Consider the following 230686-nt stretch of genomic DNA (forward strand, 5'->3'; position numbering starts at 1 on the left):
ATTATCATGGTCATTGGTTTGAGTCTTGCGAAGAATGCCGTCACTGATGCGACAACCTTAAATAATAGCTACAGCGGCTATGCTCTATTGATTTCGATGGTGACCCTCTTTGCAGTTATCCTATTTAACATGTATGGCAAGAAGATTGTCGGTGTCGTCCCAATTTTACTTGGATTAATTGTGGGCTATATTTTCTCATTGGCTCTTGGTTTGCTGACAGGACATAGTTTTGTCAATTTCTCAGAGGTAAGTGCGGCACATTGGATTCAAGTTCCAAACTTTGACATTCCATTTGTGGATTATAGCTTTAAACTCTATCCAAGTGCGATTTTGACTATGGCTCCGATTGCCTTTGTGACCATGACGGAACATTTTGGCCACCTCATGGTTTTAAATAGTTTGACTGAGCGTGATTACTTCAAGGATCCCGGACTTGACCATACGCTTACTGGTGATGGCTTGGCACAGATTATTGCTGGATTCTTTGGAGCTCCTCCGGTAACTTCTTATGGGGAAAACATTGGGGTTATGGCCCTTAGTAAGGTCTACTCAGTTTACGTTATTTCAGGCGCAGCAGTGATTGCGGTTGTCATGAGCTTTATTGGGAAGCTATCAGCACTCTTGCACTCTATTCCAACTCCTGTATTGGGAGGTTTGTCTATTGCCCTCTTTGGGGTTATCGCTGCTAGCGGTTTGAAAATTTTAGTTGAACATAAGATTGATTTTGATAATAAAAAGAATCTCTTGATTGCAAGTGTGATCCTAGTATCAGGGATCGGTGGTTTGATGATTGACCTCGGTGGTCTTCAAATCACGGGTGTGGCAACGTCGACCATTCTAGGAATCGTGTTGTACCAAATCCTTCCTGAACCAAAAGCTGACCAGGCTTAGACCATTCTGGTAGTGAAAAAGTTTGAATGGATTCAAACATTATAAAAACGAGGAACAAACTCTGATAGCAGAGTTTGTTCCTCGTTTTTTTATGATGGATTGGATTTCCAAAGAGGCTTTCCTTCATTAGTTGACTGCGTTTCTTAAATGGTAATGATTGTTATCGTGGTGGAAGACCAAGGGCGATGCGCCCGTATCGGCTGATTCGAGTAATTTTCCAAGCGGGTGACCAAGTTACTTCAACCTTGACATCTTCGATCCCCTCGATTTCTTTTAGGCGAGCGACGATTTCGATCGGAAGGCTCTCAGCACAGCTACAAGCCGTATCGGTAAAGGTCATAACCACCTTGCAAGTGCCGGCTTCATCTAGATGGATCTCGTAGATCAGTCCCAGATTATAAACATCTAACTCAACATCGGTATCAAATACAAGCTCCAATTTTTCGATTAATGACTTCTCTAGTGCCAGGGCGCGGTCATTGATTTTGATATCCTCTCTCATCGCAAGATCCTTTCAGTGTAGTATGGCTTCCATTTTCTCATAATTCGGCTGATAAGGCAAGAAGAGAAAGAGGTTTTGAACGTGTCGAACGAAGGAAATTCGGTCCAGTCTCCATTTCTCTTCGAATTTGTGGTAAAATAGAGGCAAAAGTAAGACAAAGGATGAAGGCTATGAAATTACAAAAACCAAAAGGGACCCAGGATATCCTTCCTGGCGATTCAGCGAAATGGCAATATGTAGAAGGCTTTGCACGCAAGGTCTTTGCGCGATACAATTATGATGAAATCCGCACACCGATCTTCGAACATTATGAAGTCATCAGCCGTTCAGTAGGGGATACGACGGATATCGTTACCAAAGAAATGTATGACTTCTATGACAAGGGAGACCGTCATATCACGCTTCGTCCAGAAGGAACAGCTCCTGTTGTCCGCTCCTATGTTGAAAATAAACTCTTTGCGCCTGAGGTACAAAAACCAAGTAAGTTCTATTACATAGGCCCAATGTTCCGCTATGAGCGTCCTCAAGCAGGTCGTTTGCGTCAATTCCACCAAATTGGGGTAGAATGCTTTGGATCGAGCAATCCTGCAACGGATGTTGAAACCATTGCCATGGCAGCGCAATTCCTGAAAGAACTAGGGATTGATAATGTGACCTTGCACTTGAACACCTTGGGAAGCCCTGCTAGTCGTCAGGCTTATCGTCAAGCCTTGATTGATTACCTCTTGCCAATGAAGGATCAATTGTCTAAGGACAGCCAACGTCGCTTAGAAGAAAATCCGCTTCGTGTTTTGGATTCAAAAGAAAAAGAAGACAAGGCCGCGGTTGAACAGGCTCCTTCCATCCTAGACTATCTAGATGAAGAAAGCCAAGCGCATTTTGATGCGGTTCGTCGGATGTTAGAAGACTTGGGGGTAGCCTATGTCATCGATACCAATATGGTGCGTGGCTTGGATTACTACAACCACACGATTTTTGAGTTCATTACAGAAATTGAAGGCAATGAATTAACAGTCTGTGCAGGTGGTCGCTATGATGGTTTGGTTGAATACTTCGGTGGCCCTGCGACAGCTGGTTTCGGATTTGGTATCGGTGTGGAACGGATCCTTCTTGTCCTTGAAAAGAAAGGCATTGAATTGCCGATCGAAACAGGCCTAGATGCCTATATCGCTGTCCTAGGAGATGAAGTCAATGAAGCAGCGCTTAGCTTGGTTCAAGCCCTTCGAATCCAAGGTTTCAAGGCAGAACGTGATTACCTTGGACGCAAGCTCAAGGCACAATTTAAGTCAGCAGATGTCTTTGCGGCCAAAGCCTTGATTACCTTAGGAAGTAGTGAAGTTGAGAGTGGTCAAGTTACTGCGAAAAATAACCAAACTCGTCAAGAAGTAACGGTAGCTCTTGAAAAATTGAAGAAAGACTTCCCATCTGTTTTAGCAGAGTTGGGATTGGCTTGATCAAGTCTTGCAGACACCTGAAAAACAGATTCGCATGGGAGTAGGAGCAAAGTCGTTGCACCTGCTCTCTTTTATCTAGTTTCTGTTTGCCGACCTTTGCCAAGATTTGGCGAAAAGCTGTTAAATTTTCTGACATTTATGATATAATGAGAAGACTACTAGTAAAGGAATGAAACAGTCATGACATTAGTTTATCAATCAACACGAGATGAAAATAATACTGTAACAGCTAGTCAAGCCATCCTTCAAGGATTGGCGACAGATGGCGGTTTGTTTACTCCAGTCTCTTATCCTCAAGTAGAGCTGGATTTTGATACCCTCAAAGACGCTTCTTACCAAGAAGTGGCTAAGCTGGTTTTGTCAGCCTTTTTGGACGACTTTACAGCAGAGGAGTTGGACTACTGTATTTCTCATGCTTATGACAGCAAGTTTGATACCCCGGCTATTGCTCCTCTTGTCAAACTCGATGGACAATACAACTTGGAACTCTTCCACGGTTCCACCATTGCCTTTAAAGATATGGCTTTGTCGATCTTGCCTTACTTTATGACAACAGCAGCTAAAAAGCACGGTTTGGAAAATAAAATTGTCATCTTGACGGCGACTTCTGGAGATACAGGAAAAGCTGCTATGGCAGGTTTTGCCGATGTTCCAGGGACAGAGATCATTGTCTTTTATCCAAAAGATGGTGTCAGCAAGGTGCAAGAATTGCAAATGACGACTCAAACGGGGGACAATACCCATGTCATCGCCATCGATGGAAACTTTGACGATGCCCAAACCAATGTCAAACACATGTTCAATGATGTGGCGCTTCGTGAAAAATTAGCAGCCAACAAGATGCAATTCTCATCAGCCAACTCTATGAACATTGGTCGTTTGGTACCTCAGGTTGTCTACTACGTATACGCCTATGCGCAATTGGTGAAGACAGGCCAAATCACAGCGGGAGAAAAAGTTAACTTTACCGTCCCAACAGGAAACTTTGGAAATATCTTGGCAGCTTTCTATGCCAAACAAATCGGTCTTCCAGTTGGAAAATTGATCTGTGCGTCAAATGAAAACAATGTTTTGACAGACTTCTTCAAAACACATGTCTATGATAAGAAACGTGACTTCAAGGTGACCACCAGTCCATCGATGGATATCTTGGTCTCTTCAAACTTGGAACGCTTGATTTTCCACTTGGTAGGCAATGATGCCACAAAGACCAAAGAGTTGATGGAAAGCCTCGTTGCAACAGGTCAGTACCAATTGTCCAACTTTGATGCAGACATCTTAGATTTGTTTGCGGCTGCATACGCAGATGAAGCAGAAACGGCTGCAGAGATCAAGCGGGTCTATGAAGCGTCTGATTACATCGAAGACCCTCATACAGCCGTAGCATCAGCCGTTTATCAAAAATACCGGACCCAAACAGGGGATACTGCTAAAACAGTCATTTCCTCTACAGCAAGTCCTTATAAATTCCCAGTTGTGGCAGTAGAAGCGGTGACGGGCGAGACAGGTCTAGGAGATTTCGAAGCCTTGGCTAAATTACATACACTCTCAGGTGTTCCTGTGCCACCGGCTGTAGACGGCCTTGAAACTGCACCGGTTCGCCATCGTACAAGCGTGGCGACCAAAGACATGCAAGCGACCGTAGAAGACTACTTGGGACTTTAATTCTTCCTATTAGAAAGATCAAAAGAGCCGTTTGGCTCTTTTCTATACTCATGAATTCATACAAAAAAATCTTAAACATCGCCCTTCCTGCCATGGGTGAAAATTTCTTACAAATGCTGATGGGCATGGTGGACTCTTATTTAGTTGCTCACCTGGGTTTGATTGCCATTTCAGGTGTTTCCGTCGCAGGGAATATCATCACGATCTATCAAGCCATCTTTTTGGCACTGGGTGCGGCAGTTGCTAGCGTCATGTCCAAAAGCTTGGGCGAAAAAGATCAAGATAATATTGCCTACCATGCGACAGAGTCGCTGAAGGTGACCTTATTGTTGAGTGCTCTCTTAGGAGGGACTTCGCTGTTATTTGGACGCCAGATGATTTCGCTGTTGGGGACTGAAGCTGCAGTAGCTGAAAGTGGGGGGATTTACCTTTCCTTGGTCGGCGGGACCATTGTTCTCTTAGGATTGATGACGACCTTGGGCTCCTTGGTTCGGGTGGCCAACAATCCACGTCTTCCTATGTATGTGAGCCTGTTGACCAATCTATTAAACGCACTGTTCTCCTCTGTGGCCATTTTCCTTTTTGGCTGGGGCATTGTCGGAGCAGCTTTGGGGACTGTGCTAGCTCGTCTGGTTGGGGTTATCCTCTTGTGGCAAAAGGTCCAGTTACCCTTTGCTCCCCTTGGTTGGGGATTGGATCGTAAGCTCTTGAACTTAGCACTTCCAGCAGCCGGAGAGCGGCTGATGATGCGGGCTGGAGATGTGGTAATCATTGCGATCGTGGTTGCTTTTGGGACCGAGGCAGTCGCAGGAAATGCTATCGGAGAGACCTTGACCCAGTTTAACTACATGCCTGTGTTTGGTGTGGCCACAGCGACGGTCATGCTCGTAGCACGGAGCCTGGGTGAAGGTGATCTTGAGCAGATTGCCCGCCTTCGAAAGCAGTCTTACTGGTTGTCCTTCGTGTTAATGTTACCCATTGCCTTGGGAATCTTTTTTGGGGGCACTCTTCTGACCCATCTCTACACACAAGATACAAAAGCAGTAGAAGCTAGTTTATCGGTTGTCCTCTTTTCTTTGTTGGGAACGCCGTTTACAGCAGGAACGGTCATCTATACAGCTGTTTGGCAAGGCTTGGGAAATGGGAAACTTCCATTTTATGCAACGACGTTTGGTATGTGGGTCATTCGAATTGGAGCCGGTTATCTTCTTGGAGTAACCCTTGGCTTTGGCCTTCCAGGGGTTTGGACTGGGACGCTGCTGGACAATGGCTTTCGTTGGCTATTTTTGAGTCAGCTATATAGACGAAAAGTAGGAGAGAAAAAATGACAAAACGAGCCTTTATTTGGGATTTGGATGGGACCTTGCTGGATTCCTATGATGCTATTCTGGCAGGTCTTGAGGAGACCTATGCAACTTATCAGCTTCCCTTTGACCGAGCCAGCATTAAAGATTTCATCGTGAAGCATTCGGTTCAAGATCTTTTAGTAGCCGTGGCGGAGGAGTATCATCTGGATGTGACGGACTTGAATCATCGTCGAGCTGAAAGTCTAGCAGAGAAAAATGCCCAGGTCCTTCTGATGGATGGGGCGCGTGATGTCCTAGCCTGGGGACAAGAAGCTGGAATTGAGCAGTTTGTCTATACCCATAAGGGAGAGAATGCCTTTGTCATCCTGCGGGACTTGGGCTTGGAATCTTTTTTTACAGAGATTTTGACCAGTCAAAGTGGTTTTGCTCGCAAGCCTGACCCAGAAGCTGCCATGTATCTGATGGAGAAGTACGGGTTGGAGCCAGAAAAGACCTACTATATTGGGGATCGGAGCCTGGATATTGACTTTGCAAGAAATAGCCAGATTCAGAGTATCAATTTCTTGACGTCTGACTATGAAGGTAATCATCAGATGAACACCTTACTAGATATTCCAGGTATTTTAAACGCTGAAAAGAATCTGTAAAGAATTTGTTTTCATTTTGAAATAAAGTCGTAAGCTTTCTTTAAGAAATGTCCGCTATAATAAAAGCATAAACAAAGACCTCCTAACTTTGTTTAGAAAAATCCTAAAACTTTTCTTTTTCATAATAATCTCCCTAAGAGTCGCCAAATCAGGCGGCTTTTTTTGTGTGAAAGAATAGTGCAAGCTTTTTTTCTTGCCAGGATAGAAGAAAAAGTTTATAATTGACTTATCAATTATTGATTTATCAAAAATGATACGGAGAAGGAATATGGCAGAAATAAATGATTTGCTCTACCAACTACGTTTGGCAGATCAATCAACTACGCAACTTTTTGAAAAGCGCCTAGGGATTAGCTTAACACGTTATCAAATTCTGCAGGATTTATTAGAACAAGCACCTTGCAATCAGATCGCGGTTCAGGAGCGCTTGCGGATTGATCCAGCTGCTTTAACCCGGCATTTTAAAATTTTAGAAAAGGAAGGATTTGTCCATCGGAGTCGAAATCCAAAGAACCAGCGGGAAATCTTAATTCATTTGACGGATACGGCCTATAATCGTTTGGTCAAACATCCCCCTCGCCATCATGTGGCAGTGAAAGATCAGATGAATCGGATTTTGACCACTCAAGAACAAGAGCAATTTTCTTACCTGCTGGACAAATTAGTATCTGGCATTGAACAAATAACAGTTGAATAAAAAGGAGAATCTACGATGTCATTACTGACGATTATTTTAGCGAGTCTTGCTGCACTGGAGCATTTGTATATTTTTTATTTGGAGAGCATCAGAACCACATCTGATACCACAAGTCGGGTTTTCAACATGGATAAAGAAGAACTCGCTCGCCCATCTGTGACCTCTTTATTTAAGAATCAAGGGATATACAATGCCTTGATTGGTGTCTTTCTCTTGTATGGATTGTTTGTCTCTAAAAATAGTGAAGTTGTTACAATTTTTGTGCTCTTTATTATTGGAGCTGCGGCCTACGGTGCGATGACAGCCAATAAAAAGATTATCTTGACCCAAGGTGGTCCTGCAATTTTGGCTTTGTTGAGTATCTTATTTTTGGGATAAAAAGGACGGGCTGCTAGGGCTCTTTGAGCTGATTTTATTAAATTAGTGTAGGAAAAAGTATAAAAAAAGACTAAAATTTTTATTGACTTTCTAAGAAAAAGGGTTATAATGGTAGCAACAGAAAAGTAATGAGTCAGCTATTTTCAGGGAGCTTGTGGGAATTGTGAACAAGCAATAGCGACTGATGAAAATTGGACTGTTATGATCAATGAATTCTAACCCATGTGAATTCGGTTGGCACCCCTTACCGTGCAACTCCTTGATAGAGGAGATAGAGATGTAGGGAAAGACCAGCTATTTTTCCCTATAAAAGAGGTGGCACCGCGGACACTACGCCCTCACACAGTTTTTGTGTGAGGGCTTTTCTATGTGCCTTAGCGAGCGAAGCGAGCTTAGGCACATTGATCCCAAAGCTCAAACAGAGCGATGGGATAACCTTGATCGCCTTAGCAAGCCAAGGTGCGGTTGAATTTATTAGAATAAAAGAGTTGTAGAAGAGAGGTTTCTGATATGAAAAAAGTTTTATCTGCTGATGTGTTGAGTCCAATTTTGGCTTATATGCGTTTGGATGCGCCCCATAAAATGATCTTAGAGTCAATTCCTCGTGAAAAAGAGAATGCGCGTTTTTCAATTGTAGCCTATCGGCCAGTCAGTGAAGTCAAGTTTGAAAATGGCGTCCTCTATTACAATGATCAAATTGTTGAAGAGGATCCTTTAGACTTTTTGAACCGCATCACGGTCAAAACGAAAACTTCTGAAGAGCTTCCTTTTAACGGTGGGGCGATTGGATTTGTCGGCTATGACTTGATTGGCCTCTATGAGAACATTGGTTCCATTCCTGAAGATACGATTGGCACACCAGATCTTCACTTTTTCTTATATGAGAGCTATGTGATTTTTGATCACAAAAAGGAAAAGGTCTATGTGGTGGAAGAGAACCTCTATAGTGGACGGAGTGAAGCAGAGCAAGCGTCGAGCTTGGAGCAAGTATTAGCGCAATTGGCAAGACCCGCAAAAGAAGAGTTTCAGGACAAGGACCTGCATGCGCTTCATTTCCACAATCATTTGGAGCAAAAAGAGTTTGAGGAAATGGTAGCCCTAGCGCGGGACTATATTCGAAAAGGAGATATGTTCCAATGCGTGCTCAGTCAACGTTTTTCAGCTGATTTTTCAGGAAAACCATTGGATTATTACCGCAATTTGCGCGTGACCAACCCTTCGAATTATCTCTACTTTTATGATTTTGGGGAGTACCAAATTATCGGTGCTAGTCCAGAAAGTCTGGTGTCGGTCAAGGATCGAGTGGTGACGACCAATCCTATTGCTGGCACGCGTCCAAGAGGGATCGATGAAGAGAGTGATCGGCAATTGGCAGCTGATTTGGCAGGGGATCCAAAAGAAGTCGCAGAACACCGGATGTTGGTGGATCTAGGGCGAAACGATATTGGGCGTATCGCTCAAAATGGGTCAGTTGAAGTGACCAAATATATGGAAGTGGAATTCTTCCGTTATGTCATGCACCTGACCAGTGTGGTCAAGGGGCAATTGCTTCCTGGACTAGCCTCCATTGAGGCTCTGAAGGCAACTCTTCCAGCTGGGACCGTTTCGGGGGCTCCCAAAATTCGAGCCATGAAGCGAATCTATGAGGCAGAAAAAGAGAAACGAGGCGTCTATGCGGGTGCTATTGGCTATCTCTCTGTGACGGGGGATCTCGATTTTGCTATTGCGATTCGAACCATGATCCTCAAAAATAAGAAGGCTTATGTGCAGGCTGGAGCAGGAATCGTTTATGATTCGATCGCTGAAAATGAATACCAAGAAACCGTCAATAAGGCAAAATCGATGACAAGGATTGGAGAAGAAGGATGATTTTATTAGTAGATAATTACGATTCATTTACCTACAATTTGGCGCAGTATATCGGAAAATTTGATGAGGTCCAGGTGCTTCGAAATGATGATCCGGATTTGTACCAAGTTGCCCAAGAAGCAGATGCCTTGGTCTTTTCTCCAGGTCCAGGTTGGCCAAAGGATGCGGGCAAGATGGAGGAGATGATCCGAGATTTCGCAGGGGTCAAACCAATCTTGGGGATTTGCCTGGGACATCAAGCGATTGCGGAAGTTTTTGGAGGGCGCTTGGGATTGGCACCACAGGTCATGCATGGCAAACAAAGCCAGATACAGCTAGAAGCTCCCTCTCCTCTATACGCGGGTGTCGCAAAAGAAGTCCCAGTCATGCGTTACCATTCGCTGACGATTGAAGACATGCCAGAGGATTTTGTCATTACCTCTCGGACGACGGATGATCAAGCGATTATGGGAATTCAACACCGTAGCTTACCGATTTATGGTTTTCAATACCATCCAGAAAGTATCGGGACGCCAGATGGGCTCAAGACCATCGAAAATTTTGTCAAACTAGTCAAGGAGCGGAAGATGAAACAAGTGCTTGCAAAAGTAGCGGAAGGAATGGATCTAACCAGTGCAGAGTTAGAAGCAACCATGGAGGAAGTCGTTGCTGGTCGTGCTTCAGAAGCACAGGTGACGGCCCTTCTTCTAGGTCTCAAAATGAAGGGAGAAACGGTTGAAGAGCGGACGGCTATTGCAAAAGTGATGCAGGCCTATGCAGTCGCTATTCCTACAGAAGTTCAAGGAGCAATGGACAATTGTGGAACTGGGGGTGATCGTTCTTATAGTTTCAATATTTCAACAACAGCTGCCTTCGTTCTTGCTGGTGGTGGCATCAAGATGGCGAAACACGGAAATCGTTCGATCTCTTCTAAATCTGGTTCTGCGGATGTGCTAGAAGCTCTAGGGATTAACCTTGATTTGGGTCCAGAAGATTTGGGACGAGTGTTTGAAAAGGCGGGCATTGTCTTCCTATTTGCCAAAAATCTGCATCCTGGCATGCGCTATATTATGCCCGCTCGCTTGGCGCTAGGGGTTCCAACGGTGATGAACTTAACCGGTCCTCTTATCAATCCGATTCCTCTAGAAACCCAGCTATTGGGAACCAGTCGTCCAGATATGCTGGAAAGTACGGCGGAGATTCTAAAGAATTTGGGTCGGAAACGCGCAGTGGTGGTGAGTGGTCCACAAGGTTTAGACGAGGCAGGCCTTGATGGGGAAACTCAGCTCGCTATTCTGGAAAATGGACAGGTTACCTTATACAGCTTTCAACCAGAAAATATAGGAATGGAGCGCATTGAAATTGATCAAGTACGAGGTGGAGACGCCAAACGCAATGCGGAAATTTTGCTCAGCGTCTTGAAGAATGAAGCGAGTCCCTTCTTAGAGGTGACTGTTTTGAATGCTGGCCTTGGTTTTTATGCCAACGGCAAGGTAGATTCTATCAAGGAAGGGATTGCCTTGGCACGTGAAGTGATTGCCAGTGGGGCTGCCCTTGAGAAATTGAGATTATTACAGGAGTATCAAAAATGAGTCAAGAATTCTTGCCAAAGATTCTAAAGGAAAAGGCGCGTGAAGTGGCTGCGATGAAAGAAGAAGAACTTCAACCTTTGCGCGAGACCTACCGCCTGTATGATTACCTAAAGAGTCATCCAGAAAAGCTTCAGGTCATTGCGGAAGTGAAAAAGGCTAGCCCGAGTCTGGGAGATATTCATGTCGATGTGGATATCGTCGCACAGGCTAAGACTTACGAAGAAAATGGGGCCGTGATGATTTCTATCTTGACCGATGAAGTGTTTTTCAAGGGCAGTATCGAGTATCTCCGGGAAATATCTAGTCAAGTACGTATCCCCACCCTCAACAAAGATTTCATTGTAGATGAAAAGCAAATAATTCGGGCGCGAAACGCAGGGGCGACCGTGATCTTGTTGATAGTTGCAGCCTTATCAGAGGCTCGTCTGAAAGAACTCTTCGATTTTGCGACCCATCTTGGCCTGGAGGTCTTGGTGGAGACCCATAATCTGACAGAACTAGAGGTAGCTCACCGGATTGGGGCTCAGATCATAGGGGTCAATAATCGCAACTTGGTGACCTTTGAGACAGACCTCCATACTAGCCTTGAATTGGCGACAAGCTTTGAACAAGAACCGGTCTATATCTCTGAGTCTGCTATCTTCACAGCAGCAGACGCGCGCATGCTGGCTCCTGATTTTAATGGCATTCTCGTTGGAACAGCCCTCATGAAGGCAGACAATGTGGCTGAAAAAGTAAAGGAGTTGCAGATTGACAAAGGTTAAAATTTGCGGATTGTCCACTCCAGAAGCCGTGAAGACGGCTGTTGAAGCTGGTGCAGATTATATTGGTTTTGTTTTTGCACCAAGCAAACGGCAAGTCACGCTGGAGCAAGCTCGGCAGTTGGCTACAGGGATTCCAAAGGGGGTTCAAAAAGTCGGTGTTTTTGTATCACCACAAAGAGAAGAAGTGGAGCAAGCTTGCCAAGTTGTGGGCTTGGACCTGATACAAGTGCATGGGCCGATAGATGATAATATCTTGCAAGACCTTCCCCAACAAACGATTCGCGCTGTTCAAGTGGGAAAAGACGCGACTCTTCCTGAGACCAGTGCCGATTATCTGCTCTTTGATGCTCCTGTAGCAGGAAGTGGGCAGACTTTTAACTGGCAAGAACTCGAAAGTCAAAACGTTACAAAGCCCTTCTTTATTGCAGGAGGCTTGACGGAAGACAATGTAGCAGATGCCATTCGCTTCTTTCATCCTTATGCGGTGGATGTATCCAGTGGGGTCGAGACAAATGGAATAAAAGATCAAGAAAAGATAAAACGATTTATAGAAAGGGTCAAGCATGGCATATAAACAACCAGATCAAAACGGATTTTACGGGCGGTTCGGGGGACGATTTGTCCCTGAAACCTTGATGACAGCAGTTTTAGAATTAGAAGAAGCCTACAGAGAAAGTCAGGCAGATCCTTCTTTTCAAGCAGAATTGGATCAGCTTCTGAAACAATATGTCGGTCGGGAAACACCGCTCTATTACGCTAAAAATCTTACCAAGTATGTCGGTGGAGCCAAGATTTTTCTTAAAAGAGAAGACCTCAACCACACAGGGGCTCATAAAATTAATAATGCCCTAGGACAGGTTTTATTGGCACACCGGATGGGCAAAAAGAAGATCATCGCAGAAACAGGGGCTGGACAGCACGGTGTTGCAACGGCAACGGCTGCTGCTTTATTTGATATGGAATGTACCATCTACATGGGAGAAGAAGATGTCAAACGCCAAGCCCTCAATGTCTTTCGGATGGAATTGTTGGGCGCCAAGGTTCAATCAGTAACAGATGGGTCGCGTGTTCTCAAGGATGCGGTCAATGCTGCCCTCAGAGCCTGGGTAGCAAATGTGGAGGATACCCACTATATCATGGGTTCTGCTCTAGGACCTCATCCATTCCCAGAAATTGTCCGTGATTTTCAAAGTGTCATCGGCAGGGAAGCCAAACGCCAATTTGCAGAGCAAAATGATGGTGCGCTACCAGATGCAGTCTTAGCCTGTGTAGGAGGTGGATCGAACGCCATTGGGCTCTTCTATCCTTTTGTTGAGGATACCTCTGTTGCCATGTATGGGGCAGAAGCTGCTGGCCTTGGGGTAGATACAGACCAGCATGCAGCAACCTTGACCAAGGGGCGTCCGGGAGTCCTTCACGGCGCCTTGATGGATGTTTTACAGGATGCGCATGGACAGATTTTAGAAGCTTTCTCGATTTCAGCAGGTCTCGATTACCCAGGGATTGGGCCAGAGCATTCTTATTTCCATGAAATCAAGCGGGCGACCTATGTGCCTGTGACAGACCAAGAAGCACTAGAAGCTTTTCAATTGCTTTCAAAAGTAGAAGGAATCATTCCAGCTCTGGAATCGAGCCATGCTATCGCCTATGCGGTGAAATTGGCCAAGGAGATGGGGCCTGAAAAATCCATGATTGTTTGCTTATCAGGTCGTGGGGATAAAGATGTGGTACAAGTCAAAGACCGCCTAGAACAAGAGAGAGGAGAGTAAGATGGGAAAGACCTTAACAGAGCATTTACAAAAGCTGAAAGACCAGCAGCAAGGGATCTTTGTTCCTTATATCATGGCAGGAGATCATGAAAAAGGCCTGGCAGGTTTGCAGGAAACCATCCAATTTTTGGAGGAGCTTGGTGTCTCAGCTATTGAAGTAGGCATTCCTTTTTCAGATCCGGTGGCAGATGGCCCTGTGATTGAAGAGGCAGGATTACGCAGTTTAGCCCATGGGACAACGACAGAGGGTCTGGTGCAAACGATCCAGCACTTGGAGACAAGTGTTCCTTTGGTCATCATGACCTATTTCAACCCCTTGTTCCAATATGGGCTCGAAAACTTTTTTAGAGATGTAGAAGGAACAGCAGTCAAAGGAGTGATTATTCCGGACCTCCCCCATGAGCATGCGAATTTGGTAGAGCCTCTATTAGTGGATAAAGACATCGCTTTGGTGCCGCTAGTGAGCCTAACCACAGGAATCGAGCGCCAGAAGAAATTGATCCATGATGCAGAAGGATTTATCTATGCCGTTGCTGTCAATGGGGTGACGGGGAAAGCTGGTAGCTATCGAGATGATTTGGATCACCACTTGGCCCAATTACACGAAATAGCGTCCATTCCTGTTTTAACAGGTTTTGGAGTTTCCAGCATGGAGGACGTTCACCGTTTCAACAAGGTCTCAGATGGGGTTATTGTGGGGTCCAAAATTGTTAAAGCTCTCCACCAAGGGGAGACAGACGCCATCGCTCGTTTTATTTCTCAAGCAGTGAAGGGCTAGAAGCTTCATTTCATTCATCATCAGCTTGATTCTCCTAGATCAAGCTCTTTGTCTACTAATTTAAACATTCCCCTCGTTTGTCTTTACAAACGAGGCTTTCTCGTTACAATAGAGGTAGTAACAAGAAAAGAGGAGAAGAGAATGATAAGCCTTGAAGAGATTGATCAAGTTGTCCAGTCAGGTCCTTTTGAACCAACCTGGGACTCTCTTAGCCATCAAGTCTGTCCAGATTGGTATCGAGATGCCAAATTTGGAATATTTATCCACTGGGGGGTCTACAGTGTACCTGCCTTTGGTTCGGAATGGTATTCGCGAAATATGTATATCCAAGGGAATCCTTGCTATGACTATCATCGAGAGCATTTTGGAGACCAGGCTAGCTTTGGTTACAAGGATCTCATTCCTCTATTTACAGCCGATCGTTTTGATCCGGCATCTTGGCTAGATCTCTTTCAAAAAGCGGGAGCTCAGTATCTTTTCCCAGTTGCGGAGCACCACGATGGCTTTCAGATGTATGCCTCTACTCTCTCGTCTTATAATAGCTTAGAAATGGGGCCGAGACGAGATGTCTTAGGGGAGTTGAGGGAGGAAGCAGAAAAACGTGGCCTGCACTTCTGTACGTCCTCTCACCGGGCAGAACACCAGTTTTTCTTTTCACATGGCAAGGAATTCACTAGTGACATTCCGCAAGAAGTCCCAAGAGACAGCCTTTATTGGCCAGCCAAGCCAGAGCCCAAGGATCATTTTGATCTGACTTCCAAGCCTTATCCAAGCAAAGAATTCTTGGAAGATTGGCTTTTGCGAACCTGTGAACTGGTGCGGGACTACCAGCCAGAGCTCCTTTATTTTGACTGGTGGATCCAGCATGAGAGTTTCCGTCCCTACTTGATGCGCTTTTTGGCTTATTATTACAATCTAGCAGCACAAGAGGATCGCAAGGTGGCTGTTTGTTACAAACAGGATGCCCTCCCTTTCGGTTCAGGAATCGTCGAGATGGAGCGGGGAGAATACGGAGAGACGCAAGCCTTTCCGTGGCAAATGGATACCGCGATCGCCCGTAATTCTTGGTGCTATACCCAGGATCTAGCCTACAAGACCAGTAAGGAATTGCTACAAAATTTAGTCGATGTTGTGGCCAAAAATGGCAATCTTCTGCTCAATATTGGACCCAAGGCAGATGGCACTATCCCTGAGCAAGACCAAGACATCCTCACAGAGATCGGGGACTGGCTGGCGGTAAATGGAGAAGCCATTTATCAGAGTCGGCCTTGGCGGGTGTCATCGGACGGACCGACCGAGGCCCAGGAAGGTTCCTTCTCAGACGGGCAAGCGCCACTCTATACCAGCCAAGATTTCCGCTATACCATGCGTGAAGGCCTGCTTTATGCTATCCAGCTGGAACCAAGTGGAAGGACAGAAGAGCTGACCTTGCCGTCTCTCGCCTATGATCTCAAGCAACCGAGAATCCTTCATGCGAGCATTCAAAAGGTGGAACTCCTTGGAGAAAGTCAGCCCCTTTCTTGGAGCCAAGATGAGACAGGGCTCCATCTTCAGTTACCAGCTTGTAGTAGAAAACAACCGCGTGTTTTGCGTCTCAGCTTTTAGTTTTCTTGAAGCTTTCTATAAGGAATCGTTTAGATTTCTCTTGTATACTGTACTCATCCAATAAGAAATGAGGTACAGAAAATGAAAATCTCAGTCAATTATCCAAAACGCTTTAAGAAATTGCCACAACAAGGTTCTTGTTACGGCGAATAAACACTTCTCTTCATTTTTCATAAGAAACTCCTAAAGAAGGCTCTACCCGAAAGGGTAGAGTTTTTATGTACCAGAGACCTTGTGATTCGTGGTATAATAGGCCTATGGAAAAAAAGAATAAATTACTACTCATCGACGGGTCTTCCGTCGCTTTTCGTGCCTTTTTCGCACTCTATCATCAAATTGATCGCTTCAAAAATGCCAATGGTTTGCATACCAATGCGGTCTATGGCTTTAACCTCATGTTGAGTCATCTCTTGGAGCGCATCCAACCGACCCATGTCCTCGTTGCTTTTGATGCAGGAAAGACGACTTTTCGGACGGAGATGTATGCTGACTACAAAGGGGGCCGTGCAAAAACTCCAGATGAGTTCCGTGAGCAGTTTCCTTTCATTCGTGAACAACTGGATCATTTGGGAATCCGCCATTATGAGCTGGCCCAGTATGAAGCGGATGATATTATTGGAACACTAGATAAGATGGCAGAAACTACTCCGGTGCCATTTGATGTGACTATTGTCTCTGGGGATAAGGATTTGATCCAGCTGACAGATGACAATACGGTGGTTGAAATCTCTAAAAAAGGGGTAGCGGAGTTTGAGGAATTCACTCCAGCCTATCTCAAAGAAAAGATGGGGCTGACACCCGAGCAATTTATCGACCTCAAGGCCTTGATGGGAGATAAATCGGATAATATCCCAGGTGTTACTAAGATCGGAGAAAAGACCGGGATCAAACTACTCATAGAGTACGGTTCTCTCGATGGCATTTACGAGCATATCGACGAGATGAAGGCTTCTAAGATGAAGGAAAACCTCATCAACGACAAGGAGCAGGCCTATCTGTCTAAGACTCTCGCAACCATCGATACCAATGCGCCCATTGAGATTGGGCTTGACGATATCACCTATTCGGGTCCTCATCTAGAAAATCTCGCCAAGTTTTATGAGGAGATGGGCTTTAAGCAACTCCGTCAGGCCTTGGATCTCAGTGGAGAAGAAGCAGCTCCTGTAGCCATTGACTATACAGAAGTCGAGCAAGTTACTTCAGATATGCTTACGGAAGATAGTTTCTTCCATTTTGAGATTTTTGGGGACAATTACCATACGGAACCCATCATCGGTTTCGCATGGGGGACCAAAGGTCAGCTCTACGCGAGTACAGATACTGATCTTTTACAAACACCGATTTTCAAAGAATTTCTCGAAAAAACGCCCCTCAAGGTCTATGACTTCAAACGGGCCAAGGTCTTGCTCAGCCACTTGGGCATTACCCTTCAAAATCCCGCGTTTGACAGTCGATTGGCCAAGTATCTCTTGTCGACCGTAGAGGACAATGAGATTTCAACCATTGCGAGTCTCTATAGTCAGATTGCGCTGCCGCTGGACGAAGTCGTTTATGGCAAGGGAGTCAAAAAAGCTATCCCAGAGAAGGCGGTCCTATTAGAGCATTTGGCACGGAAAGTCGCTGTTCTACTGGATACCGAAGAGCCTATGATGGAGCAGTTGCAAGCCCATGACCAGCTAGATTTGCTCTATGATATGGAGCAACCACTAGCAGCTGTTTTGGCCAAGATGGAAATCGCGGGGATCAAGGTAGAGCGCCAGACCCTAGAAGACATGCAGGTGGAAAACGAAGTGGTCTTGGAGCGCTTGACCCAAGAAATCTACGAGCTTGCAGGAGAAGAGTTCAACATCAATTCTCCAAAACAATTGGGCGTCATCCTCTTTGAAAAATTGGAACTCCCTCTTGAATATACTAAGAAGACCAAAACCGGCTATTCAACAGCTGTTGATGTCTTGGAACGCCTGGCTCCAATTGAACCAATCGTGTCTAAGATTCTTGAATACCGCCAAATTGCTAAGATCCAGTCAACCTATGTCATCGGTCTTCAAGATTGGATTTTGGAAGATGGGAAGATCCATACCCGTTATGTACAGGATTTGACGCAGACAGGCCGCTTGTCCAGCGTGGATCCCAACCTGCAAAACATTCCTGTCCGTTTGGAACAAGGTCGTCTCATCCGCAAGGCCTTTGTCCCAGAAGAGGACAACAGTGTCTTGTTGAGTTCGGACTATTCACAGATCGAACTGCGCGTCTTGGCCCATATTTCAGGAGATGAGCATTTGATTGATGCCTTTAAGCATGGGGCAGATATCCATACATCGACTGCTATGCGCGTCTTCAACATTGAAAAACCAGAAGATGTGACGCCGAATGACCGGCGAAATGCCAAAGCAGTAAACTTCGGTGTGGTTTATGGAATTTCCGACTTTGGCCTGTCTAACAACCTGGGGATCAGTCGAAAAGAAGCCAAGGCCTACATTGAGACCTATTTCGAACGCTACCCTGGCATCAAGGACTATATGGAGAGAGTGGTACGGGAAGCGCGTGACAAAGGCTATGTAGAAACCCTCTTCAAGCGTCGTCGGGAGATTCCAGATATCAATTCTCGCAACTTCAATGTTCGAGGCTTTGCGGAGCGGACAGCTATCAACTCACCCATCCAAGGATCGGCAGCAGATATCTTGAAAATTGCCATGATCCACTTGGACCAAGCGCTAGAAAGAGGAGCATACAAGACCAAGATGCTTCTTCAGGTGCACGATGAAATCGTTCTGCAGGTACCAAGTGATGAACTGGCAGCGATCAAAGAACTCGTCAAAGAGACCATGGAATCCGCTATCGAACTTGCGGTACCACTGGAAGCCGATGAAAATGAAGGCAAAACATGGTATGAAGCCAAATAAAATGGACGTCATACAAGCACGTCCAGTACCATATAAATTCTTAAGACAAGAAACACAAAAGGAGATTCTTATGGCTTATTCATTTCGCAATCCTAGTGATGGCATTATCAAACATTACCTAGAAACGAGCAAGATCATCGCTGTAGTTGGATTATCTGATCGTGAAGATACGACCAGTCATCGTGTCAGCAAGGAGATGCAAGAACGGGGCTATCGGATTATTCCCGTTAATCCTCGTGCAGCTGGTGGCCAGATCCTTGGAGAAACGGTGTACGCTAGCTTACAGGAGATCCCATTCCCAGTAGATATCGTTGATGTATATCGTCGCAGTGAGTTTTTACCAGATGTGGCACGTGATTTTATTGAGACGGATGCGAAAATTTTCTGGGCACAATTGGAGCTGGAAAATCAAGAAGCAGAAGAAATCCTTCGTGGAGCTGGACGAGAAGATATCGTCATGAACCGCTGTATCAAACGGGAACACACCCGACTGATCTTAGGAGATTCCCTGTACGGTTTATAAATGATAAACAATTGACATAGAAGAAAACCCCAGCAAGCTGGGGTTTTCTTCTTACTCTTATTCAGTTTCATGGCTTGGATGGTCTGTAAAATGGCGCGGCCCTTGTTTAATCTGCTTGATTTGATCATAAAAGGCAATTTGGCAGTTGATAAAATAAGGCATGGTATAAAAGCCGATGACATCGCGCGTGAAGTAATTCAGAAAGTACCAACCAACCAAGGTTAGATCGAGCACCAAGCGATTGCTGCGGAACCCTTTCATGGTTTCACGACTTTGGCGAAGGACTCCAAAGGCTCCCTTGTAGTCGCCGTCTCGTAATTGCTCATAGAGGATCAATTCGACCAAGCTGAGACTGTAGTATTGTGGCAGATAAAAGAGGAGGCCAATCAGGCCAAGTACAACACCAGCAGTCATCAGAGGCATTTGTTGCATGAGAGATTGGAATTCAGGACTGGAAGCACTCAAAGTGCTAGGGTTACTCACCTTATCGTAGATCGCCAAAAATAGAATGCTAGCGTAGGTGCTGATGAGACTCCCTACATAGAGGATGAGTCCCCATAAAAAGAGGACGACTTGCTTTAAGATCAAGGTGGCAAATACAGAGGTAAAGCGATCTTGTTTAAAGATATCTAAGACGCGTGTTCGGTGTTCGATCTTGGGATTAATCGTATCTAAATAGCTAAAAGTCGCACCAACCACTATAATGGAGATGACAAAGGAGACGACAGAAGGAAAGAGCTGCCGCTGGATCATGTAGATACTTGCTTGCAGCAAGGTCATATCCGGTAGTAGATCGATCAGATCTTGCCCACTTAAGAGAAAGTTAGTAAGAATGGTCAATAGGACCGGCAAGGCAAAAAGGATAGCTAAGCCCGGTTGCTGGACTTGCATGGTACGTGCCCGGAGGCGAATCAGTTTAAGGTTCATAGATGACACTCTCTTCATAGTAGTACTTTTTATTATAACATAAGTCCGTGACAGAGCCGGTAAAATTTGGTACAATCGTACAGGTGCTCACAGGAAAACTGTGACAGGAATAAGAAGGCTGGGACTGTTTTTCCCAGTACGGAGGTAACCATGACAGATTCACCGATTCAATATCGATTAATCAAAAAAGAAAAGCATACAGGTGCTCGTCTGGGAGAAATTATCACCCCTCACGGGACCTTCCCGACCCCAATGTTTATGCCTGTAGGGACTCAGGCAACCGTTAAGACTCAATCGCCAGAAGAACTCAAGGAAATGGGCTCCGGAATTATCTTGGCCAACACCTACCATCTCTGGCTTCGTCCCGGGGATGATCTAGTAGCAAAAGCAGGTGGACTGCACCAGTTCATGAACTGGGACCAACCGATTTTGACAGATAGTGGAGGCTTCCAGGTCTATTCATTAGCGGATACCCGCAACATCACCGAAGAAGGGGTAACCTTTAAAAATCACCTCAACGGTTCGAAGATGTTCCTCTCTCCAGAAAAAGCCATCTCCATCCAAAACAATCTAGGAAGCGACATCATGATGTCCTTTGATGAATGTCCTCAGTTCTATCAACCCTATGATTATGTGAAAAAATCAATCGAACGGACCAGTCGTTGGGCAGAACGTGGCCTTAAGGCTCACCGTCGTCCTCATGATCAAGGTCTTTTCGGGATTGTCCAAGGGGCTGGATTTGAAGACTTGCGCCGTCAGTCCGCCCAGGATCTGGTCAGCATGGACTTCCCAGGATATTCCATCGGTGGCTTAGCTGTTGGTGAAAGCCATGAAGAGATGAATGCGGTACTAGATTTTACAACTCCGCTCTTACCGGAGAACAAGCCACGCTATCTCATGGGAGTGGGGGCTCCAGACAGTCTGATTGATGGCGTTATTCGTGGAGTGGACATGTTTGACTGTGTCTTGCCGACGCGGATTGCGCGAAATGGTACCTGTATGACTAGCCAAGGACGCCTAGTAGTGAAAAATGCGCAATTTGCAGAAGACTTTACACCGCTAGATCCCGAATGTGGTTGCTACACTTGTAAGAACTATACCCGAGCTTACCTTCGCCACCTCCTCAAGGCAGATGAGACCTTCGGCATTCGCTTGACCAGCTACCACAACCTCTATTTCTTGATCAACCTCATGAAGCAGGTCCGTCAAGCTATCATGGATGACAATCTCTTAGAATTCCGCGAGCATTTCGTCGAAAAATATGGCTATAACAAATCAGGACGGAATTTCTAGAAATAGATAAATAGGAAGAAAAAAGACTACAGCCATCTGAGAATAATAGGAATAACTGCTAGACGCAGTGGTTGATTGGTATCTTTGTTCGCTTGTTAAGCTCCAAAGATAACCTAATCAATTGTGCGGGGGCGAGACGACGAACAAATTGGATATAAATTTGTTCTGTCTCGCTCCCTTTTTCCTATATAATAGCAACTTTTTTAGCACTCAATTTCTTTCGAAAACACTTTCATTAAAAAAACGAAAAAAATCTTCTCAAATCCCTTGCATTGGGCCTTTGTTTGTGTTAAACTACTATGGTGCTGTGAAAAAACAGCTATTAGCTTTGATGCAAGAGGTTGCGACACGCTCGGTTGCATTGCCACGCAACGCGCGTCGGTTTTCTTGTGGAGCTAGCCTATTATCTTAAATAGACGAAAAGGAGAAAAAGATGGCAAACAAAAAAATCCGCATCCGTTTGAAAGCGTACGAACACCGTACACTTGACACAGCGGCTGCAAAAATCGTAGAATCAGCTACTCGTACAGGTGCACAAGTTGCGGGCCCAATCCCACTTCCAACTGAGCGTAGCCTCTACACAATCATTCGTGCGACTCATAAATACAAAGATTCTCGCGAACAATTCGAAATGCGTACACACAAACGTTTGATCGACATCATCAACCCAACTCAAAAAACAGTTGACGCCTTGATGAAATTGGATCTTCCAAGTGGTGTAAACGTAGAAATCAAACTTTAATCTAAAGCTTGATCAAGAGCATAAAAAACGCTCGTTAAAAACTTTTTGAATAAAAAACTATAGAAAAGGAACTATTTTCTCATGACAAAAGGAATCTTAGGGAAAAAAGTGGGAATGACTCAAATCTTCACTGAAGCTGGCGAATTGATCCCTGTAACAGTTATCGAAGCAACTCCAAACGTTGTTCTTCAAGTTAAAACTGTTGAAACGGATGGTTACAACGCTATCCAAGTTGGTTTCGATGACAAACGCGAAGTATTGAGCAACAAACCTGCTAAAGGACATGTAGCAAAAGCTAACACGGCTCCTAAGCGCTTCATTCGTGAATTCAAAAACGTTGAAGGCTTGGAAGTTGGTGCTGAAATCACAGTTGACACTTTCGAAGCTGGAGACATTGTTGATGTAACTGGTACTTCTAAAGGTAAAGGTTTCCAAGGTGTTATCAAACGCCACGGACAATCACGTGGACCAATGGCTCACGGTTCTCGTTACCACCGTCGTCCAGGTTCTATGGGACCTGTTGCACCTAACCGCGTATTCAAAGGTAAAAACCTTGCAGGACGCATGGGTGGCGATCGTGTAACAATTCAAAACCTTGAAGTTGTACAAGTTGTTCCAGAAAAGAACGTTATCCTTATCAAAGGTAACGTACCAGGTGCTAAGAAATCTCTTATCACTATCAAGTCAGCAGTTAAAGCTGGTAAATAATAAGGAAAGGGGAATACAGTCAAAATGGCAAATGTAACATTATTCGACCAAACTGGTAAACAAGCGGGCGAAGTTGTTCTTAACGATGCGATCTTTGGTATCGAACCAAACCAAGCAGTTGTATTTGATGTGATCATCAGCCAACGTGCTAGCCTTCGTCAAGGAACTCACGCAGTTAAAAACCGTTCAGCCGTTTCAGGTGGCGGACGCAAACCATGGCGTCAAAAAGGAACTGGACGTGCGCGTCAAGGTTCTATCCGCTCTCCACAATGGCGTGGTGGTGGAATCGTCTTCGGACCAACTCCACGTAGCTATGCGTACAAACTTCCTCAAAAAGTTCGTCGCCTTGCACTTAAATCTGTTTACTCAGAAAAAGTTGCTGAAAACAAATTTGTAGCCGTTGATTCTCTTGAATTTACAGCTCCAAAAACTGCTGAATTTGCAAAAGTTCTTGCAGCTTTGAGCATCGATTCTAAAGTCCTTGTTATTCTTGAAGAAGGAAATGAATTCGCAGCTCTTTCAGCTCGTAACCTTCCAAACGTGAAAGTTGCGACTGCTACAACTGCAAGTGTTCTTGACATCGCAAATAGTGACAAACTTCTTGTTACTCAAGCAGCTATCTCTAAAATCGAGGAGGTTCTTGCATAATGAATTTGTATGATGTTATCAAAAAACCTGTTATCACTGAAAAGTCAATGGCTCAACTTGAAGCAGGCAAATATGTATTCGAAGTTGACACTCGCGCTCACAAACTTTTGATCAAACAAGCTGTTGAAGCTGCGTTTGAAGGTGTAAAAGTTGCGAATGTGAACACTGTAAACGTAAAACCTAAAGCAAAACGCGTTGGACGTTACACTGGTTTTACTTCAAAAACTAAAAAAGCTATCATCACGCTTGCAGCTGATTCTAAAGCAATCGAGTTGTTTGCTACTGAAGCTGAATAATCTAAGGAGGAAATATCGTGGGAATTCGTGTTTATAAACCAACAACAAACGGTCGCCGTAATATGACTTCTTTGGATTTCGCTGAAATCACAACAAACACACCTGAGAAAACTTTGCTTGTTTCTCTTAAAAACAAAGCAGGTCGTAACAACAACGGTCGTATCACTGTTCGTCACCAAGGTGGTGGACACAAACGTCATTACCGTTTGATCGATTTCAAACGTAATAAAGATGGAGTTGAAGCAGTCGTTAAAACGATCGAATACGATCCAAACCGCTCAGCTAACATCGCGCTTGTACACTACACTGACGGTGTGAAAGCTTACATCATCGCCCCTAAAGGCCTTGAAGTAGGTCAACGCATCGTATCAGGACCAGAAGCAGATATCAAAGTCGGAAATGCTCTTCCACTTGCTAACATCCCAGTTGGTACTTTGATCCACAACATCGAATTGAAACCTGGTAAAGGTGGAGAATTGGTACGTGCTGCTGGAGCTTCTGCTCAAGTATTGGGTTCTGAAGGTAAATATGTACTTGTTCGTCTTCAATCAGGCGAAGTTCGTATGATTCTTGGAACTTGCCGTGCTACAGTTGGTGTTGTCGGAAACGAACAACATGGACTTGTTAACCTTGGTAAAGCGGGACGTAACCGCTGGAAAGGTGTTCGCCCTACAGTTCGTGGTTCTGTAATGAACCCGAATGATCACCCACACGGTGGTGGTGAAGGTAAAGCACCAGTTGGACGTAAAGCGCCATCTACTCCTTGGGGTAAACCTGCGCTTGGTCTTAAAACTCGTAACAAGAAAGCGAAATCTGACAAACTTATCGTTCGTCGTCGCAACCAAAAATAATCATAAGCAACTAGCTTACACTTTCCGCCAGCTCGGTAGCCGCATAGCGGCAAGCCGCTGTGGTACTAAATTTTAAAGGAGAAAATTACAAAATGGGACGTAGTCTTAAAAAAGGACCTTTCGTCGATGAGCATTTGATGAAAAAAGTTGAAGCTCAAGCAAATGACGAAAAGAAAAAAGTAATTAAAACTTGGTCACGTCGTTCAACGATCTTCCCAAGTTTCATCGGATACACTATCGCAGTTTATGATGGACGTAAACATGTACCTGTTTACATCCAAGAAGACATGGTAGGTCACAAGCTTGGTGAATTTGCACCAACTCGTACTTACAAAGGTCACGCGGCAGACGACAAGAAGACACGTAGAAAATAAGGAGAACATAAATGGCAGAAATTACTTCAGCTAAAGCAATGGCTCGTACAGTGCGTGTTTCACCTCGTAAATCACGTCTTGTTCTTGACAACATCCGTGGTAAAAGCGTAGCCGATGCCATCGCTATTTTGACATTCACACCAAACAAAGCTGCAGGGATCATCCTTAAAGTGTTGAACTCAGCAGTAGCAAACGCTGAAAACAACTTTGGTTTGGAAAAAGCTAACTTGGTAGTATCTGAAGCATTCGCAAACGAAGGACCAACAATGAAACGTTTCCGTCCACGTGCGAAAGGTTCAGCTTCACCAATCAACAAACGTACAGCTCACATCACAGTAGCTGTTGCAGAAAAATAAGGAGGTAAACTCGTGGGTCAAAAAGTACATCCAATTGGTATGCGTGTTGGTATCATCCGTGATTGGGATGCCAAATGGTATGCTGAAAAAGAATACGCGGATTACCTTCATGAAGATCTTGCAATCCGTAAATTCATTCAAAAAGAATTGGCTGACGCAGCCGTTTCAACTATTGAAATCGAACGCGCAGTAAACAAAGTTAACGTTTCTCTTCACACTGCTAAACCAGGTATGGTTATCGGTAAAGGTGGAGCAAACGTTGATGCACTTCGTGCAGCTCTTAATAAATTGACTGGTAAACAAGTACACATCAACATCATTGAGATCAAACGTCCTGACTTGGATGCTCACCTTGTTGGTGAAGGAATCGCTCGTCAATTGGAACAACGTGTTGCTTTCCGTCGTGCACAAAAGCAAGCGATCCAACGTGCTATGCGTGCTGGAGCTAAGGGAATCAAAACTCAAGTATCAGGTCGTTTGAACGGTGCAGATATTGCCCGTGCAGAAGGATACTCTGAAGGAACTGTTCCACTTCACACACTTCGCGCTGATATCGATTACGCTTGGGAAGAAGCAGACACTACTTACGGTAAACTTGGTGTTAAAGTATGGATCTACCGTGGTGAAGTTCTTCCAGCTCGTAAAGACGCTAAAGGAGGTAAATAACCAATGTTAGTACCTAAACGTGTAAAACACCGTCGCGAATTCCGTGGTAAAATGCGCGGTGAAGCAAAAGGTGGAAAAGAAGTAGCATTCGGTGAATACGGTCTTCAAGCTACAACTAGCCACTGGATCACAAACCGTCAAATCGAAGCTGCTCGTATCGCCATGACTCGTTACATGAAACGTGGTGGTAAAGTTTGGATTAAGATTTTCCCACACAAATCATACACCGCTAAAGCTATCGGGGTACGTATGGGATCTGGTAAAGGGGCTCCTGAAGGTTGGGTAGCACCAGTTAAACGTGGTAAAGTGATGTTCGAAATCGCTGGTGTATCTGAAGAGATCGCACGCGAAGCACTTCGTCTTGCTAGCCACAAATTGCCAGTTAAAACTAAATTTGTGAAACGTGAAGCAGAATAAGGAGAGGTCATGAAACTTACAGAAGTAAAAGAATTTGTTAAAGAACTTCGTGGTCTTTCTCAAGAAGAACTCGCGAAGCGTGAAAATGAATTGAAAAAAGAATTGTTTGAACTTCGTTTCCAAGCAGCTGCTGGTCAATTGGAACAAACTGGACGTTTGAAAGAAGTGAAAAAACAAATCGCTCGTATCAAAACTGTTCAATCAGAAGCTAAATAATAGACTAGGGAAGGAGAATTTCAATGGAACGCAATAATCGTAAAGTTCTTGTTGGACGCGTTGTGTCTGACAAAATGGACAAAACAATCACAGTTGTAGTTGAAACTAAACGTAACCACCCAGTCTATGGTAAACGTATCAACTATTCTAAAAAATACAAAGCTCATGATGAAAACAATGTTGCTAAAGAAGGCGATATCGTTCGTATCATGGAAACTCGTCCGCTTTCAGCTACAAAACGCTTCCGTCTTGTAGAAGTCGTTGAAGAAGCGGTCATCATCTAATCATACCTGAAAGGAGAAAACGTAAATGATTCAAACAGAAACTCGTTTGAAAGTCGCTGACAACAGTGGCGCACGCGAAATCTTGACAATCAAAGTTCTTGGTGGTTCAAAACGTAAATTCGCGAGCATCGGTGATGTAATCGTTGCATCTGTAAAACAAGCTACTCCTGGTGGTGCGGTTAAGAAAGGTGACGTTGTAAAAGCTGTTATCGTTCGTACTAAATCAGGTGCTCGTCGTAAAGATGGTTCATACATCAAGTTCGACGAAAATGCAGCAGTGATCATCCGTGATGACAAAACTCCTCGCGGAACTCGTATCTTTGGCCCAGTTGCACGTGAATTGCGTGACGGTGGTTTCATGAAGATCGTATCACTTGCTCCAGAAGTACTTTAATCAATCAAAAACAAACACAGTCCCCTGGCTCAGCCAGGGTGCCCATCGGGCGTAAGAATAAAAGGAGAATAAAATGTTTGTAAAAAAAGGCGACAAAGTTCGCGTTATCGCTGGTAAAGACAAAGGCGTAGAAGCTGTTGTTCTTACTGCTCTTCCAAAAGTAAATAAAGTTGTTGTAGAAGGTGTAAACATCATCAAGAAACACCAACGTCCAAATAACGAAAACCCTCAAGGTGCAATCGTTGAAAAAGAAGCTCCAATCCATGCTTCTAACGTTCAAGTTTTGGACAAAAACGGTGTTGCTGGACGTGTTGGCTACAAATTTGTAGACGGCAAAAAAGTTCGCTACAACAAAAAATCAGGCGAAGTGCTTGACTAATCACGAAGGAAAGGAGAAGTATAATGGCTAATCGTTTAAAAGAAAAATACCTTAATGAAGTAGTACCATCATTGACTGAACAGTTCAACTATTCATCAGTTATGGCTGTGCCAAAAGTTGATAAAATCGTTTTGAACATGGGTGTTGGTGATGCAGTATCAAATGCTAAAAACCTTGAAAAAGCTGCTGAAGAGCTTGCTTTGATCTCAGGTCAAAAACCATTGATCACTAAGGCTAAAAAATCAATCGCCGGCTTCCGTCTTCGTGAAGGTGTTGCGATCGGTGCAAAAGTTACCCTTCGTGGTGAACGTATGTACGAATTCTTGGATAAATTGGTAACAGTTTCACTTCCACGTGTACGTGACTTCCATGGTGTTCCAACAAAATCATTTGATGGACGCGGAAACTACACACTTGGTGTGAAAGAACAATTGATCTTCCCAGAAATCAACTTTGATGATGTTGATAAAACTCGTGGTTTGGATATCGTAATCGTAACTACAGCGAACACAGACGAAGAATCACGTGCATTGCTTACTGGCCTCGGTATGCCGTTTGCAAAATAATATAGGAGGTAAAACTAATGGCTAAAAAATCTATGATTGCTAAGAACAAACGCCCAGCGAAGTTCTCTACTCAAGCATACACTCGCTGTGAACGTTGTGGACGTCCACACTCAGTTTACCGCAAGTTTAAACTTTGCCGTGTTTGCTTCCGTGAATTGGCATACAAAGGTCAAATCCCAGGTGTCACAAAAGCATCTTGGTAATAGCATGATACAAAGAGCGTAACAACCCCAGCAAAAATAGGAGATTTGATGCAGGAGCTCTGCTCCAAGACAAATCTATCTTTTTTGCCCAGGTTGTAGCTCGTGTTCAAATGAGAAATGCTCATTTGTATGTATCAAAACTTTCTGAGCCTAGCTCAATCATTAACTAGCAAGTGCGACTTGCAAACTACTAGTAAGAGGAGAAATTATAATGGTTATGACTGACCCAATCGCAGACTTCCTTACACGTATTCGTAACGCTAACCAAGCAAAACACGAAGTACTTGAAGTACCTGCATCAAACATCAAAAAAGGGATTGCTGAAATCCTTAAACGCGAAGGTTTTGTAAAAAACGTTGAATTCATCGAAGATGACAAACAAGGCATCATCCGTGTATTCTTGAAATACGGACAAAACGGTGAAAAAGTTATCACAAACTTGAAACGTGTATCAAAACCAGGTTTGCGTGTTTACAAAAAACGTGAAGATCTTCCAAGAGTTCTTAACGGACTTGGAATTGCTATCCTTTCAACTTCTGAAGGTTTGCTTACTGATAAAGAAGCTCGCCAAAAGAACGTTGGTGGAGAAGTTATCGCTTACGTTTGGTAATATTTAGCTCCCAATTTCGTTGTGACTCTTCGTTATTGTCTCTTGCCTAACCCAAAGTTATGTCTGCGAGACAATGCCTCGATTCACTTAGAAATTGAGACCTAAACATTAACTTTTAAATCAAAAAGATTTAAACCCCGTGAAAACTGGCCTGCAAAGGTCTGACAATTTAACAGGAGAATAAAAAACATGTCACGTATTGGTAATAAAGTTATCGTGTTGCCTGCTGGTGTTGAAATCACTAACAATGACAACGTTGTAACTGTAAAAGGACCTAAAGGAGAACTTACTCGTGAGTTCTCAAAAGATATTGAAATCCGTGTGGAAGGTACTGAAGTAACACTTCACCGTCCAAACGACTCAAAAGAAATGAAAACAATCCACGGAACAACTCGTGCCCTTTTGAACAACATGGTTACTGGTGTATCAGAAGGATTCAAGAAAGAACTTGAAATGCGCGGGGTTGGATACCGTGCACAACTTCAAGGATCAAAACTTGTTTTGGCTGTTGGTAAATCACACCCAGACGAAGTTGAAGCTCCAGAAGGAATTACTTTTGAACTTCCAAACCCAACAACAATCGTTGTTAGCGGAATTTCAAAAGAAGTAGTTGGTCAAACAGCTGCTTATGTACGTAGCCTTCGTTCACCTGAACCATACAAAGGTAAAGGGATCCGTTATGTTGGTGAATACGTTCGCCGCAAAGAAGGTAAAACAGGTAAATAATGTAGTTTGGTTGTTTTTCAACCAACCTTCATATTACCAACTCAGTGCTTAGCACATGATTTTAAAATTAAGAGGTGAAAATTGTGATTTCGAAACCAGATAAAAACAAAATCCGTCAAAAACGCCACCGTCGCGTTCGCGGAAAACTCTCTGGAACTGCTGATCGCCCACGTTTGAACGTATTCCGTTCTAATACAGGCATCTACGCTCAAGTAATTGATGACGTAGCGGGTGTAACGCTCGCAAGCGCTTCAACTCTTGACAAAGAAGTTTCAAAAGGAACAAAAACTGAACAAGCCGTTGTTGTCGGCAAACTCGTTGCTGAACGTGCAGTTGCTAAAGGTATTTCTGAAGTGGTGTTCGACCGCGGTGGATATCTATATCACGGACGTGTTAAAGCTTTGGCTGATGCAGCTCGTGAAAACGGATTGAAATTCTAATAGGAGGACACTAGAAAATGGCATTTAAAGATAATGCAGTTGAACTTGAAGAACGCGTAGTTGCCATCAACCGTGTAACAAAAGTTGTTAAAGGTGGACGTCGTCTTCGTTTTGCAGCTCTTGTAGTTGTTGGTGACCGTAATGGCCGTGTTGGATTTGGTACTGGTAAAGCTCAAGAAGTTCCAGAAGCAATCCGTAAGGCTGTTGAAGATGCTAAGAAAAACTTGATCGAAGTTCCTATGGTTGGAACAACAATTCCACATGAAGTAACATCAGTATTTGGTGGAGCTCGTGTATTGTTGAAACCAGCTATCGAAGGGGCTGGGGTTGCTGCAGGTGGAGCAGTTCGTGCCGTTGTCGAATTGGCAGGTATTGCAGATGTTACATCTAAATCACTTGGATCAAACACTCCAATCAACATCGTTCGTGCAACTGTTAACGGTTTGGCACAATTGAAACGCGCTGATGAAGTTGCTGCCCTTCGTGGTATTTCAGTTTCTGACTTGGCTTAAGAAAGGAGATTCAAATGGCTCAAATTAAAATTACTTTGACTAAGTCTCCAATCGGACGCATCCCGTCACAACGTAAAACTGTTGTAGCACTTGGACTTGGCAAATTGAACAGCTCTGTTATTAAAGAAGATAACCCAGCGGTACGTGGTATGATCACTGCTGTATCTCACTTGGTAACAGTTGAAGAAGTAAAATAATCTATTTAAATATTTAAAATAGAAACAAAGTTTTCAGGGGTATGAGAGGTTCTCATCCCCTAAAACTAAATATAAGTATAGGCGAGTTTGTAGTTAGGACACCTTTTCCTGATTACATGCGTTAGCAATTTACAAAAGAGGAGAAAATAAATAATGAAACTTCATGAATTACAACCTGCTACAGGTTCACGTAAAGTCCGCAACCGTGTTGGTCGTGGTACTTCATCTGGTAATGGTAAAACTTCTGGCCGTGGTCAAAAAGGTCAAAAAGCTCGTAGCGGTGGCGGTGTACGTCTTGGTTTTGAAGGTGGACAAACTCCATTGTTCCGTCGTCTTCCAAAACGTGGATTTACAAACATCAACGCTAAAGAATATGCTATTGTGAACCTTGATCAATTGAACGCCTTTGAAGATGGTGCTGAAGTAACTCCAGTAGTACTTGTTGAATCAGGAATTGTAAAAGCTGAAAAATCAGGTATCAAAATTCTTGGTAACGGAGAATTGACTAAGAAGTTGACTGTTAAAGCAGCTAAATTCTCTAAATCAGCTGAAGAAGCTATCACTGCTAAGGGTGGTTCAGTTGAAGTCATCTAAGTGAGGTGACCTATGTTTTTTAAATTATTAAAAGATGCTTTTAAGGTAAAACAGGTACGATCAAAGATTTTGTTTACAATCTTTATCATTCTTGTTTTCCGCATTGGAACTACGATTACAGTGCCTGGCGTAAATGCGAAAATTCTGAACAACCTTCAAGATGTGTCCTTCTTGAACATGCTCAGTTTGGTTTCTGGGAATGCCATGAGGAACTTCTCAGTTTTCGCATTAGGGGTTAGCCCATACATCACAGCTTCGATCGTCGTGCAACTTTTGCAAATGGATCTGTTACCTAAGTTTGTTGAATGGGGCAAACAAGGGGAAGTTGGTCGAAGAAAGCTCAACCAAGCAACACGCTATATTTCTTTGGTTCTAGCCTTTGTTCAATCCATCGGGATTACAGCAACCTTCCACACCTTGTCTCAGGCGAAATTAGTCGCAACTCCAAATACTAAGACTTATCTATTAATCGGTGCGATTCTGACGACCGGTTCCATGATTGTGACTTGGCTTGGAGAACAAATCACAGATAAAGGATACGGAAATGGTGTTTCAATGATTATCTTTGCGGGGATTGTGTCATCAATTCCTGAGATGATTAAAGAAATCTATGAAAATGCATTTGTGAACGTTCGTTCTGGTCAAATGACCAATTCCCTCATTTTTGTCGGGGTATTAATCCTTGCGGTCTTGGTTATTGTTTACTTTACAACCTTTGTAGAGCAAGCACAATACAAGATTCCAATCCAATATACAAAGATTGCACAAGGAGCTCCATCAAGTTCTTACCTTCCTTTGAAAGTAAACCCAGCAGGAGTTATTCCTGTCATCTTCGCTAGTTCGATTACAGCAGCGCCTGCTGCAATTTTCCAAGTGATTAGCGCTATGGGTTACAATGCAGGATGGGTGAGAACAGCTCAAGCCATGTTGGCTACAAACACACCAACTGGTGTTGCAATGTATGCCTTATTGATCATTCTCTTCACCTTCTTCTACACGTTTGTTCAGATCAATCCTGAAAAAACGGCAGAAAACCTTCAAAAGAGTGGTGCCTATATCCCAGGCGTTCGTCCTGGTAAGGGGACAGAAGAGTTTATGTCTCGTTTGCTACGTCGTTTAGCAAGTGTCGGATCAGTATTCCTTGGCTTTATTACCATCATTCCAATCCTAGCTCGAGATTTATTTGGTTTGACAGATGCAGTTGCTCTTGGAGGAACTAGTTTGTTAATCATTATTTCAACAGGTATTGAGGGAATGAAACAATTAGAAGGCTACTTATTAAAACGTAAGTATGTCGGATTTATGGACACAACAACAGAATAGAATAAGGTTGACTTTGTCAGCCTTCTATTTTGTTTTCAAATGGAAATAGGAATTCGCTCCTGCTTCCATTTAAAAACAAAATAAGGAGTATTCATCATGAATCTTTTAATTATGGGGTTGCCTGGAGCAGGTAAAGGAACTCAAGCAGCTAAAATCGTTGAAGAGTTTCATGTAGCGCACATCTCAACTGGAGATATGTTCCGCGCAGCGATGGCTAACCAAACTGAAATGGGTGTGCTTGCAAAATCATACATTGACAAGGGTGAATTGGTCCCAGATGAGGTAACCAATGGAATCGTAAAAGAACGCCTTGCTCAAGATGATATTAAAGAAACAGGTTTCCTTTTGGATGGTTATCCACGGACAATTGAACAAGCTCATGCCTTGGATCAAACTTTGTCAGATCTTGGTATCACGTTAGAAGGTGTCATCAACATTGAAGTGAACCCAGAAAGCTTATTAGAACGTTTGAGTGGTCGATTCATCTGCCGTACTTGTGGTGCAACTTACCACAAAGTATTTAATCCTACAAAAGTTGAAGGAACTTGTGATAACTGTCAAGGTCATGATTTCTACCAACGTGAAGATGACAAACCAGAAACGGTTAAACGTCGTTTAGACGTCAATATTGCACAAGGAGAACCAATCATTGCATTTTATCGTTCAAAAGGACTCGTACATGACATCCAAGGGAACCAAGATATCAATGATGTATTTTCAGACATTGAAAAAGTCTTGTCAAATTTGAAATAAAAGCGTTTTTCATGCTTGCAATATTGGACAACTAGTGTTACAATTAGTTAGTCTGACTTATAATTGTTACCTCTGTGCTCAGAGGAATGAATCGAAATTTATGGAGGTACTTTTGCGTGGCAAAAGACGATGTGATTGAAGTAGAAGGCAAAGTAGTCGATACAATGCCGAATGCTATGTTTACGGTTGAACTTGAAAATGGACATCAGATTTTAGCAACAGTTTCTGGTAAAATTCGTAAAAACTATATTCGTATTTTAGCGGGAGATCGTGTTACAGTGGAGATGAGTCCGTATGATTTGACACGTGGACGTATCACATACCGCTTTAAATAGTCGAAAAACTTGGAGGGATAAAAATGAAAGTAAGACCATCGGTCAAACCAATTTGCGAATACTGTAAAGTAATTCGTCGTAATGGTCGTGTTATGGTAATTTGCCCAGCAAATCCAAAACACAAACAACGTCAAGGATAAAATAGAAAGGAGAAAACATGGCTCGTATTGCTGGAGTTGACATTCCAAATGACAAACGTGTAGTAATTTCATTGACTTATGTGTACGGTATCGGACTTCCAACATCTAAGAAAATCCTTGCTGCTGCAGGCGTTTCTGAAGACATTCGTGTTCGCGATCTTACACCAGATCAAGAAGATGCTATCCGTCGTGAAGTTGACGCAATCAAAGTTGAAGGCGACCTTCGTCGTGAAGTAAACTTGAACATTAAACGCTTGATGGAAATCGGTTCATACCGTGGTATCCGTCACCGTCGTGGACTTCCAGTTCGTGGACAAAACACTAAAAATAATGCTCGCACTCGTAAAGGTAAAGCTGTTGCGATTGCAGGTAAGAAAAAATAAAATAAAATAAGGAGGTAAAAATCTTGGCTAAACCAACACGTAAACGTCGTGTGAAAAAGAATATCGAATCTGGTATTGCCCATATTCACGCTACATTTAACAACACAATTGTTATGATTACTGATGTGCATGGTAACGCAATCGCTTGGTCATCTGCAGGTGCACTTGGATTTAAAGGTTCTCGTAAATCTACACCATTTGTCGCTCAAATGGCATCAGAAGCTGCTGCAAAGGTCGCTCAAGAACATGGACTTAAATCTGTTGAAGTATCTGTTAAAGGTCCTGGTTCAGGTCGTGAGTCTGCTATTCGTGCACTTGCTGCTGCTGGTCTTGAAGTAACTGCAATCCGCGATGTAACTCCTGTACCACACAATGGTGCTCGTCCTCCAAAACGTCGCCGTGTATAATCATCAACAATTACACAGCTTTTCGTTTAAGAGGGAGTATAGCAAATGATTGAGTTTGAAAAACCAAATATAACAAAAATTGATGAAAACAAAGATTATGGCGTGTTTGTCGTAGAACCACTTGAACGTGGCTATGGTACAACACTTGGAAACTCACTTCGTCGTGTACTTCTGGCTTCACTTCCAGGTGCAGCTGTCACTTCAATTAACATTGAAGGTGTACTCCACGAATTTGATACCGTTCCAGGAGTCCGTGAAGACGTTATGCAAATTATTCTTAACGTTAAAGGAATCGCCGTTAAATCTTACGTCCAAGACGAAAAGATTATTGAACTTGATGTAGAAGGACCTGCAGAAGTAACTGCTGGAGACATTCTTACGGATAGTGACATCGAAATTGTAAACCCTGATCATTATCTATTTACAATCGGAGAAGGAGCATCGTTGAAAGCAACGCTTACTGTAAACAGTGGACGTGGCTATGTTCCAGCTGATCAAAACAAAAAAGATGATGCACCAGTGGGAACACTTGCTGTAGATTCAATCTATACGCCAGTGACAAAAGTCAATTATCAAGTTGAACCAGCACGCGTTGGTAGCAACGATGGCTTTGACAAGCTAACCCTTGAAATTTTGACAAATGGGACAATTATTCCAGAAGATGCCTTAGGTTTGTCTGCCCGTATTTTGACAGAACACCTAAATCTATTCACAAACCTAACTGAAATTGCTATTGCAACAGATGTTATGAAGGAAGTAGATACAACTTCTGATGATCGCGTTTTAGAACGTACGATCGAAGAATTAGATCTTTCAGTTCGTTCATATAACTGTTTGAAACGCGCTGGCATTAATACTGTTTACGATTTGACTGAAAAATCAGAAGCAGAAATGATGAAAGTTCGTAACTTGGGACGTAAGAGTCTTGAAGAAGTTAAAATCAAACTTGCCGACTTAGGCCTTGGGTTAAAAAACGATAAATAGAGGAGGAATACATGGCTTACCGTAAACTAGGACGCACTAGCTCACAACGTAAAGCGATGCTTCGCGATTTGACTACAGATCTTATCATCAATGAAGCAATTGTAACAACTGAAGCACGTGCGAAAGAAATCCGTAAATCAGTTGAAAAAATGATTACTTTGGGTAAACGTGGTGATTTGCATGCACGTCGTCAAGCTGCTGCATTCGTACGTAACGAAGTTGCATCACAAAACTTTGATGAAGAAACAGGTAAATACTCAGAAACAACTGCACTTCAAAAATTGTTCTCTGAATTAGCACCTCGTTATGCTGAGCGCAATGGTGGATATACTCGTATCCTTAAAACTGAACCACGTCGTGGTGATGCTGCGCCAATGGCTATCATCGAATTGGTATAATATCATCAATTTTGTTGAGTGTTATGATGATGGAATACACTGTTATTCTTAGTCTAGCTCTGGTCTACCGCTGGGGATTTTCCCCAGCGGGAACACTCATCATATTGAATGAATGGTAGACGCTTGTTTACGAAATTGCTTTAATTTAAAACAATTTCGTAAGCAGGCGTTTTGTCTTGCTTTTCATGAGTAGTCGAGAATAGCAAAAAATGATATAATGGAACCCATATCTCCAATAGAAGAAAAAGGATTCAATGACAAAACAACAAGCAATTAAATTACTAAAAGAGAAGTACCTTAGTAATATGAAAGAGGATTCGAAACTCTTTGTCGGAGTTGAATTAGAGTTTCCGATTGTAGAAACAAATGGAAACAAAACAAATATAGAGGTGACGAAAAATCTTTTTCGAACCTTAGCAAACTTATCAGATTTTGAAGTTGAAAAAATAGATGACAATCAAAATCCCATTCAATTGATTCACTGCTTTTCTAAAGATCGTATTCTATTCGAGTTGAGTTACAATACAATTGAATTTGCATTTGAGAGAGCTTGTTCTATAAATGAGGTGGCCAAACGTTTTGAGGACTATTTGAAGATCATTCAACCGATTTTACAAGAAAAAAATCACGAAATTCAAGGGCACGGAATCCATCCTTTGTGGAAAGAAAATGATAATAGCCCAGTGAAAATCGAACGATACAAGATGTTAATGGCTCTCCTTGCAATGAATGGTACAGGGATGAAGACACACTCCTATCCTTCGTACGGAGCATTTATATGCGGAAACCAGGTTCAATTGGATGTGAGGCGCGATAACTATATTCGCATCATTAATGCATTTAATAAAATTGAAACAGCAAAAGCATATTTGTTTTCTAACTCAGAATTTTCAGCAGAGTCTTGGGATACAAAAATTGCCAGAGATATTTTCTGGGAAGAATCCTTACATGGTTATTATAAGGAGAATGTAGGGATTTATCCAAAGGACTACCAAAGTGAAGAAGAGTATTTTAATAATCTTGCTTGCACAGCTATTTTTACTGCAACTAGAGAAGATAAATCCTATTATTTTAAACCTATTCGTGTAAAAGACTATCTAGATCAAAAAGAAATCACAGCCTATACAGCTGATGGGAATGAAAAAAACATCATACCTGTAAAAGAAGACCTAAAACAGCATCGAAGTTACCAATTTCAGGATCTAACTGCCCGTGGGACAGTAGAATTTAGAAGTGTTTGTACACAACCATTAGAAACCACTTTTTCCCCGATAGCTTTTGAACTAGGCTTATTTGTACAATTAGAAAAAATGGAAAACTATTTAGAACATTGCCCATTTTTTAAAAATGAAGAACTGGACTATAGAAAACTTAGAAAGAAATATTCAAAGAAAATTCTAAGTGATAAGGAAAAAGAAGCCATTCAATCCTTTTCAAAAGATCTTATAGACATAGCTAGATCAGGTTTAATAAAAAGAGGCTTCGGAGAAGAAAAATTCCTCATCATCAACAAAGAACTAGACTAATCGAAAAGCCCGTATTATAGGCTTTTTTTGATACCTTCAAAAAACTTTCAAGAAAGTAAAAATTTTTGAAAAAAAGTATTGACAGTAGGGGAAGGTCATGATATACTAATATAGTTGTCGCGCGAGAGCGACAAAGGCCTTTGAAAACTGAACAAGACGAACCAATGTGCAGGGCACTATAACTGAGGTTATAGTAACTGAACAATAAAGAAACAATAAATCTGTCAGTGACAGAATGAGTTTAAGACAAACAATTATTTTAATGAGAGTTTGATCCTGGCTCAGGATGAACGCTGGCGGCGTGCCTAATACATGCAAGTAGAACGCTGAAGGAGGAGCTTGCTCTTCTGGAAGAGTTGCGAACGGGTGAGTAACGCGTAGGTAACCTGCCTCTTAGCGGGGGATAACTATTGGAAACGATAGCTAATACCGCATAAAAGTCGACATTGCATGATGTTGACTTGAAAGGTGCAACTGCATCACTAAGAGATGGACCTGCGTTGTATTAGCTAGTTGGTGAGGTAACGGCTCACCAAGGCGACGATACATAGCCGACCTGAGAGGGTGATCGGCCACACTGGGACTGAGACACGGCCCAGACTCCTACGGGAGGCGCAGTAGGGAATCTTCGGCAATGGGGGCAACCCTGACCGAGCAACGCGCGTGAGTGAAGAAGGTTTTCGGATCGTAAAGCTCTGTTGTAAGAGAAGAACGAGTGTGAGAGTGGAAAGTTCACGCTGTGACGGTATCTTACCAGAAAGGGACGGCTAACTACGTGCCAGCAGCCGCGGTAATACGTAGGTCCCGAGCGTTATCCGGATTTATTGGGCGTAAAGCGAGCGCAGGCGGTTAGATAAGTCTGAAGTTAAAGGCTGTGGCTTAACCATAGTACGCTTTGGAAACTGTTTAACTTGAGTGCAGAAGGGGAGAGTGGAATTCCATGTGTAGCGGTGAAATGCGTAGATATATGGAGGAACACCGGTGGCGAAAGCGGCTCTCTGGTCTGTAACTGACGCTGAGGCTCGAAAGCGTGGGGAGCAAACAGGATTAGATACCCTGGTAGTCCACGCCGTAAACGATGAGTGCTAGGTGTTGGGTCCTTTCCGGGACTCAGTGCCGCAGCTAACGCATTAAGCACTCCGCCTGGGGAGTACGACCGCAAGGTTGAAACTCAAAGGAATTGACGGGGGCCCGCACAAGCGGTGGAGCATGTGGTTTAATTCGAAGCAACGCGAAGAACCTTACCAGGTCTTGACATCCCTCTGACCGCTCTAGAGATAGAGTTTTCCTTCGGGACAGAGGTGACAGGTGGTGCATGGTTGTCGTCAGCTCGTGTCGTGAGATGTTGGGTTAAGTCCCGCAACGAGCGCAACCCCTATTGTTAGTTGCCATCATTGAGTTGGGCACTCTAGCGAGACTGCCGGTAATAAACCGGAGGAAGGTGGGGATGACGTCAAATCATCATGCCCCTTATGACCTGGGCTACACACGTGCTACAATGGCTGGTACAACGAGTCGCGAGTCGGTGACGGCAAGCTAATCTCTTAAAGCCAGTCTCAGTTCGGATTGTAGGTCGCAACTCGCCTACATGAAGTCGGAATCGCTAGTAATCGCGGATCAGCACGCGCGGTGAATACGTTCCCGGGCCTTGTACACACCGCCCGTCACACCACGAGAGTTTGTAACACCCGAAGTCGGTGAGGTAACCATTTGGAGCCAGCCGCCTAAGGTGGGATAGATGATTGGGGTGAAGTCGTAACAAGGTAGCCGTATCGGAAGGTGCGGCTGGATCACCTCCTTTCTAAGGAAAAGGAAACCTGTACGTTGGTCTTGTTTAGTTTTGAGAGGTCTTGTGGGGCCTTAGCTCAGCTGGGAGAGCGCCTGCTTTGCACGCAGGAGGTCAGCGGTTCGATCCCGCTAGGCTCCATTAACACTATAAGGGTGTTAAGATTGAACATTGAAAATTGAATATCTATATCAAATAGTAACAAGAAAATAAACCGAAACGCTGTAAATATTTAAAGAGTTTAGGTCGCAAGACCAAAAATAAGGTTAAGTTAATAAGGGCGCACGGTGGATGCCTTGGCACTAGAAGCCGAAGAAGGACGTGACAAACGACGAAATGCTTTGGGGAGCTGTAAGTAAGCGACGATCCAGAGATGTCCGAATGGGGGAACCCACTAGCTAATGGCTAGTACTCCTATCTGTTAAGGATAGGTAGAGGAAGACGCAGTGAACTGAAACATCTAAGTAGCGCAGGAAGAGAAAGCAAAAGCGATTGCCTGAGTAGCGGCGAGCGAAACGGCAGGAGGGCAAACCGAAGAGTTTACTCTTCGGGGTTGTAGGACTGCAACGTGGACTTAAAGATTATAGAAGAATGACATGGGAAGGTCAGCCAAAGAGAGTAAGAGCCTCGTATTCGAAATAGTCTTTATACCTAGCAGTATCCTGAGTACGGCGGGACACGAGAAATCCCGTCGGAATCTGGGAGGACCATCTCCCAACCCTAAATACTCTCTAGTGACCGATAGTGAACCAGTACCGTGAGGGAAAGGTGAAAAGCACCCCGGGAGGGGAGTGAAATAGAACCTGAAACCGTGTGCCTACAACAAGTTCGAGCCCGTTAATGGGTGAGAGCGTGCCTTTTGTAGAATGAACCGGCGAGTTACGATATGATGCGAGGTTAAGTTGAAGAGACGGAGCCGTAGGGAAACCGAGTCTGAATAGGGCGCAATAGTATTATGTCGTAGACCCGAAACCATGTGACCTACCCATGAGCAGGTTGAAGGTGAGGTAAAACTCACTGGAGGACCGAACCAGGGCACGTTGAAAAGTGCTTGGATGACTTGTGGGTAGCGGAGAAATTCCAAACGAACTTGGAGATAGCTGGTTCTCTCCGAAATAGCTTTAGGGCTAGCGTCGACATTAAGATTCTTGGAGGTAGAGCACTGTTTGGGTGAGGGGTCCATCCCGGATTACCAATCTCAGATAAACTCCGAATGCCAATGAATTATGGTCGGCAGTCAGACTGCGAGTGCTAAGATCCGTAGTCGAAAGGGAAACAGCCCAGACCACCAGCTAAGGTCCCAAAATAATTGTTAAGTGGAAAAGGATGTGGGGTTGCACAGACAACTAGGATGTTAGCTTAGAAGCGACTATTCATTCAAAGAGTGCGTAATAGCTCACTAGTCGAGTGACCCTGCGCCGAAAATGTACCGGGGCTAAAACAATTTACCGAAGCTGTGGATACCTTTATAGGTATGGTAGGAGAGCGTTCTATGTGTGGAGAAGGTGTACCGTGAGGAGCGCTGGAACGCATAGAAGTGAGAATGCCGGTATGAGTAGCGAAAGACAGGTGAGAATCCTGTCCACCGTAAGACTAAGGTTTCCAGGGGAAGGCTCGTCCGCCCTGGGTTAGTCGGGACCTAAGGAGAGACCGAAAGGTGTATCCGATGGACAACAGGTTGATATTCCTGTACTAGAGTATGTAGTGAAGGAGGGACGCAGTAGGCTAACTAAAGCGTGCGACTGGAAGTGCACGTCTAAGCAGTGAGGTGTGAATTGAGTTAAATGCTTAATTCTATAACATTGAGCTGTGATGGGGAGCGAAGTTTAGTAGCGAAGTTAGTGACGTCACACTGCCAAGAAAAGCTTCTAGCGTTAATCATACTCTACCCGTACCGCAAACCGACACAGGTAGTCGAGGCGAGTAGCCTCAGGTGAGCGAGAGAACTCTCGTTAAGGAACTCGGCAAAATGACCCCGTAACTTCGGGAGAAGGGGTGCTGGCTTAAAGTCAGCCGCAGTGAATAGGCCCAAGCAACTGTTTATCAAAAACACAGCTCTCTGCTAAATCGTAAGATGATGTATAGGGGGTGACGCCTGCCCGGTGCTGGAAGGTTAAGAGGAGTGCTTAGAGGTAACTCGAAGGTATGAATTGAAGCCCCAGTAAACGGCGGCCGTAACTATAACGGTCCTAAGGTAGCGAAATTCCTTGTCGGGTAAGTTCCGACCCGCACGAAAGGCGTAATGATTTGGGCACTGTCTCAACGAGAGACTCGGTGAAATTTTAGTACCTGTGAAGATGCAGGTTACCCGCGACAGGACGGAAAGACCCCATGGAGCTTTACTGCAGTTTGATATTGAGTGTCTGTACCACATGTACAGGATAGGTAGGAGCCATTGATATCGGGACGCCAGTTTCGATGGAGGCGTTGTTGGGATACTACCCTTGTGTTATGGCCACTCTAACCCGGTAGGTTAATCATCTACGGAGACAGTGTCTGACGGGCAGTTTGACTGGGGCGGTCGCCTCCTAAAAGGTAACGGAGGCGCCCAAAGGTTCCCTCAGAATGGTTGGAAATCATTCGCAGAGTGTAAAGGTATAAGGGAGCTTGACTGCGAGAGCTACAACTCGAGCAGGGACGAAAGTCGGGCTTAGTGATCCGGTGGTTCCGTATGGAAGGGCCATCGCTCAACGGATAAAAGCTACCCTGGGGATAACAGGCTTATCTCCCCCAAGAGTTCACATCGACGGGGAGGTTTGGCACCTCGATGTCGGCTCGTCGCATCCTGGGGCTGTAGTCGGTCCCAAGGGTTGGGCTGTTCGCCCATTAAAGCGGCACGCGAGCTGGGTTCAGAACGTCGTGAGACAGTTCGGTCCCTATCCGTCGCGGGCGTAGGAAATTTGAGAGGATCTGCTCCTAGTACGAGAGGACCAGAGTGGACTTACCGCTGGTGTACCAGTTGTCTCGCCAGAGGCATCGCTGGGTAGCTATGTAGGGAAGGGATAAACGCTGAAAGCATCTAAGTGTGAAACCCACCTCAAGATGAGATTTCCCATGATTTTATATCAGTAAGAGCCCTGAGAGAAGATCAGGTAGATAGGTTAGGAGTGGAAGTTGTGTGAGCAATGGAGCGGACTAATACTAATAGCTCGAGGACTTATCCAAAGAGTCAGAAGATATTGACAACGAAAGGTTAACTTGTTAGAATATAGATGTTCAATTTTGAATGTTTAATCATTCAGAGTTAAGTGACGATAGCCTAGGAGATACACCTGTACCCATGCCGAACACAGCAGTTAAGCCCTAGAACGCCGGAAGTAGTTGGGGGTTGCCCCCTGTGAGATAAGGTAGTCGCTTAGCAAGAGATTGAGCCTAGTAGATACTAGGCTCATTTGGGAGTTTAGCTTAGTTGGAATTGAGAGGCAATCGAGATTCCAATCGGCGGATAAGAGAAACGCAGTTTCTGACCGTTGGCTGAGTTAAACGACCATAAGGGAGTTTAGCTCAGCTGGGAGAGCATCTGCCTTACAAGCAGAGGGTCAGCGGTTCGATCCCGTTAACTCCCATTTAAGCGGGTGTAGTTTAGTGGTAAAACTACAGCCTTCCAAGCTGTTGTCGCGAGTTCGATTCTCGTCACCCGCTTTGAACGTTTTGTTCATTTTACCAAGTTTTTTAACTTGGGCGCGTAGCTCAGGTGGTTAGAGCGCACGCCTGATAAGCGTGAGGTCGGTGGTTCGAGTCCACTCGTGCCCATTAAGAGTATGGTCCGTTGGTCAAGGGGTTAAGACACCGCCTTTTCACGGCGGTAACACGGGTTCGAATCCCGTACGGACTATATATTTGGAGGATTACCCAAGTCCGGCTGAAGGGAACGGTCTTGAAAACCGTCAGGCGTGTAAAAGCGTGCGTGGGTTCGAATCCCACATCCTCCTTAATATTAACGCGGGATGGAGCAGCTCGGTAGCTCGTCGGGCTCATAACCCGAAGGTCGTAGGTTCAAATCCTGCTCCCGCAATTTTGGCTCGGTAGCTCAGTTGGTAGAGCAATGGATTGAAGCTCCATGTGTCGGCGGTTCGATTCCGTCTCGCGCCATCAATTCAATAATCAGGAAGGGTAGCGAAGAGGCTAAACGCGGCGGACTGTAAATCCGCTCCTTCGGGTTCGGGGGTTCGAATCCCTCCCCTTCCATCCTTTACGGGCATAGTTTAAAGGTAGAACTAAGGTCTCCAAAACCTTCAGTGTGGGTTCAATTCCTACTGCCCGTGTTAATAATTGTGGCGGGTGTGGTGAAGTGGTTAACACACCAGATTGTGGCTCTGGCATGCGTGGGTTCGATCCCCATCACTCGCCTATTTTATATTATTGGGGTATAGCCAAGCGGTAAGGCAAGGGACTTTGACTCCCTCATGCGTTGGTTCGAATCCAGCTACCCCAGTTAAATTTATGCCGGCGTGGCGGAATTGGCAGACGCGCTGGACTCAAAATCCAGTGTCCGCAAGGACGTGCCGGTTCGACCCCGGCCGCCGGTATAGATTATAAAAGGAGTTTTTTACTCCTTTTTTTTGTTTATTTTTTTTCTTTTTTGTGATATAATTAACCGGTAAAGTTTCTGCTAGTGAATTAGAAGGAGTTTATTTTGTCTGAAGTTGCAAATAAAATTGATCGTTTTTTAAATTCTATTTTATTGTTATCTGAGAATCAGCATGAGATTTTAGTTGGTTCTTGTACAAGTGGTGTTTCCTTAACCAACACTCAGGAACATATTTTGATGCTGGTTGCTGATGAAGCTCTAACCAATTCTGTCTTAGCAAAGAAATTGAATGTTAGTCAGGCAGCTATCACCAAGGCTGTGAAGCCCTTATTAAGTCAGGGGATGCTGGAGACTTATCGCGATGAAAATGATGCACGGGTTCTCTATTATCGTTTGACGGATATTGGGAAGCCGATTGCTCTTGAACATCAGCATCACCATCTGCATACCCTTCACACTTATGAGGATGTTTTGTCGAAGTTTACTAAGAATGAGCAGGGGGTCATTTCGCGGTTTTTAGATTTATTGGAAGAGGAGTTATAGTTTGAGGTATATTACGGTTTCAAATTTATCGTTCTATTATGATCGAGAACCGGTTCTGGAAGGGATCAATTACTACTTAGATAGTGGAGAGTTTGTTACGCTGACTGGTGAGAATGGGGCTGCTAAGTCAACCTTGATTAAGGCTAGTCTTGGCATTTTACAGCCCAAGGTCGGGACTGTTGAGATTTCAAAGACGAATGTTAAGGGAAAGAAGTTAAGGATTGCTTATTTGCCGCAACAGATTGCTAGTTTTAATGCTGGGTTCCCTAGTACGGTCTATGAATTTGTGAAGTCAGGTCGGTATCCTCGTAAAGGCTGGTTTCGAAAGTTAAATGAGCACGATGAAAAACATATTCTGAAGAGTTTAGAATCTGTTGGAATGCTGGAGTTCAAGGATCGGGCGATTGGTTCTTTGTCTGGTGGTCAGAAACAGCGGGCCGTCATTGCTCGGATGTTTGCATCAGATCCGGATATCTTTGTTTTAGATGAACCGACGACAGGGATGGATGCAACGACAAAGAGTGATTTTTATGAGTTGATGCATCACAGTGCGCATCACCATCAAAAATCTGTTTTGATGATTACGCATGATCCTGAAGAGGTTAACCAATTTGCGGATCGGAATATTCATTTGGTTCGTGACCAAAGCTCTCCTTGGAGATGTTTTAACGTCCATGATACAGAAGGGGAGGGTGACCATGCTTGATTTATTCCAGTATGATTTTATGCAACGGGCCTTGTTGGCTATGGTTGCGATGAGTCTTTTTTCTCCTGTACTAGGGATTTTCTTGATTTTAAGACGGCAGAGTCTGATGAGTGATACGCTGAGTCACGTTTCTCTTGCGGGTGTCGCTTTTGGGCTTTTCCTTGGGATCTCTCCGACGCTCTCGACTATGATCATTGTCATTATAGCTGCGGTCTTTCTTGAGTATTTGCGGACCTTATTTAAGGACTTTATGGAGATCGGGACGGCAATTTTAATGTCCACTGGTCTTGCCCTAGCTTTAGTACTGATGCGTGGTGGTGGGAAAAGCTCGATGAGCTTGGATCAGTATTTGTTTGGTTCTACCCTAACCATTACGGATGAACAGGTGATCGCCTTGTTTGTGATTGCTTTCGTTGTATTAGTGCTAACGGCCTTATTCTTGCGTCCTATGTATATTTTGACCTTTGATGAAGATACGGCCTTTGTAGATGGCCTTCCGGTCCGGACCATGTCCATCTTATTTAATGTGGTAACGGGGGTTGCTATCGCCTTAATGATTCCTGCAGCAGGATCGTTATTGGTTTCAACCATCATGGTCTTACCGGCTAGTATTGCGCTGAAATTAGGGAAGAACTTCCGTGGGGTCATGCTGATTGCGGTCATCATTGGTTTTATCGGGATGTTTAGTGGGTTGATTTTGTCTTATATTGCAGATACACCGGCGAGTGCCAGCATCACGCTTTTATTTGTGGCCTTGTTCTTGCTTGTGAATCTTGGATCACGTTTGAGGAAGTAGATATGAACTTTAAAAAATTTGGTTGGTTATTGTTAGTGGCTTTAACCCTTGTTTTGACAGCTTGTGGCAAAAGTCAGAATCAAAATGGGAAATTAAAAGTGATGACCACTTTCTATCCTGTTTATGATTTTACAAAAAATATTGTCGGAGATGAAGGAACGGTAGACCTGCTCATTGGAGCGGGATCAGAGCCTCATGAATATGAATTGTCTGCTAAGGGGCGGGCTATGATTCAAGATTCGGATGTTTTCGTCTATGAGAATGAAAACATGGAAACCTGGGTTCCAAATCTTTTGAAATCAATGAAGGATAAGAAAACCAAAGTGATCGATGCTACCAAGGGCATGGTCTTGCTTCCTGGATTGGAAGAGGAACATGAACACGAAGGGGGCGAAGAACACCATCATGAATATGATCCTCACCTTTGGCTCTCTCCACATCGTGCCATGAAGATGGTAGAGTCGATTCGCGATCAATTGGTGGCAGCTTATCCAGATAAGAAAAAGACGTTTGAGAAAAATGCCCAAGCCTATCTAAAGAAATTACAGGCCTTGGATCAAGCTTATCAGGATGGGTTGAAAGATGCGAAACAAAAGAATTTCGTGACCCAACACGCGGCTTTCCGTTACTTGGCCTTGGATTATGGCTTAAACCAGGTAGCCATTTCAGGGATTTCACCTGATAGTGAGCCTTCTGCTGCACGATTGCGTGAATTGACAGAGTATATCAAGAAAAATGAGATCAAGGTCATTTACTTTGAGGAAAATGCTTCTAAGTCCTTGGCGAAAACCTTGTCTTCTGAAGCTGGTGTTGAATTGGCTGTCTTAAATCCTTTGGAAAGCCTGACGGATCAAGAAATGAAAGATGGCGAAGACTACGTGTCTGTTATGAAGGAAAATCTGAAGGCGCTAGAGAAAACAACGTCACAAGCTGGTAAGGATATTCAACCGGAACATGAGGAAGATGCTAAGACAGTTCAAAAGGGCTATTTCGAGGATAGTCAAGTGAAGGATCGTAGCTTAGCAAATTATGCAGGTGATTGGAAATCAGTTTATCCATACTTGCAAGATGGAACTTTGGATCAGGTCTTTGATTATAAGGCAAAATTAAATCCAACTATGACGGCTGCTGAGTATAAGGAATATTATACCAAGGGTTACCAAACAGATATTGATCGGATTAAGATTGATAAGGATTCAATGGAGTTTTATCAAAAAGGATCTTCTAAGAAATATACCTATAAATACGTAGGTAAGCACATTTTGACTTATAAGAAGGGAAATCGTGGTGTTCGTTATCTCTTTGAAGCCAAAGAGAGCGATGCGGGAGACTTCAAATATGTTCAATTTAGTGACCATGAAATTACTCCGGTAAAGGCAGCTCACTTCCACATTTTCCATGGAGGAAAGAGTCAAGAAGCGCTTTATGATGAGTTAGAAAATTGGCCAACTTATTATCCTTCTAACTTATCTGGTTTAGAAGTGGCACAGGAAATGCTGGCTCATTAAGAGTTGTATCAAAAGAGAGACTAGGACTGATTATCCCGGTCTCTTTTTGATTAAAAATGGGGAGTGAAGCTTGTCAAATGCTTGAAAATACGTTACAATGAAAGGGCTTTAAATTAAAAAATGTATGGGGAATTTTAAATGAAAAAAGTTGGTGCAATTCTTGTGAGTCTTCTCAGTGTGGTCCTGCTGGTAGCTTGTTCGCAAAAGGGAACGAGCAAAAAATCAACCACCTCCTCTAGTCAAACGACGACCTCTTCTAAGGTCAAAAAGACGGATACTTCTAGTTCGGAAGTGAAGGAGAAAGAAAAAAAAGAAGAGAAAAAAGAAGTGAAGAAAATGGATCTTGAGGCTATTGCCAACGGAGATTACAGCAGTATTGCTGGGGTCTGGCAAGATGATAAAGGAAATAAGCTGGTCTTTAACGACAAAGGGTTGGTCTCACAAGAGTTAGAGGGCTATGGAGCTTCTTTGACGGATTATGGAACAGCATCAGAAGGCATTTATGGTGGTCGTGATGGGGGCTTCTTGTTGGAGTATATTCCTGCGGGAGTAACCATTGGTGATCAGGTCGATGATCAAGGACAAGTCGTCTTTAAGGACACATCAGATGCCTCTAAAAACCGCTTGTGGACTGGTGTTGGTATCGCTAGTTTTGGGGAACAAGGCTCGATCTACTATCAAGTAGGAGATGAATAACAGAAAAAAAGTCGTCTGTTTTCAGACGACTTTTTCTTATGCTTGTGGGGGGATCCAAGAAAGCTCAAATTGGAGTACTTGGGCTTCAAGGAGATCTTGATGGGAAACCTCTTGTTTCTCTTTGCCATCTAACAGGGCTTTTTGGATGAAATAGGCGCCTGCAGTGTGTGAATTGGAGCAAATCTTGAGCTCTTGCTTGGGAATATGGAGAAGGACTTCTTTAAAGAGAGGGAGTCCCAGATCATAGATTGGTTTTCCTGGGCAGGTTGGATAGAGTCCAAGGGCTGACCAGATGTACCAAGCAGATAGACTACCATTGTCCTCATCACCTGGATAGGCTTGGAAATCTTGATGAAAAGCTTGGGAACGGATCTGGTGGATCAGGAGATTGGTGTATTCGGGATGAAGGCTGTGACGGAAGAGGTAGGGAATGTGAAAGCTGGGTTGATTGGAGATGGCAATCTGCCCAAATGGGGCTTGGGCCATTTCACTCATTTCGTGGATTTCATAGCCATATCCTCTTACATCAAATTGAGGTTTTTGATTGGCCAGATCCAGCAGTCGTTGTGTGAAGGCTTTTTTACCACCCATCAGCTCTATTAGGCCGGAGAGGTCGTGTAAGGCTCCAAAAGTAGCCTGGGTTGCAGAGCATTCTGCATAATCTCCTCCCCAGCTGGTAGGAGAGAAGGGCTCTTTAAAGTTTCCATTGGTGGATCGTGCTCTCACAAAGCCTGTTTGGGCATCATACAATGTTCGGTAGGAGAGGCTGGAAGCAGCATACCGAGCGGCTGTTTCTGTATGCCCCAATTGCTTGGCAACGGTAGCAATGCAAAAATCACTATAGGCATAATCTAGGCTATGGCTCACACTTTCGTGAAAATCATCGGGTAGGTAGCCAAGGGCCTTGTAGCTTTCATTGCCATGGCGACCAAAATGTTGATGAGGATCAGTTTTTTGAGCCGTCTGGAGCATAGCTGTCAGCATGTTTTCATGTAGGTCTGGTGCGATCCCTTTTGTGACAGCATCCGCAAAGACTCCATCGATGAGGGTGCCTGGCATCATCCCTCGTTCATCTGGGGCCAACCATTTTGGTAGGAAACCAGTATCCTGGTAAGTGTTTAAAAATCCTTCGAGAAAGTGACGGTAGTAATCGGGGTAGACAAGGCTAAAGAGCGGGAAAGAGGTCCGAAAGAGATCCCAAAATCCGATATTGGTGTAAGCTTTTCCTGGTTTGATTTCCTGATGGGTGACATCCAGGTGCCAGTCATTTCCCTCGGTATCTGTTTCATAAAAGGTTTGAGGGAAAAGGAGGAGTCGGTAAAGGCAATGATCGAAAAAGGCTTGGTCACGCCCTCCGGCATCTTTTACTTCAATTCGTTTTAGCAGCTGATTCCATTGATCGGCTACTTCTTTTTTAGCTTCCTCTAGGGAAAGGTTGGGAAGATGGCTGTGAGCCATGTCTTGGGACAGATAAGAAGTTCCTAATTGGACGGTCACTTCCTTGCTAGCAAAGGTCAGGAAAAGATCTTGATCGATGTGAGTGACGCTCTCAATCGGCTGGCTAAATTGCCACTGGAGATAGAAAGAGTAGGAAGTATCTGCGGTATGGGCCTGATCCAGAATGTGGAAGTGGCAGGTTTGGTCTGTTAGGGTCAAGTCCTCTAGTTCATTTGCTGCATGAAAGCAGAGTGTCAGCTTTTCTGGTGCTCGAAAGCGCATGACAGCCCCGTAGCGGCTTGGAACCAGCTCACTGTGAATCTGATAACGTTCCGAAAAAATCCGAAGGTAGTGGGGCTGGAAAACGGCTTCTTTCATCGAATAACTGCTTTGACGACGGAAGAGGTCGGAACTTGCAATTTCTCCTGTGATGGGCGTGATGAGGCACCAAGCGTAGTCTCCTATCCAAGGACTAGGCTGGTGTGTGAGACGAAATCCCTGAAAAATAGGGAGATTGGGGTTGAAAAACCAAGCTCCTTGTTCGTGTGTCGTCTGGGGAAGGAAGTAATTCATTCCAAAAGGGACTCCTGTATAAGGGAGGGTGTTTCCGTGCGAATAGTGGGGATGATTATCGCTTCCCCAGCGGGTATCGATGGTCTGGCAATGTGTGCGCATCTGGTCTCCTTTTTCTTCATCAACCTTAAATGATCTGTGTTTTTCTTGGAACACGCAGTGGTATTTTCTTCAATTGTATCAAAGCGTTGTCAAATATGATAGCGTTTTTATCAAATGGAAAATTTTGTAGAAAAAGGGCTATAGTTTGCGTATGTATTTCCCCTTTGAAATCTTTTATACTGAATAGGAAAGAATCGATACGTGTGAGGAAAATAAATGACTTATTCAAAAGAAATTGTGCGAGAATGGTTGGATCAAGTGGCTGAGCGAGCTAAGGAGTACCCTGAGTGGGTGGATGTCTTTGAACGTTGTTATACAGACACTTTGGACAATACAGTTGAAATTTTAGAAGACGGTTCAACCTTTGTGTTAACAGGGGACATTCCAGCTATGTGGTTGCGTGACTCAACGGCTCAATTGAGACCTTATCTTCATGTGGCTAAACGAGATCCTCGTTTACGTCAAACCATTGCTGGTTTGGTCAAGCGTCAGATGACCTTGATTCTAAAGGATCCCTATGCAAACTCCTTCAACATTGAAGAAAACTGGAAGGGCCATCACGAGACCGACCATACCGATTTGAATGGCTGGATTTGGGAGCGCAAGTATGAAGTGGATTCGCTTTGCTATCCCTTGCAACTGGCTTATCTTCTTTGGAAGGAAACTGGTGAGACTAGCCAATTTGATGAGACTTTTGTTACAGCGACCAAGGAAATCCTTCATCTTTGGACAGTAGAACAAGACCACAAGAATTCCCCTTATCGCTTTGTTCGGGATACAGATCGTAAGGAAGACACGCTGGTGAATGACGGTTTTGGGCCAGATTTCGCTGTGACAGGGATGACCTGGTCAGCTTTCCGTCCAAGCGATGACTGCTGTCAGTATAGCTACTTGATTCCGTCAAATATGTTTGCAGTAGTTGTTTTGGGTTATGTCCAAGAAATCTTTGCAGCATTGAATCCAGCTGATAGTGAGAGTATCATTGCAGATGCCAAACGCCTCCAAGCGGAGATTCAAGAAGGGATCGAAAACTACGCCTACACTACTAACAGCAAGGGCGAGAAAATCTATGCCTTTGAGGTAGACGGTCTAGGAAATGCTAGTATCATGGATGACCCTAACGTCCCAAGCTTGTTGGCGGCTCCCTATCTTGGCTACTGTGCGATCGACGATGAGGTCTACCAAGCCACTCGTCGGACGATTTTGAGCCCTGAAAATCCTTACTTCTATGAAGGGAAGTACGCAAGTGGACTCGGGAGTTCTCATACCTTTTATCGCTATATCTGGCCGATTGCTTTATCTATTCAAGGATTGACAACAAATGATAAAGCTGAGAAAAAACATTTGCTGGACCAGTTGGTTGCCTGCGATGGAGGCACGGGTGTCATGCACGAAAGTTTCCATGTAGATGATCCAACCAAATACTCGCGTGAATGGTTCTCGTGGGCCAACATGATGTTCTGCGAGTTGGTCTTGGATTACTTGGATATTCGCTAATGAGCTGCTGCTCGACAGATTCTTGTCAAGAATCACAAATAGATCTTTAAATTTAAGTTAGAATGAGGTTTTACTCATGGAAAATGTTGTTGTACATATCATCTCTCATAGCCACTGGGATCGTGAGTGGTATCTACCTTTTGAAAGCCACCGCATGCAATTGGTGGAACTGTTTGACAATCTGTTTGATCTTTTTGAAAATGATCCGGAGTTCAAAAGTTTCCACTTAGATGGACAAACCATTGTCCTTGACGACTATTTAGAAATTCGCCCTGAAAACCGCGACAAGGTGCAACGTTATATCGACGAGGGCAAGCTCAAGATTGGTCCTTTCTATATCTTGCAGGATGATTACCTGATCTCCAGTGAAGCCAACGTCCGCAATACCTTGATTGGACAGGCTGAATGCGCTAAATGGGGCAAATCCACTCAGATTGGTTACTTCCCAGATACCTTTGGAAATATGGGGCAAGCACCTCAAATTCTTCAAAAATCAGGTATCCACGTAGCAGCCTTTGGTCGTGGAGTCAAACCAATCGGATTTGACAACCAAGTCCTCGAAGATGAGCAGTTTACCTCTCAATTTTCTGAAATGTACTGGCAAGGGGCGGATGGTAGTCGCGTACTCGGTATTCTTTTTGCCAACTGGTACAGTAATGGGAATGAAATTCCAGTGGATAAAGATGAAGCCTTGGCTTTCTGGAAACAAAAATTAGCAGACGTTCGTGATTATGCCTCAACCAACCAATGGTTGATGATGAACGGTTGTGACCATCAACCAGTTCAACGGAACTTGAGTGAGGCTATTCGCGTGGCCAATGAACTCTTCCCTGACGTGACCTTTATTCATAGCTCTTTTGATGAATATGTGCAAGCAGTGGAAAGTGCGCTTCCTGAGCAATTATCTACGGTTACGGGAGAATTGACCAGTCAGGAAACCGATGGTTGGTACACACTGGCAAATACGTCTTCCTCTCGGATTTATCTCAAGCAAGCCTTTCAAGAAAACAGCAACTTGCTAGAGCAAGTGGTGGAACCTTTGACCATCATTACTGGTGGGCACAACCACAAGGATCAATTGACCTATGCCTGGAAGACACTCTTACAAAATGCGCCACACGATAGTATTTGTGGATGTAGCGTAGATGATGTTCACCGTGAAATGGAAGTCCGTTTTGCCAAGGTTAACCAAGTTGGAAACTTTGTCAAGACCAACCTTCTGAACGAATGGAAGGGTAAACTAGCAACTCAAAAAGCCCAGAGTGAGCACCTCTTTACAGTCATCAACACTGGCTTGCATAGCAAGGTGGACACTGTCAGCACGATTGTCGACGTAGCGGTTTGTCCATTTAAGGAATTGCATCCGACAGAGGGCTTCAAGAAAATGGCCGCTTTGACCTTGCCAGACTACCACGTAGAAGATTTAGATGGGCATCTTGTAGAAGCAGAGATTGAAGACTTGGGGGCAAGCTTTGGCTATACCCTGCCTAAGGATAAATTCCGTCAACCTTATATCGCGCGTCAAGTGCGCGTGACGGTTCCGGTTCACCTAGCGCCTCTTTCTTGGACCACCTTCCAGCTCTTGGAAGGCAAAGCACCTCATCATGATGGCCTTTTCCAAAATGGGGCGATCGATACGCCATTTGTAACTCTTAGTATCGATGATGGCTTGACCCTCTATGATAAAACGACCAATGAGGCTTATGAGGATTTCCTTCGTTTTGAAGATCGTGGTGATATCGGAAATGAATATATCTACTTCCAACCAAAAGGAACAGAGCCGATCTATGCGGAGTTAACAGCTTATGAGGTCTTGGAAAACAATGCTCGCTATGCCAAAATCTTGCTCAAGCATGACTTGACCATCCCGGTCAGCGCGGATGAACAATTGGATGCGGAGCAAAGAGGCATTATCGAGTTTATGAACCGCAAGGCAAGTCGCTCAGAAGAGGTGACAACTATCCCTCTTGAAACGGAGATGACCATTTTTGTAGATGATCCGCAAATTCGCTTCAAGACGCGCTTTACCAATACAGCCAAGGATCACCGCATCCGTCTCTTGGTCAAGACTCACAATACACGTCCAAGCAACGATTCTGAAAGTATCTATGAAGTTGTAACACGGCCAAATAAACCGGCTGCTTCTTGGGAAAATCCTGAAAATCCCCAACACCAACAAGCCTTTGTCAGCTTGTATGATGATGTCAAGGGGGTAACAGTAGCCAATAAAGGTTTACATGAATATGAAATTTTAGGGGATGATACCATTGCCGTGACCATTCTTCGGGCTTCTGGAGAACTTGGTGACTGGGGCTATTTCCCAACACCAGAAGCACAATGTTTGCGGGACTTTGAGGTTGAATATGCAGTGGAATGCCATCAAGCTCAGGGCCGCTTCTCCGCTTATCGCCGGGCTAAAGCCTTGCAGACACCAATGACCAGCCTTCAAGTTGAAAAACAAGAAGGAAGTGTAGCAGCAACAGGTAGTCTCTTCAACCATCCAGCACTGAACTTGCCACAAGTTTGTCCAACAGCCTTTAAGGTAGCAGAAAATGAAGAAGGTTACATCCTTCGCTATTACAATATGAGCCAAGAAAATGTGCGCGTGTCAGAAGGACAACAAACGGTTGTCGATCTTCTGGAACAACCGTATCCGGTCCATACAGGTTTATTGGCACCGCAAGAAATCCGGACAGAATGGATTAAAAAAGAAGAAGTATAGCTGGTTGCAGCTGAAGAAACAGTAAAAGGAAAGGAGGAGCGAAAAAGTAAGAACCGACTGCTGACTCGCTCCTTTTTACAGGTAAAAGCAATGACCATTGCAACGATTGATATCGGAGGGACTGGGATTAAGTTTGCTAGTCTCACTCCTGATGGAAAGATTTTAGATAAGGCCAGCACCCCAACTCCAGAAACTCTAGAAGATTTGTTGGCTTGGTTGGACCAGCGATTGTCAGAACGTGACTACCGTGGGATTGCCATGAGTGTCCCAGGAGCCGTTCATCAAGAAACCGGGGTGATTGAGGGGATCAGTGCCATTCCTTATATCCATGGTTTTTCTTGGTATGAGGCGCTTGCTCATCATAAGCTCCCTGTCCATTTAGAAAATGATGCCAACTGTGTTGGACTGAGTGAATTGCTGGCGCATCCTGAGATTGAAAATGCAGCCTGTGTCGTGATTGGTACAGGGATCGGTGGAGCCATGATTATCAATGGCAAGCTTCACCGTGGACGTCATGGTTTGGGCGGTGAGTTTGGCTACATGACAACCATCGAACCAGCAGAAAAGCTCAACAACTGGTCACAACTAGCATCAACAGGAAACATGGTTCGCTACGTCATTGAAAAATCTGGTCAGTCTGACTGGGATGGCCGCAAGGTGTACCAAGAGGCGGCAGCAGGCAATACCCTTTGCAAGGAAGCCATTGAACGCATGAATCGTAATCTTGCTCAAGGATTGCTCAATATCCAGTACCTGATTGATCCAGATGTGATTAGCCTAGGTGGCTCGATCAGTCAGAATCCAGATTTTATCAAAGGTGTTCAAAAAGCGGTGGATGCCTTTGTGGACAGATATGAAGAATATACAATTGCTCCAGTGATTCAAGCTTGCACCTATCAGGCAGATGCCAATCTCTACGGTGCCCTTGTGAACTGGTTACAGGAGGAAAACCAATGGTAAGTTTTACCGGAATCAGCAGTAAACAAGTGCAAGCTTTAGAGTTGCTCCAAAATCACTTTTCTCTACCAGATGTAGAGGTGGCGGTCGCTCAGTCTGACCATGCTTCCATCTCTATCAAGGGGGAGAAGGGGCAGTATCAATTGACCTACCGTAAACCTCATCAACTCTACCGTGCCTTATCTGTGCTCGCAACAGCTTTAGCAGAAGGGGACAAGGTAGAGATTGAAGAGCAGGCTGCCTATGAAGATTTAGCCTATATGGCGGACTGTTCGCGTAATGCCGTGCTCAATGTCGCATCTGCCAAGCAGATGATTGAGGTCTTAGCTCTCATGGGTTATTCAACTTTTGAGCTCTACATGGAAGACACCTATCAGATTGAAGGGCAACCTTATTTTGGTTATTTCCGTGGAGCTTATTCAGCTGAAGAGTTACAGGAAATTGAAGATTACACCCAACAGTTTGACATGACTTTTGTCCCATGCATCCAAACCTTGGCTCACTTATCAGCCTTTGTCAAATGGGGTGTCAAGGAAGTGCAGCAACTTCGTGATGTAGAAGACATTCTCCTCATCGGTGAAGAAAAAGTCTATGACCTGATTGACGGTATGTTTGCGACGTTATCTAAACTACAAACTCGCAAGGTCAACATCGGAATGGATGAAGCCCACTTGGTTGGTTTGGGACGCTACCTCATCTTGAATGGTATTGTGGATCGGAGTCTTCTCATGTGCCAACACTTGGAGCGCGTGCTGGATATTGCAGACAAATACGGTTTCCACTGCCAGATGTGGAGTGATATGTTCTTCAAGCTTATGTCAGCAGATGGTCAGTACGATCGTGAGGTAGAAATTCCAGAAGAAACGCGTGTTTACCTAGATCGTCTCAAAGACCGTGTCACCTTGGTTTACTGGGATTATTACCAGGATAGCGAAGAAAAATACAACCGAAACTTCCGGAACCACCACAAGATTAGCCAGGATATCGCCTTTGCAGGTGGTGCTTGGAAGTGGATTGGTTTTACGCCCCACAACCATTTCAGCCGTCTCATTGCAGTCGAAGCCAATAAAGCCTGCCGTGCCAATCAGATCAAAGAAGTCATTGTGACAGGTTGGGGGGATAATGGTGGTGAAACAGCTCAATTCTCTATCCTGCCTAGCTTGCAAATCTGGGCGGAGCTCAGCTACCGCAATGATTTAGAGCGTTTGTCAGCTCACTTTAAGGCCAATACAGGTCTATCCGTTGAGGACTTTATGCAGCTGGATCTGGCCAATCTCTTACCTGATCTACCAGACAATCTCAGTGGGATTAATCCTAACCGCTACGTATTTTATCAGGATGTTCTCTGTCCAATCCTTGACAAGCACATGACTCCTGAGCAGGACAAACCACACTTTGCCCAAGCAGCTGAGACTCTTACTGCTATCAAAGAAAAAGCAGGTATCTACGCCTATCTCTTTGAGACCCAGGCTCAGTTGAATGCTATTTTAAGTAGCAAGGTGGATGTAGGACGACGCATCCGTGAGGCCTATCACGCAGATGATAAAGAAAGCTTGCAACAAATTGCTAGAGAAGAATTGCCAAAACTCAGAAGCAAGATTGAAACCTTCCATAGCCTCTTTAGCCACCAATGGCTGAAAGAGAACAAGGTCTTTGGCTTGGATACCGTAGATATCCGTATGGGTGGCCTCTTGCAGCGCATCAAGCGAGCAGAAAGTCGGATTGAAAACTACCTAGCAGGCGAAATCTCTCGTATCAATGAACTAGAAGTAGAGATCTTGCCATTCAACGATTTCTACGGGGATCAGGACTTCGCAGCCACAACGGCTAACCAGTGGCATACCATTGCGACTGCTTCAACCATTTATACAACGTAAAAAATGCCGGGTTGAATGACAGAAGTCTCAGCCACGGTCGATAGGAGTAGAAGAGGAGCTGTGTTTACGACCACCCTTTTCTACTCTTTTTTAAAGCTATGTCATAAATTTGTAGAATTTTTTCTATAATTTGGAGTTTGAAAATATAAAAGGGCTATCTTATAATAGGTAATGTAAACGCTACCAAAGCAAAAACACGCTCAAGGCTCAAAGGGGGGAGTTAAATGAAAAAGTTTGTGAGGACTCTGAGAGAAAATTTCATTTTTCTTTTAATGGTCTTACCTGGTGCAGCGTGGTTAATCTTATTCTTCTATATTCCGGTTTTTGGGAATATCGTAGCATTTAAGGACTATCATATTACGGGAGAAGGCTTCATCGACAGTGTCATGAAGAGTAAGTGGGTTGGCTTTGACAACTTCAAGTTCCTCTTTAGTTCCAAAGATGCCTACATTATTACAAGAAACACGGTATTGTACAACTTAGGATTCATCTTCTTAGGATTGATTGTTTCCGTTGGGATCGCCATCATCTTTAGTGAGTTGAGATCAAAAAGAGTGGTCAAGGTGCTTCAAACCTCCATGCTCTTCCCATACTTCCTATCATGGGTTATCATCAGCTTCTTCACCGATGCCTTCCTTAACGTGGACAAAGGATTGGTCAACCACATCTTAGCTTCATTTGGTATGAAAGCCATCAATTTCTATTCGGAATTGTGGATCTGGCCAGCGCTTCTCCTCTTCTTAGGAATCTGGAAAGGCTTTGGTTATAGCAGTGTCATGTACTATGCAACCATCATGGGAATCGATCCAACCTTCTATGAAGCAGCGACCGTGGATGGTGCGTCTAAGTGGCAACGCATTCGCAACATCACCATTCCTCAGTTGTCTTTCTTGATTACGGTTTTGACCATTCTTGCAGTCGGAAATATCTTCCGCGCAGACTTCGGTCTTTTCTACCAAATCCCGCATAATGCTGGAGCGCTCTATAGTGTGACCAACGTTATTGATGTTTATGTCTACAACGGTTTGACCAAGTCAGGGGATATCGGGATGACAGCAGCAGCCGGTCTTTACCAATCAGTTGTCGGTCTGGTTCTTGTGTTAATCTCAAATATCATTGCCCGTCGCATTGATAAGAATGCCGCTCTCTTCTAGAAAGGAGGATCGTATGAAAAAATCAACCATTCAAAAAGAAAAAATTGATAATGTCGGGATCCATTCTTTCAGTAAGAAGAGCAACTTCTTCTTTACCTTGTTGTTGACCTTGGTCGGCTTGACCTGTGTGCTTCCCTTCATCTTCGTTGTCATGATCTCCTTGACAGACGAACAAAGTTTGGCAGTTCATGGCTTCCAATTCTGGCCAGCAAAATTTGGATTTGATGGTTACCTCTTCTTAGTACAATTCAAAGACAAAATCTTGCAAGCCCTCTTCATTACCTTGTTTGTGACCATTGTGGGAACAGCATGTAATGTCTTTATCACCACAACTTATGCTTACGCAATCTCACGGAGTACCTTTAAATACCGCAAGTTCTTTACCGTATTTTCACTCCTTAGTATGCTCTTTAGTGCAGGGTTGGTTCCAAGCTACATTGTCACCACTCAACTCTTGCAGTTAGGTGATACCATCGGGGCTTTGATTATCCCAATGTTGCTCAGTCCATTTAACATCATCTTGATGCGGACCTTCTTTAAACGGACCATTCCAGAAGCCATCCTTGAATCCGCTCGGATCGATGGGGCAAGTGAAACACGGATCTTCTTCCAAATCTGCTTGCCATTGTCTCTACCAGGGATTGCGACCATCAGTTTGTTCACTGCTTTAGGATTCTGGAACGACTGGTTCAACGCCCTCCTCTATATTAAGAGTGACAACCTTTACCCATTGCAATACCTCTTGATGCAAATCCAAAACAATATGGATTACATCGCTAAAAACGTCGGGGTATCCGGCCAATTGGCAGGAGCTGTACAATCCATCCCACGGGAAACAGGACGTATGGCCATGGTGGTTGTGGCAACAGTGCCAATCGCCATTCTCTATCCATTCTTCCAACGCTACTTTGTAAAAGGCTTGACCATCGGTGGTGTGAAAGAATAACATCGTTCATTGAAAATCAGCAAGATTTTCAACTCATAACTTAGTCTAAAAAGAAAATAACATAAAGGAGATTTTTCTTATGAAAAATTGGAAAAAATACGCGTTAGCATCTGCTAGTGTCATTGCTCTTGGAGCTACTCTTGCTGCTTGTGGAAACCTTACAGGGAACAACAAGAAGTCAGCAACAACTGAAGACGGGAAACCAGTCATCAAGATGTACCAAATCGGTGACAAACCAGATAACTTGGATGTTCTTCTTAAAAATGCCAACAAGATCATTGAAAAGAAAGTTGGCGCAAAATTGGATATCCAATATCTTGGTTGGGGTGACTACGCACAAAAAATGAACGTTATCATCTCATCTGGTGAAAACTATGATATTGCCTTTGCTAATAACTATGTCATCAACGCTCAAAAAGGTGCCTATGCTGACTTGACAGAATTGTACAAGAAAGAAGGGAAAGACCTTTACAAAGCACTTGACCCAGCTTACATCAAAGGGAACACTGTAAATGGCAAGATCTATGCTGTTCCAGTAGCAGCTAACGTTGCATCTTCTCAAAACTTTGCCTTCAACGGACCACTTCTTGAAAAATATGGTATCGATGTTTCAAACGTGAAAGACTATGCTTCTCTTGAACCAGTCTTGAAAGCCATTAAAGAAAAAGATCCAAACGTTGTTCCATTTGCAATGAACAAGAGCTACGGTGGACCTTCAGATGACTTCGACTATGTGGCTGTTGATGGACTCCCATTCGTTGTTGACTTGAAAGGTGACACTACGAAGATCGTTGACCGTTACACCATTCCTCGTTATGTAGAAAACTTGAAGACTCTTCACAAATACTACGAAGCAGGATACATTCCAAAAGACGTAGCAACTAGCGACACTGGTTATGATCTTTCTCAAGATACATGGTTGGTTCGTGAAGAAACAGTAGGACCAGCTGACTACGGTAACAGCTTGCTTACTCGTGTAGCAAACCGTAAGATCGAAATCAAACCATTTACTGAACTGTACAAGAAGAACAATACCACTCAAGTAGCTAACTTTGTTATCTCAAACAACTCTAAGAACAAAGAAAAAGCCATGGAAGTGTTGAACCTCTTGAACACTGATCCAGAACTCTTGAACGGCCTTGTTTATGGACCAGAAGGCAAGAACTGGGAAAAAGTTGCCGGCAAAGAAAACCGTGTCAAAGTCTTGGATGGCTACAACGGAAACACTCACATGTCTGGATGGAACACTGGTAACAACTGGATTCTTTACATCAACGAAAACGTAACAGATGAACAAATTGCACAATCTAAGAAAGACTTGGAAACTGCAAAAGAATCTCCAGCACTTGGCTTCATCTTTAACACAGACAAAGTGAAATCAGAAATCACTGCTCTTACAAATACTTTGAACCAATTCGCAGGTGCTATCAATACTGGTACTGTGGATCCTGAAGTAGAAGTTCCTAAGATGCTTGAAAAATTGAAATCAGAAGGTGCTTACCAAAAAGTGCTTGACGAAATGCAAAAACAATACGACGAATTCCTTGCTTCTAAAAAATAAGAGCAGGTAGTGCGAAAAGGCTTTGGAGGGATCTCCAGAGTCTTTTTGTGTCTTTATGAAAATGAGTCCTGTAAATGAAAATCAATATTTCAATTTACCAATGCAAATAGGGGAAAGCGTTTTATTTTTATGGTATAATAGAATGACTAATTTGAAAAGAGGCTGAATGATGGGAAAAATCATCGAGTTCATTTTTACGAGAGTCTATGTTGCCATGCTGGTAACAGGGATTTTTTGGGTCTTGACGATCTGTGGGGGTGTTCTGCTAGGAGTAGGACCGGCTAGTGCCACTATTATGAGCCTCTATGCGGAAAATGGCATGACCTACAAGGACTATAATTGGTCACGCGCTTGGGAACTCTTCAAAGAAAATCTACGCCCAGCCAATCAAGTCTTTTACACTTTCTTTGCCATTGAAGGGGTTCTTCTCTATGGCATGTACCTCATGATCCAGATTCCTCACTTGAATTTCTTCCAAATTTTGGTTCTCTTGTTTAATCTGGTTTTCCTCTTGGTTGCGCCTCTAGCTTACGCCGTTTATTTGAAATTGCAAGTTCATTTCGATCTCTCTTATGCCAATAGTATCAAGCTCAGTTTGATCGGAATGTTGCTGGATATTCGTCCGGTTCTCAAGCTCATCCTTGGGACAGCGCTACTTGGCGTCATTAGCTACTATATGCCAGCCCTTCTCTTTTTCGTCTTGATCGGTGTATGGCATTTCTTTGTCAATGATATCTTTGACCCTGTTTATCAAAACATCCACGAAAAATTGGTATCCTAACGATGAAAAAAATCTGGTTAAGTACGCTTTTAAAATTCTACGCCTATGTCATGGTGGTCATTTTGACCATTATGGGCCTGGTTGTTGCGGGGATCTCTTGGAAAAACCAGCAAGCCGAAGCTGACCGGATCGCCCAACGGGTCTTGACCGAAGTGGTGACGGATCTTGAGACCTCTTATCAACGGGTCACACAAGAAGGTCGTAGCCTCGTTGAAAACCCTGCAAAATTAGAAGGAGTTTATCGTTATTTTACCTTGTCACCATCGGAGTATGAGACTTGGCGATTGAATGCCCAGTTCCCTTCTTATATCCAATTGTCCCTACATAAGAATATTGACAGTCTCTATTTGAGCAATAAAAACATCGAGGGTATCGATGTCACCTTGTCGGATTACAAGACAGTATTTGTCTCTACCCGGCAATCGAAGGGGGGTAAGCAAGTTTCCGCGGACCATTACAAGGCTCCTGCGACAGCCATTCCGGTTCCTTTGACAGATCCGACTACGGGTGCTGGAGTTGGGATTGCTTATATGACTCTGGACCAGGAAATTTTGACGGCAGCGATTGACAATGCTAGAGGAGATCTACCGGTTGCTGTGCGGATCTTCACGCCCTTTGGGAAAGAAATGTACCATGAAGGGGATAAGGAGCAAGCAAAAGATGTTAAATGGCAAACCCGTAGCACGATCTATGGCTACAAGGTGGATGTAGTCGTTTCTGAAAGTTATTTGGTCAAGAAGGGTCTAGCTAACCTGACCACTTTTCTCTCCATTGCTTTCCTGATTTTCTTGATCCTGTACTTGTTATTACGGCAGATTTTCAAAAATTACCGGCGTCAAGTCCTCGACTTGGTCGATACCATGAATCAGATCAGTCAAGGCGATAGTGAACGTCGAATTGATACTTCGACGAAGGACCAAGAACTTTTGGTCATTGGTAATATGATCAATACCATGTTAGACAATATGGACAAGAACATTCGGGATATCTACCAGCTGCAGCTCAGCCAAAAGGATGCCAATATGCGGGCCCTACAAGCTCAGATCAATCCCCACTTCATGTACAATACACTGGAATTTATCCGGATGTATGCCGTCATGCAAGAGCAAGAAGAGTTGGGCGATATTATCTATGAGTTTAGTAGTCTCTTACGCAATAATATCTCAGATGAGCGAGTGGCGACAGTTGAAAATGAGCTCGAATTTTGTCGCAAATACAGCTACCTCTGTATGGTGCGTTATCCAAAATCGATTGCCTATGGCTTTAAGATCGATCCAGGTTTGGAAAAGATGAAGATTCCCAAATTCACCATCCAGCCTTTGGTCGAGAACTATTTTGCCCATGGGGTGGACCACAAACGCAAGGACAATGTGATCAGTGTCAAAGTCTTGCAAGGAGAAGGGCAAGTCATGATCCTGGTTAGTGATAATGGGCGCGGGATGGAAGAAGAACAGCTAGAAAAAATTCAAGAGATACTAGCCAATCGCAATCCACGCTCAGAAATCGAAGAAAAGAGTGGGCGGCAGTCCATCGGAATTGTCAATGTCCATGAACGCATGCTACTCTATTTTGGAGATCGCTACCATATCCAAGTCTTCTCCCAACCTCACCATGGAGTGACCTATACTATTACCATTCAAGATGAATAAAGGAGACAGAATGTACAAAGTCTTATTAGTAGACGATGAGTATATGATTACAGAAGGGTTAAAAAAATTAATCCCCTTTGACCACTGGAATATGGAAGTGGTCGCAACTGCAGAAGATGCAGACCAGGCCCTTGATTATGTGCGAGAGCATCCGGTGGATGTAGTGATCACGGATGTCAATATGCCTGGAAAGACTGGACTTCAGATGATTGCAGAGATGAAGGATTTGATTCCAGATGCTGCTTTTATCATTATGTCAGGCTATCAGGATTTTGAATATGTCAAAACAGCCCTCAATTTGCGCGTGGCAGACTACCTGCTCAAACCTGTCAATAAGGTGGAGATGGGTAATATCCTAGAAAAAATTCAGCACCAAATCCAGCAACCAAGCCAAGAGTTGGCCAACCGCTTGATTCACGATGACATCTCTGAGGAAGAGTTTTGTCGGTATATCGCAGGACGAAACTCACTGTGGATTGGGGTTTCTAAGGAGAAAAAAGGCTTTATCAGCTCGTCTTACCAAGTTCTCGGGCAAAATCTTCAACTCTTTATCTCAGATCAAGAAGAAGAAGCCATGATTGAGAAGGCCTTTGAGCCTCCTTATAAGGAGCACTTTCGCCAATTTAAAGACCTAGTGGAGCGGAGTCTCTTTTATGGGGCGACCCCTCTCAATCAAGATGGAGAGGTCTTCCATTACTACGAACCGGCCTACCGGGTGATCATGCAAGGAAATATCCAACAGATCTTAGAAGAACTGGATTGGTTGGAAAAAATGATTCTTGAGAAGACACCCAAGGTTTCGTTAACCAAGCAGCTCTTTATCCAATTTTTGATGGATGTCTTTCATTTGTTTGAATACCTGCAAGGAGATGATTTGGCCGATGTGGTCAAGAAAGTCCAAGAAGCTGCTACCTTTAGCGAGATGATTAGCTTCATCCAGGAAGAGTTGTCTCGTTTCTTATCCCACTATCGGATGAACGAAAATGTAGCGAGTGTCCTCCAAGTGATTAGTCGTGATTACCAAAAAGAGCTGTCGCTCAAGGACATCAGTCAGGCTCTCTTTATCAATCCAGTCTATTTAGGCCAATTGATTAAACGAGAAACCAATGCAACGTTCGCAGAACTCCTCAACAAACAGCGGATTAAGGCTGCCCAGTAGCTCCTCTTATCGACCAATGACAGTATTGAAGATATCTGCTATAAAGTCGGTTACAGCAATGTGGGCTATTTCTACAAGGTTTTCCGTAAACTCTGTGGAAAATCGCCTAAAACCTATCGCTTACAAGTCATGACAGAGCATGCAGAAGATGAGTAAAAGGCTGAGACGATTTGTCTCAGCCTTTTTACTTTTCATTTTACGTTCTTTGTATCTTGATTTTTCCAACCAGCAGCTCCGCTTCAATGGTGATTTCTGTGAGTTGGTTCCAGTCGATTTTCTCTTGATCTACGTGAAATAGAAGAGGGGTCATAGCGAGGAGCGCTTGGCGTTCTTCAGGAGTTAAACTCTTGGTGAGGCTGACCGTTTCGGATGAGAGAATCTGGCAGTGGTCTTCAAAGTGCTCCAAAATTTCCTGGTTGGAGTAGGATTGCTTGGTCAATTGATCTTGGACCAACTGACGAATTTCTTTCAGATGAGAAGAGGTTGGGACGACCTTAATAATCACCCCTTCAGCCTTTAAGACACGCTCAAATTCAGCGTAATTAGCCGGGGAGAAGATGTCCAAAATGACCTCCATACTCTTGGATTGAATGGGTAAATGAGCCAAGTCTCCTACAAACCAATTGACCTTCCAGCTAGCGTCACTCTTGGCAGCTAGTTGCACAGATTCCTTGGAAAGATCAAAGGCATAGAAAGTAGCCTTGGGATAGGCTTCTTGTAGTTTTCGGGAGTAATAGCCTTCTCCGCAACCGATATCTAGAATTCTGGCATCACTGGTCGGGATTTTTTGTCCGATCGCTGTTAGAATCGGCTCATAAAAACCTGCTTCCAAGATTAGCTGGCGATTCTGGAAATTTTCTTTGTCATAGTCCTTCGATTGCTTGATCTGGGGAGCCAGGTTGACATAACCAAATTTCGCCAAATCAAAAGAATGGCACTTGGGACATTTAAAACTGGTCCCCACAAGTTCTAGGTCCAGTTGACAGATGGGACAGGCAAAAGCAGTGGCTGTTTGAAATCGTTGTAATTTTGGTTTGATCGGTGTATTCATATTAGTAGTGTAACAAAAGAGCCTCTAGATAGCAACCGATGTTTTAATGGGACTAAGTCACACTTTTTTAACGAATCTACGCGGTATTGAATGGAACTTGAGTCTCTTTATTTAATTTCCTCATTTTAATCTCTTCTATCTCGCCACTCATCTCTTCATTTTGACCACTTATCCCCAAAAGCCGTTTTTTAAATGGCTTTTTTGTTAGACTGGTTCTATCAAAAGGAGAGAGAACATGATATTACAAGCTAAAAACATCAGTAAACGATATGGAAATCATTTAGCCGTAAACAATATTCATTTACAGTTTGAAAAGGGAACCTTTAATGCGATTCTAGGACCAAATGGGGCGGGGAAATCAACAACGATTTCCATGTTGATTGGTTTGAAACAACCAACGCAAGGTGAAATCATCTATGAACCAGGTACTAAAATTGGTGTGGTCTTCCAGACTAGTGTCTTAGATGAGATGCTAACGGTTAGGGAAAATCTGACCATTCGTGCCAGACAGTACAAAGATCTAAAACCAAATCGTGTGTCTGATCTTATTGATCGGCTAGGCCTATCAGCTTTCCAAAAGCAGAAATATGGGACTCTTTCAGGTGGCCAAAAGCGTCGGGTTGACATTGCGCGTGCTCTGCTCTCACAACCAGATATTCTTTTCTTAGACGAACCAACGACAGGTTTGGATATCCAAACCCGGAAGTCTATTTGGGATTTGCTCTATCAATTGCAGAAAGAAGAGGGAATGACTGTTGTTTTGACCACGCATTATCTTGACGAGGCAGATGAAGCTGATCAAATTTATATTGTAGACCATGGGGAAGTGATTGCTCAGGGATCAGCACTAGATATTAAGAGCCAGTATGCAAAAAATATCTTGAAGATCCGTTTCAAGGAGAGACAGCAGATAGAAAGTCTCAAATCTTCGGGAATGTCAGTAGAGCAACAAAGTCAATTGGAGTATATTTTTCAACCCAAGAGTGAAAGGGAAGCCATTGATTACCTGGCGCAAGTTAGAGACAATCTAGCCCATTTTGAGTTTCGTCCAGGGACCATGGATGATGCCTTTATTGCACTTACAGGAAGGGAGGTCCGCTAATGCTAGCCTTACTAAAGCGAAATTTTTTATTGTATTTTAGGAATCGTTCAGGAGTTTTCTTCTCCCTGTTGGGAGCCTTGATTTCCTTTGTTCTCTATATTATTTTTCTTCAAAAAAATCTAACAGATGCTTGGGCTCAGCTCCCCAATAGTGGTCCTGTGTTAAATAATTGGTTAATGAGTGGGACGCTGGCTGTGACAGGGATTACGACAAGTCTGGCTGCCCTGACTCAGTTAGTAAAGGATCGTGAACATCAAGTAGATCAGGATCTTTATTTATCGGATCAAGGAAAGTGGCGGTTACCATTTTCGTATCTAACGAGCGCAATCATCATCTCTTTTTTCATGCAGGCCCTTATGTATGTGCTGATGTGTGGCTATTTTAGAGAAGTTCCAACCCTTTCTCTATTACCTGAGGTACTCCTCATCATGCTGCTTAGTAGCCTGCTTTCTAGTTTAGTGAATGCCATTTTTGTTTATTTTTTCCAATCTGTAGACAGTTTGGGGAAGTTTGCGACCATAGTGGGTACAGCTTCTGGTTTTTTGGTAGGGACTTATGTACCTTTAGGTGTTCTACCTGATTTTGCACAACTACTAATGAAATGTACTCCAGCAACTTATATTGCTGCACTTTATCGACAAGTACTCATGAAAGAAGCAGTTAGCGAAACCTTTAAGGGGCGAGATGATCTTCTTCGAGAATTTCAAGAAAAAATGGGCGTTCAGCTCAAATGGCAAGCGTTATTGACAAAGGAACAAACATACCTTATAGTGTTAGGTGGTATTCTTCTAGCTTTGGGGATTTGGGTTTCCTTAGCAAAAAGATCGAATAAAAGAAAGTAAGTGAGAATTGGAGTAGGAATGAAGATTCGTTTTGAGAAAAAACAGGATATCCCAGAAAACGACCCCTGTGTGGTCATTCAAGCCAAGCAATTATCCGATCAAGCACGAGAGGTGATGGACTATCTCGAACAATTTTCGACAGTGAATCAAGTAGTGATCCCTATCAAAACAGATGATCATTTGATCATGGTGAAAATTGATGACATTATTCTAGCCGAGATTGATAAGAATCAGCTAACCATTTATACGACAGACAAAACGTTTACCGTCAGAGATACTTTGACAAATTTTCAACATCGGATTAATCGTCGTAATTTTTTACAGATATCCCGCCACGCGGTGATGAATATCGACCATTTGGAATCGCTATCGGATAGTTTTTCAGGCAATATGATGGCTAAACTGACACGCGGAGTGAAATCAAGTGTCAGTCGGAAATATGTCAAATCCTTGATGGATTTTTTAGGGGTATAGGAGAAAGTGATGAAACGATTTATAGCTTATTTTGTATCTGGTATGAGGACAGGTTCCTTCTTTTATTTATGTTTGGTGTTATTATCCCATGTCTATCCCAACATCGTCTATCCCGCTGTAAATGTCCGCAACATCCTGGCGATCTTTTTGATGAGTGGGACAATGGGGGTCTTGACGTTCATTCTTGAGGAAGAAGAGTTTTTGACCTATAGTTTGCGTGTGGTCCTGCATTTAGTTGTGACAGCTGCCATCTTAGCATTAACCTACTTGTTTTTTGGCTGGGGGACAGCCTTACGGAGCCCGATTCCTTGGTTGATCTTTCTAGCCATTTACGGCCTGATCTGGCTTTACCAGATTTGGCAACTCCATAAAAAAACTCAACGAATCAACCAAGCGTTGTTGCATCGCAGAAAAGGGAAATAGTCCCAGAAAAAAGTGTATAAGAAAACCACGAAGTTCATACCAAACTTCGTGGTTTTACTTTCTTAATATGTCAAAACAAAGTATTTTTTCTTACCGCGACGGATAACGGTCAATTCATTTTCTAATTTATAGCTATCGCTTAAGACATAGTCAAGGTCTTGGATGCGTTCGCCGTTGACGTAGATAGCTCCGTTTTGAACATCTTCGCGGGCTTGGCGTTTAGAATTTACCACCCCAGCTGTGACCAAGAGTTCAACAATGTTGAGGTTGTCTTCTGCTTGGACCTGGTAGTTTGGCACACCACGAAGGCCTTGTTTGAGTTCTTTGACAGAAAGGTTTTTGATGTTTCCTGCAAAGAGTTGTTCTGTGATGTTGAGGGCTTCCTTGTAGGCTTCTTCACCGTGGACAAGGGTGACCACTTCACGCGCCAAGATCTTTTGAGCCAAGCGTTCATGAGGAGCAGCTTCAAACTGTTTACGGATCTCTTCAATCTCATCAAGTGACAAGAATGTGAAGATCTTCAAGAAGCGCACAGCATCTGCATCCATCACATTCATCCAGAATTGGTACATTTCGTATGGAGATGTTTTGTCTGCATTGAGCCAAACCGCATTGCCTTCTGATTTACCAAATTTCTTACCAGTTGCATCTGTGATCAAAGGCACAGTCATAACATGACCGGTTTTATCTGCTTTACGACGCATTAACTCAGTACCGGCTGTCATGTTTCCCCATTGGTCAGATCCACCGATTTGAAGGGTTACATTGTGTTCTTGGTTGAGGACGTAGAAGTCATAGCCTTGCATAATTTGGTAGGCAAACTCTGTGTAAGAAATCCCTGTCTCAATCCGTTTTTTAACAGATTCTTTACTCATCATAGCATTGACCGTAAAGTATTTTCCGACATCACGAAGAAAGTCAATAAAGCTAATGCTTCCGAACCAATCGTAGTTGTTGACCATTTCGGCTTTATTGTCACCATTTTCAAAATCGAGGAAACGAGACAATTGCCCTTGAATGGAGCGAACCCATTCTTGTACAGTTTCTTTTGTTTGGAGACTACGTTCAGCATCTTTGAAGGACGGATCACCAATGAGACCAGTCGCACCGCCAACGAGCGCATAAGGTTTGTGGCCTGCTAGTTGAAGACGACGACTCGTCAAGATGGCAACCAAGTGACCAAGATGAAGGCTGTCAGCAGTTGGATCATAACCAGTATAATAAGAAACCTGACCTTCTTCCAGTGCTTTGCGTAAGGCTTCTTCATCCGTCGTTTGAAATACCAAACCACGCTCTTTTAGCTCATCAAAAATGTGCATATGTCTTTTCTCCTTTATAAGATTATTCATTTCTCTATTCTACCATAAACCACGGAAATGGCAATGCTTTCCATCATTTTCTTGTCCTTACCCAAGAAGAATGAGTGACAATTTTTATGATATTGTAATTGAAAATAAAGTGCCTAATCTGCTATAATATAGGGAACAAGGAGAAAGAATCAGTGAATCAATTAAAAGAGAAGTTGCAAGAATTTTGGAAGAAGGTTCAAAAATTCTTTGAAAATATGTATACAGAAACTCCGAATAAGGAAAAAAATGAGGAAAGTAACTGGTCTGTCGGTGATGTTTTTGCGACCTTTTTGAGAACCCTCAAACTCTTGTGGGATGTGATGATCGCCCTGTTCGTTTGCCTCTTTTTATTTGGCGCAGGGATCGGGATTGGTTATGCAGCGAGCCTCTTTAGCAATGTTAAGGTTCCAAAGACAGAAGAATTGGTCCAGCAGGTTCGCAATGTCAGCAGTGTTTCAAAACTAACCTATTCCGATAAGAGCTTGATTGCAGAAGTAGACAGTGATCTGATCCGCACGCCGGTAGCTGGAGATGCCATTTCTGATAATGTCAAAAAGGCTGTGATCGCTACTGAGGATGAGAATTTTGAAAGCCACAAGGGGGTTGTGCCCAAGGCTGTTCTTCGGGCGACGCTTGGATCTGTAGCCGGTGTGGGTTCCTCTAGTGGGGGATCAACCCTGACCCAGCAGTTGATCAAACAGCAAGTCGTGGGAGATGCTCCAACCTTTACTCGTAAGGCGACAGAGATTGTCGATGCCTTGGCTTTAGAGCGGGGGATGGATAAAAATGAAATCCTAACTACCTACTTAAACGTCTCGCCTTTTGGACGAAACAATCGGGGACAAAATATTGCAGGTGTGGAAGCCGCAGCTCAGGGGATTTTTGGCGTCTCTGCGAAAGACTTGTCCGTTCCACAAGCGGCCTTTATCGCTGGCTTGCCACAAAGTCCGATTGTCTACTCCCCTTATGCTGCTGATGGTAGCCTAAAGAGCAAGGAAAACCTAGAGTTAGGTTTGGCGCGTGCTAAAGATGTCTTGTTCAACATGTACCGGACGGGAGTCTTGTCGGAAAAAGACTATGAAACCTATGCTCAGTACGACTTAACCAAAGACTTCATCGATCCAGATGGTATCGAGAAAACACCGCATGACTACCTCTACTTCCAAGCCATGGCAGAAGCTAAAGAGGCCATGTATGACTACTTGATCAAGCGAGACAATGTAACCAAGCAAGACCTAAAAAACAATGAAACCGTCAAGGCTTATCAAGAATTAGCTGAGAGTGAGTTGCGCGAGGGTGGCTACACCATCCAAACCACTATAAACAAACCAGTTCACAATGCGATGCAGGCCGCAGTAGCGAATTTTGGAAGCGTCTTGGATGATGGAACGGGACTTGTAGAAGTTGGGAATGTCCTTATGGACAACCGAACAGGTGCCGTTTTAGGCTTTATCGGCGGACGTAATTTTGATGGTAACCAAAACAACCATGCCTTTGATACAGAGCGTTCACCAGGATCTACTATTAAGCCACTGTTGGCTTATGGGATTGCGATCGACCAAGGCTTGATGGGAAGCAATAGCATCCTTTCTAACTACCCAACTAATTTCTCAAGTGGTGAGCCAATCATGCACGTGGATAGCCGAGGGACAGCGATGATGGATCTCCGTGAGGCCCTCAATACCTCGTGGAATATTCCAGCTTACTGGACTTACCGAACTCTTCGCGAAAAGGGTGTCGATGTCCCATCCTACATGAAGAAAATGGGCTATGATATTCCTGAATATGGCATTGAGAGTCTGCCGATGGGCGGAGGAATTGAGGTCACCGTTGCCCAACATACCAATGGTTTCCAAACCATTGCTAACAATGGGGACTACCTCAAACGCTACATGGTAGAGCAAATTATTGATCGAGATGGAGATGTGGTTTACAAGCACGAGGCAGATCCTGTTCGTGTCTACTCTCCAGCAACGGCAACGATTATGCAGGATCTCTTGCGAGGGGTTATTACGTCGGGTGCTACAACGACCTTTAAGTCACGGATTAGCCAAATCAATCCAACACTGGCGGGTGCTGACTGGATTGGAAAAACCGGTACGACCAACTCAAATGGGGATATGTGGTTGATGTTATCCACACCAAATGTTTCTTTAGGAGGTTGGATCGGCCATGACAACAATGCTTCCATGCAGACCTTGACCGGCTACAACAACAATGCTCAATACATGGCGCAGTTGGCGAATGCGATCTACCAAGCAGATCCAAGTCTCTTTGGGATTCAGGATAAATTCACTCTCGATAAGAGTGTGATCCGTTCTGAAGTGCTCAAAGCGACTGGTGAAAGACCAGGTCGCGTCAATGTCAATGGCCGGGATATCGATGTGAGCGGTCAAATGGTGACGAGCCTTTGGGCTAAAAACGGAGCTCCAACTACTCAATATCGTTTTGCAATCGGAGGATCGGATAGCGATTATCAAAGTGCTTGCGATGCTGGGCAATACCAGTGGGAATCAGTCGAATAATAAGAACAATTCAACAACAAATAGTTCATCAAACAATAGCTCAAATCGAAATAGCTCAAATCGAAACAGCTCAAATCGTGACAATCGGCGCTAGTATTATCTGGTAGAAAACCTAGTGAAAGTCTTGATTTTTGAAGGAAAAAACGATATAATAGTGACAACTAATTTGTCGTGTGCTTTATTTGAAATATTGTCCAAATAAGAGCTTACAGCAGTTAAATCTTACTTGAATAAGTCGATTTAGCTGCTCTTTTTGTGCCTATTTTTTAAGAAACTTGTAGTTTGTTACACAAATTTAATTTTTCTAAAAATTGCAAAAAGCGACGAATGAGATGAAGAGACAACTCTTCACGTGATGCAAATCACACAATTGTAGTTAAAACCGGATAGGTGGTAGGAGTGATGCTACCAAGCTATCCTAGTATGGAAAAAGGAGCTAAAAACTTTGGCAGGACATGACGTTCAATACGGGAAACATCGGACCCGTCGTAGTTTTTCAAGAATCAAAGAGGTTCTTGATTTACCAAACTTGATTGAAATCCAGACAGATTCATTCAAAGATTTCTTGAATCATGGCTTGAAGGAAGTCTTTGAAGATGTGCTTCCGATCTCAAACTTCACGGATACAATGGAATTGGAATTTGTGGGTTATGAAATCCGCGAACCCAAGTATTCGCTTGAAGAAGCGCGCATCCACGATGCCAGCTACTCAGCACCAATCTTTGTGACCTTCCGTTTGGTTAACAAAGAAACAGGTGAAATCAAGACCCAAGAAGTTTTCTTTGGTGATTTCCCAATCATGACTGAAATGGGGACCTTCATCATCAATGGTGGAGAACGGATTATCGTTTCTCAGTTAGTCCGTTCACCAGGTGTCTACTTCAATGATAAGGTGGACAAGAATGGTAAGGTTGGTTATGGATCAACTGTTATCCCTAACCGTGGGGCTTGGTTAGAACTTGAAACCGACTCAAAAGACATTGCCTACACCCGCATCGACCGCACACGTAAAATTCCATTTACAACGCTTGTGCGTGCTCTTGGATTTTCAGGAGATGATGAAATCATTGATATCTTTGGGGACAGCGAATTGGTTCGCAATACCATCGAAAAAGATATCCACAAAAACCCAATGGACTCACGGACAGATGAAGCCCTCAAAGAAATCTACGAGCGTCTTCGTCCAGGTGAACCAAAAACAGCGGAAAGCTCACGTAGCTTGTTGGTAGCCCGTTTCTTTGATCCACGTCGTTATGATTTGGCACCAGTTGGTCGCTACAAGATCAACAAGAAACTCAATATCAAGAACCGCTTGTTGAATCAAACAATCGCAGAACCATTGGTGGATGCTGAAACAGGGGAAATTCTTGTAGAAGCTGGCACAGTGATGACGCGCGATGTGATTGACAGCATCTCAGAACAATTGGATAACGGTTTGAACAAAATCACCTACATTCCAAATGATGCTGCTGTTTTGACAGAGCCAGTAGAATTGCAAAAATTCAAAGTTGTCGCTCCGACAGATCCAGACCGCGTTGTCACCATCATCGGAAATGCTAACCCATCTGACAAAGTGCGCATCATCACACCTGCTGATATCTTGGCAGAGATGAGCTATTTCTTGAACCTTGCAGAAGGTCTTGGCCGTGTAGATGATATCGACCACCTTGGAAACCGTCGGATTCGTGCTGTTGGTGAATTGCTTGCCAACCAAGTGCGTCTTGGACTTTCACGGATGGAGCGAAACGTTCGCGAACGGATGTCTGTACAAGATAATGATGCCTTGACACCACAACAAATCATCAACATTCGTCCAGTAACTGCAGCGATTAAAGAATTCTTTGGATCTTCCCAATTGTCACAGTTCATGGACCAACACAACCCACTTTCTGAGTTGTCACACAAACGTCGTTTGTCTGCCTTAGGGCCTGGTGGTTTGACACGTGACCGTGCCGGATATGAAGTGCGCGACGTGCACTATACCCACTATGGTCGTATGTGTCCAATCGAAACACCTGAAGGACCAAACATCGGTTTGATCAACAACTTGTCTTCATATGGACATTTGAACAAATATGGCTTCATTCAAACACCATACCGTAAGGTAGACCGTGCAACTGGTAAAGTAACTAACGAAATCGTTTGGTTGACAGCCGATGAAGAAGATGAATACACAGTTGCGCAAGCTAACTCAAAATTAAACGCCGATGGAACTTTCGCAGAAAAAGTTGTCATGGGACGCCACCAAGGGGTTAACCAAGAATATCCAGCATCAAGTGTTGATTATATGGATGTTTCTCCAAAACAGGTAGTTGCCGTTGCGACTGCATGTATTCCTTTCTTGGAAAACGATGACTCCAACCGTGCCCTCATGGGTGCGAACATGCAACGTCAGGCTGTGCCATTGATTGATCCCAAAGCCCCTTATGTGGGTACTGGTATGGAATACCAAGCAGCACATGACTCTGGAGCGGCTGTTATCGCTCAATACGATGGTAAAGTTACTTATGCAGATGCGGACAAGGTAGAAGTTCGTCGGGAAGATGGATCTCTTGATGTTTACCATATCCAAAAATTCCGTCGTTCAAACTCAGGTACGGCATACAACCAACGTACTCTTGTAAAAGTTGGCGATGTTGTTGAAAAAGGTGACTTTATCGCTGATGGCCCTTCTATGGAAAAAGGTGAAATGGCGCTTGGACAAAACCCAATCGTTGCCTACATGACATGGGAAGGGTACAACTTCGAGGATGCCGTTATCATGAGCGAACGCTTGGTGAAAGACGATGTCTACACATCTGTTCATTTGGAAGAATTCGAATCAGAAACACGCGATACCAAGTTAGGACCTGAAGAAATTACCCGTGAAATTCCAAACGTTGGGGAAGATGCTCTTCGTGACTTGGATGAAACAGGTATTATCCGTATTGGTGCGGAAGTAAAAGAAGGCGATATCCTTGTCGGTAAGGTAACACCGAAGGGTGAAAAAGACCTTTCTGCTGAAGAACGTCTCCTTCACGCTATCTTTGGAGATAAATCTCGTGAAGTGCGTGATACATCACTCCGTGTACCTCACGGTGGAGATGGGGTCGTTCGCGATGTTAAGATCTTTACCCGTGCAAATGGAGATGAATTGCAATCTGGTGTCAACATGTTAGTTCGTGTTTACATCGCACAAAAACGGAAGATCCGCGTCGGAGATAAGATGGCCGGTCGTCACGGAAACAAAGGGGTTGTGTCTCGTATTGTTCCAGTTGAAGATATGCCTTACCTTCCAGACGGTACACCGGTTGATATCATGTTGAACCCTCTTGGGGTGCCATCACGTATGAATATCGGTCAGGTTATGGAACTTCACCTTGGTATGGCAGCTCGTAACTTGGGTATTCACATCGCAACACCAGTCTTTGATGGAGCAAGCTCAGAAGATCTCTGGGATACTGTGAAAGAAGCTGGTATGGATAGTGATGCCAAGACCATTCTTTACGATGGACGTACAGGTGAGCCGTTTGACAACCGTGTCTCTGTCGGTGTCATGTACATGATCAAGCTTCACCACATGGTTGATGATAAACTCCATGCCCGTTCAGTCGGACCATACTCAATGGTTACCCAACAACCACTCGGAGGGAAAGCTCAGTTTGGTGGACAACGTTTTGGGGAAATGGAAGTGTGGGCCCTTGAGGCTTATGGTGCGTCAAATGTCCTTCAAGAAATCTTGACTTACAAGTCAGATGATGTCAACGGACGTTTGAAAGCTTATGAAGCGATTACCAAAGGTAAACCAATTCCAAAACCAGGTGTACCAGAATCCTTCCGCGTTCTTGTCAAAGAATTGCAATCACTTGGTCTTGACATGCGTGTCTTGGACGAAGATGATCAAGAAGTGGAACTTCGTGACCTTGATGAAGGGGAAGACGATGATGTGATTCATGTGGATGACCTTGAAAAAGCACGTGAAAAAGCAGCAAAGGAAGCAAAAGCAGCCTTTGATGCTGAAGAATCAGAAAAATAATCAGTAAAAATGATTGTCCTGTGAGAAACCAATGTTTCTGACAGGATGATTCGATAACAAGATACAGACACAAGGAGGTGGCAAGAAAGTTTCCTTTCTTCCCCCACCTAAGCTGTATCCAAATGAAACAAGTATGAAAACAAGGAAAGGTAAGAAATAGTGGTTGATGTAAATCGTTTTAAAAGTATGCAAATCACCCTAGCTTCTCCAAGCAAGGTCCGTTCATGGTCTTATGGAGAGGTCAAGAAACCTGAAACAATCAACTACCGTACATTGAAACCAGAACGTGAAGGTCTCTTTGATGAAGTCATCTTTGGACCTACAAAAGACTGGGAATGTGCGTGTGGGAAATACAAACGGATCCGTTACAAAGGGATCGTTTGTGACCGCTGTGGGGTTGAAGTAACACGTGCAAAAGTTCGTCGCGAACGCATGGGGCACATCGAGTTGAAAGCACCTGTATCACACATCTGGTACTTCAAAGGAATCCCTTCTCGTATGGGATTGACTTTGGATATGAGCCCTCGTGCCCTTGAAGAAGTCATCTACTTCGCAGCTTACGTGGTGATCGATCCAAAAGATACTCCACTTGAGCACAAATCCATTATGACGGAACGCGAATACCGTGAACGCTTGCGTGAATACGGACCAGGCTCCTTTGTAGCTAAGATGGGTGCAGAAGCGATCCAGGACCTCTTGAAACAAGTGGATTTGGAAGCTGAAATTACTCTCTTGAAAGAAGAATTGAAGACTGCAACTGGTCAAAAACGTGTGAAAGCAGTTCGTCGTTTGGATGTCTTGGATGCCTTCTACAAATCTGGCAACAAGCCAGAATGGATGGTCCTCAACATCCTTCCCGTTATTCCACCAGATCTTCGTCCGATGGTCCAATTGGATGGTGGCCGTTTTGCTGCCTCTGACTTGAACGATCTTTATCGTCGGGTTATTAACCGGAACAACCGTTTGGCTCGTTTGTTGGAATTGAATGCCCCTGGTATCATCGTGCAAAACGAAAAACGGATGCTCCAAGAAGCCGTTGATGCTTTGATCGATAACGGGCGTCGTGGTCGTCCGATCACAGGACCAGGTAGCCGTCCACTGAAATCATTGAGCCATATGCTCAAAGGGAAACAAGGACGCTTCCGTCAAAACTTGCTCGGTAAACGGGTGGACTTCTCAGGACGTTCCGTTATCGCCGTTGGTCCAACTCTTAAGATGTACCAATGTGGTGTGCCACGTGAAATGGCCATCGAGCTCTTTAAACCATTCGTGATGCGCGAAATCGTTGCGCGCGATATCGTACAAAACGTTAAAGCTGCAAAACGCTTGGTCGAACGTGGAGATGAACGCATCTGGGATATCTTAGAAGAAGTCATCAAAGAACACCCAGTTCTCTTGAACCGCGCACCGACCCTTCACCGTTTGGGGATCCAAGCCTTTGAACCTGTCTTGATTGACGGGAAAGCCCTTCGCTTGCACCCACTTGTCTGTGAAGCCTACAATGCCGACTTTGACGGTGACCAAATGGCCATCCACGTCCCATTATCAGAAGAAGCCCAAGCAGAAGCTCGTATCTTGATGCTGGCTGCTGAGCACATCTTGAATCCAAAAGACGGGAAGCCAGTCGTTACCCCATCTCAGGATATGGTATTGGGGAACTACTACCTCACTATGGAAGAAGCTGGTCGTGAAGGCGAAGGCATGGTCTTCAAAGACCGTGATGAAGCGGTCATGGCTCTTCGCAATGGCTATGTTCACTTGCATACTCGTGTCGGAATTGCGACGGATAGCTTGAACAAACCATGGACAGAAGCGCAACAACACAAGATTCTCTTGACAACTGTTGGTAAGATCCTCTTTAACGATATCATGCCTGCAGAACTTCCATATCTTCAAGAGCCAAATAATGCCAACTTGACAGAAGGTGTTCCAGCTAAGTATTTCTTGGAGCCTGGTCAAGATGTCAAAGCGGCGATTGAGAAATTGGAATTAAATGTTCCATTCAAGAAGAAAAACCTTGGAAACATCATCGCAGAAATCTTCAAACGCTTCCGTACAACTGAAACTTCTGCTTTCTTGGACCGCTTGAAAGACTTGGGTTACCATCACTCAACCCTTGCTGGTTTGACAGTGGGGATTGCCGATATTCCGGTCGTTGAAGATAAGGCAGAGATCATTGAAGAATCTCACAAACGTGTGGAACAAATCACGAAACAATTCCGTCGTGGTTTGATCACAGATGACGAACGCTACAATGCCGTTACAGCTGAATGGCGTGCAGCCCGTGAGAAATTGGAAAAACGCTTGGTAGATAACCAAGATCCGAAGAACCCAATCGTTATGATGATGGACTCTGGAGCCCGTGGTAACATCTCAAACTTCTCGCAACTTGCCGGTATGCGTGGTTTGATGGCCGCTCCAAACGGACGGATCATGGAATTGCCAATCCTTTCAAACTTCCGCGAAGGTTTGTCAGTACTCGAAATGTTCTTCTCAACTCACGGTGCCCGTAAAGGGATGACCGATACGGCTTTGAAGACCGCAGACTCAGGTTACTTGACTCGTCGTTTGGTTGACGTTGCCCAAGACGTTATTATTCGTGAAGATGACTGTGGAACAGACCGTGGACTTGTGATCCGTGCTATTACTGATGGCAAAGAAATGATCGAGCCACTCGAAGAACGCTTGACTGGTCGTTATACCAAGAAATCTGTTAAACATCCTGAAACAGGTGAAGTCATCGTTGGTCCAGATACCTTGATTTCAGAAGACCTAGCACGTGAAATTGTCAATGCTGGTGTGGAAGAAGTCACTATCCGCTCTGTCTTTACATGTAACACCCGCCATGGTGTCTGCCGTCACTGTTATGGTATCAACTTGGCGACTGGTGATGCGGTTGAAGTTGGTGAAGCAGTCGGAACCATCGCTGCCCAATCTATCGGGGAACCTGGTACACAGCTTACAATGCGTACCTTCCACACGGGTGGGGTTGCCTCAAATACCGATATCACGCAAGGTCTTCCTCGTGTCCAAGAAATCTTTGAAGCCCGCAATCCAAAAGGGGAAGCGGTCATCACTGAGGTCAAAGGGGAAGTCACAGCCATCGAAGAAGATGCTTCTACACGCACTAAGAAAGTCTTTGTTAGTGGAGCAACTGGTGAGGGTGAATACGTCGTCCCTTACACTGCCCGCATGAAAGTCGAAGTGGGAGATCAAGTCTCTCGTGGTGCAGCTCTGACAGAAGGGTCTATCCAACCAAAACGTCTCCTTGCCGTTCGTGATGTCTTGTCGGTTGAAACTTACCTTCTTGCGGAAGTACAAAAAGTATACCGTAGCCAAGGGGTAGAAATCGGCGATAAACACATCGAGGTAATGGTGCGTCAAATGATCCGTAAAGTACGTGTCATGGATCCAGGAGACACAGATCTTCTCATGGGTACTCTGATGGACATTACAGACTTTACAGATGCCAATAAGGATGTCCTTATTTCTGGTGGAGTTCCTGCGACTGCTCGTCCAGTCCTTATGGGAATTACCAAAGCATCACTTGAAACCAATAGTTTCTTGTCTGCAGCTTCCTTCCAAGAAACAACTCGTGTTCTTACTGACGCAGCGATCCGTGGTAAGAAAGACCATCTCCTTGGACTTAAGGAAAATGTTATCATCGGTAAGATTATTCCTGCAGGTACAGGGATGGCTCGTTACCGTAACTTGGAACCACAAGCGATTAATGAAGTTGAAATCATCGAAGAAGTGCCAGTAACAGATGGAACAGTCGATGAAGTTCAAACAGCTGAAGTCGTAGAAGAATAAGAAAATAAAGTCGGAACTACATGTTCCGACTTTTTTTTGAAAAAATTATAAAAATTTATTATTTGAAAAATAATTGTATAATTATTGAATTATTTTTTTACCAAAAATATTAGCCCGTAAAAAGTAATGTCTTATTTGCTTACAATTAGTGATAAAATGGATATGTATTCTAAACTTCAAAATAATAAAATGACTAACTATTAGTAATTTCTTTATAAAACCCAAAATCGGTTTGACAATTCAAGTCATTGGCGGTAGAATGAAAAAAGATGTACACAAATTAAAAAAATGTCGAATTACATGCATGTCGACGGGGGAAGTTTATGGGAAAATTGAAAATTATGGTTGTGTTTGGGACGCGACCGGAGGCCATTAAAATGGCCCCTTTGGTGTTGGAGTTGCAAAAACAAAAGGAGGTTATTGAGACCATCACAGTGGTCACTGCCCAGCACCGTCAAATGCTGGACCAGGTTTTAGAAACCTTTAACATCGTACCTGATTACGATTTGGATATTATGGGGAAAAGCCAGACCTTATTAGACATTACCTCTAAAATTCTGAATCAATTAGATCCAGTTATCAAAAAAGAAAAGCCGGATATGGTGCTCGTCCATGGAGATACGACAACCACCTTTGCGGCAAGTCTGGTTGCCTTTTACAACCAAGTCCGCATTGGTCACGTCGAAGCTGGTTTGAGAACCTTTGATAAATATTCTCCATATCCAGAAGAGATGAATCGTCAAATGACGGATGATTTAGCGGATCTGTATTTTGCGCCGACGGGTGAAAGTAAGGCCAATCTCTTAAAAGAAAATCATCCGGAATCCTCTATTGTGGTGACAGGAAATACTGCCATTGATGCGCTGAAACTCACGGTTCAAGAGGACTATCACCACGAAGTGTTGGATCAATTGGATCCAGCTAAAAAAGTCATCCTGGTCACCATGCATCGAAGAGAAAATCAAGGCCAACCCATGCGAGCGGTCTTTGGGGCTCTGAGAGAAATGGTGGATCAAGAACCGACTATTGAAGTGGTTTACCCAGTGCATCTTAGTCCAGCGGTCCAAGAGGCGGCAAACGATCTATTAGGAGATCATGATCGGATCCACCTCATCGCACCTTTAGATGTGCTTGACTTCCACAACTTAGCTTCTAGAAGTTACTTTATCATGTCGGATTCAGGTGGGGTGCAAGAGGAGGCACCATCATTAGGAAAACCGGTATTGGTATTGCGCGATACAACGGAACGCCCAGAAGGGGTCAAAGCAGGGACCTTGAAATTAGTTGGAACGGATCCTGCCGTCGTCAAAATGACGATGACAGAGCTCTTAACCAACGAAAGCCTGTATCTTCAAATGGCAAATGCCCGAAATCCTTATGGGGATGGAAAAGCTTCTGAGCGAATCGTACAAGCCATTAAACATTCCTTTGGCCAGGGGGAGGCTGCCGAAGAATTTCATGAGGGAGAGAAAGAATAAATGAAAAAAACGGAAAAGTTAAGTAGATGGTTGCTGATTTTGATTGTTTTTGAAGTACTTCTTTTACTTTACTGCTTGTTTTTTGCAAGAGAGATTCTGATTGAAGAAGGATTATTCTTTGTTTTAGGATTATTTTCTGCCATTGTTTTATCGGATTTATTGTTGACATGGACCATCCTTTTGTCATTTGCCCTAGGGATTGTCTTTTTGGTGGCGGGTGTTGTCTATATCCCGTTCCATCAAGCCTTACTCTTACTTTTTAGTTTTCCGATCTTGATTGGAATCTTGATTCAAATTCGTTATCACCTCTTTAAAGAGATTGCAAAAGTAAAGGATCAAGAGCCAGAAGCTTACGCAGATTACCGCAATCGCATCGCTTCTTACAGCGGACAAACCAATGATACGATTCAAGCCTTACTCATTCACTGGTCGCACGAGGAATTGTTCTTCCAATTGCAACCGAGGGAATACAATCGGACCTTGAACCAAATCAACTATTTGTTAACGCATCATCTGAAACCAAATGAAAGCTTGTATTATGTATCAGACGGTAATTTTTTGATCTTATCTTCTAATAGTGAGCAGGATCTGCAGAGCAATTATATGACGGTCTTAAAACCGCAGTTGGAAGGACTGGTTTTCCAAGGAGAAGATGGAATTCAGGGCATCCAATTTCAGTCAGGATTTCTTGTAGTGGATCAATCCAATCGAACTAAATACTATCGCTATAAAGAAGTGATTCGTTACTTAAAACGTCAACTTGAAACAGATATTATTGTGGAATATTAGGAGGAAGACATGTCTCTTACAAATATATTTTTTAATATAGCTGTAGGCATTAGTGTATTTTTTGCCTTGTGCTTTATTGTATTATTTGTAGCTTATACGGTGATTTACCGCCGTGTCAATAAAAACTTTAAGGCGGTGGACCATGATTAGTCAAATTGTGATGATTATTGCCTTGATTTCGATTTGGCTGTCCTTAGCATGGGGCCTAGTAATCCTCTTTTCAGCTGTTCATTTTTGGTTTAAACACAGTGATTTTCGTGTCAATACGGATCCGCTTCCTTATTATCCAAAAGTGACGATCGTCGTACCCGCCCATAATGAAGATGTGGTTATTGCACAAACCGCCAAAGCGATCCTTGATATGAACTACCCACATGATCGTGTAGAATTACTGCTCTTTGCGGATAATTGTTCCGATCGCACCTATGAAGAGTGTTTAGCGGTTAAAGCATTGCCAGAGTATGCAGGACGTGATTTGACCATTATCAATCGAAGTGGGACAGGTGGGAAAGCCGGTGTGCTAAATGACGCTTTGGCGATGGCGACTGGAGACTATATCTGCGTCTATGATGCAGATGCCATGCCTGAAAAGAATGCTCTTTATTTCCTTGTGAAAGAAGTGCTCAAAGATCCAGAACGTCATGTGGCTTCTTTCGGTCGCAATAAAACACGGAATGCCAATCAAAACTTCTTGACCCGCTGTATCAACCAAGAGATTGTTGTCACCCAACGGGTTCATCATGTGGGCATGTGGCATCTCTTCAAGATTGGACGGATTCCAGGAACCAATTTCATTATTCAAACTGAGTTTGTCAAGAGTATTGGAGGATGGAAAAATGGTGCCTTAACAGAAGATACCGATATTTCCTTCAAGATTATGCAAAGTGGGAAGTTGATTGCGCTAGCCTATAATTCAGAAGCCTTCCAACAAGAGCCGGAAACTCTGAAGAGTTATTATATGCAACGGAAACGTTGGGCCAAAGGGAATTATGAAGTGGTTCTTTCTAACTTCAAGCATTTATTTGGTAAGGGAAATTGGCGCGTGAAGTTAGAAGTGACTAACTATTCCTGTGTTTTCTTCTGGTTTAATGCAGCGATCATCTTATCTGATTTGATCTTTTTTGCCAATATTCTGGCCATGTGTATCCATACAGTGGTACCAGGTGTTCAGATTCCGTTTGCTTTTGATTCTGAAAATATCTATATTGCGCAGTTGATGCTCTTCAATTGGGTCTTGATGATTGGGCTTTATCTTCTTCAGATTAATGTGGCTCTTGCCTCACAATTTGGTCAAGCAACCACCAAGCAAATTTGGTTAGCCCTAGCTGCCTATTTCACCTATTCTCAACTGTTTATCATTGTGTCAATTGATGCCATCTCTTCGATTGTGATGGATAAACTATTGCACCGGAAAGAAACCAAATGGGTTAAAACAAAACGATTCGCAGGATAGGAGAAATTATGAATACGAAAAAGATGAGATATGTATGGTTTCTAGTCATCCTTTGCATTTTCTGTTTGACCTTGTTTTTAGCGAGAACGAGAAGTAAAGTGGAGATGCGAAATCGAATTTATCGTCAGTGGAATGAGCATTTTGTTGTTTCAAAAGGGAAAGAATCCTATGTTCGAACTACCAATGATCGCAATCAAACGGTGGTTTTATCCGAGGCACAAAGTTATGGAATGCTGATTACTGTCGCAGCTGCCGAAAAAGGACAAGCCCAACAAGCAGACTTTGACCGACTCTATCAATATTATCTAAATCATCGCTTAGAAGGCACCCAATTGATGTCTTGGAAACAAACTATTGCCAATGGGGAGGCGAGTGTTGAGGGGCATAACGCAACAGATGGTGATCTCTACATTGCCTATGCTCTTCTAAAAGCTGCTCGGCAATGGCCAAAGCAAGCTAAAGACTACCAAGCACAAGCAAAAGCGATTTTAGAAGATGTTCTCTCATACAATTACAATGAAGAAAACGGTGTATTAACGGTGGGAAATTGGGCCAATCAGGATTCGGAATTTTATCATTTGATGCGGACGTCTGATACATTGCCAGCACAATTCCAGATCTTTTATGAAGTGACAAAAGATTCGAAGTGGTTGGCTATCAAAGAAAAGATGTTGCAGCAACTCCAAACGATTAGCTCCCAAACAAAAACAGGTTTACTACCTGATTTCATCTGGGTAGATGAGCAAGGAACGCGTGTAGCGGATCCCAAGACGATTGAATCCAAGTATGATGGTGCCTATTCTTATAACGCTTGTCGTCTTCCATACAACCTTATTCAAAGCAAGGACGCAGACAGTCAAAAATTGGTGAAAAAGATGCTAAACTTTTTCAAGAGTCAAAGAAACCTGTATGCGGGTTATGATTTGAAAGGGAAGGCCCTGAATATTCATCAGGCAGCAAGCTTTTTGGCACCGATTGTCTATGCCTCTGAACAAGAAAAAGGCTATTTGAAATTGGTTCAACAGAACAAGTATATCTTTACACAAGATCTACCTCTGAACAACTATTACGATGCAACCATGACAACTATGATTGCACTTGAATTGTTCTAAATACTTGAGAAGAGAGAGTTCCCCAAGATGGCTCGCCATTTTGTTGGGAAGCTCTTTTTTTGATTCTCGAAAAAAGGACCCAAGAGAAATCAAGTAGTCTATTTTTGAAAAAAATAGCAAAAATCAATTGAAAATTACCTGAAAAATGATGCTCTGAGCAGAAAACTTTTATTCTCAAAGGATTTTCTATATAATAGAGGATACAAAGGATGGAAGAGTTAATGTATCGAGTAATTGAAATGTACGGGGACTGTGAACCCTGGTGGTTTTTAGAAGGTTGGGAAGAAGATATCGTGAGTAGTCGGAAGTTTGAAGACTATTACCAGGCTTTGAAATACTACAAGCAGAAATGGTTGGAGTTGAATGCACACTTTCCAAGTTATAAGAGTCGGAGTGATCTCATGACAATCTTTTGGGATACCAAAGAGCAAGAGTGGTGTGAGGACTGCAGTGATGATGTGCAGTTTTTCCACTCGATTGTCCTCTTAGAAGACGAGCATAAGATCCCTAAAAGCAAGCTCCGTCCAGGTTATGAAAAGGAAAAAGGCAGTCGCAAACACCGTTCTTGTCAATATACAATCGATTCAAAAAAGGGGACGACCCTGTCATAAGAAAAATTCGGAAGATTTTTTAGAGCGATCTAGAAAGTCTTCTTTTTTGTCTTCTTTTTCGAATAGTATAAGTGAGAGGAGGAACTATGGTTCAAGAAATTGCAAAAAAATTGATCCGCCTGGGGAAAAAGGAAGAAGCTCAGGATCTTTACTTCATTCCTCGGAAGGAGGAGTACCAGGTTTTTATGAGGGTGGGAGATGAGAGACGTTTTGTACAGTCCTTCCCTTTTGAGGACATGACAGCTATTATTAGCCACTTCAAATTTGCGGCAGGGATGAATGTAGGAGAAAAAAGGCGCGACCAGCTAGGATCGTGTGATTACCCATTAGAGGATGGAGTGGTTTCGATTCGCTTGTCGACAGTGGGGGATTATCGTGGCTATGAAAGCTTGGTCATTCGGCTCTTGCATGATGAGGAACGTGAATTGCAGTTTTGGTTTGACCAGTTGCCGGACTTGCAGAAGAAATTGGCTGGTCGTGGGCTTTATCTTTTTGCGGGTCCCGTTGGCTCGGGAAAGACCACTCTCATGCATGCGTTGGCGCAAGAGCGCTTTGCGGACCAGCAAGTCATGTCCATTGAAGATCCTGTCGAGATCAAGCAAGAGAATATGCTTCAGCTCCAGCTGAATGACCAGATCGGCATGACCTATGACAACCTGATCAAACTCTCCTTGCGCCATCGGCCGGACCTTCTCATTATTGGAGAAATCCGAGATAAGGAAACAGCTCGTGCAGTCGTACGAGCTAGTTTGACAGGAGTCACCGTCTTCTCTACTATTCATGCCAAGAGCGTTCGAGGTGTTTATGAGAGGCTCTTAGAACTTGGAGTGAGCGAGGAAGAGCTCAAGATAGTTTTACAAGGTATTTGCTACCAACGATTAATTGCAGGAGGAGGTGTGATCGATTTTGCGACGGAAAACTACCAAGAGCACTCAGCCAGCCGCTGGAACCAACAAATGGATCTCTTGGCTCAATCGGGATATATCCAGCTGGCTCAGGCCCAAGCCGAAAAAATTATCTACCGCTAAACAAAAGCAAATCATTGAATTGTTTTTAAATCTTTATTCGAGTGGTTTTCATCTGTCTGAGGTTGTCGATTTTCTGGATCGCTCTCACCTAGTGGAGAGTCGTTTGGTTTCCCAGATGCGAGAGGACCTTTTTCGGGGGCGGAGTTTTTCAGAGATGATGGCAGGGATCGGTTTTTCAGATGCGGTGACGACACAGCTGTCTCTCGCTGAGCTTCATGGTAATCTTGCATTGAGCTTGGAGAAAATCAGTGCTTACCTAGAAAACATGCGCAAGGTCAAGAAAAAGCTGATTGAGGTGAGCACCTATCCTCTTATCTTACTTGGATTTTTAGTTCTGATTATGCTTGGCTTGCGTAATTATTTGCTCCCTCAAATGGATGCTCAAAATATTGGGACGCAATTGATCAGTTCCTTCCCCCAACTCTTTTTGGCCTTAGGAGCGGGACTGGTGACCTTCTTCTTACTCGGCTTTCTCTATTATCGAAAGTCAGGCAAGATCAACGTTTTTAGAACCTTGTCTCATCTGCCTTTTGGAAAAGGCATGATTCAAGCTTATTTGACAGCCTATTATGCTAGAGAATGGGGCAATCTGATTGGGCAAGGATTGGAGTTGTCTCAGATTTTTTCCATGATGCAGGACCAAAAATCCCAGCTTTTTCAAGAAATTGGAAGGGACTTAGCTCTTTCTTTAGACCGTGGCCAGTCTTTTTCAGAGACGGTCGGGGGGTATCCTTTTTTCAAAGAAGAATTGCCCCTTATGATTGAATATGGTGAAGTCAAATCAAAGCTTGGAAGTGAACTAGAGATCTACGCTGAAAAAACATGGGAAGATTTCTTTCGTCGGGTTCACAAGGCCATGAATGTGATACAACCCTTGGTGTTTATCTTTGTGGCTCTTGTGATTGTGTTACTCTATGCGACCATGTTGTCGCCGATTTATCAAAATATGGAGGTTCATTTATGAAAAAATTAAAAACCTATAAGGTTAAAGCCTTTACACTTATTGAAATGTTGGTGGTCTTATTGATCATCAGTGTGCTCTTATTGCTCTTTGTGCCGAATTTGACCAAGCAAAAAGACTCCGTGAAAGAGACAGGAAATGCAGCGGTTGTGAAGGTGGTCGAAAGCCAGGCTGAATTGTATGAGCTCAATCATACCAATGATCAAGCCACTCTAGCAAAACTGATTGCGGATGGAAATATTACCAACAAACAAGCAGAATCCTACCGTGCCTATCATGCAAAAAATAGTGGAGAAACTCGTGCGGTTGCAGATTAAGGCCTTCACCTTGGTGGAGACTCTTCTGACCTTGATGATCGTCAGTTTTATCTATCTGGGCTTATCGGGATCGATCAAGACGAGCTTTCAGCAGGTGGAAGAAAAAGTATTTTTTGCAGAGTTTGAACATCTCTATCAAGAAAGCCAAAAGATAGCATTGGCAAGGCAAACGGAATTGGATGTTGAAGTGACTGCAAGGAAGATTCAAACGCCCTACCAGACGGTGGAGATTCCTGATTCTGTCATTTTGCAAGATCCTAAAACTATTCGATTGGACCGAGCAGGTGGCAATTCTTCGCTAGCCAATGTTCACTTTCAGACACAGAGAGGAGTGGTGACTTATCAGCTTTCACTTGGAAATGGGAAAATTAAAAAAAGCATCCGTTCCCGCTAGTATTCTCCTAGAATCTCTGGTAGCCTTGGGTTTATTTGCCATGATTACGACCTTATTGTTAGGGGAGATCCGCCGTTCGCGCAAGGAGCGACTAGCGGATTTCAAAGAGGTAGAAGTCTTGTCGGTCGCTCAAATGGCGCTTCAGACGGGGAAAAATCATCTGGAGGCCAATGGTATTCAGGTTCAAGTCGAAAAAGATGCCGATCAACTCACAGTCTATCATCAAGGAAAGGTGGTGCTGCATGTGGAATAACGGAAAGATCAAGGCTTTTACCCTGCTCGAAGCCTTAGTCGCTCTCTCGGTGCTCAGTGGGGGAGTGTTGGTCTTTCAAGGCTTGACCAAGCTTCTGCATGCTGAATTGGGCTACCAGGCGCATCAAAAGCAGGAAGAATGGATACTTTTTCAGCAACAATTGCAGGTGGAATTGGACCGGAGTCATTTTGAAAAAGTGGAGAACAACCATATCTACTTGGTTCAGGATCAAAAACCAATTGCCATTGGTCAATCTAAAGGAGATGATATCCGAAAAACAGATGATAAGGGCAGGGGCTATCAGCCTATGATTTCAGGGGTTCACTCTAGTCAGATTTGGCAGGAGGGAGAGTTGATTCATCTGCGGTTGAATTTTGAAGATGGTCTAGAAAGGGAGTATGTCTACCATGTGGTACCAGCGATGTAAAATGAAAAAAGTTAAGGCTGGTATCTTGCTCTACGCCCTCTTGATGGCAGCGATTTTTAGTCTCTTACTTCACTTTTACCTGCACCGCCAGGTTGCGGAGAGACGGATCTTAAAGACGAGTCAAGATCGCCTTCGAGCCTATGCTTTGGTGCAATTAGCTCTTGAAAAAGGAAAAAGTGACGAGAAGGCATCAGAGATTCACTTAAAGTCTGGAGTTGTTCAGCTACAGCAGGATACTGGTTTTCTTCATGCCCAGGCTGAGATGGATGGCGAAAGCTATGCGTTTGTCCTTCCTGTAAGGGAAGAAAAAGAAAGTAGCAAGAGCCAAAAAGAAAAGAAGAAGACACAGAAAGATAAGGAGAAGGCAGGGAGCGAAACGCCTTCTGAAGAGACGCCAAACGAGACCAAGGAATCAGCAGAAAATAGCGAAAAAGACTAATTTTTGGTATGATAGGGTGCGGAGGAAATCATGAATTTCGAAAAAATTGAACAAGCCTATACCTATCTATTGGAAAACACTCAAAGTATTCAAAATGAATTGTCGACCAACTTTTATGACGCCTTGATTGAACAAAATGTCATGTATTTGCAGGGCAAGACAGACCTAGACATTGTCAAAAATAATAGCCAAAAATTAAAAGAATTAGGTTTAAGTAAGGAAGAATGGCGCAGAGCCTACCAATTTCTATTTATGAAAGCTGCTCAGACAGAACCTTTGCAAGCGAATCACCAGTTCACACCGGATGCGATTGGTTTTATCATTACATTTTTGATCGATCAGTTGGCTAAAAGCGACCAACTGGATGTCTTAGAAGTGGGAAGTGGGACCGGAAATCTAGCTGAGACCATTGTCAATAATAGTCGTCTCAAGATCGATTACTTAGGGTTGGAAGTGGATGATCTCTTGATTGACTTATCTGCTAGTATCGCAGATGTGATGGAGTCTAGCGTTGTCTTTGCACAAGGAGATGCGGTGCGTCCGCAAGTGTTGAAAGAAAGTGACTTGATCGTTAGTGATCTTCCGATTGGTTACTATCCAGATGATGCGATTGCACAGCGCTATCAGGTAGCGAGCTCCGAAGGCCATACCTATGCCCATCACCTCATGATGGAACAGGCTTTGAAATACCTGAAACCTCAAGGAGTAGCTATCTTTTTAGCCCCCAATAACCTCTTGACGAGCCCTCAGAGTGATCTTTTAAAAGTTTGGTTGAAAGACAAGGCTCAAATTCTTGCCATGTTGACCTTGCCAGAATCTCTCTTTTCAAATCCAGCCTATGCTAAGACGATTTTCGTCCTACGAAAACAAGAAGAAGAGTCTGTTCAGCCCTTTGTCTATCCGTTTACCGATCTCCAGGATCAAGATCAGGTGGTTCACTTTATGGAAAGTTTCCAAAACTGGTTAAAGGATAGTGAAATTTGATCAAAGATCTGATATAATAGAGGAAGTGAAAACGCTTAATGAGGTGAATATATGTCGAAAACAATTTCTATTAATGCAGGAAGCTCTAGTTTGAAATGGCAATTGTACCAAATGCCAGAGGAAACTGTTCTTGCAAAAGGGTTGATTGAACGGATCGGTTTGAAAGATTCTATTTCAACTGTTAAATTTGATGGACGCTCTGAAAAACAAGTATTAGATATCCAGGACCATACACAAGCTGTAAAAATTTTGTTGGATGATTTGATTCGTTTTGATATTATCAAATCCTACGATGAGATTACAGGTGTGGGCCACCGCGTCGTTGCTGGTGGAGAATACTTCAAGGATTCTGCCTTGGTAGATGACGAAGTCCTTCGAAAAGTAGAAGAATTGTCTTTGTTAGCACCTCTTCATAATCCTGCAAATGCAGCTGGAATTCGTGCCTTTAGAGAGATTTGTCCAAATATTACCAGTGTTGTGGTATTTGATACTTCTTTCCATACAACCATGCCGGAAAAAGCTTATCGTTACCCTCTTCCAACCAAATATTACACAGAAAATAAGGTCCGTAAGTACGGTGCTCATGGGACCAGTCATCAGTATGTGGCTGGAGAAGCAGCTAAACTTCTCGGAAAACCATTAGAAGAATTGAAATTGATCACCTGCCACGTTGGAAATGGTGTATCTGTTACAGCGGTTGACAAGGGAATCTCTGTCGATACTTCAATGGGTTTCACCCCTCTAGGTGGAGTCATGATGGGAACCCGTACAGGGGATCTCGATCCAGCGATTATTCCTTACTTGATGGAACATACAGAGGATTTCAGTAAGCCTGAAGATATCAGCCGCATCCTTAATCGTGAATCAGGTCTTCTGGGTGTTTCTGAATCTTCTAGCGACATGCGGGATATTCATACAGCGATGCAGAATGGAGACGAAAAAGCTAAATTGGCTTACGATATCTTTATCGATCGTTTGCAAAAATACATCGGTCAATACTTGGCTGTCTTGAACGGTGCAGATGCCATCATCTTTACAGCAGGAATCGGTGAAAATGCAGTAAACGTTCGTTCTTCTATTATCAATGGGATCAGCTGGTTTGGCTGCAAGGTCGACCCTGAAAAGAACGTCTTTGGAGTTGTTGGAGATATTTCCACAGATGATTCCCGTGTGAAGGTATTGGTTATTCCAACTGATGAAGAGTTGGTGATTGCACGTGACGTTGAACGTTTCAAAAATCAGTAAACTGAAATAAAGTGAGAAGGCTGGAGGCGAAAGCCCCAGCCTTCTTATTTTATACAAGAAAGAGGTTGTCCATTGAAAAATATACAGTCTTTTGTTCGAGAGCACCCATTATGTAAGAATGCCCTCTGGCTCCTGCTTTTTGTGCCCTTATTCTTTCTCTCACAATTTCCCCTCATCACCATGGTTTATTCCCTTCAAGAAGGAATGGATGCAAGGTGGGTCACCATCCTCACTCTCTTGGTGACAGTGGCGGAGCTCTTTATTTTTTATATAGTCATCAAAAAGAGCCCTCTGGAGAACTTAGATGTTCGGGTCATAACCTGGCCAGCTTTGGGGAGAAATTTTCTTTTTCTTCTCTTGTTGATGGCTAATAACCTGCTCGCCTACCCCTTGTTAAAACAAGAGGCAGGTGGTACGACAGCAAACCAAGCGGCTCTGAATGAACTGCATTCTCATGCTCCTTTTCTTGCTATGGGCATGGTCGTGATCCTTGTCGCTCCGATTCTAGAAGAGCTGCTCTGTCGGGCCATCATCCCTCGTTTGATCTTTCGAGGGGCAGAACCGATCGGTTACCTAGCCGGTGCTCTCTTTTTTACTTACTTACATGGACCGAGTACCCTAGGGGAATGGGTAGCTTACGGAGGCATGTCCTTGATCTTAACTTGGGTGGCTTATCGCTACAAGCGGATCGAGTATAGCATCTGTCTCCATATGACCTTGAATGCGCTAGCTTATTATTATCCGGCTGTATTCCTCCTTTGTTTATTGCCGGTATCGAGAGTTTTCTTCCATGATAAATTATGATAAAATGGTAGGTACCAATGAGTTTTGATGCAGAATCTTCGTACAGAAGGTCAGAAAAAATAAGCAATCTGTATGGAGAATGAACTCAGAGGTTTAGAACATTTGTTCTAGCCTCTTTTGTTCGCAATCATGCTGTAGGATGGGAATCAAAGGAGAACGAAAATGATTGATAAAAAATGGCTGAATGGCCAAGGGACACTTCTTTGTGGGATCTTAAATGTCACTCCGGATTCATTTTCTGATGGGGGTAAGTATACGAGTGTGGATGCAGCCTTGCAACAGGCGAGAAAACTGATCCAAGAAGGGGCTCAGATCCTCGATATCGGGGGAGAATCAACCAGACCAGGAAGTAGTCATTATGTGGAGATCCAAGAAGAGATTGACCGCGTGGTTCCAGTGATTAAAGCTATCCGGAAAGAAAGTGATATCTTGATCTCAGTGGATACCTGGAAGTCCCAGGTGGCGGCGGCAGCGCTGGAAGCTGGAGCCGATATTGTCAATGATATTACTGGTTTTCTTGGGGATTCTAAGATGGCTACTGTGGTTGCAGAGCATGAAGCCAGCGCAGTTCTCATGTTTAATCCAGTGATGGCAAGACCGCATCATCCAAGTTCCACTATTTTTCCAACTTTTGGTTTCGAACCAGCTTTTACAGAAGCAGAGCTTCAAACAATGGCTCAAGAACCGATTCAAGACGTGATGTGGACCTTCTTTGACCGCTCGCTTGCAGTCGCAAAAGAAGCCGGTGTCCAGACGGAACGGATCATGCTGGACCCTGGGATCGGCTTTGGTTTGACCAAGCGCGAGAATTTGCTCTTGTTACAAGAGCTTGAAACCATCCACCAAAAGGGGTATCCGATCTTTCTAGGGGTCTCCCGCAAACGTTTTGTGGTCAATATTATTGAAGAAGCTGGATTTGAGACAGATCCTGCAACAGAGACTGGTTTTTGGAATCGGGACCTGGCTTCGAGCCATTTGACGAGTATTGCAGCTAGTCAAGGAGTCGAAGTGGTGCGGGTGCATGATATTCCCCTACACAAGATGGCAGCCAGTCTGGGCCAAGCCATTTTCCAAGCCCAAGAGGCAGCAGATACTAATTTGAAACAATACAAGTAAATGAAGAAGAAAGAACATCAGTTGGATCTTCGTTGGCTAGAAGCCTATCGTTCGCAGGATCCACATTTTGGCTTGGAGCGCATGGAAGCTCTCTTGGCGTTGAGAGGAAATCCTCACCTAGACTGTCGGGTCATTCATATTGCGGGGACCAATGGCAAAGGATCTACCATTGCTATTTTATCCCAACTATTGAGACAGGCAGGCTTACGCGTCGGAGTTTTTAATTCTCCTTACCTGATCCATTACAACGACCAAATCACGATCAACGGTGAAGCTATTTCAGATCAAGACTTGCAAACCTATCTGGATAGCTATCAACAACTCTTGGAAGCTGAACAATCATCGGCTGTCTTTCAAGGTTTGACGGAATTTGAGCTGATGACGGCCATTGCCTATGATTATTTTGCCCATGAAGAGCTAGACTATGTGATCATGGAAGTCGGTATGGGGGGGCGATTAGACAGTACCAATGTCTGTCAGCCGGTGCTGACTGCGATCACGTCGATTGGTTTGGATCATGTTGCCCTTCTGGGGACGGATCTGGCTTCCATTGCTCGTGAAAAGGCAGGTATCATTAAGCCAGGAATTCCTCTGCTTTTAGGAGATTTAGACCCTGAAGCAGATCAAGTCATAGAAGACATTGCGAATAGTCAGCAGGCTCCAATGTTTACTTATGGCAGAGATTATCAGGTTTGGTTGGGAGCCTCTCATCTATCAGGCCAATCCTTTATTTACCAAAGTTCCAAAAGAATAAAAGCCTCTTATCGAGTAGCGCTCCTGGGACATCACCAGGCTGGAAATGCAGCCCTTGCTATCAGCATCTGCGATGTGCTCTTTGAAAAAGAAGGGCGTGAGCTCTTGTCAAGAGAGTTAGTGGATGAGGCCTTGGGTCAAGTCGTCTGGCCTGGCCGTCTAGAAATGATCTGTCAAAAGCCTCTGATCTTGCTAGACGGGGCCCACAACCCTCATGCTGTGGCACCACTGATCGCAAGTCTTCAGGATCTCTTTCCAAGACAAAAAAAGACCATCCTTTTTACCTGCATCCGCACCAAAGCCTTAGAAGAGATGGTGCTTCAATGGCAGGACCTTGACAATAGCCGTTTGATCCTCACGACTTTTGACGATCCAAGAGCTTATTCTCAGGAAGAGATGGCAACTGTTGCTAGAAAACATCAGCTGAAAGATGTTAACTGGCAAGAGTTTCTACAAAATTGGCAAGTTGAAGACGATGAGCTCCTTGTTGTAACTGGATCGCTCTACTTTCTCAGCCAAGTTCGACCTTATTTATTAAAAAAAGAAAAATCCAATTAGGAGATGATATGGATACTAAAAAAATTGAAGCAGCAGTTAAAATGATCATCGAAGCAGTCGGTGAAGACGAGAACCGTGAGGGCCTTCAAGAAACGCCGACCCGCATCGCAAAGATGTACCAAGAGATCTTTTCAGGCTTGGGACAAACGGCAGAAGAGCACCTTGCTAAATCGTTTGAAATTATTGATAACAATATGGTGGTCGAGAAGGATATTTTCTTCCATTCCATGTGTGAGCATCACTTCTTGCCTTTTTATGGAAAAGTGCATATCGCCTATATTCCAAACGGCCGTGTTGCAGGACTTTCAAAACTAGCCCGTACGGTTGAGGTCTATGCCAAAAAACCTCAAATTCAAGAGCGTTTGACCGTTGAAATTGCAGAAGCTTTGATGGACTATCTAGGAGCACAAGGGGCACTGGTCTGGGTGGAAGCAGAGCATATGTGTATGAACATGCGTGGTGTCCGTAAACCTGGGACTGCTACAGTGACGACTGCTGCGCGTGGATTGCTTGCGACAGATAAAGACTTAAAAAATGAAGCCTATAAACTCATGGGCCACTAATGGCTGGCTATAAGAGGTGAAGAGAGTGGATCAATTACGGATCAAGGACTTAGAGGTATACGCCTATCACGGTGTTTTTCCAGCAGAAAAAGAATTAGGACAACGTTTTGTCCTAGACATATGGGTAGATTATGAGATGACCCGTGCTGCCCGCACAGGTGATTTGGAAGCTTCGATCCATTATGGGATCTTGGCGGAACAGTTGACCGAGTGGATGCAGGCGGAAAAAATCGATCTGATTGAAACGGTGGCCTTTCAGTTGGTTCAAAAGATTTTCGAAAGCTATGCCTTCGTAGAAAAAGTTCGTCTGGAGTTGAAAAAACCTTGGGCTCCTGTTCCCTTGCCACTCGAGACTTGTTCGGTGACAATCGAACGGGAGAAAAAACAGGCCTTTATTGGCCTTGGCACCAATATGGGAGATAAACAACTGCAACTAGAGACGGCGCTAGAAAAAATCAAGGATCGAGGTATTCGCCTTCTTCAAATATCCACAAGGATTGAAACAGAACCTTGGGGAGGGGTGGAGCAGGACACCTTTTTGAATCAGGTGGCAGAGGTTGAAACCTGGATGACCCCAGAGGATTTACTAGAGACCTTACTTGCCATTGAGCAGGAAATGGGGCGTGTCCGTGAGGTCAAGTGGGGGCCACGTGTGATCGATCTAGATCTGCTCTATATGGGGGACACCATTTGTTACAGTCCGAGCTTGATCTTGCCACATCCTTATGTGGCAGAACGTGCCTTTGTCCTAGAATCTTTGAATGAAATTGCTCCTCATTTTGTGGACCCTGTTCAAAGAAAGCCCATTCGCCAATTATGGGAGGCTGTCAAATAGTTTCTCTTCTTTACATCATAAAAAAACAATCCCTGTTCGAGGGATTGTTGAGAGCATAGAGAAACGAATCTTTAATAAAATCTAATCAATTCTTTAAAAATTATTCTCGTTATAGTTATTCAATCATATTCTGAAACTTTCCGCTGTGAGAAAAGTGCCTGAAACGATTCAGTTTCAGGCACTCGGAATTATTGAGACCTTAGGCTCAATAATTAGTCATGGAACTTCGTAGAAGTTCGCTGACGTCCGTACTCACCTAAGGAAAGTTTTTTAAGAAGACTTTGTCTTCAATCTGAACAATCCCTCGAGCAGGGATTGTTTTTGTTTGTCTTAGTTTATTTACGATACAAGCGATCGTATTGGTAGACAGGATCCATGGTGACGTTGATACCGAGCTTGCGAAGGACATTCTTGTCTTCGTCTGTCAGCATCACGGTTGAGTGGGCTTCGCTACCTTTCAACTTGCCTAATTCTTGCATCGCAAGCTTAGCATCTTCATTGCTCATGGCTGTAATGGCAAGGGCAATGAGGATTTCGTTCGAGTGAAGACGAGGGTTACGGCTACCCAAATGATTGATCTTCAAGCCTTGGATAGGTTGGACGTATTCTGGCTCGATTAATTTGGTTTCTTTATCAATATGCGCCAATTTCTTGATCGCATTGATCAAGAGGGCTGCCGTTGGGCCAAAGAGATCGGAGGTTTTCCCGGTTACCATATCGCCGTTTGGTAATTCAAGGGCCAAGGCTGGCTCCCCTGTTTCTTCTTCTTTCTGACGAGCAAGAACGGTCACTTTCCGGTCATTTGGAGTAATGCCCAAATCATTCATCAAGAGCTCAATCTTCTTGACAGCCCCTTCACCGACGCGCTCTGCTTTGACATCCAAAATGGTTTGGTAATAGCGACGGATGATTTCTTGTTGGGAAGCTTCAATCGCAGCGTCATTGTCCACAATGGCAAAGCCAACCATGTTGACGCCCATGTCTGTTGGAGAAGCGTAAGGAGAGGTTCCTAAGATGCGTTCCAACATGCGCTTCAAGACAGGGAAGATTTCGATATCGCGGTTGTAATTGACCGTCGTTTCCCCGTAGGTTTGGAGGTGGAAGGGATCGATCATATTGACATCGTCTAGATCTGCAGTCGCTGCTTCATAAGCCAAGTTGACTGGGTGGTGCAAAGGAAGATTCCATACTGGGAAGGTTTCAAACTTAGCATAACCTGATTTGATCCCATTTAATTGGTCATGGTACATATTGGACATACAAGTTGCCAGCTTACCAGAACCAGGGCCAGGAGCTGTCACAACGACCAAATTGCGACTAGTTTTGATGTAGTCGTTTTTCCCCATCCCTTCAGGAGAGATGATGTGGTCCATATCAGTCGGATAGCCCTTGATCGGATAGTGGAGATAAGAGGCGATCCCGCTCTTATCCAGTTGTTTGCGAAAGGCGTCTGCTGCAGCTTGTCCAGCATATTGGGTGATGACGACAGAGCCTACAAAGATCCCTAATTCATTGAATTTGTCGATCAAGCGCAGTACTTCTTGGTCATAAGAAATTCCTAGATCTCCACGGGCTTTTGAGTGCTCAATGTTGTTGGCGTTGATGGCAATGACAATTTCCACCTGGTCGCGCAATTCTTGGAGCAACTTGATCTTATTGTCTGGTTCGTATCCAGGGAGGACACGAGCAGCGTGGAAGTCTTCTAACATCTTACCACCAAATTCAAGGTAGAGCTTACCATCGAATTGGTTGATCCTCTCAATAATGTGGTCACGTTGCAAGTTCAAATACTTTTCAGAACTAAAAGCTTGTTTTTTCATGTAAAACTCCTGTATATAAGGGAAGGGTCTGCCACACAAATCCAAGGATGAGTGTTCCGTTCCCTACCATTTCATTCTTTCATATTATATCAGAAAACAGATGGAAGATAAAATATTCTAAGATACTTTCCTAAGATGAGGTTAGACATCATAGAATTTGATTGTTCAGGAATATTTTTTACATAAAATGACCTAAGCGATGCTAAACAAATAAAATGAGATGGTCTATTAAGGTCATTGCAGGGTGCACTTAAACTTTCCGCTGTGAGAAAAGTACCTGAAACGACTCAGTTTCAGGCACTCGGAATTATTGAGACCTCAGGCTCAATAATTAGTCTTGGAACTTCGGAGAAGTTCGCAGACGTCCGTACTCACCTAAGGAAAGTTTTTAAGAGGATTTTATCCTCGATTTGAAAGTCCCTTACGGAGACTCGTGATAGATGTTGTTTAATAGTGTTTGATCAAATCAACTGTAGAGCGATCCAATTTCTTAACCAACGCTTGTAAGAAGGCTTGCGCTTGCAAGAAATCATCCATGGCATAGAGGGTTTGGTGAGAGTGTATGTAACGTGCACAGACACCAATAGTGGTTGATGGGACTCCGCCGTTCTTCAAGTGTGCTGCACCTGCATCGGTACCACCTTTGGCACAATAGTATTGGAATTTGATGCCCGCTTCTTCAGCAGTAGTGAGCAAGAAATCTTTCATATTTGGGAGCATGATGTGACCTGGATCGTAGAAGCGAAGCAGTGTTCCTTCCCCAATCGCGCCTTGGTCTCCAAAGACATCGGCTGCTGGCGAACAGTCTACAGCAAGGAAGATTTCAGGATCAAATTTAGTAGTTGAAGTGTGAGCTCCACGAAGTCCCACTTCTTCTTGAACGTTGGCACCTACATAGAGTTCGTTGTTTAAGGCTTGTCCAGAAAGGCTCTTAGCCAATTCGCTGACCATCAAGACGCCGTAGCGGTTATCCCATGCTTTTGAGATGACGTTTTTACCATTCGCAGTGAGAATCGCAGAGCTATCTGGGACCAAAGTATCTCCAGGACGGACCCCATAGCTTTCAGCTTCGGCTTTAGAGCTAAATCCTGCATCAAAGACGATGTCGCTAATGGCAGGTACGGTTGGTCCACCTGTTCCACGTGTCAAATGAGGAGGAACAGATCCTGAAATAGCAGGGTATTCACGTCCGTCACGTGTAAAGAGTTTGAAGCGTTGGCTGCTGACGACCATCGGGTTCCAACCTCCGATTGGGACAACACGGAAAGTCCCATCAGCTTTGATTTCGCTGATCATAAAACCAACTTCGTCCATGTGAGCGACTACTAAGATACGAGGAGCATCGGTCGCTGTTGAATGTTTGACTCCAAAGATCCCACCAAGACCATCTGTCACGATTTCGTCCACATGAGGGGTCAATTGTTGGCGCAAATAATCCCGTACAGGAGCTTCGTGACCTGAGATAGCAGGGATTTCAGTTACTTCTTTGATTTTAGAAAATAAATCAGTCATAGGTTACCTTCTTTCTGATGTTATTTTATCACTTTTTCTACAAGGATGGTAGCGTTATTATGGAAATCAGTCTCTAAAAGCGGAGGGAGAGATCTAGCCTAGACCGTTGTCCCTCTGCTTATTTTGTGTTACAATAGGCACTATGAAAGCTAAAAAAAATATTTTGTCTAGTCTGGCTGTAGCAAGTGCAGGAGCTCTTGCGGCTGGTGTTTATAAAATTGCCAAAGATCAAAAGCGTCTCCGTACCCAAGAAGAGTTGGTAGCAGAAGTACGGGAGCAAATGGAAGCCATGGGGACGATTGCGACCCTGTACGTGGAACTCTACGAGTCTAGTGAAGAGCGCTTAGTAGGTGGTGTCATTTTTGAAGATGAGCGCCATTACCGCTTTGTCTACGAGGACGGTCTCTTGCATTACGAAGAGGAAAAACTATGATTATACCGAGTTCTATAGAAGAAATTGCTTCATATGTAGAGCAAGATGGCAAGAAAGTGTTTGTCTTTTCAGCAGATTGGTGTGGGGATTGTCGTTACCTCAAGCCTTTTTTGCCGGAGATTGAGACTGAAAATCCTGAATTTACCTTTATCTTGATTGACCGAGATGCCTATATGGATCTGGCGAAAGTCTGGGATGTTTATGGGATCCCTAGTTTGGTGGTTCTGGAAAAGGATAAGGAAATCGGTCGGTTTGTCAATCGAGATCGGAAAACCAAAGCGCAGATTACAGCATTCTTAGCAGGATTAAAATAGGAGAAAATCATGATTGTAACATACAACAAAGAACAAGTCGGCGATGTCTTGATGCTGACCTTGAAAAATAGTGGAGATGCAAAGCTCGCGGTGGAGAGAAAAGGAAAAGTGGCTCGCGTTTTCCGTGAGGACAACCAAGAAACGGTTGCCTGGAATATTTTTGACGCCTCATCTTTCTTCGACATCGAAGGCAAGGGCCAAGTCTTTTTGACAGATGAGCAAGTAGCTCGTTTGAATCAAGAATTGGAAAGAGAAGGCTTTGCAGAACGTTTGGTCAACGATCGGGAACCAAAATTTGTGGTTGGAGAAATCCTTGAAATGGTAGCCCATCCAGATAGTGACCACTTGAATATCTGCCAAGTAGCAGTTGGACCAGATAAGACAGTTCAGATCGTAGCAGGAGCTCCAAATGCGCGGGTGGGTCTAAAGACCATTGTCGCTCTTCCAGGTGCCATGATGCCGGATGGTAGCTTGATTTTCCCAGGGGCCCTTCGTGGAGAAAAAAGTTATGGCATGATGTGCAGTCCGCGTGAATTGCACTTGCCAAATGCTCCTCAAAAACGAGGCATTATTGAATTGGATGATGCAGAAGTGGCAGGGACACCTTTTGATCCTGCTCGTCACTGGCACGAATAAAGAGAAGAATCTAGGATGTTTTGAATCCTAGATTTTTTTGATTTTGGTTTGTCACCTTCCTTTTTTGAAATTTTTTCGAATAAATAGATAGGAGGTAAATGATGTATAATAAAGTTATTTTAATCGGTCGCCTGGTGGCGGCCCCAGAATTGCATAAGACCAGCACAGACAAATCCGTTGCCCGAGTGACCGTTGCGGTCAATCGTCGCTACAAGGATCAAAACGGGGAGCGAGAGACTGATTTTGTCAATGTGGTTGTCTGGGGGAAATTGGCTGAAACCATGGCTAGTTATGCCAGTAAAGGGAGCTTGATCTCTTTGGATGGAGAGATTCGGACGCGCCGCTACGAGAAAAATGGGGTCATGCAGTATGTGACAGAGGTCCTCTGCCAAAGTTTTCAGTTGCTAGAGAGCCGCGCTCAGCGAGCGATGCGTGAAAATGGTGGAACGGGAGATTTAGCCGACATCATCTTAGAAGAGGAAGATCTTCCTTTTTAGAAACAAAAAAGAAAGCTGGTTCGTTTATAGACCAGCTTTTTTGATACTTGGTAGGGATTTCATTCGGGAATTACTCTTTTAAAAACGAATCAAATAAATGCATCTGTACAATAAAAGCCAGCATTTATCTTGAAAAAGTAGTAGAATAAAGTAATATATATTCAAAATTTTCAGAAAAGGAACGGGGTTTGAAGGAGAAAGAAGAAAGAAAAGAACGGTTGAAATGGCTGCTAAAACGGGTTTTACTGGTGATTCCAGTGACCTGCATCCTCTTGTGGATCTATGCCGTTTGTCAAACCAGTAGCATCAAGGATCAGACCAAGATCGGTGTCACCTATATGACCATGAACAATGAGTTCTATAAAAGTATTCATTCGGAAATTAGTCGGATTGCTGATGAAAAAGGAGCTCTTGTTTATGTCCGAGATCCAGAATTGGATGAAAAAAGGCAGAGCCAGCAGATCGATGATTTTTGCGCTCAAAAAGTAAATGTGATTGTGATTAATCCGGTCAAAGGGGATAGTCAGCCTATTTTAAGGGCTCTTAAAAAAGCTAGAAAACAAGGAATTAAGATCATTGCAGTTGATACCCAGCTCAAGCATTTTAAGCCGGATGCCAGCATTGTCTCCGACAACTACCAAGCAGGAGTCTTGATTGCGAAAGAGCTGATGAAACGCTCCTCAAATGCTCGTATTTTGCTCTTAGAGCATAAGGGGACTGTTTCAGCAGATACGCGGATTCAGGGATTTAAGGATACCATCAAAGGACATGGGTCTTATGAGATTATCTCGGAACTAGAAACCAAGGGTCAGACGGAGATTGCCATGCCCGCTGTCCGTAAGTTCTTGCAGTCAGGGGGGAATGTCGATACTCTAGTCTCCTTGAATGACCGTTCAGCTATAGGAGCTTTAGCAGCGATCAAGGAGCAAGGGATCACCCATCCCATTGCGATCTATGGGATTGATGGCTCACCAGATATGAAAGCCTTGCTACACTCGACAGATGATGTCGTAGGAACCGTTGCCCAGTCTCCTTTGAAGATGGGAGACCGCGTGATGGAGGTCATCCAAGATATGGCTGATGGGAAGAGCTACCAAAAAGAAATAACCATTCCGGTTCAGATGATGACAAAGGAAAACATTGATCAATTTGATGTGAATGGGTGGCAGTAATGAGAAAATTTAGAGGTGTGAGATACAGTTTGGCCATCCTGATGGTCGTAAATTTTATCGCTGTTATGCTCAACAGTATCATCTATCTTCAAGCAACCAACTATATCATTGCCCAACGGCAAGCTTCTCTATTAGTAGAACGCTTAGAGCGTATTCCTTTTGCGCCCTCTACAACTTTTTGGTTGTCTGCGCTCTTATTTGCTGGGATTGCCTTGATCTCCATGAGTCGTTACCGGTCTCAAACGAGTCGATGGTCCATTTTTGATAAGTGGAACATTCTGGAGATCCTCCTGATGTTGCTCTTGATGTGGGTCCAAAATGTAGCTTATAACGGGCTTATTCTATTGGTTTTTGCGGATATCTTTTATGCTTCCAAAGAGTTGAATACCAAGCGAGACCGTAGGTATTGGTTTGCGTTTATCCTAGTGAGTTTCTTGATGCTTCTTGTGACCAATTCAGACGTCTTTTCGCTTTTCTTTCCGATACCTTCTCTGGATGTCTATATTCATTTTTATCCTGCCTCCATTCGGATTCTGGCCTTTTTCTTGAAGAATTCCCTCTATGCCTTGAATATGGTGCTCTTCATTATTTCGCTTTTGTTCTATATTATGAATGTTCTTGCGGAAAACCACGAAGTGGAAGAAGAGTTGGCTATGGTTTCGAAGGTCAATACGGAGTTGAACAACTATATGGCCTTGTCTGAGAAGATTGCAGAGGATCGAGAGCGCAAGCGGATTGCTCGGGAGATTCACGATACCTTGGGACACGCGCTAACAGGGATCTCGGCAGGTTTAGATGCTGTTGGGGTCTTGATTGATATCGATCCCAATCGGGCAAAAGAGCAGGTAAAAAGTGTATCAGAAGTGGTTCGTGAAGGGATCCAGGATGTGAGGGGCTCTCTCAATCGCCTCCGTCCAGGTGCCCTTGAGGAACGAACTCTCAAAGATGCTTTGGAAAAGATGATCCGCGAGTACCAGACACTTTCCAACTTGCAGGTTGATTTACATTATGAATGGGTCGATGTCGATATGGACGTCATGATTGAAGATACGATCTTTCGTGTGATCCAAGAGTCTATGACCAATGCGGTTCGTCACGGTCATGCCAGTCAGATGAGCCTTCATTTTTTTGAGAATGAAGAAGATTACCTGATCGAGTTGCAGGACAATGGGGTTGGGTTTGAAACCTTGACCTATGGCTATGGACTCAAGCAGATGATGGAACGAATTTCCATCCTAGGAGGACAGCTTCAATTTGAAAGCCGCGATGGATTTTTCACGCGCGTCAGTTTACCGAAATATAAAGAAGGGAGATAGAGATGGTGATAAAAGTAATGGTGGCAGATGACCAGGCCTTGATTCGAGAATCTCTGAAAATAATTTTGTCAGCCCACCCCGATATCGAAGTGGTGGCCACAGTGGAAGATGGGAATCACGTCTTGTCTAGCATTCCACAGACACATCCTGATCTGATCTTAATGGATATTCGGATGCCAGGCATGGATGGGGTTTTGGCGACAAAAGAAGTCAAAGAGCACTATCCGGATATCAAAATTATTATTTTAACGACCTTTGACGATGATGAATTTATCTATAGTGCACTCAAGTATGGTGCTTCAGGTTATCTTTTAAAGGGAGCCTCGACAGAGGAACTCTATGAAGCGATTAAGGTGGTATATCAGGGCGGAGCCATGATCAACCCGAATATCGCTAGTAAAGTCTTTCAAATTTTCTCACAAATGGCCAAAACCAACTTCTCTATTGCTGTAGATGAGGACAATGTCAAGGATTTGAGCACGACGGAATGGCGCATTATCCAAGAGGTCGGCTATGGGGAGTCCAATAAAGAAATTGCGGCCAAACTCTTCTTATCAGAAGGAACCGTGCGCAATTACTTATCAACGATTTTAGCGAAATTAAACCTACGAGATCGAACGCAATTAGCGATCTGGTCAGTCCAAACAGGAGTGACGAGACGTGATTTTTCTAAAGGAAATACAGAATGAAATTGAAGCGAAAGCATCTTTGTTGGGGGATCGGCCTCCTTGTTATGCTCTGTGCGAGCGCGGGTTTTTATTGGTGGAAACAGCAACCGACCGTACTCCATATCGGCGTTTATGCAGGTTCTAGCTGGGATGTGCCGACCAGTCAACGTTCCCATGCCTTGGATCGTGCGATTCAAAAATTTGAAAAATCCCATCCCCACGTCCGTGTAGAGTATGAAAACGGGATTCCTCAGTCGGATTATTCAGACTGGCTCTCCGAAAAGATTGTCTCAGGAAAGACGCCGGATGTGTTTATGGTTTCTGAGCAAGATCTTTCCTTATTAGCAGCGCGGGGCGTATTAGAAAAGTTAAACGGCTATATGGATCGAAAAGATCGCCTTTTACCCCGTTGCCTTTGAATCAGGTGTCTATCAGGGGCAAACCTATGCCTTACCTTATGAAAGCAATCCGATTTTGATGTGTGTCAATAAAGATCTCTTGGATAAAGAAGGCATCGCGGTTCCTAAAGAAGGTTGGACCCTTGAAGAGTTCTATACGATTTGCAAGAAACTAACCAAAGATACCAATGGGGATGGGCAATTGGACCAATTTGGGAGTACAGAATACACCTGGAAAGAAGCCTTGGCGGCAAATGGAGGTCATCTCTTCCAAGGTGGCATGCTCAAGCTGACAGCTCCAGAGGTGAAAGAGTCTCTGACTTTTCTGCAAAAATTGGAAGATCTAAATAAAAATTACAAGGTGAGCTCTAAAGATTTTGACCAGGGAAAAGTCGCCTTCTATCCCATGACCTTGGCCCAATACCGGACCTATAAACCTTATCCCTACCACGTTTCTAAATATTCAAACTTTACCTGGACCTGTATCCCAATGCCTGCTAAGTCAAAAACGACCAAGGCGACCTTAGTCACAACGACTTCTTTTGCTATGTCCGCTCGGACTTCTCATTCTAAGTTGTCTTGGGAATTGATGCAACTCTTAACAGAGGATCCAGAAATTCAACAAACCCTCTTTGCCCAATCCCAAGGGATCTCTGTCATGCCACAGGTGGTCAAGAGTCGCTCTAGTAAAGACCTTCTGCAGGTGGATGACTTTGGAACGGATTCCTTGACCAATCAGACCTTGAACCGCATCATGGAACAAGCTGTTGAAAGTAGTCCGAAAAATGTCTCAAAAGAGGTGTTAGAAAAGCTAGACTACTTGATCGGCAATGCCTTGCGCGATCAGGATGTCGAGAACCGCTTGCCTCAAATTCAGAGGGAGATTGAAAGTAGTCTACAGGTAGGAGTTTAGAGTAAAATAAGATGGCATTTTGTCAAGTGACAGATGTCATTTTTTTATTGCTAAATGTCATATTGGGAATGTGACATTTGACAATATAAAAACGCTTTCAAATAGTCTACAATAGAGTCAAATAAAGGAGGCGTAGAAAAATGAAATACCTCGTTTTGGTCAGTCATGGTGGACTGGCAGAAGGTCTAAAAACATCACTAGCCATGTTTGCTGGTGATAAGATGGATCAAGTCATCGCAGTTGGACTCAAAGAAGGAAAATCGGTCGATGACTTCGCAGTTGATTTCAGAGAGAGCATTTCAGGATTGACAGCTGATGATTCTGTTTTGGTCTTGGCAGATATCGTAGGTGGTAGTCCATTAACCACTGCAGCCACGGTTCTAGAAGAAGCTGGAAAGCTCGATGGAGCCTTGATCCTTGGTGGGATGAACCTCACCATGGCCTTGACGGCAGTTGTGATGAAGGATGTGTTGGATGGAGACGATTTGTCAGCTACCATCTTATCAGAAGCACGATCTGCACTACAGCCTTTTGAAGTTTCAGCCACTGGTGCTGAAGAAGATGATGACGATATTTAATAGGGAGGTACCTTATGGTAGTAACATTTGTACGGATTGATGACCGCATGATTCACGGTCAGACAGTCACACGCTGGGCAAAGGAAAAACCATGTGATGGTTTGATTGCCGTAAACGATGCAGCAGCATCAAACAAGGTTTTGATCCAAGCTTACAAAGGCGCATCAGACAAGAAAACCTTTGTATGGACAAAGGAAGCCTTTAAGGAAAAATCAGCAAAAGTAACAGAATCAGATAGTCGTTACTTCTTAATCACCAAAAATCCAATCGATATGAAGGAAATTTTGGTCGACCAAGGGTTTGTCCCAGGTGATGTCAAAGAAATCATTGTTGGCCCTGCAAATGATCGTCCTGGAGCTGTGAAATTGGGAAATAACCAATCCATCACTCAGGAAGAAGCAGAAGCCTTCCAAGCCATTCAAGCAGCAGGCTACAAGGTGAAATTCCAATTGTTGCCAGATGTTTCCATCGGGTATTGGGATGATTTCAAATCAAAATTTGGTTTTTAAAACTAACAGTCTGATCTGTTAGGTAAATATATTTACAAACAAAAGGAGCGTTTGTTATGACAATTTCATGGATTCAAGCAATCTTGCTTGGTATTTTCGCCAGCTTGTCTTCAATGCCTGGTATGGGAGGTTCCAGTATCGGGAACTATACACTCGGTCGTCCTTTGATCGGTGGGTTGATTTCAGGTTTAATTCTTGGAGATGTGACAACCGGTATTATGGTCGGGGTTGCCCTTCAAGTCGTTTATATCGCCTTGGTAACACCTGGTGGTACCGTATCTGCCGATGTGCGTGCCATCTCTTACATCGGTGTTCCTCTTGCTATCTTGTTTGTGCATGCCAATAACATCACAGATGAAGCTGGAATCGCAGCTCCAATCGGTGCAGCCGTTGGGACAATTGGTACAGTTCTTTTCTACGGTACCGCTACTATGAACTTGGTTTGGCAACACATTGGTTGGAAAGCCGTTGAAGAAGGGAACTTCAAAAAACTCTACGCAGTTGACTGGGTTTACCCTTGGATCTCTCACTTCCTCTTCTCTTTCCTTCCAACAATGATTATCACCAAATACGGTGAAAACATGGTTGATTTGATGAAACAATACCTTCCTATGGATGGTTACTGGATGAAAGCTCTCTTTACAGTCGGAGCTCTTCTCCCATGTGTCGGTATTGCCATCTTGTTGAAACAAATTGTTACAGAAGCAACTGACTTCATTCCATTCTTCGTTGGATTTACCTTGGCTAAATCTCTCGGTTTGAACCTGGTATCAAGTGCCGTTGTTTCATTAATCTTTGCAGTAATCTACTATGAACTTGAAGTGATCAAATCAATGAAAGCTGCTCCAGCTGGAGTGGTGGATCTAGACGATGATGAGGAGGATATTTAAAATGGCTGATAGAAAGAAAATTTCAAAGAAAACATTAGCAAAAGCATTCCATCATTGGTATTATGGTCATTTGACTTGTTTCTCTCAAGAACATATGCAAACCTTCGGTTACTTGACTTCTATGCTTCCAATCGTAGAAGAAATGTATGACACAAAAGAAGAACAAAAAGAGGCTATGCAAACCTATACAGCCTTCTTCAACACTGAACCACAACTTGGATCTCTTGTTGTAGGGATTACAGCTGGTTTGGAAGAAGCGCGTGCCAATGGAGACGCAGTGGATGGCGAAACCATCAACGGAATGCGTGCCGGTTTGATGGGACCAATCGCTGGTATTGGTGACTCCTTGGTCGTTGGTACCTTGATCCCCGTTCTTTTAGGGATTGCTCTTGGGCTTTCTAAAGGTGGGAACATCGCTGGTGCCCTCTTCTACATCGTCGTATGGAACCTCTTGGTTTACTTTGGTATGCGCTTTGCCTTCTTCAAAGGTTACCAATTAGGGGATAAAGCCGTTGAATTCCTTGTAGGACCAAAAGGACAAGCTCTTCGGAAAGCAATCAGCGTTGTCGGTGGTATGGTCATCGGTGCTGTAGCAGCGACTTGGGTATCCGTTACAACAGCACTTCAATTCAAGAATGCAGAAGGAAAAGTCTTCTTGAACATCCAAGAAAAAATCGATGGTGTTTATCCAGGACTCTTGACAGCAGCCTTCATCACTCTTTGCTGGTGGTTGATGTCTAAGAAAAAAATTTCACCAAACAAAGTCATGTTGCTTCTCGTTGTCGTTGCTTTGATCGGTGTTGCTCTTGGTATCTTTGACCCACATCTTAAATACTAAGAGAAAGAAAAACAAATTTGCTAGTAGGAGTTTTTGAGAATGAAGTGAATAGACCTCCTTTACTGGCACTTCATTCTCAATTTTTAGTAGGAGGAACCCCATGGTTACAAAACAAGAACTTGTCAATGGATATGAAACAGAAATCAAGTACCAGCGTCATATGCTTGAGAATCTTGGTCGTTGGTTTAGTTTACTCTTTATCATTGCCAGTATTGGTGTGGTCTTGATCTATCTTTTTTACAAAAGCTTTCTCCCACTCATGATTCTAGGAATAATACTAGCGGTGGTTGGAATCTTGGGGATGGTGCTTTTTGGATATGGGATCTACCGCGGGCGGATCAATCTCCAAAAAGTGATCAATGATTTCAATCAAAAATTGACAATTTTAAATTGAAATTTTAGAAACATCTCATCTCTTTTTGAGGTGTTTTTTTCTTGACTATTTCTGACCAAGTGATACAATAGAAACATAAGTTAGCACTTGGGTATAAAGAGTGCTAAAAACACGTATGGAGGAACGACAATGTTAAAACCATTAGGAGACCGCGTGGTCTTAAAAGTAGAAGAAAAAGAACAGACTGTTGGAGGTTTTGTTCTCGCTGGTGTGAGCAAGGCCGATACAAAAACAGCTGAAGTAGTGGCCGTTGGTGAAGGTGTGCGTACCCTAAGTGGGGAGCTCATCGCCCCAGCTGTAAAAGCAGGAGACCAAGTTTTGGTTGAAAGTCATGCAGGAATTGAAGTTAAAGATGGGGAAGAAACCTACACCATCGTTGGAACATCAAACATTCTTGCAATTGTAGAGTAAGAGAAGAAAGAGGTAAGAGAAATGGCAAAAGATATTAAATTTTCATCAGATGCACGTTCTGCAATGGTCCGTGGTGTCGATGTCTTAGCAGATACAGTGAAAGTTACTTTGGGCCCTAAAGGACGCAATGTGGTTCTTGAAAAATCATTTGGTTCTCCATTGATCACAAATGATGGTGTGACCATCGCCAAAGAAATCGAATTGGAAGATCATTTTGAAAATATGGGAGCTAAATTGGTGTCAGAAGTAGCTTCTAAGACCAATGATATCGCAGGTGACGGGACAACGACCGCAACTGTTTTGACCCAGGCCATCGTCCGTGAAGGGATCAAAAACGTCACAGCAGGGGCTAACCCAATCGGTATCCGTCGTGGGATTGAGACTGCTGTTGCAACAGCAGTAGAAGCTTTGAAAAACAATGCGATTCCAGTATCGAGCAAGGAAGCCATTGCTCAAGTAGCTGCTGTGTCTTCGCGTTCTGAAAAAGTTGGCGAGTATATCTCAGAAGCCATGGAGAAAGTTGGCAAAGATGGGGTCATCACCATTGAAGAGTCTCGTGGAATGGAAACCGAGCTTGAAGTGGTTGAAGGAATGCAGTTTGATCGTGGTTACCTCTCACAATACATGGTGACGGATAATGAAAAAATGGTGGCAGACCTTGAAAATCCATACATTTTGATCACTGACAAGAAGATCTCAAATATCCAAGAAATCTTGCCATTGTTGGAAAGCATTCTTCAAAGCAACCGTCCACTCTTGATCATCGCAGATGATGTCGATGGCGAAGCTCTTCCAACACTTGTCTTGAACAAGATCCGTGGTACCTTTAATGTCGTAGCTGTTAAGGCACCAGGATTTGGTGATCGCCGCAAAGCCATGCTAGAAGACATTGCCATCTTGACAGGTGGTACAGTCATTACAGACGATCTTGGTTTGGAATTGAAAGATGCAACCATTGAAGCACTTGGTCAAGCAGCTAAAGTGTCAGTCGATAAAGACAGTACCGTCATTGTCGAAGGTTCTGGTAACCCAGAAGCGATCGCTAACCGTGTGGCGGTTATCAAGTCACAAATCGAAACCACAACCTCTGAATTTGACCGTGAAAAATTACAAGAACGTTTGGCTAAATTGTCTGGTGGCGTTGCCGTAATCAAGGTCGGTGCTGCAACAGAAACAGAATTGAAAGAAATGAAACTCCGTATCGAAGATGCCCTTAATGCAACTCGCGCACCGTTGAAGAAGGGATCGTTGCCGGAGGTGGTACAGCTCTTGTCAATGTCATCTCTGCAGTCGCAACCCTTGAATTAGAAGGAGATGAAGCGACCGGACGCAATATCGTTCTTCGTGCTTTGGAAGAACCCGTGCGCCAAATTGCCCACAATGCCGGTTACGAAGGATCTATTGTGATTGATCGCTTGAAAAATGCCGAAGTCGGAACAGGTTTCAATGCTGCAACAGGTGAATGGGTGAATATGATTGATGCAGGAATCATCGATCCAGTTAAAGTGAGCCGTTCAGCCCTTCAAAACGCCGCTTCCGTAGCGAGTCTGATCTTGACGACCGAAGCAGTTGTAGCCAACAAACCAGAACCAGCAGCCCCAGCAGGACCAGGAATGGATCCAAGCATGATGGGCGGGATGATGTAAGACACTTAGTCTAATGGGTGCTAAAGCACCTCATTAGGCTACGGCAAGCACCATGGTGCCTTGCCGAAGTGTCTTACTAAGAAAACAAAGAAGGCGTTATCGGCCTTCTTTGTTTTCTGTCGTAACCTGATACCAATGATTGGTGCTAAAGCACGAATCATTGGACGGTAGCCGCTATGTTGCGGCCTACCTAATCATCTCACTAGCTCAAAGAGAGTGGGACAGAAATCGGTAATTCGTTAGAATTCGATTTCGTTATCCCACCTCCGCACAGTTGAGTAGGGCTGTAAAAGCTGATGAAATCAGCGTAGTAGAGCCCACTCAACCACTGCGTCTTGCTCGACAATCCAAAAATAATTGAGAGGCTAGGACTTTTGTCCCAGCCTTTTTTTATCGTGCTTTGGGATTTTTATTTGTTATGGAATAATATTTTTATTTTAAATTTTGTAACAGAAATGATAAATACTAATTAAAGAGGACTTGCGTAGATGCTTGGGAATCAAGCGTTTGTGGTGTTTTCAGGCGGAGGAATATTTGCCAATAAATTGCAATACAAATTAACTGATTTTGTAATAATTCTAGTGTATACTAGTAAGAGTAGATCACAGGTCTACATTGTTGCAAGGGAAGGACTTCCCACATACATGTCTATTGACAATAAAACTTGATCGTAATATCGCTGTTAGTAAAATGAGAGTTTGAACATAGCGTAGATTTTATCGACCTTTTTCATATTAAAAAATATTTTTCAAATTCCCCTTGCGCAAGCTCTTCCGGATTCCTCCGGGAGAGTTTTTTTGTTAAGGGGAAAATGTAGAAGGCCTTTTGAGTCTCCTTTGAAAGAGTAGCTCAGCAGGCATCATTTATGGTAAAATAGAACATATTCGTCGAGGGGAAGGAGTGAGGACTTTGTTGAAGATTTTTGTGTTAGAAGATGAATGGATCCAACAATCGCGTATCGAAGCGGTCTTGCAGGATCTCATCCGTCAAAAATCCCTGCAATGCAAAGCGCCAGAAGTGTTTGGAAAGTCAAGCCAGTTGCTGGATGCTATCACAGAGAGAGGCGCCCATCACCTGTTCTTTTTAGATATCGAGATTAAAGGTGAGGAGAAAAAGGGTCTAGAGATCGCAAAAGAGATTCGTAAGAAAGATCCCCATGCGACCATTGTCTTTGTCACTACTCACTCTGAATTCATGCCCATTACCTTTCAGTACAAAGTGGCCGCCTTGGATTTTATCGATAAAACGCTGAGTGAGGAAGAGTTCAGAGAGAGAATCAGCTCAGCTATCGATTATACCTTGGAGCAAGTTGGGACCACGATTGCGCAAGATGCCTTTACATTTGAGAGTGCGATGGCGCGTGTACAAGTTCCTTTTAATAAGATTTTGTATGTTGAAACGTCTCCAACCATTCACAAGGTCATTTTACACACCCAGGAAGAGCGCTTGGAATTTTACGCTAGTATTGCCGATATCGAAAAAGCAGATCCCCGCTTGTATCGGTGCCACCGCTCCTTTGTGGTGAATCCGCAAAATATTACGAAGATTGATAAAGAAGCCAAGAAAGCTTTTTTTGAAAATGGGGACAATTGCTTGATCTCACGGACCAAGTACAGAGGCTTACTGGAAGCTTTGAAAAAATAGAAGGGAGAAAGAATTGCTGTTAGATATTCTAATGTCTTACCTAAAGTTCTTCGTCAGCATGCTGATCTATCGTCATATCAGTAGACAAGAGTTCACCTTGCGCTGGCTCTTTTTGTGCCCCTTCTTCTTTGCAATTATCTTTACCCTTGTGCCACCGGTAGGCTTTTTTGGCTATTTCTTAGTATTTATTGCCTATAGTTTCTATCGAAATCGTAACATACGACACCTTTTGAATATTTTTTACGGGCTCTACCCGGTTGTCATGGAGAGTCTCATTGGGCGCCTCCTAGCCTTTTATGTCTTTCCAATGCTAGGGATCGTACTTGTTCATGAGGCATCTGTCAGCTGGTATGATGCTCTACTTGAATTGCTGGTCTTTCCTGTTTATATAGGAATCACTAAATTGTTAAAACTAGATTTTACAGATCTAAAAGTAGGATTTCAACGGCAGTATTTTAATCGTTTCTTACTCCCAATGGATCTTTCCATGTTTGTGTATTTGCTCAGTGTTGTAGGTCTGGTGGTTTTTGAGGATATTATTCCGCATGCAGATGCTTTGCGGAAACAGTTAAATAGTATTTATTTGATTTTGTTTTTTGTGATGCTCTTGTATTTCAATGCAGTGTCCAAAGAACGATTGAAACAAGAGATTCTGGAACAAAAAGATAGGCAACTGCAGGAGTTAGCCACCTATAGTCAACACGTCGAAATGCTCTACGGGGAGATTCGTGCCTTTCGTCATGATTACCTGAATATTTTAACCAGTCTCAAATTAAGTATTGAGCACGAAGACCTCAATGCGATCAGGGAAGTCTATGAGAATGTTCTTCGAGAGAGTGGCCAGCAATTTTACAATAGTAAGTTTGATATTGCCAAACTCAGTCACATAGAAAATCCAGCTGTAAAAAGTGTTCTGTCCGCAAAATTATTGGAAGCTCAAAATAAAGGGATTGGGATCTCTGTCGAGATCGATGAACCTGTTCGTGATTTATTCATCGAGGTTTTAGATTTCATCACCTTCTTATCCATCCTTTGTGACAATGCTATCGAAGCGAGTCTCGAATCAGACGACCCACAGCTGACTCTTGCCATGCTCCAGGAGGAAAACTCCCTCATCTTAATAGTTGAAAATAGTACAAAAGCTGAAAAAATAGATCTGGCGAGAATTTTTGAAAAGGACTACTCGAGTAAAGGAGAGGGCCGCGGTCTTGGCTTGTACAAGATCCAACAATTACTGGAAAAATATCCCAAAACGACAGTGTCTACCAAGAGTTCAAACTACCGATTTACCCAGAGTCTGACCTTTTGGAAGGAATAATAGAAGAGAGAGTGGGACAGAAATCGGTAATTCATTAGAATTCGATTTCGTCGTCCCACCTCCGCACAGTTGAGTAGGGCTGTAAAAGCTGATGAAATCAGCGAAGTAGAGCCCACTCAACCACTGCGTCTTGCTCGACAATCCAAAAATAATTGAGAGGCTAGGACTTTTGTCCCAGCCTCTTTTTTGACCATTCACGACGATTTTCTGACCGATTCTGACAGAGAGCTACAAAGACTGTCCCTTTGAAGTATACTGTATACAAGATCAATAAGAAAAGAGGGATCGTATGTTTCAGGTCGCATCTATTACAAAATCATTTAAGGAGAAAGCTGTATTAAAGGGAGTGTCTTTTTCGATAGAAGAAGGAGACAAAATTGCCTTGCTGGGAAATAATGGAGTAGGAAAAAGCACCCTGTTCAACATTATCGCTGGGCAGCTCCAGGCCGATTCGGGAACGATAAAGACTTCGCTTGATTTTCAAAGAGAAATTGGGATGATGCCTCAGGGGGATCTGCTCATCGAGGATTTAACCGTCGCTGAATTCGTCGAATTAAAAAGCCGGATGAATCAGCTGAAGCAGGCTGATATCAATGGACTCTTAGAGATGGTCGAATTGAGAGGCTCAAAAGAGCAGATGGTGGGAAGTCTTTCCGGTGGTCAAAAGAGACGCTTGTCCTTGTTGTTAACTATTTTGAATCATCCAAAGTTGATTTTTTTAGATGAGCCAACGACTGGCATGGACTTGGAAGCAGTGGATAACTTTTGGAAACTACTGGAGCAGCAAGAGTTTACATCTGTTGTGGTGACCCATGATTTCAACCAAATTGATGCCTTTTTTACAAAAGTCCTGATTTTAAAAGAGGGTCGAATTGCTGCCGCAAAAGCTGTTGAGGACATTCACCAGGCTGGTCAAACCATTGAGCAGTATTTCCGGGAAGAGATGAATAAAGGAGGGGAACAAGCATGAAAAAGATTCAATTAAAACAAGTTTTACGAAATAAGCGCTTTGTATTATTCACCATTATTTTACCCATAGGCTGGTATATCTTCTTTTATCAGCTTCAAAAAGGAGTTTCGCCAAGTATTTTATTAGGTATTGCCGTATTTATCGGGGTCATTGGCAATAGCCTTGCAACTTTTAGTAAGCGTATCGCCTCAGATATTGGGTTTTATTCTTTTGAATCCCACTTTACAAGCTATAGTGTCAAGAACTATTTATGGGATCAAAGCATCGTACAACTGATTTTGAACAGCTTGATCTTTTTAGCAGTACTAGTAGTTGCTGTTTTAGGTTTTCACTTTCCAGTGACGACTAGCCTGTTGGTACAATTTTTCCTCTTATCCTTGATGGGGATCTACTTTAGCGTGATTGGCTTTGTTCTTGGGGTCAGGGTAGATGCCAAGACGATTGATACCATTGGCTTTCCTGTCATTATTTTGGCCGCTATGACCATTATTCCCTTTGATACGCTTGGCGCAAGTGGAGGATTTATGGACCTGGTTGGCAAGCTACAACGGGCTTTCCCAGGCTATTATTATACAAAGCTGATCCAAGATTTGACGGAGAAACAAACGATCGATGCTACCCAATTAGCGCTCTTTGTTGCCGTATTTGGATTGAATTTGCTATTTTTCTATCTGCTCGTACCCAAAGGAAAAATGGGGAACTAGGAGAGTAAAAAAATGCCCCCTACATGGATTTGTAAGAACTTTTCATATTGAAAATAAACAAAAATGTTGAAATATAGCTGATTTTAGGGAAATACTTTTAGGTATTTTCAATGTCAGGATTTAAAAATGGGGCAAAAGTGGGGCAAAAACAAATTAACGAAAAAAATATCGAGTTCGTGCATCAAGTAAATGATAAATTGCAAGAATAAGTGCAACATTTACTCGAACTCATCCTCTAGAGCTTCACTAGCAGTTCTGTAAGCTAAACATTTTCGTGGTCGGTGATTGATATCATATAAAGCCTTGGTTCCCAAAGCTTTTTTTATGTTATAATCTCATTAAAATATTCCCCAGTTAGATTTGGAATATTTTTTATTCTGTGTCACATAAAAATAAATAAAATGACTAGCTATAGCTAGAGCAAAAATGGTTGCAACACTCAGCACTGTTATAGGATTAGAAGCGAAAACCAAAGAGAGAATCAAGGCAGCCAGATAGAGTGTCGCTTGGACACAGTAGTAACTTTTCGAATAGCGAAGATAGTGTTTATTATAGGGCCCATTTGCTAGGACAGCAGCTTGGAAGAGGCCAATTCCGATATAAAAGAAGCTGATTGCAGTGAGAAGATTAGCCTCAGGATTCAGAAGAAAACCCATCGAAACTGTTATCAACATAAGCCCAATGAAAATAGGATAGTGACTATAAATTAGAAATAGTCCCTTTTGACTGGATCCTCCATCAATAGCATGGTCAAATTCACCAAAATAAAACAGGAACAGAGAAAGCATGATAATGAAATTTAGAACCGAATAAATCGAGAAATTCTCGGCTGTAAAGAAGCTACCTAGCCCAATAACCATCTCTCCAAACGTAATAATGACAAGAAGGGAGACGCGCTCGATTAAATGGGGAAAATTTACCTGGAAATGCTCATCTTTAATAATCAAGAAAATTGGCACAATAAATGTTAGCAGAATACTAGCAATAAAGATATAGACTCCAACGTAAATAGGGAAAAGAGCTGCCAGATAGACTCCTAAACTTTGTAAACCTGTTAACCATAGAAAACCTTTGATACTTTCCCGATCAGTATTATCGGTTGATTCTCTAAAAAACTCAACCAAATATTGAAAAAATAAGGTAAGGGTCAATGTACCAAGAGCCCAACAGGTATAATAGAACCATTGTTGCCAATTGTATCCAATCATATTGGATATAAAGAGCATAAGTCCCATGTTGATAAACATGGTTAACATATTAAATAACGAGTTCGTTCCATAGCGATTGGTATAAATGGTTTGAATCATCCAGGAATTGATGATAACCATGACAGAGATGAAGAAATCAAGTAAAGAATCCCAAGCAAAAACACCGTTATGAAGAGGGTGAATTAAAGCAGTTGCTTTTGAAATTGCAAAAACAAAAACTAGGTCATAAAAAAGTTCTGAAAATTCTACACGTTTATGTTTAATAAGAGTTGTCATCTTAAGTCCTTTCTATTCTAGAAGTACAATTTATTATAACAGAAAATGGTAATGAGAGAAAAGGATATGCTTAAATAACTTCATGTGACGCGAATTGTCAAAATCTTGACTTCTTTTGTCATTTACTTGAAAAAGCAACCCTGACGAGTTGATTAAAATCCTATTAAAAATTAACTTTGTCAGGATCATCCTGAGTTTTGATGCCTTGAATCTTATCCAAGACCGCCATATCTTCCTCTGATAAGTCGAAGCCGAAGATATCCAAGTTAGCTTTTATATTTTTAGGTGTCACAGACTTAGGTAGTGGCAAGAAACCTTTTTGAAGGCTCCAACGCAGAGCAACTTGTGCCACAGATTTACCGTTACGTTCAGCCACTGCTTCAACATCTTCATTTCCAAAAATACCACCTGTACCTAGTGGACTATAGGCTTCAAGAAGGATATCGCGCTCTTGGCAATAGGCAACTAAGTCTTCTTGGTCACAACCTGGAGCCAAGAGGATTTGATTGACATGTGGAACAATTTCAGCTGTTTCAATAAGAGCTTCTAGGTGATGTTGCATAAAGTTAGACACACCGATAGCGCGCACCTTACCTTCTTTGTAGGCTTCTTCCATAGCCTTCCATGCACCCGCATTGCCAGCCTTCCAAGCATCATTCTCACGAAGCGCCTTTGGATTAGGCCAATGGATAAGCAAAAGATCCAAATAATCCACACCAAGTCTTTCGAGAGACTCATCGATAGAAGTCTTAGCCAACTCGTAATCGTGCTTATCATTCCAAAGTTTGGTAGTTAGGAAAATATCCTCACGTGCCAAATCACTATCAGCAATCGCCTTACCTACAGAAACCTCGTTACCGTAAATTTGTGCGGTATCAATATGTGTGTAACCAGCCTTAAGTGCGAAGCTAACGCTGTTATAGGCTTCTTCGCCTTCAGCAATTTGCCAAGTTCCAAAACCAATTTTAGGAATAGTAACCCCATTTGCAAGTGTATATGTTTCCATGATTTTCACCTTATCTTTTTTTAATAGTACTATCTTAAAAAAGATAAGACAAAAATGCAAAGATTTGCTACGGCTATTATTATGAATAGTTCCTTACTTCTTTTTCCGCTGTTCGTAACAGCTTTTGGAGATATTATTACTTGGGAAGAGAATGAATTTGTAAGAACTTTTCATATTGAAAATAAACAAAAATATTGAAATATAGCTGATTTTAGGAAATACTTTTAGGTATTTTCAATGTCAGGATTTAAAAATGGGGCAAAAGTGGGGAAAAACGAATGACTCGCATTTGGTTTGAAAATCTATAATACCTAATGATTATGCTATACTAGATATATAGTGTTGTTATAAATAAATGTCGGCGTGAGAACAAATCGGAGGATAAAATGGAAAAACAAATTAATGAAAAAATTCGTGAGATTGCACAGAGTGTTAATGAGACAATACCAGTAGCATGGGATAATCTTTTTATTAACATAAGTTTAGCTTTTGATGGAGGAGAGGTATATTATTTCTTTAATGAAGAGGGGAAAAATGAGTATATCTACAATCTATATATTCCAAAGCGGTATGGTATTCCTAATTTAGAATTTCGGAATCAAGAAAGACGCACCTTTAGATTAGCTTGGGAGTTGAGAGAAATTTTTGAGAAAGAAGGCCAACCTTTGTGGACTTCTTGTACTATAAAAGTAATTGGCACGAAATTATCTGCTGAATTTGACTATGCACCTTGGAATGAAAGTGATTATAGTTCAGGTCAACAAATGGACTTTTTTGAATATAAATATCTCGGAAAGCAACCAGCTAATGAAAAAGAACTAGAACAGTTCAAGGCTATGAAAGCCTTCCAAAGAGAGCATAATGGCAAATAGTTATATCTAAAGAATAAACCACCTACGCGGTGGTTTTCTTGTTGTTTAACAAATGTTGGTACATATGGTTTATGGTATACTATGGTTGTAGAGAAATGATGCTAAAAATCAAATCGGAGGAAAACATGCTAGAAAACTTTATCAAAGTGGCAGATATGCCCCAAGAAGTTATTGAAAAATACAAGGACCAAGTCCCTGCTGAGTTGTTACAGATTTGGCAGGAAGATGGCTTGGGAACCTTTTTAGATGGTTATCTCAAAGTCATTAATCCAGATGACTATCTTGAACTTCTCCAAGATAGTTATTTCAGAGGAGATATCGCTTTTCCTATGTTCGTAACAGCATTTGGAGATATTATTACTTGGGAAGAGAATGAATTTGTTGGTATTGTAAAATATAACCTTCAAGACTGCGACATTATTATAAAGAGCTTGAAATATTTCCTTCAGTATTTAGATAACTCATATGTGACTGATAACTTTGAACTTGATTTATATAGACAAGCTGTATCAAAACATGGTGCTCTGTCTTATAACCAATGTTTCGGTTTTGTCCCGCTCTTGGCATTAGGAGGCTTTAAAGATGTGGATCACATGGATAAAGTAAAAGTCCTGGAACACATTTATCTCATGTACCAACTCACAGGCGGAGTATTTGACGATTGATAAAAAAGAACCACCCTTGCGGTGGTTTTTTCGACGAAAACGAGTGTGAGATAAATAACGAGTCTTTGGATGAGACTCTCTAATTTGGTGAATATAAATTATTTGGTACAAAAAACAAAATGACAAGCAAAAAAGCCTTATAAATCAAGGCTTTTTCCTGTTGATTTAGATACCCCCTACATGGATTTGTAAGAACTTTTCATATTGAAAATAAACAAAAATGTTGAAATATAGCTGATTTTAGGGAAATACTTTTAGGTATTTTCAATGTCAGGATTTAAAAATGGGGCAAAAGCGGGGCAAAAACGAATGACTCGTATTTTGTTTGAAAACCTATAATACCTAATGATTATGCTATTCTAGATATATAGTTTTGTTATAAATAAATGTCAGTGCGAGATCAAATTGGAGAATAAAATGGAAAAACAAATTTCTACGTAGAATGGAATGCGAAAAAGTGATAATTAAAGAGACGAAAAAGCTGAGAATATGATTTCCCAGCTTTTTTGAATGCGATAGAAATAGCAACTAGACTATTTACGAAAGGCCTCAATAATGTAGGTGAAGCCAGTAACTAAAAATGAAAAGGCAATGACATAAACGACAAAGACACCTGTAGCCACTGGATTGAACAGAATCACTAGACCTAGTAAAAATTCAAGCAAGGCTACCCACGTGATATTGCTACCAATAATAGGGAAAATCAATCCTAGACGATTGCCTTTAAAGAAAGCAATAATGGCTTCTACAATTAACCAAATTCCTACAATGGTCGGAATGACGACCGGCAGGGTCACAAAGCCATAAGCAACGAGGTAAAGAGCTAAGAGAAGACTAACAAATCCTTGGAAAAGATTAACAGGTGAGCGAAGCTCTTTTGGTGCAGAGAAATAGCCTAAAATAGCTGCTATAGAAGAAACCAGTAAACCAAATGAAATCCACCAGCTGTAAGCAACAAGATTAGCTACTGGGTTTGTAAATAGGAAAAGTCCTAAAAGGACAAAAACAACTCCTGCAAGGAATAGCAGTAAACGATTAGAAAATTTCATTTCAATACCCCCTATATAGTATAGTTTGCTAATAAAACTATTGTACTTATTTTTATAGAAAATGTCAATAAAATAAATAAACAATTTGGAAGTTTCAGTCTGACTTACAAAAAGAAAAGGAGTTTTCACTCCTTTTCACAGATTGAAGACAAAGTCCTTATAAAAGTGTCTTCTAAAGATTTTAACTTCAATCTGAAGCGAGGTTATCCTCGCTTTTTCTATTTATCAAACAATTCCTTATTTTCAATTAAGAGTTCTAGTGGAGATTTATCCCTTGCTTCAATAAAACCAGGTTCATATTGGTTATGAAGTGTTCTTTTCTGAGAAGTTGGATCAATATACAACTCATCTCCATCTTCTGTGTATAGTTGGTTGCCTCTTGTTAAGTAAAGTAAATCCTCTAAGTACTGTCCATCAGTTTCTAGAAAATCTTCGATGTATTTGACAGCTTTTAAAATCTCACTTACTTTATCAGAGTATTCATTAGATTCAAGAACACTCTTTTCTAACTCAATCTCTTTACTAGTTCCAAATAGTTGGGTTGGAGTTGCATTAAAATATTCTGCTATCTTATCCAAATTTGCAAAGGTAGGATAGCTTTTTTGTTTTTCGTAATCAGAGATGTCTGGAAAGATTGCTCATAAAAAAATGTGGGGCAAATGATGGGGCAAATCAGTTATAGACAAGCAAAAAAGCCTTATAAATCAAGGCTTTTTCCTGTTGATTTAGATGCCCCCTGCATGGATTTGGAAAGGATTTTCATATTGAGAGTAATTAAAAATATTGAAATATAAGTGATTTTAGGGAAGTACTTTTAGGTATTTCCAATGTCATGATTTAAAAATGGGGCAAAAACGAATGACTCTCATTTGGTTTGAAAACCTATAATATCTAATGATTATGCTATACTAGAAATATAGTGTTGTTATCAATAAATATCAGTGCGAGACTAATCGGAGGATAAAATGGAAAAACAAATTAATGAAAAAATTATCGAAATGGATAGGGAATATCCCTTTTTATTTTGCTTTAAATCAGATTTTTGGATGGAATAGTAGATGATAAGACAAAATATCTTTGAACATACAAAAAGACAAACGCCAAAAATGACGTCTGTCTACGTTCTGAGGTAGCCTTTAGGCTCCCTTTTTTCTTAGAAAATACCGATGAGTAATTGCATGCCAAGACTAGTCAGGATGATAGCAATCCAGCAAAGGGCTCCAAGAAGAATGGATTTTCCACTGGATTTGATCATAGCAACGAGGTTAGTTTTGAGACCAATAGCACTCATAGCCATGATGATGAGGAATTTGGAGAGCTGTTTGAGAGGTGAAAAGAAGCTATTGCTAACACCAAAAGAAGTAAGGACGGTAGTTAGCAGAGAAGCTAGGATGAAGTAGAGAATGAAAACGGGGAAGATTTTTTTAAGCTTTACTCCTTGGTTGTTGTCTTGTTGACGGCTTTGCCAATAGGAGAGGAAGAGAGTAATAGGGATAATAGCTAAGGTACGAGTCAGTTTGACAATGGTTGCAGATTCTAGAGTATTGGTATGATACAGACTATCCCAGGCGCTAGCTGTGGCTGTTACAGAGGAAGTATCGTTGACCGCAGTACCCGCAAAGAGAGCAAAACCTTCGTTGGAGAGATGGAGCCAAGAACCTAGAGTTGGAAAGATAAGAGCTGCCAAGACATTGAAGAAAAAGATAACAGAAATGGCTTGGGCTACTTCTTTTTCCTTGGCGTGAATAACAGGAGCAGTCGCTGCAATGGCAGAACCGCCACAGATAGAAGAGCCTACCCCAATCAAGGTAGCTAGCTTTGTATCCATGTTAAAAAATCGTTGGAAAAAGAAAGCAATAATTAAAGCGATAGAAATAGTCGAAAGGATGACAGGAAGGGAAGATTTTCCAACTGCGAAAACTTGAGAGATATTGAGTCCAAAACCAAGTAAGATAACAGCATACTGAAGCAATTTTTTGGAGCTATAAGTCAAACCAGCATCCAGTTGTTTATAGGGAGTGAGAAAGGGGTAGAGAATCATTCCGATAAAAATGGCGAAAACAGGTGCTCCCACAACAGGCAGAAAGCCTCCTAAAACCCAAGAGATGATAGAAATGATCAGACAGGCTAACAGTCCTGCCCAATTTTTTGATAGAAATGACATAAAAACCTCCGAAAATAAATACCCCTTATTATAATCTTATTTATCAGAAAAGTAAAATAGAAAATAGAAAGTAGGAATAAGGTAGTAAATTAACGGAATTTTGCGGTCAGAGAGCTTTTTGTAATATAATAGATATATGTTCTTTGATCAATAAGGATGCAAATGTGGCATATGTTATTGAAAAAAATGAATTTGATGAGCCTGGACATGTGAAGTAATTATGTGAGATAAGAAAATAAATAAGAGAGTTGAAAATGTACTGATCCCAAAAGTTAGATTTTTTTCTGTCTAACTTTTGGGATCAGTACATATCCTCGCTTTTTTAATCTAATAGGTCCTTATTTTCAATTAAGAGTTCTAGTGGGGATTTATCTCTTGCTACAATAAAACCAGGTTCATATTGGTTATGAAATGTTCTTTTCTGAGAAGTTGGATCAATATACAACTCATCTCCATCTTCTGTGTATAGTTGGTTGCCTCTTGTTAGGTAAAGTAAATCCTCTAAGTACTGTCCATCAGTTTCTAGAAAATGTTCGATGTATTTGACAGCCTTTAAGATCTCACTTACTTTATCAGAGTATTCATTCGATTCAAGAACACTCTTTTCTAATTCAATCTCCTTACTTGTTCCAAAAAGTTGAGTTGGAGTTGCATTAAAATATTCTGCTATCTTATCTAAATTTGCAAAGGTAGGATAGCTTTTTTGTTTTTCGTAGTCAGAGATGTCTGGAAAGATTGCTCATAAAAAAATGTGGGGCAAATGATGGGGCAAATCAGTTATAGACAAACAAAAAAGCCTTGTAAATCAAGGCTTTTTCCTGTTGTATGTAGATGCCCCCTACAGGGCTCGAACCTGTGACCCATAGATTAAGAGTCTACTGCTCTACCAACTGAGCTAAGGAGGCAAATATAAAAAGCTGTATTGGTGCCGATACTTCACGATTTGTATTGAACCCGCGCAATTAAGCAGGTGGGCAACTCGCTCTGACTTAGCTGCTTCCGCGTGAAACGGCCTGCATACTGCCAGAAGTCTTTTGTTTCCCTAATAATACAAAAAATAGTCGGTCAACACTTAAGTGTGAAGTCGTACACCACAGCGTTTCTATATGTATATGATACCACATTTTGAAAATATTTCAAGGGAAAATCTCAATTATTTGAAACCGATGTCACTTTTTCTTGAATTGATCAATCTTCTCCTTGGTAGCTCCGAGAGCACGCTCGTACTTGCCGTTTTCATTGGGAATAAAGTAGGACGCGTGTTTGAGCTTGTCTGGCAGGTAGTCCTGCTTGACCCAGTTGCCAGGGTAGTTGTGGGGATATTTATAGTTTTGCGCATTCCCCAGTTCCTTGCTTCCAGCATAATGACCATCGCGGAGGTGGCGAGGAATGGGAAGGTTGCCAGATGTCCTCAGATCAGACAGGGCCTTGTCCATGGCAACGTAGGCTGAGTTAGATTTAGGCGAAAGGGCTAGATCGATGACGATGTTGGCGATGAGAATGCGGGCCTCAGGAAAGCCGATGCGCTCCGCTGCCTGAAGGGCTGTTACGGTATGGATCTGCGCATCTGGATTGGCCAGGCCAATATCCTCATAAGCGATGACGGTCAAGCGACGAGCTAGGCTGGGTAGATCTCTAGCTTCGATCAAACGAGCGGCGTAGTGAAGGCTGGCATCGACATCTGAACCACGGATAGACTTTTGCAGGGCAGAGAGCACATCGTAGTGGCCGTCTCCATCTTTGTCCATGGTGATGTAGCTGCGCTGGAGGCTGTTTTCCATGATCTCTAGCGTAATATGGCGGATCCCTTCTGCATTTTCAGAGGTCGACAGCACAGCCAGATCGAGAGAATTAAAGGCAGAGCGAAGATCTCCATTGGTTGAGGTAGCGATGAAATCCAAAGCGTCCTCATCGAGCACGACTGGAAAATCAAAGCCACGCTCGGGATCATCCAGCGCCGTTTTTAGAGCTTGCTTGACCTCCTCCGTCGTCAATGGTTCCAACTCAAAGATTTGTACGCGGCTACGAATAGCGGGTGTGACAGAGAAAAAGGGATTTTCAGTCGTTGCACCGATCATGATGACCAGACCGCTTTCGAGCAAAGGCAGGAGAAAATCTTGCTTGGTTTTATCGAGGCGATGGATTTCGTCCAAGAGCAGGACCAAGCCACCAGAAAATTTGGCCTCCTCTGCGATTTCTTGTAGGCGTTTTTTACTGTCAACCGTTGCATTAAAAGTCCGAAAGGCATACTTAGTCGTTCCTGCGATCGCAGAAGCAATACTGGTCTTTCCGATCCCCGGAGGTCCATAGAGAATCATAGAGGACAGACGATTGGCCTCGACCATGCGACGAATGATTTTGCCTTCTCCAACCAGGTGCTGTTGACCGATGACTTGATCGATCGTCCGTGGTCGCATACGGAGTGCGAGATTGTCGGGCATTTCCTTCTCCTTTCTAGCTTTGTCTCCTTTCAAAGAGGAGTTTTTTATGGTAAGATTGTAGTAACTATTGTATCATATTCCGCTCTAAAAGTGGGAAATTAGAAAGAGGACGCTATGTCTAAATACGGATTTTTGGATGTTTTAGAAGAGGAAATGGAAAAGGTCTTTCCCTTTGACTTTGAGATCAATTGGGATAAGAAAAACCATGCGGTAGAAGTGGCTTTTCTCTTGGAAGCACAGAATACGGGAGGGGTTGCCTTGGTTGATGAAGCGGGTGAAGAGTCTGACGAGGATATCTTCTTTGAAGAAGCCGTCATCTTCTACAATCCAGCCAAGTCTCATGTGGAAGAAGATGCCTATTTAACGGCGATTCCTTATGAGCCTAAAAAAGGCTTGTCTCGTGAGTTTCTAGCCTATTTTGCGACTTTCCTCCGAGATACAGCCGAGCTGGCCTTGGATGAGCTCATGGATTTCTTAGCAGACGAAGAAGCAGAGAGCTTTGAGATCGTCTGGAACCAAGAAGTTTTTGAAGAAGGCAAAGTTGGCCTAGAAGAAAGTACCTTTTATCCCTATCCGAGATATTAGGAGGGAAAGCTCATGCTTGAGGATTGCATAGCAGCACGGTTCGAATTTACAGGTTGTAAAATTGCCTTGATTTGTGAGGGGCAAATTTTGACCATCTTGCGTGATGATAAAGAAACGATTCCTTACCCCAATATGTGGGACCTGCCGGGTGGTGGTCGGGAAGGAAATGAGACACCTTTTGAGTGTGTGGCGCGTGAGGTTTATGAGGAATTGAACATTCAACTGTCGAAAGATGACGTCATCTGGTCTGGGATCTATCCTGGCATCTTGGATGAGAAGAAACAGTTCGTTTTTCTAGTTGGCAATCTAGCCCAAGAAGAGTTTGATCGCATTGACTTTGGAGATGAGGGACAGGGCTATAAGTTAGTGAGCTTTGAAGAGTTTTTAACTTCAGATCGAGTTGTTCCCCAATTACAAGAACGAGTGAGAGATTATGTGGAGGAAAGTTTATGATAAGACTTGAGAGAGCAGGGGCGGAAGATTTAGAAACCATTATTGCCATTCAAAGAGCCAGTTTTAAGGCAGTTTATGAAAAATACCAGGATGAATATGATCCTTATCTGGAGGACCGTGAACGAATCAAATGGAAACTGGCAGAGCGGCCCAATAGCTATTACTACTTTGTGAAAGAAAACGAAGAGAAGATTGGTTTTTTACGAATTCAGACCAATGAAGAGTTAACAGAAGCTTGGTTGGGGACCGCAGCGATACTGCCTCCGTATCAGGGAAAAGGGTATGGATCTGAAGGATTACGCTTGCTAGAAGAGGAATTTCCAACCATCACACAGTGGGATTTGTGTACGGTGTTACAGGATGCAGGCATGGTCGCCTTCTACGAGAAGAATGGCTACCATCAAACCCATATCGAGCCTGAAAAAGAAGGTATGGATATGGTCTACATGAAAAAATTGATAGAGAAATAGAAAGGATGGTTCAGTTTAATTTCTAAACTGAATCCGCCCTAAACACGGTGCCAAAAAGATAAACTTCTCTTAGACACAAGCGTCTTCAGAGAGTCTCCTATTTTGGCTTTGTGTTTTACGGGCTTGGTATCTTAATGATGGAAACATGGCAAGAGTTAAAAGTTACAGTGAAGCGTGAAGGGGAGGAGCTGGTCTCCAACCTCTTGATTGAGTTAGGCGCTCAAGGGGTTGCGATTGAAGACAGCATGGACTATGTGGGCAATGTGGACCGCTTTGGTGAGATCTTTCCTGATGTCGAGCAGCAAGAAGAGATCGTGGTGACCGCTTACTACCCGGAAACGGTTGATGTAGCAGCGGTTGAAGCGGATTTGCAGGCTCGCTTAGCAGAATTGACGGATTTTATGGATCTAGGAGAGGTCAAGACGGGTACGACTGCCTTGGCTGAGGAAGACTGGGCAGACAACTGGAAGAAATACTATGAACCAGCTCGCATCACCCATGACTTGACCATCGTGCCGTCATGGACAGACTATGAGGCGACTGCTGGAGAAAAGATTATCAAGCTGGATCCTGGTATGGCCTTTGGAACAGGAACCCACCCAACCACTAAGATGAGCCTTTTTGCCTTAGAGCAGGTTCTTCGTGGTGGGGAAACGGTATTAGATGTAGGGACTGGATCCGGTGCCCTTTCCATTGCTAGCTCCCTTCTAGGTGCTAAGGAAATCTTTGCTTATGACTTGGATGATGTGGCGGTTTGCGTCGCTCAGGAAAATATTGAGCTCAATCCTGGCATGGAAAACATTCATGTGGCCCCAGGTGATTTGCTGAAAGGCGTGGAGATTGAAGCAGATGTTATCGTGGCCAACATCTTGGCGGATATCCTCATCCATCTGACGGATGATGCCTATCGTTTGGTCAAGGATGAAGGTTATCTCATCATGAGTGGCATTATCAAGGACAAGTGGGACATGGTGCGTGAGTCAGCTGAGTCGGCTGGATTTTTCCTTGAAACTCACATGATTCAAGGGGAATGGAATGCCTGCGTCTTCAAGAAGACCAAGGATATCTCCGGTGTGATTGGAGGCTAGCATGCAGCAATATTTTGTAAAAGGTTTGGCTAGCTCACCTGTCACCATTGAGGACAAGGAAACCAGCAAGCACATGTTTCAGGTCATGCGCTTAAAAGAAGATGATGAGGTGACTTTGGTCTTTGATGATGGGATCAAGCGCTTGGCGCGCGTGGTCAATGTAGAAGCCCGTCAGTTGGAGCTAATCGAGGAATTAGCTGACAATGTGGAACTGCCAGTTCAAGTGACCATCGCATCAGGCTTTCCCAAGGGAGACAAGCTGGAGTTTATCACTCAAAAAGTGACGGAACTCGGTGCCAGCCAAATCTGGGCCTTCCCTGCAGACTGGTCCGTTGCCAAGTGGGATGGCAAGAAATTGGGAAAGAAGGTCGATAAACTAGAAAAAATCGCCCTTGGGGCAGCGGAACAAAGCAAGCGGAATCTTGTTCCAAGAATTACCCTATTTGAGAAAAAGTCTGACTTTCTAGCACAACTTGATCAGTTTGACCGGATCGTGGTGGCTTATGAAGAGTCTGCCAAAGAAGGAGAAGCAGCTGCCCTCATCCAAGCTATTACTGGTCTTGAAAAGGGGGCCAAACTGCTCTTTATCTTTGGGCCAGAGGGAGGCCTCTCCCCTGCAGAAATTGAAAGTTTTACAGCTAAAGGAGCAGTGTTAGCAGGACTTGGACCTCGCATCCTGCGAGCAGAAACAGCACCACTCTATGCTCTCAGCGCAGTGAGTGTTGTTACAGAATTAATGAACTAACGAAGTGAAGGAATCGCTTCGTTAGTTTTTTTACAAAAATCTTCTATTTTCAAAAATTTTTACGAATTATAATAGTGAGGAGAGGCGCATATGAATAAAAGAAAGAATAGACGACGTTTGATATTTTCTTTGTTAGTTGTTGGACTCTTGATCTGGGTTGGGTCAAAAGTAAAGGATCATCTAGATTTCCAACAAAAAATGATCCGAATTGTACATAGTAAGGAAGTGAAAGAGTTAATTGTACATGATTTGAAACAGGAAGATCCGGACGCGTTTACAGAAACAGGAAAAATTCAATCGTATGAAATTGATGATGAAACGATCGAACACAATCCAATGGGAGGGATTATGTTTGAGGTGATAATAAATGGAGATAAAGAAATAACTGGAAGTATGGGATTGAGGAAGTGTAGTGAAGATGGACCGATTAGATCTGTAGGGATGAGTACTTCTGTAGGGTTTCAAGAACTTATGGAAGAGTAATAAAATTGAAAACTAAATAATGTAAAGCGATACGACTAGGAATTTATGAGGATGGAGATGAAACCAAAAATAAAAAATTGTCGTTATATATTTGGAGTGTTGCTATTAGGAATTTTGATATGGGTAGGTTTACTTGTGAAAAACCATCTTGAATTTCAACATGAAATGGTTCAGATCCTGCATAGTAAGGAAGTGGAAAAGATAATAGAAGAAGAACTGAAGGAGTTGGACCCAAATGCCTTAACACCAAAAGGTAAGATCCAATCGTATGAAATTAATGATGAAACGATTGAACACAATCCAATGGGAGGGATTATGTTTCGTATCATCATTAATGGAGACAAAGAAATAACCGAAAATTTTGGATTACGAAAAGATAGTGAGAATGCACCAATCGAACAAGTGGGAGTGAGTAAATCTGTTGAGTTTCAAGATCTGGTAGAAAAGAAATGATCATCAAAATATATGAAAAGCATATTCGATTCGAATATGAAATATATTTTCTTTGAGAGCTTTGTATATTTACAAAAGATTTTTTAAAAGGATCTTTTTTTGAAAATTTTTACGAATAATTAAAGTGAGAGTAATAAAATTGAAAACTTAATAGTGTAAAGTGATACTATTAGCACTTTATGGAGGATGAAGATGAAACAAAAAAGAAAAATTGGTCGTTATATATTTGGAGTGTTGCTATTAGGAGTCTTGGTATGGGGAGGTCTACTTGTAAAGAACCATCTTGATTTTCAAAATGAAATGGTTGAGATTGTGCATAGTAAAGAAGTAGAAAAGTTGATAGAAGAAGAATTAAAGGCAACAGATCCAGATGCCTTAACACCAAAAGGCAAGATTCGCTCCTATGCGATTGATAATAAGACGATTGAACACAATCCAATGGGGGGGATCATGTTTCGTATCATTATCAATGGAGATAAGGAAATAACTGAAAATTTTGGTTTAAGGAAATATAGCGAGGATGGACCAATTGAACAAGTGGGAGTGAGTAGATCTGTAGAGTTGCGAAAATTATTGGAGGAGTAAGTTTGGTATACACAGACAAAGAAAAAAATGACATCGCTTGGCAAGAATATTCTAAATTGAATGTTGGTAAGGATGTTTTAATTGGGAAAGGAAAACAAGAAAGAAGAATAGGCTATGTTTCTGAAATTTTGGGTCAACCACCAGAAAAGGATATGGTCACCTCTCCTCAAGACTTGGAAGCACGGTTTCTAGGAGACATATCTGGTTTAAATGGTTATATTGTGACAGATAAAGAAATCACTCAGGAAACCAGACCAGAGGATGTGCATGAAGTAACAGTTTTGTTTGAGGGCTCAGAAGCTAAATTTGATCAAAATTTCATGGGAGCCGTAGATGATTGGGTGCTCACCGATGCCCCGACTGCATTACAAATATCAATGGCTAAAAGACTTGGGATCAAAACGGGGAAAACCTCCCAGCTTGACGCGGCTTCGAAAGAAGTAAAAGCAGCAATGGATAGATATCCGAATGCGCGTTTCAAATTTTATGCTCATTCTTTAGGGGGCTTAAATATCCAATCTTCACTGGGTTCTTTAGAGGATAAATATTTAGATAGAATTGATGGGGCTTATATATATGAAGCACCCAACCTTTATCCACAGTTGAGTGATGCAGAAAAGAAACAGGTCGATAAGATTAAATATAAAATTTTTAATTTTATAGACAAGCGTGACTTGGTCACATGGGAACATTCTGAAGAAGGGAATGAAGGAGTTGTTGGAACACTTGTTCGAATTGACAGTAAGGATGCTGGCAATTTAGGAAAACAACATATGTGGGGTGGTTACGACTACAAGTCTGGCTACTTGAACGTCAAAGAAGAGAGTTTAGATGACTATCGGTTAGCTCGAATAAAGCAGACAAAAGAACAACTGCAGTTAAAGAAAAAAACATTGGAGAATTGGAAGAAAAGCGGACTCTCCGGGAATGACCTCATTTCCATGGATACCATTCAGGCAATGGGAATAGTGGAGTCGCTGAAGGAGTTTACCCTCATTGCCTCTGATTATATTTTAGCTGTCTGTGATTTCCGTATTGCGGATATAAAAGGAACCTGGGAGACGTTATTAATTTCTTGCCGTTCAACTGTATTAGGGACCCGTTGTACAGAAAGTGATATCATAAGCGCACTTGCTCAAATTGGTGCAACAAAAGAAACGATTGAGACGAATCGCATCACAGAATTAAAAAAAATTAAAAAAGATACTCTAGAAATAAAAGAAAGTATTTTTAGTCTATCAACAGACATAGCGAAAGGAATTGCAACTGTAATAGGCACGGATGTTGCTCTGGCAAGCCAACTTCAATTGCAATGGTAAAGAATGGGTAACAAAGAGATTGAATACATTAATGCGATTAGAGAAGTAGAAGAAAAATGGAATGGTACTGAAGAAAAATTAAAATTGGAAATGAAAGAACTAGAGAAAAGAATGAATCATATCCATGATCAGTATTGTTTTACAAAACAAAACATTGAAATGATGGAAGAGGAAGTCGGATATTTCTCTAAGACGATGGGTAATACGGAAATTTTATCGGATTATTATCGGGAATTATCAGATGTTTATGAAGAATTGAATGCAGAGCACTATCACAAACTAGCTCATATTGAGGAAGCGCATCAGTTAAAACAAAAAGAATTACAGGTAGCCTCTGAAAAATATGCGAATGAGATTGCAAAATTACGAAAGGAGATGTATGTCGAAAATTGATCTTACAAATGATTTAACATACGAAGATAAGCGTTTCATGGCAGCTCTTCTTAGTGTTAAATTTATGGGGAAAATAGCCTTAACAAAGGCAACTGCTGACCAAAGAAGCATTAAAAAAAGAATTTTATCTAGTTTAACAGAACTTGAAAGTTCTCTAGATCAGGTTATTGGAACTATTGATTCGGATTTGGCTGGAAAATTTTCAAACTCTGTTAAAGAAGGGGTTGAAAGAAAGAAATTGGAGTTAAACGCTTTGCAAGAGTTTTGTAAGACAAAGTAGTATCCGTATATTAAAGTAGCTTCATTGGTTCCCATCTGCTTCTAAAAGTGTTAAAATAGTATCCAAGAAACTGGAGAAAATACATGCCGAAAGAAGAGAATTTAACAGGGGACCAAGTCGTTGCCCTTACAAAAAAATATTTATCACCTGAAGATGTTGCTTTTGTGCAAAAGGCTTTGGTCTATGCGGTTGATTGCCATAATGGACAATTCCGTCAGTCTGGCGAGCCTTATATCATTCACCCAATTCAAGTGGCAGGAATCCTTGCCAAGCTGAAACTGGATGCTGTGACGGTCGCCTGTGGCTTTTTGCATGATGTCGTAGAAGATACGGATGCGACTTTAGATGATTTAGAGCGCGAATTTGGTCATGATGTGCGCGTGATTGTCGATGGGGTGACCAAGCTCGGGAAGGTCAAGTACAAGTCCCATGAAGAGCAGTTGGCGGAAAACCATCGCAAGATGCTCATGGCCATGTCTCAAGATATCCGTGTCATTTTGGTCAAATTGGCAGACCGCTTGCATAATATGCGTACCCTCAAGCATTTGCGCAAGGATAAGCAAGAGCGCATTTCGCGTGAGACCATGGAGATCTATGCGCCACTAGCCCACCGTCTCGGGATTTCCAGCGTTAAGTGGGAGCTTGAGGATTTGTCTTTCCGTTATTTGAACGAAGTCGAATTCTACAAGATCTCCCATATGATGAAGGAAAAACGTCGTGAGCGAGAAGAGTTGGTCGAAGAGGTTGTCCACAAGATTGAGACTTATGCTGGTGAACGTCATCTGCATGGGAAAATTTATGGTCGACCAAAGCATATCTATTCGATCTATCGCAAAATGCAGGATAAAAAGAAACGCTTTGATGAAATCTATGACTTGATTGCCATCCGCTGCATCCTGGACACTCCAAGTGATGTCTATGCCATGCTGGGCTACATCCATGAGCTCTGGAAGCCAATGCCAGGGCGTTTTAAGGACTATATTGCCAACCGTAAGGCCAATGGCTATCAGTCTATCCATACGACTGTATATGGCCCTAAAGGACCGATTGAATTCCAGATCCGAACCAAGGAAATGCACGAAGTCGCTGAGTATGGGGTTGCGGCTCACTGGGCCTATAAAAAAGGGATCAAGGGTCAGGTCAACAGCAAGGAATCGGCTATTGGGATGAACTGGATCAAGGAGATGATGGAACTCCAAGACCAGTCAGGCGATGCCAAAGAATTTGTTGAAAATGTAAAAGAAGACATCCTGGCAGAAGAGATTTACGTCTTTACTCCAGATGGAACTGTGCGCTCGCTTCCGAAAGATTCTGGACCGATCGATTTTGCCTATGAAATCCACACCAAGGTTGGGGAAAAAGCGATTGGTGCCAAGGTCAATGGCCGGATGGTGCCCCTCAATACCAAACTTCGGACGGGAGACCAGGTGGAGATTATCACCAATGCCAACTCCTTTGGTCCGAGCCGTGACTGGCTGACCCTTGTTAAAACTAGCAAGGCGCGCAACAAGATCCGTCAATTCTTTAAAAATCAAGACAAGGAATTGTCGATTAACCGTGGTCGGGACCTCTTGATGGCCCAATTCCACGAGCATGACTTGGTAGCCAATAAGTTCATGGACAAAAAGCACATGGACAAAGTGCTACAAAAATCAAGTTACAAGACAGAAGAAGCCTTGTTTGCGGCGATTGGTTTTGGAGAGATTGGGGCTATTACCATCTTTAACCGCTTGACGGAGGATGAACGCCGAGAAGAAGAGCGGGCTAAGGCACGCGCAGAAGCAGAAGAGCTAGTCAAAGGTGGCGAGGTCAAGGTTGAAAATAAAAAAGACACCTTGAAGGTCCGTCACGAAGGTGGCGTGGTTATCCAAGGTGCTTCTGGACTCTTGATTCGGATTGCTAAGTGTTGTAATCCAGTTCCAGGTGATGAAATCGTCGGCTACATCACCAAAGGACGCGGTGTTGCCATTCACCGTCAGGACTGTATGAACCTCCGAGCTCAAGACAACTACGAGCAACGCTTGATCGATGTAGAATGGGAAGATAACAATACGACCAAGGACTACATTGCTCACATCGATATATACGGACTCAACCGTGCCGGACTTCTGAACGATGTACTACAAGTCCTCTCCAATACAGCTAAGATGGTCTCAACCGTCAATGCCCAGCCAACCAAAGATATGAAATTTGCCAATATCCACATTTCCTTTGGGATTCCAAACTTGTCTATGTTGACAACAGTTGTGGATAAGATTAAGAGTGTGCCGGAGGTGTACTCTGTTAAGCGTACCAACGGCTAGTCTTCTGCGGAAATCGACTTCATACTGCGTTAGTTTCGACTAGCCTAACTACAGTTATGCCTGCGTCTCACTGCCTTGTCTGTGGTTGATGTTCTTTCAAGGGTAGCAGTGAATGTTCAATAGGTTTATAAAATAGGATAATAAAATGAAATTAGTGATTCAACGGGTCAAGAGTGCCTCGGTTTCCATTGATGGTCAAGTCTACAATGCGATCCAGCAAGGCTTGCTGCTCCTAGTAGGTGTCGGTCCAGATGACGATCAGAAAGATTTAGATTATGCGGTTCGAAAGGTATCGCAGATGCGTATTTTCTCAGATGAGGAAGATAAGATGAATCTTTCGGTCAAAGATATTCAAGGAGAAATCTTGTCGATCTCTCAATTTACCCTCTTTGCGGAGACAAAAAAAGGCAACCGTCCTGCTTTTATAGGGGCTGCCAAGCCAGATATGGCCAGTCAGTTATATGATGCCTTTAATGATCAATTAGAAAAAGAAGTCCCTGTCAAACGAGGGATCTTTGGAGCCGATATGGCGATTGAATTGATCAATGATGGTCCGGTGACGATTTTACTAGATACAAAAAATCCATAAGTAAGAAAACATGCAGTCGGGTTAGACTGCATGTTTTTCGATATAGAGTTGTTGGGCGATCAATTGGTTGATAGAAATTTCTTGTTCATGGATAACGAAGTGATAGAGCCCTGTGTAGTCATCGTACCGTTGAAACGCGATGGTATCACCAATTTGGAGATGGATCTGGTCTAAGAATTTTAACAATTCATAGGTGTCATAGACCCTTTGCAGAATATACAGACCAGGTTGGGTCGTTTCACTGAGACGGTCTTGGTGGGCTTCGACAAGCCTTTCGCCTTTCTTTGGAATTGTCCCACCGTGAGGGCAGGTCTTAGGATTTCCAAGCATGTGATCCAGTCGGTCGATGAAATGTTCAGAAACGGTATGCTCGAGAACTTCTGCCTCTTCATGGACTTCCTCAGTTGTGTAGCCAAGATTTTCCAGCAGAAATACTTCGATCAAGCGGTGCTTGCGGTAGAGATCAGAGACCAATTGCGAGCCCAGATCTGTTAGTAGATAGCCATGGGTCTTATCTTTCACCAAGAGGCCCTCAGAGATCATGCGCTTAATCATCTCGGTCACAGCGGGCGGAGAGACCTGCATGCGACTGGCGATTTCCTTATTACTGATTTTTTCTACTTCTGTGCCAATTTCATAAATGCACTTGAGGTAATCTTCTTTGTTTGGTGTCATGCTTTCCTCTTTTCTTCGCTCACTTCTAGTATATCAAAAAAATCCTCAAAAACGCTAGTGGAGTAATGAGAATTGTCTCAAGCTCCAAAAGATGGTAGTATAGAAGCATAGAAAGGACGGCATCATGAACAGACGGGAATTAGCGAGACTAGGCTGGAGAGAGAATAGTTTAGCCTATCTAGAGAGGCACTTGCAGGGATATAAAGATCCACAAGCCTACCAAGAACAATACCAGTCTGTCTTTTTCTTTGCCAGTCCTCTGTTTCAAAACATGTGGTTTCAAGAGATCAAGGATCTAACGGAGACTGCTGCCCAAGACTTGCTGAGGGGCGTCATGAAAATTCTCCTGATGCCGAGTGACTTGTCTGGAACTTGTGAAGAAACAGCCTTTCTTCTGAGTAGGATGGCTCCAGATTGTCCGCCAGGATCCGACTTTTGGAAGGCTTTTTCACGCGTCGTGCAGGTCGCCTTTGAAAAGGATCCTTTAGCAGATCAGTCGGGAGATCAGCTTTTGAAACGCCAGGTTCACCAGTTGCGCTACCTACTTTCAAGTTACCAGGCGCAATGGATTCGGATACATAATGCGAGAGCTGGACAGACTGACGAAGAGGCCTTACAAGCTTACCTACAGGAGACTATAGCTGTCACGGTGGATGCTTATGCGGCTGCTCGTCTTCACAACAAGGTCTCCCTAAGGCCAGATGGTCACCTTCATTATCCATCAGGGGCCTCACAACAAGTCAATTTCAAAGTCTTGTTAAATTTCCATACGGAGTATATTTTCGACCAAGCTGGGCATTTCCTCAATGAAGTCGATCCAGTAGAAATTTCTGAAAATGGCATTGTCAATGGTGCCAGTTTTAACTACGGGTTGGCTAGGGGCCGGAACCATAAGGACTTAGATATTGATCCCGTCAAAGCGTGGGACCCAGCCTTTCGTAAGCAGGTCCTTTATCGCCAAGGTGTTCGCTATCTAGCCCCTAAAAATGATCGCAGCATCGAGGGATACTGGAGTCGAAAAGGAGTCTTTGCACAGGAAGGTAAGAGCTACAAGCAACAAGTGGCAAGACGCGTGCGAAGTTTCCTCAGAGGCATCCCTCGCTTACGCTGGCGGGTCCTCCTCCAGAATGGGCTCCATCGGATTTTATAGCAATGAAAAAGAGGCAGTAGACCTCTTTTTACTTTAATCAAGTGCTTTGACAGCTTCAATTGCAGCGTCGTAATTGGGTTCGCTGTTGATGTTGTCTAAGTATTCAACGTAAGTAACCTTGTTATTCGCATCTAAGACCAAGACAGCGCGTGCGAGCAAGTGCCATTCATTGATCAAGAGGCCGTAGGCTTTTCCGAAGGAATGGTCGTAGTAGTCTGAGAGCATGATAGCATTGTCGAGCCCTTCAGCAGCGCACCACTTACCTTGAGCAAAAGGAAGGTCGACAGAGACCGTCAAGACGACAGTGTCTTCCAAGTCCGACAAGGTCTTGTTGAAGTGACGTGTTTGCATCGAACAGATCCCTGTGTCGATGGATGGGATGATGCTGAGGACTTTTTTCTTGCCAGCAAAATCAGCTAAAGATTTCTTCTCCAGAGCTGGAGTGATCAATGAAAAATCATGAGCCATTTCCCCTACTTGCAGTTGAGATCCGGTAAAGGTAACAGGGTTTCCTAAAAATGTTGCCATAAAAAGACTCCTTTTTTTGTTTTTATTGTACCTCAATACCGGAGGAGGGGCCACTGATTTGTTTAGAAATCTGAAGGGTTACTGACTCAATCCTTCTGCGATCTTGTCTAAGTTCCACTTCATCATGCTGTAGTAGCTATCGCCCTTTTCTCCTTCTTTGGCAATGGAATCAGTGAAGATCTTTGCATAGATCGGGATATTGGTATCTTTAGAGACAGTTTTCATAGGACGTTCATCGACACTGGATTCAACAAAGAGAGACGGCACCTTGGTTTGACGCAATTTCTCTACCAGTGTTTTGATTTGTTCGGGTGTCCCTTCTTCTTCGGTATTGATTTCCCAGATATAGGCAGATGGGACGCCATAGGCTTTGGAGAAGTACTTGAAGCAACCTTCGCTGGTTACAATCATTTTCTTGTCTGCCGGGATGTTATTGAATGCTTGCTTAGCTTCTTGATCCAGCTTGCTGAGCTTTTCAGTGTAGGCTGCTAGATTTTTTTCGTAGAAGTCCTTATTTTTTGGATCTTTTGCGATTAATTGTTTGGCAATGTTTTTAGCGTAGAGGATTCCATTTTCGAGATTGAGCCAAGCGTGAGGGTCTTCTTTTCCAGCCTGGTTTTGGCCTTCTAGGTAGATGACGTCGACTCCGTCGCTAGCTGCGAAATAGTCCTTGTTTTCTACTTTATTGGCATTTTTGACCAATTTAGTAAACCAAGCATTGCCACCCGTTTCGAGGTTGATCCCATTGTAGAAGATCAGGTCGGCTTGTGAAGTTTTTTTGACATCTTCTGGGAGTGGTTCGTACTCGTGGGGATCTTGACCGACAGGGACAATACTGTGTAGCTCGATTTTATCCCCCGCGATATTTTTGGTCATATCTGCGAGAATGGAGTTGGTGGTAACCACCTTCAATTTATCGGATGAGGACTTGGAAGAAGAGCCTTTGCTACAGGCCAACAGACCAAATAAGAGCGCCACAAAGAGGGCGAGGACAGAAGCGATTTTTTTCATGTGTTTCTCCTTTAATGAGGCGAAAGAGCGTGCTTGTTCTTTCTCTGCTTAGGAGCGATAAAGAAGCTGATGAGAAAGAAGACAGCAGAAGTGAGGACAATACAAGACCCGACGGCGATGTTGAAGCTATAGCCAATAAAGAGTCCTAGGATGGATGCAAGAGCACCTAATCCGGATGAAAGGAGCATCATGGACCAGAGGCTGTTGGCATAGAGATAGGCCGTCGCAGCGGGTGTGATGAGCATGGCGACGATGAGAATGGTCCCGACACTCTGCATAGCAGTGACAGAAACCAAGGTCAAGAGCACCATGAGAAGGTAGTGATAGACCTTGACCCGGACGCCCATGGATTGAGCCAGAACAGGATCAAAAGATGTGAGCAGTAAGGGTCGAAAGAGCAGGCAAATCACCAGCAAGACCGCCACCCCAATACCGATGGTCATCCACATATCCTGGTCTTGCACGGCCAAGATATTCCCAAAGAGGATGTGGAAAAGGTCGGTGGAACTTTTAGCGACTCCGATCAGAATGACTCCTAGGGCGAGGAAAGAAGAAAAGGTAATCCCAATTGCAGTGTCGCTCTTGATGATGGAGTTGCTCTTGATATAGGTGATCAGGATGGAAGCTAAAAGCCCGAAGGCAATGGCGCCAATAAAGAAATTGATACCCAGAATAAAGGAAAGGGCCACACCTGGAAGGACCGCGTGTGAGATGGCATCTCCCATGAGAGACATGCCTCGCAAAATGATGAAACATCCGACTGCACCAGCGACGATCCCGATGGCAATAGCTGTAATGAGAGCGTTTTGTAGGAAATGAAATTGTTGTAATCCATCGATAAATTCTGCAATCATCTGATTTCACCTCCTATAAAGAGTTCATGACCGTAGGCTCCATGCAGATTCTCCTTGGTAAAGGTTTCCTCTGTTTTTCCAAAAGCAATCAGCTTACGATGGAGAAGGAGGACCTGGTCGAAGTAAGCAGGGACCTTGCTGAGGTCGTGATGGACGATCAGGATGGTCTTGCCTTCTTTTTTCAAGGTTTTTAGTGTTTGCATGATGATGTCTTCGCTAACGGAGTCAATCCCTGCAAAGGGCTCATCCAAAAAGATGACCTCTGCTTCTTGGACCAAGCAGCGGGCGATTAGGACCCGTTGGAATTGCCCTCCTGAAAGCTGACCAATCTGGCGATTTGCTAGATCAAGAAGATTGACAAGTTTCAAGGCATTTTCCACTTTTTGGAGATCCTCTTTACTTTTTCGCTTGAAGATCGAAAGATGGGGATAGAGGCCCAGTGAGACACACTCCCGCACCGTGATGGGGAAGTGGAAATCAATAGCGGTCTTTTGTTCGACGTAGGCCACTCGTTGAAGAACTTGGCCGAGATCTTTTTGATCGAGCAGGACCTTTCCCGCATGAGGGAGAAGTCCTAGCATGGCCTTGATCAGGGTTGACTTTCCTGCTCCGTTGGGTCCAAGAATGCCTAGGATGGTTGGACCCTGGATGGTGAGGGAAAGATCCTCTAGGGCCAGTGTTTGCTGGTAGGCAACACTTAGATGTTCAATTTGAATCATGAGTTTGCTCCTTTACTATTAATATACATAAATGAAAAAATTAAGTCAAGTTAATTTTTAAAATAATTTAGATTAACTTACTTGTAATCATTGAAAAAAGTTCCTATTTTTGATAAGGTTATTAGAAAAGAATGAAAGCGAGAAGATCATGGTACGTTTACAAGATGATTTTTATGATTATGTCAATGGGGAATGGGCTGAGACAGCTGTGATTCCTGATGACAAACCGTCAACTGGTGGTTTTATGGACTTGATCCAAGATATCGAAAACTTGATGTTGGATATCACTGGAAAATGGCAACGGGGAGAAGAGCTGCCTGAAGACAGCATTCTGCAAAACTTTGTCAAATACCACAAAATGGTGGCAGATTTTGATGCGCGAGAAGCAGCTGGTGTGGCACCAGTCATGCCCTTGATCAATGAAATCAAGGCCTTGTCTTCTTTTGAAGACTATACCAGCAAGTTGGGCACCTATGAACTAGCTGGCAAACCAAATCTCATGCCATTTAGCGTGTCACCAGACTTTATGAATGCCCAAATGAATGTCTTGTGGGGAGAGTCCCTTGCTCTCATCTTGCCAGATACGACCTACTATGAAGAAGACAATGAAAAAGGCCTAGAATTACTGGCTATCTGGCGCCAAATGATGGAAAAACTCTTACCAAAATTTGAATTCTCAGAGGAAGAAATCAAAGACATTCTGGATAAAGTGATTGCGGCGGATGCAGAATTGGCCAAATATGTCTTATCAAACGAAGAAAGATCAGAGTACAACAAACTCTACCATCCTTATGAGTGGGCAGATTTCAAGGCCTTGGTTCCAGAATTGCCTCTCGATACCTTCTTTACAGAAGTGATCGGACAAACACCAGATAAAATCATCGTGCCAGAAGAGCGTTTCTGGAAGGAATTCGCACCAAAATACTATTCAGCAGCCAACTGGGAAACCATTCATGCCAAATTGAAACTTGGTGCAGCCCTAGATTGGACATCTTTCTTGACCGAAGAAATCCGTGTCTTGTCTGGTGAATATGGACGGATCATCACGGGGATTCCAGAACCTCGTCCAAAAGAAAAAGCAGCTCTGGCCTTGGCAGAAGGACCTTATAGCCAAGCGCTTGGACTCTGGTATGCGGGCGAAAAATTCTCACCAGAAGCAAAAGCAGACGTAGAGCATAAAGTAGCGACCATGATTGAAGTCTACAAGGAGCGCTTAGAAAAAGCAGACTGGCTCGCTCCTGAGACTCGTGAAAAAGCCATTGTCAAACTCAATGTTATCACACCACATATCGGCTACCCTGAAAAATTACCAGAAACGTATGCCAAGAAAATCATCGACGAAAGCAAGACCTTGGTGGAAAATGCTCAAGCCCTTTACGAAATTTCCATTGCCCATACTTGGAGCAAGTGGAACCAACCAGTTGATCGGAGCGAATGGCACATGCCAGCCCACCTGGTCAATGCCTACTATGATCCGCAACAAAACCAAATCGTCTTCCCAGCAGCGATTTTACAAGCACCTTTCTATGACCTTCACCAATCATCATCAGCCAACTACGGCGGAATCGGTGCAGTCATTGCCCATGAAATCTCCCACGCCTTTGACACCAATGGTGCTTCCTTTGATGAGCACGGTAGCTTGAAAGACTGGTGGAAGCCAGAAGATTACGAAGCCTTTACCGCTCGGACTCAAAAAGTCATCGATCAGTTTGAAGGACAAGACTCTTACGGTGCCAAGATCAACGGGAAATTGACCGTTTCTGAAAACGTAGCAGACCTCGGTGGTATCGTACCCTTGAAGCCGCGAAGAAAGAAGCAGACTTCTCAGCAGAAGAATTCTTCACCAACTTTGCTCGCATCTGGCGCATGAAAGCTCGGACAGAGTACATGCAACTCCTTGCAAGTGTCGATGTCCACGCACCAGGAAAACTCCGCACCAATGTCCAATTACCAAACTTTGACGAATTCTTTGAAACCTTTGATGTCAAAGAAGGCGACGGTATGTGGCGCGCACCAGAAGATCGTGTGATCATTTGGTAGTCTAAGATACTAAGCCCGTAAAAAAAGCGAGAAGAAAAAGAGAGATTGACTATGTGGGCCATGTCCACCAGTCAATCTCTCTTTTTCTCGACGCTTTTAGGGCGAGTTCAATTTCGCGATACTAGTTTTGTTGATCAAAGGAAGTAGTCTCGACTTCAGTTAAGCCATTGATTGATTTTCTTGATTGCTCGTGAAAAAAATAAAAATCCCCAAAGTCAAGTTTCAACCTACTGAAACTAGCTGTGGGGATTTTTTAGCGGATTAGAAAATCATAAGATTCACAAATGAAAATAAAGCGCTTTCAATAGCTGCGTGAACAGATAAATATAATTGATTGGAGCCTTGTATAATTCTTTGAAATTCATAGAATTAAATGCTACTATGGGTGTGAACTAAATAAATTTTAAAGGAGCAGACTATGAGAAATTTTGCAAGTCCATCACGTTACATTCAAGGTGAGAATGCCTTATTTGAAAATGCGCAATCTATTTCAGAATTAGGGAATCACCCTGTTTTGCTATGTGATTCAGTGGTCTATGATATCGTAGGGAAGCGTTTTGAAGAATACCTTGGTCAAAATGGGCTCACGGTTTTGCCAGTCTTCTTTAATGGAGAAGCTTCTGACAACGAAATCAATCGTGTGGTTAGTCTGGCAGAAGAAAATGGCTGTAATTCGGTCATTGGACTTGGTGGAGGAAAGACCATCGATAGTGCTAAAGCTATTGCTGATCTTTTAAAATCCCCAGTTGTGATTGCCCCTACCATTGCCTCTACAGATGCTCCTGTTTCCGCCTTATCTGTTATCTATACAGATGAGGGTGCCTTTGAGCGCTATATTTTCTATTCTAAAAACCCAGAATTGGTCTTGGTGGATAGCAAAGTGATCTCTCAAGCACCAAAACGCTTGCTCGCTTCTGGTATTGCAGATGGCCTAGCAACTTGGGTAGAAGCGCGTGCAGTGATGCAAGCGAATGGAAAAACCATGTTGGGTCAACGACAAACCTTAGCGGGTGTCGCCATTGCACAACGTTGTGAAGAAACCTTATTTGCAGACGGTCTTCAAGCCATGGCTGCTTGTGAAGCCAAAGTCGTAACCCCTGCTCTTGAAAACATCATCGAAGCCAATACCCTTCTTAGTGGGATTGGGTTTGAAAGTGGTGGGTTAGCAGCTGCCCATGCCATCCATAATGGCTTTACAGCCCTTACTGGTGACATCCACCATTTAACTCACGGTGAAAAAGTAGCCTACGGAACGCTCGTTCAATTGTTCTTGGAAAACCGTCCGAAGGAAGAATTGAATAAATACATTCGTTTCTATCAACAAATCGGCATGCCAACCACTCTGAAAGAAATGCATCTTGAAACTGCAAGTTATGAAGATCTTCTCAAAGTTGGTCAACAAGCCACCATCGAAGGAGAAACCATCCATCAAATGCCATTTGAGGTGAAGGCTTCTGATATTGCCCAAGCCATCGTAGCAGTAGATGCCTACGTTCAAGGTTTGGCCTAAGTAAACATTAGTCATTCACCGAGAATGTATACAAACCGTTTTTTACATCAAACAAACTAATGGATGCCTAAAAAATTAAAATGAGATACTTTTTAAGACTCATTAAAAAATACTTAGGAACTTTCCGCTGTGAGAAAAGTGCTAGAAACACGATTGTTTCTAGCACTCGGGAGTTTTGGAACTTTTGGTCCAAAACTAAGTCATGGAACTTCTTCGAAGTTCGCTGACGTCCGTACTCACCTAAGGAAAGTTTCTAAGATGACTTTGTCGACAAACCAAGAACTCCCATACCTTATGGTAATGGGAGTTCTTTTTCTATTTTCTTCTTTTTGGATCGGTTTGTTTAAAGATCAGGTATAAAATTCCGGCAGGCAGGAAGCAGAAGAGCCACATGACATCGAGTCCCTTGCTTTTACTGCTAGAGGTTGTTGTTTTAGACTCACTTACGGCCACTCCCGGTTTAATACTTGGAGATACCTGTTGCAAGCCGTTCTGGACGACTAGGCGGTTGTCTTCTAGTTTAAGGGCTGGCTTCGTCCCCTTCTTAACGGTCGCATAGAAGTCTTGCTTCAGTTGAATGGTCTTCCCGTCGATGGTATGATCGCCTGCAGAAAGGATTTTTTTATAGTGGTAGTCTGCGAACATTTTCTCAGCCAAGGTATTCCCGATTTGATTGCGGTAGCTTTCGGCGATCTCGACATCGTAGTTCCCAACCCCCAAAATGACTTCGATAATCCGTTGTTTACCCCGCTTGGTGGTCGCGGTGTAGTTGTAGTCAGCAGTCGGGCTGGATCCAGTTTTGAGTCCATCTGTTCCTTTAAGGGCGAATTTTCCACCTTCGAGGGAAGTATTGTAGTTATCGTAGCTTTGCTCGTAGGGGGTTCCTTCCATGATCGTAGTGTGAGCTTGCTTGGTGTATTCCAACATTTCTGGCAGGTCGTTTACGATGTGATAAGCCAGAATAGACATGTCCCGCGCTGTGATTTCGTTATTCGCATTGACATCGTAGCGCTGAGGATTGTAGTAGCCCTGAAGGACCGAAATCATCGCCCCATTTGGATTGTGCCATTTGGTATGGCTCATCCCCATTTCTTGTGAGTACTGATTCATTAAGTCCAAAAACTTATCGGGATCATTGTCAGTGACGGCGTTGGCGAGCATAATCACAGCTGCACTGGAAGATGGAACAAAGAGCATCTTGATCAATTCAGATACTTTGTAGTCAACACCAGCTACAATGGGTGAGTTACTTAACAGATTGTTTTCCGAGATGGCTTGGTCTGCCTCTGTTGCTGTGACCACGGTATCGTACTTGATCTTGCCTTCTTTAAGGGCCCGAAAGACCACATAGGCACTCATGAGCTTGGCCATGCTTCCGGAGTCCCGGACCGTGTCGATATTGTCTCCGTACAAAATGGCTCCAGTATTGGCGTCGATGACGATGTCAGCCTTAGGCTTGTAAAAATCGTCCAATACCAGTCCAGCATCAGCTGCGATTTTCATGACATCTTCTTGATGGTAGATGTCGTCCGCAAAAGCAGTGGAAATAGGGCCTAATGTCAAGACTCCTACAAGGAGGGACAAGAGGCTGTGTTTTAGTCGTTTGTGTAAATGTCTCCCATAATTCATAGATTCCATTATATCATACAGGCCAGGGATTAAACCTGAAAAAATTCTAGAAAAAGAAGAAATTGAAAAAATAAAGAAGAAATAGAATAATTTCACAGTAAAAGCGTTTACATTTCCCTAGAAAGTGCTATAATTTAAATTGAGTATAACATTTTTTACAATGAGGTGATTTATATGAACAAAGGGAAGGTACTCTTAGCTACCAGCGCTCTGCTTTTATCGGCTGGTGTACTGGCAGCCTGCTCAGGTGGAAAATCTGGAAGTTCTGGCGAACAGACTTTTAGCTATGTCTATACCCAGGATCCAGATACCCTCGACTATTCGATTTCTAATAAAAAATCGACTTCCGAGTTTACAGGAAATGCGATAGATGGCTTGTTGGAAGTGGACAAGTATGGGAATTTGATTCCGTCGCTTGCTAAAGACTGGACGGTTTCCAAGGATGGCTTGACCTATACTTATAAACTCCGTAAAGGGGTCAAATGGATGACTTCTGAAGGGGAAGAATATGGAGAAGTCAAGGCCCAAGACTTTGTCACAGGTCTCAAGCACGCAGCAGACAAGAAATCACAAGCAATTTACTTGGTCCAAAAATCTGTCAAAGGCTTGGATGATTATGTTTCAGGGAAGACAACTGATTTTTCAACAGTTGGTGTAAAAGCTATTGACGATTACACCGTTCAATATACCCTGAGCCAACCAGAAAGTTTCTGGAATTCTAAGACTACGATGGGGATCTTGATGCCGGTTAATGGAGAATTCCTGAAATCTAAGGGAGATAACTATGGTCAAGGGACCTCTCCGTCTAGTATCCTCTACTGCGGTCCTTATTTGATCAAATCCATCACTTCTAAATCTTCTGCGATATTGGAAAAGAACCCAACATACTGGGATGCGGATAATGTTAAGATCAGTAAAGTGAAGCTGACCTATTATGATGGACAAGACTCCGAGTCTCTGATCCGTGGATTTGATAACGGCGACTATACAGTTGCTCGTGTCTTCCCAAATGGCTCTAACTATAAGAGTGTAGAGAAGAAGCACAAAGACGATATCGTCTTTACTGACCAAGGTTCCTCAACCTATAACCTTTCCTTCAACATTGACCGTCAGGCTTATGAAATCACAAAGAAGACCACGGATGCTCAAAAGACTTCAACTAAGAAAGCAATCTTAAATAAAGACTTCCGTCAAGCCATTATGTTTGCCTTCAACCGCAAGGCTTATGTAGCGCAAACTAACGGGGAAGCGGGTGCCAATAAGGTGATCCGTAATACCTTTACGCCACCAAACTTTGTCCAAATCGATGGCAAACAATTTGGTGATGCAGTAGAAAAAGACTTGGAAGCTTATGGGGATGAATGGAAAGGGGTCTCTGTCGCAGATGGAAAAGACACCCTCTACAATCCAAACAAGGCCAAAGAAGAGTTTGCCAAAGCCAAGGCAGACTTGCAGTCTCAAGGAGTTGAATTCCCAATTCATTTGGACCTTCCAACTTCTTCTACTTATACGGAAGGAATTAAACAGGCCCAATCCTTTAAACAGTCAGTTGAATCTACACTGGGAGCAGAAAATATTGTCATTGATTTGAATATGATTTCTGAGGATGATCTTCAACGGGTGACTTACTTTGCTGAAAGTGCTTCGCAACAAGACTGGGATTTGAACAATAACTTGGGTTGGAGTCCAGACTATACGGACCCATCTTCTTACATCGACATCACTAGTGGTAAATCCGGTGAAAACGCCAATTCTTACTTTGGATTCGATGCTGGTACGGATAATGCGCAAAAGACTGGTTTTGATGAATATGATCAATTGATCGAAGATGCGCACAATGAAACCAAAGATGTGAACAAGCGTTACGAAAAATATGCTGCCGCTCAAGCTTGGTTGACCGATAGTGCCCTCTTGATTCCGATCCATTCAGATGGAGCTTCTCCAGTCGTTCGTAAGACTGTACCATACTCTGCAGCCTTTGCTTGGACAGGCCACAAGGGTCAATCCTTCAACTATAAATATTTAGAAGTTCAAGACAAGGTCGTATCGGCTAAAGACTACGACAAAGCGCGTGATCAATGGAAGAAAGAAAAAGAAAAATCCAATAAAAAAGCGCAAGAAGAACTTGAAAAGCATGTGAAATAGACTTTTCTTGAAGAAAACAGGAGAGACAGGTCCCGTATGGGACCTGTCTTTTTCTTTGTCTGAACCTTTAAAAATCGCCTAAAAATGGTATAATAGGAGCATCACGAAAATTGGAGAGACGCTATGAGTTTTTACAATCATAAAGAAATCGAGCCTAAGTGGCAAAAATACTGGGCTGACCATCACACCTTTAAGACAGGAACAGATGCTTCAAAACCTAAGTTTTATGCATTGGACATGTTCCCTTACCCATCTGGAGCGGGTCTTCACGTAGGACACCCAGAAGGCTACACAGCAACAGATATCCTTAGCCGTTTCAAACGCGCCCAAGGCTACAACGTCCTTCACCCAATGGGCTGGGATGCTTTTGGTTTGCCTGCAGAGCAATATGCTATGGATACAGGGAATGACCCAGCGGAATTCACAGCAGAAAACATTGCCAACTTCAAACGTCAAATCAATGCGCTTGGCTTCTCTTACGACTGGGACCGTGAAGTCAATACGACAGATCCGAACTACTACAAGTGGACTCAATGGATTTTCACTAAGCTTTACGAAAAAGGCTTAGCTTATGAAGCGGAAGTGCCAGTCAACTGGGTTGAAGAATTGGGTACAGCTATTGCCAACGAAGAAGTTCTTCCAGATGGAACATCTGAGCGTGGGGGCTATCCAGTTGTCCGCAAACCAATGCGCCAATGGATGCTCAAAATTACTGCCTATGCAGAGCGCTTGCTGGCTGACTTGGATGACCTTGACTGGCCAGAGTCTATCAAGGACATGCAACGCAACTGGATTGGTAAATCAACTGGTGCCAATGTCACCTTCAAAGTAAAAGGGACTGACAAGGAATTCACAGTCTTTACGACTCGTCCAGATACTCTTTTCGGTGCGACCTTCACTGTTTTGGCGCCTGAACATGAACTAGTAGATGACATCACGACACCTGAACAAGCTGAAGTTGTAGCGGACTACAAACACCAAGCTAGCCTTAAATCAGACTTAGCTCGTACTGACCTTGCTAAGGAAAAAACAGGGGTTTGGACTGGTGCTTATGCCATCAACCCTGTCAATGGTAAAGAAATCCCAATCTGGATTGCCGACTATGTTCTTTCTAGTTATGGAACAGGTGCCGTTATGGCCGTACCTGCCCACGATGAGCGTGACTGGGAATTTGCTAACCAGTTTGGTCTTCCAATCGTAGAAGTGCTGGAAGGTGGAAATGTAGCAGAAGCTGCCTATACTGAAGATGGACTTCACGTCAACTCTGACTTCCTAGATGGACTTAACAAAGAAGAAGCGATTGCTAAAATCGTGTCTTGGCTAGAAGAAAAAGGCTTTGGTCAAGAAAAGGTTACCTACCGTCTCCGCGACTGGCTCTTTAGCCGTCAACGTTACTGGGGTGAACCAATCCCAATCATTCATTGGGAAGATGGAACTTCAACAGCTGTTCCAGAAAGTGAACTCCCACTTGTCTTGCCAGTAACCAAGGACATTCGCCCTTCAGGTACTGGTGAAAGCCCATTGGCTAACTTGACAGACTGGCTGGAAGTCACCCGCGAAGATGGTGTCAAAGGTCGTCGTGAGACGAATACGATGCCACAATGGGCTGGTTCAAGCTGGTACTACCTCCGCTATATCGATCCACACAACACTGAGAAATTGGCTGACGAGGACCTCCTCAAACAATGGTTGCCAGTCGATATCTACGTAGGTGGTGCAGAACACGCTGTTCTTCACTTGCTTTACGCTCGTTTCTGGCATAAATTCCTCTATGACCTTGGTGTTGTACCGACTAAAGAGCCATTCCAAAAACTCTTTAACCAAGGAATGATCTTGGGAACTAGCTACCGTGACCACCGTGGAGCTCTTGTAGCGACTGACAAGGTTGAAAAACGTGATGGTTCCTTCTTCCATGTGGAAACAGGAGAAGAGTTGGAGCAAGCACCAGCTAAGATGTCTAAATCCCTCAAGAATGTGGTCAACCCAGACGATGTGGTGGAACAATACGGTGCCGATACCCTTCGTGTCTATGAAATGTTCATGGGACCACTTGACGCTTCCATCGCTTGGTCTGAAGAAGGATTGGAAGGAAGCCGTAAATTCCTCGACCGTGTTTACCGTTTGATTACAAGTAAAGAAATCGTTGCGGAAAACAATGGCGCTCTAGACAAGGTTTACAACGAAACTGTTAAAGCTGTTACAGAGCAAATCGAGTCTATGAAGTTCAACACAGCTATTGCCCAACTCATGGTCTTTGTCAATGCTGCCAACAAGGAAGACAAACTTTATGTAGACTACGCCAAAGGCTTTATCCAATTGATTGCCCCATTTGCGCCTCACTTAGCAGAAGAACTCTGGCAAACAGTCGCAGCAACCGGTGAGTCAATCTCTTACGTAGCTTGGCCAACATGGGACGAAAGCAAATTGATTGAAGACGAAATCGAAATCGTCGTTCAAATCAAAGGAAAAGTCCGTGCTAAACTCATGGTCGCAAAAGACCTGTCACGCGAAGAATTGCAAGAAGTCGCTCTGGCTGACGAAAAAGTCAAATCAGAGATTGATGGCAAAGAAATCGTGAAAGTGATTAGTGTCCCTAATAAACTCGTTAATATCGTTGTTAAATAACCAGTTTATTAGCCCTATCTGCCACCTTCAATAGTCCACTGGACTATTGAAGCCAACTAAATTGGTTAGTATCGTTGTGAAATAAAAATAAATCCTTCGGAGCTTAGCTCTGGAGGATTTTTGTGAAAAGGCAAAGAGTCGGTTTGAAAATAGTTGTTGGTTGGATGCGTGATATCAAAAAAGCTTCGGTAGGAAGAAACCTACCGAAGCTTTTTAACAAATTTCATTCTGCATTACAGTGAACATATGTAAAACTCAGTGTTGTTTTACAAGGAGTTTAAATGTTTCTCTTCTTCCAAGGAAAATGTTATTTCTATATCGAAATAGTTGACAGATGTAACAGGCAGTGGTACAATGACTTTGATATTTCGATATAGAAATAAAAAGGAGACAAAATGGACAAGATGCAAGGGGGATACCAAGCTTTACAGATACGCTTATTGAACGGGCGACTTTTTCAAAAACTCTTGAGCAAGGAACCAGATGCTCAATACCGAAGTGAACAGGGGAAAATTTTAACGATTTTGTGGAAGCAAGAGTTGGGGTGCGCTACTGCGACAGATATCGCTCTTGCGACGGGTCTAGCCAATAATACATTGACCAGTATGGTTAAGAAATTGGAAGAACAAGGCTTGGTTACGATTCAATCTTGCACACAGGATAAAAGGAAAAAATATATTTCTTTGACAGACCTCGGTTGGGCGCAAAAAGAAATCGGTGACCGCGTTAGTAAAGAGTTGGGTGAGATTTTCTACCAAGGATTTTCGGATCAAGAAATTCAAGAATTTGAAGCCTATCAAGAGCGGATTATCACAAATCTAAAAGCTAAAGAAAATGACATCTAGGGAAAGGAGGCAACAGTTATGATTGGAATTACAGGTGTAACAGGGAAATTAGGTTCCTATGTGTCTGATCTTGTCGATAAAAAAGGAATTGCTTCTATCCATCTGGCAAGAAGTCCAGAGCGGGCAACAGTCTACGCGTCAGCGGAAATTCGTAAGATGGTGTATGCCAATACTCCAGAGGTGGTTGAGGCCTTAAAGGGTATCGATGTCTTATTGATGGTCTCTGCTCGGGAAAATCCAGAGCGTGTTGAGGAACACACGAGTTTTTTAGATGCCGCCAAGCTTGCGGGGGTGCAGCATATCGTCTATACCTCCTTTTACGGGGCAGATGAGAAGGCAACTTTTACCTTGTCTCGAGATCATGCCCAGACGGAAGCCTATATCAAGGAGTTAGGATTCACCTATACATTTTTGAGAGATAATTTTTACTTGGACTTCTTGATAGATATTGCTCTTGAAAATGGGGAAATTCGTGGTCCAGCAGGAAGTGGGAAGGTTTCAGCAGTTGCCCGTAAGGACACATCTAGGGTTGCAGCAGAAATTCTTTTAAACCCTAAGGAGTGGGAGAATCAAAGCTTGAATCTGACAGGGCCAGAGGATCTTTCTATGGAAGAAATCGTAGCGCTCCTCTCAAAAGAGAGCGGTAAAACCATCACGTATGTGGATGAATCAGTAGAAGAAGCCTATGAGTCACGGAAAAAATGGCCAGCACAAACTTGGGAGTACGATGCCTGGGTCAGCACTTATACAGCGATTAAATCTGGGGAACAAGCTGGGGTTTCTACAGATGTCGAAAAAGTCCTAGGGCATCCAGCAAGTAGCTTATTGGATATTCTTAGAGACAGAAAACTTATTGAGGAAAAATATGATTGAATACAAACATGTAGCCTTGCGCTACACGGATAAAAACATTTTAAAAGATGTCAATCTCCGCATTGAAAATGGAGAATTTATGGTTCTTGTGGGACCTTCAGGATCTGGAAAGACTACCATGATCAAGATGGTGAACCGTCTTTTGGAACCGACAGATGGCAATATCTATATGGATGGGAAACGCATCAAAGACTATGACGAACGGGAGTTACGTCTCAGTACCGGCTATGTCCTTCAAGCCATTGCCCTATTTCCAAACTTGACCGTTGCGGAAAATATTGCTCTCATTCCTGAGATGAAGGGCTGGAGCAAGGAGCAAATCGCTTCGAAAACAGAAGAACTCTTGGCCAAGGTGGGGCTTCCTGCTGCAGACTATGCTCATCGGTTACCAAGCGAGTTATCTGGTGGAGAGCAACAACGGATTGGCATTGTGCGAGCTATCATTGGGGAACCAAAGATTCTATTGATGGACGAACCTTTTTCGGCCTTGGATGCCATCTCCCGTAAGCAGTTGCAGACTCTTACCAAAGAATTGCACAAAGAATTCGGTATGACCACTATTTTTGTGACCCATGACACAGACGAGGCTTTGAAATTAGGCGACCGGATTGCAGTACTGCAAGAAGGAGAGATTGTACAGGTAGCGGATTCTGAGACTATTCTTGCCCAGCCAGCCAACGACTTTGTCGCAGATCTATTTGGAGGTGCTCACCATGTCTAAACTACTTGCAACCTTTCAAGAACGCTTTGGGGACTGGCTCGCTGCACTGGGGCAACATTTGCAACTGTCATTACTGACCTTGCTCCTTGCGATTTTTCTGGCTGTTCCTCTAGCTATTTATTTGAGTATCCACAAAAGAACAAGCAACTGGGTTTTACAGCTAGCTGGGATCTTCCAGACCATTCCTTCCATGGCTCTTTTGGGCCTCTTCATTCCTATTATGGGAATCGGGACGCTTCCGTCCTTAACAGCTCTTGTCATCTATGCCATTTTCCCCATCCTTCAAAATACCATCACCGGTTTACAGGGGATTGATCCAAGCCTTGAAGAAGCAGGAATCGCCTTTGGGATGACCAAGTGGGAGCGACTCAAGAAGTTCGAGATTCCCTTGGCCATGCCCGTCATTATGTCTGGGATTCGCACGGCGACCGTGATGATTATTGGGACAGCTACCCTAGTCGCCTTGATTGGAGCTGGGGGACTCGGTTCCTTTATCCTCCTAGGGATTGACCGCAATAATGCCAGTCTGATTTTGATCGGTGCCCTATCTTCTGCCTTCTTAGCCATCGCATTTAACCTTCTTCTCAAATGGATGGAAAAGGCCAAATTGCGGACCATCTTTGCAGCCTTTGCTGTGATGGTTATTGGATTAGGAGCTTCTTATACGCCAAGTCTTCTTCCCAAAGCGAAAAAAGAAAATCTGGTCATTGCTGGGAAGTTGGGTCCTGAACCTGAAATTCTCGCCAATATGTATAAGATCTTGATCGAGAAAAATACGGATATGACAGTGACTGTCAAACCGAATTTTGGGAAGACCACCTTCCTCTATGAAGCTCTAAAAAAAGGGGATATCGCTATCTATCCAGAGTTTACAGGTACGGTGACCGAAAGTCTCCTCAAGCCGGCACCACAAGTCAGTCATGATCCAGAAGCAGTCTACAAAGCTGCTCGAGATGGGATCAAGCGACAAGACGACCTAGCCTTGCTCAAACCTATGGCTTATCAAAATACCTATGCTGTTGCAGTGCCTAAGAAGATTGCCCAAGAGTATGGACTCAAGACTATTTCAGATTTGAAAAAGGTGGAAGGACAACTCAGGGCAGGCTTTACTCTTGAGTTTAACGACCGAGAGGACGGAAACAAAGGCTTGCAGAAGATCTATGGTCTCAACTTACAAGTCTCCACCATGGAGCCAGCCCTTCGCTACCAGGCGATCCAGTCTGGGGATATTCAAATAACGGATGCCTACTCAACAGATGCTGAACTTGCTCGTTATGACCTGGTGGTCCTTGAAGATGACAAGCAACTTTTTCCACCTTATCAAGGGGCGCCCCTCATGAAAGAAGCTCTTCTTAAGAAACATCCCGAATTAGAAGCTGTTCTCAATAAGTTGGCGGGTGAAATCACAGCAGACCAAATGAGTCAGATGAACTACCAAGTCGGAGTAGAAGGTAAGCCTGCTGCTAAAGTAGCGCGTGACTTTTTGGTAAAAGAAGGGTTGATAAAAAATTAACAAACCATTCTCAAGTCTTTGCACTTGAGAATTTTTTAATAGAAAGCAATTTTATTTCCTTTCAGCAAGCTTTTGGGGTAGAAGGGGAGACCTTCCTTCAAAAACTCTCCATTGAGTCTGGCTTAAAATTGTGTTACAATAAGCCTTGAAAATGAATGAAAGCATATGGAAAATAGTATGAAAAAGCAACCAGTGATTGGAATTACAGGAAATGAAAGACCCTTCCCAGATGATCCGGACGCGAACATGAGCTATGCGGCGACTGGTTTTGTCGAAGCGGTCAAAGAGGCAGGAGGGATTCCCTTGATCTTGCCAATTGGAGATGCGGCCTTGGCCAAAGACTACATATCAATGATTGATAAGCTCATCATCACCGGTGGGCAAAATGTCTTGCCCAAGTTTTACGGAGAAGAAATCACCATCGACAGTGATGACTACCTCTTGAAACGCGATCTCTTTGAGTTGGCCTTGATTGAAGAAGCGCGTGCGGCTAAAAAAGCTATCTTTACCGTTTGTCGTGGGACCCAGCTCTATAATGTCGCTCTGGGGGGAACTCTGCATCAAGACATTGAACACCACTGGCAAGACAATCCAGGTCAGTACACCAGCCAAGAGTTGGTGACCAAGGATCAGACGGTCCTGCAAGAGATCTATGGTAAGACCAGTCGCATCAATTCTTTCCATCATCAAAGTATTAAAGACTTGGCAGATGGCTTAGAAGTGATCGCGCGGGATCCGAAAGATGACATCATAGAAGCCGTTCAATCCACAGATGAGATCCGTTTCCTCGGCGTTCAGTGGCATCCGGAACTGCGTTTTGATAAGAGCCCAGCAGATCGAAAACTCTTTGAATATGTCGTGAATGAATTATAAAGAGGACCAGCTCCCTTAGGAATTTTTCCTAAGGGACTTTTTCTTTAATCTGCGTAAGAAAGACTGTAAATTGTGCCTAGGTTTTGGGGGAGGATTCGCTACAATAGAGCTAGTAGAATGAGGAGGATTAGGACATGTATCAATTTCCAAAGGATTTTTTATGGGGAAGTTCGACCTCGGGCCCTCAAACGGAAGGACGTCTAGCCCAGGATGGAAAGGGAGACAATCTCTGGGATTACTGGTATAGGATCGAGCCCAACCGCTTTTATCAAGGGCAAGGACCGGACAAAACATCGACTTTTTATGAACACTGGGAAGAAGATTTGGACCTCTTGTTAGAAACTGGCCACACGGCCTTTCGGACCTCTATTCAGTGGTCACGTATTTTCCCAGAAGGACGAGGAGAGATCAATCAAGCAGGCGTTGATTTCTACCGGCGTGTCTTTGAAAAGATCAAAGAAAAAGGGATTCACCTCTTGGTCAACCTCTATCATTTTGATTTACCGATGGCTCTTCAAGAGCAAGGGGATGGTTGGGAAAATAAAGAAACCGCCTATGCTTACCAGGAATATGCGCGTTTTTGTTTCAAGACCTATGGGGATCTGGTCGATCAGTGGATCACCTTTAATGAACCCATTGTCCCTGTGGAGTTTGGTTATTTTTATGATGCCCATTTTCCTCATAAGGTAGACGCAGCAGCAGCAGTAAAAGTAGCCTACCACACCCAGTTAGCAAGCTCTCTAGCAGTGAAGGCCTGTCACGAGGTGGATCCTAATTACCGTATCGGGATTGTGCTCAATTTGACACCAGCCTATCCTCGGAGCCAGCATCCAGCAGATGTGAAAGCTGCGCGCATTGCCGAGCTCTTTCAAGCCAAATCCTTCTTAGATCCATCTGTTCTTGGTCATTATCCTGAAGAATTAGTGGAGATCCTACGGGAGCGTGATCTCTTACCAGATTATGATCCCTTTGAATTGCGCTTGATTGAGGAAAATACAGTGGATTACCTAGGGGTTAACTATTACCAACCACTCCGTGTGGCGGCTCCTCGTTATGCTCCAAATCCAGCATCTCCCCTACTCTTTGAGCAATTTTATGAACCTTATGTTATGCCAGGGCGCAAGATCAATCCCCACCGAGGTTGGGAAATCTATGAGCAAGGTTTGTATGACATTGCCCAAAATATCAAGGAAAACTATGGCAATATCGAGTGGATCCTGACCGAAAACGGGATGGGGGTTGAAGGAGAGGAAAAATTCCGCAAGGATGGAGTGATCCAAGACGACTACCGGATTGACTTTGTCAAAGACCATCTTCGTGAGCTCCACCGGGCTATTCAAGATGGTGCCAACTGTAAAGGCTATCTGATCTGGACCTTTATCGACTGTTGGTCATGGCTCAATGGCTACAAGAACCGCTATGGTTTAGTTGAGTTGGACCTCGAAAGTCAAAAACGAATCCTCAAAAAATCCGGCCATTGGTTTAAAGAACTAAGCCAAGCCAATGGATTTAAAGACTAAATCGAGATCCGTAGCCCATCTTCAATTCGTATTGAGCCTCCTCGCATCATCATTTTAAAGCTTGGAGTCAAACAGTTCTCCAAACAGTTTGACTCTCAATTATTCCGAATGTCTGAAACCATTCTGTTTCAGGCATTTTTCTTACAGTGGAAATTTTCTTGGTTGACTTTATCTCTAATCTTAACCCTAACTTAACTAGACCAATTTTCTTGGATTTCCTAGTTGACAAACTAGAAGAAGCATTGTATACTGACTCCGCTGGTTGCTTTTTGGTCAAATTAGACTAGACCAATTTTAAAGTAACTGAGAAATCGACTATAGGTCGTTTGACTAAGTAAAGGGGAAAGTATAGCAAGGCTATATCGTAAAATCTATGTGCGGAATCGTTGGTGTTGTAGGAAATACAAATGCTACTGATATTTTGATTCAAGGACTTGAAAAACTCGAATACCGAGGCTATGACTCTGCGGGTGTTTTCCTGGCTAGTGAAGGCAAGAGCCAATTGGTAAAGGCAGTTGGCCGCATTGCAGAATTGTCGTCTAAGGCAGAAGGTGTCGAAGGGACAGCTGGGATTGGACATACCCGTTGGGCCACTCATGGAAAACCAACTGAGGACAATGCCCACCCACACCGCTCTGAAACAGGTCGCTTTGTTTTGGTCCACAATGGGGTGATTGAAAACTACCTTGAAATCAAGGAAGAATACCTAGCAGGTCACCATTTCAAGGGGCAAACAGATACAGAAATCGCAGCCCACTTGATCGGAAAATTTGCTGAAGAAGATGGCTTATCTACGCTCGAAGCCTTCAAAAAAGCCCTCCACATCATCCGTGGAGCTTATGCTTTTGCTTTGATGGATGCGGAAGATCCAAGCATCATCTATGTGGCAAAAAATAAATCACCACTCTTGATCGGTCTTGGCGATGGCTACAATATGGTCTGCTCTGATGCCATGGCCATGATTCGTGAAACCAACCAATACATGGAAATCCATGACCAAGAGTTGGTGATTGTCAAGGCTGATAGCGTTGAAGTGCAAGACTATGATGGAAACGTCAAAGAACGGGCTAGCTATACGGCTGAACTTGACCTTTCTGATATTGGAAAAGGGACTTACCCATACTACATGCTCAAGGAAATCGATGAGCAACCAACTGTCATGCGTAAGCTGATCCAAGCCTATACAGATGAATCTGGTCAAGTAGTGGTAGATACAGCTATTATCAAGGCTGTTCAAGAAGCAGATCGCATCTATATCCTTGCGGCTGGTACCTCTTACCATGCTGGATTTGCGTCTAAAAAAATGTTGGAAGAGTTGACAGATACTCCAGTAGAACTCGGTATTTCCTCTGAATGGGGCTACGGTATGCCACTTCTTAGCAAGAAACCACTCTTCATCTTTATCAGCCAATCTGGTGAAACGGCCGATAGCCGCCAAGTGTTGGTCAAGGCCAATGAAATGGGCATTCCAAGCTTGACAGTAACCAATGTTCCAGGATCAACTCTTTCACGTGAAGCAGACATGACCATGTTGCTCCATGCTGGTCCCGAAATTGCGGTAGCTTCTACTAAGGCTTATACGGCTCAAATCGCAGCCCTTGCCTTTCTTGCGAAAGCTGTTGGGGAAGCCAATGGCAATGAGAAGGCCAAAGCCTTTGATTTGGTGCACGAATTGTCTATCGTGGCACAGTCCATCGAATCAACCCTTTCAGAAAAAGAAGTGATCGACGAAAAAGTTCGTGGCTTGTTGGAAACAACCCGCAATGCTTTCTATATCGGACGTGGCCAAGATTATTATGTTGCTATGGAAGCCAGTCTGAAACTAAAAGAAATTTCTTACATCCAATGTGAAGGCTTCGCTGCGGGTGAGTTGAAACACGGTACCATCGCTCTGATCGAAGACGGTACACCGGTCATTGCCCTCTTGTCTGATCCAGTCCTAGCCAGCCACACACGTGGGAACATCCAAGAAGTGGCAGCACGTGGGGCTCATGTTTTAACCATTGCAGAGGAAAATGTCGCTAAAGAGACAGATGATTTGGTCTTGACAGCGGTTCACCCTTACCTCTCTCCAATCTCAATGGTGGTGCCGACCCAATTGATTGCCTACTTTGCAACCCTTCATCGTGGGCTTGATGTTGATAAACCACGGAACCTTGCTAAGTCTGTAACAGTTGAATAAATTTGTTTATATAGAAAAAAACATCCTCGTTAGGTTTTTCCTAGCGAGGATGTTTGTTTTTAAGGGGCAAAGCCGAATCCACAGCCCATGATAGGTTAGAGGATGGGGAAAACGTGATCATTGGCCTCAAAATAAGCCGATCTTCCCAGCTCAAGTCATTAACTGGGCGGACCCATCGTGAAGGCCTTAGCCTAGCCGCAGGTCGTAAACTTTTCGGCGATCGTGCCGTTTTGGGTGGCTTTGTCAATGGCAAGAAAGGTTTGCTCTACCAAGGGGAACGAGAAGCTATTGAGCAAGAAACTCGTCGCTTGGTGGCAGAAGCCGGAAGTCGTGGTTTGATCCTTGGAGCAGACTGTACCGTGCCAGATGATTTCCAATTGGAACGCTTAGATTGGGTACGTCAAGCAGCTGTATTGTAAGAAGAAAGGAGAGGGAGATGAAAAAGATCAATGTATGGTGTATCCTGGTAACCGTTTTGTTTTTGCTTCTAGGGCTTAGTAAAGTTGCTCTAGCAAGCAGTCAGGGAAAAGCAAAAAAAGATCCAGATATGGCAAGACTGGAGAAAATTCCAGCCCATAGTCTCTCCCTCCTTCGCCCGTCTGATCTAGCAGGAATTCTTCTTCTCGAAGATCAGTGATAAAAAAAGATGAAGAACTTGATAAAAAATATATATTAGTCAAAGCATCATTGAAGTGATAAGATAACAAACAAGAAAAGAATAGAAAGAGGTAAGAACATGTCAGCAAAAAGAGAATTAGTCTTAAAAGCTTTTAAAGGAGAAGCGGTTGACCGTGTGCCAGTTGGATTTTGGCATCATTTTACAACAGAAGAAGAATGGTTGAAAGGATTTTCTAATCCGGAAATTATTGAAAAAAACCTCAATGGCCATAAAAACTTCCTTCACAAGGTCAAACCAGACTTTGTCAAACTCATGAGCGATGGTTACTTTGCTTATCCAAACCCAGCCATTCACAAAGGCCTTGAAAATATCTCTGATTTAGCAGGGATTGAACCACTTGGAGCAGATCATCCATGGATCACAGAGCAAGTAGAGCTCGTTAAAAAAATCCGTGCCGGTTTTGAAGAAGACATTGTGGCTATCTACAATATCTTTGCTCCAGTGACCTACTTCAAATGGTTGGTCGGAGAAGTTTCAGGAGGAGATGACTTGATCGCCAACTTTATCGATCAAGATGCAGCAACTCTTAAAAAAGTATTGGATACAATTGGCCAAGATATTGCAAGTTTGAGCCAACGAATCATCAAAGAAGCAGGAGCAGACGGGATCTACCTCAGTGTTCAAAGTATCCAAGATGCGCGGGTTACACAAGAAGTTTATAAAAACATTATTGCACCGAGTGAACTCCATGTCTTAGAGGCAGCCAATGAAGCCGGTGGCGTAAATATTCTTCATATCTGTGGCTACGAAGGAGCTCGCAATGATATCCATCTCTTCACAGACTACCCAGCCCAAGTCATTAACTGGGCAGTCGGACCAGAAGGAATCAGCCTAGCAGAAGGACGCGAAATCTTCGGTGGACGCACGGTTCTTGGTGGCTTTGAAAATGGTAAAAATGGTCTTCTTTACACAGGAGATAAGGCTGCGATCCAAGCAGAAACCAAACGCATCATCTCAGAAACAGGAACCACAGGCTTGGTCATCGGTGCCGATTGTACGATTCCAAGTGACATTGATGAAGAACGAATCGAATGGGTTCGTGAAGCTGCAGCAGAATAAGGAAAATAGAAAGAGGGAGAAGAGAGTATGAGTAAAAAAACATGGATTATCGGTGGGGTGGCAGTTCTTGCCATTGCAGGTGCAACCATTCTTGGACGGAGCTTGAACCATGCAAACGACAGCAAAGGCTCAACAGGATCGAACAAGGTAACAACCTTGAAAGTAGCCCACACTCAAAACTATGTACCGTATGATTTCGTTGATGAAAAAGGAGAATCAGATGGCTATGAAGTAGCCGTTCTCAAAGCCATTGATGAAAAACTACCGGACTACAAGTTTGAGTACACTGGAACAAGTGATGACGATCTCTTGATCGGTCTAGAATCTGGTAAATACGATATCGGAACCAAAGGAGCTTGGTATACCGAAGAACGTGCCAAGAAATTTATCATTCCAAAAGAACCAATTGGAGCAAGTATCATCGGATTTACTGTACGAAAAGAAGATGCGGATAAATACAAGAACATCGATGACTTCGCCAAAGAAAAAGGAAAATTGGTTCCAATTTCACCACAAAATGCACAATGGAATGTTATTAAAGAATACAATGAAAAGCATAAGGACCAACAAATCGAATTAACAGCTGCGGAATCTTTCAAAGTCGCAGATGCTTATGCTTGGGTTCTTGAAGGACGTTACGATGCCTTCTTTGACATCAAACTTTCCTTTGAAAAAGCTGTCACAGATAAAGATGGTTCTTACCACCAATATGCGGACAAACTGAGCTGGTTTGCCTACAAAGGAATTCCAACTTACCCATTGATCCATAAGGATAAGAAAAACGAAAAATTTGCGGAAGCCTACAGCAAGGCTATCAAAGAATTAGAAAAAGATGGCACACTTGCTAAATTGTCGAAAAAATATTTCGGTGAAGATGTCTTCAGTTATGTAGATAAAGAGAAATAAGATGGAACTGGGTGCGCATAGCCCCAGCTTCCTTATTTCTATACGGATACAGAAAGGAAAAGAAACATGGTCTCATACGACACTTCCAAGGTCTGGTCTTTTCTCCCAACCTTGGTCCAAGCCCTACCAGCGACCCTAGCTTTGATGGTGTTAACGACGCTTCTAGGTTCGGCATTTGGCTTGGTTTTGACCTGGGCACAAGTATCAGAAGATAAGGTAGGAGCAGGTCTGGCAAAAGGCTATGTCTTTACTTTGCGTTGTACCCCTCCGATTGTCTTGCTCTTTTTGGTCTTTTATGGACTGCCCCAATTTTTGAACTGGTGGTTGGGAGTAGATATTGACCACTGGTCCAAGTTTGTCTTTGTCCTGGTTGCCATGTTTCTTCTCTTTGCCGCGATGATTTCTGAGGTCTTCAAGGCAGCCTATTTGGCCATTCCAAAAGGTCAGATGGAAGCAGGCTTGAGTATCGGATTGACACCAGCTCAGACCATTTGGCGGATTGTCCTTCCCCAAGCCTTTCGCGTGGCTCTTCCAAATATGACGACTGCCATCTTGAACCTCATGCGTGATGCCGCTTTGGCTTATACCATTGGCTTTATCGATATCATGGGAGCAGGCAACAACTTGATCAGCCGCAATCTTGGAAATTATTCCCTCGAAACGTATACAGCTGTCGCAGTGATCTACTGGGGAATTGCCCTTGTGATCTCCTTCTCCGCTCAACTCCTTGAGAAACGACTCAGTGTAACAGAAAGGTAGCTTATGGATTTCAATTTTATTAGTAAAGCATTTCTAGCCACCTTGGGTGGTGTTCCAGTGACCCTTCTGATCATGGTCGTGTCGATCCTTTTGAGTTTCTTTCCAGCCCTCTTTTTGGCACTCGGTCAGATCTACAAGGTCAAAGGGGTTCGCAGTTTCTCAGTGGTTTACTTAGCCTTTATCCGCGCGACGCCTCCGATTCTCTTGATTCTCTTCTTTTATAGTCTCTTCCCTAGTCTCTTAAATAGCTTTTTTAAGAGCATTGGTAGTCACTTTAATGTCTTTGAGATCAATCCCATTTACTATGCCTTTATCATCTTTAGCTTGATGACGATGGGGAGTCTGGCTGAAATTCTCCGGTCAGCCATTCTGACCGTGGATAAGGGCCAGCTAGAAGCAGCGCAAGCCATTGGTTTGACTAATCGCCAAGCCTACATCCGCATTGTTTTTCCACAAGCCCTGCGTGCGGCCCTGCCCAATCTGTGTAACCTGGTTATCAACTTGGTCAAAGGAACTTCCCTTGTCTTTGTCATGACCATCAAGGATATCACCGCCATTGCCAAGGTAGAAGCCTCTTATGGCTATCAATATTTTGAATCCTATCTAGTGATTTTTATTCTTTATATTGTCATTTGTGGGGTGATTCAGTGGGGATTCAATCGCTTAGAAAAACGCCTGACACTCGCATAGAAGAAGGAGAAATAAGAAGATGTTAGAAGTAGAACACGTATCGAAAAAATTTAAGGACCACCAAGTCCTGGTAGATGTCAATCTCAAGGTCAACCAAGGGGATGTGGTCGTTATTTTGGGTCCATCTGGATCAGGAAAAACAACCTTCCTTCGTTGCCTCAACCACTTGGAAAAGGCAGATACAGGGCACCTAACCCTAGGTGGAAAAGAGTATGACCTCTCAAATCTCAGCAAAAAAGAGATTCAAGAAATCCGCCAAAAGACAGCCTTTGTCTTCCAGCATTACAATCTCTTTGCCAACAAAACAGCGCTTGAAAATATCTTAGAAGGCTTAGTTGTGGCTCGTAAGATTCCAAAAGAAGAGGCCATCCAACGGGCAGAATCAGCCCTTGAAAAAGTTGGTCTCCTCGCTTACAAGGATTACTATCCTTCGCAATTGTCAGGGGGCCAGCAGCAACGGATCGGAATCGCGCGTGCCATCGCAGTGAAACCAGACGTGATCTTGCTGGACGAGCCGACTTCAGCGCTAGACCCAGAGTTGGTCGGTGATGTCTTAGATGTCATGAAGCAATTGGCCCAAGAAGGAGTAACCATGGTTGTGGTGACGCATGAGATGGGCTTCGCGCGTGATGTGGCCAACCACGTTATCTTTATGGACGGCGGACACATCATCGAAGAAAACGAACCCCATGAATTCTTCAACAGTCCAAAAGAAGAACGAACCAAACAATTCCTTTCACGGATTCTATCCGACGCCACTTATAGCGTCGAATACATGATTTAACAGAGACACACCCAGTAAGGGTGTGTTTTTTTGAATTCTGGAAAAAATTTTTAAAAATTGGCTCATTTTTTAAGAATCATTACGAATAATATAAGTGAGAGGGAAATATGACTGATAAAAAACAAGGATTAATGCTACTATTTTTACTGACTTTGTTTCTAGGAGGTTGTGGCCTTTTTACGGATCAATCTGCTGAGAGAAGGAAAATGATTCAGATTGCAGAAAGCACGAAAATGGAGCGAGCGATAAAACACTTGTTAATTAGTATCGATCCTAAAGCTTTCACTTCAGAAGGGGTCATTCACTCCTATACCCTGATAAAAGGTGAATTGGAATACAATCCAATGGGGGGGATGAATGTCTATCTCGTTATCAATGGCGATAAAAAGTTAACGATCGATACGACTGTTCAAATGGAAGATTCAGGACAGTTCGAAGCAGGTAGTTATGGTATTTCAGCAAAATTAGATGATCTGTTAAGTAAAGCAGAAGAGACTGGGAAATAAACTCATTCAGGTAAATACCCCTAATATAGGAAAATAGAAACATTTCTGGATCAAAACCAATATGTTACATTAATAGCTAGTGCTTGTAACGATTTGGCAACATTTTTTAACAAAAGTAACATTTCAGGTTTCTTAGAATTTTGTATAATAAATTCTAAGAAACCTGAAGAAAGAATGGGAAGAAGATGAAAAAAAGTAAATTTATTGTGTTGATAATGGTAGTATTTAGCCTGAGCTTAGGAGGCTGTAGCTTTTTTAATGGACAATCTGCCAAAAAACAAGAAATGATTCAAATTGCAGAGAGTAAGAAAGCTAAAGATGTGATTGAAAATTTATTAAGGCAAGAAGATCCAAACGCATTTACAGATAAAGGAGTTATAAAAAGTTACAAGATAAATGAAAATTCATTGAAGTATAATCCAATGGGAGGATTAATAATAAAAGTTATAATCAATGATGATAATAACCTAACAATTACAACAACTTTAACAGAGGAATCAGATGGCAAATTTGAACAAAATGGTTATGTCATCTCAGGAGAATTATCAGATGAATTAAGAGGTAAATAATGGCTTTTGATAAATCATTTTCAGATGAAATGAAGAAAGAAATTGCGTATAAAGAGTATGAGATAGAAAGCTATAATCAAGATGTACGATTGAAAACCGGGGAATACATTGGCAATGTCGCTCACATCTATGATAGTGTAAATGGCAATGAAGAGCAGGTCTTCGTTATTACTAACAATGGCCAAGGCGAAAAACAAAAAGCAGTCCCTTATTCTGCTTCTGATGAAGATCGTTCCCAAATTCATGACGTGACAGTTTTGATGAAGGGATCTGAGACTGAAATAAGTACACAAAAATTACTCCATGATACATTTACGGATTGGGTAAAGACAGATCTGCCAGCAGCTTCCAATATTTTGAACCCTGTTGGAGCAAGCGAGTATGCAACAGATTATGCGAAGAATTATGCGCGAGATAAGGCCAAGGATAGTTTTAATAATGCAGTAGAAGCTTTTGAAGATGCGATTATTCCTACTTCTGTTAATCTTCCGCCGGAGGCCACTCCCGTTGGCAGGTTCATACAAAAAGCGCTGGATAATCCTGTCAGCAATTTTGTACAGGAAAAAGCATCAGATGTAGCCGGCTTTTTTGCAGAAAGAACAGCCGAAGAACAGGTTAAATTTCCTACTTTAATGGGAGCTGCTTTTTTAAAAAAATACAATGAATTAACCGGGACTTTCCCGCCTCCACAATTTAAAGATGCTGCAGCTCATTTGAAAGAGGTAATCCGAAAATACCCCAATGCTAAGATCGACCTATACGGTCACTCTCTGGGGTCTATGGATATTCAGTATGCTCTTGCCTGCTTGACAGAAGAAGAAGCTTCTCATATTGGGACTGTCCATCTATACAATGGTCCTAATGCCTATTCCATCTTAACACCCGAGCAAAAAGCGCGTATAGATTCGCTGAAGTACAAGATCTACAACCATATTGACCATAAAGATTTGGTTAGCTTGGGCTATCAGGATTCTGGAAGCAAGGAATCCAGTGGGATTGTCAAGCACCTCAAAACTAAGAATTTGAAAAATACGGGCCTGCAGCACATGATGCATGGTTATATCTATGATAAGAATGGGAATTTGGTTCTTGAAAAGGGAACGGAAGCCATCACTCGGAAGGAAATCATTGAAGAGCGGATGAAGGTTTACTATCGCCTAAAGGATAAATTGCAAAAAACAGGTGGTGGACTGAGCTCAAGTGAACGGATCTATCTGGATGCTTTGCAGGCTCGTTTGGCTTCTGATGAGCTGATTCGAGTAGTGGATGAAGGGCTGGAGCAAGCTCAGAAATCTAAGGCACAACTGGATACAGATTTAGAAACTTTGGAGAAAGTATTACAGACCGTTCCGAAAGGCTTCATTCTTAATCTTGCGGAAGTAGAAGAGGCCTATGCACAGGCTGGTGCAACAAGGCAAACAGTTGTCACTGAAGTAAGAGAAAGGTTCGACAATCGTTTGGCTGCATATCAGTCCTTATCGAATGAATTCCATGCTTTAAGCGAGCAAGTGAATGCAGGAATTGAGCTCTTAAAAGCAAAAGATCAAGAAATAGCAGGAGAAATGAACCAGTGGGAACAACTAGCTTATTAATTTCATCTACTCATTCGAAAAAGGAAAAGAAACTAGATCACTTGGAAATAGAGTTCCGAAAAGCGCGCTTGGAGCTAGATGAAAAGCGTTGCCTAGTGGAAAGAAAACAGCAGCTCTTCACCCAGATGCTGGAAGAAGAGTATGCGATGGCAGCTTCCTTTTTACAAAAGCAGGAGGTTGATGTCAGTTGTGGATGGGAGTCCCTCCATCGCTGTATAGAAGAGTATGATCTCGAAGCTAGAGAAGCTGCACAAGTAGCCTTAAAACAGATCGAAATCGAGGAAGAGAATTTATGGCAATCCTACCGGAAAGATAGACACCAACTGGAAGAGGAGATTGCACAAGATAAAGTTTCATAGTATAGAAGAGGAGGAAGTATGGGTGATAGTCCAGTCAAAGATTTCTTTGATTTAGATATGAAAGATAAGATGAGGATCATCGAAAGCCGCAAGAAACTTGAAAAAGAATTAATACAGGTTGTCTATGCGCCCATTTTATTGGCCTGCAAGGCAGGAGTTGAGAAACGTTACAATGATGGATTGACTGCGATTACAACAGTAGCCGAAGAAGATGTCCAGGTAGTTGGAAAGCAACTGGATCAGTCCATGGTGGGTCAATTTGCTAAAAATGTACAGACGGCTATTCAAGAAAATGCTGGGAAATTTAAATCTATCTAGCCAAGAACTTCTATTTAAATATGGAATCTGGAGTGGCATCCAGATTTTTTTTAAAAAAAATTTAAAAATTATGTAAAAAAGTGTTGACAAAGAAATCAGCCTGCGTTATAATAATTTATGTAAACAAAAAGAGGTTTAAAAAAACCTACTGGTTTACAATATCAATAGTGGAAAGGAGATGGTAATATGCTATTTCCAGAATTAAGACAACTAATTGATAAAAGGAAAAATAGAAACTGTTAGCCTGTAGGGCTATTATTAAATAAATGAATTAAAATTATGTAAACAATCAAATAGCAGCCAATTGGTCTGCTAATTTTCAAGAATGAATTAAAATTATGTAAATTAGAGGTATACAATATGAATAACAACTTTAACAATATGGATGATCTTTTCAATCAACTAATGGGCAACATGGGTGGTTTTCGTTCTGAAAGCCGTCGCTACATGATTAATGGTCGTGAAGTGACACCAGAAGAATTTGCTATCTACCGTCAAACTGGTCAACTTCCAAATGAAGGAAGCGAGCAAATGCAACACCATCAAGGTAAAGGAATGAAACAAGATGGGATCCTTGCAAAACTTGGTCGCAACTTAACTGAAGAAGCTCGTGAAGGAAAATTGGATCCGGTCATCGGACGTAATAAAGAAATTCAAGAAACTGCTGAAATCTTGTCTCGTCGTACCAAGAACAACCCTGTCCTTGTAGGGGATGCCGGTGTTGGTAAAACAGCAGTTGTAGAAGGTTTGGCACAAGCTATTGTGAACGGTGATGTTCCAGCCGCTATCAAGAACAAAGAAATCATCTCAATTGATATTTCTGGTCTAGAAGCTGGTACGCAATACCGTGGTAGCTTTGAAGAAAATATTCAAAATCTGATCCAAGAAGTCAAGGCTATGGGAAATGTCATTCTCTTCTTTGATGAAATCCATCAAATCCTTGGTGCAGGTAGCACAGGTGATGGTCAAGGCTCTAAAGGTCTTGCGGATATCATCAAACCTGCTCTTTCACGTGGGGAATTGACAGTCATTGGGGCAACTACTCAAGATGAATACCGTAACACTATCTTGAAGAATGCAGCTCTTGCTCGTCGTTTCAACGAAGTGAAAGTCAATGCTCCATCAGCTGAAGATACTTTCAAGATTCTCCAAGGGATCCGTGATCTTTATGAAAAACACCACAATGTCATCTTGCCAGATGAAGTTTTGAAAGCAGCGGTTGATTATTCAATCCAATACATTCCACAACGTAGCTTGCCTGATAAGGCCATTGACTTGGTCGATGTAACAGTCGCTCACTTGGCTACTCAACATCCGGTAACAGATGTTCATGCTGTGGAACATGAAATTGAAGAAGAAAAAACCAAACAAGAAGAAGCTGCGGCTAAAGAAGATTACGAAGCAGCTTTGAAAGCAAAAGTTCGTATCGAAGAACTTGAAAAGAAAATTGAAAACCATACAGAAGACCATAAGGTAACTGCAACAATCAACGATGTGGCTGAATCAGTAGAACGGATGACGGGTATTCCAGTGTCACAAATGGGTGCAACTGATATCGAACGTTTGAAAGATATGGGTCACCGTTTGCAAACTAAGGTTATCGGTCAAGATAAAGCTGTTGAAGCAGTGGCACGTGCTATCCGTCGGAACCGTGCAGGATTTGACGAAGGGAACCGTCCAATCGGTAGCTTCCTCTTTGTAGGTCCTACTGGTGTCGGTAAGACTGAGTTGGCTAAACAATTGGCTCTTGATATGTTCGGAACCAAAGATGCTATCATCCGTTTGGACATGTCAGAATACAGCGACCGCACAGCCGTTTCTAAATTGATTGGTACAACAGCTGGTTATGTTGGTTACGATGATAACAGCAATACCTTGACAGAACGTGTTCGCCGTAACCCTTACTCAATCGTCCTTCTTGACGAAATTGAAAAGGCAGATCCTCAAGTCATCACCCTTCTCCTTCAAGTCTTGGATGATGGTCGTTTGACAGATGGTCAAGGGAACACGGTCAACTTCAAGAACACTGTGATTATCGCTACTTCAAACGCAGGTTTTGGTTACGAAGCTAACTTAACAGAAGATGCGGACAAACCAGAACTCATGGATCGATTGAAACCTTACTTCCGTCCAGAATTCCTCAACCGCTTCGATGCTGTCATCGAATTCTCACACTTGAGCAAGGAAGATCTTTCTAAGATTGTTGATTTGATGTTGGTAGATGTCAATAAGACCCTTTCTAAGAAAGAAATCGACTTGGCAGTGAGCGATGCAGCTAAAGAATATATGACTGAAGAAGGTTATGATGAAGTGATGGGTGTTCGTCCACTCCGTCGGGTAGTTGAACAACAAATCCGTGACAAAGTCACAGACTTCCACTTGGATAACTTGGATGCTAAACACTTGGAAGCTGACATGGAAGATGGTGTGCTTGTGATCAGAGAAAAAGACACAAAGAATGAAGAAAATAATGATAAACAAGCAGAATAAGGCGAATGAGTTTGTGAAAAGTAGAGGCTGCTATCATATAGCAGTCTTTATTTTTTCTTCCCACCTGGGGGAAATTATTCGTCGTATAAGGCCAAAATCTTCCTATTTGGACTAAAAAACATCAATAATTAGTGAAATTAACCCAATTTGAGCAAATTTATTAATAAATAAAGAAAAAAAGTATATAATCTATACAAGAATAAAATTTGAGGAATGGAAGTAAGATGAGCAATACAATTGATATCTACTCAACTCCCGAATATAAAAAAGTGGAAGCTGTTGTTCAACTGATGGTTGATGGTCGCTTGACGAGCTATCGTGTTGCAACTGAAACAAACATCAGCAAAATGAGCTTGGCGACTTTGACGAAGGGTACGAGTAAAATCAAAAATATTACCTATCAAACGGCTTTGGCCTTGATTGATTGGTATGATGAGAATCATGAAAAGTATGGCATTACGATTGACTAGTCAGTAGCCCACTTTTTGTGGTTTTTTCTTTTTCATCAAAACTTACCTCCTCTCTGAGACTGGAGTCTGATTTTGCTTGAAGAGGATGGGAAAACTTGAAAAGACGGGCGAAATTTGATATAGTATAGCATATATGAAAATTAAAGGAGAAACATATGCAAGGCGGAAGTTTGCTAATTATGCTCGTTCTTATGGTCGGTTTGATGTACTTCATGAGCCGTAGCCAAAAGAAACAGTACCAAAAACGGATGGAAAGTTTAAATAAACTTCAAAAAGGAAATGAAGTCATCACGATTGGTGGCTTGTACGGAACCATCGATGAAGTCGATACAGATCGCAAGACCGTTGTCTTGGATGTTGATGGTGTCTACCTGACCTTTGAATTGGGAGCGATCAAAACAGTTCTTCCTGTATCAGAAGGGATCTCAGCTACTGCTACAGAAGGTGCTAGCTCAGATGTCGATTCAGCCATCGAAGAATAATCATCAAAGAAGAGGCAAGAGCCTCTTTTTTGGTGGGCAAATGGAGCTGTGCGATGAAGGACACCCCTACTCGTCCAAAATAGAGGCCACAGTCCCTATTTTATGGGGATTTATGGTATAATGAAGCGATAAATATTAAAATAGGTAGAAAAACATGTTTCGTTTTAAGAAAAAAGAAAAAATTGAGATACCTTTAGAAGTCCCAAAACACATTGGAATCATTATGGATGGCAATGGTCGCTGGGCGAAAAAGCGGATGCAACCGCGCGTCTTTGGTCATAAGGCGGGGATGGAAGCTCTCCAAGAAGTGACGATTGCAGCAAAAAATATGGGGGTTCAGGTCTTAACTGTCTATGCCTTTTCTACGGAAAACTGGACACGCCCTGAAGATGAAGTCAAGTTCATCATGCACTTGCCGGTCGAGTTTTATGATCGTTTCGTCCCCGAATTGCATCGCAACAATGTCAAGATTCAAATGATCGGTGATACCAAGAAATTACCTAAAGAAACCTTAGAGGCTTTGGAAAGAGCAGAAGCAATGACCCATCTCAATACAGGTTTGATCCTGAATTTTGCACTCAATTATGGTGGACGTGCTGAGATCACTCAGGCTGTGAAGCAGATCGCCCAAGAAGTCTTGGATGCGAAGTTCAGTCCAGAAGATATCACAGAAGAGATGATCGCAGATTCTCTCTATACAGAGAGTTTGCCACGTGTCCTAAGGGATCCGGATTTGATTATTCGTACCAGCGGAGAGATTCGTTTGAGTAATTTCCTTCCTTGGCAGGCTGCTTATAGTGAGTTGTATTTCACAGATGTGATGTGGCCAGATTTTGGAGAGGAAGCACTACGAAGTGCCATAGTAGAATATAGCCATCGGCATCGGAGATTTGGTGGTGTTTAGGAGAAGATGATGACGAAAGATTTACAAAAACGTGTGATTTTTGGAGGAATTGCCCTGCTCTTTTTCATTCCGACAGTAATGGTTGGAGGGGTGTTCTTCCAGATTGTGATTGGCTTGATCGCCATGCTAGGGGTTCATGAATTGCTCAAGATGAAGGGACTTGAGACAGCGACCTTTGAAGGAGCGCTAGCCATGTTAGCGGCCTTTGTCCTGACTTTGCCGATCGAGGACTACCTCCCTTACCTTCCAGCAGATGGCAATATGATTGCTTATGGTTTGGTTGTCTTGATTCTCATGGGAACAACTGTTCTTGCTCAGAATTACAATTATGAAGATGTGGTCTATCCCATTGCGTCTAGCTTTTATGTTGGACTTGGTTTCCATTCCTTAGTAGATGCGCGAATTGCTGGTATTGATAAGGTCTTATTGGCACTCTTTATTGTCTGGGCTACAGATTCAGGTGCTTATCTGGTAGGAAGTCGGTTTGGGAAACGCAAGCTCATGCCTGCGGTTTCTCCTAATAAAACGATTGAAGGCAGTCTTGGGGGAATCTTGTCTGCAGTTGCGGTAACTGTGATCTATATGATCGTGGATCGTTCTGTGGCGGGTGGACATGGTTTTCTCGCTATGATCTTCTTTACCATCCTCTTTAGTATTGCAGGTCAGTTTGGCGACCTCGTAGAGAGTGCGATTAAACGCCACTTCGGTGTGAAAGATTCTGGGAAATTTATCCCAGGACATGGTGGTGTTCTAGACCGCTTTGATAGTTTGATTTTTGTCTTTCCCTTGATGCATTTCTTGGGCTTGTTCTAAGACAGAAGAGATAGAAAGGAAACCACGTATAGAACGATGCAGTTTATTGCCTTTATTGTTATTTTTGGAGTGATCGTTCTCGTTCACGAGTTTGGTCATTTCTATTTTGCAAAAAAATCGGGCATCCTGGTGCGAGAATTCTCGATTGGGATGGGGCCAAAGATCTTTGCCCATATTGGTCAAGATGGAACAGCTTATACCATTCGCATTCTCCCTTTAGGTGGCTATGTGCGTATGGCTGGCTGGGGTGAGGATACAACTGAGATTAAAACCGGAACGCCTGTCAGCTTGACGCTAAATGAGGCTGGTAAGGTTGTCCGGATCAATCTTTCAGGAAAGAATCTGGATCAGACAGCCCTTCCCATGAATGTTACCCAGTTTGACTTTGAAGACAAACTGGAAATTAAGGGCTTGGTTCTCGATGAGACTAAGACTTATGATGTCGATCATGATGCGACTATTGTTGAAGAAGATGGGACGGAAGTGCGGATTGCACCGAGAGATGTTCAGTATCAGAATGCCAGCATTTGGGGACGGTTGATCACCAACTTTGCGGGTCCTATGAACAACTTTATCCTCAGTATTGTCGTCTACTCACTCTTAGCCTTTATGCGCGGTGGTGCGATTGACTACTACAGCAACAATGTTCAGGTGGCACCCGATGGGGCACTGGCTAAGGTCGGTGTCAAAAGCAATGTTCAGATCCTTCAAGTCAACAACGATACCGTTAGCAACTGGGATGAGCTGACAGATGCTGTTGAAAAAGCAACCAAAGACAGCAAGACGGCTCCTGAATTGACCCTGAAAGTCAAAACAGACGGCCAAGAAAAAGAAGTCAAAGTGAAGCCAACCAAGTCAGGAAATCGTTACTATCTGGGTGTGACAAACGGCCTCAAGACTGGATTTGTGGATAAACTCTTGTCTGGTTTTACAGATACCTGGAATACAGCGACACGGATTTTAGGAGCTTTGAAAGATATCATTTTCCACTTTAGTCTCAATAAACTGGGTGGTCCGGTTGCTATCTACAATGCCAGCTCACAAGCTGCTCAATTAGGAATTCCGGCAGTCTTGTCTCTTATGGCCATGCTCTCTATTAATATTGGGATCTTCAATCTAATCCCGATTCCAGCTTTGGATGGAGGAAAAATCTTGATCAATTTGATCGAGGTCGTCCGGAGAAAGCCACTGAAACAGGAAGTAGAAACCTATATGACGCTTGCAGGTGTAGCTGTAATGGTTATTTTGATGATTGCTGTCACCTGGAATGATATTATGAAATTATTTTTGAAATAGAAAAGGATATTGTCCATGAAACAAAGTAAAATGTTGATTCCAACGCTTCGCGAAATGCCAAGCGATGCCCAAGTCATTAGCCATGCTTTGATGTTGCGTGCAGGTTATGTTCGCCAAGTATCAGCCGGTGTCTATTCTTATCTGCCATTGGCAAATCGAGTGATTGAAAAAGCAAAAGGCATTATGCGCCAAGAATTCGAAAAAATTGGAGCAGTAGAAATGCTAGCTCCAGCTCTTTTGAGTGCGGATCTTTGGCGTGAATCTGGTCGTTACGAAACTTACGGGGAAGACCTCTATAAGTTGAAAAATCGTGAAGGCTCTGACTTTATCTTAGGTCCAACTCACGAAGAAACCTTTACCGCTATTGTGCGCGACTCAGTAAAATCTTACAAACAATTGCCGTTGAATCTCTACCAAATTCAACCAAAATACCGCGATGAAAAACGCCCACGGAACGGTCTTCTGCGGACCCGTGAGTTCATCATGAAAGATGGTTATAGCTTCCATGCTAACTACGATAGCTTGGATGTCACTTATGATGAATACAAGGCAGCTTATGAGCGGATCTTCACCCGCAGTGGCATCGACTACAAAGCTATCATCGGTGATGGTGGTGCCATGGGCGGAAAAGATAGCCAAGAGTTTATGGCTGTTACACCTGCTCGTACAGACTTGGACCGTTGGGTTGTTTTAGACAAATCAGTGGCTTCCTTTGATGAGATCCCAGCAGAAGTCCAAGAAGAAATCAAAGCAGAATTGCTCAAATGGATGGTCTCTGGGGAAGATACCATTGCCTATTCAAGTGAATCCACCTATGCTGCGAACTTGGAAATGGCTACTAACGAATACAAGCCAAGTAACCGTGTTGTAGCAGAAGAAGAAGTGAAACGCGTGGAAACACCAGGTGTCAAATCGATTGATGAAGTAGCTGCATTCTTGAATGTTCCAGAAGAAGCTACGATCAAGACTTTGGTTTACATTGCAGATGGTGAGCCAGTTGTTGCCCTTCTTGTAGGTAATGATCAGCTCAATGAAGTGAAGTTGAAAAACCATCTCGGCGCAGACTTCTTTGAACCTGCAACCGAAGTGGAAGTGAAAGAATTATTAGGAGCTGATTTTGGCTCTCTCGGTCCAGTAGATCTTCCTGAAAATGTTAAGATTATCGCAGACCGCAAGGTTCAAGATAGCCGCAATGCAGTAGTCGGTGCCAATGAAACAGGCTACCACTTGACTGGTGTCAACCCAGGACGTGACTTTACTGCAGAATACGTTGATATCCGTGAAGTTCGTGAAGGCGAAATCTCACCAGATGGGAAAGGGGTCTTGAACTTTGCACGTGGGATCGAAATTGGTCACATTTTCAAACTCGGCACACGCTACTCCGCTAGCATGGGAGCAGATGTCTTGGACGAAAACGGTCGTGCGGTTCCAATCATCATGGGCTGCTACGGAATCGGTGTTAGCCGTCTTCTTTCAGCCGTTATGGAGCAACATGCTCGTCTCTTTGTCAATAAGACTCCAAAAGGGGAATACCGTTACGCTTGGGGAATTAACTTCCCTAAAGAATTGGCGCCATTTGATGTGCATTTGATTCCAGTTAATGTTAAGGATGAAGCGAGTCTTGCTTTGACCAATCAGATCGAAGAAAGCTTAGTCAATAAAGGCTACGAAGTCTTGGTGGATGACCGAAATGAACGGGCCGGTGTCAAATTCAGCGATAGCGATTTGATTGGCCTTCCAATCCGCGTAACAGTTGGTAAAAAAGCAGCTGAAGGCATCGTTGAAGTGAAAATCAAAGCGACAGGAGATACCATCGAAGTTCATGCGGATAATCTCCTTGAAACCCTTTCAATCTTGAACAAATAAGAAAAAGCTTTCTGAGCTCTCACCAGTGTGGTGATGAAACTCAGGAAGCTCTTTTTATTTTTCTTCTTTGAGGCCTTGATCTTTGAAATAGGTAAAGAGATCTTGGGGCTTGCCATTGAGGTATTTCTTGAACTCGGCTCTTTCTTCCTCCCCTTGATCTCCGTAGATGGTAGCAAACTCATCTTTCTTGATTTTTGAGAAGTCAGCCTGTAAGACTTTAGCATAGGATTGTTTATCTTTTGAAATTTGAATGCGGAAGCTAAGTCCAGGCTTACCATTTAAGGTTTTATAGATATCGCTATGTTCTAATTCTTCTTGGTAGATTTCCTTTAATTCAGGAAGATCCATGTCTTGCAAATCTGAAGAAATGGGTTCAAAACTAAGGAAAGTAAAAGAGACAATTTCCTCTTTCTTGTAGCCAATTTGAATTTTGTTTTGGTGGTGATCGCCAAGGTCACGAACAAAGGTCTTGGTTTGGACTTGCTCCTTTTTGGTTTGAGTGGTCTCTTGCTTGGTAGAAGCGGCAGTAGTTCCTTTGCCTTGTTGACCTTGGCTACAAGCGGTAAGGGCTAGTAGACAGACAGAGGCAAGTAGAAATTTTTTCATAGATAACTCCTTATAGGTTAATGGTGTCCGATCTTGTATGAAATAAGTTCTAAACAGTTCTCATTATACCATAAAAACTTAAAAAATGAAAAAATATACAAAAATTATCAAAAACCGCATCTAAAAATGCCTAAAATCAACAATTTTTATATATGTGTTGAGTTAATGAGAAAAGCCAGAGTGTCTTCTTTTCTTTCTTAAAATAATACTAGATGGAGACTACTGGGGCAAGGAATTCAGAAAATAAATTACAATTCTATGACAAAATGTTACACATTCGTAACAAGGTTACAATGTTTTATCAGTTAGCCATCTAAACTTGACATTCTAGCAATATTTCATTAAGATATTTTTAAGTAAATAATACAAACAGGGAGAAAAAGGTAAAATATACAGTTATCTGGCATTTTACTAATTCGTACTAAATGTATTGTTTATGAAAAAATATAAGGGTATCAGCCCAAAAGGAGAAAAATATGACTCAAATTAAATTAACTCCAGATGACCTACGTCAATCAGCACAACGCTATGCGCAAGGTTCTCAAGACATCGATCGTGTTCTTACTACTTTGACTCATGAACAACAAGTCATCGATGCAAACTGGGATGGATCTGCATTTGATAGCTTTGAAGCACAATTCAACGAATTGTCTCCAAAAATCAAACAATTTGCTCAATTATTGGAAGATATCAACGGTCAATTGATCAAAGTTGCTGATATCGTTGAACAAACTGACCAAGATATCGCTGCACAAATTCACTAAGATAATCTTGAAGGTGATCTTACTTCTTGTTGGTAGATCACCCTTTTGTCTTTTGATATATAGAAAATAGGGGTTAGATTCTTAATCCCTAACCCCTATTTTGTGTCTATGAATTAGAAAAAGGAAAAGGTATGGAAGTTAAAAATATAAAATGGTTAAAATACATTGGTCAGAGTGCAGTTGTGCTCCTTTTGATGGGGTCCGTAGTGGGTCTTTATACCACGGTTCAAAAGGACCAAAAGCAAAACGAAGCCAAGACCGTGCAAACGACAGAAAACACCAAGCTCAACATTGCGGTTGTCAATGAGGATAAAGCGGTTAAGCTGAATGATAAAGAATACAACCTTGGGGCTAGCTATGTTAAGAATATCGAACGGGATAATTCGCAAAACTGGTCTGTAGTTCCTCGTGGAGCCGCTGAGTCAGGGCTTGCAGATGGCAAGTATCAGTTGATGATCGTCATTCCAAGTGACTTCTCAGAGAAGATCTTGGAAGTGAACGCGGTTAATGCAGAGAAGACTACGGTGACGTATAAAGTCAATGCGGCTGGGAATTCTCAGGTTGAAAACGAGGCCAATAAAGTCGCTAAAGATATCGTTTCAGACTTGAATAGCCAATTGGTTGATATGTATATGGTCAGCATTCTAAGCAACCTTTATACAGCTCAGAAAAATGTGGAAACAAGTAACAAAATTCAATCCACTAACATTGGTTCTTATCGAACTAACTTGCTGGATTCAGCCTTGGATTCGAAAAATATTTTCCCGAGTCTCTATAGCTTGTCTACGTCATCTGTCGAGTCTAACAACGCCTTGAAGACAGTCCTTGAGTCTTATACACAAGCATTTGATCAATTGACCCAATCTCAGGGTCAGTACGGTCAAAACTTTGACTTACTGATAAAACAACGTTCTGAGGATAAGATCAGCCAAGAAGAATTCATGAACCAGCTGATGTCCATGAACCAGTCTGTTGTCAGTGAAAAGACCCAAGAGTTGTATAAGAATCTACAACTAAATCAAGAAGCGATTACCAAACAATTGAGTCAACCAACTGAAACAGCAGGGGATTCTTCAGGTACCAAGACCTATGCTAGCTTGACAAAAGAGGTGAATGATCGTGTGGCAGACCTCGAAAAAGGGATCAAGGCAGAACGCGACAAGTTAGATGAGCACGAAAATAACATCGAGTCTTCTGTAAAAGCGAAGATCCTTGACTACTATGGTCTAAAAGAAGGAGAAAAAGTTACTCTTCGTACCTTGCTTGGAAAGACAAGTATCAAGACGCTAAGTGAGGCACGTAATAAAGCGGATGATGACATTCGTCAAGCGATTGAAAAACTTCCGTCTTTAGATCCAGCTAGTCTTGATCTGAATAAGTATGGGAATCTTAACGCAGCGATTGATTTTGATAGTGCTTTTGCTGGAACGAAGGCACATCCAAAAGGGAATGCTGATGCATTAAAAAAATTGGCGCAAGAAGTGGATGCCAAATCAACGGCAGTTGCGGATGTCCTTAATGCTAAATCTGGAAAACAGAAAGTTAGTATTCATGTCCCTGCAGGAGTCAAGGTGGATACCTGGACCTATGATGGACAGACTTATGCAGGCAGTGGTGAACAGGAAGTCGAACTGAAAGATGGCAAACAAATTCAAATTCACCTTGTTGAAGATGGAGGAGCTATGCCAAGTGCGATTGATGTTGAAGTTCTTGTGAATGGAGTTTCTTCAACCAGTGTGACTGTATCTGCAGAAGATTTGAAAACAGCTGTCGCTAACTATGCATCGAAAGCTAGTGAAATCGCCTTGGATTATCAACGCGCAGGAGCATTGATCGATGCCTACTATCCAAAAGATGACAAGGGAGATCGTCATTCGCTCTATGATCCGATTGAAGATATGGATTTGACAAACGCTTTGGTCGATATCGTGAAGGCTGCTGTTTCAAGTAACATAAAGGACTACCGTAAGAGTATTGAAACGGATGAATCTGGGGATGCAACGAAGGGTGTGAAAGCCCAGTTAGATGGTACCCTCCAACAGTTGCAAGACTTGGGACCACAATTGCAGGCCAATCTTCAAGCAATTGAAAATACTAACAAAGATCTAACCCAAAATATCAATGATCAATTGACGCAGTATGCAGATCTTCAAAAACGTTTAGAAGAGATCTCAAAAACACAGGAAACAGTGACACAGGCTCAAACTAAGACCGATGCAGATTTGTCAGCCCTTGGTTCTGAATACACCTCATTATTGAGTTCGACAGAAAGTGTCAAGAACTCATCTCGTAGCAATGTAGAAGCTGCTAACTCTACCAATGAAATCTTTAGCCAATTGAACAAAGAATTGGAAAAAGCCCAAGGCAATACAGAGAAATTGTCTAGCAATGCGGAAAGTTTGATGGGTGAATTCGACAAGGAATTGTCTGAAAATGGGAACTTTGTCGAAGCCTTCCGTAAGGTCTTCAACAATGCCTATGAAAACGGGGTACCGAATGAAGTCTTGCTTGACTTCTTGTCAAATCCAGTTGCAGAGAAATCTTCTTCTGTGAAAGCGACCATCAACGTCTACCGTCCATTTATTTGGATCTTTATGTTGGAAGTCTTGAGCCTCTTTACAGCTTATCTCTTTGCGACTCAACCAATCATTCGCAAGGTTAAGGATCGTTTCAAATTGGATCGCTTGCAAGAATCAGATCTCTTATCTGTCGGTGTCCTTGTGGGACTTTCTCTCATCCTTGGACTGGTGATCGGAATGATTTCAAGTATTCAACTCTCTGTCGGTCGTGAATATATACCTTCATGGGTATTTTTAGCAGTTCTAGCAAGCTTTGTCTTGGTACAACTACAATACCTTCTTTTGAAACACTTCCGTGTGATTGGAATGGGACTGGCCTTCTTCATGTTGATCAGTTATGTCTACCTATCTAGCGCGATCGGAACAACCGCAACCTTGTCAGGCCTTCCAGCACTGGTGAAAAATGTCAACCTCCTTTCTATTTTGGAAGGACAGTTTGCGGGTTACTTTGATGGACAAACAGCTGGTATCGGCGTCTTCTTCGGATTGTTGGTTCTCTTCGGTCTTTTGGCGGTTGCCAATATCTTCGTCCCAAAGAAGTTTACTCAAACAAAGGAAATTGAATCAAGCATATGAAAAAAATGATGTATCTTCTCTTTGTCTTTAGTCTCTTGCCAGTAGCTGTTGTTTCTGCAGATGATTTTATTGATAATCGTCTTCAGGTCAACAACTCACGTCTTGAGACAGAACAGGAAAAGACACTTGGTGGCCAATTGGATGCCACTGAGTCTCTTTTCAATGAGAAGGATCAGAAAAAATTAATAGATGAAAAACGCAAGCAAGAGAAACAATTGACCGATTCAGACGGCCAGTTGTTTTCTGCTATAAAGGGAAAGAAAAAAACAGAGCCTGAAGCGGACCTGTTCCAGCCTGAAAATCAAAAATTATCTAAATTTGAGTCCAATGTAGAGGACAATTCGGCTAGTTTGTCGGATTTTATTCCAGCCTTGCAAATGCTGGCTTGGAGTGCCCTTCTCTTTGGGATTGCTGGCTATATTTCCTATCGAATTTATAGAAAAGAGGCCTAAATGGACCAACATATCAATGTCACCTTCCGTATGAATGGTGCAAGCCATGACCTCCGAATCCCAACGCGGATGGAGGTGCGACGCTTGATTCGGGAATTGGATCAGATCTTTGGGTCTACCATGGAGCCTAGAAGTAAGTATCAGTTGCGCGTGGTAAATAAGGGCATCTTGCTAGATGAAGGCAAGGTAGTACAAGAGTATCCGATCACAAGTGGTGATCTGATCGAGATTGAGGAGTGGTAAGGTGAAAGAAGAACAATTTACACTGGAAGAACAAGTCTTCCGCTTTGAAAAAGAAGAAACGAGCTGGCGATTGGACCTCAAGCGTTCAGAAGTGGATAGCCAGGATTTACGCAATTTATGGATTTTGGATCTCCATCATCCCTTGTTTTTAGAGCAGAGCATGACAGCTGATCAAGACCAGATTCATCTGACCTATCAGACAGATGCGCTAGGCTTGAGTGCTGAAGAAATCCAGGCATTACCGGTTTCAGACCGTCTGCGTCTAGCCATTAATGTCTTGGATTTGGCGCCAGCCTTGGAGCTTCCGGTGACCTTTATGTTGCATCCTATCAATTTGTTTGTGACCAAGGATGCGCAAGTCAAGATCGCTTATCGCGGGGTTCCGGGAATGATGGTGCCACGCAAGTGGGATCAGGTTGAATTCTTGCGTCAGGCCAAGTGCTATGCTGTCACTCTTTTTGGGGACTGGGATTTCATGGAGCTCTATCAAGGTACACTCGAATTAGAAGATCTACCAGATTTCTTGGTAGAAATCCGTGATGCTACTAGCTTAGAAGAGATGAAAGCTCTCTTAGAGAAAGCCTACCAGGAACGCAAGGAAGAGGAAGAAAAGACCTTAACCTTGGTTTCAAGCCGTCAACACCGAATCTTTAAGTTGGCAACAGTGTGGCTTTCAACTGTAGTGGCCTTCCTCCTCTTGCCTTTGATCTATTTGGTCTTTTTCCAAGCACCCTTTAAAGAAAAGTTGCTTCAAGCGGATACAGCCTATCTCAAGGTAGACTATACCGGTGTGATCGATGAATTGGAGGGAGTGGCTCCAAGTAGTCTTCCAATGACACAGAAATATGAGTTGGCGACGTCTTATTTGCAAGGCTTGAATTTCTCAGAGGACCAAAAGAAGGTCATCCTTAACAACGTCACGCTCAAGTCAGATAGCCTCTATCTCCACTACTGGGTCTATATCGGCCGTCATGACTTTACCCAAGCGCTGGATACAGCCAAGCGGATCGACGATTCAGACTTGATCATCTATGCCCTTCGTAAAGAAATCAAGGCGACACGTGATAACGAAAAACTCTCTGGTGAACAGCGAGAGAAGAAACTTTCTGAGCTCGAGGGCGAATACAAAAAATACTGGGATGCCCGCTCAAAACTCTTGGAAGCAGAGACAGATGAAACCAAATCTTCTACTAGCAACTCAACAACGACTTCGTCTACAAAAGACTCCTCAGCAGAAAGTTCGTCTTCTACAGTTGCAAGCTCAACAGAGTCTAGCGAACACAAGGAGTAGTCTATGAAAAAACGTATCATACTCTATAAAAGAGGTTTTCGCTATGAGCTAGCGCTAGAAGAGGGAAAAACAGCGACCGTATCGAATCAAGAAACAGCTCAGTTGACCCTAGCTTCGCAAGAAAATCCCCTTCATTTCCAATGGAGTCAAGGAGAAATCTTCTACCAGTATGGGGAAGACAATGGTGTGCTCGAAAATAGCAAGATTCTTGGGGATGTGGTCTGCTACTTAGCGACAGGGGAAGTCCATACCTATGAACTGCTCGACAAGGAAGAAATCCTCGTAGCAGATGAAAAGGGTGCGGATGTGCGCTTGCACTATCCAGTACGCTTTCTCCTTGTGAAAAAAGATCAGACTTGGACTTGTCAGCTCTTATCCGGAAAACTCTACCATAACCACAAACTCGTTAGTGAAGCGACTTTTCCACTGGCCTTTGGGGATGAACTGGCTATTGGAGATGTGACCTTTAAGCTCTATCCAGAAGAATTTGGCGTGGAAGGGGCTGTCGAAGTAAGTCCTTATCTGGTGCCACGCTTGCATTCGCGTTACGACTTCTACAAGGACTATCCCGAGTACCACCGGTCTCCGCGGATCATCTACCGGAGTTCGGAAGACAAGATCTTGATCAATCCTCCGGGAGCGGAGCCTCAAAAGCCATCAGATGAACTCTTGAAGTTAATCATGCCACCCCTCATCATGGTTGGGGTGACTCTCTTGATCACCATTTTCCAACCGCGGGGGCTCTATATCATAGCGACAGTATCCATGTCTGTGGTCAGTGTGATCTTTTCGGTTCAAGGATTCTTCAAGAATCGTAAAAAATACAAAGAAGACAAGAAAGAGCGCGTGGAGCTCTACCATCTCTATCTCAAAGACAAGGCGAAGGACTTGGATCAGCTATCTCGGAAGCAGCGAGAAGGCATGTTTTACCATTTCCCAGCGATCGAGGACTTGACCAAGATGGTCAAACGCTATGACTCGCGGATCTACGAAAAAACACCCCTTCATTTTGACTTTTTGGCCTATCGTTTGGGCTTGGGCAAGGTTCCAACCAGCTATGAGCTCAAATATGGTCAGGAAGAGCGCAGTGGGAAGAAAGATGCCTTGGAAGAAGAAGGCTATGCCCTTTTCCAAGCTCACCAAAAGATTGACAATCTTCCGATTGTAGCTAGCCTTAATCGGGGACCTGTAGGTTACGTCGGTCCTCGTCCTATCGTGCTAGAGCAGTTGCAGCTCCTGGTTGCCCAATTGGCTGTCTTTCACTCTTACCATGATCTGACCATTATTCCGATCATTCCAGAAGAAGAAAAAGAAAACTGGGATTGGATGCGCTGGTTGCCTCATGCGACCCTGCAAGATATGAATGTCCGTAGCTTTGTCTACAATCAGCGGACACGTGATCAGGTCTTGAACAGTCTCAACCAAATCCTCAAGCTCCGCAAGGCGCAAAAAGAGGAAGAAAAAGCCAATGATACCAAGATCTTCTATCCGCATTATGTGGTGCTCATCACCGATGAGACTTTGATTTTGGACCATGTCATCATGGAGTTCTTCCGTGAGGATCCGACAGAGCTAGGCTGCTCCATCATCTATGTGGCAGACGTACTCTCATCTCTTTCTGAAAATATCCAAACCGTTATCTCCATCAAGGACCGCAACCAGGGGCAATTGCTCTTGCAAGAAGGGGTTCTTCGTGAGCTTGACTTCCAATTGGATCACTTCCCTGAAGACTATGACAAGGAAGCCATCTCGCGTGGCCTTGCGCCTCTGAAGCATATTCAACAGCTCAAGAGCTCGATTCCAGACTCGGTGACTTTCCTTGAAATGTACCAGGCGGAAACTTTCAATGACCTCAAGGTCTTGAGTCGTTGGGAGAGCCATGCTTCTTACCAAAGTTTGGCCGTGCCGATTGGTCTGCGTGGGAAGGACGATTTGGTCTACCTCAATCTCCATGAAAAAGCTCATGGGCCACACGGTTTGATCGCAGGGACGACTGGTTCTGGTAAGTCTGAAACCATTCAGTCTTATATCCTGAGCCTTGCCGTTAACTTCCACCCCCACGATGTGGCTTTCCTCCTCATCGACTACAAGGGTGGGGGAATGGCTAACCTCTTCAAGGATCTGCCTCACTTGCTTGGAACCATCACCAACTTGGATGGTGCCCAGTCCATGCGGGCCCTAGCCTCTATCAATGCGGAGATCCATCGTCGGGAGCGCCTCTTTGGCCAATATGGGGTCAACCATATAAACCAATACCAAAAGAAATTTAAACTGGGTGAAGCGACCGAACCGCTGCCTCACCTCTTCTTGATCAGTGATGAGTTCGCCGAACTCAAGGTCAACCAACCAGACTTCATCAAGGAGTTGGTCTCTATCGCGCGTGTCGGGCGTTCCCTCGGGGTACACTTGATCCTTGCAACGCAAAAACCTTCTGGAGTCGTGGATGACCAGATCTGGTCCAACTCCCGCTTCAAGCTAGCCCTCAAGGTGGCAGATCGTGGAGACTCCATGGAGATGCTGCGGACAGCAGATGCGGCTGAGATCACCCAGACCGGTCGGGCCTACCTCCAAGTCGGGAATAACGAAGTCTATGAACTTTTCCAAACCGCTTGGTCAGGAGCAGACTACCAGCCTGAGAAGGACCAGCTAGGGATCGAAGACCATACCATCTACTTGATCAATGAACTGGGCCAATACGAAGTCCTCAACCAAGACCTCTCTGGTCTGGATATGGCAGAAGAAATCAAGGAAGTGCCAACAGAGCTAGATGTGATCGTACAAGAGATCAATCACTTGCACCAACAAGAAGGCATCGCAGCTGTGGCCCAACCATGGTTGCCACCGCTCAAAGAGCGGATCACGCTGGATGAGTTGGACAAAGTCGTACCGATCGAGGCTTGGCAAAAACGGACAGCTCCAAGCGTCCTGATCGGGGTCGCCGATATCCCGCAAGCGCAAAAGCAAGAAGCTGTCGCCATCGATCTGTCAAAAGATGGAAATATCCTCCTTTACGGAAGTCCAGGTACAGGAAAGACCACTTTCCTACAGACAGCCGCAATGGATCTAGCTCGCAAGCAGAGTCCAGAAAATCTGACCATGTACCTGCTGGATTTCGGAACCAATGGTCTGGCACCCTTGACTCAATTGCCACATGTGGCTGATAGCCTCTTGCTGGATCAGACGGAAAAAATCCAGAAATTTATCCGGATCATCAACCGCGAGTTGGATCGCAGGAAGAAACTCCTCTCCGAGCATGGGGTCGGCACCATCGCCCTCTACCGTGAAGTGACCGGCAAGCAAGAGCCAACCATGGTCATCCTGATGGATAGCTATGAGTCTATGAAGGACGAGCCTTATGAGACAGACCTCTTCAAGCTCTTCATGCGGATCTCTCGTGAAGGTCTCAGCATTGGTGTGCACTTGATCATCACAGCTAGCCGTCAGAACAACCTACGGGCTCAGCTCTATTCAAACTTCAAGCACCAGCTGACCTTGCCACAAAATGATATCTCTGAAGTCCGCGGTATCGTGGGAGCAACCCCACTAGCAGCTACGATGGAAGACATCAAGGGACGGGCACTCATGAAACGTGACGAAGTCGATGTTGTCCAGTTCGCCCTACCAGTCGCTGGAGATAATGATATTCAAATCATCAACAACCTCCGCGACCAAGTCCAAAGCCTCAAAGAGATGTGGACAGGCCACACCCCAGCAGGCATTCCAATGGTGCCAGATGAGTTGACAGAAGCAGCCTTCTATGGACGTGAGGATGTAGCAACTTTGCTGGAGGAAGGTGAAATTCCTGTTGGGTTAGACATGGAAACTGCGAAGGCAATGGGATGGAATGTAAAACGAGGTCATTTGGCTTATATTCTTGAAAAAGAAGAACAAATGTCACAAATTACAAAACATCTTGCTTCGATGAGTGTAAAACTTGGTAAAAAGACAATTATACTCGCACCAGAATATCATCAAATAAATAATATTGATTCTTCTGTAACACTAATTTCAGATAAAGAGAAATTACATGAAATGATTCAAACTATTTCGGTTAAAATGGATGATCGATTTGCGGAAAATGAGACAAATTACACAACAACTTTTATTGTGTATAACTTATCTGAAATTGTTGATTTGTTAAATGATGAGGACATTAGAATTCTTACTAAACTTTTTGAAAAAGGCCATCAGGTTGGTTTCCTAACCGCAGTATTAGCTACACCAGCTCTAGTGCGTAAGATTGATATAGCATCAAAAGCAATTAGAAATTATAAACAGGCTATTTTAGCAGTGAGACAAAATGATCAACAACTTATCAATATTTTAAATAAAACTTTAAGAGAGCCAGTGTTACCAAAACAAGTGAATTATTTTGTTGTAGATGGTATAGCTCAAACTATAAAAGTATTTATTGACTAAAGAAAGGAAAGTGAAAATGAGTGAAGCAAGTAATCTCAAAAGCCAGATAGCACAGGTTGATCAAAAGGTTCAAGCTTTGAGAAGTGCACTAACTAAAGTTCAAGGTGTGGATCTTAACGTAGATGATGTAATGGAAGGCTATGAAAAGTTGCATGTGTTTGGAACAAAATATGACGAACAAAGACTTCAGGAAAGTAAGGTTATCGTTGACGGAAGAGAGGATCTTGATAAAACATATAAACAAGCTACAATTGATGCTATCAATGCAGAGATTATAAGATTGGACGCAGTGAGGAGATCATTAGATACACAACTTACAGATGCAATTGCTCGAAAAGAATATGAAAAAATGGATAGGAAGAAAAGTAGGAGGTAATTTATGACCGTTACAGTTATTTCAAAAAGTGGATTACTTGATCACGGTAATAAAACAAAAGAAGCTGCAGTAGAGTACCGAAGTCAGATATCATCTGTTCAGAGGAAAATTGAAGCAAAAGTGACGGGACAAGAGGCAAATGCCATTAAAGCCTTTATAGCAAAGTTGAATTCTTTATCACAAACATTACATGATTCATATCCATTAACATTAGAATTATATAGTGAGGCAGTCCTTAAATATGAAACAGGATTGACGGCGGCTGGTTTTTCTTCTGAAGTGGTAAAGACAAAAGCAGCAGATATCCAAAGTATTAAGACATGGTTAGGGGAAACAAAAAGTAAAGAGTTTTTGGAAAAAAGTGAAGATCTTGATGCTGCAATTCAAGTAGCAAGTAAAGCACTAGCCCTAGAACCAGGAGCAGTTGAATTTACAAGAGATGCGGGAGCACGTGCACACTCCATAGCAATGAATTTAGCAAAACATGGAGATGAACGTCAAACAACTCATGATGAATTAGAGAATAATTTAAAGCAATTTATTAGTAGTTTAACTGTGGTAAGTGAACGTTTGGTTGGTGTGAAAGCAACATTAGATAACGCAAGATTTATCAGTAGTTTTAGTTTAAATACAGCAATGGATTTAATCTCCAAAGGTTATTTGAACGAACAAAATATGGATTTTCTGGATTCCATTCAAAATGAGGGGGATGCTAAAGTTCTTAAGGTTATTTTAGGAGAACATGGATATAGCGCTCCAACAGGATTTTTTACAGCATTGGGGAGTGTAGATACGACAAAAGTTAGCCATGCGATGATGGATATTGTTTATAACCGAGTTAATAAAGAATTTTCAAATGTGGAAAAAGATAAGAGTCCTGCAATGGAAAATCTTCGTACTTATATTCAAGCAATTTCTAATCAAGACCAAGAAAAAGCAAAAGCCTATTTTGAGAATTTAGTCTTGGCTGGAGATAGGTATGCTCAAACAATAACTGAATTGGCAAAGGCTCTAGTTCCTGATTTTCCTAAAACAAATGATAGTGAAAGTAAATTTAAGAATTATGAAGCGGAGAAACTTAAAATCCAACCTCAACTTGAAGGATTTAATGAACACATAAAACGTGCTGGAGTTTTAACAAGTTTATTTGAATCACTGTACGCAGTTGGCATTGGAAAGTCAAAGAAGGTTTATCCTTATATGGGCCATATGTCACTTGATACATCTATTGTTTTAAGTGGATTAACATTTAATGGGAAAAACGGTTTTGAATTTAATGTATCAGCACCTGATTCTGTGGGGATTCGTAGAGATAAAAGTTATTCAACAGAATTTTTCAATACAGGGGATGGAGTTCAAGATGCTGAAGCGATATCTGAAATTCGTGAGTTAAGAGAAAAACGGGATAAAGAGGCGGCTTTATTTGCAGTTGATTTAGCAAAAATGGCTTTAGGTTCTTTTATTCCTGGTTCGGATAAAATACTGGATTTAATTTCTTCCGGCGTTAAAATTGATAATAATCTAAGTTCAAGTCTAAATTTTGGCGATAAAGCAGGAGCTGTAACTTTTTCAGATCTTTACAAGAAAAAAGTTGGAGAAAAAATATCAGATTCTTCAACGCTTTCAGATCATTTAGAAAAATATTATGAGTATGATCAAAGAATAACAAAACGTGAGCAATATTTAGCTGGCAGTATCTTTGGTACAGGGGGACGTCGGCTATCAGGTGATTCTAAAGATGAATTTGTAAAATATGATCTAACTTATGACTTGCAAGCAAATATGAAGATTTACGATTTAGAAAAGAATGGATTAAAAACATTTGTATACCACAATACAGATGGTGAACTTTCATCTAAAATAAATTCGGTAAAAAACTATGATAAAATAATGAAAAATATTGCTTCTGAGAATAAAATTGATAATTCAGATGATAAAAAACATTATAGAATATTAACTAAAAATACTTATAATTTGTTTATCAATGGAGATGATACACGAGTATCTGAAATTCCTTCTTCAAATATTTATCAAGGATTAAGGAAGTTAGATAAAGAGTTTGAAAATAGAGATAAATCTAAAATATTTCAGAGCCAAAAATACCACAAGTGGGATCCGTCTGGTTTAAGCTCGAGTGATTCTGATTTTGGAACCGAATAGGAGAAAATAATAATGAAAAACAAAAAGGCCAGCATAATAATAGCTATCATAATGCTTATTGTTGGTGGTATAATTTTTATGAGACTTAAAAAATCATCTGAGAAGATATATATAGATGATATGCCGTCTAAAATTAGAAAAATACAATTATTTGATAACGATAAATTTGTTTTTGTTGCCGTAAATAATTATTTGGATGGTGTTGTTTTATATGGAGAAAATTATGTTACAACTGTTTCTTCGCATACACTTTATACAGGCAATTTGGAGAAGATTCCTCCGATTGGAAATGAAGAATATTATCAAATTATTAGTTATGATATACAAAGTGATAAAGAAAAAATTATTAAATTTGACTTATATAAATTACTTGGGAAAAATAATTTGTACCGTGCACCAAATAATGCTCCTCAAACCTATTTACAAAACGGAGACGATTATCTTACACTTAATTTGGAAAAATTAAGTGATCACGACTTGATGGGTGATAATATTAGACCTATCCTGTTTTTAGCTAATGGGGGAGGATATAATGACATTTCTGAAAAAGAGATGCAGAAGATCAACCAAAAGCAACAACAATATTTTAAAAACAAATATGATTGGTATAGGGGTGGGATCTCTGAACAGATCGACGCGAATCTAGCAAAGTATAATCTTTCAAGAAACGAAAATTCACTTTATCCAATGAATTATAAACCGTCTCAAATAAATGTCTCTGGTTCTAACTTTTCTAAATTATATCCAGAATTAGAAAAAAATATAAAATATCTAAATGCATTATATTTCCGTCCGAAACAATACAATGAGCGCGAATGGTTTGATAAAATCATTCATTGGTTTGCGCCAGCAGGTCAAGAAGTCATGGAACTGTATGCTACAGACGAAACAACTGGAGAGAAAACACAAATTCACTCTTATGATGAGTTTGTAGCCTGGATAAAGGCCCATCCAAAACAGGAGGAGGAAAATGAGTAAAAAGAATATTAAACCTGAAAATATAAAAGGTGTTAAGGCTAAATTTGATGCTGCATTTATCAATTTTGGATCTGGGATTGGACTGATTGTTGAAGATGATTCTAAAGCGAAATTAGAAGAATGTTTCAATGGATTTAAAGAAACTGCTGGCACTATTCAAGAGACAATTGTAAGTTTTAACGACTATTTAGATCAAGTAGCTACAGCATTTGAAGATACAGATTCATTCTTAGCATCAAGAATTGAAGGAAAAGGTGATGTAAAAGACTATAGAGAAGGACAAAATTTTAGGTCAAAAATGAGTGACGAAGTTCGTAAGAATATTTTCTATGGTCAGATTTAATTTTACTGCATCCTATACTCAAAGAATAGCTAGCCAAATTAAACTCTTAAATGAGCTGACTGAAAAAGAAGGGAAGTAAAAAGAAATAAGCTCTTTCTCAACTGTGTTGGTTGATAAAAGTTACAATTTGGAGAGGACCAAAATAGGTTCTCTTTTTTAATATTCTAAGCAATAAAACTTATCCCCTACTTACAAGTTTCCCCTTAAAATAAAGTGTATTTTAAGAGAAAACATTATAAATGAGAAGGAAGGTCTGTGATAAATTTCAAAGTACTGTATACTGACCTTAGTTTATCCAAATTGCCTTTTGACCATGTTATGAAACGAAGTCTCCTCCGGTTTTTTATAATTAGTGATTAACTTGATCTTTAAAGTAAATTCCGATATGATAGTAGTATTTAATGGAGTTTTTATCACTTCCAGATGACTATGACAAGGAGAGTACCTCGCGTGGCCTTGCCTCACTAAACTGTCTCCCGCAAGCGCAAAAGCAAGAAGCTGTCGCCATCGATCTGTCAAAAGATGGGAATATCCTCCTTTACGGAAGTCCAGGTACAGGAAAGACCACTTTCCTCCAGACAGCCGCAATGGATCTGGCTCGCAAGTAGAGTCCAGAAAATCTGACCATATACCTGCTGGATTTCGGAACAAACTCAATTGCCACATGTGGCAGATAGCCTCTTGCTGGATCAGACGGAGAAAATCCAGAAATTCATCCGGATCATCAACCGCTAGTTAGATCGCAGGAAGAAGCTCCTCTCCGAGCATGGTGTCGGCACCATCGCCCTCTACCGTGAAGTGACCGGCAAGCAAGAGCCAACCATGGTCATCCTCATGGATAGCTATGAGTCTATGAAGGACGAGCCTTATGAGACAGACCTCTTCAAGCTCTTCATCAGGAATGGTTTTGGAATCTTTTATATAATAACAGAAAAATGGATGATATTTTTTTCGCTGTTATAAGCTCCCCTGAAGCTGCAAAAAAAGCTCCAGCAAAAATTGCTGAAAATTGTATAATAGCGATTGGTTCTTCGATGCATTAGGGAAAGTAATGGCTTCAGTCTAAAGTTTTTAGATGCTATGGTTGCTGCAGAAGATGAAACTTTTTGGTCAAAATTGATTAAAAGTCCTTTAGCTAAGAAATTATTTGCAAATGTTCCTAAGTTGGAATGGTTTGGAGAAAGGAGTTAGAAAATGAAGCTATTTAATTATTCATTTGAACAAAGTCAGTCCTTTGTAAATGAAGATATTGTAAACAAATTAAATCAAAAAGGGAATTGGAAACGTTACATAGGCTTATTGATCACCTCAGTTGTTCTTTACTTTTTTTTGGTTGCTATTCCGATGTTTATAAGTAGGCATACAGTGGATCAAGCTCCTAATTATAGATGGCTACAGTGGCCTGCAATCTTTTTGTTCCTAATCATGTATTTGGTATATCTTTTCTTTTCAATCAAGTATAGAAATAGCCCCATGAAATTAAAATTTTGTACTTATTTTTATATGGTGATTTTGCTTTCAATGTTTACAGTGTGTTCTGGAATTATGATGATGACACGTCGTAATATGGCTAGTATAGTAGCGGGTGTCACGTTTGGTCTTGCAATTTTTTACTTGATTCGAACGGTACCTCGTAAGATGAAAGAAGCTGTTTGTAATCGGACTGAATTTAGTCCGATGTCATCTATACTGACAGATAGAATTTCAGATGGTTTGATCTTTTTAGGTGGAACAGGGATTACAGCTGGTCTAGTTCTATTTGATCGCTCAACTGGAAGTAATACGAGAGGTGGTATTGATGCAGTTTTGATGCCTTTAATGCCTGCAATATTTGTGTTTGCCACTTATGTATTTTCGATTGATTTGTTAAGGGGATATTATCTCTTCAAATACTCAGAGGAGTATCGAGAGCAATTTGGTTATTCGTCCAAGACTTGGTATGGTGAAAAGTCAAAGGAATATAGACAATCACTGAATAAGGAAACAATTTAATCGTTCAGATACATACATAGAGCCAACGATATGAATTGAGATATCAATTTAGCTATAATAGAGAAAAAGTTGAACGTTACTTTTTAGATAATGATAGAATGCCATTCAGGATAGATAAGAAATAATGTTTGAAAAAATTATTTAATATCCTAAGATATACGTTTTGGTAACGATTCTTAATAGCCAACGATTAATGGTTGATTTTGTAATGTACTTGATTATTTTCTTTAAGGTTGTTTGAATAATTCTATTTATCTGGTAACTAATTAATAAAAACAATGGCTCTTTGTCAACTGTATTGGGTTGATGAAAAGTTATAACTTAGAGAGAATCGCCTGGTTCTCTCTTTTTCATTTTCTCAACTCTCTCCACCCAGCGTCTAATTTGCTATTCATAGTAAATTCCGGTATGATAGTAAGGAATAAATTTTGAAACTACTCGATTATAAAAGGAGGGAACAATACATGAAAAAAAGCATGGTATTGCTGGTGAGTGTGCTTGTTTTAACAGCCTGTGCTCAGCCTAAAAAAGAAGCCAAGGAATCAACAGAAAACAAAACGGAGCAAAGTACAAAAGCTTCCTCATCTGCTAAAGAGGAGAAGGGCTTGAAATTTGTAGTCGCACCTCAGAATGAAGGAAAGACATCGGACTTGATTGAACTGGGTAAGAAGTTAGTTACGGAACATCCGGAAATCGGCGCTCAAGGAGAGATTACTGTGTATTTTACAGGTGGTACCTATACTTTTAAACAACAGGAATATGCAGTTTTTATGTTGGTCAACAAAACTACAACGAATCTTGATCGTGATGCCACCTTTAAAATTAGTTGGAGTTATGATGGCCACTCTATTTATCAAGATCAAGTGGTCCAGTATAGTCTATCTAATAACCCTAAGTTACCGACACAATCAGCGACACTTTTACTGCTCCCTTTGACGAGTGAACAGAGCTCGATCGTAGAAACAATGGCTGATGAAACGAAGATGAGTCTAAGTATCACAGATGTTTTAATGAATTAGGTGTAGCCGATATCTAAAGAAACGTATTTACAAGTAAAATAAGAGTTTTAAATGCGTTTTATTTTTAATGTGGGGATTAAGGTGATCGGTCTTGTGTTATTGATCATTATGCGCCTCAAACAATCGCGTTATATTCCCTACTTGATCGTGGTCATCGGGCCTTTCTTTGCCATATTCCGTCCAACCCTCCAAGCGTAAAAAGAACAAGAGGAGAAAGTGGAAATCCGGCAGAAGTTGCAGTCTGTCATGGAGGATATCCAAAAGCAAGAACAAAGCTTGAGAGAAACCGTCTAGTTACAGATGAAGGATCTACTTTGGACACCGCGTTCAAGCTCAGTGACGGATACGACGGGACAATGATCAGGATTGCCTGCTGTTGGCCAATCATCGAGAAATCACCTCTAGTCCGGTGATTTTTTTGTCTTCACTTCTCTCTCGAATTAATCCTTAAATTGTGATAAAATAAAAGTTACGAATGTTTTTGACTGGTCTGTTTTTGCTTAGAAGCGGGCCACTCAAAAGCGAGCAAAAGAATCAAGATCAAGGGAGAAACAATGTCCAACACCTTTGAAATTTTAATGGATCAGCTGGATATGCCGCTGGAAATGCGATCTTCCAGTGCCTTTTTGCATGCGGAGATTCAAGAAGTCGTGGTGCACAAGGTCAGTCGGGTCTGGGAGTTCCGCTTTGATTTTGCGGAAATCTTGCCCATTACTTTGTTTAAGGAATTGCGCCAGCGCTTGAAGGACGAATTTTCAAAGACAGGAAACCAGGCGACCTTTACCATCCAAGTGGCCAATCAGGATTTTTCTGCTGATTTATTGCGGGCCTACTACCGGGAGGTCTTTGAGGAAGGACCTTGTGCTAGTCAAGGCTTTAAGGGACTTTACCAAGACTTGCAGGTGCGAGCAGAAGGACAGGAATTGATCATCTCTGGTCCTTCTTCGGTTGATACGGAGCATTTTCGTAAGAACCATTTGCCCAACCTTGCTAAGCAGTTGGAAGCCTTTGGTTTTCCGCACTTCACCTGTCGGGTGGAGTCTGATGAGGAATTGACAGAGCAAGAAGTGGCGCGCTTTGAGGAGGAAAATGAAAAGATTTTCCAAGCAGCCAATGAAGAGACCTTGCGGGCTATGGAATCCTTGGCTCAGATGGCTCCGCCACCAGCAGATGAAGAAAAACCTGCCTTTGATTTCAAGGCTAAGAAGGCTGTGGCTAAGCCCAAGCTAGACAAGGCCGAGATCACTCCGATGATCGAGATTACGACAGAAGAGAATCGGATTGTCTTTGAGGGTGTGGTCTTTGACGTGGAGCACAAGGTGACACGGACCGGTCGCGTCTTGATCAGCTTTAAGATGACTGACTATACCTCGAGTTTTTCCCTTCAGAAATGGGTTAAAAATGAGGAAGAAGCTCAGAAGTTTGACATGATCAAGAAAAACAGCTGGCTCCTGGTGCGGGGAAATATCGAAATGAACAATTTCACGCGCGACTTAACCATGAATGTCCAAGACATCCAGGAAGTCGTGCACTACGCCCGCAAGGACCTGATGCCAGAAGGTGAGCGCCGGGTGGAGTTCCACGCGCATACCAATATGTCGACTATGGATGCTCTGCCGGAAGTCGAAGAGCTGATCGCTAAGGCAGCTGAGTGGGGGCATAAGGCTGTGGCCATCACCGACCATGGCAATGTGCAGAGCTTCCCGCATGGCTTTAAAGCAGCCAAGAAGGCTGGAATTCAGCTGATCTATGGGATGGAAGCCAATATCGTAGAGGACAAGGTGCCCATCACCTATAACGAGGTGGATCTGGACCTCAATGAAGCGACTTATGTGGTCTTTGACGTGGAAACAACGGGACTTTCAGCCATCTACAATGACTTGATTCAGGTCGCTGCTTCTAAGATGTACAAGGGCAATGTCATTGAGGAGTTTGATGAGTTTATCAATCCGGGCCATCCTCTGTCCTCCTTTACGACCCAATTGACAGGGATCACCAATGAGCATGTCCGGGGGGCTAAGCCTTTGGTACAGGTCTTGAAGGAGTTTCAGGCCTTCTGTGAGGGGACCGTTCTTGTCGCCCACAACGCTACCTTTGACGTGGGCTTCATGAATGCTAACTATGAGCGCCATGGCCTTCCCAAGATCACCCAGCCAGTCATCGATACCCTGGAATTTGCCCGCAACCTCTATCCAGATTTTAAACGGCATGGCTTGGGGCCATTGACCAAGCGCTTTGGGGTAGGCTTGGAGCATCACCACATGGCCAACTACGATGCGGAAGCGACGGGGCGCCTGCTCTTTATCTTCATCAAAGATGTCGCTGAAAAGCATGGGGTGACCAATCTCAAGGACCTGAATATCGATTTGATCGATGAGAATTCTTATAAGAAGGCGCGGGTCAAGCATGCGACCCTCTATGTCAAGAATCAGACCGGCCTTAAGAATATGTTTAAACTAGTCTCACTTTCTGGGACCAAGTATTTCGAAGGAGTTCCACGGATTCCTAAGACCGTGCTGGACGCCCACCGCGAGGGCTTGATCCTCGGATCGGCCTGCTCAGAAGGGGAAGTTTTTGATGCGGTCATGTCGCAAGGTGTGGATGCGGCGGTCGAAGTGGCCAAGTACTACGACTTTATCGAGGTTATGCCACCGGCTATCTACGCACCTCTCATTGCCAAGGAGCAGGTCAAGAACATGGAGGAGCTACAGACTATTATCAAGAGCTTGATTGAAGTGGGAGATCGCCTCGGCAAGCCTGTTCTTGCGACAGGTAATGTCCACTATCTGGAGCCGGAAGATGAGATCTATCGGGAGATCATTGTCCGTAGTCTCGGTCAAGGGGCCATGATCAACCGGACCATCGGGCACGGAGAAGATGCCCAGCCAGCGCCACTGCCAAAAGCGCATTTTAGAACCACCAATGAGATGCTGGATGAATTTGCCTTTTTGGGAGAAGACTTGGCACGCAAGATTGTTATTGAAAACACCAATGCGCTCGCAGAGACCTTTGAGCCGGTCGAAGTGGTCAAGGGCGACCTCTATACGCCATTTATCGACAAGGCCGAAGAAACGGTTGCGGAATTGACCTATAAGCGAGCCTTTGAAATCTATGGTAATCCGCTCCCTGATATTGTCGATCTGCGAATTGAGAAAGAATTGACTTCCATCTTGGGGAATGGCTTTGCCGTGATTTATCTAGCTTCACAGATGCTGGTGCACCGTTCCAATGAGCGGGGCTACCTGGTTGGATCGCGTGGATCTGTTGGATCCAGCTTTGTCGCGACCATGATCGGGATCACCGAGGTCAATCCACTTTCGCCTCACTATGTCTGCAGCCAGTGCCAGTACAGTGAGTTCATCACAGACGGTTCTTATGGATCTGGTTTTGATATGCCGGACAAGGATTGTCCAAATTGTGGCCACAAGCTCAGCAAAAACGGCCAAGACATTCCCTTTGAGACCTTCCTTGGTTTTGATGGGGACAAGGTACCCGATATCGATTTGAACTTCTCAGGGGAAGACCAGCCGAGTGCCCACTTGGATGTCCGTGATATCTTTGGGGAAGAATACGCCTTCCGGGCAGGAACAGTAGGTACAGTTGCGGCCAAGACTGCCTATGGGTTTGTGAAAGGCTATGAGCGAGACTACGGCAAGTATTACCGGGATGCAGAGGTGGAGCGCTTGGCTCTTGGTGCAGCCGGGGTCAAACGGACGACCGGTCAACACCCGGGAGGAATCGTTGTTATTCCAAACTATATGGATGTCTATGATTTTACTCCGGTCCAGTATCCGGCAGATGATGTGACAGCTGAATGGCAGACCACTCACTTTAACTTCCACGATATCGATGAGAACGTCCTCAAGCTCGATGTCCTTGGTCATGATGATCCGACCATGATTCGCAAGCTCCAAGATTTGTCAGGTATTGATCCGAACGATATCCCTATGGATGATCCAGGGGTCATGGCCCTCTTTTCTGGGACAGAAGTGCTAGGGGTGACAGCCGAGCAGATCGGAACGCCGACAGGAATGTTGGGGATTCCAGAGTTTGGGACCAACTTTGTTCGGGGCATGGTCGAAGAGACTCATCCGACGACCTTCGCAGAGTTACTTCAGCTCTCTGGTCTGTCTCACGGTACCGACGTGTGGTTGGGAAATGCCCAAGACTTGATCAAGGCGGGCATTGCCGATCTATCGACCGTTATCGGGTGTCGGGACGACATCATGGTTTACCTCATGCACGCGGGTCTCAAGCCTAAGATGGCCTTTACCATTATGGAGCGCGTGCGGAAAGGCATGTGGCTCAAGATCTCAGAAGAAGAGCGCAATGGCTACATCCAAGCCATGAAGGAAAACAATGTCCCTGAATGGTACATCGAGTCCTGTGGGAAGATCAAGTACATGTTCCCTAAAGCCCATGCGGCGGCCTATGTTATGATGGCCCTTCGTGTGGCCTACTTTAAGGTGCATCATCCTCTCTATTACTACTGTGCTTACTTCTCGATTCGGGCCAAGGCTTTTGACATCAAAACCATGGGGGCAGGCCTTGAAGCCGTGAAAGCGCGGATGAAAGAAATCGCTGAGAAACGCAAGAACAACGAAGCTTCTAACGTAGAGATTGATCTCTACACCACCCTTGAGATTGTTAATGAAATGTGGGAGCGGGGCTTCAAGTTTGGCAAGCTAGACCTCTATCGCAGTCAGGCGACAGAATTCTTGATCGATGGGGACACCTTGATTCCACCATTTGTCGCTATGGATGGTCTGGGAGAGAACGTTGCCAAGCAAATCGTGCGGGCGCGTGAAGAAGGAGAATTCCTCTCTAAGACCGAGCTCCGGAAGCGTGGCGGGGTTTCGTCTACCCTGGTTGAAAAGATGGATGAGATGGGCATTCTTGGCAATATGCCAGAGGATAACCAGTTGAGCCTCTTTGATGATTTGTTCTAGAAACAAAGGAGGAGAACATGAAGTTAGAAATTTTTGCAGAAGACAAACCAGCTGAAAAAGTCTTTGAGTACAAGCTAGAGGTGGCAGACAATGTGCTGCTCCTTTCCACCGCCCTGCTCTCAGGAGCAATTGCTTTAGCCGGCTTATTTTCAGCCTTGAAAGATTAACTGACAGCCTCTATTTTTCTTTTGAAAATAGAGGTTTTTCAGTCCTTTCAGATCTGATAAGTGTTTTCTTTGGCACTGGATTGTGTTACAATTTTTAGTAACGATTGTTTGTGACAAGGAAATAGAATAGATGAAACAAAGGAGAAGAGCGTGGCAAGATATTTAGTAGGGCCTTACAACAATAGTTGGAACTTTATGGATGCGGTTGAAAAAGCGCAGGATGGAGATACCATCGAGTTTGAAAATGGATATGTGTTTCAATGGCCGACAGATGAGGTGATTGTGATCAACAAGAGCCTTCATTTTGTGGGGCATGTAGTTCCAAATCCAAATGGTAATGGGCGCATGTTTAACAACACGATTGAGGCTTCTTTTCGATTTGTAGAGGGAGCACAGGTGACATTTGAAGATCTGTGGTTTAAAGTTAGTGGGAACTATACTGCCTTGACCTTATGGAATGAGTCGGCTATCACCTGTAAACAGGTCTATTTTGAAATCACCACTCCGACAAATAGTGAATTTTTTATCTATATGGATACACATTCGAAAATGACATTGGATGGAGTTGGGATGAAGGTTCCGGAAAAACACCAAAGTGTCATCGGAATGTCAGCATCAGAATTGTCCATTCAAAATTCAACGATTTTTTCTAAGATAGATCTGTCAGAAGGATCTAAATTGACCTTAGAAAATGTCCATATTGAAAAATTTGGGAATAATACGATCCATGCCAAGGACTCAGAAGTGATCGCAAAAAATTCAACGATTACAGGCGGGGATCTGGAAAAGGACTTTCCACCAGTTTGGTTGAGGAATGTCATCTGGGAGTCTGAAAACTGTAAAATTGAGTTGCCTACTGGAACTGGAGTCTGTCTTGACAATAATGTTCAATTCAATTCGGATTCGGATCGTATAACCTCCATCAATTCATTCAATAGTATGATCCGAGCTCACCAGGCTACATTTACAGAATTTTTATGCGTCTATGAAGAGTCCTTTGCTTCCCTGACTGGAGAAACGACCTTCTTGAATGAGAATGCCCAAACCATTTCATTTGGCGTTTTTGATGATGGTGTGCTGATGGCTGAGCATATGATTTGTCATAAGATTGCGGATCCTAATATACGGCTTCAAGGTGGAGCCTTTGTGAAGGTGGGCATCGTGACCTATAGGCAGGGCGATGCGCGTGATCTGACCAAGGAAATCGAGGATGACTGTGACTATCTTGTCGGTAGAGAAGTGGCTAAGGGCAATGCGCAAGTAGTTCCTACGGGACAGACGACGGATGCAACGGTGGCTCCAACCACTGCAAGAGACTCTGGACCAGAGAAGAAACAAGATGCTCTTCAAGAACTCAATAGCCTGATTGGTCTTGAAAAAGTCAAACATGAGATCAAGAAAATGATCAACATGGTGGAATTTAACAAGAAACGAATCGCTAGTGGCAAGGCTCCTGAAAAGCAAACCTTGCATGCTGCCTTTATGGGAAATCCTGGTACAGGGAAAACGACTGTAGCCCGTCTGTTGGGACAAGTGCTCTTTGATGCAGGTGTTCTCTCAGGGGAAGAATTCCGTTTTGTGGAAGCAACGGAGTCCGATCTGATCTCTTCGAATATTGGGGGAACAGCTGAACAGACCCAAGCCCTGCTTGAAAAAGCGCGTGGAGGCATCCTCTTTATCGATGAAGCCTATAGCTTGGATAAAAAGGACAGCGGTGCGGACTTTGGGATCGAGGCGATCAATACCATCCTCAAATTTATGGAGGACAATCGTGACGACATCATGATTATCTTTGCCGGCTATACCAAGGAAATGGAGGAGTTCTTAAAGACCAATCCAGGCCTTCGTTCTCGGGTGCCAAATAATTTCATCTTTGAAGATTTCACAGGAGATGAGATTGTCCAACTGGGTGAAATGATCCTAAGCAAAGGAGACTACAAACTCGAAGACCGGGATTACTATGCGCGGCATGTTAAGAGGGCTTATGATGGTTCGCTAGATAAGAGCAATGGTCGCTGGATCCGGAACCTGGATGAGCAATTGACCAAGACCATGGCGGATCGGGTGGTGGCCCAAGGTTCTGACGATATTGAGACCATCCTCAATAGCGATATCGATGCTGTCCTTAACCAAGGTAAGTATCAAGCAGGAGCCGACAAGGAAGAAGATGGGATGGCTGCCCTCAACCGTTTGGTTGGAATTGCTAAGGTGAAAGAGCAAGTCGAACAATTCGTAGCCATGGCTGAGTTCAATCAAAAACGGGCTGAACAAGGTGGAATCGTCGAAGACACGACCTTGCACTCTCTCTTTCTTGGAAATCCTGGTACAGGAAAGACGACCGTGGCCCGCATTTTGGGCAATATCCTCTTCCAAAAAGGGGTTATCAAGCAGAAGAAATTCATCGAAGTATCGCGGAGTAATCTGGTTGGAGGCTACCAAGGTCAAACAGCCTTGAAGACGCGTGAAGTTTTGGAGAGTGCACTGGGTGGGGTCCTCTTTATTGATGAGGCCTACACGCTCTATACCGGTTTAAATGATGATTTTGGGAAGGAAGCCTTGGATGAAGTCCTCAAATTTATGGAGGACCACCGCCGCGATATCGTTATTATCTTTGCTGGTTACACGAAAGAGATGCACGACTTCTTGCAGGTCAATTCAGGTCTGCAAAGCCGGATCCCAACTACATTTGATTTTGAAGACTACAGCCCAGATGAGATCGTTGAGATTGGTCTGTTAGGATTGCGTAAGCAAGGTTACCAAGTCAATGAAACCCTTTACGGAGAGATTGTGAAAGGAAATTATATGCGTGCCAATGACCATAGTAATGGTCGCTGGGTTCGCAATCTCAATGAAAAACTCTTGCGCCAAGTATCAACTCGGGTAACCCGTGAAGGTAGTACAGACTACAATTCCATTTTGGATCAAGATTTGGAAGCTTTGAGAGAGAATAGCAGTTCTGAACAACCTCATACCGTGGATGATCAAGGCTATGTTCTTCCTTAAGTTGAAGACAAAGTCTTCTTAGAAACTTTCCTTAGGTGAGTACGGACATCAGCGAACTTCTACGAAGTTCCATGACTAAATCAAGATACAAAGGGCGTCTGCGGATAAAGTCAAAATAGGAAGTTTGACGCAGAATCTTTCGATTCTAGGAAAACTTATCTTTTTGACACAATCCGCAGCCCGTGTTCAATTCGTATTGAGCCCCTTTGCTCTTTAATTTCTTGGCTCAGGCTAAAACAGTTTCCCAAACTGTTTTACTCTCAATAATTCCGAGTGCCTGAAACTATTAAGTTTCAGGCACTTTTCTCACAGCAGAAAGTTTCGGTATTTCTTGATTCGTTCTAAAAAGAACTTATTTTTATTTCTTTTCAGAATCACTTAACCTATTTTATATTAAAAAAGGTTGTTTACGTTCAAAAAGAATTCTACATGGACTTATGGTATACTAGGAGAAGATTATTCACTTATGAAGGAGAATGCAATGGTTTTACCAAATTTTAAAGAAAATCTCGAAAAATACGCTAAATTGTTGGTTGCGAACGGTATCAACGTGCAACCTGGCCATACCTTGGTCTTGAACATCGATGTGGAACAAAGAGAATTGGCCCACTTGATCGTGAAGGAAGCCTATGCTTTGGGCGCGCACGAAGTGATTGTCCAATGGGCAGATGATTTCACTACCCGGGAAAAATTCCTCCATGCACCGATGGATCGTTTGGACAATGTGCCAGACTATAAGATCGCGGAGATGAACTACCTCTTAGACCACAAGGCTAGTCGCTTGGGTGTGCGCTCGTCTGATCCAGGTGCCTTAAATGGTGTTGATGCAGAGAAGCTTTCTGCCTCGGCTAAGGCTTTGGGCATGGCCATGAAACCAATGCGTATCGCTACTCAATCCAACAAGGTCAGCTGGACGGTTGTCGCTGAAGCAGGTTTAGAATGGGCGAAAAAAGTCTTTCCAAATGCGGCAAGCGACGAAGAAGCAGTGGACCTCCTTTGGGACCAAATCTTCAAGACTTGCCGTGTCTACGAAGAAGATCCCGTCAAGGCTTGGGAAGAGCATGCAGCTATCTTGAAGAGCAAGGCAGAAATGCTCAACAAAGAGCAATTTTCAGCTCTTCACTACACAGCGCCTGGAACGGACTTGACACTTGGCTTGCCGAAGAACCACGTCTGGGAATCTGCCGGAGCCATCAATGCCCAAGGCGAAAACTTCCTGCCAAACATGCCGACAGAAGAGGTCTTCACAGCTCCTGACTTCCGCCGTGCAGAAGGTTATGTCACCTCTACAAAACCGCTTAGCTACAATGGGAACATCATCGAAGGGATCAAAGTGACCTTTGAAAATGGAGAAATCGTAGACATCACAGCAGCAAAAGGCGATCAAGTCATGAAAGATTTGGTCTTCAAAAACAAGGGAGCGCGTGCCTTGGGTGAATGTGCTCTTGTTCCAGATCCAAGCCCGATTTCCCAATCAGGCATTACCTTCTTTAACACTCTATTTGACGAAAATGCTTCTAACCACTTGGCCATCGGGGCAGCCTATGCAACCAGTGTAGAAGGTGGCGCAGAGTTCACAGAAGAAGAACTCGAAGCAGCCGGCCTCAACCGCTCAGACGTCCACGTCGACTTCATGATCGGCTCAAGCCAAATGGATATCGACGGCATTCGAGAAGACGGCACCCGCGTCCCAGTCTTCCGTAACGGAGATTGGGCAATATAGGGAGCAGGACAGAAATCGGTAGACGCAGTCTCGATTTCGTAGTCCTGCCCCCGCACAGTTGATTAGGAAGTACGAGTACCGCAGGTAGGAGTAGTTCCAATCAACCACTGCGCCGAGAGACAGAAATCGGTAGACGCAGTCTCGATTTCTTCCTCGCTTCTCGATTTTAAGGCTCGGGCAAAAAAGGTCCACAGGACCTTTTTAGTACCCCCGCACAGTTGATTAGGAAGTACGAGTACCGCAGGTAGGAGTAGTTCCAATCAACCACTGCGCTAAGAGACAGAAATCGGTAGACGCAGTCTCGTAAAAAAAGTAAGGTAGTAGTGATGATTCACTACTACCTTACTTTTTTGTCAGTTGCGCTATTCTAATATCAAAAGTCCTTCTTTGATTTCAAATGGATTGTTTGGATTGATGCGGTCATAGAACATGATGCCGTTGGTGTGGTCGATTTCATGTTGAACGACGATGGAGTTGTAGCCTTTGAGTTTGATGCGTTTCTTTTCCCCATCTTTTGTGAAATACTCAACGGTCACGCGGGCGTGGCGAACCACATAGCCTGGGACGTTTCGGTCTACAGAGAGACAGCCTTCCCCGTCGCCAAGAGCTGCATCTTGAACAGAATGGGCGACAACCTTTGGATTGTACATGACTTCTTGAAGGCTATAGGCTTCTTTTGGTGGGTTGCCATCGGCATCTTCTGGATTGGGAACCAAAACAGCGATGATTCGTTTAGAGATATCCAGCTGAGGGGCAGCGAGTCCCACTCCTCCACGGAGGCCAAGCTTTTCAGCCATAACAGGGTCTTGAGAATGGTGCAAGAATTGCATCATTTTTTCACCCAGGATAATTTCCTGATCAGACAAAGGGAAGGTCACATCTTCCGCAACCGCTCGAAGTGTTGGATTTCCTTCGCGGATAATGTCATCCATATCAATCAAATGGGATGCTCTTGTAACTTTTTCAATTGCTTTCATCGTTTTACTCTCACTTTCTTTCTACCCTCCATGATAACACAAAAGAGCCTAAAATTAAAGTTATCTGTCGACGGTTTCCGCATGTTTGATGGACAAATCATTCATCCTTTTTGCATCTAAAATAGTATAGACTCGCCCTTCTCTTTGGACTAAGCCCTCTTCGATCATCTGCTTGATGACACGGCTAAGGTGGCGGTAGCTGATCCCAAAACGCAAGGCTAGCTGATTCATCTTGGGCTTGAGGGTCCCATTTTCATCGCAATGTTCCAGAAAATGCGTAGCGAGGCGTTCCTTGACCGAATAATGAAAGTTAGCAGGAGCTAAATAGTTGATCTGGTGCAATTTCTCAGCCAAGGTCTTGGCCGTAGAGCGCAAAAAGGTTGGATCAAGCAGGAGGCGCTTCTTAAAGTGCTGGGCTGGGAGCTGAACGACTAGCGAGTCTTGGTCTGCAATGACCGATGTGATACAGACCCGATCGAGCAGGAGCTCAATCTCTCCTAAGAGTCCAGGTTTTTCTTGGATTTCAAGGATGGTGTCGCTGCCGTTTTCAAGACTGTGGATGATCTTGAGCCGGCCTTTGAGAAAATAAGGAATGACATCTTGCTCAGAACCTTGGCGGCAGATATAATCTCCAGCCTGATAGAGGACGAGGTCCAGCTGGCTAAGACAGTCGCCTGGAAAGATCTGGTCCAATTGGTAGTCTGTGATGATTTCCTTGAGTCTTGTAGATGGGGAAATTTTTTTCATCTCACTCTCCTAAAATAGGACAAATGTCCTGTTTTTCTATTTCTAAATTGATTATACTAGGATTCTATTGAAAATACTAGTTTGAATCTTTTTTGAAAAAACTAGTGAAATCAAAGTATTACCAGTAAAGTGTAGGAAATAAAAAAATGAAAAAAACAATGAAAAGAATCAGTCTCTTGAGTTTGTCGCTCATGCTGATCTCATCTTTTTCAATTACAGCCGGTTTGCCGGCTATGAAGGCCTATTTTAGCCAATTCGGATATTCAGCAGGCCAGGTGGAACTATTTGTTTCCCTGCCAGCCTTTGCGGTCGTAGCCATGCTCTTTTTAAATAGCCTGATCGAGCGATGGATGAGTGAGCGTCAGATGATTGTTGCAGGGCTCTTGCTCTTTTCAACTAGTGGTCTCGTTCCTTTGGTCGTGCAGCACTATCCTCTTATCTTTTTAAGTCGTTTGCTCTTTGGCTTGGGGACAGGAATGATCAATGCCAAGGCTATTTCAATTATCAGTGAGCGCTACTCAGGCAATGACAAGACCCGGATGCTGGGTTATCGGGGGTCTGCTGAAGTGGTGGGCTCCGCCATCTTGACCTTTATTGTAGGACAACTCTTGCCTCTAGGCTGGCCAGCGATCTTTGCAGTATATGGTGCTGGTTACTTGATTTTACTCCTCTATCTCCTTTTTGTCCCTTATCCTAAGGAGAAAAAACAGGCTAGCTTGAAGGAGAAAAAGAAAGGTTCCGCACGCCTTCACTCCCCTCAATGGCGTTTTAGTCTAATGCTAGCCGTGATTGCTGGTATCATCATTTGTTTCAATTCTATCATTAGCCTGCGCGTGCCGGATATCATCGTTGATGCTCGTATGGGAACAGCGACAACAGCTGGAACCGTCTTGAGTCTGATGCAATTGACAGGGATTGTAGCAGGGGTAGGCTTTGCCAGTTTGACACATGTTTTCAAAAAGAACTTGCTCATGATCATGTGCTTTGGTTTCGGAATAGCTCTGGCCTTGATTGGCTTATCCGGACAACTATGGAGCCTGGTTCTAGGAACCCTTTTAGCAGGATTTACCTACAGTACGGGAGTCACCAGTATCTTCTATCACTTATCTGAAAAAATCCCGACCAATCTCCTAAACCTTGCGACCTCGCTGGTCTTGATTGGCTGCAATCTCGGATCAGCCCTCTCTTCTTTCTTCATCCAGTTGGTGACGCCACTAGCTCCTACCAATCACCTGCTCTTTGTCTGGATTGGTGCTTTGATGGTTGGAACGGGAGTCTTCGCCTCACAATTACTAGCACGAACGAAATGATGGAGAAATCATTTCGTTTTTTTAATTCAATCTATTGCGTCCTGTCACTAGCTCGTGTTATTATAGGAGGAGTGTGAAAAAAAAGATTAGTTTAAAGGATAGAATAATGAAAAAAATCATGGAGAAAGTGAGTATTCTCGCGCTTTCATTTATTTTGACGACCTCGTTTTCGATTTCGAGTGCGCAGTCGGCCATGTTTGCCTATTACAAGGGAATTCCTCACAGCATGATTGAGCTCTTGGTCTCGCTTCCTTCAGCTGGGATCATGGTTTCGCTCATCTTCAATAAATGGATTGGACGTCTATTTTCAGAGCGTCAGATGATTGTGACGGGCTTAGTTGCTTACGCTCTATGTGGCTTTATTCCCTTAATCAGTCCAGCCTATCCGGTTGTCTTTTTGTCTCGGATTATTTTCGGGATGGCGGTTGGTTTGCTCAATGTTTCTGCCATTGCCATTATCAGTGAGCGCTATAAAGGGAAAGAACGCGTCCAAACCCTTGGCATTCGTGGTTCTGCAGAGGTTGTTGGGACAGCTGTTTTGACCTTTGGAGTCAGCCTTTTGATTCGCTTTGGATGGCAGGCGGCCTTTCTCGTATACGGTATCAGTATTCCTATCTTATTTTTGTATCTCTTATTTGTGCCCTATGGATCTACGACGGAAGCAGTGGAGGAAAAACACCGGGATGTCAAGATGACGGGGGGACAATGGCGGACTGCACTCGGCTTAGCAGTCGTTGCGGCAGCTATCGTCTTGTCCAATGTCATGATCACTGTTCGGATTCCAAGTGTGGTAGAGCAAGTGGGGCATGGCACTGCCCAAACTGCGGGGGTTATTTTAGCAGCCATGCAATTTGTTGGGATCTTGGCAGGTTTGGCCTTCTCGCCCTTGACCCATCTATTCCGTGATCGTTTATTATTGGTTTCGGGAGTAGCTTTTGGTGTGACCCAAATGTTGATCGGTGTCTCTCCAAATCTCTTGATTCTTGCCCTTGTAACCATTGCTTCTGGCTTCGCCTACAGTGTAGCCTTGACAACAGTATACAATGTCTTATCTGATAAGATGCCAGCAGGGGTCTTGAGCCAGGCAACGTCCATTGCGGTTTTGGGATGTAGTACAGGTTCGATCGCAACGACCTTTGTCCTTAGTCTATTAGGGACGATCTCATCTGCTCCAGTCTTCATTTTTGGATTTTCTGGTATCCTCATGATCCTGGTTTCCTTTTTTGGCCTTTGGATTGTGAGAAAGAGCGGGAAGTAATCATGCGACTAGATAAATTTTTAGTGGATTGTGGCGTGGGGAGCAGGTCCGAGGTCAAGCAACTCCTCAAGCAAAAGAAAATCGCAGTGAATGGTAAAAAAGAGACAGCGGGGAAACTGCAGATTGATCCAGATAAGGACCAGGTGACCTTTATGGGAGAAGACCTAGTCCATGAAACCTTCGTGTATTATCTGCTTAATAAACCAGCTGGGGTTATCTCAGCGACTGAAGATGATCACCACCAAACTGTAGTGGATTTATTGGATGAGACAGCCCGTCACAAGGAAGTCTTTCCTGTCGGGCGTCTAGATATCGATACCCATGGCTTGCTGCTTTTGACCAATAATGGCAAGCTCACCCATGCCATGCTTTCGCCAAAGAAGCATGTGTCGAAGAACTATCGTGCCCAGGTGGCTGGGATCATGGATGAGGCAGATGTGGCTCGTTTTGAAGCAGGCATTGCCCTCAAAGACTTCACAACTTTGCCTGCGAGATTACAGATCTTAGAGGTAAATGAGGCAAACGATAGCTCCTATGTCGAAATTGAAATCGCAGAAGGAAAATTCCATCAGGTCAAGCGCATGGTTGTGTGGCAAGGAAGTGGTGGATTTAGAGCGGATTTCTATGGGACCTCTAACGCTAGATCCAACTCTTCAATTGGGAGAATGGCGGAGACTCCATCCTTCTGAACTCAAGTCCCTAGAGGTATTCGGAGTTCCCTTATAAGCAAAAAAAAGCGGTCTGATTCTTACAGGCTGCTATTTTTTATTTGTATCAAGAAAATGAACTGAAAAGACAAAAAAAGAATTAATTTGCTTGTGATATCAAAGCAAATTGTTTATAATGAAAAAAGATGGGTTGTGTGAAAATTCACAATATGTAGTGATAATTTTTTCGCTCGCGTACTTTATCTAGTAAACGAAGAAAAAGGAGAAAAATCGTTTATGAAAAAGTGGCTTTATTCTGTTGTAACAACAGTTGCCCTATTTTTACTAGCGGCTTTAGGATTTGCCAAACCCAATAGTCTTGCTAATGTCCATGCGGATACGATCAATGATGTTGTGACATCTGTAAACATTTCTAAATCAACTGGTGGAGCGATTACAGATCCACTCGGTGTTTGGGATAGTTTTCAAGTTGAGGCAAAGTTTGTTTTACCGAATGGGCGTGTAAAAGCTGGGGATCAGACCGTTATCCAACTTGGAGATGACTTTAAGGTTTTTGAAATAGATACCATTGACCTTCTGGATCCAAGTGGTCAAAAAGTTGCGACAGCAACGGTAGATGATCAAAGAAAAATCATCACCGTAACCTATACAGATTATCCTGAAAGAATGGCCAATGTAACAGGAAAACTGCGTTTCTTTGCTCGTGTGGATCACCAAGTCGTCAAAGGACAAAAAACGATTGATTTCACTCTCAAAGTTAATAAGGATATTATTTCAGGTGGAAAGATCGATTATAAAGGAGTCAATCCAGGCAAGTATCCTCCGACTCCGGAAGTCTTTAGCAAATGGGGATGGACTAATTCATATGATAAATTAAAATTGACCTATACCTTGAATATCAATCAAGGCCACACAGCCCTTCATAATATTGATATTAAGGACAAATTAGCTTTCACTGATGGCAAAATCAAGGTAGATTCTGTTAACATCCATACAGGAACTTGGAAGATCAGTGATGGAGATGGTGCCTATCATCTGAGGAATACTACAAATGTAACCAAGAATTATTCCCCTGTTGTCAGTGCTGATGGTCGTTCTTTAACCGTTCATATCGGAGATCTAGCTCCAGAACAAGGGATGACGATTCGCTATGATGTCTATTTGGACAAGCTCCCAGCCATCAATACATCCTACAAAAACAATGCTACTATGACAGCCAAAGAAATCAAGGAGCAAAATAAGGTTGCAGACGTTCTGTATCAGTTCCTTGATGGAGACTTCAATGGTGAGAAATACTCATTCACTATTCACAAAAAAGGTGAAAATGGTCAAGCGCTTGCAGGTGCTATCTTTGCAGTGACAGCAGATGATACAGGCGAGCAAGTGGGAACCATCGAAACTGATGAGAATGGTGTTGGCACCATTACTGGTTTGATCAAACAAGCTTATACGGTTCAAGAAATTCAAGCTCCAACAGGCTATGTTCTCTCTGAAGAACCTATCAAGATCAGCAAGGATGATTTTGGAAATGACCTCGCGATTTCTCGTGATCTTGTGAACCAAAAAGAAAAGACAAGTGTCTCAGGCCAAAAGACATGGAATGATAATGACAACCAAGATGGCAAGCGTCCATCAAAAATCACAGTCAATCTCCTAGCAAATGGTGTCAAGGTCGCTTCTAAAGAAGTGAAACCAGATGCTACAGGAACTTGGGCCTATCATTTTGATAATCTCGATGTGGTCGATGATGCTGGTAATGTCATTGCCTACACTGTTTCAGAAGAACCTGTTGAAGGCTATGAAACAACTATTGAGGGAACCAATATTACCAACACTCGTACACAAGAAGTTACAGAAGTAGCTGTTAAGAAAATCTGGGATGATAAAGACAATAAAGAGGGTCTTCGTCCTGAAAAAATCACAGTTCACCTCCTTGCGGATGGTCAAGAAGTGGCTGTAAAAGAAATCACGGCTACTGATAATTGGCAGGCAAGCTTTACGGATCTACCCGTATACAAGGAAGGTAAAAAGATTACCTACGCTATTACAGAAGATCCAGTAGCTGGTTATATAACAAACATTGATGGTTTCACGGTAACGAATCGTCATACCCCACCTACAACTCCACCGACAACACCGCCAACGACTCCGCCAACAACTCCTCCTACAACGCCGCCAAGCACACCGGGAAAACCTGAAACTCCAACCACACCAAAAGAAGGAAAGAAAAAAATTCTCCCATCAACGGGTGAAGTAGTGGCTTATGGGTTGATCATACTCGGTGCACTCTTAGCAGTTTTTGCTCTAGTTTTGCTCTTGCGTGGAAAACGGAAAGATAAATAGATTTATATAGTTAAAAGGCAAATATCCTAGAGATATTTGTCTTTTTGAATAACTTGCTTGAAGAATGATCCATCAAACCGTTCAAACTCTCAAGGTTCTTTTTAGAAAAGAGAAAAGCACCCCTCTTAAACATTCATCTTGAAGGAAACATAAGTGTTTGACAGAAAGATGAAATCTTGGTAGAATAAGAAAGTCGAATAGACAACTAACTCTTTCTTGGTAGCAGGATATGCCAAACCTGCCACTCGGATAGAGCATAAAGAAAAGGAGCTTATCATGGCAATCTCAAAAGAGAAAAAAAATGAAATCATTGCACAATACGCACGTCACGAAGGTGACACTGGTTCAGTAGAAGTACAAGTTGCTGTCCTTACTTGGGAAATCAACCACTTGAACGAACACATCAAACAACACAAAAAAGACCACGCTACTTACCGTGGTTTGATGAAGAAAATCGGTCGCCGTCGTAACTTGTTGGCTTACCTTCGTACAAACGACGTTAACCGTTACCGTGAGTTGATCAACTCTCTTGGACTTCGTCGTTAATCATGATGCTAAGGGCGCCAAAAATCCGTATGAAAATAGGGAAACGACACAGTGTTCGATGAACACAAGGAGTTTCATCTTTTTCACTAGGATTTTAGCCCGAGCTCAAAACAGCCCTCTGGATTCAGAGGGCTTTTTTGTTAATTTTGATAGAATATACTCAAGTATAATCTTCGGCTTCGGTTCCTAGCATCGTAAGGTAAAATAGACCAGATCTATCTCCCTTCGGGGAGATTTTTTGTTTTAAGAAGAAATCTGGTACAATCTTCGATTCGTGGCCTTGTCTAGAAACGTTTTATTCAGCAAGAATGGAGCCCTCTGGATTCAGAGGGCTTTTTTGTTGTCTTTTTGTTATCGAACAAGATCTATTATTCTGAGGAAGTCGTTTTGTTTGACAGATGTAATGTATAGAGTTACAATTGATGCATCTTAAGAAATAGAGGTTATCGATATGATTGATATTACATATCTAGACGGTGCAAAACAAGAAAGAGTCATGCATTTTGATTCCTACGAAGAGTTTGAACGCTCCCAACAAGCCTGCTTGATTGGGGTAGCAGATTTTTATCCTGTTGTGAAACTGACCTATAATGGGCATGAATTGGATTACCAAGGGACTTATGGAGATGTCTTCTTCTATTTGATGAAGCAAGATTTAACGCAGTACCAAAACTAAAGGAGAAAGAAAATGGCAAAAGCAATTACAGACGCAACATTTGAAGCAGAAACCAAAGAAGGCTTGGTCTTGGTAGACTTTTGGGCAACCTGGTGTGGTCCATGTCGCATGCAAGCTCCTATTTTAGAAAAATTATCGGAAGAACTTTCAGAAGATGAGTTAAAAATCCTAAAAATGGATGTGGACGAAAATCCAGAAACAGCGCGTGCTTTCGGCATTATGTCCATTCCAACCTTGCTCTTTAAAAAAGATGGGCAGGTTGTTAAACAAGTAGCAGGAGTGCATACTGCAGCGCAAATTAAGGACATTGTGGCGGAGTTGAGTTAAAAAACAAAAAAGCTAAAGAGGAATGAACCTTCTTTAGCTTTTTTTATGCGCGATGACATTCGTTTCTATTAGAGAGCTTACCATGCTAATCCAATACTGGCTATTTCTTTTTTTGAAGCGAATTGACCATTTGGTCTGTGCCATCTTCCACGTGCATCTCTATAATATCCACCGCCCGAAACAGTTTGATTTTGTGCTTGTTGTTGCTGCGTTTGTTGGGCGTGCGGCTTGTCTTGCCTGCTCAGCAGTGCGGCTTGTCGAGCTTGTTCAGCTTGTTGTGCTCTGACAGTAATGGCATTTTGTACTAATCCAACACGATGAGTTAAGCGGTCTTTTGTTCCTTGGTCCGCTACATTTGCGATGGCAGCTTGGGCTGGAGCAATATTTTCTGTTACTTGATTGTTTTCTAAGGCTTGTACGGCAGACTCAGCTTGAGCAGCAAGTTGTTTTGCTTCAGCCTCTTTCTTTTCACGCTCTTCTTTTTCTTTTCGTTCCTGTTCTTCTTTCGCCTTTTTCTCGCGCTCTTCTTTTTCTTTTCGTTCTTGTTCTTCTTTTGCCTTTTTCTCTTTTTCAGCTTTCTCTTTCTCAGCTTTTTCTTTTGCTTCTTTTTCACGTTTTGCCTCAGCCTCTTTTTTCGCACTTTCATCATTTTTAGAAGGAGTGGATGCAAAATGAGTGGCTTGAGCCTGCTCTTCTTGCTTAGTAGAAGCTATATTGGGGTCGATTAAGTATGCACCCCCAACTGCAAGAATTGAAGCAATAGCAGCGATATTTCTTTTAGTCGCGTTGGGTTTCTTTTTAGCAAAATACCATGCAAATCCTATACCGCCAAAAAAGAGGAGTGGAAGAATGATCTCGGGATTAAAAATCATTAAGAGGATTCCGAGACCATAAAGAACGACTTTCCATACTGGTTGGGCCATGATATAATCGACAAACTTTTTCATTATTTTCTCCAAATTTAGTAATATTTTCACAATAATCATACCATAATATAAGAGCGCTTTCAATTACTAACTGGTAATAGTTTAATAAAAAATCAGACCTAGATTAAACTAAGTCTGAAAATTGTTCTTATTCTCCCAATTCTGCACTGTAGGCAATAATTTGATCCACAGTGTCTGAAAGGAATTGGATGGTATCGCGAAGTGGTTTGTCAGTTGAGATATCTGCTCCGATGATCATGGCTGACTCAAGTGGGGTCTTGCTACCACCTGATTTAAGGAGCTCTAGCCAATCTTTAGCTCCGTTTTCGGAGTTCTTCAAATGCAAGTATCCCGCTGTTGAGATAACCAAGCCAGCTGAGTAGGTATAGCTGTATAGCCCCATGTAGTAGTGGCTTTGGCGCATCCAGGTCAAAGCCGCGTCATCATCGATTTCAACGGCGTCGCCCCAGAATTCGGTCAAGACTTCCTTCATGATGCTGTTGAGCTTGCTAGCGCCGAAGGTGCCGCCTTCTTCGATCAAGATGTAAACCTTGCGTTGGAAAGCTGCTTCCAACAGGTGGGTGATGAAGTTGTGGAAGTAGGTATCTGTCAAACGGTGAGCCAAGGCAAAGCGTTTTTGACGAGGGTCGTCAAACTGGTGTTCCAAATAGTCGCTGAGGAGGAGCTCGTTAAAGGTAGAAGGAGCTTCCACATAGTAGGTCGACATGTGGGCGTTGAAGTAGCTTTGGTTGTTGTCTGAGAAGATGAATTGACCAGAGTGTCCGATCTCGTGAATCAGGGTGTAGACATCGCTCATGCGTCCTGTCCAACTCATGAGGACATAAGGATGGACACGGTATGGGTCAGCGGCATAACCGCCGGAATCCTTGCCTTCATTAGCCGCAAAGTCGACCCAGCGTTCGGTTTGGTAGCGAGCAATTTCACGGGAGTATTCTTCTCCAAGGGGTGCCACAGATTTCATGACCAAGTCATAAGCGTCATCAATAGTAACATCTGGGTTGAGCGCACTGTCCAAATCCAACTTCCAATCAGCAAAGGTCATTTTTTCAAGGCCGTTGACCTTGGCCACGTGTTTGAGGAATTTTTGAGCGACTGGAGCGAAGTCCTTCATGATCAGGTCAATCTGACGGTCAAACATAGAGCGATCCACTTCCTGCTCAGCCAAGAGATAGTCAAAGACCGAGTCATAGCCTCGCATATCTGCGATCAGTTTTTCGGACTTAACTTGGGCTAGATAGGTAGCAGCAGCCGTGTTTTGGTGCTTACGAAGACCTTCTGAGAAGGAACGAAAGGCTTTTTCACGGACTTCCGCATTCTCATGGTTTTGGTAGAAGTTTTCATAAGTAACAAAACTATTTTTGTAGACTTTTCCATCCACTTCGAAATCAGCCATTTCAAAGTCGCCAGCCCGCATCTTGGTATAGATGTCTTGTGGTCCGTAGAAGACTTCACCCAGGTTGGTCAAAGTTTTTTCCACATCAGCTCCCAAGTAGTGGGCTTTTTTGATTTTAGCCTGACGAATGGCAAAAGTGAGGTGAGGGAGTTGTCCCAGGCGTTCGAGGACTTCTTCATCGGCTTCGACCAAAGCATCGTCAAAGAAGGAAAGTTCGACGCTGGCCCAAGTTTCGAAATCCATCCCCGCTTGGGCAATTTCCGCAAAAGCTTCATCGCCAAAGTCAGTGGTTTGGGGCATAAAGCTGTAGTTACCAATGTGGCTGAGTTGGATCTGAATCTGTTCAAAGACCGCAAAGGCAGCTTCAAAGTCTTCAAAAGTGTGGAGCTTGCCCTTGTAGTTACGAACAAATTCATTGATTTCTTCACGTGTTTTTTCAATGGCGCGCAAGAAGTCTTCCTGGTCTTGGTAGAGGGCTGTGAGGTCCCAGAGTTCGTTCTCAGGAAATTCAGAACGTTTTTTTAATTCCATAATGTTCTCCTTTTGATCGGTGTTCTTCCTTAAGTATAGCAGAAAAAAGGACAGAAACATAGAGGGAGAGAGGAAAATGCTTGTGTAAAAATCTTGACAAGAGCTGGAAAAATTGACCATTTTTGATATACTAGGATAGATATGAGGAGGTTTTTATGAAAAAGGTTATGATTACACTATTAGCAGGTGCATCCGTGCTATCTCTAGTCGCTTGTGCGCCCAAACGCTATGAACGCCAAAGTAAACCAAAAACGGCAAGCTCTTCGTCGGTTAAAAAAGAGAAGAAGGATACAGGTCAGAAGTATTATCAAGAGGTTTTGGAGCGGTACAAAGCTTATGCAGCCGCAATTAATGCCAAAGATCAAACGGCTTTACAAAATGAACTGAAGAAGATCGAAGCAACTTCAGAAGAATATGCCTATGTCTTTAATCTTCAAACACTTGGAAGTACCAATGAGTGGCAATATTCTTTTGAGGATCTTAATCGTGATGGTAATGACGAGTTACTGATTGGGGATGGCAAAACGATTGCTGCTGTGTATTATTTGAAAGATAACCAGCCAACCTTGCTCCATGTAGCCTATGTAGCTTCTGCAGGTGGCTATCGCTCCAGTTTAGAAGTTTTTGACAATGGGCAAATCGTCTACGCCACTTGGCAATCCCTTAATCCAGAAATGGAATTGACCCTTTATTCGCTAAGAAAAGGCGAAGCCAAGGAAGAAAAGAAAGCGACCATTCAAATTGGTGGAAAGGAAACAGCAGAACAAGCTCTTGGGATTTCAGCTAAGAAGTTGGACCTCAGTAAGCTAGACTGGAAAACATTTGACGGTTCAGGGGACTCCAAATCAACATCCAAAGCGGAGGACAAGAAGACAGGCTCCTTCCAAGTCCAAGTCAGTGTGTCGGATCTCCGTATTCGAAAAGAGCCCTCAACCTCAGCTCCATCTGCAGGAATGATCGAAAAAGGAACTCACACCATTACGGAAACAGTAGAGGCAGATGGCCATACCTGGGGCAAATTGGAATCTGGACAAGGTTGGATCGCCCTTGACTATACAACGCGAGTGAGTGGAAATGTCGAATCAGCTCCTGCCCCTGCCAAAACAAAGACTGGTATGAATTTAGATGAAATAAAAGCTGGAAATTTCTCAAGTGTAGCGGGAGTTTGGGAAAATAAGTATGGCACTAGTATTGAGTTTGATGCGCAAGGGATTGTGAAAGTCAATGGTAGTGCTGTTAATGGTGTTCAATTTTCTGGTTTTTACTTCAAGGAAGGTAATCTTCACGGAGTTAGTCGCATGCCTGGCGCAACGAACGAAACGCCTATTCTTTTCATTCCTTCAAGAGAAGGTGGCAGTGAATCCATTTACTGGAGTAAGAGTGATGCTACGAATGGGAACGATTTGTACTACCGTGTGGACTAAAAAAGGAGACAAGCATGAAAAAAATTGGGACATATTTACTAGCTGCAGCCCTCTTGCTTTCCCTAGCAGCTTGCGCCCCAAAACGCTATGAGCGTAAGCGCAGTCCGGTAGGGACTTCATCGGTCGAAAAATCATCTGACAAGGCTCAAGAAAAAGAGCAAATAGAAGAAGCGAAGTCAGATGAACATGATAAAGAAGCCATTGGGACCTTGTCAAAAGCAGACCAAGCGGATATCTATTCGATCATTGAAAACAGTGCGTCTTTAACCTATTCACTTCAGGTGCATCCAACTCGTTTGCTGGAGTTGAGCAATGATCACGGTGCGGTTGATGGTTACCCGCAAGACATGTTCATTGATTACTACAATACCTACACGCCGGGAACTTATAATTTGCAAGATGTCATTGATAAATTAGATGCAGAAGAGACATCGGACTCTATCCGTAGTTTGTCACAAGACCAGCTGATCCAACTGACAAACGAAAAGAAGGACGGCTGGATCTATTCGACAAAAGACAAGGCTTTCTACGAAATTGTACCTGGTGGTCGTGGTGGAGCGATGCTGCCGATGGAAATTCCTTCACCGGATGAATGGGTGATCAATAAAGATTTGGTTGAAGTGACAACGACTATTCAAGGAACTTCTGATCCATACAGACGCTTTATCTTGAAACGCAACAACAAGAACTACAAGGGTGGAACCCACAAAACACGCTTTTATGTCGACAGTACTGAATTCGTGAAATCGTAAAAATAATCAGAAGCTATATCTAGCTCTAAAATTTTTATATAGAACTTGCTGAAGATTCACAGAAAAAGGCCCTCAAAGCCTTTTTCTTTTGGGCTTGAATATGTTAAAATAAAAGGTATACGTGCTTGGATACAAAGATGAGGATATAACATACAGATGGGCTGTGTCAATCTATGCGATCATGCGTAATTGAACCCGCCTACAACTCTGTGGGAAAAGATAAATCTACCTAGGAGCGTTCGCTCCGTCGTTCGATTTCCTATTTTCCTTTGAGTTGCTTAACGGCTTGGTATCTTGATAGTTGAACACGGGCTAAATCCCTAGTGAAAAAGATAGATTTCCTGGTGTGCGTGGCACACTGCGTCAATCTCCTATTTTCATACGGGATTCTTCACGCCCTTTGTATCCTGATTTTTGTAGGCAAGTCGTATAATTTTATCAATCCAAAGGGGATTACAATGACAAAACAAGTGTTTCAAACGACTTTTGCGGGTCGTGAGTTAATCGTAGAGACTGGTCAGGTTGCCAAGCAAGCAAATGGCGCTGTTGTCGTGCGTTATGGTGAGTCAACTGTCTTGACGGCAGCTGTCATGTCTAAGAAGATGGCAACTGGGGATTTCTTCCCACTTCAAGTCAACTACGAAGAAAAAATGTATGCGGCTGGGAAATTTCCTGGTGGCTTTATGAAACGGGAAGGTCGTCCTTCAACTGATGCGACCTTGACAGCGCGTTTGATTGACCGTCCGATCCGCCCAATGTTTGCGGAAGGTTTCCGTAACGAAGTGCAAGTTATCAACACGGTCCTTTCTTATGATGAAAATGCATCTGCACCAATGGCTGCCATGTTTGGTTCATCATTGGCCTTGTCTATCTCAGATATTCCGTTTGACGGACCAATCGCTGGGGTACAAGTAGGCTATGTGGACGGGGAAATCATCATCAACCCAACGCAAGAGCAAGCAGAGCGCTCGCTTCTTGAATTGACAGTAGCTGGTACCAAACACGCTATCAACATGGTAGAGTCTGGTGCCAAAGAATTGTCAGAAGAAATCATGTTGGAAGCTCTTCTCAAAGGGCACGAAGCCGTGAAAGAATTGATTGCCTTCCAAGAAGAAATCGTTGCGGCAGTTGGGAAAGAAAAAGCAGAAGTAGAATTGCTTCATGTAGATGCTGACTTGCAGGCTGAAATCATTGCAGCTTACAACAGCGACCTTCAAAAAGCAGTCCAAGTAGAAGAGAAATTGGCGCGTGAAGCTGCGACTCAAGCCGTTAAAGACCAAGTCACAGCAGTTTACGAAGAAAAATATGCAGACCACGAAGAATTTGACCGCATCATGCGTGATGTGGCTGAAATCTTGGAACAAATGGAACACGCTGAAGTGCGTCGTTTGATTACAGAAGACAAGGTTCGTCCGGATGGTCGTAAGGTCGATGAAATCCGTCCTTTGGATGCACAAGTCGACTACCTTCCTCGCGTTCACGGTTCAGGTCTCTTTACTCGTGGACAAACGCAAGCCCTTTCTGTCTTGACTTTGGCACCAATGGGTGAAACGCAAATCATCGATGGTTTGGACCCAGAGTACAAGAAACGCTTTATGCACCACTATAACTTCCCTCAATACTCTGTTGGGGAAACTGGACGTTACGGTGCGCCAGGTCGTCGTGAAATTGGTCACGGGGCTCTCGGTGAGCGTGCTCTTGCTCAAGTCTTGCCAAGTTTGGAAGAATTCCCATACGCTATCCGTTTGGTAGCAGAAGTCTTGGAATCAAATGGTTCTTCATCTCAAGCATCTATCTGTGCGGGAACACTTGCCCTTATGGCTGGTGGTGTGCCAATCAAGGCGCCGGTAGCAGGGATTGCTATGGGTCTGATCTCAGATGGAAATAACTATACCGTATTGACAGATATCCAAGGTTTGGAAGACCACTTTGGAGACATGGACTTCAAGGTTGCTGGGACTCGTGACGGGATTACAGCCCTTCAAATGGATATTAAGATCCAAGGAATCACTGCAGAAATCTTGACTGAAGCTCTTGCCCAAGCCAAGAAAGCTCGTTTTGAAATCCTTGATGTCATCGAAGCAACCATTCCAGAAGTTCGTCCAGAATTGGCTCCAACTGCTCCGAAAATTGATACTATCAAGATTGATGTGGACAAGATCAAGATTGTTATCGGTAAAGGTGGAGAAACCATCGATAAAATCATCGCTGAAACAGGCGTTAAGATTGATATCGACGAAGAAGGAAACGTATCTATCTATTCGAGAGACCAAGCAGCCATTAACCGCGCTAAAGAAATCATTGCTGGTTTGGTTCGTGAAGCCAAAGTGGACGAAGTCTACCATGCCAAAGTTGTTCGTATCGAGAAATTCGGTGCCTTTGTCAACCTCTTTGACAAGACTGATGCCCTCGTTCACATCTCTGAAATGGCTTGGACGCGTACCAACCGTGTCGAAGACTTGGTAGCGATTGGTGATGAAGTGGATGTTAAGATTATCAAGATTGACGAAAAAGGTCGTGTAGATGCTTCCATGAAGGCACTCTTGCCACGTCCACCAAAACCTGAACATTCAGAAGAAAAAGGTGAAAAGGGTCCTCGTCATGGCGATCGTCCTCGTCACCACAAAACTAGAAAAGACTTTGCCAAAGATGCAGGTGAAGCAACGAAAGAATAAGCATTTAAAAGAAAGGAGCACGGTATGGGATGGTGGCGTGAAACCATTGATATTGTAAAAGAAAATGACCCAGCAGCACGTACCTCGCTGGAGGTCCTCTTGACCTATCCAGGCGTCAAAGCGTTAGCTGCTCACCGTGTTTCTCACTTTTTGTGGAATCATGGCTTTAAGCTTCTAGCTCGGATGCACAGTCAGTTCTGGCGTTTTTGGACCCAGATCGAAATCCATCCAGGTGCGACCATTGCTTCGGGTGTCTTTATCGACCATGGAGCAGGCCTCGTCATTGGGGAAACAGCTATTGTTGAAAAAGGCGTTATGCTCTACCACGGGGTGACCCTTGGGGGAACAGGGAAAGATGTCGGCAAACGCCATCCAACGGTTCGTGAAGGAGCTTTGGTCTCTGCTCATGCCCAAGTCATTGGCCCGGTGGAAATCGGAGCCAAGGCTAAAGTCGGAGCAGGAGCTGTCGTGGTCTCAGATGTACCAAGTGATGTGACCGTTGTCGGTGTTCCTGCCAAGATCGTGCGGGTGCACGGTCGAAAAGACGAACCGGTTATTCATCAAGAAGAAGAAAAACGGGAATACTACATGAACAAGCTGGAGCATGCTAAGGAAGCTAGCCATCGGTCTTCGAGCTTGTAAGGAGATCCAATGAGTCGTGTCACCAATCCCTCGTCAACCAACTCATGGAGCAAAATGACAAGGAATTTCAGATTGCCGTGGAAGATAGCAATGTTGGTGCCAAACGCTTGTATGAAAAGATTGGCTTTGTCAAACAGACTCAGGCGGTTTATTTGAAGCCAAAAGAGTAAAAAACAGAAAGGAAATGAAGCGTGTTAAAAATTTATGATACCATGTCTCGTGATTTGAGAGAATTTATCCCCATCGAGGAAGGAAAGGTCCGCATGTATGTCTGTGGGCCAACGGTTTACAACTATATCCACGTAGGGAATGCCCGTTCAACGGTGGCCTTTGACACGATTCGTCGCTACTTTGAGTATCGTGGCTACGAAGTTGCCTACATTTCCAACTTTACAGATGTGGATGATAAGATCATTAACCGTGCCAAAGAAGAAGGCATTACTCCTCAGGAAGTGGCAGACAAATATATTGCAGCCTTCCGTGAGGATGTGACGGCTCTTGGGGTCAAGCCTGCAACCCGTCACCCTCGTGTGGTTGAGTTTATGGATGACATCATTCGTTTTGTCGCAGATTTGATCGAAAAAGGCTATGCTTATGAGAGTCAAGGTGATGTTTATTTCCGTGTGGAAAAATCCCATAACTATGCTAAGTTAGCCAATAAAACCTTGGAAGACTTGGAGCTAGGAGCTTCAGGTCGGACAGATGAAGAAACAGCCCGCAAGGAAAATCCAGTCGACTTTGCCCTCTGGAAAGCTGCCAAACCAGGAGAGATTTCCTGGGACAGCCCTTGGGGACCTGGTCGTCCTGGTTGGCACATCGAGTGTTCGGTCATGTCGACGGGGATTTTAGGGGATACCATTGATATCCACGGTGGTGGGGCCGATCTTGAGTTTCCACACCATACTAATGAAATTGCTCAGTCTGAAGCTAAAACAGGCAAGACTTTTGCCAATTACTGGATGCACAATGGCTTTGTCAATATTGATAATGTCAAGATGTCCAAGTCCTTAGGAAACTTTATCACCGTGCATGATGCATTGAAGACTATCGAAGGCCAAGTGCTTCGCTTCTTCTTTGCGACCCAGCACTACCGCAAGCCCATTAACTTCACAGAAAAAGCGGTGCGCGATGCGGAGACCAACCTCAAGTATTTGAAAAATACCTATGAGCAACCGTTCACAGGAGAAGTAGATCCAGCAGATTTGCAAGGCTTTGTGGACAAGTTTATCGCGGCTATGGATGAAGATATCAATGCGGCAAACGGCATCACCATCGTCTTTGAATTGGCTAAATGGATCAATTCAGGTCACTACAATCAAGACGTCAAGGATGCCTTGACCAAGATGTTAGAAGTCTTTGGAGTGGTCTTTGTCGAAGAAGTCTTGGATGCAGATATTGAAGCCTTGATCGCCGAACGTCAGGAAGCGCGGGCTAAGAAAGATTTTGCGCGAGCAGATGCCATTCGCGATGAATTAGCTGCGCAAGGAATCAAGCTCTTGGATACAAAAGAAGGTGTAAGGTGGACACGTGATTGATGTCAATCTAATCAATGGGATTGCCCTTGCCTTTGAGGGAGATGCGGTCTATTCCATGTATATTCGCAGGCACCTAATTTTTCAAGGGATGACCAAGCCCAATAAGCTTCACCAGGCTGCCACCCGCTATGTCTCTGCTAGGGCTCAGGCCAGCTTGATTGAAAGCATGCTGGAGCAAGAAATTCTGACGGAAAAAGAGTTGGAGATCTACAAGCGCGGTCGCAATACCAATAGCCATACCAAGGCCAAAAATGCGGATGTCGTGACCTATCGGATGTCGACGGGCTTTGAAGCTGTCATGGGTTATCTCCATATGACGGGGGAGCTCTCCCGTCTAGAAGAGCTGATTAACTGGTGTATCCAGCAAGTAGAAGAAGGAAGAAAGCAGTGAAAAATATCAGAGAGTGGTTTCCTCATGCAGAGGTGACGGATCAAGCCAATCCACCAGCTGGTTATGTAGCCATTCCCCTTCAGGCTCATCAATGGTTGCTGCTGAAGGAAGAAGAGCTAACCGAGCGAGAAAAACAATTGATTTCCTGGTTGGGCGATGAAGAAGAGGTTGCCCCTAATCCTTGGTACCAATACCTGATCGATGGAAAGGGAGAAGCCCCTCAAGTCATCAAAAAAATGCAGCTCGTCTATTGCCACATCTCGCATTCAACAGCGGAAGGGACGGCTTCTTGGCTAGAGATGATGCAGACACTCTTGCCCAACTTCCGAGCAACCTTGCAACTGAGCGGACAAGATTATGTGCTCATTCTGGACCAAGACCAGTCTTTACCTGTGGCCGATATCTTAAAAGATACCGTCTCTGCCATGGAGTATGACTTCAATATTCGTTTATCTATCCTGGTCGGGCAAGTATGGACCGAGTCTAAAGACGGGAAAGTGTCTCCTGTCATCCGAGCAGAACAGGCTGTCTTTCGAGCTTGGATTCGAGAAGGCCATCAAGGTGTCTATCGCTTTTCTCAACTCTATCTGTGGGGAATCGAGCAGGCAGATCTGGATCTCACCCCAATCAAAGCAAGCTTGCATCAGTTGATTGAAAGTCAAGATCAATTGCAAGATATCATTGTTGCTCTTTGGGAAAATGGAGCAGTCGTAACCAAGGCCGCCCAGCAACTCTATCTCCACCGCAATTCGCTCCAATACAAGATTGACAAGTGGGAGGAGTTGACGGGGCTTCAGTTGAAAAATCTGACAGATCTAGCCCTGTGCTATCATTTGGTCTTACAAGATGTGATTTAAACGGAATCAATCCAGAGTTTTGTGCAACTTGCACAAAACTCTTTTTCTTTTTTGTGAGACTTGCCATAGATTTGTAAAACGTTTTCATTTACAATAGAACTATAAAAATCAAAGGAGTACCATCATGGTAGAATTGAATCTGAATCACATTTATAAAAAATATCCAAATAGCGAACACTACTCAGTTGAAGACTTCAACTTGGACATCAAAGACAAAGAATTTATCGTTTTCGTAGGTCCTTCAGGATGTGGTAAATCAACTACTCTTCGTATGATCGCTGGTCTTGAAGACATCACAGAAGGTGAATGTTCGATCGATGGTACTGTTGTAAACAACGTAGCACCTAAAGACCGTGATATTGCCATGGTATTCCAAAACTACGCTCTTTACCCACACATGACTGTGTACGATAACATGGCCTTTGGTTTGAAATTGCGTAAATATAGCAAGGAAGATATCGACAAACGTGTACAAGAAGCAGCTGAAATCCTTGGCTTGAAAGAATTCTTGGATCGTAAACCAGCTGACCTTTCTGGTGGTCAACGTCAACGTGTGGCCATGGGACGTGCCATCGTCCGTGATGCAAAAGTATTCTTGATGGACGAACCTTTGTCAAACTTGGATGCTAAACTTCGTGTATCGATGCGTGCTGAAATCGCGAAAATCCACCGTCGTATTGGTGCTACAACAATCTATGTAACCCACGACCAAACAGAAGCGATGACATTGGCTGACCGTATCGTTATCATGTCTGCTACTAAGAACCCTGCAGGTACTGGTACAATCGGACGTGTGGAACAAGTCGGAACTCCTCAAGAAGTGTACAAAAACCCAGTAAACAAATTCGTAGCTGGATTCATCGGAAGCCCTGCAATGAACTTCATCAATGTGAAATTAGATGGTGATCACATCGTGGCTAAAGACCTTAACTTGAAAGTTCCAGAAGGTACTTTGAAAGTTCTTCGTGAAAAAGGATATGAAGGAAAAGAAATCATCTTTGGTATCCGTCCAGAAGACGTGAATACAGAATCTGCTTTCCTTGAAACATTCCCAGAATCAGTAGTAAAAGCAACCATCTCTGTATCTGAATTGCTTGGTTCTGAATCTCACTTGTACTGCCAAGTTGGTGACAATGAATTCATCGCTAAAGTAGATGCGCGTGACTACCTTGGAACTGGTGAAACGATCGAACTTGGATTTGACTTGAACAAAGCTCACTTCTTCGATAAAGAAACTGAAAAAACAGTATACTAATACCTACTGACACTGTAGAGACTGAGACGATATATCTCAGTCTCTTTCATTTTAAGGAGACAAAACATGGAAAAAGACTGGTGGAAGGGGAAGGTCGCTTATCAGATCTATCCAAAAAGCTTTAAAGACAGCAATGGTGATGGCGTTGGGGATTTGAAAGGAATCACGGAAAAACTCGATTACCTTCAAGACTTAGGGATTGACATTCTCTGGTTATCTCCTATTTACAAGAGTCCGTTTATTGACCAGGGCTATGATATTTCCGACTATTATGCCATTGATCCTATTTTTGGGACTATGGAAGATATGGAAGAGTTGATTGCGGAAGGCAAGAAGCGGGGCATTTCCATCATCATGGACTTGGTGGTCAACCACTGCTCCAGTCATCACGAATGGTTCCAAAAAGCTCTAGCGGATCCAGATGGCCCTTATGCAGACTACTTTTATTTCATCGAAAGTGACAAGGAACCCAACAACTGGGAAAGTTACTTTGGAGGCAGTGTCTGGGAGCCGGTTCCTGGCACCAACAAATACTATCTCCATTCTTTCCACAAGGATCAGCCAGACCTTAATTGGCAAAATCCTGTCTTGCGCGAAGAAATTTACACCATGATCAACTGGTGGTTGGACAAGGGAATTGCGGGCTTCCGGATCGATGCCATTATAAACATTAAAAAAGATCTAGAATGGCGTTCACTTCCGTCTGATCGTGACAATGGCCTGGTTCCAGTACCAGAATCGTTGGTCAATGCCCAACCGATTGAACCTTTCTTGCAAGAGTTAAAGGAGCGTACTTTTGCCAAGTACAATGCTTTCACAGTAGGGGAAGTTTTCAATGAAACCGACGAAGAGTTGCACTTCTTCATTGGAAAAGATGGTGTCTTCTCCTCGATCTTTGACTTCAAACAAACCATGCTGGGGCAAGAAGGAAAAGGCTGGTTTGACCACAGTCTTCCAACAGCAGATGAACTCAAGGAAAGTATTTTCCAAGCCCATGAGCGCGCGGATAGCATTGGGATCCTCTCTACCATTATCGAGAATCATGACGAACCTCGTGGTGTGTCCCACTATATCGCGGAAGGTCCAGTAAACGATACCAGTAAAAAAGCCCTGGGAACCATTCAAATCTTGCGCAAGGGAATTCCTTTTATCTATCAAGGCCAAGAAATTGGAATGGAAAACCAAGTCTTTGAATCGGTGGAGGATTTTGATGATATCGCGACCATCAATGGCTACCATGTGGCTAAAGAAGCTGGTTTGAGCGAGGAAGAAGCCTTAGCAGTTATCGCCAAATACAGCCGGGATAATGCACGGACACCCATGCAGTGGTCAAGAGAGCCAGGTCTGGGCTTTAGCGATGAGTCAGCCTGGTTGATCAGCCCAAAACCAGATGTTGGTATCAATGTGGAAGATCAGGAAAAGGATCCCAATTCCATCTTGAATTATTATCGCCAGCTGACCGCCTTGTACCGCCATCCCCTATACGGAAATACCATTCGGTTTGGAGATATGATCCCGGCTTATCGGGACCGTGAAAACATCATTGCTTTCGAACGCCGTGGGGACAAGCGTCTCTTGGTGATTAGCAATTTCCAAAATTGCCAGACTAGCTTGGAGTTGCCAGCTCCGATTAAAACAGTCGTTTTAAATAATACTGCAGGATTATTCCAAGAAGGAGAGCAAGTATTAGAATTGGCCCCTTACCAAACTGTTGTGTTGGAATTGGTGGAATAAGAAGAACCTTCGCAGATGCGAAGGTTCTTTTCATAGCATCCAAGTCTAAACCTGGAACTTACTCAACTTCCTTCTTTTTCAAGAGGAGGAGGTCACCACTAACGGTTAGCAAGAAGCCTAAAAATTTTAAAATTAGAATTCTTATCGCTTTGAACATCAAAAATGAGAGAACCATTTTGGTTCTCTCCTTTTTGTAACGTCTTATCAACCTACTACAGTTGACAAAGAGTCATTTTATCTAGTATTTATTGTTTATTTACGAGATGATTTACGTTTCAAAGAGACTGCACCTACTAACGTAAGTACTCCTGAGAATACAAGGCCAGTTGCTACAACTTCACCGGTACTTGGAAGAAGTGATTTGTGACCTCCACCGTTTCCTGATGATTGGGCTAGGCTTTCTTCATTACTATTTTGAAGTGCTTCTTGGGTTGTAGGGGAATTCCAATCATCTTTGCTACCTTGATTATCTGGTGTTCCAGGATTTTCTGGTGTTCCTTGATTATCTGGTGTTCCTTGATTATCTGGTGTTCCTTGATTATCTGGTGTTCCAGGATTTTCTGGTGTTCCTTGATTATCTGGTGTTCCAGGATTATCTGGTGTTCCTTGATTATCTGGAGTTCCAGGGTTATCTGGTGTTCCAGGATTATCTGGAGTTGCAGGATTTTCTGGCGTTGCAGGATTTTCTGGTGTTGCAGGATTTTCTGGCGTTGCAGGATTTTCTGGTGTTCCAGGATTTTCTGGTGTTCCAGGGTTTTCTGTAGTTCCAGGGTTTTCTGTAGTTCCAGGATTTTCTGTAGTTCCAGGATTTTCTGTAGTTCCAGGGTTTTCTGATGTTGCTTCAGTTGTAGTTGTGGTTGAAGTAGTCGTAGGCTCTTCAGTCGTTGTAGTTGTGGTTGAAGTAGTCGTAGGCTCTTCAGTTGTTATTGTAGTTGTAGAAGTAGTTGTAGGTTCTTCCGTTGTAGTTGTAGTTGAAGTAGTCTTAGGCTCTTCAGTCGTTGTAGTTGTAGAAGTAGTCGTAGTAGGCTCTTCTGTTGTTGTAGTTGTGGTTGAAGTAGTCGTAGGCTCTTCAGTCGTTGTTGTGGTTGAAGTAGTCTTAGGCTCTTCAGTTGTAGTTGTGGTTGAAGTAGTCGTAGGCTCTTCAGTTGTAGTTGTAGAAGTAGTTGTAGGCTCTTCAGTTGTAGTTGTAGAAGTAGTTGTAGGCTCTTCTGTTGTTGTAGTTGAAGTAGTCGTAGTAGGCTCTTCAGTTGTTGTAGTTGTAGAAGTAGTTGTAGGCTCTTCTGTTGTTGTTGTAGTTGTAGAAGTAGTCGTAGTAGGCTCTTCAGTTGTTGTTGTAGTTGTAGAAGTAGTTGTAGGCTCTTCAGTTGTTGTAGTTGTAGAAGTAGTTGTAGTTGTAGGCTCTTCTGTTGTAGTTGTAGAAGTAGTTGTAGTTGTAGAAGTAGTCGTAGTCGTAGTCGGCTCTTCAGTTGTTGTAGAAGTAGTCGTAGTAGGCTCTTCAGTTGTTGTAGAAGTAGTCGTAGTTGTCTCTTCAGTTGTTGGTTCTTTAGGTTGCCAAACGCGTACATAATCCACAAGCATATCAGAACGCGAACCGTCTAGATAACTATCAATATGTTTAGTAGCATCGGTGAAGTCACGTGGACTATTTTTTCCATCTTTAAGAAATGATCCTCCAACAATATGAGTAAATCGAAGAGCCATTGTGTTGTCTGGGTCTACAAAAGGAGTTTTTACATTCAGTTTATTATAATCAACTGTGTGAAATTGCTTACCGTCATAAAAAAATGTCATTTTGTCACTTTGTTTTAAGACGCCATATGTATGAAAATCAGTTTGTGTGTCACCATTATTAGGGATACGCTTTGCGTTCTGTTGACTATAATCAGCATTAACTTTAAACGGTGAATGAACATTAGCTTGTAAGTAATTCGGATCATACCCTTTAGATTCTAGGATATCAATTTCACCACTAGCAGGCCAATCGGGAAACTTTGTGCCAAACATCCAGAATGCTGACCAGGAAGACTCACTCATAGGCAATTTGACACGAGCTTCAGCATAATAATCACCCTTAAACGCTACCTTAACATTGCCCTTAGAATCCACGGTTTGGATTGCGCCAGATGTGAATGGAGCAGGATATTCTTCTATAACCTTACCATTTTTATCCAATCTCGTGTTTGTTCGAGGGACGGTTTCCATTTGGTTTGTTTCTGAATTCCATTTTTCGCGCGTTGGTGAGTAGCGAGCTGTAAGATGCAAGACACCATCAGATACTGAAACATTTTCTGGTTTATCAGTAAAATGCATTTGAGTTTTAGCCCTAGTATCGAAAGAAGAATACAGATAACCCCATTTTGTTTGGTCTAACTCATTTCCGTTAAACTCATCATTCCATAACACGTTGTAATTAGTAGGTACTCCTTCAGGCAATGTATACTTAGGTAATTCACTATCTTTACCGGACTCAGCGTAGGCTGTATTTATTGAAGTAAAAAAGTTGCTACTTAAAATAGTGCTGGCACCTAAAATGATTAGTCCTATCCTAAGTTTTTTGTACTTACTAGGAATATTTTTCATAAATATCCTCCTATTTTCAAATTTTTAAATGATAAATTCATTTAAGAGAAGGTTTAAAATAAATATATACTACTTAATATAAATTAAAACTATACTCTCTACTCATTTTATCATAATTAAAGATATTTTCAATTATTAGTTAATAATAATTGTTAAATAATTTGATTTTTCTAATAAAATTATATCATATATACAAAAAAAAGAAGTGGTGTATTACATTAATGACGGGCAAGATCATTTCTATGTAATTTAATTAAGGGTTATAAAAAGAATAGCAAAAAGAAAAGTCCCATAAGACCTATAATGAAAAGTGACCAAACCATCATTGGAAAGATTCTTATGACAGCTATCGCAGAAAGTCTGTCTGTCTCTACTTCAACAGTCATTCGTAAATTGAAAGAATTCAAATTCAAGACAGATTTATCTTTCCTTCTAACTCACATGTCTTGGGATGAATACAGCTTCAAGAAAGGGTTGATGAGCTTCATTGCACAGGATTTTAATTCCAGAAAGATCGTAGCTATTCTGGATGGGCGGACTCAAGTAATTATTCGCAATCATTTCCTTCGCTATTCTAGACAGGTGAGAAGTCGAGTGAAAGTCATTACCATGGATATGTTTAACCCCTACTACGATATTGCCAGAAAACTTCGCTTTCGAATTTCAAGGCTCAGGCTGAAACAGTCCCCCAGACTGTTTCACTCCCAAACGCTAAAATCGTTCTGGATCGTTTTCACATTGTACAACATCTAAGTCGTGCTATGAACCGTCTTCGCATCCAAATCATGAATCAGTTTGATCGGAAATCGCACGAATATAAGGTACTGAAACGTTACTGGAAACTCATTCAACAGGATAGTCGTAAACTCAGCGATAAACGTTTTTATCGCCCTACTTTTCGCTCACACTTGACCAATAAAGAGGTTCTAGAAAAGCTGCTTTCATACTCTCAAGAACTTAGACAGCACTACGACCTCTATCAACTATTACACTTTTATTTTCAAGAGAAACAAGCTAACCATTTCTTTGATCTTATTGAAGAAGCGATTTCTTGTGTAAATCCTATTTTTCAAACTGTTTTTAAGACCTTTTTGAAAGATAAGGACAAGATCATAAACGCACTGGAACTGCCATACTCAAATGCAAAACTAGAGGCTACTAATAACCTCATTAAGGTCATCAAGCGCAATGCTTTTGGCTTCCGGAACTTTGAAAACTTCAAAACTAGAATCCTCATCGCTTTGAACATCAAAAATGAGAGAACCATTTTGGTTCTCTCCTTTTTGTAACGTCTTATCAACCTACTACAGTTGACAAAGAGTCATTTTATCTAGTATTTATTGTTTATTTACGAGATGATTTACGTTTCAAAGAGACTGCACCTACTAACGTAAGTACTCCTGAGAATACAAGGCCAGTTGCTACAACTTCACCGGTACTTGGAAGAAGTGATTTGTGACCTCCACCGTTTCCTGATGATTGGGCTAGGCTTTCTTCATTACTATTTTGAAGTGCTTCTTGGGTTGTAGGGGAATTCCAATCATCTTTGCTACCTTGATTTTCTGGCGTTGCAGGATTTTCTGGTGTTCCAGGATTTTCTGGCGTTGCAGGGTTTTCTGTAGTTCCAGGATTTTCTGGTGTTGCAGGATTTTCTGGTGTTCCAGGATTTTCTGGTGTTCCAGGGTTTTCTGGTGTTCCAGGGTTTTCTGTAGTTCCAGGGTTTTCTGGTGTTCCAGGGTTTTCTGATGTTGCTTCAGTTGTAGTTGTGGTTGAAGTAGTCGTAGGCTCTTCAGTTGTAGTTGTGGTTGAAGTAGTCGTAGGCTCTTCAGTTGTAGTTGTGGTTGAAGTA

General features: G+C 43.1%; 207 protein-coding genes, 14 tRNA genes, 3 rRNA genes, 1 other RNA gene and 11 pseudogenes (2 of these 236 only partly in view). 207 read left to right on the plus strand and 29 right to left on the minus strand.

Features of this window, described 5'->3' with window-relative positions; all coding sequences use genetic code 11:
- Positions 1–891, plus strand: the 3' portion of a protein-coding gene (locus tag AB4X21_RS00650; RefSeq protein WP_270300023.1) for a uracil-xanthine permease family protein. The gene continues 384 nt to the left of window position 1, outside the view; only the last 891 of its 1275 coding nucleotides appear in the window; its start codon lies beyond the left edge, outside the window; its stop codon occupies positions 889–891.
- Between the two features lie 160 nt (positions 892–1051).
- Here AB4X21_RS00650 and AB4X21_RS00655 read toward each other — a convergent pair whose 3' ends face one another.
- The gene (locus tag AB4X21_RS00655; RefSeq protein ID WP_013904437.1) at positions 1052–1393 is read right to left on the minus strand and encodes a metal-sulfur cluster assembly factor; all 342 of its coding nucleotides are present in this window, start codon (positions 1391–1393) and stop codon (positions 1052–1054) included.
- Between the two features lie 170 nt (positions 1394–1563).
- Between AB4X21_RS00655 and hisS the strand changes: the two genes are divergently transcribed.
- The 16 genes and pseudogenes from hisS to AB4X21_RS00735 all read left to right on the plus strand — a co-directional run bounded on the left by hisS (position 1564) and on the right by AB4X21_RS00735 (position 19323).
- Positions 1564–2847, plus strand: coding sequence for a histidine--tRNA ligase (gene hisS, locus AB4X21_RS00660; protein ID WP_320911016.1), 1284 nt, complete (start codon positions 1564–1566; stop codon positions 2845–2847).
- 180 nt (positions 2848–3027) lie between these two features.
- Positions 3028–4512 (plus strand): threonine synthase, encoded by a 1485-nt coding sequence (gene thrC / locus AB4X21_RS00665; RefSeq protein ID WP_369087995.1) that lies wholly within the window; start codon positions 3028–3030, stop codon positions 4510–4512.
- 50 nt (positions 4513–4562) lie between these two features.
- Positions 4563–5840, plus strand: coding sequence for an MATE family efflux transporter (locus AB4X21_RS00670; protein WP_369087996.1), 1278 nt, complete (start codon positions 4563–4565; stop codon positions 5838–5840).
- Entirely contained in the window at positions 5837–6466 is a 630-nt protein-coding gene (locus tag AB4X21_RS00675) for an HAD-IA family hydrolase (protein WP_369087997.1), read from the plus strand. The genes AB4X21_RS00670 and AB4X21_RS00675 overlap by 4 nt, the downstream gene beginning before the upstream one ends.
- A 268-nt stretch (positions 6467–6734) precedes the next feature.
- Entirely contained in the window at positions 6735–7163 is a 429-nt protein-coding gene (locus tag AB4X21_RS00680; RefSeq protein WP_369087998.1) for a MarR family winged helix-turn-helix transcriptional regulator, read from the plus strand.
- Between the two features lie 15 nt (positions 7164–7178).
- The gene (locus AB4X21_RS00685) at positions 7179–7541 is read left to right on the plus strand and encodes a DUF1304 domain-containing protein (protein ID WP_023920162.1); all 363 of its coding nucleotides are present in this window, start codon (positions 7179–7181) and stop codon (positions 7539–7541) included.
- A 510-nt stretch (positions 7542–8051) separates the two neighbouring features.
- The gene (gene trpE, locus AB4X21_RS00690) at positions 8052–9410 is read left to right on the plus strand and encodes an anthranilate synthase component I (RefSeq protein WP_369087999.1); all 1359 of its coding nucleotides are present in this window, start codon (positions 8052–8054) and stop codon (positions 9408–9410) included.
- Positions 9407–9967: pseudogene (locus AB4X21_RS00695) on the plus strand (aminodeoxychorismate/anthranilate synthase component II); the annotation flags it as partial. The gene trpE and the pseudogene AB4X21_RS00695, both read left to right, overlap by 4 nt.
- A 9-nt stretch (positions 9968–9976) precedes the next feature.
- Positions 9977–10981 (plus strand): anthranilate phosphoribosyltransferase, encoded by a 1005-nt coding sequence (gene trpD / locus AB4X21_RS00700; protein ID WP_369088352.1) that lies wholly within the window; start codon positions 9977–9979, stop codon positions 10979–10981.
- The gene (gene trpC / locus AB4X21_RS00705) at positions 10978–11745 is read left to right on the plus strand and encodes an indole-3-glycerol phosphate synthase TrpC (protein WP_369088000.1); all 768 of its coding nucleotides are present in this window, start codon (positions 10978–10980) and stop codon (positions 11743–11745) included. Before trpD ends, trpC begins: the two co-directional genes overlap by 4 nt.
- Positions 11732–12319 (plus strand): phosphoribosylanthranilate isomerase, encoded by a 588-nt coding sequence (locus AB4X21_RS00710; protein WP_369088001.1) that lies wholly within the window; start codon positions 11732–11734, stop codon positions 12317–12319. Before trpC ends, AB4X21_RS00710 begins: the two co-directional genes overlap by 14 nt.
- Positions 12309–13514 carry a tryptophan synthase subunit beta gene (gene trpB / locus AB4X21_RS00715; protein ID WP_049515058.1) on the plus strand — a complete coding sequence of 402 codons (1206 nt, stop codon included), beginning with the start codon at positions 12309–12311 and terminating at the stop codon, positions 13512–13514. Before AB4X21_RS00710 ends, trpB begins: the two co-directional genes overlap by 11 nt.
- 1 nt (position 13515) lies before the next feature.
- Positions 13516–14292, plus strand: a complete 777-nt coding sequence (trpA, locus tag AB4X21_RS00720) for a tryptophan synthase subunit alpha (RefSeq protein WP_320911008.1) — start codon at positions 13516–13518, stop codon at positions 14290–14292.
- A gap of 141 nt (positions 14293–14433) precedes the next feature.
- A complete protein-coding gene (locus AB4X21_RS00725; RefSeq protein WP_369088002.1) occupies positions 14434–15897 on the plus strand; it encodes an alpha-L-fucosidase in 1464 nt (487 codons plus the stop codon).
- A 257-nt stretch (positions 15898–16154) separates the two neighbouring features.
- Positions 16155–18800 (plus strand): DNA polymerase I, encoded by a 2646-nt coding sequence (gene polA / locus AB4X21_RS00730; protein ID WP_369088003.1) that lies wholly within the window; start codon positions 16155–16157, stop codon positions 18798–18800.
- A gap of 70 nt (positions 18801–18870) precedes the next feature.
- Entirely contained in the window at positions 18871–19323 is a 453-nt protein-coding gene (locus AB4X21_RS00735; protein ID WP_021154247.1) for a CoA-binding protein, read from the plus strand.
- A 57-nt stretch (positions 19324–19380) separates the two neighbouring features.
- On the opposite strand, the gene AB4X21_RS00740 is transcribed toward AB4X21_RS00735, so the two are convergent.
- On the minus strand, positions 19381–20250 hold the full coding sequence (locus AB4X21_RS00740) for a DUF975 family protein (RefSeq protein WP_369088004.1): 870 nt from the start codon (positions 20248–20250) through the stop codon (positions 19381–19383).
- Positions 20251–20400: 150 nt separating this feature from the next.
- Between AB4X21_RS00740 and tgt the strand changes: the two genes are divergently transcribed.
- The 52 genes from tgt (at position 20401) to AB4X21_RS01000 (ending at position 48537) form a co-directional block, all read left to right on the plus strand.
- Positions 20401–21543 carry a tRNA guanosine(34) transglycosylase Tgt gene (tgt, locus tag AB4X21_RS00745; RefSeq protein ID WP_369088005.1) on the plus strand — a complete coding sequence of 381 codons (1143 nt, stop codon included), beginning with the start codon at positions 20401–20403 and terminating at the stop codon, positions 21541–21543.
- 433 nt (positions 21544–21976) lie between these two features.
- Complete coding sequence (gene rpsJ, locus AB4X21_RS00750) at positions 21977–22285, plus strand: 30S ribosomal protein S10 (RefSeq protein ID WP_003009585.1); 309 nt, start codon at positions 21977–21979, stop codon at positions 22283–22285.
- A gap of 81 nt (positions 22286–22366) precedes the next feature.
- Positions 22367–22993 carry a 50S ribosomal protein L3 gene (rplC, locus tag AB4X21_RS00755; RefSeq protein ID WP_003010846.1) on the plus strand — a complete coding sequence of 209 codons (627 nt, stop codon included), beginning with the start codon at positions 22367–22369 and terminating at the stop codon, positions 22991–22993.
- 24 nt (positions 22994–23017) lie between these two features.
- Positions 23018–23641, plus strand: a complete 624-nt coding sequence (rplD, locus tag AB4X21_RS00760) for a 50S ribosomal protein L4 (RefSeq protein WP_003009591.1) — start codon at positions 23018–23020, stop codon at positions 23639–23641.
- Entirely contained in the window at positions 23641–23937 is a 297-nt protein-coding gene (locus AB4X21_RS00765; RefSeq protein ID WP_003009593.1) for a 50S ribosomal protein L23, read from the plus strand. The genes rplD and AB4X21_RS00765 overlap by 1 nt, the downstream gene beginning before the upstream one ends.
- 17 nt (positions 23938–23954) lie before the next feature.
- Positions 23955–24788, plus strand: coding sequence for a 50S ribosomal protein L2 (rplB, locus tag AB4X21_RS00770; RefSeq protein WP_000512900.1), 834 nt, complete (start codon positions 23955–23957; stop codon positions 24786–24788).
- 92 nt (positions 24789–24880) lie between these two features.
- The gene (rpsS, locus tag AB4X21_RS00775; RefSeq protein ID WP_000533766.1) at positions 24881–25162 is read left to right on the plus strand and encodes a 30S ribosomal protein S19; all 282 of its coding nucleotides are present in this window, start codon (positions 24881–24883) and stop codon (positions 25160–25162) included.
- Positions 25163–25173: 11 nt separating this feature from the next.
- A complete protein-coding gene (gene rplV, locus AB4X21_RS00780) occupies positions 25174–25518 on the plus strand; it encodes a 50S ribosomal protein L22 (RefSeq protein WP_000818139.1) in 345 nt (114 codons plus the stop codon).
- Between the two features lie 12 nt (positions 25519–25530).
- A complete protein-coding gene (gene rpsC / locus AB4X21_RS00785; RefSeq protein ID WP_003002336.1) occupies positions 25531–26184 on the plus strand; it encodes a 30S ribosomal protein S3 in 654 nt (217 codons plus the stop codon).
- Between the two features lie 3 nt (positions 26185–26187).
- Positions 26188–26601, plus strand: a complete 414-nt coding sequence (gene rplP / locus AB4X21_RS00790) for a 50S ribosomal protein L16 (protein WP_000960947.1) — start codon at positions 26188–26190, stop codon at positions 26599–26601.
- Positions 26602–26610: 9 nt separating this feature from the next.
- The gene (gene rpmC / locus AB4X21_RS00795; RefSeq protein WP_003002350.1) at positions 26611–26817 is read left to right on the plus strand and encodes a 50S ribosomal protein L29; all 207 of its coding nucleotides are present in this window, start codon (positions 26611–26613) and stop codon (positions 26815–26817) included.
- A 23-nt stretch (positions 26818–26840) separates the two neighbouring features.
- On the plus strand, positions 26841–27101 hold the full coding sequence (gene rpsQ / locus AB4X21_RS00800) for a 30S ribosomal protein S17 (RefSeq protein ID WP_000440801.1): 261 nt from the start codon (positions 26841–26843) through the stop codon (positions 27099–27101).
- A gap of 25 nt (positions 27102–27126) precedes the next feature.
- Positions 27127–27495 carry a 50S ribosomal protein L14 gene (gene rplN / locus AB4X21_RS00805; protein ID WP_003002384.1) on the plus strand — a complete coding sequence of 123 codons (369 nt, stop codon included), beginning with the start codon at positions 27127–27129 and terminating at the stop codon, positions 27493–27495.
- A 73-nt stretch (positions 27496–27568) separates the two neighbouring features.
- Positions 27569–27874: a 50S ribosomal protein L24 gene (gene rplX / locus AB4X21_RS00810; protein ID WP_003002315.1), complete on the plus strand. Its 306-nt coding sequence runs from the start codon at positions 27569–27571 to the stop codon at positions 27872–27874.
- A gap of 23 nt (positions 27875–27897) precedes the next feature.
- Positions 27898–28440 carry a 50S ribosomal protein L5 gene (gene rplE / locus AB4X21_RS00815; RefSeq protein WP_003009606.1) on the plus strand — a complete coding sequence of 181 codons (543 nt, stop codon included), beginning with the start codon at positions 27898–27900 and terminating at the stop codon, positions 28438–28440.
- 17 nt (positions 28441–28457) lie between these two features.
- Complete coding sequence (locus AB4X21_RS00820) at positions 28458–28643, plus strand: type Z 30S ribosomal protein S14 (protein ID WP_001085699.1); 186 nt, start codon at positions 28458–28460, stop codon at positions 28641–28643.
- Positions 28644–28854: 211 nt separating this feature from the next.
- Positions 28855–29253, plus strand: coding sequence for a 30S ribosomal protein S8 (gene rpsH / locus AB4X21_RS00825; protein ID WP_369088006.1), 399 nt, complete (start codon positions 28855–28857; stop codon positions 29251–29253).
- 189 nt (positions 29254–29442) lie between these two features.
- A complete protein-coding gene (gene rplF, locus AB4X21_RS00830) occupies positions 29443–29979 on the plus strand; it encodes a 50S ribosomal protein L6 (protein ID WP_003009612.1) in 537 nt (178 codons plus the stop codon).
- Between the two features lie 83 nt (positions 29980–30062).
- A complete protein-coding gene (rplR, locus tag AB4X21_RS00835) occupies positions 30063–30419 on the plus strand; it encodes a 50S ribosomal protein L18 (RefSeq protein ID WP_003010871.1) in 357 nt (118 codons plus the stop codon).
- Positions 30420–30436: 17 nt separating this feature from the next.
- Complete coding sequence (gene rpsE / locus AB4X21_RS00840) at positions 30437–30931, plus strand: 30S ribosomal protein S5 (RefSeq protein WP_003009617.1); 495 nt, start codon at positions 30437–30439, stop codon at positions 30929–30931.
- A gap of 14 nt (positions 30932–30945) precedes the next feature.
- Positions 30946–31128, plus strand: a complete 183-nt coding sequence (gene rpmD / locus AB4X21_RS00845; protein WP_002894509.1) for a 50S ribosomal protein L30 — start codon at positions 30946–30948, stop codon at positions 31126–31128.
- A 153-nt stretch (positions 31129–31281) separates the two neighbouring features.
- Entirely contained in the window at positions 31282–31722 is a 441-nt protein-coding gene (gene rplO / locus AB4X21_RS00850) for a 50S ribosomal protein L15 (protein ID WP_003002405.1), read from the plus strand.
- Between the two features lie 12 nt (positions 31723–31734).
- A complete protein-coding gene (gene secY / locus AB4X21_RS00855) occupies positions 31735–33045 on the plus strand; it encodes a preprotein translocase subunit SecY (RefSeq protein ID WP_003010849.1) in 1311 nt (436 codons plus the stop codon).
- Positions 33046–33141: 96 nt separating this feature from the next.
- The gene (locus AB4X21_RS00860; protein ID WP_003010875.1) at positions 33142–33798 is read left to right on the plus strand and encodes an adenylate kinase; all 657 of its coding nucleotides are present in this window, start codon (positions 33142–33144) and stop codon (positions 33796–33798) included.
- A gap of 116 nt (positions 33799–33914) precedes the next feature.
- Positions 33915–34133 (plus strand): translation initiation factor IF-1, encoded by a 219-nt coding sequence (gene infA / locus AB4X21_RS00865; protein WP_001029883.1) that lies wholly within the window; start codon positions 33915–33917, stop codon positions 34131–34133.
- Positions 34134–34156: 23 nt separating this feature from the next.
- Complete coding sequence (gene rpmJ / locus AB4X21_RS00870) at positions 34157–34273, plus strand: 50S ribosomal protein L36 (protein WP_001808836.1); 117 nt, start codon at positions 34157–34159, stop codon at positions 34271–34273.
- Between the two features lie 17 nt (positions 34274–34290).
- Entirely contained in the window at positions 34291–34656 is a 366-nt protein-coding gene (gene rpsM / locus AB4X21_RS00875; RefSeq protein ID WP_003009631.1) for a 30S ribosomal protein S13, read from the plus strand.
- 23 nt (positions 34657–34679) lie between these two features.
- Positions 34680–35063: a 30S ribosomal protein S11 gene (rpsK, locus tag AB4X21_RS00880; RefSeq protein ID WP_369088007.1), complete on the plus strand. Its 384-nt coding sequence runs from the start codon at positions 34680–34682 to the stop codon at positions 35061–35063.
- 45 nt (positions 35064–35108) lie between these two features.
- On the plus strand, positions 35109–36047 hold the full coding sequence (locus AB4X21_RS00885) for a DNA-directed RNA polymerase subunit alpha (protein WP_369088008.1): 939 nt from the start codon (positions 35109–35111) through the stop codon (positions 36045–36047).
- Between the two features lie 11 nt (positions 36048–36058).
- On the plus strand, positions 36059–36445 hold the full coding sequence (rplQ, locus tag AB4X21_RS00890) for a 50S ribosomal protein L17 (RefSeq protein WP_003002399.1): 387 nt from the start codon (positions 36059–36061) through the stop codon (positions 36443–36445).
- 254 nt (positions 36446–36699) lie between these two features.
- Positions 36700–37971, plus strand: coding sequence for a gamma-glutamylcysteine synthetase (locus AB4X21_RS00895; RefSeq protein WP_369088009.1), 1272 nt, complete (start codon positions 36700–36702; stop codon positions 37969–37971).
- A gap of 258 nt (positions 37972–38229) precedes the next feature.
- Positions 38230–39772 (plus strand): 16S ribosomal RNA (locus AB4X21_RS00900).
- Positions 39773–39825: 53 nt separating this feature from the next.
- Positions 39826–39898: transfer RNA gene (locus AB4X21_RS00905), tRNA-Ala, on the plus strand.
- A 123-nt stretch (positions 39899–40021) separates the two neighbouring features.
- Positions 40022–42922, plus strand: a 23S ribosomal RNA gene (locus AB4X21_RS00910).
- A gap of 79 nt (positions 42923–43001) precedes the next feature.
- Positions 43002–43117: ribosomal RNA gene (gene rrf, locus AB4X21_RS00915) — 5S ribosomal RNA — on the plus strand.
- Together the 16S, 23S and 5S rRNA genes with 13 tRNA genes alongside form the textbook arrangement of a ribosomal RNA operon.
- Before the next feature lie 133 nt (positions 43118–43250).
- Positions 43251–43323 (plus strand) — tRNA-Val (locus AB4X21_RS00920).
- Between the two features lie 5 nt (positions 43324–43328).
- A tRNA-Gly gene (locus tag AB4X21_RS00925) sits at positions 43329–43399 on the plus strand.
- Between the two features lie 37 nt (positions 43400–43436).
- Positions 43437–43510, plus strand: a tRNA-Ile gene (locus tag AB4X21_RS00930).
- A gap of 10 nt (positions 43511–43520) precedes the next feature.
- A tRNA-Glu gene (locus AB4X21_RS00935) sits at positions 43521–43592 on the plus strand.
- 7 nt (positions 43593–43599) lie between these two features.
- A tRNA-Ser gene (locus AB4X21_RS00940) sits at positions 43600–43689 on the plus strand.
- A gap of 9 nt (positions 43690–43698) precedes the next feature.
- Positions 43699–43772, plus strand: a tRNA-Met gene (locus AB4X21_RS00945).
- 4 nt (positions 43773–43776) lie between these two features.
- Positions 43777–43849 (plus strand) — tRNA-Phe (locus AB4X21_RS00950).
- A gap of 15 nt (positions 43850–43864) precedes the next feature.
- A tRNA-Tyr gene (locus AB4X21_RS00955) sits at positions 43865–43945 on the plus strand.
- A gap of 6 nt (positions 43946–43951) precedes the next feature.
- Positions 43952–44022, plus strand: a tRNA-Trp gene (locus AB4X21_RS00960).
- Positions 44023–44034: 12 nt separating this feature from the next.
- Positions 44035–44107, plus strand: a tRNA-His gene (locus AB4X21_RS00965).
- A gap of 13 nt (positions 44108–44120) precedes the next feature.
- Positions 44121–44192: transfer RNA gene (locus AB4X21_RS00970), tRNA-Gln, on the plus strand.
- A 10-nt stretch (positions 44193–44202) separates the two neighbouring features.
- Positions 44203–44286: transfer RNA gene (locus AB4X21_RS00975), tRNA-Leu, on the plus strand.
- A 107-nt stretch (positions 44287–44393) separates the two neighbouring features.
- Positions 44394–44831, plus strand: coding sequence for a zinc-dependent MarR family transcriptional regulator (locus tag AB4X21_RS00980; RefSeq protein WP_155172836.1), 438 nt, complete (start codon positions 44394–44396; stop codon positions 44829–44831).
- Position 44832: 1 nt separating this feature from the next.
- Positions 44833–45537: a metal ABC transporter ATP-binding protein gene (locus AB4X21_RS00985; protein ID WP_003013743.1), complete on the plus strand. Its 705-nt coding sequence runs from the start codon at positions 44833–44835 to the stop codon at positions 45535–45537.
- On the plus strand, positions 45530–46333 hold the full coding sequence (locus tag AB4X21_RS00990) for a metal ABC transporter permease (protein WP_003009676.1): 804 nt from the start codon (positions 45530–45532) through the stop codon (positions 46331–46333). Before AB4X21_RS00985 ends, AB4X21_RS00990 begins: the two co-directional genes overlap by 8 nt.
- Before the next feature lie 2 nt (positions 46334–46335).
- Complete coding sequence (locus AB4X21_RS00995) at positions 46336–47841, plus strand: zinc ABC transporter substrate-binding protein AdcA (protein ID WP_369088010.1); 1506 nt, start codon at positions 46336–46338, stop codon at positions 47839–47841.
- Positions 47842–47979: 138 nt separating this feature from the next.
- Entirely contained in the window at positions 47980–48537 is a 558-nt protein-coding gene (locus AB4X21_RS01000) for a DUF6287 domain-containing protein (protein ID WP_151379311.1), read from the plus strand.
- A gap of 36 nt (positions 48538–48573) precedes the next feature.
- On the opposite strand, the gene AB4X21_RS01005 is transcribed toward AB4X21_RS01000, so the two are convergent.
- Positions 48574–50649 carry a GH92 family glycosyl hydrolase gene (locus tag AB4X21_RS01005; protein WP_369088011.1) on the minus strand — a complete coding sequence of 692 codons (2076 nt, stop codon included), beginning with the start codon at positions 50647–50649 and terminating at the stop codon, positions 48574–48576.
- Between the two features lie 216 nt (positions 50650–50865).
- Here AB4X21_RS01005 and AB4X21_RS01010 point away from each other — a divergent pair, with 216 nt between their 5' ends.
- The 10 genes and pseudogenes from AB4X21_RS01010 (at position 50866) to AB4X21_RS01055 (ending at position 65108) form a co-directional block, all read left to right on the plus strand.
- Positions 50866–52146, plus strand: a complete 1281-nt coding sequence (locus tag AB4X21_RS01010) for a glycoside hydrolase family 125 protein (RefSeq protein ID WP_155172845.1) — start codon at positions 50866–50868, stop codon at positions 52144–52146.
- A gap of 76 nt (positions 52147–52222) precedes the next feature.
- On the plus strand, positions 52223–54868 hold the full coding sequence (locus tag AB4X21_RS01015; protein ID WP_369088012.1) for an alpha-mannosidase: 2646 nt from the start codon (positions 52223–52225) through the stop codon (positions 54866–54868).
- A gap of 90 nt (positions 54869–54958) precedes the next feature.
- Complete coding sequence (locus tag AB4X21_RS01020; protein ID WP_155172850.1) at positions 54959–55828, plus strand: ROK family protein; 870 nt, start codon at positions 54959–54961, stop codon at positions 55826–55828.
- Positions 55822–57702: a beta-N-acetylhexosaminidase gene (locus tag AB4X21_RS01025; RefSeq protein WP_369088013.1), complete on the plus strand. Its 1881-nt coding sequence runs from the start codon at positions 55822–55824 to the stop codon at positions 57700–57702. The genes AB4X21_RS01020 and AB4X21_RS01025 overlap by 7 nt, the downstream gene beginning before the upstream one ends.
- A 224-nt stretch (positions 57703–57926) precedes the next feature.
- Positions 57927–58856: an ABC transporter permease gene (locus tag AB4X21_RS01030; RefSeq protein ID WP_369088014.1), complete on the plus strand. Its 930-nt coding sequence runs from the start codon at positions 57927–57929 to the stop codon at positions 58854–58856.
- A gap of 13 nt (positions 58857–58869) precedes the next feature.
- Entirely contained in the window at positions 58870–59802 is a 933-nt protein-coding gene (locus tag AB4X21_RS01035) for a carbohydrate ABC transporter permease (protein WP_003004100.1), read from the plus strand.
- Positions 59803–59881: 79 nt separating this feature from the next.
- On the plus strand, positions 59882–61363 hold the full coding sequence (locus AB4X21_RS01040) for an ABC transporter substrate-binding protein (RefSeq protein WP_155127095.1): 1482 nt from the start codon (positions 59882–59884) through the stop codon (positions 61361–61363).
- 169 nt (positions 61364–61532) lie between these two features.
- Entirely contained in the window at positions 61533–62144 is a 612-nt protein-coding gene (locus AB4X21_RS01045) for a YesL family protein (protein WP_369088353.1), read from the plus strand.
- Positions 62145–62146: 2 nt separating this feature from the next.
- Complete coding sequence (locus tag AB4X21_RS01050) at positions 62147–63793, plus strand: sensor histidine kinase (RefSeq protein ID WP_369088015.1); 1647 nt, start codon at positions 62147–62149, stop codon at positions 63791–63793.
- A 10-nt stretch (positions 63794–63803) separates the two neighbouring features.
- A pseudogene (locus AB4X21_RS01055) lies at positions 63804–65108 on the plus strand (response regulator).
- 40 nt (positions 65109–65148) lie between these two features.
- On the opposite strand, the gene AB4X21_RS01060 reads toward AB4X21_RS01055, so the two are convergent.
- The gene (locus AB4X21_RS01060; protein WP_369088016.1) at positions 65149–66003 is read right to left on the minus strand and encodes a methyltransferase domain-containing protein; all 855 of its coding nucleotides are present in this window, start codon (positions 66001–66003) and stop codon (positions 65149–65151) included.
- Positions 66004–66238: 235 nt separating this feature from the next.
- Here AB4X21_RS01060 and AB4X21_RS01065 point away from each other — a divergent pair, with 235 nt between their 5' ends.
- The 4 genes from AB4X21_RS01065 to AB4X21_RS01080 are packed head-to-tail and all read left to right on the plus strand — an operon-like array spanning position 66239 to position 68844.
- Positions 66239–67105, plus strand: a complete 867-nt coding sequence (locus AB4X21_RS01065; RefSeq protein WP_369088017.1) for an ATP-binding cassette domain-containing protein — start codon at positions 66239–66241, stop codon at positions 67103–67105.
- Positions 67105–67947, plus strand: coding sequence for an ABC transporter permease (locus tag AB4X21_RS01070; protein ID WP_369088018.1), 843 nt, complete (start codon positions 67105–67107; stop codon positions 67945–67947). The genes AB4X21_RS01065 and AB4X21_RS01070 overlap by 1 nt, the downstream gene beginning before the upstream one ends.
- Before the next feature lie 18 nt (positions 67948–67965).
- Positions 67966–68421, plus strand: a complete 456-nt coding sequence (locus AB4X21_RS01075; RefSeq protein WP_369088019.1) for a LytTR family DNA-binding domain-containing protein — start codon at positions 67966–67968, stop codon at positions 68419–68421.
- A 9-nt stretch (positions 68422–68430) separates the two neighbouring features.
- Positions 68431–68844, plus strand: coding sequence for a DUF3021 domain-containing protein (locus AB4X21_RS01080; protein ID WP_369088020.1), 414 nt, complete (start codon positions 68431–68433; stop codon positions 68842–68844).
- A gap of 62 nt (positions 68845–68906) precedes the next feature.
- On the opposite strand, the gene tyrS is transcribed toward AB4X21_RS01080, so the two are convergent.
- Positions 68907–70163, minus strand: coding sequence for a tyrosine--tRNA ligase (gene tyrS, locus AB4X21_RS01085; RefSeq protein WP_369088021.1), 1257 nt, complete (start codon positions 70161–70163; stop codon positions 68907–68909).
- A gap of 182 nt (positions 70164–70345) precedes the next feature.
- Here tyrS and pbp1b point away from each other — a divergent pair.
- The 23 genes and pseudogenes from pbp1b (at position 70346) to folK (ending at position 96666) form a co-directional block, all read left to right on the plus strand.
- A pseudogene (pbp1b, locus tag AB4X21_RS01090) lies at positions 70346–72812 on the plus strand (penicillin-binding protein PBP1B).
- A 351-nt stretch (positions 72813–73163) separates the two neighbouring features.
- Entirely contained in the window at positions 73164–76733 is a 3570-nt protein-coding gene (gene rpoB, locus AB4X21_RS01095; protein ID WP_003004415.1) for a DNA-directed RNA polymerase subunit beta, read from the plus strand.
- A gap of 159 nt (positions 76734–76892) precedes the next feature.
- On the plus strand, positions 76893–80546 hold the full coding sequence (rpoC, locus tag AB4X21_RS01100; protein WP_369088022.1) for a DNA-directed RNA polymerase subunit beta': 3654 nt from the start codon (positions 76893–76895) through the stop codon (positions 80544–80546).
- Positions 80547–80869: 323 nt separating this feature from the next.
- The gene (wecB, locus tag AB4X21_RS01105) at positions 80870–82024 is read left to right on the plus strand and encodes a non-hydrolyzing UDP-N-acetylglucosamine 2-epimerase (RefSeq protein ID WP_320910984.1); all 1155 of its coding nucleotides are present in this window, start codon (positions 80870–80872) and stop codon (positions 82022–82024) included.
- Positions 82025–82813, plus strand: a complete 789-nt coding sequence (locus tag AB4X21_RS01110) for a hypothetical protein (protein ID WP_003004116.1) — start codon at positions 82025–82027, stop codon at positions 82811–82813.
- A gap of 9 nt (positions 82814–82822) precedes the next feature.
- On the plus strand, positions 82823–82963 hold the full coding sequence (locus tag AB4X21_RS01115; protein ID WP_003004308.1) for a hypothetical protein: 141 nt from the start codon (positions 82823–82825) through the stop codon (positions 82961–82963).
- Positions 82956–84266: a glycosyltransferase gene (locus AB4X21_RS01120; protein WP_003004511.1), complete on the plus strand. Its 1311-nt coding sequence runs from the start codon at positions 82956–82958 to the stop codon at positions 84264–84266. Before AB4X21_RS01115 ends, AB4X21_RS01120 begins: the two co-directional genes overlap by 8 nt.
- Before the next feature lie 8 nt (positions 84267–84274).
- Positions 84275–85378, plus strand: coding sequence for a glycosyl hydrolase family 8 (locus AB4X21_RS01125; RefSeq protein WP_369088023.1), 1104 nt, complete (start codon positions 84275–84277; stop codon positions 85376–85378).
- Positions 85379–85599: 221 nt separating this feature from the next.
- Positions 85600–85989 (plus strand): DUF1033 family protein, encoded by a 390-nt coding sequence (locus AB4X21_RS01130; RefSeq protein ID WP_037607163.1) that lies wholly within the window; start codon positions 85600–85602, stop codon positions 85987–85989.
- An 86-nt stretch (positions 85990–86075) separates the two neighbouring features.
- Complete coding sequence (comGA, locus tag AB4X21_RS01135) at positions 86076–87017, plus strand: competence type IV pilus ATPase ComGA (protein ID WP_369088024.1); 942 nt, start codon at positions 86076–86078, stop codon at positions 87015–87017.
- Positions 86950–87981 carry a competence type IV pilus assembly protein ComGB gene (gene comGB / locus AB4X21_RS01140; protein ID WP_369088354.1) on the plus strand — a complete coding sequence of 344 codons (1032 nt, stop codon included), beginning with the start codon at positions 86950–86952 and terminating at the stop codon, positions 87979–87981. Before comGA ends, comGB begins: the two co-directional genes overlap by 68 nt.
- On the plus strand, positions 87978–88295 hold the full coding sequence (gene comGC, locus AB4X21_RS01145; RefSeq protein ID WP_369088025.1) for a competence type IV pilus major pilin ComGC: 318 nt from the start codon (positions 87978–87980) through the stop codon (positions 88293–88295). Before comGB ends, comGC begins: the two co-directional genes overlap by 4 nt.
- The gene (comGD, locus tag AB4X21_RS01150) at positions 88285–88689 is read left to right on the plus strand and encodes a competence type IV pilus minor pilin ComGD (protein WP_003004513.1); all 405 of its coding nucleotides are present in this window, start codon (positions 88285–88287) and stop codon (positions 88687–88689) included. Before comGC ends, comGD begins: the two co-directional genes overlap by 11 nt.
- Entirely contained in the window at positions 88655–88942 is a 288-nt protein-coding gene (gene comGE / locus AB4X21_RS01155) for a competence type IV pilus minor pilin ComGE (protein ID WP_369088026.1), read from the plus strand. The genes comGD and comGE overlap by 35 nt, the downstream gene beginning before the upstream one ends.
- Positions 88932–89369 (plus strand): competence type IV pilus minor pilin ComGF, encoded by a 438-nt coding sequence (gene comGF / locus AB4X21_RS01160; protein WP_369088027.1) that lies wholly within the window; start codon positions 88932–88934, stop codon positions 89367–89369. The genes comGE and comGF overlap by 11 nt, the downstream gene beginning before the upstream one ends.
- A gap of 1 nt (position 89370) precedes the next feature.
- Complete coding sequence (gene comGG, locus AB4X21_RS01165) at positions 89371–89808, plus strand: competence type IV pilus minor pilin ComGG (protein ID WP_369088028.1); 438 nt, start codon at positions 89371–89373, stop codon at positions 89806–89808.
- 30 nt (positions 89809–89838) lie between these two features.
- Complete coding sequence (locus tag AB4X21_RS01170) at positions 89839–90792, plus strand: class I SAM-dependent methyltransferase (protein ID WP_369088029.1); 954 nt, start codon at positions 89839–89841, stop codon at positions 90790–90792.
- 51 nt (positions 90793–90843) lie between these two features.
- Positions 90844–92037, plus strand: a complete 1194-nt coding sequence (locus tag AB4X21_RS01175) for an acetate kinase (RefSeq protein WP_003004202.1) — start codon at positions 90844–90846, stop codon at positions 92035–92037.
- A gap of 72 nt (positions 92038–92109) precedes the next feature.
- Complete coding sequence (locus AB4X21_RS01180) at positions 92110–92841, plus strand: CPBP family intramembrane glutamic endopeptidase (RefSeq protein ID WP_369088030.1); 732 nt, start codon at positions 92110–92112, stop codon at positions 92839–92841.
- Between the two features lie 162 nt (positions 92842–93003).
- Positions 93004–93957, plus strand: a complete 954-nt coding sequence (folP, locus tag AB4X21_RS01185) for a dihydropteroate synthase (protein ID WP_369088031.1) — start codon at positions 93004–93006, stop codon at positions 93955–93957.
- Positions 93958–95268 carry a folylpolyglutamate synthase/dihydrofolate synthase family protein gene (locus AB4X21_RS01190; RefSeq protein WP_369088032.1) on the plus strand — a complete coding sequence of 437 codons (1311 nt, stop codon included), beginning with the start codon at positions 93958–93960 and terminating at the stop codon, positions 95266–95268.
- Positions 95269–95276: 8 nt separating this feature from the next.
- Positions 95277–95831 carry a GTP cyclohydrolase I FolE gene (folE, locus tag AB4X21_RS01195; protein WP_369088033.1) on the plus strand — a complete coding sequence of 185 codons (555 nt, stop codon included), beginning with the start codon at positions 95277–95279 and terminating at the stop codon, positions 95829–95831.
- A gap of 25 nt (positions 95832–95856) precedes the next feature.
- Positions 95857–96666 carry a 2-amino-4-hydroxy-6-hydroxymethyldihydropteridine diphosphokinase gene (gene folK, locus AB4X21_RS01200; RefSeq protein ID WP_369088034.1) on the plus strand — a complete coding sequence of 270 codons (810 nt, stop codon included), beginning with the start codon at positions 95857–95859 and terminating at the stop codon, positions 96664–96666.
- 335 nt (positions 96667–97001) lie between these two features.
- Here the strand turns inward: folK and AB4X21_RS01205 are convergent, their stop codons facing one another.
- On the minus strand, positions 97002–98486 hold the full coding sequence (locus tag AB4X21_RS01205) for a DUF1846 domain-containing protein (protein ID WP_369088035.1): 1485 nt from the start codon (positions 98484–98486) through the stop codon (positions 97002–97004).
- Positions 98487–98933: 447 nt separating this feature from the next.
- Positions 98934–99998, minus strand: coding sequence for a glutamyl aminopeptidase (gene pepA, locus AB4X21_RS01210; protein WP_369088036.1), 1065 nt, complete (start codon positions 99996–99998; stop codon positions 98934–98936).
- Between the two features lie 142 nt (positions 99999–100140).
- Between pepA and AB4X21_RS01215 the strand changes: the two genes are divergently transcribed.
- The 19 genes and pseudogenes from AB4X21_RS01215 to AB4X21_RS01305 all read left to right on the plus strand — a co-directional run bounded on the left by AB4X21_RS01215 (position 100141) and on the right by AB4X21_RS01305 (position 116247).
- Positions 100141–100431: a DUF4651 domain-containing protein gene (locus AB4X21_RS01215; protein WP_369088037.1), complete on the plus strand. Its 291-nt coding sequence runs from the start codon at positions 100141–100143 to the stop codon at positions 100429–100431.
- Positions 100428–100745 carry a thioredoxin family protein gene (locus tag AB4X21_RS01220; protein WP_070661098.1) on the plus strand — a complete coding sequence of 106 codons (318 nt, stop codon included), beginning with the start codon at positions 100428–100430 and terminating at the stop codon, positions 100743–100745. Before AB4X21_RS01215 ends, AB4X21_RS01220 begins: the two co-directional genes overlap by 4 nt.
- Before the next feature lie 9 nt (positions 100746–100754).
- Positions 100755–101381, plus strand: a complete 627-nt coding sequence (gene ytpR, locus AB4X21_RS01225) for a YtpR family tRNA-binding protein (protein ID WP_369088038.1) — start codon at positions 100755–100757, stop codon at positions 101379–101381.
- A 101-nt stretch (positions 101382–101482) separates the two neighbouring features.
- On the plus strand, positions 101483–101878 hold the full coding sequence (locus tag AB4X21_RS01230; protein ID WP_003004675.1) for a single-stranded DNA-binding protein: 396 nt from the start codon (positions 101483–101485) through the stop codon (positions 101876–101878).
- Positions 101879–102066: 188 nt separating this feature from the next.
- On the plus strand, positions 102067–103050 hold the full coding sequence (locus tag AB4X21_RS01235; protein WP_369088039.1) for a substrate-binding domain-containing protein: 984 nt from the start codon (positions 102067–102069) through the stop codon (positions 103048–103050).
- On the plus strand, positions 103050–104366 hold the full coding sequence (locus AB4X21_RS01240; RefSeq protein WP_369088040.1) for a sensor histidine kinase: 1317 nt from the start codon (positions 103050–103052) through the stop codon (positions 104364–104366). Before AB4X21_RS01235 ends, AB4X21_RS01240 begins: the two co-directional genes overlap by 1 nt.
- A gap of 5 nt (positions 104367–104371) precedes the next feature.
- A complete protein-coding gene (locus tag AB4X21_RS01245) occupies positions 104372–105055 on the plus strand; it encodes a response regulator transcription factor (protein ID WP_037585171.1) in 684 nt (227 codons plus the stop codon).
- Positions 105052–106345, plus strand: a pseudogene (locus tag AB4X21_RS01250) (ABC transporter substrate-binding protein). Before AB4X21_RS01245 ends, AB4X21_RS01250 begins: the two are co-directional and overlap by 4 nt.
- A gap of 140 nt (positions 106346–106485) precedes the next feature.
- Positions 106486–106923 (plus strand): PTS sugar transporter subunit IIA, encoded by a 438-nt coding sequence (locus AB4X21_RS01255; RefSeq protein ID WP_031572670.1) that lies wholly within the window; start codon positions 106486–106488, stop codon positions 106921–106923.
- 14 nt (positions 106924–106937) lie between these two features.
- A complete protein-coding gene (locus AB4X21_RS01260; RefSeq protein ID WP_000261775.1) occupies positions 106938–107432 on the plus strand; it encodes a PTS sugar transporter subunit IIB in 495 nt (164 codons plus the stop codon).
- Between the two features lie 56 nt (positions 107433–107488).
- Entirely contained in the window at positions 107489–108322 is an 834-nt protein-coding gene (locus AB4X21_RS01265; RefSeq protein WP_369088041.1) for a PTS mannose/fructose/sorbose/N-acetylgalactosamine transporter subunit IIC, read from the plus strand.
- Positions 108306–109160 (plus strand): PTS system mannose/fructose/sorbose family transporter subunit IID, encoded by an 855-nt coding sequence (locus AB4X21_RS01270; RefSeq protein WP_369088355.1) that lies wholly within the window; start codon positions 108306–108308, stop codon positions 109158–109160. The genes AB4X21_RS01265 and AB4X21_RS01270 overlap by 17 nt, the downstream gene beginning before the upstream one ends.
- Before the next feature lie 100 nt (positions 109161–109260).
- The gene (locus AB4X21_RS01275; protein ID WP_369088042.1) at positions 109261–109554 is read left to right on the plus strand and encodes a DUF202 domain-containing protein; all 294 of its coding nucleotides are present in this window, start codon (positions 109261–109263) and stop codon (positions 109552–109554) included.
- Positions 109555–109683: 129 nt separating this feature from the next.
- Complete coding sequence (gene groES / locus AB4X21_RS01280) at positions 109684–109965, plus strand: co-chaperone GroES (protein ID WP_369088043.1); 282 nt, start codon at positions 109684–109686, stop codon at positions 109963–109965.
- A 21-nt stretch (positions 109966–109986) separates the two neighbouring features.
- Positions 109987–111611, plus strand: a pseudogene (gene groL / locus AB4X21_RS01285) (chaperonin GroEL).
- A gap of 909 nt (positions 111612–112520) precedes the next feature.
- On the plus strand, positions 112521–113255 hold the full coding sequence (locus tag AB4X21_RS01290; RefSeq protein ID WP_369088044.1) for a response regulator transcription factor: 735 nt from the start codon (positions 112521–112523) through the stop codon (positions 113253–113255).
- Positions 113256–113286: 31 nt separating this feature from the next.
- Positions 113287–114573, plus strand: coding sequence for a sensor histidine kinase (locus AB4X21_RS01295; protein WP_369088045.1), 1287 nt, complete (start codon positions 113287–113289; stop codon positions 114571–114573).
- A 289-nt stretch (positions 114574–114862) separates the two neighbouring features.
- Positions 114863–115543, plus strand: coding sequence for an ABC transporter ATP-binding protein (locus tag AB4X21_RS01300; protein WP_369088046.1), 681 nt, complete (start codon positions 114863–114865; stop codon positions 115541–115543).
- The gene (locus AB4X21_RS01305; protein WP_369088047.1) at positions 115540–116247 is read left to right on the plus strand and encodes an ABC transporter; all 708 of its coding nucleotides are present in this window, start codon (positions 115540–115542) and stop codon (positions 116245–116247) included. The genes AB4X21_RS01300 and AB4X21_RS01305 overlap by 4 nt, the downstream gene beginning before the upstream one ends.
- A 338-nt stretch (positions 116248–116585) precedes the next feature.
- Here AB4X21_RS01305 and AB4X21_RS01310 read toward each other — a convergent pair whose 3' ends face one another.
- Positions 116586–117731 (minus strand): low temperature requirement protein A, encoded by a 1146-nt coding sequence (locus AB4X21_RS01310; RefSeq protein ID WP_369088048.1) that lies wholly within the window; start codon positions 117729–117731, stop codon positions 116586–116588.
- A gap of 163 nt (positions 117732–117894) precedes the next feature.
- The gene (locus AB4X21_RS01315; protein WP_369088049.1) at positions 117895–118737 is read right to left on the minus strand and encodes an aldo/keto reductase; all 843 of its coding nucleotides are present in this window, start codon (positions 118735–118737) and stop codon (positions 117895–117897) included.
- Between the two features lie 386 nt (positions 118738–119123).
- Between AB4X21_RS01315 and AB4X21_RS01320 the strand changes: the two genes are divergently transcribed.
- Together AB4X21_RS01320 and AB4X21_RS01325 are read left to right on the plus strand one after the other, a co-directional pair.
- Positions 119124–119609, plus strand: a complete 486-nt coding sequence (locus AB4X21_RS01320) for an immunity protein YezG family protein (RefSeq protein ID WP_009732100.1) — start codon at positions 119124–119126, stop codon at positions 119607–119609.
- Positions 119610–119734: 125 nt separating this feature from the next.
- Positions 119735–120274: a T6SS immunity protein Tdi1 domain-containing protein gene (locus tag AB4X21_RS01325; protein WP_049473943.1), complete on the plus strand. Its 540-nt coding sequence runs from the start codon at positions 119735–119737 to the stop codon at positions 120272–120274.
- A 533-nt stretch (positions 120275–120807) separates the two neighbouring features.
- Here the strand turns inward: AB4X21_RS01325 and AB4X21_RS01330 are convergent.
- The 7 genes from AB4X21_RS01330 to AB4X21_RS01360 all read right to left on the minus strand — a co-directional run bounded on the left by AB4X21_RS01330 (position 120808) and on the right by AB4X21_RS01360 (position 125928).
- A complete protein-coding gene (locus AB4X21_RS01330; RefSeq protein ID WP_369088050.1) occupies positions 120808–121323 on the minus strand; it encodes a DUF308 domain-containing protein in 516 nt (171 codons plus the stop codon).
- A 218-nt stretch (positions 121324–121541) separates the two neighbouring features.
- Positions 121542–121958: a helix-turn-helix domain-containing protein gene (locus AB4X21_RS01335; RefSeq protein WP_225305933.1), complete on the minus strand. Its 417-nt coding sequence runs from the start codon at positions 121956–121958 to the stop codon at positions 121542–121544.
- 518 nt (positions 121959–122476) lie between these two features.
- Positions 122477–123487: a YeiH family protein gene (locus AB4X21_RS01340; protein ID WP_031576934.1), complete on the minus strand. Its 1011-nt coding sequence runs from the start codon at positions 123485–123487 to the stop codon at positions 122477–122479.
- Positions 123488–123809: 322 nt separating this feature from the next.
- A complete protein-coding gene (locus tag AB4X21_RS01345; protein WP_081103087.1) occupies positions 123810–124223 on the minus strand; it encodes a helix-turn-helix domain-containing protein in 414 nt (137 codons plus the stop codon).
- Positions 124224–124319: 96 nt separating this feature from the next.
- Positions 124320–124392 (minus strand) — tRNA-Lys (locus AB4X21_RS01350).
- Positions 124393–124397: 5 nt separating this feature from the next.
- Positions 124398–124590: non-coding RNA, 6S RNA (gene ssrS / locus AB4X21_RS01355), on the minus strand.
- Between the two features lie 66 nt (positions 124591–124656).
- Entirely contained in the window at positions 124657–125928 is a 1272-nt protein-coding gene (locus tag AB4X21_RS01360) for a replication-associated recombination protein A (protein ID WP_369088051.1), read from the minus strand.
- Positions 125929–126042: 114 nt separating this feature from the next.
- On the opposite strand from AB4X21_RS01360, the gene AB4X21_RS01365 reads away from it, so the two are divergent.
- The 13 genes from AB4X21_RS01365 to dtd all read left to right on the plus strand — a co-directional run bounded on the left by AB4X21_RS01365 (position 126043) and on the right by dtd (position 135674).
- Positions 126043–126513, plus strand: a complete 471-nt coding sequence (locus tag AB4X21_RS01365) for a DUF3013 family protein (protein ID WP_369088052.1) — start codon at positions 126043–126045, stop codon at positions 126511–126513.
- Positions 126514–126525: 12 nt separating this feature from the next.
- Positions 126526–126966 carry an NUDIX hydrolase gene (locus AB4X21_RS01370; RefSeq protein WP_369088053.1) on the plus strand — a complete coding sequence of 147 codons (441 nt, stop codon included), beginning with the start codon at positions 126526–126528 and terminating at the stop codon, positions 126964–126966.
- Positions 126963–127436, plus strand: a complete 474-nt coding sequence (locus AB4X21_RS01375; RefSeq protein ID WP_369088054.1) for a GNAT family N-acetyltransferase — start codon at positions 126963–126965, stop codon at positions 127434–127436. The genes AB4X21_RS01370 and AB4X21_RS01375 overlap by 4 nt, the downstream gene beginning before the upstream one ends.
- 137 nt (positions 127437–127573) lie before the next feature.
- Complete coding sequence (gene prmA, locus AB4X21_RS01380) at positions 127574–128524, plus strand: 50S ribosomal protein L11 methyltransferase (RefSeq protein WP_369088356.1); 951 nt, start codon at positions 127574–127576, stop codon at positions 128522–128524.
- A 1-nt stretch (position 128525) separates the two neighbouring features.
- On the plus strand, positions 128526–129269 hold the full coding sequence (locus AB4X21_RS01385) for a 16S rRNA (uracil(1498)-N(3))-methyltransferase (RefSeq protein ID WP_369088055.1): 744 nt from the start codon (positions 128526–128528) through the stop codon (positions 129267–129269).
- A 90-nt stretch (positions 129270–129359) separates the two neighbouring features.
- On the plus strand, positions 129360–129752 hold the full coding sequence (locus AB4X21_RS01390; protein ID WP_369088056.1) for a DUF1310 family protein: 393 nt from the start codon (positions 129360–129362) through the stop codon (positions 129750–129752).
- A 57-nt stretch (positions 129753–129809) separates the two neighbouring features.
- Entirely contained in the window at positions 129810–130205 is a 396-nt protein-coding gene (locus AB4X21_RS01395; RefSeq protein ID WP_369088057.1) for a DUF1310 family protein, read from the plus strand.
- A gap of 192 nt (positions 130206–130397) precedes the next feature.
- Complete coding sequence (locus AB4X21_RS01400) at positions 130398–130790, plus strand: DUF1310 family protein (protein ID WP_041826210.1); 393 nt, start codon at positions 130398–130400, stop codon at positions 130788–130790.
- 2 nt (positions 130791–130792) lie between these two features.
- The gene (locus tag AB4X21_RS01405; protein WP_369088058.1) at positions 130793–132109 is read left to right on the plus strand and encodes a hypothetical protein; all 1317 of its coding nucleotides are present in this window, start codon (positions 130793–130795) and stop codon (positions 132107–132109) included.
- Positions 132110–132112: 3 nt separating this feature from the next.
- Entirely contained in the window at positions 132113–132502 is a 390-nt protein-coding gene (locus AB4X21_RS01410) for a hypothetical protein (RefSeq protein WP_369088059.1), read from the plus strand.
- Entirely contained in the window at positions 132489–132782 is a 294-nt protein-coding gene (locus AB4X21_RS01415) for a hypothetical protein (RefSeq protein ID WP_369088060.1), read from the plus strand. Before AB4X21_RS01410 ends, AB4X21_RS01415 begins: the two co-directional genes overlap by 14 nt.
- 83 nt (positions 132783–132865) lie before the next feature.
- The gene (locus AB4X21_RS01420) at positions 132866–135085 is read left to right on the plus strand and encodes a bifunctional (p)ppGpp synthetase/guanosine-3',5'-bis(diphosphate) 3'-pyrophosphohydrolase (protein ID WP_003013723.1); all 2220 of its coding nucleotides are present in this window, start codon (positions 132866–132868) and stop codon (positions 135083–135085) included.
- Between the two features lie 145 nt (positions 135086–135230).
- Positions 135231–135674, plus strand: a complete 444-nt coding sequence (gene dtd, locus AB4X21_RS01425) for a D-aminoacyl-tRNA deacylase (protein ID WP_003013773.1) — start codon at positions 135231–135233, stop codon at positions 135672–135674.
- Positions 135675–135695: 21 nt separating this feature from the next.
- On the opposite strand, the gene AB4X21_RS01430 is transcribed toward dtd, so the two are convergent.
- Positions 135696–136349, minus strand: a complete 654-nt coding sequence (locus tag AB4X21_RS01430) for a metal-dependent transcriptional regulator (RefSeq protein WP_003013784.1) — start codon at positions 136347–136349, stop codon at positions 135696–135698.
- 124 nt (positions 136350–136473) lie between these two features.
- Here AB4X21_RS01430 and AB4X21_RS01435 point away from each other — a divergent pair, with 124 nt between their 5' ends.
- The gene (locus tag AB4X21_RS01435; RefSeq protein ID WP_003013724.1) at positions 136474–137499 is read left to right on the plus strand and encodes a DUF3114 domain-containing protein; all 1026 of its coding nucleotides are present in this window, start codon (positions 136474–136476) and stop codon (positions 137497–137499) included.
- Positions 137500–137532: 33 nt separating this feature from the next.
- Here the strand turns inward: AB4X21_RS01435 and tpx are convergent, their stop codons facing one another.
- From tpx to AB4X21_RS01455, 4 genes are all read right to left on the minus strand, one after another.
- Positions 137533–138027, minus strand: a complete 495-nt coding sequence (tpx, locus tag AB4X21_RS01440; RefSeq protein WP_369088061.1) for a thiol peroxidase — start codon at positions 138025–138027, stop codon at positions 137533–137535.
- A 78-nt stretch (positions 138028–138105) separates the two neighbouring features.
- Entirely contained in the window at positions 138106–139038 is a 933-nt protein-coding gene (gene fimA, locus AB4X21_RS01445; RefSeq protein ID WP_003013610.1) for a metal ABC transporter substrate-binding lipoprotein/fibrin-binding adhesin FimA, read from the minus strand.
- Positions 139039–139049: 11 nt separating this feature from the next.
- On the minus strand, positions 139050–139892 hold the full coding sequence (locus AB4X21_RS01450) for a metal ABC transporter permease subunit (protein ID WP_369088062.1): 843 nt from the start codon (positions 139890–139892) through the stop codon (positions 139050–139052).
- Positions 139889–140611, minus strand: coding sequence for a metal ABC transporter ATP-binding protein (locus AB4X21_RS01455; protein WP_369088063.1), 723 nt, complete (start codon positions 140609–140611; stop codon positions 139889–139891). The genes AB4X21_RS01450 and AB4X21_RS01455 overlap by 4 nt, the downstream gene beginning before the upstream one ends.
- 148 nt (positions 140612–140759) lie before the next feature.
- Between AB4X21_RS01455 and AB4X21_RS01460 the strand changes: the two are divergent.
- Both AB4X21_RS01460 and AB4X21_RS01465 read left to right on the plus strand, forming a co-directional pair.
- A pseudogene (locus tag AB4X21_RS01460) lies at positions 140760–142651 on the plus strand (M13 family metallopeptidase).
- Between the two features lie 418 nt (positions 142652–143069).
- Positions 143070–144161 carry a glycerol dehydrogenase gene (locus AB4X21_RS01465; RefSeq protein ID WP_003013676.1) on the plus strand — a complete coding sequence of 364 codons (1092 nt, stop codon included), beginning with the start codon at positions 143070–143072 and terminating at the stop codon, positions 144159–144161.
- 315 nt (positions 144162–144476) lie between these two features.
- Here the strand turns inward: AB4X21_RS01465 and AB4X21_RS01470 are convergent, their stop codons facing one another.
- Positions 144477–145799, minus strand: coding sequence for a DUF1958 domain-containing protein (locus tag AB4X21_RS01470; RefSeq protein WP_003013561.1), 1323 nt, complete (start codon positions 145797–145799; stop codon positions 144477–144479).
- A gap of 165 nt (positions 145800–145964) precedes the next feature.
- On the opposite strand from AB4X21_RS01470, the gene AB4X21_RS01475 reads away from it, so the two are divergent.
- The 28 genes and pseudogenes from AB4X21_RS01475 to AB4X21_RS01610 all read left to right on the plus strand — a co-directional run bounded on the left by AB4X21_RS01475 (position 145965) and on the right by AB4X21_RS01610 (position 175629).
- The gene (locus AB4X21_RS01475) at positions 145965–147935 is read left to right on the plus strand and encodes a peptide ABC transporter substrate-binding protein (protein ID WP_369088064.1); all 1971 of its coding nucleotides are present in this window, start codon (positions 145965–145967) and stop codon (positions 147933–147935) included.
- A gap of 123 nt (positions 147936–148058) precedes the next feature.
- Positions 148059–150560 (plus strand): leucine--tRNA ligase, encoded by a 2502-nt coding sequence (gene leuS / locus AB4X21_RS01480; protein WP_369088065.1) that lies wholly within the window; start codon positions 148059–148061, stop codon positions 150558–150560.
- Between the two features lie 395 nt (positions 150561–150955).
- Positions 150956–151405, plus strand: coding sequence for a MarR family winged helix-turn-helix transcriptional regulator (locus AB4X21_RS01485; protein ID WP_369088066.1), 450 nt, complete (start codon positions 150956–150958; stop codon positions 151403–151405).
- Between the two features lie 18 nt (positions 151406–151423).
- Positions 151424–152278 carry an SDR family oxidoreductase gene (locus tag AB4X21_RS01490; RefSeq protein ID WP_195623503.1) on the plus strand — a complete coding sequence of 285 codons (855 nt, stop codon included), beginning with the start codon at positions 151424–151426 and terminating at the stop codon, positions 152276–152278.
- The gene (locus AB4X21_RS01495; RefSeq protein WP_195189925.1) at positions 152271–152999 is read left to right on the plus strand and encodes an ABC transporter ATP-binding protein; all 729 of its coding nucleotides are present in this window, start codon (positions 152271–152273) and stop codon (positions 152997–152999) included. Before AB4X21_RS01490 ends, AB4X21_RS01495 begins: the two co-directional genes overlap by 8 nt.
- Entirely contained in the window at positions 152992–154512 is a 1521-nt protein-coding gene (locus tag AB4X21_RS01500; protein ID WP_369088067.1) for an ABC transporter permease/substrate-binding protein, read from the plus strand. The genes AB4X21_RS01495 and AB4X21_RS01500 overlap by 8 nt, the downstream gene beginning before the upstream one ends.
- A 177-nt stretch (positions 154513–154689) precedes the next feature.
- A complete protein-coding gene (locus AB4X21_RS01505; protein ID WP_151379115.1) occupies positions 154690–155385 on the plus strand; it encodes a gamma-glutamyl-gamma-aminobutyrate hydrolase family protein in 696 nt (231 codons plus the stop codon).
- A 134-nt stretch (positions 155386–155519) separates the two neighbouring features.
- Positions 155520–156905 carry a glycoside hydrolase family 1 protein gene (locus AB4X21_RS01510; RefSeq protein ID WP_369088068.1) on the plus strand — a complete coding sequence of 462 codons (1386 nt, stop codon included), beginning with the start codon at positions 155520–155522 and terminating at the stop codon, positions 156903–156905.
- A 373-nt stretch (positions 156906–157278) separates the two neighbouring features.
- Positions 157279–159087: a glutamine--fructose-6-phosphate transaminase (isomerizing) gene (glmS, locus tag AB4X21_RS01515; protein WP_151379117.1), complete on the plus strand. Its 1809-nt coding sequence runs from the start codon at positions 157279–157281 to the stop codon at positions 159085–159087.
- Between the two features lie 142 nt (positions 159088–159229).
- Positions 159230–159506: pseudogene (locus AB4X21_RS01520) on the plus strand (uroporphyrinogen decarboxylase); the annotation flags it as partial.
- A 17-nt stretch (positions 159507–159523) separates the two neighbouring features.
- The gene (locus tag AB4X21_RS01525; RefSeq protein ID WP_003004502.1) at positions 159524–159724 is read left to right on the plus strand and encodes a hypothetical protein; all 201 of its coding nucleotides are present in this window, start codon (positions 159524–159526) and stop codon (positions 159722–159724) included.
- A gap of 99 nt (positions 159725–159823) precedes the next feature.
- Positions 159824–160825, plus strand: coding sequence for a uroporphyrinogen decarboxylase family protein (locus AB4X21_RS01530; RefSeq protein WP_369088069.1), 1002 nt, complete (start codon positions 159824–159826; stop codon positions 160823–160825).
- A 27-nt stretch (positions 160826–160852) separates the two neighbouring features.
- On the plus strand, positions 160853–161731 hold the full coding sequence (locus tag AB4X21_RS01535) for a transporter substrate-binding domain-containing protein (protein ID WP_155127235.1): 879 nt from the start codon (positions 160853–160855) through the stop codon (positions 161729–161731).
- A 66-nt stretch (positions 161732–161797) separates the two neighbouring features.
- Positions 161798–162490 (plus strand): amino acid ABC transporter permease, encoded by a 693-nt coding sequence (locus AB4X21_RS01540; RefSeq protein WP_320910962.1) that lies wholly within the window; start codon positions 161798–161800, stop codon positions 162488–162490.
- Between the two features lie 3 nt (positions 162491–162493).
- Positions 162494–163180 (plus strand): amino acid ABC transporter permease, encoded by a 687-nt coding sequence (locus AB4X21_RS01545; protein WP_320910961.1) that lies wholly within the window; start codon positions 162494–162496, stop codon positions 163178–163180.
- 19 nt (positions 163181–163199) lie between these two features.
- Positions 163200–163964, plus strand: coding sequence for an amino acid ABC transporter ATP-binding protein (locus AB4X21_RS01550; RefSeq protein WP_320910960.1), 765 nt, complete (start codon positions 163200–163202; stop codon positions 163962–163964).
- A gap of 107 nt (positions 163965–164071) precedes the next feature.
- A complete protein-coding gene (locus AB4X21_RS01555) occupies positions 164072–164470 on the plus strand; it encodes a DUF1310 family protein (RefSeq protein WP_369088070.1) in 399 nt (132 codons plus the stop codon).
- Between the two features lie 185 nt (positions 164471–164655).
- Positions 164656–165039 carry a DUF1310 family protein gene (locus AB4X21_RS01560; protein ID WP_320910958.1) on the plus strand — a complete coding sequence of 128 codons (384 nt, stop codon included), beginning with the start codon at positions 164656–164658 and terminating at the stop codon, positions 165037–165039.
- Complete coding sequence (locus AB4X21_RS01565) at positions 165039–166631, plus strand: hypothetical protein (protein WP_320910957.1); 1593 nt, start codon at positions 165039–165041, stop codon at positions 166629–166631. The genes AB4X21_RS01560 and AB4X21_RS01565 overlap by 1 nt, the downstream gene beginning before the upstream one ends.
- Positions 166632–166726: 95 nt before the next feature.
- On the plus strand, positions 166727–166990 hold the full coding sequence (locus AB4X21_RS01570) for a hypothetical protein (protein WP_369088071.1): 264 nt from the start codon (positions 166727–166729) through the stop codon (positions 166988–166990).
- An 18-nt stretch (positions 166991–167008) separates the two neighbouring features.
- Positions 167009–167308 (plus strand): hypothetical protein, encoded by a 300-nt coding sequence (locus tag AB4X21_RS01575; protein ID WP_118228555.1) that lies wholly within the window; start codon positions 167009–167011, stop codon positions 167306–167308.
- A gap of 360 nt (positions 167309–167668) precedes the next feature.
- The gene (locus AB4X21_RS01580; RefSeq protein ID WP_369088072.1) at positions 167669–169798 is read left to right on the plus strand and encodes an AAA family ATPase; all 2130 of its coding nucleotides are present in this window, start codon (positions 167669–167671) and stop codon (positions 169796–169798) included.
- A gap of 224 nt (positions 169799–170022) precedes the next feature.
- Positions 170023–170268, plus strand: a complete 246-nt coding sequence (locus tag AB4X21_RS01585; protein ID WP_003004069.1) for a hypothetical protein — start codon at positions 170023–170025, stop codon at positions 170266–170268.
- A gap of 155 nt (positions 170269–170423) precedes the next feature.
- Entirely contained in the window at positions 170424–170750 is a 327-nt protein-coding gene (gene yajC / locus AB4X21_RS01590; RefSeq protein ID WP_247923504.1) for a preprotein translocase subunit YajC, read from the plus strand.
- A 154-nt stretch (positions 170751–170904) separates the two neighbouring features.
- The gene (locus AB4X21_RS01595; protein ID WP_003009971.1) at positions 170905–171654 is read left to right on the plus strand and encodes an isoprenyl transferase; all 750 of its coding nucleotides are present in this window, start codon (positions 170905–170907) and stop codon (positions 171652–171654) included.
- 9 nt (positions 171655–171663) lie between these two features.
- Positions 171664–172467: a phosphatidate cytidylyltransferase gene (locus tag AB4X21_RS01600; RefSeq protein ID WP_023919527.1), complete on the plus strand. Its 804-nt coding sequence runs from the start codon at positions 171664–171666 to the stop codon at positions 172465–172467.
- 36 nt (positions 172468–172503) lie between these two features.
- Positions 172504–173763: an RIP metalloprotease RseP gene (gene rseP / locus AB4X21_RS01605; protein WP_369088073.1), complete on the plus strand. Its 1260-nt coding sequence runs from the start codon at positions 172504–172506 to the stop codon at positions 173761–173763.
- 15 nt (positions 173764–173778) lie between these two features.
- The gene (locus tag AB4X21_RS01610; RefSeq protein WP_155127259.1) at positions 173779–175629 is read left to right on the plus strand and encodes a proline--tRNA ligase; all 1851 of its coding nucleotides are present in this window, start codon (positions 173779–173781) and stop codon (positions 175627–175629) included.
- 54 nt (positions 175630–175683) lie between these two features.
- Here AB4X21_RS01610 and AB4X21_RS01615 read toward each other — a convergent pair whose 3' ends face one another.
- A complete protein-coding gene (locus AB4X21_RS01615; RefSeq protein ID WP_155127262.1) occupies positions 175684–176235 on the minus strand; it encodes a hypothetical protein in 552 nt (183 codons plus the stop codon).
- 476 nt (positions 176236–176711) lie between these two features.
- Here AB4X21_RS01615 and AB4X21_RS01620 point away from each other — a divergent pair, with 476 nt between their 5' ends.
- From AB4X21_RS01620 to AB4X21_RS01705, 18 genes and pseudogenes are all read left to right on the plus strand, one after another.
- Positions 176712–176999 (plus strand): WXG100 family type VII secretion target, encoded by a 288-nt coding sequence (locus AB4X21_RS01620; RefSeq protein WP_155127265.1) that lies wholly within the window; start codon positions 176712–176714, stop codon positions 176997–176999.
- A 131-nt stretch (positions 177000–177130) separates the two neighbouring features.
- Positions 177131–180154, plus strand: a complete 3024-nt coding sequence (gene esaA / locus AB4X21_RS01625; RefSeq protein ID WP_369088074.1) for a type VII secretion protein EsaA — start codon at positions 177131–177133, stop codon at positions 180152–180154.
- Positions 180151–180606, plus strand: coding sequence for a type VII secretion protein EssA (gene essA, locus AB4X21_RS01630; RefSeq protein WP_155172935.1), 456 nt, complete (start codon positions 180151–180153; stop codon positions 180604–180606). Before esaA ends, essA begins: the two co-directional genes overlap by 4 nt.
- Positions 180607–180849, plus strand: a complete 243-nt coding sequence (locus AB4X21_RS01635) for an EsaB/YukD family protein (protein WP_118228561.1) — start codon at positions 180607–180609, stop codon at positions 180847–180849.
- A 1-nt stretch (position 180850) separates the two neighbouring features.
- Positions 180851–182140: a type VII secretion protein EssB gene (gene essB / locus AB4X21_RS01640; protein WP_338323963.1), complete on the plus strand. Its 1290-nt coding sequence runs from the start codon at positions 180851–180853 to the stop codon at positions 182138–182140.
- 3 nt (positions 182141–182143) lie between these two features.
- Positions 182144–186559 (plus strand): type VII secretion protein EssC, encoded by a 4416-nt coding sequence (gene essC, locus AB4X21_RS01645; protein ID WP_369088075.1) that lies wholly within the window; start codon positions 182144–182146, stop codon positions 186557–186559.
- 16 nt (positions 186560–186575) lie between these two features.
- Complete coding sequence (locus AB4X21_RS01650) at positions 186576–186935, plus strand: hypothetical protein (protein ID WP_320910949.1); 360 nt, start codon at positions 186576–186578, stop codon at positions 186933–186935.
- 3 nt (positions 186936–186938) lie between these two features.
- Positions 186939–189095 carry a hypothetical protein gene (locus AB4X21_RS01655; RefSeq protein ID WP_155172943.1) on the plus strand — a complete coding sequence of 719 codons (2157 nt, stop codon included), beginning with the start codon at positions 186939–186941 and terminating at the stop codon, positions 189093–189095.
- 12 nt (positions 189096–189107) lie between these two features.
- Complete coding sequence (locus tag AB4X21_RS01660) at positions 189108–190073, plus strand: hypothetical protein (RefSeq protein WP_155172945.1); 966 nt, start codon at positions 189108–189110, stop codon at positions 190071–190073.
- Positions 190066–190416 (plus strand): hypothetical protein, encoded by a 351-nt coding sequence (locus AB4X21_RS01665; RefSeq protein WP_155172947.1) that lies wholly within the window; start codon positions 190066–190068, stop codon positions 190414–190416. The genes AB4X21_RS01660 and AB4X21_RS01665 overlap by 8 nt, the downstream gene beginning before the upstream one ends.
- A gap of 473 nt (positions 190417–190889) precedes the next feature.
- Positions 190890–191316 (plus strand): annotated as a pseudogene (locus tag AB4X21_RS01670) (FtsK/SpoIIIE domain-containing protein); the annotation flags it as partial.
- A gap of 294 nt (positions 191317–191610) precedes the next feature.
- Positions 191611–192408 (plus strand): hypothetical protein, encoded by a 798-nt coding sequence (locus AB4X21_RS01675; protein WP_155127292.1) that lies wholly within the window; start codon positions 191611–191613, stop codon positions 192406–192408.
- A 464-nt stretch (positions 192409–192872) separates the two neighbouring features.
- Positions 192873–193427 (plus strand): hypothetical protein, encoded by a 555-nt coding sequence (locus AB4X21_RS01680; protein ID WP_155127295.1) that lies wholly within the window; start codon positions 192873–192875, stop codon positions 193425–193427.
- Between the two features lie 51 nt (positions 193428–193478).
- The gene (locus AB4X21_RS01685; RefSeq protein WP_155172952.1) at positions 193479–193625 is read left to right on the plus strand and encodes a hypothetical protein; all 147 of its coding nucleotides are present in this window, start codon (positions 193479–193481) and stop codon (positions 193623–193625) included.
- A gap of 356 nt (positions 193626–193981) precedes the next feature.
- The gene (locus tag AB4X21_RS01690; protein ID WP_155172954.1) at positions 193982–198376 is read left to right on the plus strand and encodes a PolC-type DNA polymerase III; all 4395 of its coding nucleotides are present in this window, start codon (positions 193982–193984) and stop codon (positions 198374–198376) included.
- Positions 198377–198393: 17 nt separating this feature from the next.
- Positions 198394–198543 (plus strand): hypothetical protein, encoded by a 150-nt coding sequence (locus AB4X21_RS01695; RefSeq protein WP_003013786.1) that lies wholly within the window; start codon positions 198394–198396, stop codon positions 198541–198543.
- 150 nt (positions 198544–198693) lie between these two features.
- The gene (locus AB4X21_RS01700; protein ID WP_369088076.1) at positions 198694–201546 is read left to right on the plus strand and encodes an AAA family ATPase; all 2853 of its coding nucleotides are present in this window, start codon (positions 198694–198696) and stop codon (positions 201544–201546) included.
- A gap of 481 nt (positions 201547–202027) precedes the next feature.
- Positions 202028–203269 (plus strand): aminopeptidase, encoded by a 1242-nt coding sequence (locus AB4X21_RS01705; protein ID WP_369088077.1) that lies wholly within the window; start codon positions 202028–202030, stop codon positions 203267–203269.
- A 362-nt stretch (positions 203270–203631) separates the two neighbouring features.
- Here AB4X21_RS01705 and def read toward each other — a convergent pair whose 3' ends face one another.
- Both def and AB4X21_RS01715 read right to left on the minus strand, forming a co-directional pair.
- A complete protein-coding gene (gene def, locus AB4X21_RS01710) occupies positions 203632–204246 on the minus strand; it encodes a peptide deformylase (RefSeq protein WP_003004253.1) in 615 nt (204 codons plus the stop codon).
- Between the two features lie 60 nt (positions 204247–204306).
- On the minus strand, positions 204307–204993 hold the full coding sequence (locus AB4X21_RS01715; RefSeq protein WP_369088078.1) for a cyclic nucleotide-binding domain-containing protein: 687 nt from the start codon (positions 204991–204993) through the stop codon (positions 204307–204309).
- 146 nt (positions 204994–205139) lie between these two features.
- Here AB4X21_RS01715 and AB4X21_RS01720 point away from each other — a divergent pair, with 146 nt between their 5' ends.
- From AB4X21_RS01720 to trxA, 7 genes and pseudogenes are all read left to right on the plus strand, one after another.
- On the plus strand, positions 205140–206303 hold the full coding sequence (locus tag AB4X21_RS01720; protein WP_369088079.1) for an MFS transporter: 1164 nt from the start codon (positions 205140–205142) through the stop codon (positions 206301–206303).
- 106 nt (positions 206304–206409) lie between these two features.
- Complete coding sequence (locus AB4X21_RS01725) at positions 206410–207561, plus strand: MFS transporter (RefSeq protein ID WP_369088080.1); 1152 nt, start codon at positions 206410–206412, stop codon at positions 207559–207561.
- 2 nt (positions 207562–207563) lie between these two features.
- Positions 207564–208287, plus strand: a pseudogene (locus AB4X21_RS01730) (pseudouridine synthase).
- Positions 208288–208505: 218 nt separating this feature from the next.
- Entirely contained in the window at positions 208506–210572 is a 2067-nt protein-coding gene (locus AB4X21_RS01735; RefSeq protein WP_369088081.1) for a Cna B-type domain-containing protein, read from the plus strand.
- Between the two features lie 276 nt (positions 210573–210848).
- Entirely contained in the window at positions 210849–211118 is a 270-nt protein-coding gene (gene rpsO, locus AB4X21_RS01740) for a 30S ribosomal protein S15 (protein WP_003004251.1), read from the plus strand.
- A gap of 451 nt (positions 211119–211569) precedes the next feature.
- Positions 211570–211794, plus strand: coding sequence for a DUF4649 family protein (locus AB4X21_RS01745; RefSeq protein ID WP_003004724.1), 225 nt, complete (start codon positions 211570–211572; stop codon positions 211792–211794).
- Between the two features lie 12 nt (positions 211795–211806).
- Positions 211807–212121 (plus strand): thioredoxin, encoded by a 315-nt coding sequence (gene trxA, locus AB4X21_RS01750; protein ID WP_155127325.1) that lies wholly within the window; start codon positions 211807–211809, stop codon positions 212119–212121.
- A gap of 77 nt (positions 212122–212198) precedes the next feature.
- Here trxA and AB4X21_RS01755 read toward each other — a convergent pair whose 3' ends face one another.
- Positions 212199–213107 (minus strand): calcium-binding protein, encoded by a 909-nt coding sequence (locus tag AB4X21_RS01755; protein ID WP_369088082.1) that lies wholly within the window; start codon positions 213105–213107, stop codon positions 212199–212201.
- A gap of 88 nt (positions 213108–213195) precedes the next feature.
- Positions 213196–214992, minus strand: coding sequence for an oligoendopeptidase F (gene pepF, locus AB4X21_RS01760; RefSeq protein ID WP_369088083.1), 1797 nt, complete (start codon positions 214990–214992; stop codon positions 213196–213198).
- 155 nt (positions 214993–215147) lie between these two features.
- Between pepF and AB4X21_RS01765 the strand changes: the two genes are divergently transcribed.
- The 10 genes and pseudogenes from AB4X21_RS01765 to AB4X21_RS01810 all read left to right on the plus strand — a co-directional run bounded on the left by AB4X21_RS01765 (position 215148) and on the right by AB4X21_RS01810 (position 226257).
- Positions 215148–216416, plus strand: coding sequence for a DUF6287 domain-containing protein (locus AB4X21_RS01765; protein WP_369088084.1), 1269 nt, complete (start codon positions 215148–215150; stop codon positions 216414–216416).
- Positions 216417–216430: 14 nt separating this feature from the next.
- Complete coding sequence (locus AB4X21_RS01770) at positions 216431–217168, plus strand: hypothetical protein (protein ID WP_369088085.1); 738 nt, start codon at positions 216431–216433, stop codon at positions 217166–217168.
- Between the two features lie 458 nt (positions 217169–217626).
- Entirely contained in the window at positions 217627–219843 is a 2217-nt protein-coding gene (gene pnp, locus AB4X21_RS01775) for a polyribonucleotide nucleotidyltransferase (RefSeq protein ID WP_369088086.1), read from the plus strand.
- A 24-nt stretch (positions 219844–219867) separates the two neighbouring features.
- Positions 219868–220485, plus strand: coding sequence for a serine O-acetyltransferase (gene cysE, locus AB4X21_RS01780; protein ID WP_003013745.1), 618 nt, complete (start codon positions 219868–219870; stop codon positions 220483–220485).
- A gap of 29 nt (positions 220486–220514) precedes the next feature.
- Positions 220515–220655: pseudogene (locus AB4X21_RS01785) on the plus strand (GNAT family N-acetyltransferase); the annotation flags it as partial.
- A gap of 21 nt (positions 220656–220676) precedes the next feature.
- Positions 220677–222020 carry a cysteine--tRNA ligase gene (cysS, locus tag AB4X21_RS01790; RefSeq protein WP_369088087.1) on the plus strand — a complete coding sequence of 448 codons (1344 nt, stop codon included), beginning with the start codon at positions 220677–220679 and terminating at the stop codon, positions 222018–222020.
- A complete protein-coding gene (locus AB4X21_RS01795) occupies positions 222013–222411 on the plus strand; it encodes a Mini-ribonuclease 3 (RefSeq protein ID WP_369088088.1) in 399 nt (132 codons plus the stop codon). The genes cysS and AB4X21_RS01795 overlap by 8 nt, the downstream gene beginning before the upstream one ends.
- On the plus strand, positions 222408–223268 hold the full coding sequence (locus AB4X21_RS01800) for a helix-turn-helix domain-containing protein (RefSeq protein WP_369088089.1): 861 nt from the start codon (positions 222408–222410) through the stop codon (positions 223266–223268). Before AB4X21_RS01795 ends, AB4X21_RS01800 begins: the two co-directional genes overlap by 4 nt.
- Positions 223269–223392: 124 nt before the next feature.
- Positions 223393–224523 carry an ABC transporter ATP-binding protein gene (locus tag AB4X21_RS01805; RefSeq protein WP_003004342.1) on the plus strand — a complete coding sequence of 377 codons (1131 nt, stop codon included), beginning with the start codon at positions 223393–223395 and terminating at the stop codon, positions 224521–224523.
- Between the two features lie 66 nt (positions 224524–224589).
- Entirely contained in the window at positions 224590–226257 is a 1668-nt protein-coding gene (locus AB4X21_RS01810) for an alpha-glucosidase (RefSeq protein WP_369088090.1), read from the plus strand.
- A 252-nt stretch (positions 226258–226509) separates the two neighbouring features.
- Here the strand turns inward: AB4X21_RS01810 and AB4X21_RS01815 are convergent, their stop codons facing one another.
- Positions 226510–228837 (minus strand): family 16 glycosylhydrolase, encoded by a 2328-nt coding sequence (locus AB4X21_RS01815; protein ID WP_369088091.1) that lies wholly within the window; start codon positions 228835–228837, stop codon positions 226510–226512.
- A 315-nt stretch (positions 228838–229152) separates the two neighbouring features.
- Between AB4X21_RS01815 and AB4X21_RS01820 the strand changes: the two are divergent.
- A pseudogene (locus AB4X21_RS01820) lies at positions 229153–230126 on the plus strand (transposase); the annotation flags it as partial.
- Positions 230127–230181: 55 nt separating this feature from the next.
- Here the strand turns inward: AB4X21_RS01820 and AB4X21_RS01825 are convergent.
- Positions 230182–230686 carry the end of a family 16 glycosylhydrolase gene (locus AB4X21_RS01825; RefSeq protein ID WP_369088092.1) on the minus strand. Its footprint extends 1457 nt past the window's final position, so only the last 505 of its 1962 coding nucleotides appear in the window; the start codon falls outside the window, past its right edge; it ends in the stop codon at positions 230182–230184.

Source organism: Streptococcus sp. CP1998, assembly GCF_041026655.1.
In the GTDB taxonomy this organism is placed as follows: Bacteria; Bacillota; Bacilli; order Lactobacillales; family Streptococcaceae; genus Streptococcus; species Streptococcus dentalis.

Coding starts and splice junctions, on each gene's coding strand:
- AB4X21_RS00655 (WP_013904437.1), bottom strand. CDS start 1,393: ATGAGAGAGGATATCAAAATCAATGACCGCGCCCTGGCACTAGAGAAG.
- hisS (WP_320911016.1), top strand. CDS start 1,564: ATGAAATTACAAAAACCAAAAGGGACCCAGGATATCCTTCCTGGCGAT.
- thrC (WP_369087995.1), top strand. CDS start 3,028: ATGACATTAGTTTATCAATCAACACGAGATGAAAATAATACTGTAACA.
- AB4X21_RS00670 (WP_369087996.1), top strand. CDS start 4,563: ATGAATTCATACAAAAAAATCTTAAACATCGCCCTTCCTGCCATGGGT.
- AB4X21_RS00675 (WP_369087997.1), top strand. CDS start 5,837: ATGACAAAACGAGCCTTTATTTGGGATTTGGATGGGACCTTGCTGGAT.
- AB4X21_RS00680 (WP_369087998.1), top strand. CDS start 6,735: ATGGCAGAAATAAATGATTTGCTCTACCAACTACGTTTGGCAGATCAA.
- AB4X21_RS00685 (WP_023920162.1), top strand. CDS start 7,179: ATGTCATTACTGACGATTATTTTAGCGAGTCTTGCTGCACTGGAGCAT.
- trpE (WP_369087999.1), top strand. CDS start 8,052: ATGAAAAAAGTTTTATCTGCTGATGTGTTGAGTCCAATTTTGGCTTAT.
- trpD (WP_369088352.1), top strand. CDS start 9,977: ATGAAACAAGTGCTTGCAAAAGTAGCGGAAGGAATGGATCTAACCAGT.
- trpC (WP_369088000.1), top strand. CDS start 10,978: ATGAGTCAAGAATTCTTGCCAAAGATTCTAAAGGAAAAGGCGCGTGAA.
- trpB (WP_049515058.1), top strand. CDS start 12,309: ATGGCATATAAACAACCAGATCAAAACGGATTTTACGGGCGGTTCGGG.
- trpA (WP_320911008.1), top strand. CDS start 13,516: ATGGGAAAGACCTTAACAGAGCATTTACAAAAGCTGAAAGACCAGCAG.
- AB4X21_RS00725 (WP_369088002.1), top strand. CDS start 14,434: ATGATAAGCCTTGAAGAGATTGATCAAGTTGTCCAGTCAGGTCCTTTT.
- polA (WP_369088003.1), top strand. CDS start 16,155: ATGGAAAAAAAGAATAAATTACTACTCATCGACGGGTCTTCCGTCGCT.
- AB4X21_RS00735 (WP_021154247.1), top strand. CDS start 18,871: ATGGCTTATTCATTTCGCAATCCTAGTGATGGCATTATCAAACATTAC.
- AB4X21_RS00740 (WP_369088004.1), bottom strand. CDS start 20,250: ATGAACCTTAAACTGATTCGCCTCCGGGCACGTACCATGCAAGTCCAG.
- tgt (WP_369088005.1), top strand. CDS start 20,401: ATGACAGATTCACCGATTCAATATCGATTAATCAAAAAAGAAAAGCAT.
- rpsJ (WP_003009585.1), top strand. CDS start 21,977: ATGGCAAACAAAAAAATCCGCATCCGTTTGAAAGCGTACGAACACCGT.
- rplC (WP_003010846.1), top strand. CDS start 22,367: ATGACAAAAGGAATCTTAGGGAAAAAAGTGGGAATGACTCAAATCTTC.
- rplD (WP_003009591.1), top strand. CDS start 23,018: ATGGCAAATGTAACATTATTCGACCAAACTGGTAAACAAGCGGGCGAA.
- AB4X21_RS00765 (WP_003009593.1), top strand. CDS start 23,641: ATGAATTTGTATGATGTTATCAAAAAACCTGTTATCACTGAAAAGTCA.
- rpsS (WP_000533766.1), top strand. CDS start 24,881: ATGGGACGTAGTCTTAAAAAAGGACCTTTCGTCGATGAGCATTTGATG.
- rplV (WP_000818139.1), top strand. CDS start 25,174: ATGGCAGAAATTACTTCAGCTAAAGCAATGGCTCGTACAGTGCGTGTT.
- rplP (WP_000960947.1), top strand. CDS start 26,188: ATGTTAGTACCTAAACGTGTAAAACACCGTCGCGAATTCCGTGGTAAA.
- rpmC (WP_003002350.1), top strand. CDS start 26,611: ATGAAACTTACAGAAGTAAAAGAATTTGTTAAAGAACTTCGTGGTCTT.
- rpsQ (WP_000440801.1), top strand. CDS start 26,841: ATGGAACGCAATAATCGTAAAGTTCTTGTTGGACGCGTTGTGTCTGAC.
- rplN (WP_003002384.1), top strand. CDS start 27,127: ATGATTCAAACAGAAACTCGTTTGAAAGTCGCTGACAACAGTGGCGCA.
- rplX (WP_003002315.1), top strand. CDS start 27,569: ATGTTTGTAAAAAAAGGCGACAAAGTTCGCGTTATCGCTGGTAAAGAC.
- rplE (WP_003009606.1), top strand. CDS start 27,898: ATGGCTAATCGTTTAAAAGAAAAATACCTTAATGAAGTAGTACCATCA.
- AB4X21_RS00820 (WP_001085699.1), top strand. CDS start 28,458: ATGGCTAAAAAATCTATGATTGCTAAGAACAAACGCCCAGCGAAGTTC.
- rpsH (WP_369088006.1), top strand. CDS start 28,855: ATGGTTATGACTGACCCAATCGCAGACTTCCTTACACGTATTCGTAAC.
- rplF (WP_003009612.1), top strand. CDS start 29,443: ATGTCACGTATTGGTAATAAAGTTATCGTGTTGCCTGCTGGTGTTGAA.
- rpsE (WP_003009617.1), top strand. CDS start 30,437: ATGGCATTTAAAGATAATGCAGTTGAACTTGAAGAACGCGTAGTTGCC.
- rpmD (WP_002894509.1), top strand. CDS start 30,946: ATGGCTCAAATTAAAATTACTTTGACTAAGTCTCCAATCGGACGCATC.
- rplO (WP_003002405.1), top strand. CDS start 31,282: ATGAAACTTCATGAATTACAACCTGCTACAGGTTCACGTAAAGTCCGC.
- secY (WP_003010849.1), top strand. CDS start 31,735: ATGTTTTTTAAATTATTAAAAGATGCTTTTAAGGTAAAACAGGTACGA.
- AB4X21_RS00860 (WP_003010875.1), top strand. CDS start 33,142: ATGAATCTTTTAATTATGGGGTTGCCTGGAGCAGGTAAAGGAACTCAA.
- rpmJ (WP_001808836.1), top strand. CDS start 34,157: ATGAAAGTAAGACCATCGGTCAAACCAATTTGCGAATACTGTAAAGTA.
- rpsM (WP_003009631.1), top strand. CDS start 34,291: ATGGCTCGTATTGCTGGAGTTGACATTCCAAATGACAAACGTGTAGTA.
- AB4X21_RS00885 (WP_369088008.1), top strand. CDS start 35,109: ATGATTGAGTTTGAAAAACCAAATATAACAAAAATTGATGAAAACAAA.
- rplQ (WP_003002399.1), top strand. CDS start 36,059: ATGGCTTACCGTAAACTAGGACGCACTAGCTCACAACGTAAAGCGATG.
- AB4X21_RS00895 (WP_369088009.1), top strand. CDS start 36,700: ATGACAAAACAACAAGCAATTAAATTACTAAAAGAGAAGTACCTTAGT.
- AB4X21_RS00990 (WP_003009676.1), top strand. CDS start 45,530: ATGCTTGATTTATTCCAGTATGATTTTATGCAACGGGCCTTGTTGGCT.
- AB4X21_RS00995 (WP_369088010.1), top strand. CDS start 46,336: ATGAACTTTAAAAAATTTGGTTGGTTATTGTTAGTGGCTTTAACCCTT.
- AB4X21_RS01000 (WP_151379311.1), top strand. CDS start 47,980: ATGAAAAAAGTTGGTGCAATTCTTGTGAGTCTTCTCAGTGTGGTCCTG.
- AB4X21_RS01005 (WP_369088011.1), bottom strand. CDS start 50,649: ATGCGCACACATTGCCAGACCATCGATACCCGCTGGGGAAGCGATAAT.
- AB4X21_RS01010 (WP_155172845.1), top strand. CDS start 50,866: ATGACTTATTCAAAAGAAATTGTGCGAGAATGGTTGGATCAAGTGGCT.
- AB4X21_RS01015 (WP_369088012.1), top strand. CDS start 52,223: ATGGAAAATGTTGTTGTACATATCATCTCTCATAGCCACTGGGATCGT.
- AB4X21_RS01020 (WP_155172850.1), top strand. CDS start 54,959: ATGACCATTGCAACGATTGATATCGGAGGGACTGGGATTAAGTTTGCT.
- AB4X21_RS01025 (WP_369088013.1), top strand. CDS start 55,822: ATGGTAAGTTTTACCGGAATCAGCAGTAAACAAGTGCAAGCTTTAGAG.
- AB4X21_RS01030 (WP_369088014.1), top strand. CDS start 57,927: ATGAAAAAGTTTGTGAGGACTCTGAGAGAAAATTTCATTTTTCTTTTA.
- AB4X21_RS01035 (WP_003004100.1), top strand. CDS start 58,870: ATGAAAAAATCAACCATTCAAAAAGAAAAAATTGATAATGTCGGGATC.
- AB4X21_RS01040 (WP_155127095.1), top strand. CDS start 59,882: ATGAAAAATTGGAAAAAATACGCGTTAGCATCTGCTAGTGTCATTGCT.
- AB4X21_RS01045 (WP_369088353.1), top strand. CDS start 61,533: ATGGGAAAAATCATCGAGTTCATTTTTACGAGAGTCTATGTTGCCATG.
- AB4X21_RS01050 (WP_369088015.1), top strand. CDS start 62,147: ATGAAAAAAATCTGGTTAAGTACGCTTTTAAAATTCTACGCCTATGTC.
- AB4X21_RS01060 (WP_369088016.1), bottom strand. CDS start 66,003: ATGAATACACCGATCAAACCAAAATTACAACGATTTCAAACAGCCACT.
- AB4X21_RS01065 (WP_369088017.1), top strand. CDS start 66,239: ATGATATTACAAGCTAAAAACATCAGTAAACGATATGGAAATCATTTA.
- AB4X21_RS01070 (WP_369088018.1), top strand. CDS start 67,105: ATGCTAGCCTTACTAAAGCGAAATTTTTTATTGTATTTTAGGAATCGT.
- AB4X21_RS01075 (WP_369088019.1), top strand. CDS start 67,966: ATGAAGATTCGTTTTGAGAAAAAACAGGATATCCCAGAAAACGACCCC.
- AB4X21_RS01080 (WP_369088020.1), top strand. CDS start 68,431: ATGAAACGATTTATAGCTTATTTTGTATCTGGTATGAGGACAGGTTCC.
- tyrS (WP_369088021.1), bottom strand. CDS start 70,163: ATGCACATTTTTGATGAGCTAAAAGAGCGTGGTTTGGTATTTCAAACG.
- wecB (WP_320910984.1), top strand. CDS start 80,870: ATGGGAAAATTGAAAATTATGGTTGTGTTTGGGACGCGACCGGAGGCC.
- AB4X21_RS01110 (WP_003004116.1), top strand. CDS start 82,025: ATGAAAAAAACGGAAAAGTTAAGTAGATGGTTGCTGATTTTGATTGTT.
- AB4X21_RS01115 (WP_003004308.1), top strand. CDS start 82,823: ATGTCTCTTACAAATATATTTTTTAATATAGCTGTAGGCATTAGTGTA.
- AB4X21_RS01120 (WP_003004511.1), top strand. CDS start 82,956: ATGATTAGTCAAATTGTGATGATTATTGCCTTGATTTCGATTTGGCTG.
- AB4X21_RS01125 (WP_369088023.1), top strand. CDS start 84,275: ATGAATACGAAAAAGATGAGATATGTATGGTTTCTAGTCATCCTTTGC.
- AB4X21_RS01130 (WP_037607163.1), top strand. CDS start 85,600: ATGTATCGAGTAATTGAAATGTACGGGGACTGTGAACCCTGGTGGTTT.
- comGA (WP_369088024.1), top strand. CDS start 86,076: ATGGTTCAAGAAATTGCAAAAAAATTGATCCGCCTGGGGAAAAAGGAA.
- comGC (WP_369088025.1), top strand. CDS start 87,978: ATGAAAAAATTAAAAACCTATAAGGTTAAAGCCTTTACACTTATTGAA.
- comGE (WP_369088026.1), top strand. CDS start 88,655: ATGGGAAAATTAAAAAAAGCATCCGTTCCCGCTAGTATTCTCCTAGAA.
- comGF (WP_369088027.1), top strand. CDS start 88,932: ATGTGGAATAACGGAAAGATCAAGGCTTTTACCCTGCTCGAAGCCTTA.
- comGG (WP_369088028.1), top strand. CDS start 89,371: ATGAAAAAAGTTAAGGCTGGTATCTTGCTCTACGCCCTCTTGATGGCA.
- AB4X21_RS01170 (WP_369088029.1), top strand. CDS start 89,839: ATGAATTTCGAAAAAATTGAACAAGCCTATACCTATCTATTGGAAAAC.
- AB4X21_RS01175 (WP_003004202.1), top strand. CDS start 90,844: ATGTCGAAAACAATTTCTATTAATGCAGGAAGCTCTAGTTTGAAATGG.
- folP (WP_369088031.1), top strand. CDS start 93,004: ATGATTGATAAAAAATGGCTGAATGGCCAAGGGACACTTCTTTGTGGG.
- AB4X21_RS01190 (WP_369088032.1), top strand. CDS start 93,958: ATGAAGAAGAAAGAACATCAGTTGGATCTTCGTTGGCTAGAAGCCTAT.
- folE (WP_369088033.1), top strand. CDS start 95,277: ATGGATACTAAAAAAATTGAAGCAGCAGTTAAAATGATCATCGAAGCA.
- AB4X21_RS01205 (WP_369088035.1), bottom strand. CDS start 98,486: ATGAAAAAACAAGCTTTTAGTTCTGAAAAGTATTTGAACTTGCAACGT.
- pepA (WP_369088036.1), bottom strand. CDS start 99,998: ATGACTGATTTATTTTCTAAAATCAAAGAAGTAACTGAAATCCCTGCT.
- AB4X21_RS01215 (WP_369088037.1), top strand. CDS start 100,141: ATGAAAGCTAAAAAAAATATTTTGTCTAGTCTGGCTGTAGCAAGTGCA.
- AB4X21_RS01220 (WP_070661098.1), top strand. CDS start 100,428: ATGATTATACCGAGTTCTATAGAAGAAATTGCTTCATATGTAGAGCAA.
- ytpR (WP_369088038.1), top strand. CDS start 100,755: ATGATTGTAACATACAACAAAGAACAAGTCGGCGATGTCTTGATGCTG.
- AB4X21_RS01230 (WP_003004675.1), top strand. CDS start 101,483: ATGTATAATAAAGTTATTTTAATCGGTCGCCTGGTGGCGGCCCCAGAA.
- AB4X21_RS01240 (WP_369088040.1), top strand. CDS start 103,050: ATGAGAAAATTTAGAGGTGTGAGATACAGTTTGGCCATCCTGATGGTC.
- AB4X21_RS01255 (WP_031572670.1), top strand. CDS start 106,486: ATGAAATACCTCGTTTTGGTCAGTCATGGTGGACTGGCAGAAGGTCTA.
- AB4X21_RS01260 (WP_000261775.1), top strand. CDS start 106,938: ATGGTAGTAACATTTGTACGGATTGATGACCGCATGATTCACGGTCAG.
- AB4X21_RS01265 (WP_369088041.1), top strand. CDS start 107,489: ATGACAATTTCATGGATTCAAGCAATCTTGCTTGGTATTTTCGCCAGC.
- AB4X21_RS01270 (WP_369088355.1), top strand. CDS start 108,306: ATGAGGAGGATATTTAAAATGGCTGATAGAAAGAAAATTTCAAAGAAA.
- AB4X21_RS01275 (WP_369088042.1), top strand. CDS start 109,261: ATGGTTACAAAACAAGAACTTGTCAATGGATATGAAACAGAAATCAAG.
- groES (WP_369088043.1), top strand. CDS start 109,684: ATGTTAAAACCATTAGGAGACCGCGTGGTCTTAAAAGTAGAAGAAAAA.
- AB4X21_RS01295 (WP_369088045.1), top strand. CDS start 113,287: ATGTCTTACCTAAAGTTCTTCGTCAGCATGCTGATCTATCGTCATATC.
- AB4X21_RS01300 (WP_369088046.1), top strand. CDS start 114,863: ATGTTTCAGGTCGCATCTATTACAAAATCATTTAAGGAGAAAGCTGTA.
- AB4X21_RS01305 (WP_369088047.1), top strand. CDS start 115,540: ATGAAAAAGATTCAATTAAAACAAGTTTTACGAAATAAGCGCTTTGTA.
- AB4X21_RS01310 (WP_369088048.1), bottom strand. CDS start 117,731: ATGACAACTCTTATTAAACATAAACGTGTAGAATTTTCAGAACTTTTT.
- AB4X21_RS01315 (WP_369088049.1), bottom strand. CDS start 118,737: ATGGAAACATATACACTTGCAAATGGGGTTACTATTCCTAAAATTGGT.
- AB4X21_RS01320 (WP_009732100.1), top strand. CDS start 119,124: ATGGAAAAACAAATTAATGAAAAAATTCGTGAGATTGCACAGAGTGTT.
- AB4X21_RS01325 (WP_049473943.1), top strand. CDS start 119,735: ATGCTAGAAAACTTTATCAAAGTGGCAGATATGCCCCAAGAAGTTATT.
- AB4X21_RS01330 (WP_369088050.1), bottom strand. CDS start 121,323: ATGAAATTTTCTAATCGTTTACTGCTATTCCTTGCAGGAGTTGTTTTT.
- AB4X21_RS01340 (WP_031576934.1), bottom strand. CDS start 123,487: ATGTCATTTCTATCAAAAAATTGGGCAGGACTGTTAGCCTGTCTGATC.
- AB4X21_RS01360 (WP_369088051.1), bottom strand. CDS start 125,928: ATGCCCGACAATCTCGCACTCCGTATGCGACCACGGACGATCGATCAA.
- AB4X21_RS01365 (WP_369088052.1), top strand. CDS start 126,043: ATGTCTAAATACGGATTTTTGGATGTTTTAGAAGAGGAAATGGAAAAG.
- AB4X21_RS01370 (WP_369088053.1), top strand. CDS start 126,526: ATGCTTGAGGATTGCATAGCAGCACGGTTCGAATTTACAGGTTGTAAA.
- AB4X21_RS01375 (WP_369088054.1), top strand. CDS start 126,963: ATGATAAGACTTGAGAGAGCAGGGGCGGAAGATTTAGAAACCATTATT.
- prmA (WP_369088356.1), top strand. CDS start 127,574: ATGGAAACATGGCAAGAGTTAAAAGTTACAGTGAAGCGTGAAGGGGAG.
- AB4X21_RS01385 (WP_369088055.1), top strand. CDS start 128,526: ATGCAGCAATATTTTGTAAAAGGTTTGGCTAGCTCACCTGTCACCATT.
- AB4X21_RS01390 (WP_369088056.1), top strand. CDS start 129,360: ATGAATAAAAGAAAGAATAGACGACGTTTGATATTTTCTTTGTTAGTT.
- AB4X21_RS01395 (WP_369088057.1), top strand. CDS start 129,810: ATGAAACCAAAAATAAAAAATTGTCGTTATATATTTGGAGTGTTGCTA.
- AB4X21_RS01400 (WP_041826210.1), top strand. CDS start 130,398: ATGAAACAAAAAAGAAAAATTGGTCGTTATATATTTGGAGTGTTGCTA.
- AB4X21_RS01410 (WP_369088059.1), top strand. CDS start 132,113: ATGGGTAACAAAGAGATTGAATACATTAATGCGATTAGAGAAGTAGAA.
- AB4X21_RS01415 (WP_369088060.1), top strand. CDS start 132,489: ATGTCGAAAATTGATCTTACAAATGATTTAACATACGAAGATAAGCGT.
- AB4X21_RS01420 (WP_003013723.1), top strand. CDS start 132,866: ATGCCGAAAGAAGAGAATTTAACAGGGGACCAAGTCGTTGCCCTTACA.
- dtd (WP_003013773.1), top strand. CDS start 135,231: ATGAAATTAGTGATTCAACGGGTCAAGAGTGCCTCGGTTTCCATTGAT.
- AB4X21_RS01430 (WP_003013784.1), bottom strand. CDS start 136,349: ATGACACCAAACAAAGAAGATTACCTCAAGTGCATTTATGAAATTGGC.
- AB4X21_RS01435 (WP_003013724.1), top strand. CDS start 136,474: ATGAACAGACGGGAATTAGCGAGACTAGGCTGGAGAGAGAATAGTTTA.
- tpx (WP_369088061.1), bottom strand. CDS start 138,027: ATGGCAACATTTTTAGGAAACCCTGTTACCTTTACCGGATCTCAACTG.
- fimA (WP_003013610.1), bottom strand. CDS start 139,038: ATGAAAAAAATCGCTTCTGTCCTCGCCCTCTTTGTGGCGCTCTTATTT.
- AB4X21_RS01450 (WP_369088062.1), bottom strand. CDS start 139,892: ATGATTGCAGAATTTATCGATGGATTACAACAATTTCATTTCCTACAA.
- AB4X21_RS01455 (WP_369088063.1), bottom strand. CDS start 140,611: ATGATTCAAATTGAACATCTAAGTGTTGCCTACCAGCAAACACTGGCC.
- AB4X21_RS01465 (WP_003013676.1), top strand. CDS start 143,070: ATGAGAAATTTTGCAAGTCCATCACGTTACATTCAAGGTGAGAATGCC.
- AB4X21_RS01470 (WP_003013561.1), bottom strand. CDS start 145,799: ATGGAATCTATGAATTATGGGAGACATTTACACAAACGACTAAAACAC.
- AB4X21_RS01475 (WP_369088064.1), top strand. CDS start 145,965: ATGAACAAAGGGAAGGTACTCTTAGCTACCAGCGCTCTGCTTTTATCG.
- leuS (WP_369088065.1), top strand. CDS start 148,059: ATGAGTTTTTACAATCATAAAGAAATCGAGCCTAAGTGGCAAAAATAC.
- AB4X21_RS01485 (WP_369088066.1), top strand. CDS start 150,956: ATGGACAAGATGCAAGGGGGATACCAAGCTTTACAGATACGCTTATTG.
- AB4X21_RS01490 (WP_195623503.1), top strand. CDS start 151,424: ATGATTGGAATTACAGGTGTAACAGGGAAATTAGGTTCCTATGTGTCT.
- AB4X21_RS01495 (WP_195189925.1), top strand. CDS start 152,271: ATGATTGAATACAAACATGTAGCCTTGCGCTACACGGATAAAAACATT.
- AB4X21_RS01500 (WP_369088067.1), top strand. CDS start 152,992: ATGTCTAAACTACTTGCAACCTTTCAAGAACGCTTTGGGGACTGGCTC.
- AB4X21_RS01505 (WP_151379115.1), top strand. CDS start 154,690: ATGAAAAAGCAACCAGTGATTGGAATTACAGGAAATGAAAGACCCTTC.
- AB4X21_RS01510 (WP_369088068.1), top strand. CDS start 155,520: ATGTATCAATTTCCAAAGGATTTTTTATGGGGAAGTTCGACCTCGGGC.
- glmS (WP_151379117.1), top strand. CDS start 157,279: ATGTGCGGAATCGTTGGTGTTGTAGGAAATACAAATGCTACTGATATT.
- AB4X21_RS01525 (WP_003004502.1), top strand. CDS start 159,524: ATGAAAAAGATCAATGTATGGTGTATCCTGGTAACCGTTTTGTTTTTG.
- AB4X21_RS01530 (WP_369088069.1), top strand. CDS start 159,824: ATGTCAGCAAAAAGAGAATTAGTCTTAAAAGCTTTTAAAGGAGAAGCG.
- AB4X21_RS01535 (WP_155127235.1), top strand. CDS start 160,853: ATGAGTAAAAAAACATGGATTATCGGTGGGGTGGCAGTTCTTGCCATT.
- AB4X21_RS01540 (WP_320910962.1), top strand. CDS start 161,798: ATGGTCTCATACGACACTTCCAAGGTCTGGTCTTTTCTCCCAACCTTG.
- AB4X21_RS01545 (WP_320910961.1), top strand. CDS start 162,494: ATGGATTTCAATTTTATTAGTAAAGCATTTCTAGCCACCTTGGGTGGT.
- AB4X21_RS01550 (WP_320910960.1), top strand. CDS start 163,200: ATGTTAGAAGTAGAACACGTATCGAAAAAATTTAAGGACCACCAAGTC.
- AB4X21_RS01555 (WP_369088070.1), top strand. CDS start 164,072: ATGACTGATAAAAAACAAGGATTAATGCTACTATTTTTACTGACTTTG.
- AB4X21_RS01560 (WP_320910958.1), top strand. CDS start 164,656: ATGAAAAAAAGTAAATTTATTGTGTTGATAATGGTAGTATTTAGCCTG.
- AB4X21_RS01565 (WP_320910957.1), top strand. CDS start 165,039: ATGGCTTTTGATAAATCATTTTCAGATGAAATGAAGAAAGAAATTGCG.
- AB4X21_RS01575 (WP_118228555.1), top strand. CDS start 167,009: ATGGGTGATAGTCCAGTCAAAGATTTCTTTGATTTAGATATGAAAGAT.
- AB4X21_RS01580 (WP_369088072.1), top strand. CDS start 167,669: ATGAATAACAACTTTAACAATATGGATGATCTTTTCAATCAACTAATG.
- AB4X21_RS01585 (WP_003004069.1), top strand. CDS start 170,023: ATGAGCAATACAATTGATATCTACTCAACTCCCGAATATAAAAAAGTG.
- yajC (WP_247923504.1), top strand. CDS start 170,424: ATGCAAGGCGGAAGTTTGCTAATTATGCTCGTTCTTATGGTCGGTTTG.
- AB4X21_RS01595 (WP_003009971.1), top strand. CDS start 170,905: ATGTTTCGTTTTAAGAAAAAAGAAAAAATTGAGATACCTTTAGAAGTC.
- AB4X21_RS01600 (WP_023919527.1), top strand. CDS start 171,664: ATGACGAAAGATTTACAAAAACGTGTGATTTTTGGAGGAATTGCCCTG.
- rseP (WP_369088073.1), top strand. CDS start 172,504: ATGCAGTTTATTGCCTTTATTGTTATTTTTGGAGTGATCGTTCTCGTT.
- AB4X21_RS01610 (WP_155127259.1), top strand. CDS start 173,779: ATGAAACAAAGTAAAATGTTGATTCCAACGCTTCGCGAAATGCCAAGC.
- AB4X21_RS01615 (WP_155127262.1), bottom strand. CDS start 176,235: ATGAAAAAATTTCTACTTGCCTCTGTCTGTCTACTAGCCCTTACCGCT.
- AB4X21_RS01620 (WP_155127265.1), top strand. CDS start 176,712: ATGACTCAAATTAAATTAACTCCAGATGACCTACGTCAATCAGCACAA.
- esaA (WP_369088074.1), top strand. CDS start 177,131: ATGGAAGTTAAAAATATAAAATGGTTAAAATACATTGGTCAGAGTGCA.
- essA (WP_155172935.1), top strand. CDS start 180,151: ATGAAAAAAATGATGTATCTTCTCTTTGTCTTTAGTCTCTTGCCAGTA.
- AB4X21_RS01635 (WP_118228561.1), top strand. CDS start 180,607: ATGGACCAACATATCAATGTCACCTTCCGTATGAATGGTGCAAGCCAT.
- essC (WP_369088075.1), top strand. CDS start 182,144: ATGAAAAAACGTATCATACTCTATAAAAGAGGTTTTCGCTATGAGCTA.
- AB4X21_RS01650 (WP_320910949.1), top strand. CDS start 186,576: ATGAGTGAAGCAAGTAATCTCAAAAGCCAGATAGCACAGGTTGATCAA.
- AB4X21_RS01655 (WP_155172943.1), top strand. CDS start 186,939: ATGACCGTTACAGTTATTTCAAAAAGTGGATTACTTGATCACGGTAAT.
- AB4X21_RS01660 (WP_155172945.1), top strand. CDS start 189,108: ATGAAAAACAAAAAGGCCAGCATAATAATAGCTATCATAATGCTTATT.
- AB4X21_RS01665 (WP_155172947.1), top strand. CDS start 190,066: ATGAGTAAAAAGAATATTAAACCTGAAAATATAAAAGGTGTTAAGGCT.
- AB4X21_RS01675 (WP_155127292.1), top strand. CDS start 191,611: ATGAAGCTATTTAATTATTCATTTGAACAAAGTCAGTCCTTTGTAAAT.
- AB4X21_RS01680 (WP_155127295.1), top strand. CDS start 192,873: ATGAAAAAAAGCATGGTATTGCTGGTGAGTGTGCTTGTTTTAACAGCC.
- AB4X21_RS01685 (WP_155172952.1), top strand. CDS start 193,479: ATGCGTTTTATTTTTAATGTGGGGATTAAGGTGATCGGTCTTGTGTTA.
- AB4X21_RS01690 (WP_155172954.1), top strand. CDS start 193,982: ATGTCCAACACCTTTGAAATTTTAATGGATCAGCTGGATATGCCGCTG.
- AB4X21_RS01695 (WP_003013786.1), top strand. CDS start 198,394: ATGAAGTTAGAAATTTTTGCAGAAGACAAACCAGCTGAAAAAGTCTTT.
- AB4X21_RS01705 (WP_369088077.1), top strand. CDS start 202,028: ATGGTTTTACCAAATTTTAAAGAAAATCTCGAAAAATACGCTAAATTG.
- def (WP_003004253.1), bottom strand. CDS start 204,246: ATGAAAGCAATTGAAAAAGTTACAAGAGCATCCCATTTGATTGATATG.
- AB4X21_RS01715 (WP_369088078.1), bottom strand. CDS start 204,993: ATGAAAAAAATTTCCCCATCTACAAGACTCAAGGAAATCATCACAGAC.
- AB4X21_RS01720 (WP_369088079.1), top strand. CDS start 205,140: ATGAAAAAAACAATGAAAAGAATCAGTCTCTTGAGTTTGTCGCTCATG.
- AB4X21_RS01725 (WP_369088080.1), top strand. CDS start 206,410: ATGAAAAAAATCATGGAGAAAGTGAGTATTCTCGCGCTTTCATTTATT.
- AB4X21_RS01735 (WP_369088081.1), top strand. CDS start 208,506: ATGAAAAAGTGGCTTTATTCTGTTGTAACAACAGTTGCCCTATTTTTA.
- rpsO (WP_003004251.1), top strand. CDS start 210,849: ATGGCAATCTCAAAAGAGAAAAAAAATGAAATCATTGCACAATACGCA.
- AB4X21_RS01745 (WP_003004724.1), top strand. CDS start 211,570: ATGATTGATATTACATATCTAGACGGTGCAAAACAAGAAAGAGTCATG.
- trxA (WP_155127325.1), top strand. CDS start 211,807: ATGGCAAAAGCAATTACAGACGCAACATTTGAAGCAGAAACCAAAGAA.
- AB4X21_RS01755 (WP_369088082.1), bottom strand. CDS start 213,107: ATGATTATTGTGAAAATATTACTAAATTTGGAGAAAATAATGAAAAAG.
- pepF (WP_369088083.1), bottom strand. CDS start 214,992: ATGGAATTAAAAAAACGTTCTGAATTTCCTGAGAACGAACTCTGGGAC.
- AB4X21_RS01765 (WP_369088084.1), top strand. CDS start 215,148: ATGAAAAAGGTTATGATTACACTATTAGCAGGTGCATCCGTGCTATCT.
- AB4X21_RS01770 (WP_369088085.1), top strand. CDS start 216,431: ATGAAAAAAATTGGGACATATTTACTAGCTGCAGCCCTCTTGCTTTCC.
- pnp (WP_369088086.1), top strand. CDS start 217,627: ATGACAAAACAAGTGTTTCAAACGACTTTTGCGGGTCGTGAGTTAATC.
- cysE (WP_003013745.1), top strand. CDS start 219,868: ATGGGATGGTGGCGTGAAACCATTGATATTGTAAAAGAAAATGACCCA.
- AB4X21_RS01805 (WP_003004342.1), top strand. CDS start 223,393: ATGGTAGAATTGAATCTGAATCACATTTATAAAAAATATCCAAATAGC.
- AB4X21_RS01810 (WP_369088090.1), top strand. CDS start 224,590: ATGGAAAAAGACTGGTGGAAGGGGAAGGTCGCTTATCAGATCTATCCA.
- AB4X21_RS01815 (WP_369088091.1), bottom strand. CDS start 228,837: ATGAAAAATATTCCTAGTAAGTACAAAAAACTTAGGATAGGACTAATC.